217 protein-coding genes, 3 pseudogenes and 4 riboswitches (2 of these 224 only partly in view) are annotated in these 230,686 nt (G+C 36.5%); of the genes and pseudogenes, 64 read left to right on the top strand and 156 right to left on the bottom strand.

The genetic code is table 11. The features are described 5' to 3' along the window. Window positions 1-737, bottom strand: partial view of an acyl-CoA dehydrogenase family protein gene (locus ACSVDH_RS10560; RefSeq protein ID WP_439249392.1) — the 5' portion only. The gene continues 427 nt to the left of window position 1, outside the view; only the first 737 of its 1,164 coding nucleotides appear in the window; the start codon lies at window positions 735-737; its stop codon lies beyond the left edge, outside the window. Window positions 738-909: 172 nt separating this feature from the next. On the opposite strand from ACSVDH_RS10560, the gene ACSVDH_RS10555 reads away from it, so the two are divergent. Further along, on the top strand, window positions 910-2,142 hold the full coding sequence (locus tag ACSVDH_RS10555) for an aminopeptidase (protein ID WP_439249391.1): 1,233 nt from the start codon (window positions 910-912) through the stop codon (window positions 2,140-2,142). Window positions 2,143-2,369: 227 nt separating this feature from the next. Continuing rightward, window positions 2,370-3,278, top strand: a complete 909-nt coding sequence (locus ACSVDH_RS10550; RefSeq protein ID WP_439249390.1) for a CobW family GTP-binding protein — start codon at window positions 2,370-2,372, stop codon at window positions 3,276-3,278. Here the strand turns inward: ACSVDH_RS10550 and ACSVDH_RS10545 are convergent. The 4 genes from ACSVDH_RS10545 to ACSVDH_RS10530 all read right to left on the bottom strand — a co-directional run bounded on the left by ACSVDH_RS10545 (window position 3,273) and on the right by ACSVDH_RS10530 (window position 7,775). Continuing rightward, window positions 3,273-3,869, bottom strand: coding sequence for an OmpA family protein (locus ACSVDH_RS10545; protein WP_439249389.1), 597 nt, complete (start codon window positions 3,867-3,869; stop codon window positions 3,273-3,275). The genes ACSVDH_RS10550 and ACSVDH_RS10545 overlap by 6 nt on opposite strands. A 243-nt stretch (window positions 3,870-4,112) precedes the next feature. Further along, window positions 4,113-5,732: an ABC-F family ATP-binding cassette domain-containing protein gene (locus ACSVDH_RS10540; RefSeq protein WP_439249388.1), complete on the bottom strand. Its 1,620-nt coding sequence runs from the start codon at window positions 5,730-5,732 to the stop codon at window positions 4,113-4,115. Window positions 5,733-5,886: 154 nt separating this feature from the next. Continuing rightward, complete coding sequence (locus ACSVDH_RS10535; protein WP_439249387.1) at window positions 5,887-6,771, bottom strand: CPBP family intramembrane glutamic endopeptidase; 885 nt, start codon at window positions 6,769-6,771, stop codon at window positions 5,887-5,889. An 86-nt stretch (window positions 6,772-6,857) separates the two neighbouring features. Beyond that, entirely contained in the window at window positions 6,858-7,775 is a 918-nt protein-coding gene (locus ACSVDH_RS10530) for an aminoglycoside phosphotransferase family protein (RefSeq protein WP_439249386.1), read from the bottom strand. Window positions 7,776-7,990: 215 nt separating this feature from the next. Between ACSVDH_RS10530 and ACSVDH_RS10525 the strand changes: the two genes are divergently transcribed. Further along, window positions 7,991-8,251 (top strand): hypothetical protein, encoded by a 261-nt coding sequence (locus tag ACSVDH_RS10525; RefSeq protein ID WP_299086816.1) that lies wholly within the window; start codon window positions 7,991-7,993, stop codon window positions 8,249-8,251. Here ACSVDH_RS10525 and ACSVDH_RS10520 read toward each other — a convergent pair. The 22 genes from ACSVDH_RS10520 to ACSVDH_RS10415 all read right to left on the bottom strand — a co-directional run bounded on the left by ACSVDH_RS10520 (window position 8,248) and on the right by ACSVDH_RS10415 (window position 34,615). After that, the gene (locus ACSVDH_RS10520; RefSeq protein ID WP_439249385.1) at window positions 8,248-9,210 is read right to left on the bottom strand and encodes a DUF4349 domain-containing protein; all 963 of its coding nucleotides are present in this window, start codon (window positions 9,208-9,210) and stop codon (window positions 8,248-8,250) included. The genes ACSVDH_RS10525 and ACSVDH_RS10520 overlap by 4 nt on opposite strands. 196 nt (window positions 9,211-9,406) lie before the next feature. Further along, a complete protein-coding gene (lepB, locus tag ACSVDH_RS10515) occupies window positions 9,407-9,967 on the bottom strand; it encodes a signal peptidase I (RefSeq protein WP_299086812.1) in 561 nt (186 codons plus the stop codon). Between the two features lie 256 nt (window positions 9,968-10,223). Beyond that, window positions 10,224-12,083 (bottom strand): PTS fructose transporter subunit IIABC, encoded by a 1,860-nt coding sequence (locus tag ACSVDH_RS10510; RefSeq protein ID WP_299086810.1) that lies wholly within the window; start codon window positions 12,081-12,083, stop codon window positions 10,224-10,226. 13 nt (window positions 12,084-12,096) lie between these two features. Next, window positions 12,097-13,008, bottom strand: coding sequence for a 1-phosphofructokinase (gene pfkB / locus ACSVDH_RS10505; protein WP_439249384.1), 912 nt, complete (start codon window positions 13,006-13,008; stop codon window positions 12,097-12,099). Continuing rightward, window positions 13,005-13,760 (bottom strand): DeoR/GlpR family DNA-binding transcription regulator, encoded by a 756-nt coding sequence (locus tag ACSVDH_RS10500; RefSeq protein ID WP_439249383.1) that lies wholly within the window; start codon window positions 13,758-13,760, stop codon window positions 13,005-13,007. Before ACSVDH_RS10500 ends, pfkB begins: the two co-directional genes overlap by 4 nt. Window positions 13,761-14,031: 271 nt before the next feature. After that, entirely contained in the window at window positions 14,032-15,225 is a 1,194-nt protein-coding gene (locus ACSVDH_RS10495) for an ABC transporter permease (RefSeq protein WP_439249382.1), read from the bottom strand. 3 nt (window positions 15,226-15,228) lie between these two features. After that, window positions 15,229-15,909 carry an ABC transporter ATP-binding protein gene (locus ACSVDH_RS10490; protein ID WP_439249381.1) on the bottom strand — a complete coding sequence of 227 codons (681 nt, stop codon included), beginning with the start codon at window positions 15,907-15,909 and terminating at the stop codon, window positions 15,229-15,231. Next, window positions 15,906-17,024 carry an efflux RND transporter periplasmic adaptor subunit gene (locus ACSVDH_RS10485; RefSeq protein WP_439249380.1) on the bottom strand — a complete coding sequence of 373 codons (1,119 nt, stop codon included), beginning with the start codon at window positions 17,022-17,024 and terminating at the stop codon, window positions 15,906-15,908. Before ACSVDH_RS10485 ends, ACSVDH_RS10490 begins: the two co-directional genes overlap by 4 nt. Next, entirely contained in the window at window positions 17,024-17,692 is a 669-nt protein-coding gene (gene yknW / locus ACSVDH_RS10480; protein ID WP_439249379.1) for a YknW family membrane protein, read from the bottom strand. Before yknW ends, ACSVDH_RS10485 begins: the two co-directional genes overlap by 1 nt. 168 nt (window positions 17,693-17,860) lie before the next feature. Further along, window positions 17,861-19,387, bottom strand: a complete 1,527-nt coding sequence (locus tag ACSVDH_RS10475; protein WP_439249378.1) for a tripartite tricarboxylate transporter permease — start codon at window positions 19,385-19,387, stop codon at window positions 17,861-17,863. A 16-nt stretch (window positions 19,388-19,403) separates the two neighbouring features. After that, entirely contained in the window at window positions 19,404-19,856 is a 453-nt protein-coding gene (locus ACSVDH_RS10470; RefSeq protein ID WP_299086794.1) for a tripartite tricarboxylate transporter TctB family protein, read from the bottom strand. A gap of 59 nt (window positions 19,857-19,915) precedes the next feature. Further along, window positions 19,916-20,929, bottom strand: a complete 1,014-nt coding sequence (locus ACSVDH_RS10465; RefSeq protein ID WP_439249377.1) for a tripartite tricarboxylate transporter substrate binding protein — start codon at window positions 20,927-20,929, stop codon at window positions 19,916-19,918. 185 nt (window positions 20,930-21,114) lie between these two features. Beyond that, window positions 21,115-21,810: a response regulator gene (locus ACSVDH_RS10460; RefSeq protein ID WP_299086792.1), complete on the bottom strand. Its 696-nt coding sequence runs from the start codon at window positions 21,808-21,810 to the stop codon at window positions 21,115-21,117. Next, window positions 21,807-23,414 carry an ATP-binding protein gene (locus ACSVDH_RS10455; protein WP_439249376.1) on the bottom strand — a complete coding sequence of 536 codons (1,608 nt, stop codon included), beginning with the start codon at window positions 23,412-23,414 and terminating at the stop codon, window positions 21,807-21,809. The genes ACSVDH_RS10460 and ACSVDH_RS10455 overlap by 4 nt, the downstream gene beginning before the upstream one ends. Window positions 23,415-23,711: 297 nt before the next feature. Then, a complete protein-coding gene (locus ACSVDH_RS10450; RefSeq protein ID WP_439249375.1) occupies window positions 23,712-23,867 on the bottom strand; it encodes a hypothetical protein in 156 nt (51 codons plus the stop codon). 172 nt (window positions 23,868-24,039) lie between these two features. Further along, window positions 24,040-25,005, bottom strand: coding sequence for a tripartite tricarboxylate transporter substrate binding protein (locus tag ACSVDH_RS10445; protein ID WP_439249374.1), 966 nt, complete (start codon window positions 25,003-25,005; stop codon window positions 24,040-24,042). A gap of 18 nt (window positions 25,006-25,023) precedes the next feature. Further along, the gene (locus tag ACSVDH_RS10440; RefSeq protein WP_299086784.1) at window positions 25,024-25,716 is read right to left on the bottom strand and encodes a response regulator transcription factor; all 693 of its coding nucleotides are present in this window, start codon (window positions 25,714-25,716) and stop codon (window positions 25,024-25,026) included. Window positions 25,717-25,734: 18 nt separating this feature from the next. Next, window positions 25,735-27,336 carry an ATP-binding protein gene (locus ACSVDH_RS10435; RefSeq protein WP_439249373.1) on the bottom strand — a complete coding sequence of 534 codons (1,602 nt, stop codon included), beginning with the start codon at window positions 27,334-27,336 and terminating at the stop codon, window positions 25,735-25,737. Window positions 27,337-27,737: 401 nt separating this feature from the next. Continuing rightward, window positions 27,738-29,675, bottom strand: coding sequence for a glycoside hydrolase family 127 protein (locus tag ACSVDH_RS10430; protein ID WP_439249372.1), 1,938 nt, complete (start codon window positions 29,673-29,675; stop codon window positions 27,738-27,740). Between the two features lie 107 nt (window positions 29,676-29,782). Then, complete coding sequence (locus ACSVDH_RS10425) at window positions 29,783-30,841, bottom strand: LacI family DNA-binding transcriptional regulator (RefSeq protein ID WP_439249371.1); 1,059 nt, start codon at window positions 30,839-30,841, stop codon at window positions 29,783-29,785. A gap of 189 nt (window positions 30,842-31,030) precedes the next feature. Continuing rightward, window positions 31,031-32,851, bottom strand: a complete 1,821-nt coding sequence (locus ACSVDH_RS10420) for an ABC transporter ATP-binding protein (RefSeq protein WP_439249370.1) — start codon at window positions 32,849-32,851, stop codon at window positions 31,031-31,033. A gap of 9 nt (window positions 32,852-32,860) precedes the next feature. After that, on the bottom strand, window positions 32,861-34,615 hold the full coding sequence (locus tag ACSVDH_RS10415) for an ABC transporter ATP-binding protein (protein ID WP_439249369.1): 1,755 nt from the start codon (window positions 34,613-34,615) through the stop codon (window positions 32,861-32,863). Between the two features lie 514 nt (window positions 34,616-35,129). Here ACSVDH_RS10415 and ACSVDH_RS10410 point away from each other — a divergent pair. The 3 genes from ACSVDH_RS10410 to ACSVDH_RS10400 all read left to right on the top strand — a co-directional run bounded on the left by ACSVDH_RS10410 (window position 35,130) and on the right by ACSVDH_RS10400 (window position 38,148). Continuing rightward, on the top strand, window positions 35,130-35,594 hold the full coding sequence (locus ACSVDH_RS10410; RefSeq protein WP_439249793.1) for a CBO0543 family protein: 465 nt from the start codon (window positions 35,130-35,132) through the stop codon (window positions 35,592-35,594). Between the two features lie 187 nt (window positions 35,595-35,781). Then, window positions 35,782-36,366 (top strand): anti-sigma factor domain-containing protein, encoded by a 585-nt coding sequence (locus ACSVDH_RS10405; RefSeq protein WP_439249368.1) that lies wholly within the window; start codon window positions 35,782-35,784, stop codon window positions 36,364-36,366. A 258-nt stretch (window positions 36,367-36,624) separates the two neighbouring features. Beyond that, window positions 36,625-38,148: an MDR family MFS transporter gene (locus tag ACSVDH_RS10400; RefSeq protein WP_439249367.1), complete on the top strand. Its 1,524-nt coding sequence runs from the start codon at window positions 36,625-36,627 to the stop codon at window positions 38,146-38,148. Between the two features lie 100 nt (window positions 38,149-38,248). Here the strand turns inward: ACSVDH_RS10400 and ACSVDH_RS10395 are convergent, their stop codons facing one another. The 4 genes from ACSVDH_RS10395 to ACSVDH_RS10380 all read right to left on the bottom strand — a co-directional run bounded on the left by ACSVDH_RS10395 (window position 38,249) and on the right by ACSVDH_RS10380 (window position 45,241). After that, window positions 38,249-41,995 carry a bifunctional 2',3'-cyclic-nucleotide 2'-phosphodiesterase/3'-nucleotidase gene (locus tag ACSVDH_RS10395; RefSeq protein ID WP_439249366.1) on the bottom strand — a complete coding sequence of 1,249 codons (3,747 nt, stop codon included), beginning with the start codon at window positions 41,993-41,995 and terminating at the stop codon, window positions 38,249-38,251. Window positions 41,996-42,220: 225 nt separating this feature from the next. After that, a complete protein-coding gene (locus ACSVDH_RS10390) occupies window positions 42,221-42,934 on the bottom strand; it encodes an exonuclease domain-containing protein (RefSeq protein ID WP_439249365.1) in 714 nt (237 codons plus the stop codon). After that, window positions 42,931-43,920 (bottom strand): DUF294 nucleotidyltransferase-like domain-containing protein, encoded by a 990-nt coding sequence (locus ACSVDH_RS10385; RefSeq protein WP_299086768.1) that lies wholly within the window; start codon window positions 43,918-43,920, stop codon window positions 42,931-42,933. The genes ACSVDH_RS10390 and ACSVDH_RS10385 overlap by 4 nt, the downstream gene beginning before the upstream one ends. A 55-nt stretch (window positions 43,921-43,975) precedes the next feature. Continuing rightward, a complete protein-coding gene (locus ACSVDH_RS10380; RefSeq protein ID WP_299086766.1) occupies window positions 43,976-45,241 on the bottom strand; it encodes an ammonium transporter in 1,266 nt (421 codons plus the stop codon). Between the two features lie 424 nt (window positions 45,242-45,665). On the opposite strand from ACSVDH_RS10380, the gene ACSVDH_RS10375 reads away from it, so the two are divergent. Then, the gene (locus tag ACSVDH_RS10375) at window positions 45,666-45,953 is read left to right on the top strand and encodes a DUF6509 family protein (protein WP_439249364.1); all 288 of its coding nucleotides are present in this window, start codon (window positions 45,666-45,668) and stop codon (window positions 45,951-45,953) included. 85 nt (window positions 45,954-46,038) lie between these two features. On the opposite strand, the gene ACSVDH_RS10370 is transcribed toward ACSVDH_RS10375, so the two are convergent. Further along, on the bottom strand, window positions 46,039-47,145 hold the full coding sequence (locus tag ACSVDH_RS10370) for a phosphatidylglycerol lysyltransferase domain-containing protein (RefSeq protein ID WP_439249363.1): 1,107 nt from the start codon (window positions 47,143-47,145) through the stop codon (window positions 46,039-46,041). Window positions 47,146-47,326: 181 nt separating this feature from the next. Here ACSVDH_RS10370 and ACSVDH_RS10365 point away from each other — a divergent pair, with 181 nt between their 5' ends. Further along, on the top strand, window positions 47,327-47,506 hold the full coding sequence (locus ACSVDH_RS10365) for an H-type small acid-soluble spore protein (RefSeq protein ID WP_299086760.1): 180 nt from the start codon (window positions 47,327-47,329) through the stop codon (window positions 47,504-47,506). A 60-nt stretch (window positions 47,507-47,566) separates the two neighbouring features. Here the strand turns inward: ACSVDH_RS10365 and ACSVDH_RS10360 are convergent, their stop codons facing one another. From ACSVDH_RS10360 to ACSVDH_RS10275, 18 genes and pseudogenes are all read right to left on the bottom strand, one after another. Further along, window positions 47,567-47,770, bottom strand: coding sequence for a cold-shock protein (locus ACSVDH_RS10360; protein ID WP_046511360.1), 204 nt, complete (start codon window positions 47,768-47,770; stop codon window positions 47,567-47,569). Window positions 47,771-48,252: 482 nt separating this feature from the next. After that, window positions 48,253-48,378 (bottom strand): annotated as a pseudogene (locus ACSVDH_RS10355) (molybdate ABC transporter permease subunit); the annotation flags it as partial. 47 nt (window positions 48,379-48,425) lie between these two features. Continuing rightward, window positions 48,426-48,659, bottom strand: a complete 234-nt coding sequence (gene moaD / locus ACSVDH_RS10350) for a molybdopterin converting factor subunit 1 (protein WP_299086758.1) — start codon at window positions 48,657-48,659, stop codon at window positions 48,426-48,428. Continuing rightward, window positions 48,659-49,126, bottom strand: a complete 468-nt coding sequence (locus tag ACSVDH_RS10345) for a molybdenum cofactor biosynthesis protein MoaE (RefSeq protein ID WP_299086757.1) — start codon at window positions 49,124-49,126, stop codon at window positions 48,659-48,661. The genes moaD and ACSVDH_RS10345 overlap by 1 nt, the downstream gene beginning before the upstream one ends. Next, window positions 49,119-49,631 carry a molybdopterin-guanine dinucleotide biosynthesis protein B gene (gene mobB / locus ACSVDH_RS10340; RefSeq protein WP_439249362.1) on the bottom strand — a complete coding sequence of 171 codons (513 nt, stop codon included), beginning with the start codon at window positions 49,629-49,631 and terminating at the stop codon, window positions 49,119-49,121. Before mobB ends, ACSVDH_RS10345 begins: the two co-directional genes overlap by 8 nt. After that, a complete protein-coding gene (locus ACSVDH_RS10335) occupies window positions 49,610-50,890 on the bottom strand; it encodes a molybdopterin molybdotransferase MoeA (protein WP_439249361.1) in 1,281 nt (426 codons plus the stop codon). The genes mobB and ACSVDH_RS10335 overlap by 22 nt, the downstream gene beginning before the upstream one ends. A gap of 32 nt (window positions 50,891-50,922) precedes the next feature. Continuing rightward, window positions 50,923-51,543 carry a molybdenum cofactor guanylyltransferase gene (locus ACSVDH_RS10330; RefSeq protein WP_439249360.1) on the bottom strand — a complete coding sequence of 207 codons (621 nt, stop codon included), beginning with the start codon at window positions 51,541-51,543 and terminating at the stop codon, window positions 50,923-50,925. A gap of 111 nt (window positions 51,544-51,654) precedes the next feature. Next, window positions 51,655-52,110 (bottom strand): TlpA family protein disulfide reductase, encoded by a 456-nt coding sequence (locus tag ACSVDH_RS10325; RefSeq protein WP_299086750.1) that lies wholly within the window; start codon window positions 52,108-52,110, stop codon window positions 51,655-51,657. 94 nt (window positions 52,111-52,204) lie between these two features. After that, window positions 52,205-52,747: a peroxiredoxin gene (locus tag ACSVDH_RS10320; RefSeq protein ID WP_046511377.1), complete on the bottom strand. Its 543-nt coding sequence runs from the start codon at window positions 52,745-52,747 to the stop codon at window positions 52,205-52,207. Window positions 52,748-53,070: 323 nt separating this feature from the next. Beyond that, window positions 53,071-53,316, bottom strand: coding sequence for a YkuS family protein (locus ACSVDH_RS10315; protein ID WP_299086747.1), 246 nt, complete (start codon window positions 53,314-53,316; stop codon window positions 53,071-53,073). Between the two features lie 51 nt (window positions 53,317-53,367). Then, window positions 53,368-54,501 carry an N-acetyldiaminopimelate deacetylase gene (locus ACSVDH_RS10310; protein WP_439249359.1) on the bottom strand — a complete coding sequence of 378 codons (1,134 nt, stop codon included), beginning with the start codon at window positions 54,499-54,501 and terminating at the stop codon, window positions 53,368-53,370. A 146-nt stretch (window positions 54,502-54,647) separates the two neighbouring features. Further along, the gene (gene dapD, locus ACSVDH_RS10305) at window positions 54,648-55,358 is read right to left on the bottom strand and encodes a 2,3,4,5-tetrahydropyridine-2,6-dicarboxylate N-acetyltransferase (RefSeq protein ID WP_299086742.1); all 711 of its coding nucleotides are present in this window, start codon (window positions 55,356-55,358) and stop codon (window positions 54,648-54,650) included. 81 nt (window positions 55,359-55,439) lie between these two features. Continuing rightward, window positions 55,440-56,306, bottom strand: a complete 867-nt coding sequence (ccpC, locus tag ACSVDH_RS10300) for a transcriptional regulator CcpC (protein ID WP_439249358.1) — start codon at window positions 56,304-56,306, stop codon at window positions 55,440-55,442. Window positions 56,307-56,359: 53 nt separating this feature from the next. Then, a complete protein-coding gene (locus tag ACSVDH_RS10295) occupies window positions 56,360-57,856 on the bottom strand; it encodes an MDR family MFS transporter (RefSeq protein WP_439249792.1) in 1,497 nt (498 codons plus the stop codon). 131 nt (window positions 57,857-57,987) lie between these two features. Continuing rightward, the gene (gene cbpB / locus ACSVDH_RS10290; RefSeq protein ID WP_439249357.1) at window positions 57,988-58,437 is read right to left on the bottom strand and encodes a cyclic-di-AMP-binding protein CbpB; all 450 of its coding nucleotides are present in this window, start codon (window positions 58,435-58,437) and stop codon (window positions 57,988-57,990) included. 306 nt (window positions 58,438-58,743) lie between these two features. Continuing rightward, entirely contained in the window at window positions 58,744-58,932 is a 189-nt protein-coding gene (abbA, locus tag ACSVDH_RS10285) for an antirepressor AbbA (protein ID WP_299086736.1), read from the bottom strand. A 48-nt stretch (window positions 58,933-58,980) separates the two neighbouring features. After that, the gene (locus tag ACSVDH_RS10280; protein WP_439249356.1) at window positions 58,981-59,499 is read right to left on the bottom strand and encodes a ribonuclease H-like YkuK family protein; all 519 of its coding nucleotides are present in this window, start codon (window positions 59,497-59,499) and stop codon (window positions 58,981-58,983) included. Between the two features lie 433 nt (window positions 59,500-59,932). Next, window positions 59,933-60,169: a YkuJ family protein gene (locus ACSVDH_RS10275; RefSeq protein ID WP_299086733.1), complete on the bottom strand. Its 237-nt coding sequence runs from the start codon at window positions 60,167-60,169 to the stop codon at window positions 59,933-59,935. A 246-nt stretch (window positions 60,170-60,415) separates the two neighbouring features. Between ACSVDH_RS10275 and ACSVDH_RS10270 the strand changes: the two genes are divergently transcribed. Both ACSVDH_RS10270 and ACSVDH_RS10265 read left to right on the top strand, forming a co-directional pair. Next, a complete protein-coding gene (locus tag ACSVDH_RS10270) occupies window positions 60,416-61,372 on the top strand; it encodes an MBL fold metallo-hydrolase (RefSeq protein ID WP_439249355.1) in 957 nt (318 codons plus the stop codon). Between the two features lie 42 nt (window positions 61,373-61,414). Next, a complete protein-coding gene (locus tag ACSVDH_RS10265) occupies window positions 61,415-61,651 on the top strand; it encodes a glutaredoxin family protein (RefSeq protein WP_299086731.1) in 237 nt (78 codons plus the stop codon). 619 nt (window positions 61,652-62,270) lie between these two features. Here ACSVDH_RS10265 and ACSVDH_RS10260 read toward each other — a convergent pair. From ACSVDH_RS10260 to fadH, 4 genes are all read right to left on the bottom strand, one after another. Then, window positions 62,271-62,942, bottom strand: a complete 672-nt coding sequence (locus ACSVDH_RS10260) for a DUF3993 domain-containing protein (protein WP_439249354.1) — start codon at window positions 62,940-62,942, stop codon at window positions 62,271-62,273. 196 nt (window positions 62,943-63,138) lie between these two features. Next, complete coding sequence (locus ACSVDH_RS10255) at window positions 63,139-63,378, bottom strand: hypothetical protein (protein WP_299086728.1); 240 nt, start codon at window positions 63,376-63,378, stop codon at window positions 63,139-63,141. A 99-nt stretch (window positions 63,379-63,477) separates the two neighbouring features. Beyond that, on the bottom strand, window positions 63,478-64,692 hold the full coding sequence (locus tag ACSVDH_RS10250) for an EAL-associated domain-containing protein (protein WP_439249353.1): 1,215 nt from the start codon (window positions 64,690-64,692) through the stop codon (window positions 63,478-63,480). A 120-nt stretch (window positions 64,693-64,812) separates the two neighbouring features. Next, window positions 64,813-65,577, bottom strand: a complete 765-nt coding sequence (gene fadH / locus ACSVDH_RS10245) for a 2,4-dienoyl-CoA reductase (protein WP_439249352.1) — start codon at window positions 65,575-65,577, stop codon at window positions 64,813-64,815. Window positions 65,578-65,902: 325 nt separating this feature from the next. Between fadH and ACSVDH_RS10240 the strand changes: the two genes are divergently transcribed. Next, window positions 65,903-66,766, top strand: a complete 864-nt coding sequence (locus ACSVDH_RS10240; protein WP_439249351.1) for a metallophosphoesterase — start codon at window positions 65,903-65,905, stop codon at window positions 66,764-66,766. A 142-nt stretch (window positions 66,767-66,908) separates the two neighbouring features. Here ACSVDH_RS10240 and ACSVDH_RS10235 read toward each other — a convergent pair whose 3' ends face one another. After that, a complete protein-coding gene (locus ACSVDH_RS10235) occupies window positions 66,909-69,011 on the bottom strand; it encodes an RNA degradosome polyphosphate kinase (RefSeq protein ID WP_439249791.1) in 2,103 nt (700 codons plus the stop codon). Window positions 69,012-69,199: 188 nt separating this feature from the next. Then, complete coding sequence (locus ACSVDH_RS10230) at window positions 69,200-70,690, bottom strand: Ppx/GppA phosphatase family protein (RefSeq protein WP_439249790.1); 1,491 nt, start codon at window positions 70,688-70,690, stop codon at window positions 69,200-69,202. Between the two features lie 304 nt (window positions 70,691-70,994). Here ACSVDH_RS10230 and ACSVDH_RS10225 point away from each other — a divergent pair, with 304 nt between their 5' ends. From ACSVDH_RS10225 to ACSVDH_RS10215, 3 genes are all read left to right on the top strand, one after another. Then, the gene (locus tag ACSVDH_RS10225) at window positions 70,995-71,489 is read left to right on the top strand and encodes a L,D-transpeptidase family protein (RefSeq protein ID WP_299086718.1); all 495 of its coding nucleotides are present in this window, start codon (window positions 70,995-70,997) and stop codon (window positions 71,487-71,489) included. A 200-nt stretch (window positions 71,490-71,689) separates the two neighbouring features. Further along, window positions 71,690-72,979, top strand: coding sequence for a Mef(A)/Tet(V) family efflux MFS transporter (locus ACSVDH_RS10220; protein ID WP_299086715.1), 1,290 nt, complete (start codon window positions 71,690-71,692; stop codon window positions 72,977-72,979). A gap of 172 nt (window positions 72,980-73,151) precedes the next feature. Next, window positions 73,152-73,631 (top strand): YkyB family protein, encoded by a 480-nt coding sequence (locus ACSVDH_RS10215; RefSeq protein ID WP_439249350.1) that lies wholly within the window; start codon window positions 73,152-73,154, stop codon window positions 73,629-73,631. A gap of 347 nt (window positions 73,632-73,978) precedes the next feature. Here ACSVDH_RS10215 and ACSVDH_RS10210 read toward each other — a convergent pair whose 3' ends face one another. Further along, window positions 73,979-74,884: a chemotaxis protein gene (locus ACSVDH_RS10210; RefSeq protein ID WP_439249349.1), complete on the bottom strand. Its 906-nt coding sequence runs from the start codon at window positions 74,882-74,884 to the stop codon at window positions 73,979-73,981. Between the two features lie 306 nt (window positions 74,885-75,190). Here ACSVDH_RS10210 and ACSVDH_RS10205 point away from each other — a divergent pair, with 306 nt between their 5' ends. The 4 genes from ACSVDH_RS10205 (at window position 75,191) to ACSVDH_RS10190 (ending at window position 77,669) form a co-directional block, all read left to right on the top strand. Further along, window positions 75,191-75,586, top strand: coding sequence for a hypothetical protein (locus ACSVDH_RS10205; RefSeq protein ID WP_299086706.1), 396 nt, complete (start codon window positions 75,191-75,193; stop codon window positions 75,584-75,586). 200 nt (window positions 75,587-75,786) lie between these two features. Further along, window positions 75,787-76,758, top strand: a complete 972-nt coding sequence (locus tag ACSVDH_RS10200; RefSeq protein WP_439249348.1) for a GGDEF domain-containing protein — start codon at window positions 75,787-75,789, stop codon at window positions 76,756-76,758. Between the two features lie 105 nt (window positions 76,759-76,863). Beyond that, window positions 76,864-77,253 carry a transporter gene (locus ACSVDH_RS10195; RefSeq protein WP_439249347.1) on the top strand — a complete coding sequence of 130 codons (390 nt, stop codon included), beginning with the start codon at window positions 76,864-76,866 and terminating at the stop codon, window positions 77,251-77,253. A gap of 224 nt (window positions 77,254-77,477) precedes the next feature. Beyond that, a complete protein-coding gene (locus ACSVDH_RS10190) occupies window positions 77,478-77,669 on the top strand; it encodes an alpha/beta-type small acid-soluble spore protein (RefSeq protein WP_299086701.1) in 192 nt (63 codons plus the stop codon). A gap of 141 nt (window positions 77,670-77,810) precedes the next feature. On the opposite strand, the gene ACSVDH_RS10185 is transcribed toward ACSVDH_RS10190, so the two are convergent. Beyond that, window positions 77,811-77,990, bottom strand: a complete 180-nt coding sequence (locus ACSVDH_RS10185) for a hypothetical protein (protein ID WP_299086699.1) — start codon at window positions 77,988-77,990, stop codon at window positions 77,811-77,813. Between the two features lie 268 nt (window positions 77,991-78,258). Here ACSVDH_RS10185 and ACSVDH_RS10180 point away from each other — a divergent pair, with 268 nt between their 5' ends. After that, window positions 78,259-79,407 (top strand): aminotransferase A, encoded by a 1,149-nt coding sequence (locus ACSVDH_RS10180; RefSeq protein ID WP_439249346.1) that lies wholly within the window; start codon window positions 78,259-78,261, stop codon window positions 79,405-79,407. A gap of 51 nt (window positions 79,408-79,458) precedes the next feature. On the opposite strand, the gene ACSVDH_RS10175 is transcribed toward ACSVDH_RS10180, so the two are convergent. From ACSVDH_RS10175 to glcT, 12 genes are all read right to left on the bottom strand, one after another. After that, window positions 79,459-81,279: a PAS domain S-box protein gene (locus ACSVDH_RS10175; RefSeq protein ID WP_439249345.1), complete on the bottom strand. Its 1,821-nt coding sequence runs from the start codon at window positions 81,277-81,279 to the stop codon at window positions 79,459-79,461. A 343-nt stretch (window positions 81,280-81,622) separates the two neighbouring features. Further along, the gene (locus ACSVDH_RS10170; protein WP_439249344.1) at window positions 81,623-83,239 is read right to left on the bottom strand and encodes a long-chain-fatty-acid--CoA ligase; all 1,617 of its coding nucleotides are present in this window, start codon (window positions 83,237-83,239) and stop codon (window positions 81,623-81,625) included. 148 nt (window positions 83,240-83,387) lie between these two features. Then, window positions 83,388-83,570 carry a hypothetical protein gene (locus ACSVDH_RS10165; RefSeq protein WP_299086688.1) on the bottom strand — a complete coding sequence of 61 codons (183 nt, stop codon included), beginning with the start codon at window positions 83,568-83,570 and terminating at the stop codon, window positions 83,388-83,390. Between the two features lie 86 nt (window positions 83,571-83,656). Further along, window positions 83,657-85,744, bottom strand: coding sequence for a peptidoglycan D,D-transpeptidase FtsI family protein (locus ACSVDH_RS10160; RefSeq protein WP_439249343.1), 2,088 nt, complete (start codon window positions 85,742-85,744; stop codon window positions 83,657-83,659). A gap of 241 nt (window positions 85,745-85,985) precedes the next feature. Continuing rightward, entirely contained in the window at window positions 85,986-86,858 is an 873-nt protein-coding gene (locus ACSVDH_RS10155) for an NAD(P)-dependent oxidoreductase (RefSeq protein WP_439249342.1), read from the bottom strand. Window positions 86,859-86,881: 23 nt separating this feature from the next. Beyond that, the gene (locus ACSVDH_RS10150) at window positions 86,882-87,667 is read right to left on the bottom strand and encodes an SDR family oxidoreductase (protein WP_439249341.1); all 786 of its coding nucleotides are present in this window, start codon (window positions 87,665-87,667) and stop codon (window positions 86,882-86,884) included. A gap of 273 nt (window positions 87,668-87,940) precedes the next feature. Next, window positions 87,941-88,969, bottom strand: a complete 1,029-nt coding sequence (gene splB, locus ACSVDH_RS10145; protein ID WP_439249340.1) for a spore photoproduct lyase — start codon at window positions 88,967-88,969, stop codon at window positions 87,941-87,943. An 85-nt stretch (window positions 88,970-89,054) separates the two neighbouring features. Continuing rightward, entirely contained in the window at window positions 89,055-89,297 is a 243-nt protein-coding gene (locus ACSVDH_RS10140) for a transcriptional regulator SplA domain-containing protein (protein WP_439249339.1), read from the bottom strand. Between the two features lie 217 nt (window positions 89,298-89,514). After that, the gene (gene ptsP, locus ACSVDH_RS10135; protein WP_439249338.1) at window positions 89,515-91,236 is read right to left on the bottom strand and encodes a phosphoenolpyruvate--protein phosphotransferase; all 1,722 of its coding nucleotides are present in this window, start codon (window positions 91,234-91,236) and stop codon (window positions 89,515-89,517) included. After that, window positions 91,236-91,502, bottom strand: coding sequence for a phosphocarrier protein HPr (locus ACSVDH_RS10130; RefSeq protein ID WP_046511491.1), 267 nt, complete (start codon window positions 91,500-91,502; stop codon window positions 91,236-91,238). Before ACSVDH_RS10130 ends, ptsP begins: the two co-directional genes overlap by 1 nt. Window positions 91,503-91,597: 95 nt before the next feature. Next, window positions 91,598-93,703 (bottom strand): glucose-specific PTS transporter subunit IIBC, encoded by a 2,106-nt coding sequence (gene ptsG / locus ACSVDH_RS10125; protein WP_439249337.1) that lies wholly within the window; start codon window positions 93,701-93,703, stop codon window positions 91,598-91,600. A 242-nt stretch (window positions 93,704-93,945) separates the two neighbouring features. Beyond that, a complete protein-coding gene (gene glcT / locus ACSVDH_RS10120; protein ID WP_439249336.1) occupies window positions 93,946-94,785 on the bottom strand; it encodes a glucose PTS transporter transcription antiterminator GlcT in 840 nt (279 codons plus the stop codon). Window positions 94,786-95,020: 235 nt separating this feature from the next. Here glcT and ACSVDH_RS10115 point away from each other — a divergent pair, with 235 nt between their 5' ends. Next, on the top strand, window positions 95,021-95,446 hold the full coding sequence (locus ACSVDH_RS10115) for a hypothetical protein (protein WP_299092951.1): 426 nt from the start codon (window positions 95,021-95,023) through the stop codon (window positions 95,444-95,446). 154 nt (window positions 95,447-95,600) lie between these two features. Here the strand turns inward: ACSVDH_RS10115 and ACSVDH_RS10110 are convergent, their stop codons facing one another. Beyond that, the gene (locus ACSVDH_RS10110) at window positions 95,601-95,684 is read right to left on the bottom strand and encodes a putative holin-like toxin (RefSeq protein WP_366945230.1); all 84 of its coding nucleotides are present in this window, start codon (window positions 95,682-95,684) and stop codon (window positions 95,601-95,603) included. A gap of 160 nt (window positions 95,685-95,844) precedes the next feature. Beyond that, window positions 95,845-96,123, bottom strand: coding sequence for a hypothetical protein (locus ACSVDH_RS10105; RefSeq protein ID WP_439249335.1), 279 nt, complete (start codon window positions 96,121-96,123; stop codon window positions 95,845-95,847). A 227-nt stretch (window positions 96,124-96,350) separates the two neighbouring features. On the opposite strand from ACSVDH_RS10105, the gene ACSVDH_RS10100 reads away from it, so the two are divergent. Then, window positions 96,351-96,566: a hypothetical protein gene (locus ACSVDH_RS10100; RefSeq protein ID WP_299092949.1), complete on the top strand. Its 216-nt coding sequence runs from the start codon at window positions 96,351-96,353 to the stop codon at window positions 96,564-96,566. Between the two features lie 481 nt (window positions 96,567-97,047). Here the strand turns inward: ACSVDH_RS10100 and ACSVDH_RS10095 are convergent, their stop codons facing one another. Both ACSVDH_RS10095 and ACSVDH_RS10090 read right to left on the bottom strand, forming a co-directional pair. Then, entirely contained in the window at window positions 97,048-97,737 is a 690-nt protein-coding gene (locus tag ACSVDH_RS10095) for a thermonuclease family protein (RefSeq protein ID WP_439249334.1), read from the bottom strand. A gap of 64 nt (window positions 97,738-97,801) precedes the next feature. After that, window positions 97,802-98,902 carry a M24 family metallopeptidase gene (locus tag ACSVDH_RS10090; RefSeq protein ID WP_439249333.1) on the bottom strand — a complete coding sequence of 367 codons (1,101 nt, stop codon included), beginning with the start codon at window positions 98,900-98,902 and terminating at the stop codon, window positions 97,802-97,804. Between the two features lie 271 nt (window positions 98,903-99,173). Between ACSVDH_RS10090 and ACSVDH_RS10085 the strand changes: the two genes are divergently transcribed. Next, window positions 99,174-99,389 (top strand): hypothetical protein, encoded by a 216-nt coding sequence (locus tag ACSVDH_RS10085; protein WP_299092944.1) that lies wholly within the window; start codon window positions 99,174-99,176, stop codon window positions 99,387-99,389. A gap of 113 nt (window positions 99,390-99,502) precedes the next feature. On the opposite strand, the gene ACSVDH_RS10080 is transcribed toward ACSVDH_RS10085, so the two are convergent. Next, the gene (locus ACSVDH_RS10080) at window positions 99,503-101,392 is read right to left on the bottom strand and encodes a heavy metal translocating P-type ATPase (protein ID WP_439249789.1); all 1,890 of its coding nucleotides are present in this window, start codon (window positions 101,390-101,392) and stop codon (window positions 99,503-99,505) included. Between the two features lie 443 nt (window positions 101,393-101,835). On the opposite strand from ACSVDH_RS10080, the pseudogene ACSVDH_RS10075 reads away from it, so the two are divergent. Next, window positions 101,836-103,163: pseudogene (locus ACSVDH_RS10075) on the top strand (IS3 family transposase). A 62-nt stretch (window positions 103,164-103,225) separates the two neighbouring features. On the opposite strand, the gene ACSVDH_RS10070 reads toward ACSVDH_RS10075, so the two are convergent. The 7 genes from ACSVDH_RS10070 to ykzS form a co-directional block, all read right to left on the bottom strand. Next, entirely contained in the window at window positions 103,226-103,750 is a 525-nt protein-coding gene (locus ACSVDH_RS10070; protein WP_439249332.1) for a TlpA disulfide reductase family protein, read from the bottom strand. A 123-nt stretch (window positions 103,751-103,873) separates the two neighbouring features. Next, window positions 103,874-105,199, bottom strand: a complete 1,326-nt coding sequence (locus tag ACSVDH_RS10065; RefSeq protein WP_439249331.1) for a polysaccharide biosynthesis protein — start codon at window positions 105,197-105,199, stop codon at window positions 103,874-103,876. Window positions 105,200-105,299: 100 nt separating this feature from the next. After that, window positions 105,300-106,367: a Ger(x)C family spore germination protein gene (locus ACSVDH_RS10060; protein ID WP_439249330.1), complete on the bottom strand. Its 1,068-nt coding sequence runs from the start codon at window positions 106,365-106,367 to the stop codon at window positions 105,300-105,302. Next, window positions 106,367-107,464, bottom strand: a complete 1,098-nt coding sequence (locus tag ACSVDH_RS10055) for a GerAB/ArcD/ProY family transporter (RefSeq protein ID WP_439249329.1) — start codon at window positions 107,462-107,464, stop codon at window positions 106,367-106,369. Before ACSVDH_RS10055 ends, ACSVDH_RS10060 begins: the two co-directional genes overlap by 1 nt. Before the next feature lie 16 nt (window positions 107,465-107,480). Further along, the gene (locus tag ACSVDH_RS10050) at window positions 107,481-108,965 is read right to left on the bottom strand and encodes a spore germination protein (protein ID WP_439249788.1); all 1,485 of its coding nucleotides are present in this window, start codon (window positions 108,963-108,965) and stop codon (window positions 107,481-107,483) included. A gap of 230 nt (window positions 108,966-109,195) precedes the next feature. Next, entirely contained in the window at window positions 109,196-109,738 is a 543-nt protein-coding gene (locus tag ACSVDH_RS10045; protein ID WP_439249787.1) for a cell wall hydrolase, read from the bottom strand. Window positions 109,739-109,995: 257 nt separating this feature from the next. Beyond that, window positions 109,996-110,190 (bottom strand): protein YkzS, encoded by a 195-nt coding sequence (gene ykzS, locus ACSVDH_RS10040; RefSeq protein ID WP_439249328.1) that lies wholly within the window; start codon window positions 110,188-110,190, stop codon window positions 109,996-109,998. Window positions 110,191-110,608: 418 nt separating this feature from the next. Here ykzS and ACSVDH_RS10035 point away from each other — a divergent pair, with 418 nt between their 5' ends. Next, window positions 110,609-110,797, top strand: coding sequence for a YkvS family protein (locus ACSVDH_RS10035; RefSeq protein ID WP_299092938.1), 189 nt, complete (start codon window positions 110,609-110,611; stop codon window positions 110,795-110,797). Window positions 110,798-110,884: 87 nt separating this feature from the next. Here ACSVDH_RS10035 and queF read toward each other — a convergent pair whose 3' ends face one another. The 8 genes from queF to ACSVDH_RS09995 all read right to left on the bottom strand — a co-directional run bounded on the left by queF (window position 110,885) and on the right by ACSVDH_RS09995 (window position 117,889). Continuing rightward, window positions 110,885-111,382: a preQ(1) synthase gene (gene queF, locus ACSVDH_RS10030; RefSeq protein ID WP_299092937.1), complete on the bottom strand. Its 498-nt coding sequence runs from the start codon at window positions 111,380-111,382 to the stop codon at window positions 110,885-110,887. A 21-nt stretch (window positions 111,383-111,403) separates the two neighbouring features. Beyond that, entirely contained in the window at window positions 111,404-112,132 is a 729-nt protein-coding gene (queE, locus tag ACSVDH_RS10025; protein ID WP_439249327.1) for a 7-carboxy-7-deazaguanine synthase QueE, read from the bottom strand. Further along, a complete protein-coding gene (gene queD / locus ACSVDH_RS10020) occupies window positions 112,129-112,572 on the bottom strand; it encodes a 6-carboxytetrahydropterin synthase QueD (RefSeq protein WP_299092935.1) in 444 nt (147 codons plus the stop codon). Before queD ends, queE begins: the two co-directional genes overlap by 4 nt. Beyond that, the gene (gene queC, locus ACSVDH_RS10015; protein WP_439249326.1) at window positions 112,569-113,231 is read right to left on the bottom strand and encodes a 7-cyano-7-deazaguanine synthase QueC; all 663 of its coding nucleotides are present in this window, start codon (window positions 113,229-113,231) and stop codon (window positions 112,569-112,571) included. The genes queD and queC overlap by 4 nt, the downstream gene beginning before the upstream one ends. A 696-nt stretch (window positions 113,232-113,927) precedes the next feature. Beyond that, on the bottom strand, window positions 113,928-114,053 hold the full coding sequence (locus ACSVDH_RS10010) for a DUF6254 family protein (protein ID WP_299092932.1): 126 nt from the start codon (window positions 114,051-114,053) through the stop codon (window positions 113,928-113,930). Between the two features lie 318 nt (window positions 114,054-114,371). Further along, window positions 114,372-115,718, bottom strand: a complete 1,347-nt coding sequence (locus tag ACSVDH_RS10005) for a hemolysin family protein (protein ID WP_439249325.1) — start codon at window positions 115,716-115,718, stop codon at window positions 114,372-114,374. A gap of 489 nt (window positions 115,719-116,207) precedes the next feature. Beyond that, window positions 116,208-116,777, bottom strand: a complete 570-nt coding sequence (locus tag ACSVDH_RS10000) for an HAD-IA family hydrolase (RefSeq protein ID WP_439249324.1) — start codon at window positions 116,775-116,777, stop codon at window positions 116,208-116,210. A 77-nt stretch (window positions 116,778-116,854) separates the two neighbouring features. Then, complete coding sequence (locus tag ACSVDH_RS09995) at window positions 116,855-117,889, bottom strand: YkvI family membrane protein (protein WP_439249323.1); 1,035 nt, start codon at window positions 117,887-117,889, stop codon at window positions 116,855-116,857. A gap of 423 nt (window positions 117,890-118,312) precedes the next feature. Between ACSVDH_RS09995 and ACSVDH_RS09990 the strand changes: the two genes are divergently transcribed. From ACSVDH_RS09990 to motB, 5 genes are all read left to right on the top strand, one after another. After that, window positions 118,313-120,439 (top strand): ATP-dependent Clp protease ATP-binding subunit, encoded by a 2,127-nt coding sequence (locus ACSVDH_RS09990; protein ID WP_439249322.1) that lies wholly within the window; start codon window positions 118,313-118,315, stop codon window positions 120,437-120,439. A 126-nt stretch (window positions 120,440-120,565) separates the two neighbouring features. Continuing rightward, window positions 120,566-121,588, top strand: a complete 1,023-nt coding sequence (locus ACSVDH_RS09985; protein WP_299092926.1) for a potassium channel family protein — start codon at window positions 120,566-120,568, stop codon at window positions 121,586-121,588. An 83-nt stretch (window positions 121,589-121,671) separates the two neighbouring features. Then, window positions 121,672-121,947, top strand: coding sequence for a hypothetical protein (locus ACSVDH_RS09980; RefSeq protein WP_439249321.1), 276 nt, complete (start codon window positions 121,672-121,674; stop codon window positions 121,945-121,947). A gap of 441 nt (window positions 121,948-122,388) precedes the next feature. Further along, window positions 122,389-123,189 (top strand): flagellar motor stator protein MotA, encoded by an 801-nt coding sequence (motA, locus tag ACSVDH_RS09975; protein WP_439249320.1) that lies wholly within the window; start codon window positions 122,389-122,391, stop codon window positions 123,187-123,189. Then, complete coding sequence (motB, locus tag ACSVDH_RS09970) at window positions 123,182-123,943, top strand: flagellar motor protein MotB (RefSeq protein ID WP_439249319.1); 762 nt, start codon at window positions 123,182-123,184, stop codon at window positions 123,941-123,943. The genes motA and motB overlap by 8 nt, the downstream gene beginning before the upstream one ends. Window positions 123,944-124,072: 129 nt before the next feature. Here the strand turns inward: motB and ACSVDH_RS09965 are convergent, their stop codons facing one another. Continuing rightward, a complete protein-coding gene (locus ACSVDH_RS09965; RefSeq protein ID WP_439249318.1) occupies window positions 124,073-124,525 on the bottom strand; it encodes a MarR family winged helix-turn-helix transcriptional regulator in 453 nt (150 codons plus the stop codon). 345 nt (window positions 124,526-124,870) lie between these two features. Here ACSVDH_RS09965 and ACSVDH_RS09960 point away from each other — a divergent pair, with 345 nt between their 5' ends. Next, window positions 124,871-125,602, top strand: a complete 732-nt coding sequence (locus ACSVDH_RS09960; RefSeq protein WP_439249316.1) for a ZIP family metal transporter — start codon at window positions 124,871-124,873, stop codon at window positions 125,600-125,602. A gap of 79 nt (window positions 125,603-125,681) precedes the next feature. Here ACSVDH_RS09960 and ACSVDH_RS09955 read toward each other — a convergent pair whose 3' ends face one another. Further along, the gene (locus tag ACSVDH_RS09955; protein WP_439249315.1) at window positions 125,682-125,945 is read right to left on the bottom strand and encodes a Spo0E family sporulation regulatory protein-aspartic acid phosphatase; all 264 of its coding nucleotides are present in this window, start codon (window positions 125,943-125,945) and stop codon (window positions 125,682-125,684) included. Window positions 125,946-126,263: 318 nt separating this feature from the next. On the opposite strand from ACSVDH_RS09955, the gene ACSVDH_RS09950 reads away from it, so the two are divergent. Next, window positions 126,264-127,046: a divergent polysaccharide deacetylase family protein gene (locus ACSVDH_RS09950; RefSeq protein WP_439249314.1), complete on the top strand. Its 783-nt coding sequence runs from the start codon at window positions 126,264-126,266 to the stop codon at window positions 127,044-127,046. Between the two features lie 298 nt (window positions 127,047-127,344). Further along, entirely contained in the window at window positions 127,345-129,048 is a 1,704-nt protein-coding gene (abc-f, locus tag ACSVDH_RS09945) for a ribosomal protection-like ABC-F family protein (RefSeq protein ID WP_439249313.1), read from the top strand. A gap of 72 nt (window positions 129,049-129,120) precedes the next feature. On the opposite strand, the gene mtnD is transcribed toward abc-f, so the two are convergent. The 5 genes from mtnD to ACSVDH_RS09920 all read right to left on the bottom strand — a co-directional run bounded on the left by mtnD (window position 129,121) and on the right by ACSVDH_RS09920 (window position 133,803). After that, complete coding sequence (gene mtnD, locus ACSVDH_RS09940; protein WP_439249312.1) at window positions 129,121-129,657, bottom strand: acireductone dioxygenase; 537 nt, start codon at window positions 129,655-129,657, stop codon at window positions 129,121-129,123. A 48-nt stretch (window positions 129,658-129,705) separates the two neighbouring features. Continuing rightward, window positions 129,706-130,335 (bottom strand): methylthioribulose 1-phosphate dehydratase, encoded by a 630-nt coding sequence (locus ACSVDH_RS09935; protein WP_439249311.1) that lies wholly within the window; start codon window positions 130,333-130,335, stop codon window positions 129,706-129,708. Then, on the bottom strand, window positions 130,332-130,994 hold the full coding sequence (locus ACSVDH_RS09930; protein ID WP_439249310.1) for a 2-hydroxy-3-keto-5-methylthiopentenyl-1-phosphate phosphatase: 663 nt from the start codon (window positions 130,992-130,994) through the stop codon (window positions 130,332-130,334). The genes ACSVDH_RS09935 and ACSVDH_RS09930 overlap by 4 nt, the downstream gene beginning before the upstream one ends. After that, window positions 130,991-132,232: a 2,3-diketo-5-methylthiopentyl-1-phosphate enolase gene (gene mtnW, locus ACSVDH_RS09925; RefSeq protein WP_439249308.1), complete on the bottom strand. Its 1,242-nt coding sequence runs from the start codon at window positions 132,230-132,232 to the stop codon at window positions 130,991-130,993. The genes ACSVDH_RS09930 and mtnW overlap by 4 nt, the downstream gene beginning before the upstream one ends. A gap of 203 nt (window positions 132,233-132,435) precedes the next feature. Beyond that, window positions 132,436-132,544: riboswitch (SAM riboswitch) on the bottom strand. An 83-nt stretch (window positions 132,545-132,627) separates the two neighbouring features. Then, on the bottom strand, window positions 132,628-133,803 hold the full coding sequence (locus ACSVDH_RS09920; RefSeq protein WP_439249307.1) for a pyridoxal phosphate-dependent aminotransferase: 1,176 nt from the start codon (window positions 133,801-133,803) through the stop codon (window positions 132,628-132,630). Window positions 133,804-133,905: 102 nt separating this feature from the next. Between ACSVDH_RS09920 and ACSVDH_RS09915 the strand changes: the two genes are divergently transcribed. The 3 genes from ACSVDH_RS09915 (at window position 133,906) to mtnA (ending at window position 137,360) form a co-directional block, all read left to right on the top strand. Then, complete coding sequence (locus ACSVDH_RS09915; RefSeq protein ID WP_439249306.1) at window positions 133,906-134,694, top strand: carbon-nitrogen family hydrolase; 789 nt, start codon at window positions 133,906-133,908, stop codon at window positions 134,692-134,694. A gap of 138 nt (window positions 134,695-134,832) precedes the next feature. Then, window positions 134,833-134,991, top strand: a riboswitch (SAM riboswitch). A 98-nt stretch (window positions 134,992-135,089) separates the two neighbouring features. Beyond that, a complete protein-coding gene (gene mtnK, locus ACSVDH_RS09910) occupies window positions 135,090-136,283 on the top strand; it encodes an S-methyl-5-thioribose kinase (protein WP_439249305.1) in 1,194 nt (397 codons plus the stop codon). Between the two features lie 24 nt (window positions 136,284-136,307). Beyond that, entirely contained in the window at window positions 136,308-137,360 is a 1,053-nt protein-coding gene (gene mtnA, locus ACSVDH_RS09905; RefSeq protein ID WP_439249304.1) for an S-methyl-5-thioribose-1-phosphate isomerase, read from the top strand. 306 nt (window positions 137,361-137,666) lie between these two features. Here the strand turns inward: mtnA and ACSVDH_RS09900 are convergent, their stop codons facing one another. Beyond that, the gene (locus ACSVDH_RS09900; protein ID WP_439249303.1) at window positions 137,667-139,859 is read right to left on the bottom strand and encodes a PAS domain S-box protein; all 2,193 of its coding nucleotides are present in this window, start codon (window positions 139,857-139,859) and stop codon (window positions 137,667-137,669) included. Between the two features lie 335 nt (window positions 139,860-140,194). Between ACSVDH_RS09900 and ACSVDH_RS09895 the strand changes: the two genes are divergently transcribed. Both ACSVDH_RS09895 and ACSVDH_RS09890 read left to right on the top strand, forming a co-directional pair. Beyond that, window positions 140,195-141,220: an acyltransferase family protein gene (locus ACSVDH_RS09895; RefSeq protein WP_439249786.1), complete on the top strand. Its 1,026-nt coding sequence runs from the start codon at window positions 140,195-140,197 to the stop codon at window positions 141,218-141,220. 206 nt (window positions 141,221-141,426) lie between these two features. Beyond that, complete coding sequence (locus ACSVDH_RS09890) at window positions 141,427-143,193, top strand: B12-binding domain-containing radical SAM protein (protein WP_439249302.1); 1,767 nt, start codon at window positions 141,427-141,429, stop codon at window positions 143,191-143,193. 76 nt (window positions 143,194-143,269) lie between these two features. Here the strand turns inward: ACSVDH_RS09890 and ykzE are convergent, their stop codons facing one another. From ykzE to ACSVDH_RS09875, 3 genes are all read right to left on the bottom strand, one after another. Further along, entirely contained in the window at window positions 143,270-143,455 is a 186-nt protein-coding gene (gene ykzE, locus ACSVDH_RS09885; protein ID WP_299095079.1) for a protein YkzE, read from the bottom strand. A 4-nt stretch (window positions 143,456-143,459) separates the two neighbouring features. Next, window positions 143,460-143,612 (bottom strand): protein YkzP, encoded by a 153-nt coding sequence (gene ykzP / locus ACSVDH_RS09880; protein ID WP_299095077.1) that lies wholly within the window; start codon window positions 143,610-143,612, stop codon window positions 143,460-143,462. A gap of 90 nt (window positions 143,613-143,702) precedes the next feature. Further along, complete coding sequence (locus ACSVDH_RS09875; protein ID WP_439249301.1) at window positions 143,703-143,858, bottom strand: hypothetical protein; 156 nt, start codon at window positions 143,856-143,858, stop codon at window positions 143,703-143,705. Between the two features lie 85 nt (window positions 143,859-143,943). Here ACSVDH_RS09875 and ACSVDH_RS09870 point away from each other — a divergent pair, with 85 nt between their 5' ends. Further along, window positions 143,944-144,279 carry a DUF3905 domain-containing protein gene (locus tag ACSVDH_RS09870; RefSeq protein WP_439249300.1) on the top strand — a complete coding sequence of 112 codons (336 nt, stop codon included), beginning with the start codon at window positions 143,944-143,946 and terminating at the stop codon, window positions 144,277-144,279. Between the two features lie 438 nt (window positions 144,280-144,717). Here ACSVDH_RS09870 and ACSVDH_RS09865 read toward each other — a convergent pair whose 3' ends face one another. From ACSVDH_RS09865 to htpX, 3 genes are all read right to left on the bottom strand, one after another. Beyond that, window positions 144,718-146,733, bottom strand: coding sequence for a penicillin-binding transpeptidase domain-containing protein (locus ACSVDH_RS09865; RefSeq protein WP_439249299.1), 2,016 nt, complete (start codon window positions 146,731-146,733; stop codon window positions 144,718-144,720). Between the two features lie 120 nt (window positions 146,734-146,853). Next, complete coding sequence (locus ACSVDH_RS09860) at window positions 146,854-148,203, bottom strand: TrkH family potassium uptake protein (RefSeq protein ID WP_439249298.1); 1,350 nt, start codon at window positions 148,201-148,203, stop codon at window positions 146,854-146,856. A 261-nt stretch (window positions 148,204-148,464) separates the two neighbouring features. Beyond that, window positions 148,465-149,343, bottom strand: coding sequence for a protease HtpX (gene htpX, locus ACSVDH_RS09855; RefSeq protein ID WP_439249297.1), 879 nt, complete (start codon window positions 149,341-149,343; stop codon window positions 148,465-148,467). Between the two features lie 152 nt (window positions 149,344-149,495). On the opposite strand from htpX, the gene ACSVDH_RS09850 reads away from it, so the two are divergent. Further along, the gene (locus ACSVDH_RS09850) at window positions 149,496-150,230 is read left to right on the top strand and encodes a DUF1836 domain-containing protein (RefSeq protein WP_299089438.1); all 735 of its coding nucleotides are present in this window, start codon (window positions 149,496-149,498) and stop codon (window positions 150,228-150,230) included. 80 nt (window positions 150,231-150,310) lie between these two features. Then, window positions 150,311-150,511 carry an alpha/beta-type small acid-soluble spore protein gene (locus ACSVDH_RS09845; protein ID WP_439249296.1) on the top strand — a complete coding sequence of 67 codons (201 nt, stop codon included), beginning with the start codon at window positions 150,311-150,313 and terminating at the stop codon, window positions 150,509-150,511. Between the two features lie 76 nt (window positions 150,512-150,587). Here ACSVDH_RS09845 and ACSVDH_RS09840 read toward each other — a convergent pair whose 3' ends face one another. After that, window positions 150,588-151,784 carry an anti-sigma factor domain-containing protein gene (locus ACSVDH_RS09840; protein ID WP_439249295.1) on the bottom strand — a complete coding sequence of 399 codons (1,197 nt, stop codon included), beginning with the start codon at window positions 151,782-151,784 and terminating at the stop codon, window positions 150,588-150,590. Continuing rightward, entirely contained in the window at window positions 151,781-152,527 is a 747-nt protein-coding gene (gene sigI / locus ACSVDH_RS09835) for an RNA polymerase sigma factor SigI (RefSeq protein ID WP_299089329.1), read from the bottom strand. The genes ACSVDH_RS09840 and sigI overlap by 4 nt, the downstream gene beginning before the upstream one ends. Before the next feature lie 635 nt (window positions 152,528-153,162). On the opposite strand from sigI, the gene ACSVDH_RS09830 reads away from it, so the two are divergent. Both ACSVDH_RS09830 and ku read left to right on the top strand, forming a co-directional pair. Beyond that, complete coding sequence (locus ACSVDH_RS09830; RefSeq protein ID WP_439249294.1) at window positions 153,163-153,942, top strand: undecaprenyl-diphosphate phosphatase; 780 nt, start codon at window positions 153,163-153,165, stop codon at window positions 153,940-153,942. 186 nt (window positions 153,943-154,128) lie between these two features. Next, the gene (gene ku / locus ACSVDH_RS09825) at window positions 154,129-155,031 is read left to right on the top strand and encodes a non-homologous end joining protein Ku (RefSeq protein ID WP_439249293.1); all 903 of its coding nucleotides are present in this window, start codon (window positions 154,129-154,131) and stop codon (window positions 155,029-155,031) included. Window positions 155,032-155,354: 323 nt separating this feature from the next. On the opposite strand, the gene ACSVDH_RS09820 is transcribed toward ku, so the two are convergent. After that, complete coding sequence (locus tag ACSVDH_RS09820) at window positions 155,355-155,876, bottom strand: D-glycero-alpha-D-manno-heptose-1,7-bisphosphate 7-phosphatase (RefSeq protein WP_439249292.1); 522 nt, start codon at window positions 155,874-155,876, stop codon at window positions 155,355-155,357. A 76-nt stretch (window positions 155,877-155,952) separates the two neighbouring features. Between ACSVDH_RS09820 and ACSVDH_RS09815 the strand changes: the two genes are divergently transcribed. After that, window positions 155,953-157,785, top strand: a complete 1,833-nt coding sequence (locus ACSVDH_RS09815; RefSeq protein WP_439249291.1) for a DNA ligase D — start codon at window positions 155,953-155,955, stop codon at window positions 157,783-157,785. A 167-nt stretch (window positions 157,786-157,952) separates the two neighbouring features. Here ACSVDH_RS09815 and ACSVDH_RS09810 read toward each other — a convergent pair whose 3' ends face one another. From ACSVDH_RS09810 to ACSVDH_RS09800, 3 genes are all read right to left on the bottom strand, one after another. After that, window positions 157,953-158,411 carry a MarR family winged helix-turn-helix transcriptional regulator gene (locus tag ACSVDH_RS09810; RefSeq protein ID WP_299089334.1) on the bottom strand — a complete coding sequence of 153 codons (459 nt, stop codon included), beginning with the start codon at window positions 158,409-158,411 and terminating at the stop codon, window positions 157,953-157,955. Window positions 158,412-158,597: 186 nt separating this feature from the next. Then, window positions 158,598-159,368: a nucleotidyltransferase domain-containing protein gene (locus ACSVDH_RS09805; RefSeq protein ID WP_439249290.1), complete on the bottom strand. Its 771-nt coding sequence runs from the start codon at window positions 159,366-159,368 to the stop codon at window positions 158,598-158,600. A 226-nt stretch (window positions 159,369-159,594) separates the two neighbouring features. Beyond that, complete coding sequence (locus ACSVDH_RS09800) at window positions 159,595-159,813, bottom strand: Fur-regulated basic protein FbpA (protein WP_439249289.1); 219 nt, start codon at window positions 159,811-159,813, stop codon at window positions 159,595-159,597. Between the two features lie 171 nt (window positions 159,814-159,984). On the opposite strand from ACSVDH_RS09800, the gene ACSVDH_RS09795 reads away from it, so the two are divergent. From ACSVDH_RS09795 to thiC, 5 genes are all read left to right on the top strand, one after another. Continuing rightward, a complete protein-coding gene (locus tag ACSVDH_RS09795; protein WP_439249288.1) occupies window positions 159,985-160,239 on the top strand; it encodes a hypothetical protein in 255 nt (84 codons plus the stop codon). Window positions 160,240-160,464: 225 nt separating this feature from the next. Continuing rightward, complete coding sequence (locus ACSVDH_RS09790) at window positions 160,465-160,803, top strand: MerR family transcriptional regulator (RefSeq protein WP_299089339.1); 339 nt, start codon at window positions 160,465-160,467, stop codon at window positions 160,801-160,803. Window positions 160,804-161,187: 384 nt separating this feature from the next. Beyond that, window positions 161,188-161,358, top strand: a complete 171-nt coding sequence (locus tag ACSVDH_RS09785) for an aspartyl-phosphate phosphatase Spo0E family protein (protein WP_299089340.1) — start codon at window positions 161,188-161,190, stop codon at window positions 161,356-161,358. A 106-nt stretch (window positions 161,359-161,464) separates the two neighbouring features. Further along, complete coding sequence (locus ACSVDH_RS09780; protein ID WP_439249287.1) at window positions 161,465-162,112, top strand: MOSC domain-containing protein; 648 nt, start codon at window positions 161,465-161,467, stop codon at window positions 162,110-162,112. A gap of 251 nt (window positions 162,113-162,363) precedes the next feature. Beyond that, window positions 162,364-162,479: riboswitch (TPP riboswitch) on the top strand. Window positions 162,480-162,615: 136 nt separating this feature from the next. Beyond that, window positions 162,616-164,370, top strand: coding sequence for a phosphomethylpyrimidine synthase ThiC (thiC, locus tag ACSVDH_RS09775; RefSeq protein ID WP_439249286.1), 1,755 nt, complete (start codon window positions 162,616-162,618; stop codon window positions 164,368-164,370). Between the two features lie 119 nt (window positions 164,371-164,489). On the opposite strand, the gene ACSVDH_RS09770 is transcribed toward thiC, so the two are convergent. Continuing rightward, window positions 164,490-164,918 carry a YmaF family protein gene (locus ACSVDH_RS09770; protein ID WP_439249285.1) on the bottom strand — a complete coding sequence of 143 codons (429 nt, stop codon included), beginning with the start codon at window positions 164,916-164,918 and terminating at the stop codon, window positions 164,490-164,492. Window positions 164,919-165,089: 171 nt separating this feature from the next. On the opposite strand from ACSVDH_RS09770, the gene ACSVDH_RS09765 reads away from it, so the two are divergent. Then, window positions 165,090-166,046 carry a processed acidic surface protein gene (locus tag ACSVDH_RS09765; protein ID WP_439249284.1) on the top strand — a complete coding sequence of 319 codons (957 nt, stop codon included), beginning with the start codon at window positions 165,090-165,092 and terminating at the stop codon, window positions 166,044-166,046. Further along, window positions 166,047-166,691 carry a class D sortase, LPxTATN-specific gene (srtD, locus tag ACSVDH_RS09760; protein ID WP_439249283.1) on the top strand — a complete coding sequence of 215 codons (645 nt, stop codon included), beginning with the start codon at window positions 166,047-166,049 and terminating at the stop codon, window positions 166,689-166,691. It begins immediately after the preceding gene. A gap of 107 nt (window positions 166,692-166,798) precedes the next feature. Here srtD and ACSVDH_RS09755 read toward each other — a convergent pair whose 3' ends face one another. Together ACSVDH_RS09755 and ACSVDH_RS09750 are read right to left on the bottom strand one after the other, a co-directional pair. After that, a complete protein-coding gene (locus ACSVDH_RS09755) occupies window positions 166,799-168,439 on the bottom strand; it encodes a thiamine pyrophosphate-binding protein (RefSeq protein ID WP_439249282.1) in 1,641 nt (546 codons plus the stop codon). A 51-nt stretch (window positions 168,440-168,490) separates the two neighbouring features. Beyond that, entirely contained in the window at window positions 168,491-171,265 is a 2,775-nt protein-coding gene (locus ACSVDH_RS09750) for a sensor domain-containing phosphodiesterase (RefSeq protein ID WP_439249281.1), read from the bottom strand. A gap of 377 nt (window positions 171,266-171,642) precedes the next feature. Here ACSVDH_RS09750 and ACSVDH_RS09745 point away from each other — a divergent pair, with 377 nt between their 5' ends. The 3 genes from ACSVDH_RS09745 (at window position 171,643) to ACSVDH_RS09735 (ending at window position 173,085) form a co-directional block, all read left to right on the top strand. Then, a complete protein-coding gene (locus tag ACSVDH_RS09745; protein WP_299089349.1) occupies window positions 171,643-172,158 on the top strand; it encodes a GNAT family protein in 516 nt (171 codons plus the stop codon). A gap of 211 nt (window positions 172,159-172,369) precedes the next feature. Continuing rightward, on the top strand, window positions 172,370-172,807 hold the full coding sequence (locus ACSVDH_RS09740; protein ID WP_299089350.1) for a hypothetical protein: 438 nt from the start codon (window positions 172,370-172,372) through the stop codon (window positions 172,805-172,807). Next, complete coding sequence (locus ACSVDH_RS09735) at window positions 172,795-173,085, top strand: YxcD family protein (RefSeq protein ID WP_439249280.1); 291 nt, start codon at window positions 172,795-172,797, stop codon at window positions 173,083-173,085. Before ACSVDH_RS09740 ends, ACSVDH_RS09735 begins: the two co-directional genes overlap by 13 nt. A 137-nt stretch (window positions 173,086-173,222) precedes the next feature. On the opposite strand, the gene ACSVDH_RS09730 is transcribed toward ACSVDH_RS09735, so the two are convergent. Continuing rightward, on the bottom strand, window positions 173,223-174,266 hold the full coding sequence (locus ACSVDH_RS09730; protein ID WP_299089354.1) for a M42 family metallopeptidase: 1,044 nt from the start codon (window positions 174,264-174,266) through the stop codon (window positions 173,223-173,225). Window positions 174,267-174,410: 144 nt separating this feature from the next. Between ACSVDH_RS09730 and ACSVDH_RS09725 the strand changes: the two genes are divergently transcribed. Then, window positions 174,411-174,632: a hypothetical protein gene (locus ACSVDH_RS09725; protein WP_299089355.1), complete on the top strand. Its 222-nt coding sequence runs from the start codon at window positions 174,411-174,413 to the stop codon at window positions 174,630-174,632. 103 nt (window positions 174,633-174,735) lie between these two features. Here the strand turns inward: ACSVDH_RS09725 and ACSVDH_RS09720 are convergent, their stop codons facing one another. From ACSVDH_RS09720 to ACSVDH_RS09680, 9 genes and pseudogenes are all read right to left on the bottom strand, one after another. Then, window positions 174,736-175,521, bottom strand: coding sequence for a DeoR/GlpR family DNA-binding transcription regulator (locus ACSVDH_RS09720; RefSeq protein ID WP_439249279.1), 786 nt, complete (start codon window positions 175,519-175,521; stop codon window positions 174,736-174,738). A gap of 23 nt (window positions 175,522-175,544) precedes the next feature. Then, window positions 175,545-176,726: a saccharopine dehydrogenase family protein gene (locus tag ACSVDH_RS09715; protein WP_439249278.1), complete on the bottom strand. Its 1,182-nt coding sequence runs from the start codon at window positions 176,724-176,726 to the stop codon at window positions 175,545-175,547. Then, window positions 176,723-177,835: a 2-aminoethylphosphonate--pyruvate transaminase gene (gene phnW, locus ACSVDH_RS09710; RefSeq protein ID WP_439249277.1), complete on the bottom strand. Its 1,113-nt coding sequence runs from the start codon at window positions 177,833-177,835 to the stop codon at window positions 176,723-176,725. The genes ACSVDH_RS09715 and phnW overlap by 4 nt, the downstream gene beginning before the upstream one ends. 17 nt (window positions 177,836-177,852) lie before the next feature. Then, window positions 177,853-178,662: a phosphonoacetaldehyde hydrolase gene (gene phnX, locus ACSVDH_RS09705; RefSeq protein WP_439249276.1), complete on the bottom strand. Its 810-nt coding sequence runs from the start codon at window positions 178,660-178,662 to the stop codon at window positions 177,853-177,855. Window positions 178,663-178,674: 12 nt separating this feature from the next. Next, window positions 178,675-180,435 (bottom strand): putative 2-aminoethylphosphonate ABC transporter permease subunit, encoded by a 1,761-nt coding sequence (locus ACSVDH_RS09700; protein WP_439249275.1) that lies wholly within the window; start codon window positions 180,433-180,435, stop codon window positions 178,675-178,677. A gap of 2 nt (window positions 180,436-180,437) precedes the next feature. After that, window positions 180,438-181,463 carry a putative 2-aminoethylphosphonate ABC transporter ATP-binding protein gene (locus ACSVDH_RS09695; protein ID WP_439249274.1) on the bottom strand — a complete coding sequence of 342 codons (1,026 nt, stop codon included), beginning with the start codon at window positions 181,461-181,463 and terminating at the stop codon, window positions 180,438-180,440. A 93-nt stretch (window positions 181,464-181,556) separates the two neighbouring features. Further along, entirely contained in the window at window positions 181,557-182,636 is a 1,080-nt protein-coding gene (locus ACSVDH_RS09690; protein ID WP_439249273.1) for a putative 2-aminoethylphosphonate ABC transporter substrate-binding protein, read from the bottom strand. Window positions 182,637-182,840: 204 nt separating this feature from the next. Beyond that, a pseudogene (locus ACSVDH_RS09685) lies at window positions 182,841-182,915 on the bottom strand (YjcZ family sporulation protein); the annotation flags it as partial. Window positions 182,916-183,020: 105 nt separating this feature from the next. Beyond that, complete coding sequence (locus ACSVDH_RS09680) at window positions 183,021-183,113, bottom strand: YjcZ family sporulation protein (protein ID WP_299089364.1); 93 nt, start codon at window positions 183,111-183,113, stop codon at window positions 183,021-183,023. A 220-nt stretch (window positions 183,114-183,333) separates the two neighbouring features. On the opposite strand from ACSVDH_RS09680, the gene ACSVDH_RS09675 reads away from it, so the two are divergent. The 3 genes from ACSVDH_RS09675 to bcaP all read left to right on the top strand — a co-directional run bounded on the left by ACSVDH_RS09675 (window position 183,334) and on the right by bcaP (window position 186,612). Then, window positions 183,334-183,891, top strand: coding sequence for a copper resistance CopC family protein (locus ACSVDH_RS09675; protein ID WP_439249272.1), 558 nt, complete (start codon window positions 183,334-183,336; stop codon window positions 183,889-183,891). A 3-nt stretch (window positions 183,892-183,894) separates the two neighbouring features. After that, window positions 183,895-184,977, top strand: a complete 1,083-nt coding sequence (locus ACSVDH_RS09670) for a CopD family protein (protein WP_439249271.1) — start codon at window positions 183,895-183,897, stop codon at window positions 184,975-184,977. Window positions 184,978-185,217: 240 nt separating this feature from the next. Then, complete coding sequence (bcaP, locus tag ACSVDH_RS09665) at window positions 185,218-186,612, top strand: branched-chain amino acid transporter BcaP (RefSeq protein ID WP_439249270.1); 1,395 nt, start codon at window positions 185,218-185,220, stop codon at window positions 186,610-186,612. Window positions 186,613-186,678: 66 nt separating this feature from the next. Here the strand turns inward: bcaP and ACSVDH_RS09660 are convergent, their stop codons facing one another. The 5 genes from ACSVDH_RS09660 to proC form a co-directional block, all read right to left on the bottom strand. Further along, window positions 186,679-187,998: an ammonium transporter gene (locus ACSVDH_RS09660; protein WP_439249269.1), complete on the bottom strand. Its 1,320-nt coding sequence runs from the start codon at window positions 187,996-187,998 to the stop codon at window positions 186,679-186,681. Between the two features lies 1 nt (window position 187,999). Next, window positions 188,000-188,362: a P-II family nitrogen regulator gene (locus ACSVDH_RS09655; RefSeq protein WP_299089370.1), complete on the bottom strand. Its 363-nt coding sequence runs from the start codon at window positions 188,360-188,362 to the stop codon at window positions 188,000-188,002. 192 nt (window positions 188,363-188,554) lie between these two features. Beyond that, window positions 188,555-189,820: a glutamate-5-semialdehyde dehydrogenase gene (locus ACSVDH_RS09650; protein WP_439249268.1), complete on the bottom strand. Its 1,266-nt coding sequence runs from the start codon at window positions 189,818-189,820 to the stop codon at window positions 188,555-188,557. Between the two features lie 13 nt (window positions 189,821-189,833). After that, window positions 189,834-190,964 (bottom strand): glutamate 5-kinase, encoded by a 1,131-nt coding sequence (gene proB / locus ACSVDH_RS09645; RefSeq protein WP_439249267.1) that lies wholly within the window; start codon window positions 190,962-190,964, stop codon window positions 189,834-189,836. Between the two features lie 67 nt (window positions 190,965-191,031). Beyond that, window positions 191,032-191,883 carry a pyrroline-5-carboxylate reductase gene (proC, locus tag ACSVDH_RS09640; RefSeq protein WP_439249266.1) on the bottom strand — a complete coding sequence of 284 codons (852 nt, stop codon included), beginning with the start codon at window positions 191,881-191,883 and terminating at the stop codon, window positions 191,032-191,034. 346 nt (window positions 191,884-192,229) lie between these two features. On the opposite strand from proC, the gene ACSVDH_RS09635 reads away from it, so the two are divergent. Continuing rightward, window positions 192,230-193,021 (top strand): GNAT family N-acetyltransferase, encoded by a 792-nt coding sequence (locus ACSVDH_RS09635; protein ID WP_439249265.1) that lies wholly within the window; start codon window positions 192,230-192,232, stop codon window positions 193,019-193,021. Window positions 193,022-193,181: 160 nt separating this feature from the next. Beyond that, window positions 193,182-193,964, top strand: a complete 783-nt coding sequence (locus tag ACSVDH_RS09630; protein ID WP_439249264.1) for a SurA N-terminal domain-containing protein — start codon at window positions 193,182-193,184, stop codon at window positions 193,962-193,964. Between the two features lie 94 nt (window positions 193,965-194,058). On the opposite strand, the gene ACSVDH_RS09625 is transcribed toward ACSVDH_RS09630, so the two are convergent. From ACSVDH_RS09625 to ACSVDH_RS09600, 6 genes are all read right to left on the bottom strand, one after another. After that, window positions 194,059-195,081, bottom strand: coding sequence for an ABC transporter substrate-binding protein (locus ACSVDH_RS09625; RefSeq protein ID WP_439249263.1), 1,023 nt, complete (start codon window positions 195,079-195,081; stop codon window positions 194,059-194,061). Next, window positions 195,078-195,830: an ABC transporter permease gene (locus ACSVDH_RS09620; RefSeq protein WP_439249262.1), complete on the bottom strand. Its 753-nt coding sequence runs from the start codon at window positions 195,828-195,830 to the stop codon at window positions 195,078-195,080. The genes ACSVDH_RS09625 and ACSVDH_RS09620 overlap by 4 nt, the downstream gene beginning before the upstream one ends. Beyond that, window positions 195,827-196,591, bottom strand: coding sequence for an ABC transporter ATP-binding protein (locus tag ACSVDH_RS09615; protein ID WP_439249261.1), 765 nt, complete (start codon window positions 196,589-196,591; stop codon window positions 195,827-195,829). Before ACSVDH_RS09615 ends, ACSVDH_RS09620 begins: the two co-directional genes overlap by 4 nt. After that, a complete protein-coding gene (gene tenA, locus ACSVDH_RS09610) occupies window positions 196,584-197,258 on the bottom strand; it encodes a thiaminase II (RefSeq protein WP_439249260.1) in 675 nt (224 codons plus the stop codon). The genes ACSVDH_RS09615 and tenA overlap by 8 nt, the downstream gene beginning before the upstream one ends. Window positions 197,259-197,303: 45 nt before the next feature. Then, the gene (locus ACSVDH_RS09605; RefSeq protein WP_439249259.1) at window positions 197,304-198,584 is read right to left on the bottom strand and encodes an acetylornithine deacetylase; all 1,281 of its coding nucleotides are present in this window, start codon (window positions 198,582-198,584) and stop codon (window positions 197,304-197,306) included. Between the two features lie 127 nt (window positions 198,585-198,711). Further along, window positions 198,712-198,815: riboswitch (TPP riboswitch) on the bottom strand. 82 nt (window positions 198,816-198,897) lie between these two features. Beyond that, window positions 198,898-199,878 (bottom strand): bile acid:sodium symporter family protein, encoded by a 981-nt coding sequence (locus tag ACSVDH_RS09600; RefSeq protein ID WP_439249257.1) that lies wholly within the window; start codon window positions 199,876-199,878, stop codon window positions 198,898-198,900. Window positions 199,879-200,350: 472 nt separating this feature from the next. Here ACSVDH_RS09600 and ACSVDH_RS09595 point away from each other — a divergent pair, with 472 nt between their 5' ends. Together ACSVDH_RS09595 and ACSVDH_RS09590 are read left to right on the top strand one after the other, a co-directional pair. Further along, window positions 200,351-201,199 (top strand): hypothetical protein, encoded by an 849-nt coding sequence (locus tag ACSVDH_RS09595; RefSeq protein ID WP_439249256.1) that lies wholly within the window; start codon window positions 200,351-200,353, stop codon window positions 201,197-201,199. Window positions 201,200-201,230: 31 nt separating this feature from the next. After that, on the top strand, window positions 201,231-202,148 hold the full coding sequence (locus tag ACSVDH_RS09590) for a VanW family protein (protein ID WP_439249255.1): 918 nt from the start codon (window positions 201,231-201,233) through the stop codon (window positions 202,146-202,148). Window positions 202,149-202,233: 85 nt separating this feature from the next. Here ACSVDH_RS09590 and xylB read toward each other — a convergent pair whose 3' ends face one another. After that, window positions 202,234-203,733 carry a xylulokinase gene (gene xylB, locus ACSVDH_RS09585; RefSeq protein ID WP_439249254.1) on the bottom strand — a complete coding sequence of 500 codons (1,500 nt, stop codon included), beginning with the start codon at window positions 203,731-203,733 and terminating at the stop codon, window positions 202,234-202,236. 288 nt (window positions 203,734-204,021) lie between these two features. Here xylB and ACSVDH_RS09580 point away from each other — a divergent pair, with 288 nt between their 5' ends. Further along, window positions 204,022-205,179, top strand: coding sequence for an ROK family protein (locus ACSVDH_RS09580; protein ID WP_439249253.1), 1,158 nt, complete (start codon window positions 204,022-204,024; stop codon window positions 205,177-205,179). 374 nt (window positions 205,180-205,553) lie between these two features. On the opposite strand, the gene ACSVDH_RS09575 is transcribed toward ACSVDH_RS09580, so the two are convergent. The 11 genes from ACSVDH_RS09575 to ACSVDH_RS09525 all read right to left on the bottom strand — a co-directional run bounded on the left by ACSVDH_RS09575 (window position 205,554) and on the right by ACSVDH_RS09525 (window position 218,303). Beyond that, on the bottom strand, window positions 205,554-205,817 hold the full coding sequence (locus tag ACSVDH_RS09575) for a DUF6171 family protein (protein ID WP_299089395.1): 264 nt from the start codon (window positions 205,815-205,817) through the stop codon (window positions 205,554-205,556). A 71-nt stretch (window positions 205,818-205,888) separates the two neighbouring features. Further along, entirely contained in the window at window positions 205,889-207,376 is a 1,488-nt protein-coding gene (locus tag ACSVDH_RS09570) for an alpha-N-arabinofuranosidase (protein WP_439249252.1), read from the bottom strand. Window positions 207,377-207,494: 118 nt separating this feature from the next. Further along, window positions 207,495-208,979 carry an L-arabinose isomerase gene (araA, locus tag ACSVDH_RS09565; RefSeq protein WP_439249251.1) on the bottom strand — a complete coding sequence of 495 codons (1,485 nt, stop codon included), beginning with the start codon at window positions 208,977-208,979 and terminating at the stop codon, window positions 207,495-207,497. Between the two features lie 22 nt (window positions 208,980-209,001). Beyond that, the gene (gene araD / locus ACSVDH_RS09560; RefSeq protein WP_439249250.1) at window positions 209,002-209,715 is read right to left on the bottom strand and encodes an L-ribulose-5-phosphate 4-epimerase; all 714 of its coding nucleotides are present in this window, start codon (window positions 209,713-209,715) and stop codon (window positions 209,002-209,004) included. 87 nt (window positions 209,716-209,802) lie between these two features. Continuing rightward, window positions 209,803-211,503, bottom strand: a complete 1,701-nt coding sequence (gene araB, locus ACSVDH_RS09555; protein ID WP_439249249.1) for a ribulokinase — start codon at window positions 211,501-211,503, stop codon at window positions 209,803-209,805. A 426-nt stretch (window positions 211,504-211,929) separates the two neighbouring features. Next, window positions 211,930-212,889, bottom strand: coding sequence for a glycoside hydrolase family 43 protein (locus ACSVDH_RS09550; RefSeq protein WP_439249248.1), 960 nt, complete (start codon window positions 212,887-212,889; stop codon window positions 211,930-211,932). A gap of 199 nt (window positions 212,890-213,088) precedes the next feature. Continuing rightward, complete coding sequence (arfA, locus tag ACSVDH_RS09545; RefSeq protein ID WP_439249247.1) at window positions 213,089-214,591, bottom strand: arabinosylfuranosidase ArfA; 1,503 nt, start codon at window positions 214,589-214,591, stop codon at window positions 213,089-213,091. A 97-nt stretch (window positions 214,592-214,688) separates the two neighbouring features. After that, the gene (locus ACSVDH_RS09540; protein WP_439249246.1) at window positions 214,689-215,093 is read right to left on the bottom strand and encodes a hypothetical protein; all 405 of its coding nucleotides are present in this window, start codon (window positions 215,091-215,093) and stop codon (window positions 214,689-214,691) included. Window positions 215,094-215,160: 67 nt separating this feature from the next. Continuing rightward, a complete protein-coding gene (locus ACSVDH_RS09535; RefSeq protein WP_299089403.1) occupies window positions 215,161-216,003 on the bottom strand; it encodes a carbohydrate ABC transporter permease in 843 nt (280 codons plus the stop codon). Between the two features lie 51 nt (window positions 216,004-216,054). Then, window positions 216,055-216,933 carry a carbohydrate ABC transporter permease gene (locus ACSVDH_RS09530; protein WP_439249245.1) on the bottom strand — a complete coding sequence of 293 codons (879 nt, stop codon included), beginning with the start codon at window positions 216,931-216,933 and terminating at the stop codon, window positions 216,055-216,057. Window positions 216,934-217,055: 122 nt separating this feature from the next. Continuing rightward, window positions 217,056-218,303, bottom strand: a complete 1,248-nt coding sequence (locus ACSVDH_RS09525) for an extracellular solute-binding protein (RefSeq protein ID WP_439249244.1) — start codon at window positions 218,301-218,303, stop codon at window positions 217,056-217,058. A 276-nt stretch (window positions 218,304-218,579) separates the two neighbouring features. Here ACSVDH_RS09525 and ACSVDH_RS09520 point away from each other — a divergent pair, with 276 nt between their 5' ends. Beyond that, the gene (locus tag ACSVDH_RS09520; protein WP_439249243.1) at window positions 218,580-219,482 is read left to right on the top strand and encodes an ArsR/SmtB family transcription factor; all 903 of its coding nucleotides are present in this window, start codon (window positions 218,580-218,582) and stop codon (window positions 219,480-219,482) included. A gap of 115 nt (window positions 219,483-219,597) precedes the next feature. Here ACSVDH_RS09520 and ACSVDH_RS09515 read toward each other — a convergent pair whose 3' ends face one another. The 5 genes from ACSVDH_RS09515 to ACSVDH_RS09495 all read right to left on the bottom strand — a co-directional run bounded on the left by ACSVDH_RS09515 (window position 219,598) and on the right by ACSVDH_RS09495 (window position 224,417). After that, window positions 219,598-220,296: an HAD family hydrolase gene (locus ACSVDH_RS09515; protein WP_439249242.1), complete on the bottom strand. Its 699-nt coding sequence runs from the start codon at window positions 220,294-220,296 to the stop codon at window positions 219,598-219,600. Next, on the bottom strand, window positions 220,289-221,515 hold the full coding sequence (locus ACSVDH_RS09510; RefSeq protein ID WP_439249241.1) for a sn-glycerol-1-phosphate dehydrogenase: 1,227 nt from the start codon (window positions 221,513-221,515) through the stop codon (window positions 220,289-220,291). Before ACSVDH_RS09510 ends, ACSVDH_RS09515 begins: the two co-directional genes overlap by 8 nt. Before the next feature lie 133 nt (window positions 221,516-221,648). Continuing rightward, window positions 221,649-222,788, bottom strand: coding sequence for a GntR family transcriptional regulator (locus tag ACSVDH_RS09505; protein WP_439249240.1), 1,140 nt, complete (start codon window positions 222,786-222,788; stop codon window positions 221,649-221,651). 127 nt (window positions 222,789-222,915) lie between these two features. Then, the gene (locus ACSVDH_RS09500; RefSeq protein ID WP_439249239.1) at window positions 222,916-224,124 is read right to left on the bottom strand and encodes an alanyl-tRNA editing protein; all 1,209 of its coding nucleotides are present in this window, start codon (window positions 224,122-224,124) and stop codon (window positions 222,916-222,918) included. A gap of 62 nt (window positions 224,125-224,186) precedes the next feature. Beyond that, window positions 224,187-224,417 (bottom strand): hypothetical protein, encoded by a 231-nt coding sequence (locus ACSVDH_RS09495; protein WP_299089411.1) that lies wholly within the window; start codon window positions 224,415-224,417, stop codon window positions 224,187-224,189. 137 nt (window positions 224,418-224,554) lie between these two features. Here ACSVDH_RS09495 and ACSVDH_RS09490 point away from each other — a divergent pair, with 137 nt between their 5' ends. After that, window positions 224,555-224,812 (top strand): alpha/beta-type small acid-soluble spore protein, encoded by a 258-nt coding sequence (locus ACSVDH_RS09490; RefSeq protein ID WP_439249238.1) that lies wholly within the window; start codon window positions 224,555-224,557, stop codon window positions 224,810-224,812. A gap of 68 nt (window positions 224,813-224,880) precedes the next feature. On the opposite strand, the gene mmsB is transcribed toward ACSVDH_RS09490, so the two are convergent. The 5 genes from mmsB to ACSVDH_RS09465 all read right to left on the bottom strand — a co-directional run. Then, entirely contained in the window at window positions 224,881-226,026 is a 1,146-nt protein-coding gene (mmsB, locus tag ACSVDH_RS09485) for a multiple monosaccharide ABC transporter permease (RefSeq protein ID WP_439249785.1), read from the bottom strand. Window positions 226,027-226,092: 66 nt separating this feature from the next. Further along, on the bottom strand, window positions 226,093-227,628 hold the full coding sequence (gene mmsA, locus ACSVDH_RS09480) for a multiple monosaccharide ABC transporter ATP-binding protein (protein ID WP_439249237.1): 1,536 nt from the start codon (window positions 227,626-227,628) through the stop codon (window positions 226,093-226,095). A gap of 52 nt (window positions 227,629-227,680) precedes the next feature. Then, window positions 227,681-228,763 (bottom strand): multiple monosaccharide ABC transporter substrate-binding protein, encoded by a 1,083-nt coding sequence (gene chvE, locus ACSVDH_RS09475; protein ID WP_299089415.1) that lies wholly within the window; start codon window positions 228,761-228,763, stop codon window positions 227,681-227,683. A gap of 479 nt (window positions 228,764-229,242) precedes the next feature. Continuing rightward, window positions 229,243-229,884 carry a protein kinase family protein gene (locus ACSVDH_RS09470; RefSeq protein WP_439249236.1) on the bottom strand — a complete coding sequence of 214 codons (642 nt, stop codon included), beginning with the start codon at window positions 229,882-229,884 and terminating at the stop codon, window positions 229,243-229,245. A 524-nt stretch (window positions 229,885-230,408) separates the two neighbouring features. Beyond that, on the bottom strand, window positions 230,409-230,686 hold the final stretch of the coding sequence (locus tag ACSVDH_RS09465) for a response regulator transcription factor (protein WP_439249235.1). It continues 937 nt past the right edge of the window; 278 of the gene's 1,215 nt are visible here — the last part of the coding sequence; the start codon falls outside the window, past its right edge — the gene reads right to left on this strand; it ends in the stop codon at window positions 230,409-230,411.

The raw sequence follows: 230,686 nt of genomic DNA, 5'->3' as shown, positions 1-230,686 counted from the left end.
TGAAGCAGCCAGCCCTGAGCAGAAGGTCTAACCTTTTTCTGCTTTCGCTCAACTAATGCTTCAAATGGAACTTCAACAGTATTTAAAATCAAATCATCACTTCTTGTTCCACGCATACCTACTGTGTCCCACGTATCCTCAATTGATACTCCACATTCTGTTCTTGGAATGAGGAAATCGCCAATTTCTCCAGTTTCTTCTATTGTTGCAGGAACAATAAAATAGTCTAGTGCAGGTGCCAAAGATGTAAATATCTTTTTCCCATTAATCACCCATTTATTACCTTTTTTCAAAGCGGTTGTCTCTGGCTTCCCACCTCTTGCAGGGCTGCCGGAATTTGGTTCTGTTGCCGCACTGTTTATGAGCTTATGTTCTGAAATAATTTCTTTACAAATTCTTTCATAAGTTGCTTTTTCCCATTTTTTCGTTATATGCACATCCATCAATAAACTTAAATGCCACCCTAGGGATAAAGCAGTTGCTGCATCACCTTGAGCAATTTTTTCCTGTACCATTAAGAATTCATATAAAGATGCACCATCTCCGCCATACTGTTTTGGGATTGTTAGCTTTAAATAGCCTTCTTCTTTTAAGCGTCTAAAATGCCGAAAAGGAAAAGAACCCTCCCGATCATATTTGTCAGCAGTTAAAGCAAATTCTTTTGCTAGCTTATCTGTTTTCTCAAGTAATTCCTTTTGCGCAGATGTTTTAATAAATTGTTCATCTAGAAAGTACACATCATCACCTCAATAGTTTCATTGTAATAATTTTCTATCAACACATAAAGCAATTTGGCTTAGAAATGGCTTTAGCTTTTCATTCCCTTAATGGGTTGTTAAAATAAAAAGGTAAAACTTCCTAATTTGGAGGCTTTTATAAATTGATCATAATAACAAGGAGGTTAGAGCAATGTCTAATTTTCAACAAAAGTTAGAAAAATATGCGGAACTAGCAGTTCGTGTGGGGGTTAATATTCAACATAATCAAAATTTAGTCATAAACGCTTCAACAGAGGTTGCTGATTTTGTCCGTCTCGTCGTTAAAAAGGCTTATGAAGCCGGCGCACGAAATGTATATGTTGAATGGCATGATGATGTGGTGACAAGAACTCGCTTTGAACTAGCATCAGAGGATGCATTAAGCGACTATCCAGAATGGAAAGCGCGCGGGTTAGAAACTTTAGCTGAAAATGACGGTGCCTTTATGTCGATCATTTCATCTAATCCTGACCTATTAAGTGGAATTGACCCAAAAAGAATTGCAGCTTCCACAAAGGCAGCCGGGATGGCTTTAACTAAATATCGCAACTATTTACAAGCTGACAAAGCTAGCTGGACAGTTATTGGTGCTGCTTCAAAGGAGTGGGCAGCAAAAGTCTTTCCTGATGAAAGAGAAGATAAACAAGTGGAACTGCTTTGGGAAGCCATCTTCCGAACAACTCGAATTGACCAGCCAGACCCAGTAAAAGCTTGGGAGGAACATAATCTTAATTTACATAACAAGGTAGACTATTTAAATAGTAAAAAATATAAAATGCTTCATTATAAAGCCCTAGGAACTGATCTAACCATTGAACTTCATGACACACATACATGGGTTGGCGCAGGCAGCGAAAATGAGCGGGGGAATTTCTTTATGGCAAATATGCCTACAGAGGAAGTGTTCACTGTCCCTTTGCGAAACGGAGTAAATGGTGTTGTTAAAAGCACGAAGCCGCTTAGCTACAGCGGAAATCTTATTGATGATTTTTCACTCACCTTTGAAAATGGCCGTATCGTTGATGTGAAAGCTGAAAAAGGTGAAGACGTATTAAAGCAATTAGTTGAAACAGATGAAGGCTCACACTATTTAGGCGAGATCGCATTAGTTGCACATGATTCACCTATTTCTCAATCTGGCGTATTGTTTTACAATACATTATTTGATGAAAATGCCTCAAACCATTTAGCTATTGGTAATGGTTATGCTTTCTGTGTTGAAGGCGGAAAAAAAATGTCTCGTGAAGAGCTTGAGAAGGTTGGCGTTAACTCCAGTATTACCCATGTCGACTTTATGATTGGCTCTGCAGATATGGATATTGATGGAATATTAGAAGATGGAACGACAGAAGCTATCTTCCGAAACGGAACATGGGCATTTTAAACAAATAATAACAAAATAAGAAAAGCGCAAGGTGCTTAGCATTCGGCGACAAGCATAAGGCGAATAGGAATAGAAGGTGTTCTTTCCCTTCAATTCCTATTTGACTAGACCCTAGAGCCGATGGCGCCTGGAGCTAGACACTTTCTTAAACATTTAAAAAAAGGGTCAGACATAATTTACTTACGTCAGGCCCTCTTTCTTATTGATATTGAAATGAGGGAAACATCATGAAGCCTGTAGAGGTCTATATATTATCCGGTTTTCTTGGAGCTGGAAAAACAACGTTATTACAAAATATTCTTGTTCAAGAAAAGCAGCTTGAACGAAAAATCGCCGTTATCATGAATGAGCTTGGTGAGGTTTCGATCGATTCTAACGCCGTCCAAGAGGAAATACCATTAAAGGAGCTTTTAAACGGCTGTGTATGCTGTACCATTCAGGGACAGCTTGAAGTTCAGCTTGAAAACATGCTAAGAGAATATGAGCTAGACGCCATTTATATAGAAACAACAGGTGTCGCCCATCCAATTGAAGTTTTAGATGCTTGCATGTCCCCTCTATTTGCTGAAAAGCTAGCAATAAAGGCTATTATTACATTAATTGATGCAAAAAGATGGAAGGACCGCTCAAAACTTAGCATACAAATTCGCAAGCTTTTAGCGGAACAAGTTCAGCATGCAGATATTGTTCTATTAAACAAAATTGATCAGCTGTCAGAGGATGAAAAGGCAACGCTTATTTCTGGAATTCAAGCGTTAAATAAAACGGGGAAGCTGTTGATGACAGAATATGCCAATGTCCCTCTAACACAGCTAAAGCCTATTCAAAAATCCAGTAAAAAAGAACATGAAAAAACACATGTTCTCGAAACATTGCATATGCGCACATATGTCCATACCTTTTCACAGCCAATAGATATGAAAAAATTTGAACAGTTTTTAAAGAACATGCCTGATACAATCTATCGGATAAAAGGCTATCTATCTTTTACACATTCAAAGGAAAGCTATCTTTTTCAATACTCCTACGGGATGCCGCTATACCTTAAAGAAAAAATAAAAATGAAAAACACACTTGTTTTTATTGGAGAACACCTTGATCACCAATGGATAAAAACAGCGCTTGAATCTTTATAATGAGAATTTTATGACAAAGTCGATACGCCGATTCAACTGATGATTTTCAGCATTGCCATCATTGGGGACAATCGGCTTATCTTCTCCGGCTCCAACAGCTGAAAAGCTTAGATGAGATAATTTCTCGTTTTCATTAAAACGATGTAATAAACGATTAGCTCGTTTTTTTGTAAGCTGAAGGTTAAATTCATTTTCTGCACGATCATCCAAATGAGCTTCGATGATTATTGTGGTATTACTAGGCAATGCAGCAAAAACATGATCTAATTCTCTTAAACTAGCTTCTGCTTTTTCGTAAAATTCTGCTTGATCATAATTAAATAGCACCTCATCTAACATTCGAATAATCATCGCATTTTCTTGCTTCAAAACCTTTGTCCCAGGCAAATCTAAAGTTATATCATGCTTCATGGTTGACTTAATACTAGATCCAGGATCGACCACTTGCCCTTTCATAACCGGTTCACCCTGCTCCAGTTTTTTCAATGTTTCATTTTCAGATTCTATAACTGATGTTGCTGTGCCATCTTTTTTTCCACAGCCTGAACTAACAAGCACAACAGCTAACAAACCAATTGCATACCACTTCATCATTATCAACCCCTCTAACACGCACTGCTTTATTCTATATCCGTGATGGTAAGTGTATTGCCTAACTTTATGTACCAGCATTTCTATTTTATCATCAATATGGAATTATTTGTTTAATTTTACAAATTACTAATAATCCAATAATCCCATTCCGCAAAGCTTGATGTTGTACAATCAGCACAAAAAGAGATGGCCCACCAGACTAAAGTCTATGTAAGCCATCTCTTTTTTAAATCTACTCTTTTACGCGTACAATTCCTTTACTTGCTTCTGTACATTATCATCTTCTAAAAACTCATCATAGGTCATTTGCTTATCAACGATACCGTTCGAAGTAATTTCGATAATCCGATTCGCAATTGTTTGCACAAATTGATGGTCATGTGAAGTGAAAATCATCGCACCTTTATATGCAATTAAGCCATTGTTAAGCGCCGTAATCGATTCAAGGTCTAAGTGGTTTGTTGGTTCATCTAATAAAAGAACGTTCGCACCGCTTAACATCATTTTCGAAAGCATGCAGCGAACCTTTTCTCCTCCTGACAATACACTCGGCTTCTTCATGACTTCCTCTCCTGAGAAAAGCATCCGTCCTAAGAAACCGCGTAAAAAGCTTTCACTTTGGTCGTTCGGAGAAAATTGGCGGAGCCAGTCAACGAGATTTTGCTCATCGCCAGTGAAATACTCACTGTTATCTTTAGGAAAATAAGCTTGTGTTGTTGTAACACCCCATTTAAATGAACCACTGTCAGGCTCAATCTCTCCTGCTAAAATTTTAAATAAAGTCGTAATCGCAATTTCATCACGGCCAACTAAGGCAATTTTATCTTCTCTATTCATAATAAAGCTGATGTTATCTAATACCTTTACACCATCAATTGTTTTCGATAAGCCTTCTACACGGAGAACATCATTACCGATTTCACGTTCTGGTGTAAAGTTCACATATGGATAACGGCGAGAAGATGGTTGAATATCATCTAATGAAATTTTATCCAATAATTTTTTACGTGAAGTCGCTTGCTTTGATTTTGAAGCATTTGCACTAAATCTGGCAATGAAGTTTTGAAGCTCTTTTATTTTCTCTTCTTTTTTCTTATTTGCTTCCTGCGCTAATTTAAGAGCTAATTGACTTGATTCATACCAGAAATCATAGTTTCCGACATAAATTTTAATTTTTGAAAAGTCTAAATCAGCAATATGTGTACAAACCTTATTTAAAAAGTGGCGGTCATGTGAAACAACAATAACCGTATTTTCAAAGTTTATTAAAAATTCCTCAAGCCATGCGATCGCATGAATATCAAGGTGGTTCGTAGGCTCGTCCAGAAGGAGAACATCAGGCTGTCCAAAAAGGGCTTGTGCCAACAGAACCTTTACCTTTTCCCCGCCGGTTAGATCAGCCATTTTCTTCGTATGAAGCTCCTCAGAAATTCCAAGTCCTTTTAACAATATAGCTGCTTCACTTTCCGCTTCCCAACCATTTAATTCAGCGAATTCACCTTCTAATTCTGCCGCCTTCATGCCATCTTCATCGGTAAAATCAGCTTTCATATAAATGGCATCTTTTTCCTGCATAACTTCATAAAGGCGTTTATGTCCCATAATAACAACCTTAAGAACTTCATGCTCTTCATATTCAAAGTGATTTTGCTTTAACACCGCCAAACGCTCGCCAGGCGCCATACTGACATCACCTGTTTGCGGTTCGATTTCACCGGAAAGTATTTTTAAAAAAGTAGATTTTCCAGCACCATTCGCACCAATTAATCCGTAGCAATTTCCCGGAGTGAATTTAATATTAACATCTTCAAAAAGCTTGCGATCACCATACCGTAAGCTGACATTTGTAACTTGAATCATGAAATATCCTCCAATACTTTAACATCTAAACAATTATAACACCGAAAGGGTTTTTTTTATACGTTCTGTATCAACAACTTTTCATATATTCAACGTTTTTTACTAGTTTATAAAACAAAATAGCTGCCTATTATTGTTTACAATTCCTCACTATCTAGTTTCCCATCCGATGCTTCCGCATCACAATGTATAAGAAAATCAAACCGGTTGTAACAGTTGTAAGCGCCGACAGCATTGCATTAACATTTGTTACGACAAATAAAGAAGGAATATTTCCAACTACCGTATCCTCCATCGTTAGAAAAATACATAAAAACATGTTATTTGCGGCATGGGCACCAATGGAAAACTCTGAACTATTTGTTTTTATGGAAATATAAGTCCAAATGAAGCCCATTGCTAAATAATCAATCGCAACCCAAAATGCCCCGTGCTCCATTTCAGGATTTGAAAAGTGCAAGCTTCCAAAGATGCCTCCAATGATGAGGATTAAAATAATCGGGTTCTTTGTTAATTTACCTGCCCATTGCAACAAAAACCCTCTAAAAAATAATTCCTCTGAGGTTGTTTGAATAGGAACTAACAGGATTGAAGCAACTACCAGCCATGCAAATCTAGAACCTTCAAAATCATTTAACATATAATCATTTGGAAAAATGGCGTAGTCTAATAGAGCAAACAGTGCGAATAATGAAAAAGCAATCAAAAATCCATATAAAATCTTCGTCCAATTTACCTTATCATATGGAGTGATAAAGGAAATCAGTTTTCTTTTTAAAATAGTGCGTGCTGCAAGCCACATTCCAAAAACAGCCGAAATATTGACGATATGATATAGATAAAAATCCACCAATGGATCGGTAATCATCATCTCTTCTACATCAACAATGCTCGGGTTTATAAACGCTGTTATTAAAACAGCAATTAAGTATGCAATCGTTCCGATAACAAACATAAAGGCTAAAATAACCAAGAGTGACCAAAAATAACGCCAATGGCTGTTTTTCCCCTCTGACATTCTAATAAAATGTTGGCCCATCAAACCACTCCTCTAAGTTTCTATCATAATTAAAGATACCCTGATACTTCAGATTAAAAGGGCTGAAACTAATCATCAGCCCTTTCTTAAACTCCATATATTTTACTATACAAATTTTTAAAGCTTGTGATGACTTCAAAGGTCTTTTCATTTGGCACACCAAAGTCTTCAATATCCCAATATAAGCTTAAAATTGAATGACAATAACCCCATAATAAAATTCTCTCTTTATTTAGATGTAAATGCTCTACTAAAATATTTATCCTTTTTTCAATCAGTTGTTCTACTTGGTCATCCGGTAATTTATTTAACAGAAATTGAATGACATCATATTCTCGTTCACCTATTAATCCCTTTGGATCAATGACAATCCAGTCTTTTTGATTTACTGATAAAACATTGTAGTGATGGAAATCACCGTGAAGAAGGTATAAATCTTTCATTGTACTGGTCAGCCTTGAAAAAATCTCTTCCGCTTCCATCAGCATTGTTTTCGTAATAGGCCCCACACCATCCTTATGATTAAGACGTATGTTCTGAAAGTCCTTTTCCCGTTGGAAAAGTGTCTGAATGCTTGTGTTATTCGGCGGGGATTTCCATAATTTTTTCATAACCTGTGCCATGATCAATGTTGCCTCATCATCATTTTCAATAGAAGCCAGCTTATCACCTGGCGATACATGCTCTAAGATCATAATGCCTTTTTCAGCTTCCTCATCAAGAAGGCGGATAATTCCTTGACCGTTGAAATGTTTAAGGGCCTCCACTTCATTTTGAAATCCCTCATCACCAGGTACCACTAATTTAACGACAACTTTGCTTCCATCTACTCTAACTGCAGGTGCTACAAAATTATAAGATAACTCATAGGGTGGCTGGATCTTAAGCTCCCATTTTTCTTCACAATGTTTGATTAGCTGTTCAAAATGATTCAACCACGTTTGTCCATTCTCTTTATGGACCGATTTTATCGTTTTGACAAATTCATCTGGCAAATACGTCATCTTTTCACCCTTACCTAAAAATAGCTGTATTTTTTACAAAGTAATATAAGTTCGCTAGCATTTAAAAGTGGACTCCTTTACTATTTCGATACGCATTAAATAAGTCCTTTCCAGTTTTATACTAAGTTTATAAATACACTTAGGTGACATTTCTAAACTTTTAGCAGATTTTATGATAAAATTGTCTTTCAATAGGAAAAAGGAGCTCTAAATTCATGAAGTTATATACATTAATTGAATATTGTTTATTACTTGTTTTGGCAGGACTATATTTCGCCTTCCTTGGTTTTCAATCAAAAGGTGCAACCTTTATAATTGGGGTTATTTTTCTATATATCATAATTAACATCTTTTCAAAAAAACTCCTGCCCCGCTATCTTCCAGAAAATAAACAGATGTCGATATTAGTAAGTGTACTTTTGATTATTGGTACCGTATTTCTAATCATGCTTCTCCTAACACTGCTGGCCATTTAATCATTTGATTGGCCAGGTGGTTTTCCCTCATTTTGCTTACGTCTTTTCCGGATCATTAAAATCAAGATAAACAGGATGCCGCCTAAGACAACTAATATCGGCAAACTGCCAACAAGGAAGATGATAAATGCAGAGCAAGCTTGCAATAAAAAATTGACACTGTTCATAAATTGTTCCTGCGTTTTTTCCCAAGTGTTTAACTCTTTATTTTCTAAACCAGGAACGTTCACCCTATCCTCAACCAAATGAATCGTAACCGTAGCAAGGTCCACCTTATTGTTTAAGTAGTTCATTCTCCCTTTAATTTGTTCAATTTCTTCCTGTACTGCGGCCAAATCACTTGATATCTTTAGCAAATCATCAGTTTTTTCAGCCCTTTTCATAAAATCAAGCAAACGGACTTCAACGACTTGTTTTGATTTTAAACGGGCTTCGAGGTCCACAAATTCTTCGGTAACATCCTGACCTGAAATAGAACGATCAATCACCTCCGTACTCCCCTTCTCAACAGCTTGTAAAAAGGACTGAAATTGCTCCTGAGGGATTCGCACTGTAATTGTACCTTCTATCCTTTCATGTTCTCCTGTTGTATACGAATTAGATTCAACAATGTAACCATCAGCTGACGCAAGCTTCTGTTGGATCAACTCCAATGTCTTTTGATAGCTGTTTACTTCAATCGAAAGGTTTGCTGTATAGATAACCATTCGGTCACTCTGATTAAGTGTTTCTGAATTTTGTTGTTCCTTTCCTTCTACCTCTGTTTTGTCATTTGAGTTCTGGATAGCATCCTCATTAGCGATTTCCGTCTTTCCCCCTAATGCTTGAGGAGTGCTGTCTTTATCTGCCAGTTCTCCTGCAGCTTTGTCAGCCTGTTTACTTTCTTCACTGGAACTACTGCATCCGTATATTAGCCCTATTATAAGAATCGTTACGACCATCAACCATAGCTTCTTCATCCTGCCACACCCTTTGTATAATTTTCCGTTATGATTATGTAGACGTTTTACATACAAAAGGGTTACAAATTTAGGAAAAAAGCAAAGAGAAGATTTCAAAATTAAAAGGCCAGACACGACAAGCACAATCAATGACTTTGATATAACAGAAAGTCAAATTATTTGTGATTTTGGTAGGTTCTGACCTTTTTTCATTTTATTCTGTTTTACTTATATGACCAAATGGAAAGAAGATAAACTCTGATTTACCCAATATTCGATCCGACTCTATCAAGCCAAGTCCATTGCGGCTATCCATGCTATTTAAACGGTTATCACCCATAACAAAATAGCTGCCTTCTGGAACCTCTATCTCTTCAAAATCATTTGTTAGGAGCATCCCCATTTGCTGTGCTTCTTCTTTGTTACTCTCTAAATAGGGCTCGGCTATTACTTTACCATTGACATAAACCTTTCCATTTTCTGCACTGATTTTATCTCCTGGTAAACCGATAATTCGTTTAACATAGCGTATATCTTCTTCTTTACCTTCAATGATAACTATATCCCCTTTTTCTATTTCGCCAATAAATTGCAAGGTTTTATTGACGAAAAGACGATCTCCATCCTTTAAGGTTGGGTCCATAGAAGAGCCTTCTACAAGATATGGCTCAAATAAAAAGAAACGTATAATCATTGCCAGCCCTATCGCTAAAACAATTGCTTTTATCCATTCCCAGATCTTTGATTTTGACGCCTCTGTTTCTGTTTGCGACATGATGAACCTCCTAATTTCAATGCTCTATTTCCATTATACCTATATACAATTTTATTTGCTAAAAAATTAAAAAATCCTTTATTCTTTTTTCTATTATTCTCCAAGGGAAACTAAATGGTAAGAAATAAGATTAAAATTTCAGTTTATTGTAAAAGTGGATTATTTTTAGAAAAGAATGCAACTAAATGCTTTACAAAAAGAAAAAACTGACTAAAACGAAGAGATACCTTCATTTTAATCAGTTTGTAATAAGACTTTATTCACTTACTCGTTTTTTTAATAATCCGAGCATAATAGCTGTGACAATAGCCCCAATGACAATTGCCAGCAAATAAAGCAGAGGATTGCCTTCTACTAACGGAATAACGAATGCACCGCCGTGCGGAGCTCGTAAACCATTTCCAAAGAACATTGCTAATGCACCAGCAACTGCAGAGCCTGTAACAATTGAAGGAATAACACGGCCAGGATCTGCAGCCGCAAATGGGATTGCACCTTCAGTAATAAAGGAAGCACCCATAATATAGCAAGTAATACCTGCTTCACGTTCACGTTGTGTAAATTTGCTGCGGAAGAATGTTGTTGCAAGGGCAATACCTAATGGAGGTACCATTCCACCAGCCATGACAGCTGCATGTGGTGCAAAATTACCAGAATCGATCATAGCAATCCCGAATGTAAAGGCAGCTTTATTAATTGGGCCACCCATATCAATGGCCATCATTCCACCGAGAATCAACCCAAGAAGGACTAAGTTACCTGTACCTAACCCGCCTAAAAATTCACTAATTTGTACGTTTAAGGCACTAACTGGTTTATTCACAACAAAAAACATAATCATTCCAACACCGAAAATACTAAGCACTGGATATAAGAGCACCGGTTTAATACCTTCCAATGATGAAGGTAGACCTGATAATAATTTTTTAAGCAGAACAACAATATATCCCGCTAAGAATCCTGCAATTAAACCACCTAAAAACCCTGCTCCACCTTGTGCAGCCATAAACCCGCCAACCATACCTGGAGCCAATCCGGGACGATCCGCAATACTTAACGCAATAAATCCTGCTAATACCGGAACCATTAGCCCAAATGCATTTCCGCCGCCAATCGTACTTAATGCTTCCGCAAAAGCGTTATACGATTCATGAGTTGGATCTGATGCATGGATACCAAACATAAAGGAAATCGCAATTAAAATACCACCACCGACAACAAACGGCAGCATGTTTGAAACACCGTTCATTAAATGCTTATAAATACCTGTTCTTTCTCCGCCGCGATCTTCTTTTCTTGACTCACCGCTGCCTTGATAGATCGCCGCATCTTGTTTTAACGCACGCTCAATTAATTCTTTAGGCTTACGAATCCCGTCTGCTACTGGTACGATGATGACATGCTTCCCTTTAAAACGATCCATTTCTACCTGCTTATCGGCTGCAACAATAATCGCGGTTGCTTCTTGAATTTCAGCATCTGTTAATACATTCTTCGCACCGCCAGAACCGTTTGTTTCAACCTTGATTGAGACATTCATTTCTTTTGCTTTTTCCTTTAACGCATCAGCAGCCATATACGTATGTGCAATACCAGTCGGACAAGCTGTAACTGCTAAAATTTTCCCAGAACTTGATGTGTTTTCTTCTACTTCTTCATCTTTTTCATCAAATTGATCAATAATGTTCAATACTTCGTCAGCTGTATTTGCTGCTAATAATCGGTCTCTCACTTCTTGCTTCATAAGAATGGAAGAAAGCTTGGATAACGCTTCTAAATGGGTATTGTTTGCACCTTCTGATGCAGCAATCATAAAAAATAAATAGCTTGGCTGCCCATCAAGTGCTTCATAATCAACTCCTGCCTTTGAACGTCCAAACACAATGGCTGGGTGCAAAACGGCATTTGTCTTTGCATGCGGGATGGCAATGCCATCGCCAATCCCTGTTGTGCTCTGTTGTTCACGAGCCAACACTGCACCTTCGTAGCCTGCTTTATCGGAAAGCTTGCCTGCCTTATCTAAAACATCAACTAGTTCACCGATTACATTTGCTTTTGATGTTGATTGGAGGTCAAGCTTAATCGTTTCTTTTGTCAAAAGTTCTGTAATTCTCATTGTTCTTCCCCCTCTATCCCTTCATGACTTCAACCTTTGGTAATAACTCTTCTATTTTTTCTTTTGTACAAAGCTCCATTGAGAATGCTGTAGCACTTCCTGCAGCTACACCAATTTTAAATGCTTCTTCCATTGAGTAATTTTTTTGCAGGGCACTTAAGAAACCGCCAACAACTGAATCTCCTGCACCTACGGAATTAAGAACCTTTCCTTTTGGTACATTCGCTATAAGACTTGTCCTTTCGGTAATAAGCAAGGCTCCTTTTTCTGCAAGTGAAACAATAATATGCTTTACACCTTGCTCAACCAATTTCTTTCCATATTTGAGAGCTTCTTCTACCGTTTGGATGTCTGTCTGAAACAATTCGCCAAGCTCATGATGATTTGGTTTTATAAGATACGGATTTTCAGAGATGACTTCTTTTAAAGCTTCACCAGATACATCAGCAACAACTTTGATCTGTTTATCTTTACATAAAGAGATGATCTCTTTATAAATCGATGCTGGTAATGTCCCTGGAATACTGCCTGCCAATACAACAGTATCTTCTTCAGTCATTTTTTCAAATACTGCAAAGAATTCTGCCAGCTGCTCATCCGTAATACTTGGACCGAGCCCATTTATTTCTGTCTCTACTTCTGTTTTTAATTTAATGTTAATCCTTGAATCACCGGAAACCTTTACGAAATTTGTTTGGATGTTTTCAGCACGTAAAAAATCTTCTACAAATTTGCCTGTAAAACCGCCGATAAATCCCAAAGCTTCTGTTTCCACCCCTAATCGTTGCATGACCCTGGATACATTGATCCCTTTTCCTCCAGGAAATTTTGTATCCGCAACTGTGCGGTTTAATGATCCTATTTCAAATTGGTCAACTTCTACGATGTAATCAACAGATGGATTTAATGTCACAGTATAAATCATTCATTCACGACCTTTATTGCTGTATTTTTCCCATAGGAGTTCAGGATGTCTTCGTCAATATCATCAGTAATTATTTTCGCGTCAACCAGCTCTGCTATTTTTGAAAAAGCAATCTCGCCAAACTTCGTATGATCAGCGAGAACATATTTTTCTCTTGATAACTGGAGCGCAGTCATTTTTATGGCAGCCTCCTCTGGGTCTGGTGTTGTGTACCCAAGTTCTATATGAATGCCATTAACACCTAAAAAGCATTTATCAAATCGGTAATGTTCAAGTGCTGTCATAGCTCCCCGACCAATCATGGCGCCTGTTAGAGGTTTTATAAATCCGCCAATCAAGTAAGTTTTTATCCCTTTATTCATAAGCGGTTCTATAAGGGTAAGTCCATTCGTTACAACCACAATTTCCTTGCCATTTGGAAGATATTCAACCATTTGTAGAGTCGTAGTCCCCGCATCTAAATATAAACAATCACCTTCTTCAACTAAAGAAGCAGCTTCTTGTGCAATCCTTTTCTTTTCATGAAGGTTTTTGGCTGATTTTTCAATAATATTCTGTTCCCTCAGTTTACCTTGGAGTAGTGCTGCACCCCCATGGATTCTTTTTAAATATTTTTCCTCTTCTAATTGTGTTAAATCACGTCTTATTGTTGATTCAGAAGAGTTTGTTAGCTCAACTAGCTCTTGAATCTTGACTGATTTTTTTTCTTTCAGAACATCTAAAATGATTCGATGTCGTTCAGGAGTTAACACGAATCACACCTCCATTTTTTGTAAGCGAATACAACCTCCCTTACACATTCATTATACTGTCGTGTTCAGTCAAAATCAATCATATTTTATCAAAAACTATCATTTTCCAATCACAAATAGCAAATTTCTTATATTTCTAATTGACTAGATAAGTAGAGTACACGTCCTTTGCTAAATACAATAACTCATACCTTCTGTAAAATGAAAAAATCTCCTTTCAAAACCAGCTGCTTTTAGGAATAGCAGTTGATCCAAAAGGAGATGTACGATCTTATTCATATCTAAGTGACTCAATTGGACTTAAGCGCGCTGCTTTATTTGCTGGGAGCATGCCAAACACTACACCAATTAACACCGAGAATATTAATCCGCCAACAACTACCTGCCATGAGATAAGCGGCGGCCATCCAGCAAACACCGAAACGATATTTGCAGCAACAGCACCTAGAATAATTCCAATGATTCCGCCAATTAATGTTAAGGTGACAGATTCAATTAGAAACTGGGTTAATATCTGCCGTTTTGTTGCACCTAAAGCTTTTCTAATGCCGATTTCCCTTGTTCGCTCTGTAACGGAAACAAGCATGATATTCATTACACCAATCCCGCCAACAATGAGGGATATTCCTGCGATTGAGCCAATAATTAACGTCATAATAGTCGTTATCTGCCCAATTCCAGCCGCCATTTCTTCCATATTAAATACCTTGTAAGACTCTTCTGTGTTATGAGCGGTATTTAATATACGTGTCGCTTTTTCCCCAGCTTCCTTGATCACGTCAGAGTCAGTCGCTTGAAGCGTCATTTGATTATATTTATTTATTCCGAAGGATGAACGAAATGTATTCCATGGCATGTAAATTTCCATCGCTCCAAAACCGAAAAGACCTGTTTGTTTTTCCAATACTCCAACAATTTCAATAGGCTGGCCTTTTATCCAGATCACTTCACCTATTGGATCGTCATTAGCAAATAATTCTTTCCTTAGCTCATCACTTATGACACCAACACGTGTCCCTCCAATAAAGTCTGCTTCAACAAGATGTCTGCCTGACTGGATGTTTAATTGATTTACTTCGATATACGCATGATTTACCCCGTATACACTTGTATCCATTGTTTCTTCGCGATACCTGGTAGAAAATAATTCAGTAGATGATGCAACTACCTTCTTTACCTCTGGTATATTGCTTAAAGCATCGACATCATCCTGTGTGAAGGCTGCATTCATATAAGCATTTGGATTTGACATGAGCTCTTCTTCACTAGGTTCATAATATACTTCAATCGTATTTCCTGGACCTGTAATCGATGTTTTAAGTAATTGTTCCCCTCCCTGACCAATAGCAACGACCAAAATAACCGAGGCGACTCCAATAATGATTCCCAGCATTGTAAGAACCGACCTCAATTTATGAGCAAGGACAGAGCTTAAGGCCATTTTTATATTCTCTACTAAACTCATGCTTTAAAATCTCCTCTCATCATCTGAGAGAATCGTTCCATCCCTAACCATAATGATTCTCTTAGCATAATCAGCAACTTCCTGTTCATGTGTAACTAGAATTACTGTTGTGCCTTCTTTATTTAATGCTGTAAATTGCTCCATAATCGAAATGCTTGTTTTACTATCAAGTGCACCTGTTGGTTCATCGGCCAAAATAATGTTCGGCTCATTAACAATGGCTCTCGCTATCGCTACACGTTGTTTTTGACCACCTGAAAGCTCATTCGGTAAATGATTCATCCTATCAGCTAATCCTACTTTTTCCAGTGCTCGGCTTGCTCGTTCTTCTCTATCCTTTTTCTTTACCCCTGCATAAATCATAGGAAGCTCAACATTCTTTAATGCTGTCAAACGCGGCAATAATTGAAACTGCTGAAAAACGAATCCGATGGAAAGGTTTCGAACCTTTGCAAGCTCCTCATCCTTATATGAAGAAATATCTTCGTTCTTTAATAAATATGTACCTGAAGTAGGATTATCTAAACATCCTATTACATTCATTAACGTAGATTTTCCAGACCCTGAAGGGCCCATAATAGCGACAAATTCTCCATCACCAATGGAAAGATTGATATCTTTTAAAACTTCTAATGTTTCATTTCCAACTTTATAGCTTTTGGTGATAGCTGAAAGCTCGATCATTTCGTCGTCACTTCCATCCCATTCTGAAGATCATCTGGCGGATTAATGATTACGGCATCTCCATTTTTCAAACCAGATGTAATCTCCATAAATTCATCACTAGTAGCTCCGGTTATTACCTTCTTGCGAATAGCTTTTCCATCTTCGACGACATATACATAATAGTCCTCTCCGTCCTGTTTAACCGCTTCAAGAGGAACAGCTTCAACGATCCGTTTGTTCATTTCAATTTCCATTATCAGCTTAAATCCAGGTTTTGCTGCAAAATCCTTTGCATTAATGGAAACTTCTATTGGATATTGGACAGCTGAGTCTTCATTGCCAATTCCATTTTCAGTTTGTTCAGGTAATAGACTCACTTTTGTTACAATTCCCTTCCATTCTTTATCAGGAATAACGTCTGATCTTAGAACAACTGCTTGGTTTTCTGATATTTTTAATGCATCGTATTCTGAAATAACCCCTTTAACAACATATTCATCCGTATTTCCAATATGGATCATTGGTGTTTGTGAGATCCCTGCAACCGCCTCTTCATCGATAGATAGCACGGTTCCTGCGATTTCACTTTTGACGTCCAGCTGACTTAACTTCTTATTAAGGGTTTCTTTTTGAAGAAGGAGCTGTCTAGCTTCAATATCAGCTACCTTTAAATCAGTTTCTAATTGATCCTTCTCTGCTTCAACCTGTTCTTCTGCTTCCTGTTCACCAACTTGTTTCGCTAAGTCTTCTTCCTTTTCTTCCAAATTATCAATTTGGTCTTTGATTTGGTTAATTCTTAAATAAGCTGATTCAATTGAAAGTGTGTTTTGCTCTTTTTCTAATTGGAGCTGTTCATTTTCATATATTAATAAGGGGGTTCCTTTTTCAAGTCTATCTCCTGACTTAACTAGAATCTCGGACACTTCACCCTTTTCTGGATCCAAGTAGATAAAGTCCTCTTGACTTAATGAAAGTGTTCCCGGAACCATAACCTTTTCGGTGATTTCCCGTTTTTCCAGATTTATAGTGTCTATAACAGGATTTTCTTTCCTTAAAGCAGCGAATACATTTAATCCTATTAAAATAAGGATAATGAGGCCAACACCAATTGAAATCCAGATTTTTTTCTTCATTAGAACTGTGTCATCCCTTCAAATGCTCCCCCTATAGCTGCAATGATAATTCCTAATACGAAGAACACAATTGTGATAATCACCGCTGCCGGCTTAGAAAGCTTTGCTACTTTCACTAAACCCATACCTAAAACGATATAATACCAAATACTGAATACTTCAAATGTGCTAAGTACAGCTCCTAATACACCATCTGCACCTACAAGACTGTTTAAACTTGTCAGCATAATCATCGGGTCTCCATCAATAGCAAAAATAATAAGCTGATTCAATATTTGTCCAATTGTAGTAATAATACTGGTAAATATCATTAAAGAGAACATCTGCTTAAATGTAGCATCTGATTTTGCAACCTTAGCTATCGCCCAAAAAATGAGTCCAAAAAAAAGGTAACCAATTGGCGTCCCAAAAAATCCAACTAATCCTGCTCCCACAACACCAAAAATTTTAGCCATTTGCTCCTCTTCAGCAGACATTTCCATTCCAGGCATAGCGGAATAATCAATATTTAATGCTGAAAATACTGCTATAATGGTCATAACTAATGTCAATAAAATTAGTGGCAGCCAGATAACCGGCCTTTCGCGAATTCTCTCTAACTGTTCTCCAGGACTAAAAATCATTCCAAATATTGATGGTTTTTTCCTTTGAATTGTTTCTTGTTCCACTGTAACTAACCTCCAATTTATGTAGTCATTTACTAATACGCAGAGATAGGGAAATAGTTTCATAATTTATTATTTTTTCCCACACAAAAAAGACATTACCTAAAGTGATAATGTCTTTTTTTATCATGCGCTCTTTAGCTAGGATGCTTTTCATTCTTTTATTACCTATTAAGCTCCTTCATTAATGATTACATTTCTACCTTTTATTTTTAACACAATTGGAATGGTCATCCATAAAAGCGCGGCTAGGATAAAAAATAATGAGAGAGGCTGTTCAAGGAAAATCATGAAATCGCCATTAGAAGTGGTTAATGCCCTTCTCAGATTATTTTCAATCATTGGCCCTAGAACCAATCCTAAAACAAGTGGTGCGACGGGATAGTCATTCTTTGTTAAATAATAACCTGAAACACCGCAGCCGATTAATAACAATAGGTCAAATACAGTAAATTGGACAGCATATACGCCAAAAATAGAAATTGCGATGATGATCGGCAATAAATATTTCGTTGGTGTCTCAATAATTTTTGCGAAAACCCTGACAAGAGGCAGGTTTAAAATAAGCAGCATCACATTGCCTATAAACATACTGGCAATCAATCCCCATGCAATATGAGGATGATCTGTAAAAAATAGCGGACCTGGTTGAATATTATACATAATCAATGCACCCATTAAAATGGCAGTTGTACCAGACCCTGGAATCCCCAAGGTAAGCAATGGAATCATCGCTCCTCCAGAGGCTCCGTTGTTTGCGGCCTCTGGTGCAGCAACACCTTCAATCGCTCCCTGACCAAATTTACTTGGATGTTTACTGATTTTCTTTTCCATAATATAAGAAAAAAATGAAGCAAGAGTTGCCCCAGCACCTGGTAAGATTCCAATAAAAAATCCTAATAATGAACCCCTTACGATAGGGCCTGAGCTATTTTTTAAGTCTTTTTTCGTCGGCAGGATCCTTTCGACCTTTGCAATCGAACCATCGTTTTTTTCTTTTTCAAGAATGGTTTTAAACACTTCGCCAAGTGCAAAAAGTCCAACCGCTACTGTTAAAAATTCAATTCCGGAATATAAGACGGGATGATCGTAAGTAAACCGCGCGACTCCGGATACATTATCCATCCCGATTGTGGCAATTAATAGCCCGACCACCGTCATGATCATCGCTTTTGTTCTGGACTTGCCGGCAAGTCCGCTCACAGCACACAACCCTAAAATCATTAACGAAAAGTACTCTGCTGGGCCAAAGGATAGAGCAACACTTGATAAAGGCTCAGCTAATAAAGTTAAGCCAATAAGAGCAATGATTCCGGCAACAAATGATCCAATAGCAGCAATCGATAAAGCAGCACCTGCTCTCCCCTGCTTTGCCATTTGATACCCATCCAATGCTGTTACAACAGAAGATGATTCTCCAGGTGTATTCAATAAGATCGATGTTGTCGAACCACCGTACATTGCACCATAATATACACCAGCTAATAAGATGATTGAACTGGCTGCTGCAGATTCCGGATCCAAACCTGAAGTTAAGGTTGCAGTTACCGGTATTAATAACGCAACCCCGCTCATAGGGCCTATCCCGGGCAACACGCCAACAGCTGTTCCGATCAACACACCAACAAAAGCAAATAATAAATTATGCCATTGTAACGCTTCTGAAAATCCATTTAAAAGAAATTGAACTGTATCCAACGTAATCACCCCGCTTTTATAACCAAATTGGCCATCCTGGTAAAGAGCCTTCCAAAACTTCTACAAATAAATAGTAAACACCGCCAGAAAAGCATGCTGCAATGACGGCAGATTTGATGAGTTGTTTCCGATCCATTACTTGGAAACAAATCAATAAAAAGAGAAAGGTCGTAAGGATAAACCCTACACTCTCAAGCAACAAAGCATAAAATAATGCTGAAATCAAGATGCTGAAAAATGGTTTATAATCCAATACCTCTTTTTCTGTAGCAGGATCTAAATAATGGAAAGTTTCATAAAATAACCTGATGCTAAGCAATATCAAGATTGCTCCCAATATAGTTGGAAATATATCAGGACCAACATTGCTCCCATAAGCTGTATCAGAAATATTTCTGCTTTCAGAAATAAAAAAGATGCCGATCATCAAATAGACAATACTTGAATAACGATCAAATGTTTTACTCATGTAGTCTGTTCACCTCCATGAAGAGGAAGGAAGAAAGCCCCCTCCGCTTCAACTAAATGTTATTTTTCCATTTCTAAAGCTGTTAATAACTCTTGAACAACGACATTTTGATCGTCTAAAAAGGTTTTAAAATCAGCAGCATTTTTGTAGGCACTTTCCCAGCCGTTTGTCTCTAATTCCTTCACCCAAGCTTCATTTTCAGAAAGCTCCTTTAACGTTTTTTCCCAATAAGCCAGTTCAACTTCCTTCATATCTTTAGCTGCAAAAACTCCGCGCCATATTGTAAATTCTGCATCGATTCCCGCTTCTTTAAAGGTAGGTACCTCTGCCAATTCTTCACCTAATCTTTCTGTAGAACTTACTGCTAAGACTCTAACTTTTCCTGATTTCACATATTCACCAATCGTTGAAGCATCTGTAGCTATGATATCTGCATTTCCCCCAAGTAAAGCGGCAACTGCCTCTCCACCGCCGTCATATGAAACATACTTAACAGCTTTTGGATCAATCCCATATTTAAAAGCCGGTAATACAGCTATTAAATGATCCATTGAACCTGGGGCAGATCCACCTGCTACGGTTACTTTGGCAGGATCCGCTTTTATTGCCTCTAATGCTGAGGTTAAATCAGTAAAAGGAGAATCCTTTCTTACAACAATGGCACCATAGTCTCTCGTCAGCTGCGCAAGTGGAGTCGTATCCTTATAGCCATATGGACTATTTCCTTCTTTCTTCTCGTGATTAATTAAGATTGGTGGTGAACTAATCATTAATTTATACGGATTATTTTTTTCTTGTGTTGCAAATTCAGCCATATAAACAGCTCCACCACCACCTGGTTTGTTTTCAACTGTTATGGTTTCATTCACTAATTTCGTCTCCGTTAAAATCTTTGCTAAGGAACGGGCAGTTAAATCCCAGCCTCCTCCAGCACCAGAAGGAGCAACAATGGTAATTGGTTTTTCAGGATACGAGGAAGCGCTCTCATTTTTACTCCCTGCTTCCTGATTCCCACATGCTGCTAGCACTATAAAAAATATACCTACGATAACAAAAAAGAAGCTTTTTCTCATTCTATCCCCCCTATATTTATCTTCTCTAATTGAAAAGACAGCACTTTTAAGCGCTGTCTTAAAGGTATCAGAATGATCGATTTTTTAGAATCTTATCGTCATAAGTCCAATAAAACCTATATAAATCTTTTTGTTCATAAATTTCATAAAAAATTAATTTGAACTAGAAGCTAAACAACAGCAGCTTATTTCTGTTTCGGACGAAAATATCTTCTTTCTGGTCTACCTACATGACCATAAGCTAAATCAGCAACAATTTCTTTCTGTGATATTAAATATTCTAAATAACGTCTTGCCGTAGACCGGCTTACTCCTGACTCTTTGCTTAGGATTTCCGCCGTTATTCCTTCTTCATTTATCAAAGGAAGATAGTGGAGAATTTTATTTAATGTAAGAGGATCTATCCCTTTTGGCACTTCTTTAGTTAACGGTTCATGATCCTCCGTTCGAGCGTAAAACAACAGTTCAGTAATTTCCTCTTGTGATAAATTCTTGTTTGTGTTTAGTTTTATAAGCTTTTTTTGATAGTTTTCAAGACTATTTTTAAATCTCTCAAATATCACTGGCTTGACAATATAATCAAATACTCCGCTTCTAAGTGAGCGGCCGACAATCTCTACTTCTGATGCTGCAGTTATCATGATGATATCAATATCAGGATGGGTTTTACGAATCATCTTTGCTAATTCGGTTCCCTTTATGTCAGGTAAATAGACATCGAGTAGCACCAGCTGTGGCTCAATAATCTCTAATAATTCAAGAGCCTGCTTACCAGATGAAGCAATCGCAATCACGTCAAATCCTTCTACCTTTTTTGTAAAGCGGCTATTAATTTCTGCAATTCTTGTATCATCCTCGACAATCATTACCTCTATCTTCATAAAGTTTTCTCCTCCTTAGGTATAGTTACGATGAATAATGCTCCGCCATAATCCCCTTTTTCAATCGAAATGCTGCCATTCATCTCCTTTACAAGCTCTTTAACCCTTGATAATCCTAAACCCCTATTTCCTCCATTCTTTGTAGAAAACCCCTTCTCAAAGATAAAAGGAATTAGCTTGTCATCAATCCCTGGACCTGAATCTTCCACTTCAAATAATAGGTCCTCACCTAAATCTGTTATTAATAATCGCGCCTTACGATTGCGATATGGAGTTTCATCCATTGCTTCAAAAGCATTTGTTATGATGTTTCCTAAAATGGATACGAGGTAACTATTGTCGATATGCTTAGGAAATTTTTCTAAGCTGCTTTCTCTATCAAATTGAAATGATATTTTTAATTCCTTTGCACGATTATAGAAACCTAAAATAATTCCTCCGAGCCAAGGATCTTTGATTTTTTTCATTAAAAATTGAACAAAGTCTTTGTGATTCTCCTTTTCATGATGAATAAGTTCAAGTGCTTCATCAGATGACCCAAGTTGAATTAAACCTGAAATAGTATAAAGAAGATTATTAAACTCATGTGTTTGTGCCCGCAATGCTTCCGTATAACGTTTTACCTGTGATAGCTCTTCCGTTAATTGATCAATTTCAGATTTCAAGCGAAAGCTGGAAACAACTCCGATTACGTCATTACCGAGCATAACTGGCAAACGATTTGCAATAATTTCCTTATCCTTATATTCTATTTGTCTATCTAATTGCTTTTTACCTGTTTTTAATACTTCTAAAAGTGAAGTATTTGGCATAATCGTATCAATGGATTCTCCAATTACCTGTTTTTGCTTATCTAAGGACAAAATCTCATATGCAGCTTGATTCATGATTAAGATATGCCCTTCATTATTAATGACCATAATTCCTTCTCTAACAGATTCCAATACGGCATTACGCTGCATAAGCAACGCTGCAATTTCTTCTGGTTCAAGCCCAAACATGAGTCTTTTAATTCTTTTCGCAAGCAGAAGTGATCCGACTGTTCCAATGACTAAAGCAATGAGGGCAATCCTAATGACTGGCTTAGCGTACCCAAAGACTAAATCATGTATATCTTCAATGAGAAAACCAACAGAAACGACACCAATTATCTCTCCATTCTTTCCAATGACAGGTACCTTGCCTCGTAACGAAGGGCCAAGAGAACCAGTTGCCTTTGAAACATATGACTTTCCATCCTTTAGCGCTTTTTCATTATCTCCACCCACCATCTTCTTCCCAATTCTTTCAGGAAGTGGATGGGAATAGCGAATCCCTTCCTTATTTCCAACAACAATGTACTCTGCATCAATTTGAACGCGAATCTTTTCTACAATTGGCTGAATAACCCCTGAAGGATCTTCCGTATAAAAAGCATTTTGAATTTCAGGCATTAAGGCGATCGTTGTCGCTACATGTAAAGCCCTCTTGCTTAGTTGCTTTTCAACCGTCTTTGATAAAATCTGAAAATACAACAAGCTGCATAAAAGGACAATGAGCAAAATAAGGCCAATTGCAAAAATGTTGATACGATCATGAAGTTTAACCTTCCAAAATTTTTTCATTGCATCACCTCCATTTTAGTAATCGCTTACAATTTTATCCCTGAAGTATAATAAATATCATAAAGAAAACTTGTCGACTGGCGAGCCTGAAAGGCGAAGCGTGATGAGTAGTTGCGCTGATACTTTATACTTAAAATTGGCCACTACGTCGAATTCCCTTCTTCGCTGCCAATTTATGCTTTCTTAAAGTATAAATAAAGGCTGACCTATTCATTATCAAAATTCTCAATCTTGCCCTTTAACGGATGGTGAGAGATTTTGATTATCATAACAAGTCAGCCTTGTAAAAAATAGTTTTTAACGAATCGTTTCTATAAATTGATCGTTAAAATAGACAACATGTGAGAGAATTTTACGACCTTTTATCTTTTGTATTGATTCCTTAGCCTCGATTTCATCCTCAAATTCATACATTTTGATGCTTTCCCCAGCATAAACCGTAATTACCCACATGATTCCTGTCCCCCATTATTGTTTTAAAAAGCCACAACAGCAACGATTTATATTACAAGCTGTCGTTTACTTTTGGCACTATCTTAAAGCTAACTAATGACAAAGTAAATAAATTAACAATTTATTTTTTTATAGCCAAATATGTTATTTTGTTTATTTTGTTCATGAATCATTAGTCTTTTATATTTACTCCCATTAAATCCTCGTACATTTTACTTTGTTTTTCAAGATACCTTGCTGTCGTACTACTATCTTTATAAAAATCCTTCCACATATACTTTTGAAGCGTTTGCTTCCACTCTTTAGTTCTTACCATTTTTTTTAATGCTTCGTCCCAGAAACTTATTTCATCCTTTGTCATATTTGGAGGTCCCATAATTCCACGCCAATGTTCAAAGACTAAATCGATCCCTTCCTCTTTCCATGTTGGAATTTCAGGTAGCTCTTTTAATCGTTTATCGGCTGAAATGACAAGCGGTCTCACCTGTTTCAAATCATAATATTTTATTGCCTCTGATAAAGTCATCGTAGCAACATCGATTTGTTTTTTTAATAATGCTTCCACAACTTTATTGCTATTCTCATACACATAAAAATCAAGCTCTTTAGGCTGTACGCCAGCATGCTTACTTGCTAAAACAAATGAAAGCTGATCATCATTCCCTAGCCTAGGAGAGACACCAATTTTGTATGCATGGGGGGTTTTTTTCAGATCGTTCATAAGACTCCCTGCATTTGCTATACTAGAATCTTTGGCTACAATGACAACTTCCCATTCTGTTGCTAAAGTCGCAATTGGCGTAAAATCTTTGTATGTGAGCTTGCTTTGACCTAATAAATGATTTGTTATAAGGAGACTCGAATTCATAGCTAATACAGGATGATTTTGCTTCTGTATATATTTCCAGCCTAATTCTCCGCCAGCACCTATTATATTTTCAACCTGAATATTCTCGATTATGTTTTCACTCATTAAGATTTTCTGTATTGCTCTTGCCGTTATATCCCAGCCCCCTCCTCTTGAACTAGGTGCAATCAACGTTACTTCTTTTGTAATGTTTTTGTCGTCACCATCCAATGAACAACCGGCTAACAACATGAGAAGAAGTGCGAAAATAAACCATCTTTTTTTTCCCATTTTCATCCTCTTTTAAGGTTAAATAACCCGATAATCTTCAATAAGGTAATATTTTCTCTCGGGTCTTCCTACGATACCATAATCATGTTTTGCGATACAGACATTTATTGAAACAAGGTACTCTAAATATCTCCTCGCAGTTGTCCTTGAAGCTCCCATTTTTTCACCCATTTCCTCGATTGAAATTCCCCCTTTAAGTTCTGCCATAATTTCTTTGACCTTTTGTAAGGTTAAACGGTCCACACCTGAAGGAAGATCCTTTTGACTAACGGCAGACTGATTAGATATGCCAAAATACCGGTCAATCAAAGACTGATCAACTTCTTCACGACAGCTAATCAGTTTTTTCTTCTTTTTATAATCTTCTATCGTTTCCAAAAATTTCTCCATGGTTACTGGCTTTAAAAGATAATTGAAGACGCCATATCTTATCGCTGTCTCTAGCATTGTTCGCTCTGTTGCAGCAGTTACCATAATAATATCCACCTCTGGATGATGCTCTCTTATTTTTGGCAATAACTCTGTACCAAGCTCATCAGGCATATAGATATCAAGCAATAGTAAATCAACCTTGTGCTTATCTAAAATATCCATTGTTTCTTTCGCATTTAGTGCCTTTCCAACTAAAGTAGCATCTGGTACCTTTTGTAAAAATTGCTCCTGTACTTGGGCAATTCGGAAGTCATCCTCAGCAATAACAACTTTAATCATGTCGTTCCTCTCCTTACTTTATTCCTTAAACTTTTTTGGAAGGTAAACTGTAAAAATAGCCCCGCCATTTTTCTCATTGCTAACTTCAATCGTTCCATTTAAAGCTTCTACGATTCGTTTCACATTAAAGAGCCCGTAGCCTCTATTTTCCCCCTTTGAGGAGTACCCTAATGTAAACAATGAATCGATTAAGTCTTTGGATACTCCTTTCCCACTATCTGCCACTTCTATAATAATATCGTTGCCAATACTTGAGATTGAAAAAGTAACTTTTTTTTCGTTTTGATGAATTACTGCTTCGAATGCATTATCAATCAGGTTTCCAATTATGGTGATAATGTCCGTTACCTCAATATGATTTGGCAAAGGTTCGACATAACTATCTGGATCAATTTCAAACAGTATTTTCTTTTCAGAAGCTTTTCCAAGTTTACCTAGCAAAATAGCTTGAACATTAGCATCATGTATTTGATTAAATAAGATCTGATTTTGATGTTGATGGATGTTGGATTCTTTTTGGATAAAATCAAATGCATCCTGGTAACGTTTTAATTGAAGCAATCCCGATAATAAATATAATTTATTTGCGTATTCATGTGTTTGAGCCCGAAGTCCCTCAGAATAATCGCGAACCTCCGAAATCGTTTCGATTAGCTTTTTTAATTCCGTTTTATCGCGAAAACTGGATACGACTCCAACTACATGTTCATCTTCAAAAATTGGGATTAAATTAAAGATATACATTTTATCATTTATCTTGACCTCAACATTATGGATCGTTTTTCCCATTTGTAATACTTCATCTATCTCTAAATTTGGGATGACTTTGTGAATATGCTTGCCTTTAATACCATCCTCAAGAAGATGTAGCATCGACTCTGCAGAATGATTAACTAACGTAATAAAACCTTCCTGGTTAAGGGCAATAATCCCTTCCTTGATCGATAAAAGGATGGCACTTCTTTCCCGAAATAAAGAAGAAATTTCATGGGGCTCTAACCCCAATGTGTCTTTTCGAATGCTTTTTGTTAGAAAAATGCCACCAATAATTCCCAGCACAAAAACAATCGTTGAAGCGACCACTATTGTTTTGATCCTATTAATTAAGTTTTGGTAAATGTCTTTTTCTAAAAATTCAACCGATACTGTTCCAATCACCCTAGTGTAATCACCATAGTCTGCGATAATCGGAACCTTCCCAATGATAACTGAACCTTCTGTACGTTCGACCTCAAAAATGTTTGATCCTCCAAATAGCAGTGCGTGATAATTGGTGTGATCAGAACTCATTGTACCGACTTTATTCGGAGAAACATGCGAATAAATAATTTCTTTACGGTTTTCAATCATGATATTTGCCGCGTGCACTTGATCTTTAACCTGTTCGGCAATTGGCCTGAAATTCGTTTCTAAATTATTTTTCTCGATCGCTTCCCTAAGCTCAGGCATTAGGGATATCGTTTTAGCTGTTTGTAAGGCTAATTGCTCGACCTGATTCCTGGTATCAACTGATTGCAAGTAAGCAAAGATGCTTGCAAGTAGAAAAATGATGATCAAAATCAACGTGCTTATTAGACCCAAAATCTTTGTTTGAAGAGTAATTTTTTTAAATTTGTACATGCTCATAACCCTTTTAAATTAATGGTTTACTAATGATCCTACTATTTTCACATACTAAGATAGAGGGTGCAACATGTCAGATAACTCAAAAAAGAGCTAGAGAGGATCCCCTAGCTAAACAAATCAACCTGATAACACTCATAATGAAAGCTCCCCTTTAATTGAACGCGCTTCCATTCCGAAATAATTGGAACATTTAAAATATTCTACTCTACTATAAGAGAAGTTCCATAGTGGGTAAACATTATGGTTTTTTTATACTTAAAAGATGATAAGAGTATATTATTCTTTTTATACTTAAAAGTTATTTTGTTCATTTTATACAAAAATAAGAAGCCAATATAATAAGCGCCAATTTGGCGCTCTTTTACAATTCATTTTATTTTTGCGATCGTTAAATCTTATCTCTTTTCATTTATCCAAACGATCATTTCACCTGGTTCACGGTTGCACCAGGCAAAGTAAGGTACTGCTTTTATTTTAATTGTATTTACATGGTCCTGAACTGTACGATATAGTTGATTTTCCCAGCCATCCTCTAGTATTTGTTCAGCTTGACCTGAAATGACAACAACCCCGTCTAATAAATCCCCCTCAAATGCAGCTGTTAATTCAGCGTTTCTCGGCAGGAATATGGATGGTAAATTCCTTCCATTGTCTACTTCCTCAAGACAATAAACAACAGGACCACGCTGGAGTGCAACTTTGCCGTTATTATTTCGAACTCTTGGATTTGCTTGAATACGTTCGATGTCCATTTGTAAGGATAATTCCACTGAATCATTTTCTTTCCATACACGATTAAGGTAGACATAACCATTTTTCATGAGGTTCTGATGATCCACAATATCTCCATTGACTTTTACACAAGCACCTTTTGACCAGCCAGGTATTCGAAGTGCCAAGGTAAATTCTTGCTCAGAATGAGGAGATACTACTATTGAAATATGACCATCCCATGGATAGTTTGTCTTCTGTGAAAGTCCAACAGACATTCCTTCAATTTCTACAGTTGTTTCATGTCCCAAATACAAATGAACAAATAATTCCTTCTCTTTTTGAGAGTATATATAATGGCCAATGGATGCTATTAATCTAGCAATATTTGGCGGGCAGCAGGCACATCCGAACCATTTTTGTCGGACTGGCTTAATATGCTTTTTATCGTTTCGTTTATTACTAGCTTCCGGCTGTACCTCTAATGGATTTACATAGAAGAACTTCTTCCCGTCTAAATCCATTCCGCTAATGGTCCCATTATATAATGCCCTTTCCATTACATCGGCATATTTTCGGTTCACTTCAAGATCGAGCATTCGTTTTGCCCAAAATACCAGCCCGATAGAAGCACATGTTTCTGTATAAGATAGGTCATTAGGCAGATCATAATCAAATGAGAATGCCTCACCAAAAACCATTGAACCAATACCTGCAGTAATGTACATTTGCTTTTGTGTTACATTTTCCCATAAAGCTTCACATGCTTTTTTTAAGGATTCATCGTTTGTCTTTGCAGCAAGATCTGCCATGGCTGTATACATATACACAGCACGTACAGCATGGCCAACTGCTTCTTTTTGCTCTCTAACGGGAATATGTGCTTGATGATAAGCATAGTCATCATTGAACCAAAATGGCTTCATGTCATTTCTTTCTTTTTTCTCAATATCAAAATAATGCGGTTGTTTACCTCGCTCATCAATGAAATATTTACTTAAGTTTAAATACTTTTCATTTCCTGTCACATCATACAATTTTACTAATGCTAATTCAATTTCTTGATGACCTGGGTAGCCTTTTCGCTTATGATCTTCAGGACCAAAAATTGAATCAATATGGTCGGCATACTGACACATAATATCTAAAAATTGTTTCTTCCCTGTTGCTCTATAATAAGCAACTGCAGCTTCGATTAAATGGCCTGCACAATATAATTCATGATTATCACGCAAATTCGTCCAACGTTTCGATGGTTCCTTCACTTGGTAATATGTATTTAAATAACCGTTTTCATCTTGAGCTCTGCCTAATAAAGCAACCACTTCATCGACAATTTGCTCAAATTCCTCATTAGACTCGTTTTCCAAGCTAAACGCAACAGCTTCGATCCATTTCGCCACATCACTATCCTGAAATACCATTCCAATAAACTCACCCTCCGCTTCACCTGCGGCAATTCTGAAATTTTCAATAGCATGACTTGGAGGGGTATCATGAAGGCGGTCATTTAAGGCTTCCCATTGATATGGAATGACATGATTACGAATAACCTCTAGGCGTTTTTGCCAAAAAGCATCTGTGATTTTAATATTTTGCTTACTTTTTTGTTCAATTTTCATTATATATCCTCCTAGTAGAGCTATTATTTTAATTGGTGGCAAGCACCGTTTTTTGAATAGCAGAATTATTTACTTAATCGTTTCACTATGATATGAACCCGTCATTGTCAAGAAGATAAGTCCTCTGTTACAGTACTGACTGATTCTCTTTCAATCAATTCACAGTTTAACGTTATTTTTAATTCCTTGTAATCTGATAAACTACCGCTGATTAATTTGTTAATCATTTCAATTGATAAAAGCCCCATCTTTCTTAATGGTAAACTCATCGTCGTCAATCTTGGAGAATAATATGCGCTAAATTCCCGATTATCAAAGCCAATGATCGAGATATCATCTGGTACTTTATAACCTAATTCATTGCAAGCACGAATAGCACCAATAGCCATCTGATCATTCATAGCAAGAATCGCAGTTGGAAGGTCTTTTGTTGTAAGGAGTTCTTTTGTCAGGGAATATCCAGAGTCAAATCGCCAATCTCCTGGCTTGAGATAAGCAGGGGTAAAGATAAGATTATGTTCTTTAATTGACCTATAATAGCCTGAATATCTAGAGTGAGAGGACATGGAATCAATAAGACCGCTGATCAAAGCAATTTTTTTATGCCCTCTTGAAACAAGGTAATTTGTCGCATCATATGCAGCTTGCTCATCATCGTAATTGATCGAGCAGTGAAAATCATTTGTTGTATAGCAATATGTAAAAAGGATCGGGGTATCGATTTCCGGAATGATTTCCGTTACATCTCTTGGATGCAAACCAATATATATAATGCCATCGACTTTTTTACTAATTAATTCATCCATTCTTCTTTTAATTACTGATTGTATAGCTTTCAGATCTTTTATGTTGCTGCAAGAACGTTTTTCCAAGCGAATATTTGTTAACAATATTGAAAGCCCAAGCTTTTCGGCATTTTCATTTATTCCATCGATAATCGCTGGTGCATTAAATACAGTTATATCTTCAAGAATGACACCAATTGTATTTGTTTTTTGCAGTTTAAGGCTCTTGGCAATTAAATTGGGGCGATATTTTAATTCTTTTATTACTTGTAGGACTTTCTTTTTCGTTTCCTCACTTATGTTTCCGCTTTCATTCAACACATAAGAAACCGTAGCAATTGAAACATTTGCTCGTTCAGCTATATCTTTCATTGTGACCATCTGCATCGCCTCGTCCTGTTTAATCGTTTAAACTATTTTGATAATAAACTAGTACAACGAAAAAAACAAGCTAATTTTCTGAATTTTCTTTCTACAAAAAATGCGATGTTCTTCCACTTGCTATGACGGATTTTGTCTATTAAGATAACGAATAAACGGCAAAAAAATAAGAGATGAAAACTCCATCTCTTAGCCAACATCAAGCATATTAAATTGCGCCTTAACAAGTCCGTAGTAAATTCCTCTTCGGTCCATCAGCTGTTCATGATTTCCTTGTTCCATAATATTTCCATGATCAAGTACGATAATATTGTCTGCCTCACGAATAGTCGAAAGCCGATGCGCAATCATGATTGCTGTACGTCCTTTTAATAAGGTTTTTAACGCTTTTTGTATTTTGATTTCTGTTTCTGTATCAATACTCGCTGTTGCTTCATCCAAAATGATAATGGTTGGATTAGCAAGCAATGCTCTTGCAAAGGAAATTAACTGCCGCTCTCCGACAGATAGGACATTCCCTCTTTCCTCAACCTCTGTCAAATATCCGTTTGATAATTGTTGAATGAAATCATCTGCGCCAACAGCTTTCGCTGCTTCCATAACCTCCTCATCAGATGCAGTAGGACGACCAAAGCGGATATTATCAAGAATCGTTCCAGAAAAAATAAACGTATCCTGAAGAACCACACTTATTTTTGATCTTAAGTCTTCAATAGAAAGTTCTTTAATATTAATTCCATCGATTTTCACTTCACCAGCAGTCGCGTCATAAAAGCGGCTAATTAAGTTGGCAATAGTTGTTTTTCCTGAGCCTGTATGGCCAACTAGAGCAACGGTTTGGCCAGCATCGATTGAAAGAGATATTTGATTTAATGCCTTTCTTGTTTCATCATAGGCAAATTCAACTGATTCAAAATCGATTTTGCCTTCCATATTTTTAAGATAGATAGGATCTTTCGCCTCTGCAACAATCGGTTTTTCATCCATATATTCAAAAATCCGTTCCGAAGAAGCCATCCCCATTAAAAGTTGATTATATACCTGGCCAAGTCTTGAAATCGGCTCCCAGAACATTCCTAAATAAAAGGCAAAGGAAACAAATGTACCAATTGTAATCGAACCGCTTGAGATAAGAGTTGCCCCAAACCAGAGTAAAATGGCTGTACCAATCGCATTTGTCATCTCTACCATTGGCGTAAACATCGCATTACGCCTCGTTGCATTTTTCCAGGACTGAAAATTTTCAGTATTCACACCATCAAAAAACTCAATATTCTCTGTTTCTTGTGTGAACGATTGAGTAACACGAATTCCTTGAATTGACTCGTTTAAGTGAGAATTCAGCTTTGACTGCTTTAATCTCACCGTTTGCCATGAGCGGCGGATTTTTTTTCGCAAGCTTGTTGAAATAAAAAACATTAACGGAACAATGACCAAAATGGCAAGAGTAAGCTCCGGACTTAGTGTAAATAGAAGAACAACAACCCCGATGAGCAGGAAAAAATCCATTAATAGATTAATAACTCCACTCGTAAACAGCTCTTGTAAGGAATTGATATCATTCATGATTCTTACTAAAATCGACCCGGCGGATCTCTGGTCAAAAAAACGATGTGAAAGAGACTGAACATGTGTAAATAAATCTTTGCGCAAATCATAAATGACGTTTTGCCCAAGCATATTCATCCATTTTATGCGAAACGTATTTGCTAAATAAGATAATACGTACAATCCTGCAATGGTGATGACAAGAATCGTTAATAGATTCATATCATTATTTTTAATAGCATGGTCAAGCGTATATTTCCCTATTAAAATAGGAGCTGTTAACCGAACAACAGCAGAAACAATTACAGCAAGAAAAGCAAGCGGCAACAGGTTTTTTGAATAAGGCTTTAAGTAGCTTAACAGCCTCCACATCTGTTTCCAGTTAAACGGCTTATCAATAACGGTATCGGTTGAATAGCGGAAACGCTCCTTAATAACCAGCTTTTTATCTTGATTCTTCATGTATCACACCTACCCTACAGTAGACTGAAGAACAGCCTTCTGGTCCTTATATTGAATATCATAAATTCTTTTATAGTATCCCTGGTTCTCGACTAACTCATCATGTGTTCCTCTTTCAATAATGGAACCATTGTCAAGAACAAGGATTTCATCGGCATGCTTCAAGGAAGAAATCCGGTGAGCAATGATAAACGTTGTTCTTCCCTTCATGACTTCTTTTAACGCTTTTTGAATATTAAATTCTGTTGTCATATCAACAGCACTTGTTGAATCATCCAAAATTAATATTTTAGGATCAACACATATCGCTCTTGCAATAGAAATCCGTTGTTTTTGCCCACCTGAAAGTCCCATTCCTCGTTCACCAAGCATTGTATCATACCCATTTGGAAGCTCCATAATAAAATCATGTGCTTGCGCCCGTTTAGCTGCATCAATAATTTCTTCCATTGACGCATCAGGTCTTCCATAGGAAATATTTGCTTTTATCGTTGATGAAAAAAGAAATGATTCTTGTAAAACCACTCCTATATTTGAACGAAGTGTTTTTAATGAATAATCAGATATATCTCTGCCATCGATAAAGATTTCACCATTTGTAGGGGTATAAAACCTTGTCATTAATTGAGTCAAGCTAGTTTTTCCTGATCCTGTTCCACCGATGAGCCCAATGATTTTACCGGCTGGGGCATCAAATGATACATTATTAAGTGCTAATGCATCCTCTTGCTTATAACGAAGGCTGACATTCTTAAATGTTACATGCCCTTTAATAGATGAAACATCGACTGTATTGTCTTTATCACGAATCGTTTCATCTGCTTCAAGTATTTCAAGCAAGCGTTCTCCTGACGCCTTTGATTGTGAAAACATATTAATGACAAAGCCCAGATGCATAATCGGCATCATCAAATACCAAACTAAGCTAAAAAATGCAACAAGCTCACCTGGCTGTAACCCTCCTCGCATAACGAGAACGCTTCCATATGCTAGTAAGGCCACAACACTAATGTTTCCGATTAGCTCCATAAGTGGAAAATACTTTGCCCATACTAATGAAGTTGATAAATAATTATCTTTATAATGACCATTTGCTTGATTGAATTTTGATATTTCAAAATCTTCCCTCGATAATGCTTTCACTGTTTGAATGCCGCTTATATTTTCTTGCACATTTGTGTTCAGTTTCCCAAATGATTTTCTGATATTCCGAAATGCGGGATGTACTCTTTTATCAAAACGGTAGACAGCAATTGCCAAAAATGGTAATGCAGCAATTGTCACCAGTGTTAACGGAACAGAATAGATAAACATAACGGTTAAAGTTCCTGTAACTAAAAGAAAGAAACGAACAAGCTCAGAAAAACCAAATGATAAAAAGAACCTGAACCCTTCAACATCTGCTGTAAGCCTTGACATTAAATCCCCTGTTTTTGCATTGTCGTAATACGCAAAAGGCAAACGTTGAAGTTTTTCATATAGTTCATTTCGCAGCCGATATACAGATTGAATCCCAAACATATCCCCTAAATACTGATGAAAAAAAGCTGAAAATCCTTTTACCGCCATTAATGATAAAAACCCGATTACAATCCATGGAATGTAGTCATACTGCTCTTTTAATACAATTTCATCAATTGTTAGCTGTAAGACAATAGGATAAATAACGGTTATTGAGGTGATAAATAAAACAAAAAACAGTGACACTAAAAAATACTTTTTATAAGGCCAATAAAAGGATTTCAATTTTTTAAAGGTCTCCATGAAAACTCCTCCCGTCTAAAAGACGAATTGTTTAATTTTTACATTCGTTATAAATATGGCGGCATACAAATAAATATATCGGCAATCGAAATAATTTTCTAGCCCTTATTTCATTTTTCTGAAAATCACATCATTAGGTGGAAGATGCCTCCTTCTTTTTGACGATCTGTCTACGACTTTTGTATGAGAAGATAGAAATACGCATTTAACTTATTGTTCCAACCACTCCTAAAGCTCCTTTAGAAACAAAATAAAAAAGCAACCTGCAAAATGAGGTTACTTCCATACCTTTAAAACGATATGCAATTAAAGCTTATTTAAGAATTCTCAAATGAACTTTTTCACCCTATAAACCATCCTATGCTTTTGTGTATAGTTTAACAAATTTAGGAAATACTTTTAACGAATTATATAATATAAGAGGACTTTTATGTACTTATTATTTATAATTACTGTTTTTACCCTAATTGTATTCCTTTTTATTGACGCGATCAGCTAAGATTATTATCCAACGATTCAATACTACGTCATTTGTAATCTCCTTTATAATTTTGTCTTTTATCAGCATACTTTATGGAGGTATGAAGGATATCCTTCATGGTTAAAACATTCAATCATTGAAATTGCCTTTACATTGATCGTTGTCCCGATCATGATACACGTTTATCTTCATTTTTTTCCTTCTGGCATAAAAGGGTCAGCATATATTGCGGCATGGGCTCTCTTCTTTTGGATAACAGAAGTTATCTTTAATAAAAGAGGGAATTTTATCTATGAAAACGGCTGGAATATTTGGTGGTCACTCCTTTCTAATATGATCATGTTTCCCGTCTTAAGAATCCATTATAAAAAAACCATTATTTGCCATCATTATTTCTATACCTATCATTTTCCTTTTGTTATTGTTCTTCCATCCCTCTTTAGGAGAGTTAAAATAAAGCAAGACTTCTTTATCAGTGGATTTATTTTTTGGATATAGGAAAATTACTAAGGAATCTACTAAAATTTCAAAAAGAAGACTGTCTAACATAGGATAACCTTTAGCGACAGTCTTTTTTAGTTTAGCTATATCGACTAGTTAGTTACGAATTTCTTTCCGCATAAATAGGAAATAAGATATGCCGAAACATAGAAGAGTAGCAGCTATTAATCCAATTAGCTGAGGTGTGATTAATAATAAACTTTGGCTTAATGGAAGAGCGCTTGGAATCGCTCCAACTACCTGCTCCATTGTTAACGGCCCAAGCGTACGGACAGAAGGTGTACAAATTGAACAGAACAAAAAGTTCCTCAGTTCAACTTTCATTTGGAAAACAACAAGTATTGCCGCTTTATGTGTTGCAGCTTTCTTTGGCATCATAAATAGTCAGCATCAGGAAAAAGTAATTGAACCAACCTCATCAGAAACGATGTTTGTAATGAATTCTGATACAGATCTCTATGAATTGAATTCAGAGACAAACGACCATTTAAAAGGATATTCCTGGGTCAATAATCGAACAGAGGAATTGTATTTATTTGTTGATGGACTGATCCCCATAAAAAACAAGGATTACCAAGCATGGGTAAAAACAAATAACGGATTACACGATGCAGGCATTTTACAATTATTAGATAGAAGCGGACAGCTTTACCTAAAAAATAAACCGATTGATGATGCTGAATACATTATTGTCAGTATTGAACCAAAAGGAGGGAGCCGTTCTCCTACAAAACAAGATTCTTATTTCATTCGATTTGATGCCAGGTGAAAAAATATTCTACATGTAAGAGTGCTAAATGAATTCTATTTTAATTTCACTTGGCCTCTTTTCTTTTTATCCCAATAAATTCACCTGTGGATTTCCATTGCATACACTCCGTCTTTAAGCAGAGTTTCTGGCGCACTCTAAAGCTTTGGAGTTATTTATAAATCCTAACTTTTCCTTTTAACAATTTGAGTTATATAATGATGAAGTACAAAAGAAACAAGTCGTATCTAATCATGATTGTTGAAGGGAGAAAAATATATGGAACAAGGAAGCAATCAACGATTCATTATTGCCGGATTATTATTGGCTATCTTAATGGCGGCAATGGATAATACGATTGTAGCAACTGCTATGGGAACAATTGTTTCTGATTTAGGCGGATTTAACAAATTTGTCTGGGTTACATCAGCATATATGGTGACGACAATGGCTGGGATGCCGATATTCGGTAAACTTTCTGACATGTACGGCAGAAAACAGTTCTTTATTTTTGGATTAGCTATTTTTTTAATAGGCTCTGCGTTATGCGGACTTGCTCAAAACATTGTGCAATTAAGTATTTACCGTGCCATTCAAGGGATTGGCGGCGGAGCTTTAATGCCGATCGCCTTTACCATTATCTTTGATATTTTCCCTCCAGAAAAACGCGGAAAAATGACAGGACTCCTTGGAGCGGTTTTTGGGGCTTCGAGTGTATTAGGACCGCTATTAGGAGCTTATATTACCGAGTACATAAGCTGGCATTGGATATTTTATGTAAATATTCCAATTGGTTTAGTTTCTTTATTCATTATTTATCGTAACTACAAAGAATCACCACAACACAGCAAACAAAAAATAGATTGGTGGGGTGCGATTACCCTGGTGATTGCCGTCGTTAGCCTAATGTTTGCCCTTGAGTTAGGTGGTGAAGAATATGCATGGGATTCCGTGCAGATCATTGGTTTATTCGTTATTTTTACCATCTTTTTTATTGCATTTTTCTTTATTGAACGTGTGGCAAAAGAGCCTATCATTTCATTTTGGTTATTCAAAAAGAGACTTTTTGCTACATCTCAATTATTAGCCTTCCTATATGGAAGTACATTTATTATTTTAACTGTGTTCATTCCAATTTTTGTTCAAGCAGTCTACGGTGGTTCAGCTACAAGTGCTGGCTTTATTTTAATGCCCATGATGCTCGGGTCTGTCGCGGGCAGTGGAGTTGGCGGTGTTTTCCAGACAAAGACGAGCTTTAGGAACTTGATGATCATTTCCGTTATTTCCTATTTTATTGGCATGTATTTGCTTGGAACGCTTACTCCTGACACAAGCCGGATGTTATTAACCATTTACATGATTATCGTTGGCTTTGGAATGGGTTTTTCTTTTTCCCTTTTGCCAACTGCTTCCATTCACGATCTAGAACCGCGCTATCGTGGAACAGCAAACTCCACGAACTCATTCCTGAGATCCTTCGGAATGACTTTAGGAATTACGATATTTGGGGTTATCCAAAACAATGTATTTACAGATAAGATAAAGAAGGCTTTTAATAATATGCAAGGTGGTCAAATGGAAGGGCAACAATCGTTAAATCTCGGAGACCCTCAACAGCTCTTCCAAGCCGGTGAACGCGAGAAAATCCCTGACTTCATTTTGGATAAAATTGTCCATTCAATGTCTGACTCAATTACAACTACATTTATGCTCGCATTAATTCCAATAGCCGTTTCTGCTGTTATCGTCCTGATGATGGGGAATGGGCGAGTTGAGACGAAAAAGAATCTAAGCAAAGGGTAAGAAAGTCGATTTTTTAGACAAATATGCTGGGCAATTTCATTATTGCCCAGCACATTCGATTGCCACTTATGATAAAAATATTTATAATTTTAAAGTTTTATTAAGATTGGACTTGCTTTGTCTTACGTCTTACAAAAAATAGGGCTACACCACAGACGATGATCACAATACCTGCTGCTAGTAAATTATATATATTTGTAGCAGTACTTGGTAATGAATTTCCTGAATTAGGAACATCACTATTTTTGGTACCATTACCTGAAGCTGAATTATCTTTACCTGAATCTTTCTCCTCATTATCATTTACAGGGTCATTACCAGGTTGCTCTTCAGGATCTTCTCCTTGGTTTTCTGCAGGCTCTGCTCCGATGGTAATTCTGCCTTCAGTTTGAGCATTTACAGTACCTATTTCATTCAGATATTCTTGGAAAACTTCATAATCGGGGATGAACAGTTCCGTCATACGGCCATCTTCTTTTGCAGCTTTAAATGAAGCATAGCCATCCCCTCCATCTGCAAGATAAGCATTGGTAGCAACTGTGTAAGTTTCACCGAGATTAATTTTTTCGAATCCATTTTCCGTTTGAACCTGCACACTATGAACACGGCTACCAGCTGGTTTTGCAGGATCATAGCCAAATTTTAGACCTGCAACCTGTGGAAAGCGGCCTGCTATATCTTCCACTTGACTTACTCCATTCTCAAGGGCATCAATTATTTCTTGACCTGTCAAATCAAGCGTTACTAATGTATTGGCAAACGGTAAGACCGTTAGTACTTCTCCAAGAGAAATTTCACCCTTATCAATTGAAGCGCGGATTCCACCGCCATTTTGAATAGCAATTGTGGCACCAGTATTTTGTTTTTGTGCACGCCAAAGCATTCCATCTGCTATTAAGTTTCCAAGATTTGTTTCTTTTGTACGAACATCTTCGCGTTCACCATTTAAGAATACTGATGTTTCACCAACAATTTGATTTTTTAATTCTTCGATCGGCTCAGCTAATTCAGCCAAACGTTGAGCAGCTGCAGCGTTTTCCTCAATTATATACTGACCATTTTCATCTTGTGCATCCAGATCGATCAGATTTTGCTCCCACTCCTGAAGAACACCATTTTTATTAAATGTTACGTTTGTATTGCCTAAATAGTAGCTGTATTCTTGTGCCGATAAAATAATGGTCGGTTCAGTATCTTGGTTATATACTGTTGGTTCTTCGAGGTATGTATGACTGTGTCCGCCAACGATTACGTCAATTCCTTCAACCTCTTCCGCTAACACCTTATCATTGTTATAACCAATATGTGTTAAGGCAATGATCTTGTTAATGCCTTCATTTTCAAGTAATTTTACTGTTTCCTTTGCCTTTTTGATATGATTATTAAAAGAAATATCCTTACCAGGATTTGAAAGAATCGCTGTTTCTTCTGTCGTTAATCCAAAAACACCGACCTTTTCACCTTCCACATCCAAAATAGCTGCTGGATAAATCCCTTTCTCCCCTGAATTTGCGAATTTGTCCTTAAATAATGGCCCTAGATGACTGTCTTCTGAGTAATCGATATTAGCGCTTACTATTGGAAAATTTGCCTTGTTAATAAAGTCTGCAAAAACACTAGTCCCTTTATCAAATTCATGATTTCCAGGTACCATGGCATCATATTTCATCATGTTCATAAATTCAAGGTCAGCTTGTCCGAGGTATTGATTAAAGAATAATGTTCCTGAGAAAACATCACCTGCATCAAGAAGGATCGAATGATCAGCAGCTGCTCGGACTTGCTCTACAGCAGTAACACGTCTGGCAACATTGTCCAGATGAGCATGGGTATCATTCGTATGCATAATCGTAAGATTCCACTTATCTGATCCTACCTCTAATTTATATTTACTAAACCCAGTATCTAATGTTTCAAGAAATTTAATCGTATCCGTATCTTCAGTAAACTGCTTTGCTTCTGTTGATGATTCAAAGGTTACGTTTACATTTCCAAAAATCGGAGCAATTGACCAGTTGTTATCTGCTGAAGGATTTACTTCGCCTTTTTCCATAATATAATTCATTACCGCTTGACGATTTTCATCTGGAAATTGTTCAATGATCTTTGAAGGCAGATTTCCAGGGAAATTCCCTCCGCCTGAAGCACGATAGTTATTCGTTACAACTAGAAACTCCTGGTCTAAGTCGATTGGCTTGCCATCATACATTAAATTTTTAATCCGTGATGATTCACCATTGATCAGGTTTCCCTTAGTATCATATTTAGCCGGTTTTGTTACATCAATTTGGTATGTAACACCGTCAATCACATCATAATTGTAGGTTGGAAATTCTGTATTGATTAAACTTTGTTCTTCTGTTGAAGCAGGATCAATTTGATTGAACTGACCCGCTGACATTTCTAACCATTCCTTCACTTCAGCACCAGTTATTTTCACAATTTGAACTGTATTGTCATAAAGGTAAAGGTCACCAATATTTTTAATGGCTAAATCACCTTTTGGGATATTTGTATAATAATCGGCTCCATTTCTCCCTCCTGCTTTAAATGGGGCACCAACCGATAATAATGGCATTCCTTCATATCCAGTTCCCTTTAACTTTTGTTCAGCATACCACCTTTGAGCATCTGTTACGATTTGAATGGAAGGATCATCTTGAACAAGGGCAAAGAAACTATTAATTGGAGCTGTTGTTGTCCCAACACTTTTTCTGACATATTCCAAAGTAGCGTCATGGGCACTCTTTACAGCAGCAACCATTTCCTGGTTCTTTTCAGTAACACCTGAAATGGATTCGGCTGTTGACTTGGAATCAATGACATCCCATTCCTCTTCGCCATTAACGACCTCAGTTCTTTGTAAAGTAAGGTCAATCATCCCTAAATGGCTCCCCCAGTTTTTCGGCATGACAACTGGTACACCATTAACTGTTCCCTTTTCATTATCAATATTTGCAGCCCCATTAAATCTTGAGTCGCCTGGGAAGAGGTTATGCTGATGGCCAGATACAACAGCATCAATATCTGCTACCTGTTTTGCTAAATCAAATACAGCATTTTCAGAGCCGCTTTGACCTTCATTTGGATCAATGCCCGTATGTGCAATAACGATGATTAAATCTGCTCCCTGTTCCTTCATTTCAGGAACAATTTTTTTGGCAGATTCGACGATATCCTTCGTTACAACCTTTCCGTCTAAATGCTTCTTATCCCATACGTTAATTTGCGGCGGTACAAACCCGGTAAAACCAACTTTCACTTTATGAGTTTCACCATTATGATCAACAAATTCTTTTTCAACAATTTCATAAGGTTTAAAATAGTAATCATTTTGATTGCCTGCATGGAAGACATTAGCGTTTACCACTGGGTAATTGGCATCATCCATCGTTTCATTTAAAAAGTCTAAGCCATAATTAAATTCATGATTCCCCACGGTTGCAGCGTCATAGTCCAATAGATTCATAGCAGCGATTATCGGATGAACCTCTCCATCTCTTAATCCTTGTTTATAAACATATTCACCTAAGGGATTTCCTTGAATTAAATCACCATTATCTACTAGAATACTATTCTCTACCTCAGCTTGACGCTGCTTTAATAATGCAGAGGTTCTTACTAAGCCAAAGTTTGTGACGGATTTGTCCCCATAATAATCATAATCCATAATATGGGCATGGATATCCGTCGTCTCCAAAAGCCTTACATTCATGGTAACAGGTGTATCTTCAGCATGTGCAATGCCTGACAATGATGAAAATGGAAATACACTTAGAGCTAGAGTTGATGCCAGAGCACCATAAAAAATTTTCCGCTTAAATATACGATTCAATCTTTTCCTCAAAACATTTCCACCTTTCCATTTTTTTATTCAGATACCATTACTTTCCTACTACTAAATTATTGTACTAAGAGAATGTAAATAAATCTGTAGGTAATTGTTCATTTTTTGTAAAGACTTGTAAAACGATGTAATAAAAACACGCTTTTTTACGAGGTTTGTATAAAAAAAAGAAGACCATAATGAAGGATGTCTTCTTCATTTGATCTTCATATTTATTAATACCTATCATACTTTCGTTAACTCTTCATATAAATCTTTCAGCGATTCACAGCCTTTTTGATAAAGCTTATTGACATAAATGCTCCAAAGTTGAGCAGTTAATTTCGCGTCTTGCAGCGCATGATGTCTGCCAATAATCGGGATTCCATTATGCTCACAGCATTCTTCAAGCGTAATTAACTTTACCTCTGGTTCAGCAATGCGATATAAGAAGGACATATCAACTAATCGATGCTTAAATGGTGCACGATATAACTTCCATGATGCATGCTGTAAGAATACTTTCTCATGGTTTGCATGGTGGGCGACGAGTGTATAGTCTTGTGTAAACTGAAAAAATTGAAAAAGGACTTCTGATAATGGCGGAGCCTGCTGTAATTGAGTGTCATATAAACCTGTCAGTTGACTAATTTCATCGGTAAGCAGCTTATCTGTTCTGACTAGTGAATAAAATGTTTCATTCTCGTTTATTTTATCACCCTTCACCTTGATAGCTCCGATTGAAATAATTTGATCTCCTTGCTCGGGATAAAAACCAGTTGTTTCTATATCAAAAACAATAACATTTAAATCAGACAGCGGTATATTTAGTGTTTCCTCTACTCTCATTTCACGTTGCAATTGCCTTAAAAACGCAACCTGCTGTTGACTTTGTCCACTTTGTGAACCACCAAGCTTTCCTTGAATGCCTTTCATAAAAAAAAATGGGTCAAATGTCATTCATAACACCCTTTTTCGATTATCCCTTGAACATATTGATGGAGTTTTTTGCCGGCTTTCAATATGTTTTTAATTTCTTTTCGTTCAAGTTTAGACAATTTCCTAATATTAAGATAATGAATATCATCATAGGATTCAGCATTTGCAAATACTAAAAGCCGATAATCAAGAAGCTTTTCAAAATTTTGCTGATACTGAAGAAGTTCATTACGATAGGTTTTATTTTCACAAAGGCGGTGTATTCGTTCTATGGTCGACGTCTCAACCACCCCCTCTTTAATCGCCAAAAGTCTAACTGCATTTACATATGGCAAAAAAGCTGCTTTTTTTATATCAATACAGCCCTCATACTTACCTCCGGTTTCAACATAAAGCTGGCCCAAAAGACCTACTGAATGCTTAATATGCTGAACATTATCTAAAAATCGCTGAAGAAGCTTATGATGTTCCTTTTGATATAAAAATATCGACTGTTTAAGCTCATCCACATAGTTTTTTTCTCCAACAAGGCTGCGAGAATCGTAAAAAATTTGCAAGTAACGAATGGATTCCCATGTTTGTTCTTCCATCCAATTAAAAAGTTGCTGTTTCCAATTTGCAAACGATTGACACCAAAGCGGGTTAGAGCTCATGATCTTTCCTTCACAATAAGGATAACCAATGGCATGAAGACCTTTTGAAAGCTCTTCTCCTAGCTTTTTAAAATAAAAGCCAGCCTGTTCAGTGTCTTCTTCATAGATCAGACCATGGTCTTGATCGCTTATAATTCCTTGTTCGATCCTGCCGCCGCTTCCAGTAATAAACCAAGTATAGTTACAAGGAGGTAAACCAATGTTTTTCTCAAGATGAAAGAGTGCTAACTTACTAGCACTCCTCATCATCTCATCATGGAAATCGTTTAATTGTTTTGTGTCAAATTCAAATTTATGAATATGATCGTCTTTCCATTTTTTAATTGATTCATATGAATCAAATTCCCTATGCATGAGAGACACTCCCTCAACATTTTTAAAATGAAACGAGGTAAACCAAGCTTCCTGTTTATGAACCGACATTTTGATCTTTCGTTACAAATAATTCAGGATAACCATAGCTACCATGTTCACTTATATCCAAGCCCATGATTTCTTCTTCTTCTGTTACACGCAATCCATTCATCAGCTTTTTCGAGATTGCTAAAATGATAAATGATACAACGAATGCGTATGCTCCAGAAACTGCTACTCCCATAAATTGTACGCCAAGCTGTGTAAATCCGCCACCGTAAAATAGTCCTGGCAAGCCTACAGTAGCGAGTTCCGGTGTTGCAAAAAATCCTGTCGATAATGTTCCCCATACACCCGCTACTCCGTGAACTGATAATGCGAAAATTGGATCATCAATTTTTCTCTTTTCAAAGAATCTAGCACTATAGAAAACGAGGATCCCAGCTATTAAACCAATGACAACCGCTGCCCATGTATCAACGAATGCACAAGATGCAGTAATGGCTACTAAACCTGCTAAAGCTCCATTCAACATTGTCGGAATATCTGATTTACCCAATACGATCCAAGAAATAATAAGGGCTGAAACAGCTCCTGCACCTGCTGCTAAATTCGTATTTAAAGCTACAAATCCAAAAAATCCGTCATCGACCGCTACAGTACTTCCTGCATTAAAACCGAACCAGCCAATCCATAAAATTAACACACCTAAAGCCGTAAATACTTGGTTATGTCCTTGTATATTATTGGCAGAACCATCTTTATTATATTTGCCAATACGCGGCTTCAACAATATTGTTGCGGCAAATGCTGCCATCGCGCCTGTTAAATGAACAACTGTAGAGCCAGCAAAATCTTGCTTTCCATGTTCAGCTAACCAGCCGCCTCCCCAAATCCAATGTGCAATAACCGGATAAATAAGTGCTGAAAATAATACAGTAAAAACAAGGTAAACAGAAAGCTTCGCCCGTTCTGCAAATCCACCTAAAGCAATTGTGATAGAAATTCCTGCAAAGGCTAATTGGAAGACAAAAAATACAGATGTTGCTAAGCCCATATCTTCTACTTGATAACCAGAATAGAAGAAATCGGATAAGCCAACAAAAAAGTTTCCATTATCACCAAAAATAAATCCATACCCTACTGCCCAGAAAACCAATGATGCCAAACCGAATGTAAAAATTGTTTTACCCGCAATATGACCTGCGTTTTTCATTCTTGTTGAACCGGCCTCAAGTAGTATAAATCCACCTAACATAAAAATAACTAAAATTGCTCCTAGCATGACCCACAAGCTGTTCATTAAAAACATCGTGTCCATTGTATTTCCTCCCTTGTGCGATTTACTAACTTTAGATGTAAGAAAATATAACATCCCGTTCTTATTTACTATTTTATACGATTATCTTTAAGTGTCAACCTATTTTCGAAGGTTTCTGAAAATTCCACGTTAGAAAATCTAACAAACTTTCGTTTTTTTGCTATGTATCTTACAAAAAAAGGGATTAAATAGACAAAAAGAACATCTCACACGTAAGATGCTCAGTAAATTATAACTATGATAGGGTTATTTTCAATTCAATTCACTTTAAACTCCAGATCACTGTCTTTTATAACGCAAAGGACATTCCAAATAAAGCTTACATCCATCCTGAAAGAACTCATATTTGGCTTGGTTCCTTTAAAAGGCTATAATATACATTGAGTTAATCCTTGTTGAAAATAGAAAAGAGGTTACATAAAGTATGAAAATTATTGAATCTAAAATTGAAAAATTGGAAGATCCATTCGGTATTCTTACAGGTGAACGGTATGAAATAATCCTTACTTTGGATATTGATGAAGAAGATGTACTTTATAGTAAAAACGGAATTGTCCTAAATCTCATCTTTGCAGTTGAAGGTGAACAAGCTAAAATTGCGCAATATCATTTTATCGAAAAAACGACCGAGCTTGTTTTAGACTATGCATTATTGGACGATGAAATAAAGGAAGTAACGAACTATTGCAGGCAGCTTGTTGAAAGTATGTGAAAGCATTCTTATCAAAAAGGGTCAAATCCTAGATCCAAATCTTCTAGTTTAGAGGATTTGGTTAGGATCTGACCCTTTTCCACTCTTACACCGCTTTTTTAACACGAATTAGCTTTCTAACAAATGAGTTTCGTTTTAGTCTAGGCTGTTTTCTTACCATTGCCATTAAGTGAATAATTAAAATCAACAATAATGATTTCTTATAAACGAGATACCGCGGCATCCAATCAGTGGCAAATTTAGCTTTATATCTGCGCAATCCTTTAAAATTATAATATTTACAGCCATTCAAAAAGACATATCTTGCTATTTTCTCCGGAATAGGCGCCCCTTCCTCAGTACCTACATTTGATAATGGCGACATTCCTAAGCTGCAGGATGAAAATCCCTTTTCCTTTGCCCACATTATTGTCGAAAGAAAAACCATATCCATTGCTCCAGAAGAACCAGCCTTTGTATACCTCATTAAATCAATGCTTATTGACTCATCCGCTTTATAATCAGAAGGCAAGCTCGCAAAGGCAACTAACTTCCCCTGTGGACTTCTTAAAATCGAAACGGGAAAAAGGGTAATATAATCTTCTTGAAAGGAGCTAACCGAAAAGCTTTTTTCATATCGTTCTGCTAACCATTCGTCAGAAACCGCTTTAAGTTCTTCAATCAGTTCAGTACTAAACGGAGGATAGATGACGGAAAATTGATATCCCTCTCTTAAAAACTTGTTTCTTGTTGTCCGAATTTTTGCAGATTTCTTGCCTTCTATCTTAAAATGATCCAAACAAACCCTTGCTTCCTCACCAACTTTGAAGAAACGATAGCCGCGCTCTCGTAAAAATGGCAGGAACCTTTCACTAGCTTGGTAAAAAACAGGTATTGCTCGCATGCGACTGGCATAATCAATGAATTCATCCAGACCAGCTTCAAAATACAATTCTTCTCCAATTGGATCACCTAGAACAAAAAATTTATTTCCTTTTTGTCTATAGGAAATCATCACAGAATCATTTTGCGCCATATAAATTTGTTTATCCTGCAAAAATAGAAGATGTGATAACGAATTCCCGCCATATCTTTTAATAAATGATCGGACAAATGATTCATCGAACGGTGTTTCTCCTGAACGTTTCGGGACATTCAAGATGAACCAACAAATAAAGAAAAATAGAAAAATTAAATACATGAGATTTAACAAATACCTGATCCCCCTTATTTCACTTTCCTTTATACAAGATACCATAATAAACAGAATGAAAAAATATCTTTTCGATTCCTAATTATTCTATTTTTTATTTCTTTTCTTTGAATAGTTATTTTTAAAATGGATATGGTAAAGGCGTATACTCACAATTTAAGGATGAAAGGAAGAAAAAGAAATGAATATAAACCGCGCAAAAGAAATATCACAAATGGGAGAAATGATGAATGTTCTCTATCAAGGTGAAGGTATATATATACAATCAGTAAATGAAGAGCAAGGAACAGCAAGAATTTACCCGCTAAATAACCCGCAAGCAGAAAAAGATGTACCAGTTGAGAGCTTAATTGAGAAATAACAGAATTCTTCATAAAAAAGGCTGACGTTTATAATAAAACGTCAGCCCTTTTTATGCTTATTATAATTTAACAACGTCTTCCGCTTGAGGTCCGCGGTTGCCTTCAACTATGTTGAATTCAACTTTTTGTCCTTCTTCTAACGTTTTGAATCCTTCACCAGCGATAGCGCTGAAGTGAACGAATACATCGTTTCCTTCTGCAACTTCGATAAATCCGAAACCTTTTTCTGAGTTAAACCATTTTACTGTACCAGTTGTTTTCATGAGAGAACCTCCAAAGATTTTTTAATATGTTACTTGTATTTACTTGGTAAATAAAAATTCACATATTATAGAGACTATCAAAAAAGGAGTAGATAATCTCGATAATATGTGAATTATATAGCTCCATATTTGGTCTTTTAAATAAACAATCATTTGATCAATTTATTATTTTTAAAGAAATAGCATTATCTCAAAACAACGAAAGCCCTGCCTCTCTTTCGTCCTTACGGCTCCTAGACCGTGCCAGTGTGAATTGTGATCAAACGTCCTCTTTTACTATTACACGATGCATGTAATTCAAAGTCTTTCATCATTCACACAGCACCACCAAGGTGAAATTCTATAAAAAGCACTCTATTACTTTAACCGATTTGTAAGGTATTGTCAATGTAAACACATTATTTGTAAATGTACAAATTAATATGAATTTTACATCAATTCGTATCTTTATTAAACAATTGAACAAAGAAAAATAGTCTAGCTTAAATGACAATAATCGAACAAACCCACAGCCAGGCCAGCTTCATATTTCTACTATCAACCGCAACGAAAATAGCTGTTGAAACAGTTTGTGTTTTTCCAGGAATGTTTCCAGCAATTATAAAGGTGACTTGGCTCAAAATTCCCCTAAAGCCCTCTCTTACCTTTCATAACATTAACCACCACTAACAGGTGGAATAAAAGCCACTACATCACCTGATTGCACAAGGTCTTCATCTAGGGCATATTCTTCATTTACCGCAATCATGATATGCTCTAAAGTGCCAAGTTCAAACCTAGTACCTACAAGCTCCTTTAATTCTTTCACAGTGATGCTCGGAATATCGAAAGAAATGCTCTCCTCTCCAATCTTCTCTTGTAAATGGGCAAATAACAAGATCTTAATCATCACAACAACCCCTTTTCCGGCTTTCCTTTTGGATAAGGTGTTTTTTCTAATTGATCACCTATCCATGATTCGCCATCTTCCCAAATCTCTTTTTTCCATATCGGTACAATTTGTTTTATCCGCTCGATGGCATATTCATTTGCTTCGTACGCATCCTTACGATGTGGAGTAGAAACAGCAATGACAACAGCAATTTCCGAAATTGTTAATTTACCGATTCGATGTGTAATGGCTACCTTTGCATCACTCCACCTCTCCTTTATTTCATCACCAATCTGCTCCAGCTTTTTTACGGCCATTTGTTCATATGCTTGGTATTCTAATGACAATGTTCGCTTTCCATGAGTAAATTCCCTTACAGTTCCGATAAAAGTGGTAACCGCCCCAGCTTCACGGCGAATCACTTTATCCGTTATTTCTTCAATTGAAATAGGATCCTTAACTATTTCAAACAATGGTTTAGTCAATTATTTCACCTACTTTATTTGTTAGAAGCCACTTAATACCTTCGAAATAATTTGTGAAACATCTATATTCTTCTGTAATGCTCTCGGGTAGAGCAACCTTCGATATCACACAGCTGACATTTACTACATCTTCTAATATTTTTATATCATCAAGCGACCTTATTAATACTACTTTTGGATAACCAGCTGCCTTATACCCTTCAACAACAATCACATCTAATTGAAACTGGCTATATAAGGATAGCAATTGGACGAGGGATAAAGAAGCTTGTTCTGAAGTCAAAATAACTGAGCCATTGCCCTCTACTACAGAAACATAAGCACCCGCTTGTCGATGCTTCCCTGTATCCTTTTTGTGGTCACTTATATCAATTGCCCCTGGATGGCCGTGATGCTTAATTGTCCCCACTTTTAAACCTTGCTCAACAGCCATTTTGATATAATCTGCAACAAATGTTGTTTTTCCGCTATTTTGATAACCGACTACTTGAAGGACTTTGCCCATGAGGATTCACTTCCCACTTGATCGTCAATTAGCAATACGTCAACATGATCACCTTTCTGAAAACCTCTTGTTCCACCAGGCAATACGATAAGTGCGTTGGCATCAGCAAGAGATGTCACAACATTTGATTTATCTAATCCTACAGGTAAGGCAAGAATTTTCCCATCGGAAAAATTAATTTTCCCCCGAACAAACCTTATGAAAGGATTTGGTTTTAAAAAGTCCTTTTCCAAGCTTGCCGTTACTCTTTGCAGATGAACACGATCAGAGAATAAAAAGGTGCGAATAATCGGCCTTACAAATAGTTCAAAGCCGACATAACAAGCAGATGGATTGCCGGAAAGCCCAAATAATAATTTCCCATTAAGCTCTGCAACCGTTGTGACACTGCCCGGACGCATAGCTACTTTATTAAACAATACATTAGCACCTAAACGACTATAGATTTCTGGCAAATAATCAAAATCTCCAACAGAAACACCACCAGTAGTTATTAAAAAGTCAACATTCTCTAATGCTTTTTTGATTGCAGCATAGCATTCCTCAAGGTCATCTAGTAGTTTGCCTAAAAAAATAGGCTCAGCTCCGCTTCTTCCAGCTTGTGCCTCAATCATATAAGAGTTACTATTTCTAATTTTACCAGGCTTTAAAGGTTCATCAACATCGAGCAGTTCACTGCCTGTCGCAATAATCCCGATCCGCGGTTTTTTAACAACCGAAACCGTTTTATACCCAAAGGTTGCAAGCAAGGCAATAGTACCAGGAGTAATAAATGACCCTTTTTTCACTAAAACACTGCCTTTTGGTGTATCCTCCCCTTTAAAGGAAATATTATCTCCTTTTTTGAAAGGCCTTTTGATAGACATGAATTTTTTTCCATTTTTTTGAAATTCTTTCGTTAACTCTAGCATAACAATCGCATCACAGCCACTTGGAATTTGGGCACCTGTCATAATTCGTGCTGCCTGCATTTCACCAAGTGTGAACATACCAACATCTCCAGCACCAATCTCATCAATTACTTCAAATACTGATGGTTGATCTGAACTTGCATATAATGTATCAACTGATCGAACCGCAAATCCGTCATATGGTGAGCGATCAAAAGGTGGTACTGGATGATCAGCAATTAAGTCCTCAGCTAAAAATCTCCCATGGCTTTCTGTTAAAGACACAGATTCACTCTCACCTTTTACAGAGTAACGTAATACCTTATGTATTGCTTCGCTTACAGCCAATGGCTTTCTTTTTTCTACCATTTCATCACTCCGGTCTATCATTGATCAATTCATCAACTATTATTATTTGATTCTGATATTTTACCATTTGTATGTAGTTCTGTATAATCCTCTTGTGAGTTTACATTACGAAAAATGCTTGGATCAACCTGCAAATCTTTTTCAGTTACATATAATACCTCAATTTTTTCAAGAAGTGAAATAATTCTATACTCATGATTCTCTAACTGCTCTTTCATAAGTGAATATATCGAATGGTGATAAACCCCTGTTAACGGCTGAAGCCTTCCGTTTATTTTAGGTATAATTGCCTTAATGTCATGCTGTCGAAAATGTAGCAACCTTAAAACAGCCTGATTAGTGATTAAAGGTATGTCACATGCTAAAAACACATACCATTCTGCCTGAACATGATTCATTGCCGTAATCATTCCTGCCATTGGCCCTTTTCCTTTAACATCAGGTTCATCAAGTAATACAGGACAGAGAACTGCATCCTTTAATTTTCCAGCTATATTGGGATGACTGATGATTATTTGCTTATCTGATACAGCTTTTAATACGGAAAAGGAATGCTCCCAAAAGAATTTCCCTTGATAACTCGCAAATGCCTTATGATGGCCAAATCGACGGGACTCCCCCCCAGCTAATAACACACCTATCGTTTCTTTCACTGCATAGCCCCCTTTTTAATATTTTAACGTGAATCGAGGAAGGAATATTCTTATATGCATTATCTGCAAAAAAAGTCAGTTACCATGTTGTGGCAACCGACTTTATAGTCATTATTCAGCGTTTTCAAGTTCAGCTAAAACACGATTCACGCGTTTTTCAAGCATTTTCATCCCGCTTCCGCCAGCTTGGAAGTGGCGAAGCTTACCTTCTTTATCAAAAACATAGTAAGCAGGCACATATTGATTTTCAAAAGAGTCTGTTAATTTATGCTCATTATCAACGAAGATTGGCTGGCTAATATCATGCTCTCCAGCAACCTTTTTGATCTCATCAAGTTTTAAATCATCTTCTGAACGCGGCATATGAACTGCTACAACATTTAATTTATCTTTAAATTTATCACGGAATTCGTTAACTTGCGGCATCGCTTCCTTACATAAGTGGCAGCTGATTGACCAGAAATGAATAAGCGTTGGCTTCTCACCAATTAATTGTTCTTTCGTTACCTCACCATTTAACCATTCGGTTGCACCAGTAAGCTCCGGCATTGGCTCACGTAATTTCATCTCTATCCCTCCATGTTAAATGAACAGATTAAAAAAGGGGCTGACATTCTTATTTTTGTCAGCCTCTCTTTTATCAATGTGTTTTTTAAAGAAATTATAATGTAGCTTGGCCTGGCTTCCAGTTTGCTGGGCAAAGTCCGCCAGTTTGAAGTGCTTGAAGCACACGAAGTGTTTCATCTACGTCACGGCCAATGTTGTTGTGGTTTACGACAGAATATTGTAATTCACCTTCTGGATTAATGATGAATAATCCACGAAGTGCAATACCCTCTTCTTCAATTAAAACACCATATTCACGGGAAACAACATGATTTGTATCAGCAGCTAATGGATATTTTAAATCGCCTAAGCCGTTGTCTTTGCGATCTGTTTTAATCCATGCTAAGTGTGTATGAATGGTATCAGTAGAAACACCGATTACTTCTGCATCTAAATCTTCGAATTCATCATAACGATCTGACAATGCAGTGATTTCTGTTGGACATACGAATGTAAAGTCCATTGGATAGAAGAAAAGAACTGTCCATTTATCATTCTTCATGTTTTCTTCTAGACTTACTTTTCCAAACTCTTTGTTTGCTAAAACTGCTTCCATTTCAAATCGTGGTGCTTGTTTTCCTACCATACGTTCTGCCATTATGTATCCCTCCAAATAAGTTTTGTTAGGTTTACTAATTGAGAAAAATTTATGCTTCTCAACCAATATTTATATGTCTAATACAGTGACCATTATAGGACAAGCATCCTTTTTAGTCAATGTAGGTGATAATGATTTTAAAAATATCCTTTTGTTTATTGTGTAAAAAATTTGAAATTCAACTTATTTACTCAAAACAAAAAGAAAAGGCTGTCTCATAACAAATGGATCAGCCCTATACAAGAACCTAATACGTAAGAAGGTTCGTATCTTGTTGTTTGTTAGGGACAGACCATTTTAGACAGCCTTTCTTTTAACGAATTTTATCGATTTATTTTGCTTTCAACTTGCTGGCAAATTTCTTCTGCTGTCATTCCGCTCGCTTCGATAACAGAGCCTGCAGTTACAACATTACTAATCCCCATTACGTTTGAATCTTGTCCTGTAACCACACAGCAGTCACAGCCTTGTGCATCATTTTCATTTTTTAATTGGACAACCTCATAGCCTTTTTCCTGTAAAGCAGATGATACGTCAGATAATGATTGTTCTACACCGATTTTTGGCATTGTTTATCCACCTCCTACATGTATTGTGTACATGGGAGGAAAAAATATACTTTAATTATTTTGATTAGCCTTGAATGTGATATACTTTGTCATCAAATCAACAGCGACATGGATTGCATCTTCACTAGGCTCTAGTTTAGCATGATGCAGGCCGAATGATGATTCAACGCCTAACCAAAACATAAAGCCGGGAATTTGATCGACCATATATCCGAAATCCTCACCAGTCATTGCTTCCTTACATTCCTGGACGGTAACGGATGTGTTTGCAGCTGCAAATTCCATAAATTCTGCTGTTAAGACTTCTTCATTAAAGACTTGATGATACATCGAACCATAATCAATAGTCGCTTTACATGAGTAGCCAATCTCAACCCCTTTAACCAATGCCTCAATTCTTTCCTTCACTTTATCCATTGATTGAACAGAAAGGGTTCGAATTGTACCTTCTAATCTAGCATTTTCCGCTATAATATTCTGCACGGTGCCGCCTGTTATTTTTCCAATTGTAATAACAGCGCTGTCAAGAGGATCGACATTCCGTGCTACGACAGTTTGCAATTGAGTAATAAGTGAACATGCTGCAACAACCATATCATTTGTCGTATGAGGGTATGCTGCATGTCCGCCCTTTCCTTTTAAATCAATAAATAATTCAGAAGTATTGGCAAAAAGCAATCCAGGTTTTGTTGCAATGGTTCCAACCGGCAGCTCTGGAGAAATATGAAGAGCTGTTATGATATCAGGTTTCCATTGCTTCGCTATATCGCTATTAAGCATTGGTTCCGCTCCTCCTGGCCCTTCCTCTGCAGGTTGAAATAAAAACAAAATATCATCCTGTACAGGGTGTTCTACAAAATGGCCAAGGATACCTAACGCTATTGTCATATGAAAGTCATGACCACAGGCATGCATATAACCAGGATGCTCTGATTGAAAATCATAATTTGTCTCCTCAGTTATCGGTAATCCATCGATATCAGCCCGGTAGCCAATGATCTTTGTGGGGTTTGTCCCCTTTACTAAAGCAAAAATACCTGTTTTCCATGTTTTAATCTCAATTCGCTCTTCCGGTAATTGCCTTAATACACCTAATAAATATTGCTGTGTTTTAAACTCCTGAAAACCAATTTCAGGTATTCGATGAAGGTCCCGGCGAATTTGATTAAGTTGTTCTTTGATCATCTAATCACCCCTATACAAAAGAGGCTGACTCAAATCAAAGAGTCACCCCTGTAAACACAATATATAGGATTTAAAATAATGAACAAATCCATATATTCTTGTTTCCTAGTGGGTTATCCCCTTCCTGAGACAGCCTCTCTTTAATCCTATAATTGTCTTAGCTCTTGCATGATTTCTGTTTTTGATTTTGTTTTGGCATCAATATCCTTAATTTTACGGGCTGGAGCACCTGTAACAACTGTATATGGCTCTACATCCTTTGTAACAATTGCGCCGGCACCAACTACCGCACCTTTTCCAATTGTAACGCCTTCTAATACAACAACATTTGCTCCAATAACAACATCATCTTCTACAACAACCGGTTTAGCAGAAGGCGGCTCGATAACACCTGCTAAAACTGTGCCAGCACCGATATGGCAATTTTTACCTACAGTCGCACGACCTCCAAGTACACAATTCATATCAATCATTGTACCTTCACCAATAACAGCACCAATATTAATAGAAGCACCCATCATGATAACGGCATTATCACCAATTTCAACTTGATCACGAATGATTGCGCCTGGCTCAATACGTGCTTTAATTCCCTTTAGATCAAGCAGAGGAATCGCAGAATTTCGGCGATCATTTTCGACAACGTAATCTTCAATATGGTCTTTGTTTGTTTCAAGCGCATCCTGGATTTCAGCCCATTCACCAAATACGACACCAGTATTGCCAGTTATGAAGGTTTGAGCTGATTCACCAAAGTTGATGCCTTCTAGATTTCCTTTTAAATAAACCTTTACAGGTGTAGATTTTTTACTGTTTTGTATAAATGAGATAATCTCATTTGCATCCATCATTTTCATATGTATGTTTCCTCCTTGATTCATTTTACAATCATTCTTTACTGTATCAAAGGATTTAATTCTTGACAAGCAAATGTTCACTTATTTATGTTCTTTTACAATGTCTAGAAATGCCTTTACTTGTTTTAATTCAAACGAAGATTCATATCCTAATAGCCACGTATCTCTCTCAATTGGTTTTCCATTTTCATCAAGAAGAGGGACCTTAAAAATATCCTGCTCATTTTCCTTTAACGTAACAGAGGGTAAAATAGCATAGCCAATACCATTGAATGCCATTTGTTTACAAGTTTCGATTTGATCCACAACGATTGTTCGCTTTGGCGAGGTTTGAAACTGCCGATGCCACCAATCTTGAATTTCTTGATAATACGTGGAGTCACTTTTGAATTGTATAAAAGGTCTTTCTGTATGCAGTACGTCCTCAACCTTACTAATTTCCGTATCCACAAGATATAAGGTATCTGAAAACAGATGTTCCTTAACCCCCTTCCAATCAGGATTTCCTCGAATGATACCGATATGGACGTGATCTTCAAACATGCTTTTTAATATTTCACTGCTCCACCCAGTAATAAGTGAAATTTTAGCATGTGGATTTTTTCTAACATAGGTTTTTAAAACCTCAGGAAGCCAATGCTGACCAATGATGGACGCGACTGCAAGCTTTAGTGTTCCATGAACCTCTCCTTCGAGCTCTAAAATTTTCTCACGTACCTGTTCTTCTTTTTCGACAACCTCACGGGCAAAGGAAACAACCTTTTCTCCTGCTGGTGTTAACGTTAATCCTTTTTGAGAACGGATAAAAATTTGAAAGCCCCATGATTTTTCTATCGTTTGTAAGCGCTGTGATAATGCTGGCTGGGAAACAAATAGTCGTTCAGACGCTCTCCTCATATTCATTTCCTCAGATAAGACAACCAGCATTCGGAGCTCTGACATTTGCATAACCATCCACCTGCTTTTCAAAAATACATTTCTTTACAAGTTTAAAGGCTGAATTATTTTGAATCAGCCTTTTCATTTTTTGGTAGAAATAAAATAAAGGCAAAGCTTAATAGTGCAAAACCAAAAACAACAAAATAAACATCATGTAAAGCAAATTCCAGTCCCTGCTGAAGGAGCCCTTTTGACTCAGCTGACAAGCTTGTACGTTCTGAAGATTCAAGTAAAGTGGTTGCAGAATCAAGATTCAACTCTTCCTTCACACCTTTGCTTGATAAATAACTTAATAGCCGGCTGTTTAAGATCCCCCCAAGCAGAGCGGCACCAATTGTACTTCCTACATTTCTCATAAACATATTTGTAGCTGTTGCAACACCTCGCTTATTCCAATCTACTGTACTTTGAATCGAAACAATAAAGGCTGTTGTTGTTAGTCCCATCCCTATTCCAATGATAAATGAACCGGCAGCAGCAAAAAGAGCACTATCATTTGCAGATAACATGATAAAAACAATACTCCCACAAACTAATGCTACTCCTCCTAAAATAAAGGTTGTTCGAAAACCGATTGTTAAAATAGCTCTTCCAGATATCATTGCAGCGATAGGCCAGCCAATGGACATGGTTGTTAATGTAAAGCCGGCAACAATTGCTTTTTCCTCCATAACACCTTGAACAAATGTCGGCAAAAAAGTCGATAACCCGATTAATAACACACCAGTTGTTAAAGATGTCAGATTGGCAATTAAAATCGATCTTTCATTCCAAAGCTCAAAAGGCATCATTGGTTCCTCTACTCTTCGTTCATATAGTACAAAGGCGATAAAGCTAAGGAACGAGAGACCTCCCAATAAGAGGATTGGCATCGAGAGCCACTCCCAGCGGACACCGCCTTCGACTAAAATAAACATAAACGATGTCACTGATAAGGTAAGCAGGATTGCTCCGCCATAATCAATTTTTGGCTTCTTTTTATCGACATTTTCATGAAGAAACATAAATAAGCCAATTATTGCTAGGATACCAAGGGGAATGTTGATCCAAAAGACAAACCGCCAGCTAACAAACTCAACTAGAAGCCCGCCAATCGCTGGTCCCAAAATGGCAGAAATCCCCCATACACTTGATAAATATCCTTGTATTTTTGCCCGCTCTTCCTTTGTATAAATATCCCCCACAATCGTCGAAGCAATCGGCATGACCGCACCTGCGCCAAAGCCTTGAACAAACCGTGCAAAAATAAGCCATTCCATTGATGTTGCTAAACCACATATTAATGATCCGAGCAAAAAGATAATGATTCCTATCGCAAGCACGGGTTTTCGCCCAAATAAATCTGAAAGCTTACCGTAAATCAAGACCGTTACCGCATTCATTAACAAATAAGATGAAAAAACCCAGCTATATAAAGAAAAATCCCCTAATTCTGCTACAATCGCCGGCATGGCTGTTGCCACAATCGTCGCTTCTATTGCAGCCATAAACATCGCAAGCATAACTGTTACTAAAACAAAAGGTCTATTGGTTTTCTTTGACATATCCTTTTGTGCCATTGACTGTTTCTGTATAATTGCTTGTCCCAATCCAACATCACCGCCTATATGTATTAATGATTTGTCAAACGATCTGAATAAAAAGAAAACGATGTAATGAAGTTATCCCTCTCATCTACATCGTTTCATTGTTATTGTTCTTGTTCCAAACCTCTCATTCGCTTTTTTAATTGTTTTAATATAGCTCTTCTCGTAAAAATCCCTTCAAATACATTTTCTTTATTTTGAACACATACGAAAGGATGATTCACAATAAGGTCAAGTCCCTTTTCGATAGGGTCATCCAGATACAACCTTGGTATTTCTTTATTCATAACCTCTTCAACCTTCATATTTTCTAATTTTTCAAATTCAATCCGCTTTAATCCAAAAATGTTATCCATTATTAAATTCATTCCTATTAAGCCATGCAGCTTAAAGGTTGGGTCTAATACTGGTATGGCTGTATATCCTGTTTTTGTTAAAACAAGCAAAGCATGTTCTAGATTATTGCCGATTTGAACATGTGCCACTTTATCTGCTGGAATCATTAACTCTTGAATAGTTGCATTCATTAAATCTCCGGTTTCTAAACGAATCATAGTTGCTCTTCCTCTCTAAAAAACATTGTCTAAGGCCGCTTTCTAATTAAAGAGGTCATAAATTGAGACTTCCATTAATAGGATTTCCTGCTGGAATTGCGGTGGAAAAATCACCAATTCTATCATATCATATTGTTTGCAATCCTTCTTATAAAAACAAATCATTATAAAAGAAAATCCCAATATTTTATTTTTTCTTCATTAATTAGGGGACAAAAAAATGATACCCAATAAGAGTATCATTATTACCTTTTTTAGCAACATACCGACTAAATCATTTTACTTCCTAATTTACTATGTAAATAACTATCTGACTCTTAATCGATCATACAAGGCAATTAATTGTTGATATGTTTTTTCATCTGTTCTTTTCATTCCTGCTTCAATATCATTAATCTCGCTGCATACAATTTCTAAAGCATATTGTTGGCGTAATAATAATTCGATAAGTAATTTTTGCTCATCAGAAGTAAGCCCTTCAATTGTCGCTTTCATACGTTCCTCCTGGTTTTATTCATATAAAAATAAGCAGGCATTTACATTTTATTTTGTATATCGATTGGCATAACTGAATGCCGTATAGGACTCTGGTTTAATTTTCGCTTCAACCCCCATCGCTTCAATTCTGCCTGTCATTTCCTGAATTAATTCCTTTGTCATGCCCTTTTGGCCGATATCTAGATGGATTTCAAATAGTAAATTTGCTCCTTCATCTGCAAAAGGGATTAACAATTCTGTTAACACATTTAAATATTTGGTGAGAAAAAAATAAGCCACCTCTTGACTTAATGCTGTTTCGATGGATATTTTTTCACGTACGCTTAAAATAGGGCGTTTCACACTATGTGCCTTTAAACATCCCCATGCCCCTTTGCCTTTTCGATGAAGATGAATGGCTGTAATAAATCTTGTCTCTTTTTGATGAACATGTGAATCCGAACCAATTGAGAGTATATACTCTGAACGCAGATCTTTTAACATAAACCTTTTTATACGCTCTATCACGGTTTGGAATGACATTTTCTTTTCTGAGATATTATAAAAGGTAAAAGATTCGTTCATGTCACATCTCCCCATCAACATATCTTTTGTTCCAGCTCATTTTTGTAATATAGTTATCAAAAAATATCCTTATAAATTATATGTCGTATATCATTTAAAATATGTTCATAAAAATGTTACCTTTTAAAAGTTTTCAAAAAAAATAGCTATGCCTATAGAGGCATAGCTATTCTCCCTTACTCGTCTCAATGTTTCGCAATTTTTCATGACAATGAGCGCACGTAAAGATAACATTTTGATTTGATTGAGCTGTTAAAGATTTTGATAGTGGTTGCTGATTTTGACAAAACGGGCAAATAACAGTAGGCTCTTTTCTCATATTGCCTCCTTTATAATCCCTAAATAATGGGCAGCAATGTTCATTACGTATAAGTCAAAATGTTTTTTTCTACTGCCAACTAGTCTACGCTAAGTATAACAACTAAAGTTTCACTTATTGCAGAAGGTCGAAGATTTCCATAGCAATCATATCAATATTATCAAATTGGTATGATTGGGGTTTGTCTCCTTTTTGAAATACCTCTAATTCAAATGTATTGCTTTTATCGAAGTATTTCACACTGCAACGCTTTTCTCCCTCAACCTCAAAAAAACGTTGTAAAGGCTCGCCTGATCCAGAATTTTCCTGTAAACTTTGCAATCTTGTAATAATACCTAATAGCTGTGACAAAAAGAGATCCCCCTTCCGGAAGAGTTAACGTATAACTGATTCCTTATATTTAATATTGTTTTACACTACCATACATTCTATCCACTAAACAACGATTCAATAATCTGTATCTTTACTTTGTGCCTATTCAATTTTACACTATGTATGAAGGGATTTCCAAAGAAATTACGCCTCTACACCCTTGTCAGTCATAAAAAGCTTTATTTTCAGGCGAATATCAGCTATTTATACAAGGGGGAGCTTATAATGGCATACATAAAAACAATTGATGAAAGAATCTCGATTATTGACAGTTTAGACTTAGGAATGCAAGGCAGAACAAGCTGCTATGTTCTCCAGGATGAAAAAGTGGTTCTTTTTGAACCCTCTGCAAGCCCTTCAATCCCTTTCTTATTGGAAGGCTTATCAGAGCTTAACATTCCGTTAGAAGAAATAGCCTTCATTATTGTAACACATATTCATCTAGATCATGCCGGTGGAGCAGGATTACTTTTAGAAAAATGTCGAAATGCAAAATTAATTGTTCATCCTAGAGGAGCAAAACATATGATAGATCCTGCTAGGCTAATCTCTGGTGCCAGAGCTGTTTATAAGGATGAGTTTGATCGCCTCTTCCATCCAATTATACCTGTACCTGAAAATCGTTTATTAATCAAGTCCCACGGAGAAAAAATAAAAATCGGGAAAAATTCATATTTAATGTTCTTCAACACACCAGGTCATGCCAATCATCACTTCAGTATCTATGATTCAGTAAGCAATGGGATCTTTACAGGTGATACGATTGGAATATTTTATCAGGACCTTCTCGACCAAGGGATTGAGTTCTATTTACCCTCAACTTCACCAAATCAATTTAACCCGAAAGCCATGCTGGAATCAGCTAAAATGATCGAAGAATTACAGGTTGACAAAATATATTTTAGCCATTTTGGTGTGAGCTGCCAACCTCAGCTAGTATTCAGCGAACTTAGAAAATGGCTCCCTATATTTGTTGATATTGCTCAAAAGAGTGTAGAAAAATCCAAAGATAGTTCTTTTGAGGAATGCTGTAAAGCTGTTGAAACTGAATTAAATCATCTCGTTTTCAATGAACTTCGCAAGCAAAATATTATGATAGCCGACCAAGTTTATGCTATGTTAAAACTTGATTTGTCAGTAAGTGCTATAGGATTAGTTGATTATTTACGAAAGAATTCCTAACAAATGGTTTTGTTGAAAAATGAAGTGATTGGAGTGATTAATATGGAAAAGGTAGTAACAGTATATACACAGCCGAGCTGTCCACCCTGCCAAGTTGTGAAACAATTTTTAAATCACCATCATGTTTCATACATTGAAAAAGATATTAGTGTTGACACAGAAGCACGTGACAAATTAGTATATGAACTTGAATCAACATCAACTCCTACAATTACCGTGGACGATCAAGTAGTAACCGGATTTGATTTAAAAAAACTTGAGGAGCTTTTAGAACTCTAAGAGCAATATCATAAGAGCGCAAACGCACTGATCAGCCTCGAGCAAATAAGAATAGAAGGCGTTCTTTGCCTTCAATTTTTTCATACCTTTTTAAAAAGACACATGAAAAAAAGCTTGGTGACCAGCCAAGCTTTTTTCCGTTCTATTAAAAGGGGTTTGGGGAAAATCGAGAGTTCATGACTAATCAAATTCCAGCGTTAATTGTTTACAAGGGTGAATGAAACAATCAACCTTTACACACCTACCAGAGCAGTATGTAAAACAAGAACTTAATTGATTACCTTTCTCATTTATAATGATAATGATTATCAGTTTCATTGTCAACAGTTTTTTATGATTTTTTAAATTTAAATTTATATATGCAAACAACACTAAATAAAAAAGCGCAAGCGCCTTGATCAGCCTAAGGCAAAAAAAACGCTCATGAATAGAAAAACGTTCTTTGACTTCTATTCATGAGTAGCTAGACCCTAGAGGCAGTTAAAAACGCGACGTCCTGTCGCATTGACTGCACTTGCACGTCCTGTGCTTCTGGGCCAGGCGCTGGAGCTAGACACTAAAACTAGGTTAAAATTTTATACTTTCCTATAAAAAAAAGAGGCTTCCCGCCTCCCGTTTTTTACTGCATTACCTTGAAATATTCATCCATTAAGGAAAAGAATATGACTTTACTTTGATTTAAAAATGAATGTTTAAAAAATGAAGAGTCATTATTCAGAGCCTGTATCAACGGCTGAAAAGATGTATTATTAATCATGTTTGATGTTGTATAATCTTCACTCCTCATTGTATCTTTCACTAATTTTGGCTTTTGTTTTTGACTATCAATTGAATAGATCTTCCAACTTCCATTTGTTTTGTGCATTTTTACTAACTCGTAATGGTCCTCATATTCAACCGGTCCATTAGAAGTAGCTTGGAAAAATTCATAAATAATCCGTTGATTCCCTTCTTCAACTACTTTTGTATGTTCATCGTAGCTAAAGAATGGAATCGTATAAACCGGGAAATCTGTCCCGTAGACAATAAATTGATCTTCTATAGGTTGAACATTTGCATCCATATATTTTTTAATCAATTCATTCTCAAAATAGGGTGTTAAAATTAGCCTCATTTCATAAAGTGATCTTGGTTTCTCAGTTAAAGAAGTTTGTGCTTGAAAAGCATCTTGTATGTGATTCAGAATTTCCGCTTTTGAGTTACCCTCAAGTTCTTTTGCTGTTGCTTCATGTGAAAAGGAAAAAATAGCAATCAAAAGGAGTAGACTAAAGCTTAAGAAATTTTGTTTCAACTTACTCATCCTTTCATCTTATTCCGTCATCTGGACAACCTTTCCTTCCCTAATCTCATTTTAACAACTATCTTGTCAAAAAAGCCTATTAACCGTTCGTAAAATACTCTTAAAATGCGACACAATTTTTATATTTAATATGTATCTACCCGGAAACATGATTTTCTAATCAAAAAAACAGCGGAAAATTCCGCTGCTACCAAACCACCGTATAGGCCAAATAAAAAATAAAGGCTAATGCAAGTATACCGAAGATTACGTATGTCAAAAATACAGGGTTGCGCATATAAGGATGTTCTTGAACTTTTTCATTAATTTGTGTGTCCATATTTGATTTTCTTGCCCCAACAAGTCTCCCTACCTTGATCGTATAGATTAAACTTGCTGCTAAAATAAGTAATGCAATTATACCGAGTATCATTGTTAAATTGCCCACTATTTAGTCACCCCTTCTATGTATAGGATGACTAAAAAGCCAGGCAGCTATGCCTTGGTTTTCTTTACCATTTTGGCTGTGGCTTTATCCAAATCTTTATTATAAGACTTCTTTCTCATATAAAAATTCATATGATAAATCAATAAACAGATAATGATTTTGTTGTAAAGGATAGGAAAATGTTCGGATTAAATCGCCTTTTTCGATATCACTATAAACATCACTAAGGAAACCCTTTTTATCATAGCGCATTTTCATAATATTAGCTAAAAAGTATGGGCGCCAGCTCCAATTTTTCATATAGTAATTAGGTTGAATTTCCCAGCCGTTATTTTTATAGATATTCACCGATTGTTGAAAGCCATCTTCATCGCAAATATAGATCCGGAAACTGCAATCATCCAGATGTACAGAAAGCTCCTTTAAAAGCTGATTGTAATCACTATTTTGTTTACTTATTTTAGAAATAAGTTGATCAATTCGATGATGGAAATCTTCTGTAAAGTGATTAAGTCTTTCCAGCTTCCTTTTTTCTGCAGAAATATAATGTTGGAATTCCTGTTTCAATCTTTCCTTACAATGATCTTGATGAATAAATTGTCTCTTTGGTTTGCTTAAGAAAAATCCTTGATAATACCTGCCGCCATTTTTCCAAGCATATTGCAGCTGAAAATTCACTTCAACATCCTCATATAAAAGTGTCGCACCGATCTTCCTTGCTAAAAGAGAAATTGAGTATAGTACATCATAATATGATTGGGATGGTGATGTCAGTCGTAATGGCTGTAAATCAATTTTTAATATATCTGGAGATAGCATACCGATACGATCTAAGTTGCTGCTAGCCTTTCCAATATTGTCAATTGCAACTTTTATGCCATATGTTCTGTAATAAGTTAATAGATGATACAACTGCTCAATATCGCCTTTAAAATTATGCTCTGTTATTTCAAGTACAATTTGAGTAAACTGTAAACCAGCTTCTTGCTTTTCTAATAAAATTTGCAGAAAACTCTCTCCATGATCAAGCATGAGTATGTTAGCATCGCGATTAATAAAAAGCAGTAGTTCTTGATCCTGCAATTGTAAGAATTCATCAATTGCCATATGTAAAATAAAGTCGTCAACCTCAATTCGATATTCATCGGGAACATTTTCATCTTGGAAGAAAGGGCCTAAACTTTGAATTTCATCGTTATGCTGAATTCTTCCAAAAACTTCATAACCGATAACCCGTTGTTCATCCGCACTAAATATCGCTTGGTAATAAGGAATGACCTTCTCTACGTTTGTCAGTACATCCAATGGATCCATTGCAATCCCCTCACCTATATCTATATAGATTACGTATGGATTATACCATATTCCTATTTATAATTGGTGGGAAATCCCTTACAGGATGATTTAACAGAAGTCTACATAGAGCATCCTTTTTTAAAATGGAAACTGATTTAACCATTGTCCCCCATCCATCGTGATACACTCACCGTTAATATAGGCTGCATCATCAGATAGTAAAAACACAGCAAGCGCAGCAATTTCTTCTGGGGTCCCAAGTCTACCAAGCGGGACACTGTTTAACGTACGCATAGCCGATTCCTCAGACTCCCATAATTTATCTGCTCCGCCAGTTCTTTCAATTGGTCCTGGCGCTATGGCATTAACCCTTATCCCATACTTTCGACCCCATTCAACAGCCAATGTTCTTGTCATAGATAATACACCCGCTTTTGCTGCTGCTGAGTGAATAACTCCAGCCCCCGCATTCCAAGCATAGGTAGCGATCATATTTAAAATCACACCTTTTGTTTTTCGTTCAATCCAATACTTCCCAATTGCTGAACTGCAATAAAATGTCCCATTTAACACAATATCAATGACTGATCTCCAACCATTGATCGATAAGTTTTCAGCAGGACAGATAAAGTTACCCGCAGCATTATTAACAAGAGCATCGATTCTCCCATATAGCTGATCAACCTGCTTTATCATCTGAGCAACCTTTTCCGGATCTCGAATATCCAGTTGAATTGTGTTTATTTCTCCTTTGACGGATTCTATCTCCATTTTTGCTGCTTCTAATTTGTCCTGGGTTCTTCCAATAATGACCACATTCGCTCCAGCTGCCGAAAATTTCTTGGCCATCGCTTTTCCCATCCCGCTTGAACCGCCTGTCACAATTATGACTTTTTCCTTCATAGTAAATCCCCCTTAGAAAAAATGAATGAACGACCATTCATTATGTATTTTACCATTTCTTTTCAATCATTCCTATCAAAAAGTCAATTAGATGACAATTCAGTTTTTAAATAGAGTCCTTATTGAAACCATGCTATACTTAAGAAAAGCGCAAGCGCCTTGATCAGCCTAGGGCAAATAAGACGCTCATGAATAGAAGGCGTTCTTTGCCTTCTAGAGGGGCTAGGCGCTAGAGCTAGACACAAAAAATATGTTAAAATTTTATATTTTAAAGAAAATTAACAACTTTAAATGAGAATAAAACAATGGAGAATGGTTGGTAAAGATGACTAAAAAATATTCAAGGAGATCGTTTTTAAAAGGTCTTCTTTCTATTTCCTTCGGAAGCATCATTACTGCAGCTGGAGGATATACTTATGCACGGTTTATTGAACCAGCATTATTAGATATAACGAAACACTCAATTACACATGAGAAAATTCCAGTGGCATTTGACGGCTTTAAAATTGTTCAATTCAGTGATACTCATTTAAGTGACTTCTTTACATTAGACAGATTAGAAACAGTAGTCAAAAAGATTAATGAATTGTCACCAGATCTCTTATTTTTTACTGGTGATTTAATGGATGAGCCAAATCAGTATACTGAAATTAACAAAATTGTTCCTGTTCTTGAAAAATTACATGCTCCGTTTGGAAAATACGCTGTTTACGGTAATCATGATCATGGCGGTTATGGAACAGATATCTATAAAAATGTCATCAAAATGGCCGGCTTTATCTTATTACAAAACGAAGCAACAAACGTTACTATGCTAGATGGCAGTAAAATAGGTGTGGCTGGAATTGATGATTTAATGCTTGGAAAGCCAAGCTATGAAGGAACTTTAGGGAATTTAAATAAAGATGTGTTTAATATCCTACTAGCCCATGAACCAGATGCAGCACTGGATGCAAAGAGATTTCATGTTGATTTGCAATTATCAGGACATAGTCATGGGGGACAAATTCAACTACCATTTTATGGACCGCTTATTACTCCACCATTTGCATCTGTTTATTCTGAAGGAATGTATGAGGTTGATGAGATTAAGTTATATGTGAATCGTGGATTAGGTACAACAAGACTACCTTTTCGCTTTTTATCTGTACCAGAAATCACACAATTTACACTTTATTCAACATCATAAATTTTGGGCTGTATTCATAAGGTTTTTGCCTCACTGATAAATTTGTTTAAAACTGTGTTTTAGGAGGACTGACCCTTTGTTTTAGACAGCCCTATTTTTTCCACCTCATCAGAATGAACAGGAATCTGCCCATACATTTCGATTACTCTTCATCATCCATTACTTGGTAAGCCTTACTGAACAATAGCAATTGACTGTCAATTACAGGCTCCTCCATTTTTCTTGATACATAATTGTATTCACCAAATTCATCCTGTTCTCTTGCTTTCACATTATCAGCTAATGCACTAGTAAGAATATATTTCACTCGTTTTTTAATTTCGCCTTCAAAAATAGGAAATAGTATCTCAACTCGTTTTTCCATATTGCGTGTCATCATATCAGCTGATGAAAGGAAGATTTTTTCCTCTCCATTGTGATGGAAATAATAGATTCGACTATGCTCTAAAAATCTTCCAACAATGCTTCGAACTTTTATATTTTCACTAACTCCACTAATACCTGGGCGCAAGCAGCATGTACCGCGAATGATTAAATCAATTTTCACTCCAGCATTTGATGCCTCATATAGTTTCATGATAATCACTTTATCAGTTAAGGAATTCATTTTGGCAATAATTCTGCCGTTTGCAAACCTTCTATGAAATTCTATTTCCTCATCTATTAACCTGATAAAATCTTTACGAATATCAAACGGTGCAACAGATAAATGGTGAAAATCTGGTTTTTCCGTAAAGCCGCTAAGATAATTAAAGAAATTTGTAGCATCAATTCCAAATTTTCTTTTTGAAGTCAGTAAACCCATATCTGTATAAATCTTTGCTGTCTGATCATTATAGTTTCCTGTACCAAGATGGACGAATCGTTCTATTCGGTTATTTTTCTTTCTTACAACTAGTGTAATCTTGCTATGTGTTTTTAAATAGGTCATGCCATAAATAACATGACATCCAGCCTTTTCAAGCTCTTTCGCCCACTGAACATTATTTTCTTCATCAAAACGAGCTTTAAGTTCAACCAATACGGTTACTTGCTTTCCATTTTCAGCTGCTCGTTTTAACGCATCAATGACAGGAGAATCACCGCTTACACGATAAAGGGTTTGTTTTATTGCCAATACATCAGGATCATCAGCGGCCTCAGCAACAAATTCAACAACAGGCTCAAATGATTCGTATGGATGATGCAATAAAACATCCTGTTCTGAAACCTTTTCGAAAATATCTTCATCTGAAGCAAGGTCCCGTGGCGGCTGAGGTATGAGTGCTTCATATACTAGATGCTCCCGCAGGCTAGCCATCTCTTTATAAAAACCAAATAGCAATGTTAAGTCTAAGGGACCATCAATCTCGTAAACATCTTTTTCGTGTATTTCAAGCTCTTCAGTTAAATAACGTAAAATATTGCGATCAAATCCGTCTTGCTGGATTTCAAGCCGGACTGCGGCTCCCCATTTTCGTTTTTTCAATTCTTTTTCTATCTCTTTTAGGAGGTCGCGTGCCCCTTCCTCATGGATCGTCATATCAGCATTTCTCGTAATCCGAAATACAGAGACAGAAAGAACTTTATATCCCTTAAATAACTTTTGAATAAAATAGCTAATGACATCCTCTAAAAGAATTAGCTGCACTTTTTCAGCAGATGAATCAAGCTTAACAAACCGCTCTAAGACTGCAGGTACTTGTACAATCGCCGTTTTGTAACGATTTTCAACATACTCATCATGATCCTCAATTACAATGGCTAAATTTAAGCTTTTATTTAACAGCATAGGAAAAGGACGATAGGCATCAATAGCCATTGGAGTTAAAACAGGGAAAATATGTTCATCGAAATAATCTTCCATCGCTTCCAACTGTTCCGTTGTTAATTGATTCATCTTTAAGAATTCAATATCTTCCTGGTTAAGCAAAGGCAGAAGTATGTTATTAAATGCTTCATATTGCAACTCAACCAGATGATGTGTTGTAGCAGCTATTTCAGCTAATTGCTGTTTAGGTGTCATTCCCGCTTTATTTTCGGGCTTATTAAAGCCTGCTTTCACCTGATCCTTTAGTCCTGCAACACGAACCATAAAAAACTCATCGAGATTTGAGCTGAATATCGCCAAAAATTTTAATCTTTCTAATAATGGATTGCGTTCATCTAGCGCTTCCTCTAGGACGCGTTTATTAAATGCAAGCCAGCTAAGTTCTCTGTTGTTGTAATACATTGGACTAGATAGTTCAACAGCATTTTTATTCATTGTATTCATATGTACTGCCACCCTTTTATTCGACAATTTCTTACAACTTCATCTTAGCATTTACTTTTTATTACTATTGTAAATATATTGTAAATATATTGTTAATGTTATGTAAATATGAATAATTTGACAATATATTCAAAAAAGCGACGTATTATGATCGTCACTTTCAGCTGTATTCGTATTAACTAGTTTGTTTTTTCTAAAAATGTAACAGAAATTGACTTTTTTATTTGCTTTTCCAAATGTTTTTTTTGTTTTTCAACTTGATACTGTTCAGGCTTCCAATCTTTATGGCAAGTAAAGGTAAATAAAAGTTCTTCACCATTTAATCTCAGATCTATATTTTCAATTATATTTCTTTTTGTTGCATGAATACTGTAGGAAAATTTTAAGATTGCTCCTAATAAACGATATTTATTTAGCTCTTCTTTAGTAAACCATTCATTATATGGCAGGACGTTTCGCTTAAAAGCAGACTTGCTAGTAAAAGAAGCAATGAGCGCAATAATCAAACGTTCTCTATGAAGAAGCCCGTCTATTGTCCGGTTTGCTAGTAAATAGAAGGTATGCTGGCTGCTAGATTCAGAATCAATGTATGCCCCAAGGTTATAAACAAAGGCACTACGTTTTAAAAGCTTTGCATCCTGCTTATTTATAGAAGACAAGCCAGCTTTGTTTAATAGTTGTGCAATGATCATTGCACTATTTGTGACATGGAATACATGATTTAGATTAATATGATAATCTGCAGCTAATTCATAAAAACTCTCTTCAATAACATTTGGAAATACAGCAATTCCAAAATCTTTTGTTAATTCCTTATAAAATACACCGTCTCTTAAACCTTTTCTGCTTAAGGCAAACAGATCCGTATTGACGACATCCATTAAAGACGTAAAAACTTCCACAGCCGGAATAATAATATCTGCACGATCCTTTGATAAACCTTCAACACGCTGAATTTCCGAAAATGACAGCGATTGTAATAAATCACTTATTTCCCGGACATCCTGTTTTTCCATTACATATTGATGAACTCCTGCTAGTGGATAGCCTATATGCTCTTGATGGACTTGTACCATATTCCTTGCACTTCCTCCGATACCGATAATCGGAAGCTTCTTGTCAATAATCCACTCAAGCGTTTTAAATTGTTCATTAAGGTATGTTTTAAGTAAATAAAGTTCATTTTTCGTCGGAGTGTCATTCTGCACAAATTGCCTTTTTAAAGATAAAGCCCCGAATGGAAAGCTGTGATAGTTGATTAATTTTCGATCCTTAAAATAGGTAACCTCAGTACTACCTCCGCCAATATCAATGGTGATTCCGCTTTCAAACGGAGTTGAATTGACAACAGCTAAGTAACCGAAATAAGCTTCTTCATATTCTGATAAAATCCGAATTGAAAAATCTGTCTCCTCTTCAACTTTTTTGACAATTTCCTCTTGATTTTTCGCTTGCCTTATTGTCGCGGTTGCCACACATTTTACTTCTTCTAATTGATGGTGTCTTGTAATTTCTTGAAAGCTTTTTAGCGTATTTAGTAAAATGGTAATTCCTTTATCCGCAAGCCTTACCTCGTCAGTCAAATAATTGCGAAGCCGTGCGACAACTTTTACATTTTCTATTTCTTTTAATCTGCCGCTCGTGTCTCTTAAGTACATAACAAGCCTCATCGTATTAGAGCCTATATCAATTATTGCATACTTTTCATGTTTCACTTTCAACCCACACCCTTATCATAAAACATGCTTATCGCAAAATATCATTAGTATAACAGCTATTACTCTAAAATAAGGTCATTATACCATAATAAGAAAATATTTATTGGGATTTTTCACTTTAACTTCAAAAGAAAACGAGTCTTAGCAAATCTTTTCGGGCAGTAATCCCTACATAGCTTTTTACCTTCTCTGAAATCATGTAAAGTGGTGTTTACTGCCAGTATAAATTGGGATAAAACGTATGAGGAGGGGTTAAATGATTCATATTGTCAAGCAGGGAGAATCATTGTCTATGATTGCTGCTAATTACCGATTGCCACTTAATCAATTAATGGCCGCGAATAACATCATGAACCCAAATATTCTTTATATAGGGCAACGTATCAACATACCAACCTTACCCGATCCGGACACTATTCCATATTCGATTCACATTACAGTTTCAACGAAACGATTAGTTTTAAAAAAAGGGCAACAAGTTGTTAAACAATACCCTATTGCTGTTGGAAGAATGGTAACAACTACACCAGTTGGTGATTTTGTTATTGTAAATCGCGAACCCAACCCTGGTGGTCCTTTTGGAGCGATGTGGTTAAGTTTATCAAAACTTCATTACGGAATCCATGGTACAAATAACCCTGCTTCAATAGGGAAGGCTGTTTCACGCGGGTGTATCCGGATGTATAACAAGGACGTTTTAGAGTTGGCATCTATCGTTCCTAACGGGACCAAAGTATTTATCAGACCTTAAGATTTTATTAATATTTTGTAAGATACGTATTCAAATTGGGAAATAACCCTTATAATGACTAATGTAGCAACGAACGAAATCAGCTAGAGCGAATTTCCTATGATTCGAAGAGAGAAGACAAGATATTCATATCATGAAATACACCCAACAAGTCTAAATCCTTTAGAGCTGATCGATACCGCAATTTAAGGAGCGAACAGATGAAAATTTTTCAAAATAAGAATTTTGTAAGATTATTTTATGCAGCTCTATTCTCACAGATGGGAACTACGATTGGAAATATGGCCTTTGCTTTTTATCTCCTTGATCACTTCAGCCATCAGCCATCTTATGCAACAATTGCTGAATTGATGTACTCCTTGCCGACAATTTTAGTCTTTTTTGTTGTGGGAGTCGTCGCCGATCGCTTTGACAGGAAAAAGGTAGCTGAAAACTGCGATTGGATCCGAGCTGCACTAACATTAGTATTATTTGGAGCTTTATTTACAAATTCCATTCCACTCGTTTTTCTGATCTTATTTTTACGAAGTGCTGTCACTAAATTCTTTTTCCCGGCAGAAAATAGTCTTGTTCAAGGCATTTTAAATAAGGAACAATACGCTCAAGCCGCAGGTCTAAATCAAATGCTTTTCAGTATTTTTATGGTTTTTGGCGTCGGGATTGGAGCAGCAATTTATAAAACGATCGGGATTCATGGAGCTGTTACAGTAGATTTTATCAGCTTTATCATTTCAGCTCTGCTCATTCGTTCTTGTAAAATCCCTTCATCAGCCAGGCTTCCAAATGGCAAGCTGGAATGGAAGGATATCAGCATTAAATCATCACTGAATGACTTTAAAGCAGGGATTATTTATATCATTAAAAATCGTTTGCTAGCTGTATTAGTTTTCGGTTTTTTCATCTTTGGTATAGTAAATGGTGCCTTTGCCATTTTGCCAATGTTTACAATGAAATATGAGTTAACACCTGATAATTACGAATGGTATGCATCATTTTTTGCAATCGCACTTGGATTAGGTTTATTGACTGGCAGCGGCGTTGGAACGCTGATTGCATCAAAGTTTAAGCCTTATCAACTAATGGTATTTCCAATATTTATTACAAGCTTGCTTATTTTCTTTTTAGGTTTTACTGATAGAGTATCGATATTTCTAGTGATTGTTTTCATTATTGGTATGTGCTTAGGACCGATAAATATAGCTATTGGCGGTTGGATGCCAAAAATCGTTCATCCAAAGTTAATGGGGAGAGTCAGTGGATGGATTGACCCGTTAATGATGCTGGCGCAATCCATCACATTAGGTTTAATTGCCCTGTTATTCCCTAAAATCATTGAAACAATTGATTATTTATATTATGGAATGGCGCTTATTATTCTTTTGGTATCCCTCTTTTATGCCTGGACATTACCAAAATTGAGTGAAGCTTTAGAAGCAAAAGAAAAACGGAATCAACGAACAAAAACAAATCCAAATATTACATCGATTTAAAGAAGATGATCAAGACCTAGGTTTTGGTCATCTTCTCTTTTAGAGATTGCACATGAATTTCCAACGAAATTTGCATGAAGCTTCTAATAATTAGTTGCTTTTTACTATACTCAAAGTATAATTTAATTAAGAATGGTCCAAACTGAAAGTGTTCAAGAAAAGGAGAGAAACAATGGACGATCATAATCGACTCGATCCAACGAATCAATCAACAACTGAAAACCTCGCACGTGCAATCTATGTCGTTAACCGTCATGCTAAAACTGCTACAAATCCTAAATATCTTTATGAACTAAAAAAGAGAGCTTTAATTAAACTTGTCCATGAAGGAAAAGCAAAAAAAGAAGGGTTACATTTCTCAAATAATCCAAAATTCAGTAAACAGCAGTCTGACGTTCTCGTTTCAGCTGGAGACTATTACTTTCATATGCCTCCTACAAAAAATGACTTCGTTCAACTTCCACATTTAGGATCCTTGAATCAAACATATCGTAATCCTAGAACACATATGTCCCTATCAAAGGCAAAAAACCTTTTACAAAATTATGTAGGAATGAAAGAAGCAAAACACCCACCAAAACCATACCAACCCAAAAAAACACGTACATACCAAAAACCCGTGTTTAAAAAACTAGGGGAAAGTTATAACTAAAACAGAGGCAATGGTGCTGGGGATAAAACAATGTACTATGACCTCTACTTTTGTATCTTTTTTAGAAAACGATTTGCTCAACCTCGGTCAAATAAGATGTTTTTAGAATAGAAGGTCATTTCTCGCTTCTTAAATGATAAAGCGCAAGCGCCTTGATCAGCCTAGGGCAAATAAGACGCTCATGAATAGAAGGCGTTCTTTGCCTTCAATTCATGAGTGGCTAGACCCTAGAGGGGCTAGGCGCTGGAGCTAGACACTAATAAAACTAAGTACAAAATTTTATACTCTTACCATTTAAAAAAGTTGTTCCAGAGATTGATACAAATCCCACTCTGGAACAACCTAGTCTATAAAATAACTTCATCAATTTTAGAAATCAGTTTAACAATTTCCGGTTTACTAATTTGTCCGTTCGCCCCTGCTTTTTCTCCTTTATGTCGAAGATCACTTGTGATTAACGATGAAAAAATGATAACCGGCAAAATCGATAATGTCTGGTCTTCTTTAATTTTTTTCGTAAGATGATGCCCATCCATTTGCGGCATTTCAATATCTGTTATAACTAGTTGTACCTCATCCTCTATGGCTTTTCCAGAATTAACTATAGTTTGTAAATACGAAAACACCTCCTTGCCATTTTCAAAAAATTCAATTTGAGAAAATCCTGCTCTATTCAAAGTCTCTTGCAAAAGCTTTCGTAATAGTGGTGAATCCTCGACAACTACCAGCTTTTTAGTAGAGCGATTTCTTGGCCCTATTTTTTTTACCTGATCTACATGTATGCCTGATTCCGGATTAATTTCAACAACAATCTTTTCAAAGTCTAGCAAAAACACCATTTCATCATGTATTTTTACAACTCCTGTAACTTGATTCTCAAGTCCTTGATACATTGCTGCTGGTTTTTCAATTTCATCCCAAGATATACGATGAATTTGTGTAACTGCATGTACATGAAACACAACCTTTAATTGATTAAATTCTGTGACGATGAATTTTTCACTACGAGGGTCCTCGAATAAATCCAGTCCAAGTGCAGTTCCTAAATTTACAACAGGGACAATCTCTCCTCGGATGTCGATGATCCCTTCAACATTTGGATGAGCGTGCGGAATATTCGTCACTTTAACAGGCTGAATGATTTCTTTCACCTTCAACACATTTATTCCAAACTTATTCTGTCCGACGCAAAACTCTACAATTTCCAGTTCATTTGTACCACTTTCAAGAAAAATGCCTTTATGCTGCTCCATACACTTCTTCCTTCCATGTTAAAACGATGCACCTTTTATATCGGTTGTTTTTTCTCATTCTTTAACATAGCCAAAAAGTAGTTGCTTTCCAAGCTTAGCTAATAAAGATCATTTTTAATATTGTTTCTTCTGAAAGATTTGTATTGATCGGTCATTTATTGACCTTCCGTCCATACGTCCAAAACCATCCATTCGCTTCACACTGAGGAAATCCCTTTTTTGCTGTTATCCACATTGCATAAAAATACAAAAACCATTACAAACTAAATAGTGTGGAATCAATAACTTTTTTATATGAGGTGGATAATGAAGTATTTCCTACTATTTATCATGATAGCTGTTTGTTCAGCCTGTAATGTAAATGATCAAGACGAAGCATTAAATGAAACTGGTACAGAAGAAAACGGCTTATTGCAAACAGGGAATGATCAGAGAATCACAAATGATGATATCTTAGTTGAAGCTAGAGAAGAAGTGAACCTTGATAAAGACCACGATCCCCTGCACCCAACAATGGCAGAAGAGCTCGTTCGCGAAAAGCTTGGCTTGGAAAATAACGAAAATGTGATTGTTCAATATGATCACCTGGAAAAAGGCAAATATATAATCCATGTTTATTCTGTTGAAGGTTCCCAAGAAAATAGTGAAGCTTGGTATATGGTTGATTTGCAAACAAAAGCTGTTCAATCCCTAAGACGATAACTTTAATAGTGACACAAATAATAAAAGGATGCTTTATACAGGGTAACTCCTGATATGTAAGTCATCCTTTTTCTATATATTTAAACTAGTTATAATATCGCTTTATAAAATTTACATTATTTTTACAAACCCCATATGGGAATTATAGTAAAATAGGAGTATATTTTAAGCTTGTATGTAAAATAGGAGTCGTGAAATCGATGTTAACCATAGGGGATATTTCAGAAAAGGTACCTATTGTTTCTTTAACTACCAAAAGTGCTGATGTAAACTTACTTTTTGAAGAAGATCCCGATCTTGAAGGAATCCTTGTTGAAGATCATGATAAACCTGTAGGATTAGTTATGAGAGCCCAATTTTACCGGAAAATTTCTGCCAAATATGGCTTTGATCTTTTTATGGGCAGGTCTATCAGTCTCATTATGGATAGAAATCCTTTAATCGTTGACTTTTTTGATCCAATTTCCTCTGTAAGCTCCAAAGCCATGGCAAGAAGTCAAAAGAATTTATATGATTATGTGGTTGTCATGCAAAACGATCATTTATTTGGGATTGTCAGCATAAAAAATTTACTCACTAAACTAGCTGAGATCCAAGTTAATCAAGCGATCTATACCAATCCTTTATCAGGGCTGCCCGGCAATGTTTTAATTGAAGAAAAAATACATGAATACATACAAGCTGAAACAAAACCTTTTTCACTCCTCTATTTAGATCTTGATCATTTTAAGGAGTATAATGATACATATGGATTTAAAAAAGGCGATTTACTCATTAAAGAAATTTCAAATCTTCTAAGTCAAAGCATTTTATTAAGCGGTAATGAGGAGTCTTTTGTTGGCCATATAGGCGGAGATGATTTTGTTGCTATATTACCCCACTTAAATTATGAACCAACCTGCCAAACAATCATTCAGGAATATCAAATTCGCATTCAAAAATACTATGATCCATATGATTGGCAAAACCAATTTGTTTATACAAATGACCGAAACGGACAATATGGGAAAATTCCGCTTGTTTCCCTTTCAATTGCTGTAGTAACGAATCAACATCAAACATTTCAATCGATTGAACATATAAGTAAAGTTTCGGCTATGGTAAAAAAACAATGTAAGTCCGTTGAAGGAAGCTGCTTTATTTCTTATGAAACAATACACCAAAAGATCTAATCCCATGATGATTTAGATAGCTCCTGTTTATTCTTAGACATTCACCCATCTCTCAACATCTGCATATCGTAATCGTGAAGGCATGTGAGAGGAGTGAAAAATTGAATGTATCCATATTATAGACAATTACCCATACAAATCCCAGGTTTTCCCCAGTTAGGCGGTGGAACAGGCTTCCCGCCTTTTGGACCTCCAGGCAGCGGTTTCGGCGGAGGGCCAGGTCAAAGCGGACCTCCTTCAGGTCCACCTCCAACTGCAATCCCTCCTGAACAAGGACAAGGGCAGTTTGGGGTGTATGCAGTGGATCCAGGAGGAATTCGAGGTTGTCTCTATCGTTATACGTATGTTCGCCTAAATAATGGCCGTGCATTTTGGTACTATCCAACATTTGTAGGCAGAAACTCTGTAGCTGGATGGCGTTGGCGCAGAAATCAATATCGTTGGGTATATTTTGGTATTGATTTAGATCGTATCCGTTCATTTAGTTGCTATTAAAATAAAGTGACATTTCCCGAACTTACTCATCTCTGCTCTTTTAGATAGGGATAGGACTTTATTTTGTTTAATCGCTACAAAAAACTTGATCCTTCACCATTATTCACCATATTACTTTCAACTTTTTCTTGTTAAAAAATAAGCCAGTGGACATGATAAAAATGAGCATCTCATCGGTTGCTCAAAGTTCGTAAACCATACAATTCAAAAAGGGGTGTTGGAAGATGGCAAGAAACAAATTGTTAGTGCCAGGTGCCGAAAATGCTCTGAATTCCATGAAAGAAGAAATTGCGAATGAATTAGGGGTTGAACTTGGTGCCGATACGACAGCTCGCGCAAATGGTTCCGTAGGTGGAGAAATGACAAAACGGATGATCGCAATGGCCGAAAATCAGCTTCGGAACCAATCCCGATAAATATATTGGGATAAAAATAATGGGGGTGTCTAAAAAGTATGTTTACTTTTTAGATACCCTTATTAATTATAGGACAAATGACACTTAAAGCAATCAGTAAATGATCGATTACTTTAATTTGCTACATCAAGCAGTGAAACCCTAAACTTTTGAAAATCCACTTAAAAATTGATGGCGTCTTTTCGCTTGGGAGATAATGGTTTGAATTTCATTTTTATAAAAGTTCATATGTGAAAGTGTAAGTGCGTACATCATTTCAGCTTCTAATTTTGTAACAATTTCTAACTCTTCTTTTGTAAGCAATTCTTTTTCAGCGATCATCTTTTCCACCTCTTTCATGGATTGATCAAAAAGTTTTACAGGTAAATATTTTCGTTGACTATTATTGATTTATGTCGGTAGCAGCCATATACTTGTATTTTTTCCTTTAAAAGCAGAAATAAGATGACAACAAAATCAAAAATGGTAAAATAACACCTATATATTATTTTTTGAAAGGTATTTGAATGTAGCTATGAGGTTTTTGGGCTACTTGGCAAAGCTTTTCTACCATGTTCGATGTGGAGTCTTATTCCACGAGGAGGTTAAAATGGAGCATTTAGTAAATTCAAAAGTAAGACAAATTGAACTTTCAGGGATTAGGAAGTTCTTTAACATGGTCGCAAATTATGAAGACGTCATATCCCTTACAATCGGTCAACCTGATTTTGATACTCCACAGCATGTTAAAGATGCTGGGATTGCAGCAATTGAACAAAATTACACTACATATACTCATAATGCAGGATTTATTGAACTTCGCGAAGCAGCGAGCGAGTATTTACGAAAAAAATATGATTTAAATTACTCTCCGGAAGATGAAGTAATTGTAACTGTTGGCGCTAGCCAAGCAATAGATTGCACCTTTCGAACATTATTAGAAGAAGGTAGTGAAGTTATTTTACCTAGTCCTGTTTATCCTGGTTATGAACCGTTGATTAAACTTGCCGGAGGCACTCCTATTTATGTCGATACGACTGAAAATAAATTTAAATTAACTGCCGAGCTGCTTACTCCATTTATCACAGAAAAAACACGATGCATCGTTCTTCCTTATCCTTCTAATCCTACAGGTGTAACTTTGGAGGATGATGAGTTACAAGCAATCGCAGAATTAGTCAAAGGGAAAGATATATTTATTTTATCTGATGAAATTTATAGTGAGCTTGTTTACGGAAAACAACATCGATCAATAGCCCGTTACATAAGGGAGCAAACGATTGTTATCAACGGATTATCAAAGTCGCACAGTATGACAGGTTGGCGTGTCGGCTTATTATTTGCTCCAGCTGCTGTTACAAAGCACTTAATTAAGGTACATCAATATAATGTGTCATGTGCATCATCAGTATCCCAAAAGGCAGCATATGAAGCTCTTACTGCAGGTTTTGATGATGCTAAAACGATGAAAGACTCCTATCAAGATCGATTAGAATACGTATATAACCGTTTGGTGAATATGGGATTTGATGTCGTAAAACCTGACGGAGCTTTCTATTTATTTCCCTCTATAAAAAGATTTAATCAAACTTCCTTTGATTTTGCCCTGTCACTAGTAGAAAAAGCTGGTGTTGCATTAGTACCTGGCAGTGCCTTTTCCAAATATGGTGAAGGGTATGTTCGTCTATCCTATGCCTATTCAATGGAACGTTTAAAGGAAGCGATGGATCGTATTGAAAGCTATGTGAAAAATGAATGATACCATTTCTAAAGCAACGGCGAATAAGCCGTTGTTTTTAGTTAAACGACTTCATTCTCCTAAAAAATCTCCAGATGGCATTTCAACCGTAAAAGTACTGCCCTTCCCCACTGTACTTTCAACAGTAATACTCCCATTATGATCCTCAATAATTTTGTAGGTAATCATTAGACCAAGTCCATTTCCTTTTTCTTTTGTTGTTAAGAATGGCTCACCTAATCGGTCAATCAGCTCTGCAGGAATTCCTTCTCCTTCATCCTGAACGATGATACGAATTTTATCCTCCGTTCTTTTTGTTTGAACTGTTACTTTTCCACCTTTTGGCATTGCATCGATTGCATTTTTAAATAAATTGATAAACACCTGTTTAAGCTGATTTTGATCACAATTAATCAGCAATTTCGCATATTCATGTTTTTGTAGAATTGAAACACTATTTAGATTAGCCTGTGTTTCTAAAAGCATCGCTACATCCTGAATCAATGTGACCAAATTGGTTTTCCTGAATTGTGTTTCTTGAGGTTTAGCAAGCACTAGCAATTCGCTTAAAATCATTTCTATACGATTTAATTCTGAAAAGATAATTTGAAAATATTGCGCGTGATTTTTAAATTCAGGATGCATGATTTGCAAGAATCCCTTAATTGCCGTTAAAGGATTTCGTATTTCATGCGCAATTCCCGCAGCTAACTGGCCAGCAATTGATAGTTTTTCTGAACGCAGCATTAATTCTTCTGTTTTTTTGCGGTCTGAAATATCGCGCAATATGACTTGAACCGCCAGTTCACCAAAATACGTTGTTGGAATGCAAACCATTTCTGAATAAATGGTTTTTTCCTTAGAAATAACCCACGATTGGTTCGTTACGTTTACTTCCGATTTACCTGACAGAATATTTTCTAATGATTCCTTCATTTTTTGATGATCATTCGGGTGTAAATGTTCATAGATGTTTTTCCCCAACATTTCAGGATAATCTCCAGCTTCAAATAGCTTTACTCCTGATTCATTAATAAAAACCCATTTATCTTGATGGATTACACCGATGGTATCAATCGAATTGTCGATAAGCCGTTGATAACGCTCCCTGCTTTTTTGGAGTATTTTTTGAAAGTTTCTTCTTGAAGAAATGTCTGTTAATACGATTAATTCAACCTTTTCCCCTTTGAAGGTTGTAAGATTAGCAGTTACTTCGACATTAATTTCAATGCCGTCAAGTCTGCTCCACGTTTGTTCTATTATTCCAATTTTTTCACCAGTATGGAGCCTTTTAATTCTATTTTTCACAACCTCATGATAACTATTATCAATGAAATCTACTGTGTGTTTTCCGATTAATTGTGCTTTAGAGTTTGCTCCAAGCAACTCCATAAAAGCTTTATTTACATAAACGATTTTCCCTAGATGAGAGATATATAGCGGACTTGGCAAATCGTCGAGTAAAAGATCGCCATCCACTTGACCAATGGTATAATCCTGACTGTTCTTATCATTTTCTATCGATTGTTCAATCATAACATTGTAGGTGTCAAGCACTCTAATTTTTAGAACGATATCCTGCCCTTGCTTTGATACTGTACTTCTAATGAAATCTACTGTTGCCTGAAACCATACATAGGACCCTTTTTTATGCATAAAGCGAAATGTACATGGGTGTAGGTGGTGCTCGTTAAAAAAATAACTTTCTATTAAGAATAGATCCTCACTATGTATAAAATCCTTCATATATTTACCGATTAAATCATCATATGAATAACCGATCAGTTCAGTAGAGTTTGAAGAAATATATTGGAAGCGCCCATTTGAAGAAACTACAGCATATACCTCGACATCTTGTATAACTGTATGAACATTTGTTGCATTATGATCCATAGCATCTCCTCCTAAGTTATGACCTCTTCACTAATGAAAAAGCAGGATTTATAGAAAACAATTAATAGTACTAAAAAATAAATCATTTTTTAATACTAGATCGTGACATGATGAACATAATGAATTTTCTACTTTTTATACTATTCTATTCCAATTTATAAAAATCCTTTTTTTAGGTAATTCACGTATTCAAAAAGCATTAAAGATATTATAAGTTTACGTTGTTATCCCCTTTTGTCAATACACTGTTCAAATAATAGGAAAAAAGCCGGTTCATACCGACTTTTTCTTTTACAACATTTTCTTTAGAAAATGTCATCAACTTTTATTTTTATTACTTAAATTACTGTTTTTTGATGCTCTCTTCCCGTAGTACTCTGCGTAAAATTTTACCTACGTTTGTTTTTGGAAGTTCTTCTCTGAATTCAACAATTTCCGGGACTTTAAAAGCAGCTAGGTGCTGACGGCAAAAACCTTTGATTTCATCAGGATCTGCTGTATTTCCAGGTCTTTGGACAATGAATGCCTTAACCGTTTCCCCTCGATAATCATCTTGAATCCCGATAACAACAGCTTCCTGTACGGAAGGATGTTCATATAGAACCTCCTCAATTTCACGAGGATAAACATTGTAACCGCTTGCAATAATGAGATCCTTTTTACGATCAACAATCGATACATATCCTTCCTTATCCATTCTTGCAATATCTCCTGTAAAGAGCCATCCGTCACGAAGAGTTGCAGCGGTTTCCTCAATCATATTCCAATAACCTTTCATCACTTGTGGTCCTCTTATGATGAGCTCACCTAGTCTACCAGGCGGTACTTCCTGTGTTCCTGTTGCAACATCAACTATTTTGTATTCTGTCTCTGGCAGACCTATTCCAACAGTACCAGGTTTTCTTTCAGCAAAGGCAGGATTGCAATGTGTGGATGGCGAGGCTTCTGAAAGACCATATCCCTCTAGAATCTTGGCACCTGTCTTCCATTCAAACTCCCTTAAAAGCTCGAGAGGCATCGGAGCACTACCGCTATTACAAAGTCGAATTGATTCAATCCCATATTCCTCCGCCCTCGGATGACTAGTAATCGCCATATACATCGTTGGGACACCAGGAAAGAGTGATGGCTGCTCGCGTTTGATCGTTTCAAGCACCTCCTCAAGATCAAATCTTGGCAACATGATCATCGAATTTCCACAATAAATGGAGAGATTCATGCAGGCAGACATTCCAAAAACATGGAAAAGTGGAAGAACAGTTAAGCATTTTTCTTGGCCTTTCACGATTTCCTCTTTAATAAATTGATAGGTTTGAACCGCATTTGCGACGATATTACGATGTGTGAGCATTGCCCCTTTTGCCCGGCCTGTCGTCCCGCCAGTATATTGAAGAACAGCAATATCATGCTCTGGTTCACATTCAATCGGATGAACTTGCCCATTTTGTTTTGTTAGGAAGCTCTCAAATGTATCATCCTCTAGTTGATTTGTCACGGGAGATTGGAAACTAACAGTAATAATATTTTTAATGCTTGTTTTAATTTGAATCGCTTTTAATCTTGGGTAGAGTGCATGTAATAATACGATTGTTTCAGCTTCACAATCATTTAACAAATATTCCAGCTCTCTTTCAACAAGCATTGGGTTTACTTGAGTAACAATTGCTCCTGCTGTCAATGCACCATAAAAGGAAACCAAATACTGCGGGCAATTTGGCAGCATGATCGCAACTCGGTCACCCTTTTGCACCCCTGCCTGCTGCAGAGAAGATGCAAATTCACCTACCAATCTTGCAATCTCATTATATGTGTAGCTGTTTCCATAGAAAGAGACCGCTTCATGCTCTCCAAAAAGTTCAACTGTTTTTTGAAGCATTTCCGGAACAGAAATAGGAGGTATTTCCACTTCATTTGGGACATGTACAGGATACGTTGCCAACCAATGTTTAGGATTTTTCATTTTTTTCGTCCTCCTCTTATTAGTACACAATCAAGATCATCTTTTTGATATTCTATTCGTTCATTACTTTATGTATTCGCTGCCTGCTGCCCTGTACCCTTTTTTAAAAAGAAACTGTTTTTCCATAAAAAAAGAGACACCAGGTCTCTTAATGGCTTCCTTTATATTCACCGTTATTTTTGGCTGCTTTTACTTTTTTCGCTTTATCATGATGAATTTTATTTGTTGCTGCACTGCCCATTTCATGGCTGAATTCTGAATCAATAGCACTTGAGTCAAAGCCTTTTTTGTTTTTTTGCTGTGGATCATTTTTCTTAGTACGTTTCGCCATCTTCTTCACTCCTCTTTATAGACCACATGAGTATTTTGTGAAAAAATCAGGGAATTATGTAGAGCACAGTAAAAAAGAAGAGGTTATTATTCCTCTTCTTTTTTACTGTCTTTGTTAATTTCTGTTGTTGTAACATATTTTTCTTGAAGATCCATATAAGCTTTTACAATTCGATTTGCAATATGCTTATTGACGGGATCACTATCATCACTAGCCCAAGGGACAACAACACTAAAGGCAACCTGTGGGTTTTCAGATGGATAATAGCCAACGAAGTTTAAGTTATTTGTTTTTCTTCCCCAATATTCACGTTTAGGACCATAATAAAGGGTTTGTGATGTACCAGTTTTACCAGCCACATCATAATCGATATAGGCAGAAGCTGTTCCTGATGTGACAACAAGTTTAAACCCTTGTTGTACCCGTTCAATTTCTTCTGTTGTATTGTTAACGCGATTTAAAATATTCGGTTCTTTATCAACAACAATTGGTCCTATTTCATTTTCCTCAACAGGTGCATGGATACTGGTAACGATACGGGGCTGTACACGATACCCTCCATTGGCAATAACCGAAACATATTGAGCCATTTGAAGCGGTGTATACGTATCAAATTGTCCGATCGCAATATCCAAAAGCTTACCGGCTGAATCTGGTGTACTGATTAAACCTGAAGACTCCTGTGGTAAATCAATACCAGTTGCCACCCCTAAACCAAATTGAGCAAAATAATTACGAAGCTTTTGGAAATCCTCTGAAGTCGCATTAAACGGTCCATTTTTCACATATGTGATGTCAGCAATTCTCATCGCCACATGGAACATATAGACGTTGGATGATAGCTTTAATGCACTTAAATCAGTCATATATCCAAGATTTCTATAAGAGCCTTTTGGCGGTGTTCCTCTTAAATAAAGGGTTGTATCATAATATCCTTGGCCGATCGGCATCCCGTCTTGATAACCGGCAAGCACGGTTGCTCCTTTTACTGTTGAACCTGCTTCATATTGAGTTGCGAATGTCCCGTAAGCAAAATCAAGCATTTCACCACTGCGGTTCTCTGGGTTAAGCTGCTTCCCTACCATCGCTAATACATCGCCTTGATATGGATCCATCATGACAACAAACGCGCGGTCCATCAAAAAGTGGCTTGCACTAGCTTTACGAAGTTCTTCCTCAACAATTTTTTCTACTTCCATTTGCAGTTCCATGTCAAATGAAAGCTTTAGATCATAACCTCTTTGTCCTTCATCAACCACTTCTTCAGAGACAATGTTCCCGCTTTTATCCGATATATATTCAATCTTTGCTTTACGCGGATTTAAGTAATCTTCGTATTGGTATTCAAGATAGCTTGTCCCTACTCGTTCATTTCGGGCATAGCCTCTTGCCGTATAAAAATCCTCCCTGGATTGAAGAATTCCTTGTTCAGGAGTACTAATACCGCCAAAAATGGTTTTCAATGATTCATACGGATAATCTCTGGCCCAATCCGTAATAACGTCAACGCCAGGAAGCTCTTCTAAATGCTCTGCAACCATAGAAACTTCTTCATCTGTTAAATTCGTTGATTTCACGATTTGCGGCTCATATTGGTAGCCTGAAGAAAAGCGAGTGTAGATATAGGCAAGTTCTTTTTCTTGGCTGCTAGCTTTAATGGCAGCAACTTCCTCTTCTGGAACACGTTCAACCTGTAATCGATAAGTTTCAGATGATTCTAACTCCAATTCACTCTCTGAAAGCAGCTCTTTCGCTTCATCTGGATGTGAAGCCAGCCAATAATCCTTTATATCTCTTTCCTTCAGCTCTTTCTCTAAAAACGCCGCATCATAGCTTATATATTGTGATAACTTTTTAGCTGTCGCTATTTTATCCTCTGCTTTTGTTGTTTTATCAACAGTATACGTAATTGCAGGCACACTTTTGTTGTCAACGACTACTCGATTATAGCGATCATACATTTTCCCCCTTGGTGCAGGCATACTAGCATAATCTGATTCTGTTCGTGCCACTTCTTTGGCAAATGCCTCACCTTGGACAATTTGAACGACACCGAGCCGGACAATAAGTGCAACGAACAATACAAACACTAGGAAAAAAAATACATTTATGCGAATGTATCTCGACTTTTTTAATTTTCGGTGTTCAGATGCATTCGCGCCTTGTTCAGTCAATACAAATTCCCCCTTTATTAAAAGATCTGCTTATGTCAAAAGATCTATATTTACAGTTTTGGTCCACCCATTATTTTACCACTAATCTTTGTGAAGATATAGGTTTGGAATTTGAAAATAATGTGAAGTAAAAAACTGCAAAAGAAGAGGCGACAACTCCTCTTCTTTTGCAGCTTATTTCTATGGTGATCTCTTCAACATTAATAAGTAAAGCAGACCGCATGATCTATAAATTTTTCCTTTATTTTTCACCTTTCCATAGTTTAATCAACGCTTGTGTACCGCAATTTTCATTCCCTAACTCCGCTAGCTGTTCATAAAGCTTATGGGCAAGCTGCAGGCCTGGTGTGTTTAAGTCCATATTCATCGATTCTTCGAGAGCAATTCCCATATCTTTAATAAAATGTTTCACGAAAAAGCCTGGTTCATAATTGTCAGCAAGCATTCTTGGTGCCAAATTGCTAAGTGACCAGCTTCCTGCTGCACCAGTGGAAATACTCTTTAATACATTGGCAGGGTCTAAACCAGATTTTTCTGCATAAGCAATTGCTTCACATACACCGATCATTCCTGAGGCAATCGCAATTTGATTACACATTTTTGTATGCTGGCCAGCACCTGCTTCACCTTGATAAACAATATTTTGTCCCATTAGCTCAAATAGCGGTAAGCATTCTTCAAATGCTTTTTTATCACCGCCAACCATTATAGCTAACCTTGCTTCTTGTGCACCAATGTCGCCGCCTGATACTGGTGCATCAAGTGCATTGATTTCCTTGGCTTTTGCTCGTTCATAGATTTTTTTTGCTAAGGATGGCTGTGATGTTGTCATGTCAATAACATATGTACCTGGCTTTGCCGATTCAATAATGCCTTTTTCGCCTAAATAAACGTCTTCGACATCCTTTGGATAGCCGATCATCGTAATAATAATATCGCTATCAGTTGAAAGCTTCTGAACTGAATCCTTCCATATTGCCCCTTCATTTAAAAGGTCATCTGCCTTCTCTTTCGTTCTTGTAAAAACATTAAGCTGATATCCTCCTTTTATAAGATGCTTGGCCATGCTTTTCCCCATGACGCCAAGCCCAATAAATCCAACCGTTTTTCTCATATTATAACTCCCCTTTGCTTTTTTTAAATTGATTTAATCAGTCCGCCATCTATTAAAAATGTTTGCCCTGTCATATAGCTATTTGCGTCAGATAATAGGAAGGCAACATAATTGGCAAATTCCTCAGGTTCACCATAGCGTCCTAACGGAATTGCGCTTTTTATTTTTTCTTCAATGACATCTCTTGATACTCCTTGCTTTTCGGCTGCTTTTTCATCTAAAAAGGCAACACGGTCTGTTGCGATTCGACCAGGTGCAACTGTGTTAATCAGGATATGATATGGTGCAAACTCAGTTGCAAGTGTTTTCGTTAAGCCAACAATGCCTGTCCGAAAGGTATTTGATAAAATAAGTCCCGGGATTGGTTCTTTAACAGAGGATGATGCAATATTCACGATTTTCCCGCCATTTTTCTTCATATACGGTAATACCTCTCTAGTAATGCGAATATAGCTTAATAGATTTAATTCAAAGGAATGCTGCCAATCATCATCTGTCATTTCCTCAAACGTTCCAGCAGGCGGACCGCCGGCGTTATTAACAAGTAAATCAATCGAACCTAATTCAGAAACTGTTGTCTCAACAAGTAGTTTAATGTCTTCCTTATTCTTTATATCACATGCTTTATAATGAATTTTTCCTTTTGCCGTGCGCTCAAGCTCATTTTTTACCTGTTTCAATTTTTCTTCATCACGGCTGGAGATCATTACATTTACACCTTGTTCTGCAAGCTTTTTCGCGATTGCCTTTCCAAGTCCTTGACTTGAAGCAATAATTAATGCACTTTTCCCCTGATACTCTAACTGCATTGTTAAACACCCCTTATGTAAAGATACGTTTATTTTACCATTTCCTTTATAATGCTTTAACTAAAGAATCCTGAAAACTTGAATATAGTGTTGAAAGAACATGCCCAGCTATCATTCGAATAGTCAGAACAAGTCAATTGAGGCATTTGTTCAAAAAGTTATGGTTTGAATACAAATGCTTTTGTAAGTTATTTAGAGGGGAATTTAAGAAGAAGGACAAGTCCCCACATGCTTTGTGAGGACCGTCTTGAGTAAAAACTGCTGAATGCCATATTATGTGAAATATTCAACCTTACCATTTGGAAAATAATGATCGACATAGCCTTCAAGTGTTTCACGGAGTTCTTGTTCCTGATCCTTTGGATAGATGTATTTCCCTATTCCATATCTTCCCCATTTGTATCTTCTTTCTTCTTCATTTAATTCCAACTTTGTTTTCGGATAGTTTTTTTGAATCACACGTTTTGCTGGTTTTGTAAATCTATGCTGGATCATTTCAAAGGTGATATCATCGCGAACATCTGCTGGAAGATGGGCATTGAGCTTTTCAAATAATGTCTTGTAGCCTTCCTGCCAATTTTCGTGTATATAAATTGGTGCAACAATAAACCCTAACGGATAACCTGCATTCGCCACCTTTACAGCTGCCTCAATTCTCTGCTCTAATGGAGAAGTACCCGGTTCAAAATTTTTAATCACATAATCGGCGTTTATACTGAAACGAAACCTGGTTTTTCCATTATGTTTTGCATCTAATAGATGATCAACATGATGAAATTTAGTTACAAAGCGCAGCCTTCCTATATCCGTTTGACCGAAAAATTCAATCGCTGCCTTTAATGAATGTGTTAAATGATCAATTCCGACAATATCTGACGTACATGAAGCTTCGAAACGGGTCATTTGCGGACTACGCTCTTCCATATACTTGTGTGCTTGGTCAAGAATCTCATCTACATTAACATAAGTCCGTATATAAGGCTTACTGCCCATTGTCGTTTGCAAATAGCAATAATGGCAGTGGCCCATACATCCTGTAGCGAGAGGAATAGCATATTCTGCAGAAGGCTTTGAGCTGTCAAATTCAAGTGTTTTTCTAACACCAATGACTAAAGTAGATTTTGCTGACCGGTATTGCTGAAGATGATTATTACCAGGTATATTTCGCACTTGATTATGGGAAGTTGTTTCCCTAATCTCCAACCCCATTTCTTCAAACTTTTGTTTCAATTCAACTCCACGAGGATACTCTAGTGCTCTCGGTTCGATATAAACTAATTGTGGAACAAAAGGTTTTATCAATACAACCATCTCCTAAAAAAGAAAGACATATTATGTGATTAACCTTTCCATATCTCTTTTTTATTAATCAGTAAGAAATTTCAAATTAATCATATTGCTGATAATCAAATAATTGATTATAAAGCTTTTCTGCTTCAGCATAACTTGAGAATACAGCATCTTCCTCTTCTAATGGATGGTATGCATCATAAAGAAACAAAGCCAGCTCATTCGGATTTTTTGGATGCCTCACAATTTCTGCTTTTTCGATATTTGCTACATTTACTGCATGCGGGTTTCGATAGATCACATAAACCTCTTCCCCAATTTGAAAATGATTATGTTCCATTTGGACCTTCCCTTCAAAATTAGTTCATTCTAGAATAGGTTGTCCAATTGAAAAAAATTTGAACATAAGAAAAGAGCAAGGCACAATCATAAGGCGAATAGCAATTACCTTCGATTTCTATTTGAATAGACCATTTAGCCGATGGCACATAAATCTGGACACCAAAACAAAAAAATCGTTAAAAAGGACAGGCATAATACCTGTCCTAAAAGATTCATTATGATATATTAAAGGTTTCTTTTACAAATGCAACAACTTCTTCGGTTGTTGTCATTGCTAACACTTTCTCTTTAAAGCTTTGTGCTTCTGCTTTAGAAAGATCTTTAATTTGTGTACGTGCCGGAAGGATGGATGTAGCACTCATAGAGAACTCATCTAGTCCTAGACCAAGTAATAATGGGATGGCAACTGGATCTCCTGCCATTTCCCCACACATGCCAGCCCATTTTCCTTCCTTATGAGCAGCATCGATCACCATTGAAATTAAGCGAAGAATCGCTGGATTATATGGTTGATATAAGTATGATACACGTTCATTCATACGGTCTGCAGCCATTGTGTATTGAATTAAATCATTTGTTCCAATGCTAAAGAAGTCAACCTCTTTTGCAAATTGATCTGCCATTACTGCTGTTGATGGAATTTCAACCATCATACCAATTTCAATTGAATCAGATATTTGTACACCATTTGCAACTAGCTTTTCTTTTTCTTCTAAAAGAATCGCTTTTGCTTCTCTAAATTCAGAAACTGTAGCAATCATTGGAAACATTATTTTTAGATTTCCGTAACTGCTTGCACGTAATAATGCACGCAATTGCGTACGGAAAATATCTTGTTCTTCTAAACATAAACGAATCGCTCTGAAGCCTAAGAATGGATTCATTTCTTTAGGAAGATTTAAGTACGGAAGCTCCTTGTCACCGCCAATGTCTAGTGTACGAACAACGACCGGCTTTCCTTCCATTCTTTCTAGAACTGTTTTATAAGCATCAAATTGCTCGTCCTCTGTTGGAAGTTGGTCTCTGCCCATGTAAAGGAACTCTGTACGATAAAGGCCGACAGCCTCTCCGCCATTTTCTACTACACCTTTTACATCCTCAGGTGTACCAATATTAGCAGCTAGTTCTACATGCATTCCATCTTTAGATAGGGTTGGCTCATTAACAAGCTTTGCCCACTCTGCTTTTTGTGCTTCATATTTTGCTTTTTTCTCTTCGTATTGAGCAATGACTTCTGGCGCGGGATCGATAATGACATCTCCATCAAGTCCGTCAACAATGACCATTACACCATTTTCAATAGAAGAGGTTGCTTGTTTCGTACCTACGACTGCTGGAATTTCCATTGAGCGAGCCATGATAGCTGAATGTGAAGTACGACCACCAATATCAGTGGTAAATCCTTTTACGTATTGACGATTTAATTGTGCAGTATCAGAAGGTGTCAAGTCTTCAGCAATAATCACTACTTCTTCAGAAATTAAGCTTGGATTTGGAATTTGAACGCCTAGTAAATGTGCGATAACACGTTTCGTCACATCACGAATATCAGCAGCACGCTCTTTCATGTATTCGTTATCCATAGCTTCAAACATTGAAACAAACATATCAGCTGTTTCTTTCATTGCAAATTCAGCATTTACACCCTCAGTGCTAATCTTGTCCTCAACAGGGTTAAGCAGCTCCGGGTCGCTCAAGACGAGTAAATGAGCAGCAAAGATTTCTGCTTTATCCGCGCCTAGTTCACGATTTGCATGTTCTTTAATTTTTTCAAGCTCAGCTTTTGATTGACTAATCGCTTGTTCAAATCGTTGCTTTTCAGCTTCTTTATCTGTGACTTCTATCTTTTCGATCTTAAGTTCTGGTTCCTCCAGGCGGTATGCTTTTGCAATTGCAATACCAGCAGAAGCTCCAATCCCTTTTAGGTTTGCACTCATTATTCGCCAAGCCCTTCTTTTTTCAATGTTTCTTCGATGCCAGCAATTGCATCGTCTGCATCTGAACCAGCTGCAGTGATCTTAATTTGAGATCCTTGAGGAATTCCTAAAGACATAACACCCATGATTGATTTTAGATTAACTGTTTTGCCGTTATATTCTAAGTTAACATCTGCATCATATTTACTAGCTGTTTGAACTAAAACTGTTGCTGGACGTGCGTGAATTCCTGTTTCTGCTGTTACTGTAAATGTTTTTTCTGCCATTTTTCATCAATCTCCTTTTAGTTACATTATTCTACAAAATACTATTTTATCAGTCCCAAATCAAAAAACAAGTTTTATCTTATTGAAAATTCAAATTAATCTTCAATCGAAATGATATTATCATCCTTTGCACTTACCTTGCCTTTAGTTTGTAATTTAATGGATTGACCTTCTTTTAAGTTGGTAAACACAATTGGTGTCATTGTTGTAGGTGCATGTTGTTTCACATAGTCAAGGTCAACTTCAAGTAATTTTTGTCCTTGTTCAACAATGTCACCTTCTTGAACAAATGCTTCAAAGCCTTCACCTTTAAGGTTAACTGTATCTATACCGAAGTGAATTAAAATTTCTTTTCCTCCGTCAGACTGAATACCAATCGCATGTTTGGTTGGGAAAACATTTAAGATTTTACCATTAACTGGTGAAACAACAGTTCCATTATCAGGTAAAATAGCAAACCCGTCTCCCATCATTTTGCCTGAAAATACTTGGTCAGGAACTTCCGTAATGTCTTTCAATTCACCTGTAAGTGGAGATACGAATGTTTCATCTGCCACATCATTTTTCAAGCCATCTGCCACTACATCTTCTACTTGTTCTTGAACTTCTTGAGTTTGAGAGTGTGTTTTTGTTGCTCTTGGCTTTTTACCGGCCATAACATCCTGAATTTGTGTTTTTAGATTATCTGACTTAGGTCCAAAAATGGCTTGAATATTGTTTCCAACTTCTAGTACTCCTGAAGCTCCAAGCTTTTTCAAACGGTTTTTATCAACTTCTTTTGCGTCATTTACTGTTACACGTAAACGTGTGATACATGCATCAAGATGTTTGATATTCTCTTGTCCACCTAATGATTGTAAAATTTGGACTGGTAAATCATCAGAAGCTCCTTTTGTTTCACCTTCATCAGCTGTTTCAACATCTGCAGCTTCACGTCCAGGTGTTGCAAGATTCCATTTGCGTATCGCAAAGCGGAAACCAAAATAGTAAATGACCGCAAGCACTAAACCAACTGGAATCACTAGCCACCAATTTGTTTGCGGGTTCAATACTCCAAATAACAAAAAGTCAATTAATCCCCCTGAGAATGTCATCCCGATTTTTACATCCAATAGATGCATTGTCATAAAGGATAAACCAGCAAAGATAGCATGAATTCCAAATAACACTGGTGCGACAAACAAGAATGAGAATTCAAGAGGTTCTGTAATACCAGTTAAAAAAGAAGTTAATGCAGCAGACCCCATTAAACCAGCTACAATTTTTTTATTTTCAGGTTTTGCCTCATGATAAATCGCTAATGCAGCAGCAGGTAAACCGAACATCATGAATGGGAATTTACCAGTCATAAATGTACCTGCAGTTAAATCCTGTACTCCATCTTTAATTTGGTTAAAGAAAATCGTTTGGTCACCACGGACTGTATCGCCTGCAGCGTTCACATATGAACCAAATTCAAACCAGAACGGGGAATAGAAAATATGATGTAACCCAAATGGAATAAGGGAACGTTCGATCACCCCAAAAATAAATGCTGCTAACGTTCTATTAGCATCCAACAAATTTGTTGAGAATGCATTTAAGCCTGATTGAATAGGCGGCCAAATGAAATACATAATAATCCCAAGAACGACAGCTGAAGCAGCTGTTGCTATTGGTACAAATCGTTTGCCGGCAAAGAAACCTAAATATTGCGGCAATTCAATTGTAAAGAACTTATTGTACATATAGGAAGCTAAAACACCGACAATTATTCCACCGAAAACCCCTGTTTGCAAGGTAGGAATTCCGAGTACATTCCCATATGCAGCACTATTAGCTGCTAAAAATTCTCCTAGTGCAGCTGAATCTGTCGGCATAACACCTAAACCTTTTAAAATACTACTCATCGTAACATTCATGATTAGGTATCCAATTAATGCAGCAATTCCTGCAACCCCATCACCATTAGCAAGACCGATGGCAACACCGACAGCAAATAATACCGGTAAATTTGAGAAAACAATATTACCAGCATTCTCCATAACACTCGCGATTAATACAACCCAATCGCTAGTTAAAAATGGCGCTATTTCAATTAATGTCTCATTTTGCAAAGCATTGCCTAATGCTAATAAAAGACCTGCAGCAGGCAATAAAGCAACCGGCAACATGAGTGCACGTCCAATTTTTTGCAGGACGCCAAATGCATTTTTAAACATGATCGTTAACCTCCATTACTTTTTTAGTGACAACTAGCAGTTAAAAACCATTGAACAAGAGCTTTATAAATTTTTTGACCGTTTACATTAGTACAGATATAAAAAGGTAAAAACAAATAAAAAAGGCATGGTGAACAGAGGTTTATCCGCTAATAGGTATACTTCCCCAAAATAGCAAATAAAAACACATCTTGTTCACTCATGCCTGATCGAATCAGTAACACGTGAAACGCATCGTATCTTCATTTATTTGTTAATCGATATAAATGCATGGTTAAATACACAGCTTCTGCTTCATAGACTGGTTTCTTTAACGCCTGTTGCATCACTTTAATCATTTTCCAAGAGGTATTGTAGCATAGAGGATATTCATTTTTCAACAAAAAAGCTAATTTTTCGGGTTCAGCAACTGTTTCACCTGTATTAACTCTTTCAATCGTGTACCGAAGATGCCGAACCAGCCTTAAATAATTCACACTTTCCCGATCCACTTTTATTTTTAATGAATCCTCAATGACATCTGTTAAACGGCTAATTAACTGAGAATATTGGTTTACTTCTGAAAGCGGTTTATTTGTAATGGAACTATGAATGTGTAAAGCTATAAATCCAATTTCCCCATCGGGCAGCTTGACATTCAGTTTTTTATTAAGGCGTTTAATGACTTCTGTTGCAAGCTGAAATTCAAAAGGATAAAGAGATTTCGTTTCAATTAAAAATGGATTTTTTAAATCCATCCCTTGCTGTAAACGCTTTAACGCAAACGTGATGTGATCTGTTAAGGCAATATGAATATGTTCATTTAACGGATGCTCAACACGATCGGATATATATCGGATCACATCCTGTACCACATCAAGCATATCTTCATCAATATCCGTTAATAGCTTTTTATATTGTTCCTGTTCCTTTTGATTTGTTAACACAAACATTTTTTCAAATCGATTTTCTTCAAGGATGTCGTCTTTCTTTTTACCAAAGCCGATTCCCTTGCCAATTAAAACAACCTCACCAAAAGAATGATGATGGGCAATTAATACATTATTATTTAATGCTTTTTTTATTTGAAAGGACTCCTTCACGAAATCCACAGCTCCTTTTCATTCAATCTTTCTCATCGTACAAGAGTTCACAAAGAACGTCAATGAATTTGTCGCTTTATGTAGAAAAAAATAGCGGAATTATCACTTGACATTTATGATACCAAACCCGAAGCATGATAAAAAACACTTACCTTCAAGCTTTTTTACTATAATGAAAATTGTTATTCGTAAGGATCAAATAAATTGGGAACGATAAACTAGAGGTGAATAAATTATGAAAAAAGCAATAAAGATTATGCTGCTATTTCTTTGCTTTTTCATTTTCGACAAACAGCAAATCAATGCAGAGAATCTGAAAATTAAGGTTTTGGATATTGAAACAAGCAATATCATTAAGGAGATTGAGAGCTCAGAGGAAATAGATGCGGAGATACAAAAGGCAATACGATCAATTAAAAGAGTAACCGTACAAGCAAATCCAATTCCAAAGAAAGGGTATTTAATAAAAATTCCGCTTACAAAATCGATAAAAGTTAAAAACAAATGGTTTGAAGATATTGTAAGTGAGGTTCTGTTGTTATACATTCCCGAAACAAAGAATGAAGGTAAAATTATTCTTTATAATGATGAAAATAATCCCATGTTTTTTGATATTGAATATGTTTTTTCTCCATTATTAAAAAAATTAAATCTTGAATAAGAAAAAGGTTCCCTGCATTCATCATAGAAGTTTGCTGTATCATATTTATCTTTATGCTATAATATATTTAAGTAATGACCGTGGATGTTGCCGCATCCACAGTCTACAGTCAAAATTGGATCTAACGATAATGTTTTATAGACCTGGCCAAGGTCTATTTTTTTTGTGAAAAGGCTAATATAGCTACTATCAATGAAGCAAAACTAAACATAGCGACTAAGCTTTCATAAATGGTCAACAGGCATCACCCCCTTTCACTAGGGGCTTGTTTGATCCATTTGACTGTATCCTTATTGTATCATAAACCGAAACAAGATTGGAACATATGTTCTTATTTAGTTATATCATCCTATCCTTATGAACAATTCAACCCCTCTGATCATTTACCAGGTAACTTTTTAAGTTTGATTTATTCTTGTAATATGCAGCTTAGTTGTTTTGATCCGATCAAGAGTATTATAAGCAATCTTTACTTTTGCAAGTGTCCCTTTAAGGGCTTCTTCATGGTTTGTCTGTGGTGATAGGTACATAACCGAGAAATCGTATAAAGCTCTAGCTAGTAATTCAACTGCTTTTTCCTGTTCACTTCTTCTTTTCTCTTGATGATCTTTAACAGAAAGACGAATGATATCCTCTGTTATTTCTTGAATTAATTTCACCTTTTCCTGCTCAGTCATTACCTTCTCCCCTTTCAAAAGTTAATAATTGAATAAATAAATCCTTTAAAAAATTTCTTTTTATCATCATACGTTTTTAGAGGAAAAAATATGGCAAAACTAGGTAAGGAAAGTAGAAAATATTTCTGCTTTCTTTCATGTAAAAAACCGAACATATTTTCGATGGAATCGCGTATAATAGAATGTATGTTCGCTTATTCTTTTTGTGTTGATGGAGGTGTATTATTTTGAAGCAATATTTTAGATTAAGCCTGGAAAAGCAACTACCAATCGATATTATTTACCATTCAAAAGGAGGAGAGTTTTCACATCGAAAAATCATCGTGAAAAAAATCAGCAACAATAACGTTTTGGCCTACTGTTACTTACGAAACCAAGTTCGCAGCTTTTCTATTGAGCAAATTTTATCTGCAGGGTGGTGTAAAAAAACAAACGTTTCATAAAAAACAAAGATCATGTTAAACTTAAACTTTGTGTTTAAACCTTATTCCCTCACTTTCAATCTAATCTTTTTAAATCTCCCAAACAACAACCATTTCGTAATATCAAGCTGACATTCGTATTCTGTTTTGTCAGCTTTACTAGATCTTACAAACTGTATATTTTTTATGCTAAAGGTTTTGCCATCTGAAAAATGGGTATTAAAAAAGTAGCGCGCTTCTTGGATGAATTTTGTTAACACATCATGACGCTTCTTTACTTTGGCGCGGCCTAGGAGCCGTATTGATATAAGAGAGGTAGGGCTTATATCGTTTATGCGTCAATGTTCTATTGTCTATATCTTGAGCTAAAGAAACTTCACATTAAAATGTACAAATTTTACATAGGTTTACGAAAGATGGGATTGACGAATCAAATATTTGTCAGTTCAATTACAAGATGCAAAAAGAGCTGCTAATAAGGCAGCTCTTTGTCAATTTTTCACTATCTGTTTACTGCTCGATACCCTTCTGCAATGGCTTCAGCTTCTGTACAAAACATTTTTTCAGGCTTTGTTACCTTATAGGAAGGGGAATTCTCAGTATGGAAAATCTTTTCGCCCTTTGAATTAATATTCCCTTTGATCGTACATTCATCTGTCTTATTTTCTGCATGGACAGCTGAGGGATCTTCATTAAAGCCTTGATCTGTGGCATAATTTTCAATACTCCAAATACCAATCCCCTTTGCCATAGCCTGTTTTTGAATCTTATAAAATTTATCAACATATTTTGTATTAGGCTCGAAAACATAGGCAACTCTTGCTAAACCTTTTTCGAGAAGCAATTGATTGACCATTTCATCGTTAACATAAAGGTAAGCCAATAACCTGCCGTATTTATCACGTTCACCAATATCCAGCTCTAATTCTACATCAGCATCATGTAATAACTTTTTTACAAAACTGCTAGCCTCTGGTCCGAATGGTTGGACTTGTTTAGTAGGGTGTACTGTTTCAGGAGTATCTACTAACAATAGCCTGACAGTCTCCTCTTTCCCATTTACAGTTACATGAACAGTGTCGCCGTCAACAACTCTTGTGACATGTGCAGAGATTCGATCAGAACCATTCTCTTTTAATACACAGGCAGTTGTCAAAAATAAGGTGATAACAGCTATCATCCAAATTCTCAAGTTTCGTTTCCCCTCTGGAATAATTTCACTCTTAATTATTTTAGCTTAAGAACAAATGTTACATTTAATTAATCACAGTAAACTCTTTCGTAAATTTTGTTAATACTTCAAAACCATCTTTCGTAATCATTACATCATCTTCAATTCTAACTCCGCCAACGGTTGGTACATAAATTCCTGGTTCAATAGTAAAAACCATGCCTTCTTTCAAAACTTCGTTATTTGTATGACTCATGGATGGATATTCATGAACGTTTATACCTAGGCCATGGCCAAGACGATGCGGAAAGTAGTCACCATATCCAGCATTTGTAATAATTTCTCTTGCAATTAAATCCAAATCGCCGATTCGCTTTCCAGGTTTACTGGCCTGTAAAGCTGCTAATTGTGCTTGCAAAACAGTATCATATATTTGCTTTTGTTTTTCAACATAGGACTTATATACAAACGTTCTCGTAATATCCGAGCAATATCCATCAAGAACCACACCTAGATCAAACAATACAAAGTCACCTTCACTTAACGTTTTTAATCCTGGGTTCCCATGAGGCTGACCTGACTTTTCTCCGAACAATACCATCGTGGAAAAGGACATTTCACGAATACCTTTTTTCTTTAATTCATATTCGATCGCAGCAAGTACTTCCATTTCGGATATCCCTTGTTTTAGTGCATGAACACCTACTTTGACTCCATAGTCCGCTAATTCTGCTGCCTGCCGTAAAATCTCTGCTTCTTTTTCGTCCTTTATAACACGGTGTTCGTTTAACATCTGTTCAATTGATACGATTTCTTCAGACTGAATGATTTGCTGTAAATTCTCAGCTCTACTGTATGAAATTGTTTCAATTTCAACTGCCAACTTCTTAATAGATTTGAGATCACGTTTATCAAGAACATCTTGTATTCGTTCCCAAGGGTTTTCATGATCACCGTAGCCCACAACCTCGTAATTCCATCCAGCTTCCTTCACTTGCCCTGCTTCCATTTGAGGGCAGATGAAAAATGGCTCTTTTTCTTTAAAAAGAAATAAACCCATTAATCGTTCGTGCGGGTCACTATAAAAGTTAGTTAAATAAAAAACATTTTCTTTAGAGTGGATAAAACACATGTCAATCTCCTGCTCTTGCAGCGAATTCATTAACTTTATTAAACGTTTTTCCATTCACCTTTCACTCCTATGCTATTTCACTATAATAACATCATAACAAACCAGATCGATTCTGTGGTACATGATCATTGATATTTGTAACAAGTTTTTAATAATTCTCGTGTACTCTAAATAATTATTTTCCTGTATAATAACTACATACAAATATTCGAACAATAATGATTAAGAAATAAACGAGAATGAAGCTTATACTCTTATTCTAAAAAATTTATTATCATTATTTAATCTTACTTAATTTTTTCTTCCTGCTAAGGAGTTGTTTTCCGTGCTTCATTGGGTAAAACGTCAGCTAGTTCCGATTCTTTGCATAATTGGGGTTCTCTCGCCAATTATTGGTATGTCATTAATTGATCTATATTATTATAGTACAGTGTTCGGTTGGATTATAGGCTTTTGTTGTTTTGTTACTTCCTATATCATCGTTAGCAAAAGACCTGATGATGAAGAAAAAACATCTTCTCCTTCAGCTAGTGAAACTTGACTATAAAGAAAGGGACTGTCTCAAAAAATGAAACAGTCCCTTTAATAAACTAATATAGTAAAATGATCGATCTATTGATTGACAAAGTATGAGCAAGGCACTGACGTTTTTGTTTACCCTCTTAATAAACGAAGACCATTCAAAATAACAAGAATTGTGCTTCCTTCATGACCTATTACACCTAATGGAAGATCAAGTATTTGAATAAAATTCGAGCAAATTAAAAACGCAATGATTGACATCGAAAATACAATATTTTGCTTAACAATTAGATTCATTTTTTTCGATAACGTAAAAGCCTTCGTAAGCTTAGATAATTCATTTTTCATGAGCACAATATCCGCCGTTTCCAAAGCAACATCTGTTCCTTCGCCCATTGCAATTCCTACATCAGATACAGCCAGCGCTGGCGCGTCGTTAATCCCGTCTCCAATCATCGTTACAGTGCCATATTTTTCTTTTAAAGCCTTAATTTCATTTACTTTATCTTCAGGAAGGCACTCTCCAATAAAATAATCAATTTGTAATTCTTTCGAAATTGCTTCTGCTGTAGATTGACTGTCACCTGTTAGCATAACAGTTTTTATGCCATTTCTCTGTAAGGTCTGAAGAGCTACTTTTGCATCCTCCCTAACAGTATCTTTTAATGCTAAAAGACCGACAATTTGATCTTCACGTACAACATAGACAATTGTTTTTCCTTCCTTAGCCAGCTTTCCGCTAACGCCATCACCAAAACTGTCCGCTAGATCTCTGCCAACAAAATCAGCTTTTCCGATTTTCCATTTAACATCATGTAAAACGGCACTTATTCCAAAGCCGGATTTTTCATCCACAGATGCCATATTGGCGATACTCAGCGGAAAATCCTTTTGAATTTTTGCAACGATCGCACGAGCTAATGGGTGATTTGATTGATTTTCAATTGATAAAACTGCTTCATAAAATAAATCGTTATCAACAGAATCTGTAATGATGATATCTGTTACAGTTGGTTCCCCTTTAGTTAATGTACCTGTTTTATCAAATACAACAACCTTTGTTTTACTCAATTGCTCTAAATGTACGCCGCCTTTAAATAACAGACCATTTCTTGCTCCATTTGAGATAGCCGATAAAGTAGCCGGCATAATCGAGGCAACTAAAGCACAAGGGGAAGCAACCACCATTAAGACAAGTGCACGATAAATTGTTTCATTCCAGCTCCAACCAAGTGCAAAATAAGGAAGCACCATCATAATTGCTACAAGAGCTAACACTGCTTTTACATAGGTTCCTTCAAATTTTTCGATAAATTGCTGTGAAGGAGATTTTTCAGATTGAGCCGATTGGACAAGATCCAGGATTTTCTGGAACATTGTTTCGGTACTCTTTTTAGTTACCTTTATGGTTATAGATCCGTTCCCGTTGACAGTTCCGGCAAATACTTCATCATTTATCTCACGTTCAACAGGCATTGATTCACCAGTGATTGCAGATTGGTCAATATTCGTTTTACCAGATAAAATAATACCATCAGCAGGAACACGTTCACCAGGCTTAACTAGAATCGTATCACCGATTTGCAATGAGGAAATATGAACCCTTCGTTCATTGCCATAATGATCAATCACCCATGCCTCTTCAGGCTGCAGACTCATCAAAGCCGATATTTCCCGTTGGCTTTTATTCATCGTATACGTCTCAAGTGCCCCACTTAATGCAAAAATAAAGATTAAAATAGCTCCTTCTGTCCAATAGCCAATAATAGCTGAACCAATGGCCGCAAAAATCATTAACAGCTCAACATTTAGTGTTTTTTCGGAGATTGTTTCCTCAATACCCTCCTTCGCCTTAGCATAGCCGCCAATGACAAATGCCAAAATAAATAAAGGAATCGCAATTGATTGATTTCCGTTGCTCTCAAAAAAACAGCCGAACCCAATAAGCACTCCAGCAATAATGGCATTTATAAGTTCAATATGTTCAGTCCATTTTGAAAAGGTATGATGTTCCGATTGTATAGGATTTGCTAGTTTACTTGCTGTATTTAGTTCCAATTCTCTCACTCCCTCTAATCTAAGAATAAAACTATCTTTCGTATTTACTTACACTTCATGATTAAGCAATATCCACCTAAAATTTTAACTTATATTAATTATTATATATAATAAAGTAATATTTTCAAGTAATAATTATTATAATTATTATTTAATAATTATTATTGATAACGATAACCTTTCTCATTCTTTTTCAAGAGAAATTCATAAATGCTCTTCTTTTCTTTTACCCTTTAGTATAACGTTTAAAGCTTGTAAAGGTTCAAACGCAAAAAGCCAGAGGTGTTAAGGTGAACTGTCTCCCGAATAATGGACACTTATAAAAAAGTCCATTATTCGGGATTTTTTATGTTTTATCATAGAAAACCCGTTATAATCAAAACAAATAGAGAGAACGGGGAACTAATATGAGTAAAATTATTTTTAATGAATTTCAACGTAAACAACTAGAGAACAACCCAAATGTCAATCATGTATCAGACCGGTCGATCTCATACAAACCTGAATTTAAAATTGCTGCCATTAAAGAAAACCAAAATGGCAAAGGGCCAAAAGATATTTTCATTGAATATGGATTTGATCTAGACATAATTGGCCATGAAAAGCCTCTACAATGTTTAAAACGTTGGCGAAAAACTTATGAAAAGTATGGTGAGAAGGTTTTAAAAATGAGCGTCGCGGAAAAGGAAGCACAGGACGTCCATCTTCGAAGGATCTTACATTAGAAGAAAAACTAAAAAAAGCTGAAGCACGTATAGCCTTCTTAGAGATGGAAAACGACTTCTTAAAAAAGTTAGAAGAACTAGAGAGGAAGGCGAAGAAACAAGACTAACATTATCAGAAAAGTTCCAACTAATTGAGGCCACTATTCGTAAACATGGTCTAGTTAGGATGGTTTCCTATCTGTGTGAATTAGCTGCAGTAAAACGCAAAAGTTATTATGCCTGGCTTAAGGCTGAACCTAAGCGTATCGAAAGAGAACGTAAGGATGAACAGGATTTTAAACTTATAAAACAAATCTACGATGAAAAGAATGGTAAATCAGGTGGACGAGATATAAGAATGGTTCTAGAAAATGACTATTTCACTGTGATGAATCTCAAGAAAATCTATCGTATTATGAATAAGTTTAACCTAAGGTCCAAAATTAGAAGGTCAAACCCTTACAAACGAATGGCTCAGGCAACACAAGAACACCGCACTTGTGCTAATATCCTGAATCGAAACTTTGTACATAGTGAGCCTGGTAAAGTGTTACTTACTGACATTACCTATCTTTATTTAGAAAATGGAACACCTGTTTATTTGTCATGTGTTAAAGACGGTTCTACACGCGAAATTTTGGCCTATTATCTCTCGACAACATTGGAAATGAGACTTGTTTATCGAACACTTGATAACTTAATTTCTGCTTTGGACGGAAAACGTTCACCCAGAAGCTATTCTCCATTCTGATCAAGGATTTCACTATACAAATCCAGAATATCGACAGAAGGTTAAGAAACTTGGGTTTATTCAATCAATGTCTCGTAAAGGAAACTGTTGGGATAACGCACCAATTGAATCATTCTTTGGTCATTTAAAAGATGAAATTGACTCCTCTTCATGTCAAACACTCAAACAGCTAAGAGGAGTAATTGAAGAATATATGGTTTACTATAATTCGTATCGATATCAATGGGGATTAAAGAAGATGACCCCGGAACAATACCGGGGCCATCTATTGAGTGCATAAAGGTCTTTTTATAAACTGTCTATTTTTAAGGGTACAGATCAAGGTTCACCCTCTGGCTTTTTCTATTTTTTTATATGTATAATGGTTTCTTTAAGAATAGGAGAAGTTACGGGCCCTAAGATTTTTTTTTGAACAATTCCTTGCTCATCTATGATATAGGTTGTTGGGATTCCGATAATCCTATACAATTGTGAAACTTCGCCCTTTACATCTAATCCAACTCTATAAGGCATGTTAGCATGGCGTATAAATTGAATAACCGCTTGTTTATTCTCTTCAGCTGATGTCACATTTACGCTTAAAAGCTCAACGTTTAATGACTTCATCTCTTCACTGAATTTATTTAGTTCTTCCATTTCTTCTTGGCAATACGTACACCAAGTTGTCCAAAAATTTATAACAACAACCTTGCCTTTAAATTCTGATAAAGATACTGTCCTCCCTTCAACTGTCTTTAATGTGAAATCTATTGCTTGCTTTCCTTCCAGCACAACCTTCTTTTCTGATGCTTTGACAACGTTAGCTGATATAAAAAAATGACAAATTAGCAGACTTAAAAGGAAGCGGATGATCAGATTTTTTTTCATTATATTCACCTTTTTTAATACTATTTATATAACCGTTTAACTTTAGCTTCTGCAAAATAGAGAAATGAAATGCAATTTAACCAAAAATAAACGGTTGCCCATAAAGCTCACCGTTCCCTTTTTTTAATAAATAAATTTTCTTTTCATAAAATAGACACTCACCCCCAGTTTCTTACAGATCGTGACATAATGCATCAACATAAGCAGTACAGCCCCCATATTCATTCCTATTATAATTCCTTTCATATGAAGAAAATCCAATGAACCTAGGACATACATCATCCCAAATGAAATTACATGCGACCAAACTGTATGGTACAGTGCATCCTTAACAAGACCTAATCCAATTAAATAAGCCTGCATCGGAATGATGAAGAAATGAAATAGAAAATACGGCCACAATAATTTTAAATAGAATGAGGCTGAGGTGGATTCGAAAAATAAATGTGTTAAAGGTTCTGCGAAGATATAAATGGCGATAACAGCAATGGTACCATATATAACAGTAATCATCATTGACTGTTTAAGCAACCGTATAAGCCTTGCCATATCATGATTCGCAAATGCCTCAGATACATTAGGAATTAGCATGATCATTAAGGAATGTCCGATAAAGGCTGGAAAAAAGCCGATTGACATTGCAACTCCAGACAGCATTCCATAATGCTCAGTTGCCATGACACTAGTAAACCCCGCACTTATTAACGCAGCTTTAACTAAAAAAGGCTGAATTGCATGTGTAAAAGAATGAAAAAGCCTTAATCCAGTTGTTGGTAATGAGACTGAAAACAGCGCCCTTCTAACATTCCTTCCATTAATATACTTATTAGTTTCTTTTCGTAATAGTTGATACTGAATAAAATATGCAGCCACTAAATATGTACATACGAGAAGCTCACTTGCAATAAGAGTTCCTAGTGCAATGAGCAGCGCTACCTCTAGTTCGAAATTAAAGGTTTGATAGACCCAAAATAAGAGGACAAGCTGTACTGCTTTTTTCAAAAAATTTGAGAATGCGATCTTCCCAATATGCTGTACACCCATAAAATAGCCTCTTGCAAAAGAGGAGAATGAAACAATTGGAATAATTAGGATAAACAACCATTTAACATATGGATGGTATTCCTGAAAAACGGAAATAGAAGGCAATAACAACGCTGATGCGAACATAAAAACAATCGTAAGAAAAAGGGTTAAATGAAAAGAATGCCTTAGCATATGATAATGTGTTTCACGATGCTTCTCAGCAATATACTTTGAAATGGAAATCGGAAGCTCTAAACTAGCAATAATGACAACGAAGAAAATAACAGGAAGGATTGTCATATACAATCCCATACCCTCTTCTCCAAGCTCTCTAGCCAATATCATATTCACAAAAAACTCAAGGCACTCTCCAAAAAACGCTGCTATAACAAGCAATAATGTTCCTTTTACAAAAGTATTCATGATGTCGTCCCCTCATTTTAAACTAGTCCACTATTAAAGAATATGAGACAAGGCATCAAATTATTATTGAATTTAATAGCAATAAAAATGCTTTTTCATGCTAATCAATGACTCCTGTTTCCGAAATAAGAACATCTGCTTTGACATCAACGTTTAAATCTTTAATTTCTTCTCTCCAATTTGAAATATCGAAATCTCTTGATTGTGACCGGATGTCATCTCCAATACCAAGAGGGTCAATCTGTAGTTCCTTAAATTTGTCAATAAGGGCCAATGATTCTTTTTCAATTTCGTCCTTAAATGCTTTTTCTGCCTTCTTAATAACCTCTTGGGTTATTTTTCTCCCCGTGTACTCATTTATATAACCCTCGACATGTGCTGAAATTTCTACCTTAAGGGGATTGAGTGAAATCAAATTTAATTTTCTTGAAGATGAAATACTTCTTATTCCAGCTTTTTCTTTTGAATCAGGGATATTTAATGTATACGAACCCTTTGAATATTGGTCTGCAAGAATCTTAAAGAAAAGCAATTTTTCATTTGATATTTCTCCAACCAACTTAACATCATCAAATAATGCTAACCCGTCAATTAAAACATCCTTACCTTTTTTTGAAAGAATTGGTAAAAACGGATCTTGTCCCTTTGAATAATATTGATATAAAAATAAATGCAAATTAGACTTTGGCAAATCACGGTGAAGATTATTATGGAGGATTAAACTTGATAAAAACCTGGACGCTCCTTGTGTGCCAAAGTCCGCTTCCAAAACGCTTTTCGCTTCATCACGTGTAACAGCAAGCAAAAGCCGCTCGCTAATCGAAGCATCACGTTGCAGCGTATCTACCAGATCGGTTATCCCTGATCTTGATAAGGCTTCACCAAATAAAACAACCTGAAGCTTTCCGAGTACTAGAGGATCCGGTGATTTCTTTTGCATGTCTGAAAGGATATCTCTGCTTAGTTCCGAACTTTCAACAAGTTGATAATCTTGTACAGGCTGATCTTTTAAATAAGTATTAATAATCGCTGTTCCCCTAATTTTATCTTTTTCAATTTTATCAAAACCAGTAACAGTAACAAGGTTTACATCATCAATAATTTCCTGCTCTACACAACCTGTTAGAAACAAAACAACCAGAATGATAAGCGGGAACATTTTTTTCATTAACTTTTCTCCTTTGCTTTACGAATTTTTCGTATAATCAATGATAGAAAGAAGATAATTGGAATATAAGCAAATATGATATAAAACCCAACTTGACCGACAATATCATTAACAAAGCTTATTTCTCTGCGTGTTTCTGATAAATTCACAAAAATATAAGCTAGAATTAATACAATTATTTGCGAGAATTTTTGCTTAATAGCAAAAGCATCCTTTAAACATCTGCTCGCAGACCAAATGGTTAAACAGACATTAGGCAAAATAACCAAACTCCAATTCGCGATACCGATATATTCAAAACGCTCAACAAATGGCAATTCGATAATTTTCCAAATTGTTAATGTTGCCCAAACATTTTTTCCGAGCTGTTCTTCACTAAAATAAATAATCGTGATAATGCAGATAAAGGTGTATATTAATGTACTAAAAGCAACGGCCATATGAGCCCACTTTTTTGATTTATTATTATTTTTAAGAAAAGGATAATAAACAAGCAACGCTTCAAAACCGATAATTGTCAATGACATGTTCTTTGTTGACATGGCAATATCTTTAATTGAATGATCCATTATTGGAAGTAGATTTTTTATCTCCGAGAACTGAAGAGGAAATAAGAAGGTTAACAATAAATAGAGCGGCAGTACAACCCCAAAAAAACTTATTCCTGCTACCACACGGAACCCTCCGCTTATTACATAGAAAACCAACAATAAAAAAATGAAAGAAAACACCCAAACATTTAAATCCGGAAACATCCATACCTCAACGATTTCGACATAGGTTCTTAAAACGGTGATCGCCATTAAGATAAAATATAATGATAAAAAAATGCTAAGGAATCCTCCGACCCATTTTCCGAAAAGCTCCTGATGAACGGAAACTATATTGCCGTCTGATTCCTGTAGAATCCGATAAATCATCCACAATGAAACATGAACAAGAATCCCAGACACAATGACAGCTATCCATGCATCCCGACCAGAATCTTCCGCAATAACCCGTTGAAATCCTAATACACCAACTCCAAATTGCACAGAATGAATTAAATAAAACACTAAAAAATGAGAAACCTGGAACCTCTCTGCTATTTTTATCATGGAATCATCACCTCAGTTACTCATCGATGTCTCTGTTCCTTGTCGCATTTGCTTTTGAAAAGCGTTTAGGGTTATTTGTTCGCAATTGCTGTGGTCGCTTAGACATCAATGAAAAGGGGAGCCGTATAAGGGCATCCTTCATATCAATTGATCTAGGAGGATAAATTGGTTCTAAAAAAGGTCTACCTAACGAGGTTAGCCTTAATAAATGGGTTGTTAAAAAACTAAAACAGATAACGATGCCAACTAAACCAAACCATTGTGCTAATATTAAAAATGGAAACCTAAGCATCCTGATCGTATTACCCATCGCATAAATTGGTGTCGTAAATGAAGCTAGTGCAGATAAAGCAACAATTATCAGCAGAATATTACTTGTTAACCCAGCTTCAACTGATGCTGTCCCGATTACGATCCCTCCAACGATACCGATTGTCTGACCGACCTTCGTTGGCAACCTTGCTCCAGCCTCTCTTAATAATTCAATAGTCAATTCCAAGAACAGAGCTTCTAAAATTGGCGGTAACGGGACATCTCTGCGAGAGGAAATTAATGTATTTAATAAATCACTTGGTATTAACTCATAATGATAGGTTAGAGCTGCCACATAAACTGGTGTCACCAAAATTGAGAATGCAACGGCAAAGAGTCTGATTAGCCTAAAAAAAGAGGCGGTTAGCCAATTATAAAAGTAGTCATCAAATGCTGAAAAAAACTCAACAAGAGTTGTGGGTCCAATTAATACATGTGGTGAACCATCAACAATAATTCCTACTTTCCCTTCTGCTAAGATTGAAGCAACACGATCCGGCCGTTCAGTATCTAAGAGCTGTGGAAAAGGGGAATTATGATCATCTGAAATCATCTGGGTTATGAATGAACTATCACTGATTTGGTCAAATTGAATATCTTTAATACGCTGTATGACAGTATGGACGTTCTCTTCATTACAAACACCTTCAACATATAATACCGCAAGCTTTGTATTCGATAGATCTCCAATTTTCATTTCGAATATTCGAAGCTTATCATTTGTCACTCTTTTACGAATAAGGTTAATATTGGACTCAATCGATTCAACGAATGCTTCTTTAGGACCAACAACACTAAATTCTACTTCTGGCAGGGATACGTCACGGGCCTTGTTAAGGGTCGCCTTAACTAGCAAGCTCGGAATTCCATATTCGGACAGGCTGATCAATACATACCCATCGAGAAGCTTTTCCTTAATAACATCTGTATCAATTGTAATGATAATGTTTTCAATCGGGATCCCTTTTTTTAATTCATCTAACGTATTCCAGCTATCACTTTTTAGAATAGGCATGATTAATTTTTGAAGAGTTTGCATGTCTACCAATGTTCTTATATATGAGACCCAGTACACAAGCCGATTTGTTCGTTCTTCAAATTGAATGAAGTCAGATGAAGTTCGAAACCGGGCAATCACTTTAGCTAATGAAGGTTTGTTTTTCCCACTCTCATACCTCATGTTGTTCATGACATCCACCACACGCTTTTCGTTTTCTCTGGGAATAGTATTCGTTTTGTTCACTTTTAGTGTTCTGCTATTTTTCATATCATGCCACTAATGAATGGAATTATGCACCATTAGAGGAAAAGTTAAATTAGGGTTAAAGGGTAAATTATTCTGCAAAAAAATAAGAGGTCGTCTCGAAACGAAAGGATTGGACCTTTCAGAGACAGCCTCTTATTTAATATTCTTTCTATTTATTTTGCAAATCGATGCTTGCCAATTGTAACAGTCACTTCACGTGTAGTGATCCATGGGCTTTTTGCTGTTACAGGATTGTAAAAATACAATGAACCATTCCCCATGCCACGGAATGCTAATGCTTCCTGAACGGCTTCTTTTGCTTCAGCATCAGCTGGTTGATTAATCGTACCATTTTGTACAGGTGTAAAAGCATAATAGCCTTGATCTACTTGATAAATGACACTTTTAATATCATTTGGGAACAATGAGCTATCAACTCGATTTAAAACAACAGAGGCAACAGCAACCTTACCTGCATATGGTTCGCCTTTTGCTTCCGCATGTACAAGACGCGCTAATAAGTCTCTCTCCTCTGCAGTAATCGATTGAGGAATCGTTAATTTTTCTCCGGCATATAATAAATCAGAAGACTTCTGATTAACAGATTTTAACGATTTTACAGATACTCCATACTTTTTTCCAATTAACCATAACGTATCACCTGTTTGAACTTGATGTGTTGTTGCAGCATTAGCTTTTGATTTTGGTACTGTCATCGCAGTAAGCGATAAAGCTAATGTTGAAACAGCAACAAGTTTTAAAATTGTCTTTCTCATGTTTTAGTATCCTCCTACTGATCTCCTTATTTTGAAATTTGGGACTTGCACATGAACTAGACTAACAGGTTTTAAGATCTAAAACACCCCTCAATTTCTGGAAACGATTCCAATAGTTTAATGGCCTGCTACGGTCATAAAATGAGCTAGAATCATTAGGGTATCGAAAAATTTTAAAAAAGCGGAGGTTAGATTAACTAACTTCTCGGCTCTTGCAAATAACGGTAAATAACACTTCCTCCTTGTTGAGCAATTCCCCGAAAATGTTTAAAATCTTCTCGATTAACAAGAACGGTTCGAAATGACAAAAACTGCTCCTTTGTTACAAGGTATTCATGTAATTCACCATCCTTAAGCTTATCTAATATCTCGTGAATCGTTTGTTCATCCATGGTAATACCTCCACCTGCCCTATAAATTTCATCTATAGTTTACTAGAAGGAAGATCTATATGTCTAATTTTTCGAATAGATTCCTATTCCCTAAGCCTGCAGCCAGATTTCCAACTGTGAAACGTTTTGTTTTGTATCCCTAGTGAATAGGATTGTTCATGCTTCCCTTGATTCCTTTCAATTTTGCCCAAAATCACTAATGTCGATTCTTAAGTAATCTTCCATGATCTGTAAAGTTTTTTCCTGTAATTAGAGTGAAAGGCTTTACTTACAAAGAGAAATAGTGTTAAATAATGCTAATAGAAAGTTTCTAGCAATAGTAAGTGCCTATGGCTCAAGGCGCAGCAATAACTTAGATTGATTAGTGTAGGACATACAGAGATTCTGATCGTCGAAGAATATGTAAAGGAGCGAGGCAATGAAGATCGCTAAAGTAGGAAGCATTATTGAATTTAAAGAAGGTTTAACAGGTGTTGTTGAAAAGGTAAATGAAAATTCCGTAATTGTTGACTTAACGTATATGGAAAATTTCAGAGAATTAGATCTTGATAGACGCACCGTTGTCAATCACAAAAACTATAAAATTGTAAAAGAGTCTTTCTCTTAATATAAGACAAAAAAGGGTCAGCCGCCCGCAAACACTACGGATCATCACTGTGTTAGCGGGTGGCCGACCCTTTGATCTTGAAATTACTTAACGATTATCAATTTTTTCAGGATACAAGTCATGGTTCATTAAGCGGTATGCCGCCATTTCCTCGTATTTTGTTCCTGGTTTTCCATAGTTTGTATAAGGATCAATGGAAATCCCGCCGCGTGGGGTAAATTTCCCCCATACTTCAATATAGCGGGGATCCATTAGCTCTATAAGATCATTCATAATAATGTTCATACAATCCTCATGAAAATCTCCGTGGTTTCGAAAACTAAATAAATATAATTTTAATGATTTGCTTTCAACCATTTTAATATCAGGAATGTAGCTGATATATATTGTGGCAAAGTCTGGTTGATTGGTAATCGGGCATAAAGATGTGAATTCAGGACAATTAAATTTTACAAAATAATCACGATTAGGGTGCTTATTTTCAAAAGTTTCTAAAACTTGTGGTGAATATTCAAATAGATATTTTACTCCTTGATTCCCAAGCAGTGTTACATCCTTCATCTCTTCTTGTTTTCTTCCAGCCATGTCTTTCCCTCTTTTCATCGATTATACACCGCGCTTATTGCCCCAGACTAATGTATGCAATTGAGGCAACACACGAACATGATTTAATTCAGAATCAGCAACCACTTGATCAATTAGCCATTCATATTTTTCTAATAAAGACTGTACTAATCGATTTGTGTCTGATGCGAAAACATCTTCATTTCCTACTTGTAAATAAAACGAAATCTCCGGATATCGCAAGTGAATATTCTTTGCAAAACGTAAATCTTCTTGATCAAATACAACAACCTTGAGGCTGATAAATTGTTTTTTATTTGCATTTATTAATGTATGAATAATCTCATCCAGCTTTGCAAAATCAGTTTTCATACCAGAGCTTGGCGGCTTGGGAGAAATTGTCAAATCATCAATTTCCTTCAGCCAATCCTGATATTTACTGCCTTGTGTTTCAATCGCAACCTTTTTTCCATTCTCTTTTAGCAATGAAATAAGCTCATGTAAATTTGTTAATAGTGCCGGATTGCCTCCTGAAATCGTGACATGCGAGAAACGATCTCCTCCTAGCTCCACTAACTCTGCCCAAATTTCATCCGCCGTCATTTGACGGATTTCATCCTTAGCAGTGCCATCCCATGTAAAGGCCGAATCACACCAACTGCATGAATAATCACAGCCTGCTGTACGAACAAACATCGTTTTTTGCCCAATCACCATTCCCTCACCTTGAATAGTTGGGCCAAATATTTCTAATACAGGGATTTTTTTCAATGTTGTTCCTCCTTCAGCTTAGGACGAAATACGACATAGCTTGTAGGTGTCTCCCTGACAAAAACTTGAACACATTTTGGTTTATTTGGTTTTGTATCAAGCTCCTTTTGAATCACTTCCCAAATCGCCCGTGCTACCCCTTCGGTTGTCGGGAAATAATCCGGATTTTCGTCCGAGAATAAATCAGTATGATCATTTAAGAGCGAATGATCAAAACGGTCATGAATCAGCTTTTTCAAACTTGCAAAGTTCACTAAAAAGCCGGAGTCATCTAGGTCATCACCAGCAATCGTTATATTAACAAAATAAGTATGTCCGTGCACCTTTTGACATTTTCCTGCATCTTCATGCGGAATAAAATGCGCTGCTGCAATATGCATATCTTTATTTAATTCAAATTGATAAGAATGCTGTACTTGAGGATAGATTTGTTGAATCATCGGACATCCGCACCTTTTTCAAGTAAATAATCATCCAAGCCTTTTTTTCTTAATTTACATGCCGGACATTCACCACATCCATCAGCAATCACACCGTTATAACAGGTTAAGGTTTTCTTTTGCACATAGTCAAGTGCACCAAGTTCATCTGCTAACTTCCATGTTTCCGCCTTGTTAATCCACATTAATGGAGTATGAATAACAAACGGCTTATCTAAAGCTAGGTTTAAGGTAACATTACATGATTTAACAAATGCATCCCTGCAATCCGGATATCCGCTAAAATCCGTTTCACATACACCTGTTACAATATGTTTCGCACCAATTTGATCAGCCAAAATTGTCGCAAAGGATAAGAATAAGAGGTTTCTTCCTGGGACGAAAGTGGACGGCAGCTCTCCATCCCTATGCTCGATCTCAATATCTGCTCTTGTTAATGCATTTGGTGCAAGCTGATTTAATAAAGACATATCTAAAATATGATGCTTTACGTTAAGCTCTTCTGCAATTGACTTCGCCACTTCAATTTCTAAGCTATGACGCTGATTATAATTAAAGGTCACCGCGATAACCTCTTCAAATTTCTTTAAGGCCCAAAATAGACATGTTGTACTATCTTGTCCCCCGCTAAATACAACAACTGCCTTCTCATGTTTCATTTAAAACGTTCCCTTCTTACTTAATAAAGAAATAAAGAAAACTTGACTTGCGCCAAGCATTAAAGCGCCGGCGATTGCCTAGTTTCTCTGATACTTTAAGCTTAAAATTGTCCTCTACGTCGAACTTTCATCTTTGTTGAAATTTATACTTTTAAAATATAAAAAAACACCTGCGAAAATAATTCGAGGTGCCTAGCACTTTTTTCTATAATAAAACTACAATAAGGATCTATTAGTTTTTTATAGAGGGTTTTGCTAGAACCTCTCCCGATTCTAAAAAGACTAAATCGGATTTGCTTTTTAATTTTCAACTAAAAAAATATATCACGAAAGTAACATTTTTGCAATGATCATATAAATGGTTCATCTACAAATTTCATTATACCATTATGATATTATAATCACTTTGAAATAATTACGGAAGTTAATTAAAAACTTTGCTTGCATGAACTAAAGCGCAAGCATAAGGCGAATAGGAATAGAAGGTGTTCTTTACCTTCAATTCCTATTTGACTAGACCCTAGAGGCAGTTAAAAACTAGGGCGGCCTTATCTCTTAACTGCACTTGCACGTCCTGTGCTTCGCCGATGGCGACTGGAGCTAGACACTAAAACTAAGTACAGAATTTTATGCTTTCTTAAACTTTAAAAAACAAGGTGTCTAAAGTCCAGACACCTTAGACACCCCATTTCTCCACTATTTCTCTTCTTTTTTTCCCGCTTCACTTGCAAGCTGATCAAAGGATTTTACTTTGCCATGAGGATTTTGTGATTGTTTACGAACAGTCCATTGACGCTCTTGCTGTGATTTTGATTGTGTCATAAGATAACCCCTTTATCATCTAAGTGAACTACAGAAGCTCTTTAGCTTCTTATCTATTTTTTCCTAATGAAGCATTTTCATTCTAGAACCATTATGCTTTAAGAAAACTCATCGACCGGCGAGTGTTATAAGAAAAGCGCAAGCGCCTTGATCAGCCTAGGGCAAATAAGACGCTCATGAATAGAAGGCGTTCTTTGCCTTCAATTCATGAGTGGCTAGACCCTAGAGGGGCTAGACGCTGGAGCTAGACACTAAAACTAAGTAAAAAATTTTATACTTTCTTACCTTTTAAAAAAAGAACTTACAAATGTAAGTCCTTTAAGAAGTGGCAATATTTTTTTCAAGTAAGGCGGGGTTTGGCATTGCTTCCTTGTGCATCTTCGTTATTTCAAGATAACGGATATGATGATTTTCCATTTCTTTCACCTTAAAATTGTAGGAACCAAATTCAACAATGCCTCCTGTTTCGATCTCATACTGATTGGTTAAGACCCAGCCTCCAATTGTATCAACATCGGTATCGTCAATATTGATACCAAGCAGCTCATTTATTTCACTAACAAGCACTTTACCGTCAATAATATATTTCGAATCACTAATTTTTTGAATAAGCGGAACCTCGTCGGCATCAAATTCATCACGAATTTCTCCGACTATTTCTTCCAAAATGTCCTCAACCGTAACAAGACCAGCTGTTCCACCGTATTCATCAATTAGGATCGCCATGTGAATTCTTTCCTTTTGCATTTTTAAAAGCAATTCTTGAATAGGAACCGATTCTGGTACCTGAATAATTGGCCGAATATACTTTTTAATGGAAAAAGACTGCCCGGCATCGACATGGATGAGATCAGTAAATATTTCTTTGATATTAACCATACCAACTACATGATCCTTGTCTCCATCTACAATTGGATATCTGGTATATTTTTCATCTTTAATAATTTCTAATTGCTCCTGGATCAGAGCATCAATTGATAAGGAAATAATTTCGGTGCGCGGCACCATGATTTCTTTTGCAATTCGATTATCAAATTCAAAAATTTTATTAACATATTTAAATTCAGACTGATTAATTTCTCCGCTCTTATAGCTTTCAGAAAGAATGATCCTTAACTCTTCTTCACTGTGTGCTAGCTCATGCTCTGAGACTGGTTTTAAACCAAAAATTCCTGTAATAAAGCGAGCTGATCCGTTTAAAGCCCAAATAAACGGGTACATAATACGATAGAAGCCCATCAAAGGTCGTGCAAACCATAAACTGATTGCTTCTGCCTTTTGAATGGCAACCGTTTTCGGTGCTAATTCACCAACAACAACATGTAAAAAGGTAATCGTTGAAAAGGCAATGACAAAGGATAATACTGTAGCGATCGAGTTAGGAAGATCAAAACGTTCAAATAAAGGTTTTAACAAATGTTCAATTGTTGGTTCACCAAGCCACCCTAAGCCCAATGCTGTAATCGTTATTCCTAATTGGCATGCTGACAAATATTCATCTAGATTATCAATGACTTTCTTTGCAGCATTTGCCTGTTTGTTTCCTTCTGCAATTAATTGGTCAATACGAGAGCTCCTAATTTTAATGATTGCAAATTCAGAAGCAACAAAAAAACCCGTAAGAGCGATTAAAATTGCAACAAGCAACAAATTGACTATGTCCAAATAAGCTTCCTTACTCCGTCATAAACGGAAAAGGAGTCACCTCCTGAGTGTTAAATCAGAATCAAAAAACACAGGCTCCTTGTTTAGCTCTCTAACTTTAGACGTTCAGGTATAATAGTTTAAACATATCCATTCATCATAAAAATGTACTTTCAAGGCTAAACAAAAGTGCCAAGTCAATTTCTAATTATTTATATGAGCGTCCGCTTGGAGTAAAATAAGGGATGCTGTTTGTATATTCAATTTTAACACTGCCCCATATTATCACCCCACAATATATATTGAATTAATCATAATACGATCAAACTATACAGTCAAACGTAACACTTAGCTGATTTCTTAAATAAATATGTGAAATACCGTTTAATAATACCTTTTCCATTGAAAAACAGCTTATTATGACCGTAAATGAGTGATAAAGCGATAATTGGCAGGTTTTAACTAGAATCAAGAGTATTTTTTTGAATTTTTCAATATTTCGAATAGTGTTTATGTATGTAGCTTTACAATATTAAAAAAATCCTCATAAGTATCCAAATAAAAATCAGCGCCTTTTTCCTGGTTTTGAAACAAGCAAGTATACAAACCCACTTCTTTAGCAGGAATAATATCTAAAAGACGATCTCCTATTGCTAAATCCAAACTGTATTTTTCATGCAAATACTGATAGGCCGTAGAATTAGGTTTCCTTGGAAAACCATCATCGCCGGCTACAATTTCACGAAAATAATGATTCCAGCCATAATAATCGAGAATAAATTGAACCTCTTCTCTTGGCTTATGTGTCATAATAACATTTGCATTGGAATATTTTAAAACCTCTTCAACAAAAGGAAACGGTTTCTTATGCTCTGGTGACAAGGATTTATCCTTCTCTCTAAATTCAACTATGCTTTCATTTGTAAGATTAAAATTCTTAGCGGCATTTGAGACAGACACTTTAAGCTGATTTAAAATGTCTTCCTTTGGTATTTTTCCATTTAATATCTCATACATAACTTCTGTAAATGCAGGGTATGTATCAAACAAAGTGCCATCAAAATCCCATAAAATGTTCAATATATTCTTCCTTTCAATGGTTAAAATTCTTAGTGGTTTTGAGATTGTTAATATATATCCATTTTATCATATTCAACTTATTTTCTTGGGACCTTCTTCAACATTAATAGAGCTAACACCCCTAGGCAAATATAGCCGAAAATTGGATACAATAACGATATTAAAGAACTATAACCAAACTTACTAATAAAAGCGGCAGCACTTAAAATAGCAATCACAATGACCATCCGCGGTAGATTAATATAAGATAAAACCTGTTTTTCAAGTCCAAATAAGTTACCAATAACCGATGTAAAAACTTCTCCATAAATTACTGCAATGTAGATAAAATAAAAGGCATAAAACGTCGTTTTCATAGCTTCAGCCATCGGTATTTCATATTGAGTTAAATTTGGTAATGTAGATAATGCCAGATGGCTGCTGATTAAAATAATCGTTAAGAGAAGTCCGCCAAGAAATCCTCCTCTTTTCAACACTTTTTCATCCTGAATCTCATTTGCTAAAGGCACTAGAACAGCTGCAGACATTGTCAAGTTAAACGCGGCATATGAAAAAGCAGACAATATCCATTTAAAAGACGAAGCTGGTTCGCTCGGTATGTTAAAAAAAGGTTCAATAGAAAACGATCGAACAGCAAGTATGGTACTAAATAATATTAACATCGGAACAACAATTATATTTACGCTGAATAGCCCGTTTACACCAAAAAACATAACCCCGATTGTAAGCAAAATCGTTATGATTACTCCGATTCTTACGGGAAGATTAAGCTGCTCATAAAAAATCGCACCAGCACCAGATAACATAATTGAAGTTAAACCTAATAGAATGATAAGCATAAAAAGATTAACAAAGCTCCCGAACTTTCTCCCAAATAAAAAAGTCATTAAATCCTGGTACGACTCTGCATTTATTCTTTTTGAAAGAACAAGCATTTTGATCCCAAGAGATATAAAAAGAAATCCGGCTAACAAAATACCAGCAAGTCCAAAAACACCGTATTTCGTGAAAAATTCAACGATTTCCCTCCCTGTTGCAAATCCCGCTCCAACTACAGTCCCGACATATACTGCTGCAACCTGAAAGGAAAAAACCCAAGATTTCTTCTTCATCCAGCACACCTCACTAAAGTTTACCAAAGCTTGTATCATTATATGAAGAAAAGCTGGGATGATTCTTTTCTCTTTGAAACTATGATTATAATGGTAAAAATTCCTATATATTTTTTAAAAGCAAAACACTTGAAAGTCAAAAAAGGTCAAAGTATACTATAGTCAAAGATGGTCAAACAAATGGCCATTTTCTTTATCACTCATTGGTCAAAAAACATCAAAGCATCTTATTTAAAGAACTTTACAAAAAATTTATCCCATCTTAACGGGCAATAACCCCCCACCTCAAGATTCAAAAGAAGCTAAGAAGATAAGTGGGGGATAACTTTCCGTAAAGGTCCGATAAGTCTTGCTAACCATCAGTGGGGAAGCAGAAAAACCCCACTGATAGAAGTCTCACTTTATAGAAAAGGGGTTTTTTAAATGATGTGTGAAAAATGTAATAAGAATAAAGCTGCTATCAATTTAACAGTACAAATTAATAGTCAAAGAGAACAAGTAACATTATGTCATGATTGCTATTCAACCTATAAACAGTCAATTCCTACAGGATTTTCAAGCGGATTCTCAGCATTTTCATTTGATGAGTTCTTTAAAGGAATACAACAAAGCCAAGCTTCACAATTTACAAGTACTAAGCCGCAAACACAAGGAAGCGGCGGAGGAATATTAGATCACCTTGGCCGCAACTTAACAAATGCAGCTCGTGCCGGACTAATTGATCCTGTCATTGGCCGTGATGAAGAAGTTGACCGTGTTATCGAAATTTTAAATCGCCGTAATAAAAACAACCCGGTTTTAATCGGTGAGCCTGGTGTTGGTAAAACAGCAGTTGTTGAAGGTCTAGCCTTAAAAATTGCAAATGGCACTGTTCCATCAAAGCTTGCTAATAAAGAAGTATATCTTTTAGATGTTGCTTCACTTGTTGCAAGCACAGGTATTAGAGGTCAATTTGAAGAGCGCATGAAAAAACTAATTGAGGAGCTTCAACAGCGTAAAAACATCATTTTATTCATTGATGAAATTCATCAGCTTGTAGGTGCCGGTTCTGCAGAAGGTTCAATGGATGCAGGCAATATTTTAAAACCTGCATTAGCCCGTGGTGAACTTCAAGTTGTTGGTGCAACAACACTTAAAGAATACCGAACTATTGAAAAGGATGCTGCACTTGAACGTCGCTTCCAACCGGTAATGGTTAACGAACCGTCCCTTGAGCAAGCTGTAAATATTTTAAAAGGACTTCAAGAGAAGTATGAAAATTATCACCATGTAACATACTCAGAGGAAGCAATTAATGCTTGTGTTACTTTATCCCATCGCTATATTCAAGATCGCTTCTTACCTGATAAGGCAATTGACCTATTAGATGAAGCAGGTTCTAAAAAGAATTTAGCGATTACGAACGTTAATAAAGAACAAATAAAAGAACGTTTAAAACAGCTGGCTAAACAAAAAGAAGAAGCAACAAAAAATGAACACTATGAATTAGCTGCTAAGTTAAGAGATGAAGAAGACCGTCTCGAGGCTCAACTAAACAAAGAAGCAAATTCCGAAAAACCGACAGTTGATGTTGAGGATATTCAAGAAATCATTGAAAAGAAAACAGGCATACCTGTCGGAAAGCTTCAAGAAAATGAACAAGCAAAAATGAAGCATTTAGAGAAGCGTTTATCGGAAAAAGTAATCGGACAAGCTGATGCAGTCAAAAAAGTCGCTAAAGCGATTAGAAGAAGCCGCGCAGGCTTAAAGTCTAAAACAAGACCAATTGGTTCCTTCCTCTTTGTTGGACCAACAGGGGTAGGGAAAACCGAATTAACTAAAACACTGGCTGAAGAGTTATTCGGCTCAAAAGATGCTATGATTCGTCTTGACATGAGTGAATATATGGAGAAACATTCTGTTTCCAAAATCATCGGTTCACCTCCAGGTTATGTTGGCCATGATGAAGCAGGTCAATTAACCGAAAAGGTTCGCCGAAATCCTTACAGTATCATTTTATTAGATGAAATTGAAAAAGCACATCCAGATGTTCAGCATATGTTCCTGCAAATTCTTGAGGACGGCCGTCTCACTGATAGTAGCGGACGCACAGTAAGCTTCAAGGACACCGTCATTATTATGACAAGTAATGCAGGGATTGGAGAAAAGCGGATCACTGTAGGCTTCGAAACGGACTCAAATACTGGAGTTGAAGAAAGCCAGCTTTTACAATCACTAGGATCTTTCTTCAAGCCTGAATTCTTAAACCGCTTTGATAATATTATTGAATTCTCTTCCCTTAAAAAGGACGACCTTAACAAGATTGTTACATTAATGCTTAATGAATTGGCTTCTGTTTTAGCAGAACAAGACATTACCTTAAAAGTGACAGATAAAGCGAAGGAAAAACTAGCGATTTTAGGCTACCATCCAACATTTGGTGCAAGGCCGCTTCGTCGTGTCATCCAAGAACATGTTGAGGATGAACTAACTGACCTTCTATTAGATGAAGGGGATGTGACAAGTGTAACCGTTGATGTTGAAAATGATGAAATTATCGTTAAAAAGTAAAATAAATATAAGGCTGTCTCACTCAGATGAGGCAGCCTTATATTTATTTTATCTAATTAACAACATGAAATATGGTAAAATTTCCTTATTATAAAACGCATTGACCTTTAAGAGAGGAGAACTTAGATGATTTTTTTTCGACGATTTTTCACTAGAATCATTCATATGAATAATTGGATTCTTATTTTCGCTACTTTATCGTTAATTCTTGGCAGCAGCTACATCATTTATTTTTTAGAGCCTAAAACCTTTACCACCCCTTTTGAAGGTCTTTGGTGGACAATGACAACCATTGCCACTGTAGGTTACGGAGATATTTCCCCTACAACTGTCAACGGGAAATTATTTGCCATGTTTTTGTATATAGTCGGGATTGGACTTATGACGATTTTCATTGGAAAGGTAATTGATTTTTTGAGCATTCGAAAAAGGTTGAAGGAGGAAGGTAAATTGAAAATTACTGTAGAAGATCATATTATTTTAATCAACTGGACAAAAAAGGCTGAAATTACGTTAAAAGAACTCTTAGCTACATTCCAAAACATACGAGTTGTTATTATTGATGAAGAGATGTCCAAAACTCCTATTTTCCATGAACAGGTTGATTTTGTAAATGGAAATCCTGCAAATATTGATATCCTTCACCAAGCAAATTTACTTCAATGTAAATCGGTCATGATTTTTTCTCCAGAAGGATTAATGACAGCTTCTCAAGCTGATGGACGTACTTTGCTAATTGCTTCAATGATTGAAGGAATTGGAAAACAGAATCATCGAAACATTTATACGATTTGCGAGGTATCAGATTCAAAACATATAAACGCATTTGTTCATGCAAATGTAGAAGAATTTATAACCCCTAACGACACGGCAGCAAACTTAGCGGCTCGCTCAATTCTCTTTAACGGATCAAGTGAAATTATTAGGCAGTTGACAAGTCTCCAAGGTTTTGACCTATATTCCATTCCAAAAAACAATGAATGGACGACATATGCAGATGCAAGTCAAGCATTGGCTGCTAAAGGTGCACTCCTTATTTCCAATGGAAATGACTTATCCATCATTAATCAACATAATCACCCCATCCCTCATGATGCTAAATTATTTATTATTTGCAATCATTCTACTTATCTTGAGATTATTTCGTAATTCATTATTTCGAGGGGCAGGCACATCTGCTCCTTGTCATGGTTGAACCTTTTTATACATAGATATGTAAAGAGGTGTTAACGATGATTAAATACTCAACTCTATTACTCTTAATTTCCTTCTTTTTTCTCATTTTTAATGGATCTTCATTAGGATTTATTCTTTATCAAGAACGATTGGGTGATCTGTTCGGGATTATTCTATTTTGCAGTACTAGTCTGCTCGGTGCTTTGCTTTCTTCCATTGCCTTTGAAAATCAATCAACCTATTATTCCAGTCTTATTTTCAATGCTCACCTAGCTGTAACCCTATTACCCCTTTATTATTACGGAATCTCAAGCCTATTAATGAAGTTGTAAGTACATCTTAAGTCTCAAATTTTTCAGACACATATATGAATGAAACCTCCTCCATTCACCTGATGAAAAAGGAATAATCTTCCTTTAAGATAAAGGCACAACATCAAGAATGGGGGAAGTAAGATGTATCCTAATGAATACACTTTGAAAAAATTATATAAATTAAATAATGATGCGCTTGAAAAGAACTTACATGAACAAACCTATAGAATGTTTGATAAAAATATACAGAAAGCTCCTTTCATGAAACGAATCATCACATTTATTTTTAAAACACGGTGAAATGGTACCGTGTTTTCTTTTTTATCCCATTAGTTTTTGCTAAAACTGTTTTCGTAAACTTTGTTGCAAAAGGCCCTTTGCTAAAAGAAAAACTAAAAAGTTATAAAAAATAACCGATATAAGTAATAAGAAAAATTTTAGGGAAAATGGTGATTTACAATGGATAAAACGTCAATAATCGGACTGATTCTGGCTATCATAGCAGTTGGATTAGGTATGATTATGAAGGGTGTCAGCCCTGCTGTCTTACTTAATCCTGCTGCCTTATTAATTATTATTTTAGGAACTATTGCATCGGTTACAATTGCATTTCCTACTAGTGAAATTAAAAAAGTCCCCAAGCTTTTCGGAATTCTTTTCAAAGATAATAAATCTCATACCATTGAAGAGCTGATTCCTTTGTTTTCTGACTGGGCTCAAGTTGCTCGTAAAGAAGGATTACTTGCTTTAGAAGCAAGGATTACAGATATCGATGATCCTTTTTTAAAAAATGGTTTGCTTATGGCGGTTGATGGCCAAAATGCAGAGTTTATTCGCGATGTTATGAGTGAAGAAATTGCAGCAATGGAGGAACGTCACCAAGCATCTGCTGCGATCTTTACTCAAGCTGGTACTTACGCGCCAACTCTTGGCGTACTAGGAGCTGTTGTAGGCTTAATTGCCGCCCTTTCACATATGGATAATACAGAAGAGCTGGGAAAGGCAATTGGTGCGGCGTTCGTTGCCACGATGATGGGCATTTTCACAGGATATGTCCTTTGGCATCCATTTGCGAATAAATTAAAGCGGAAGTCCAAGGAAGAAGTGAAAGTTAAGGAAGTGATGATCGAAGGTGTCCTCTCTGTTTTAGAAGGACAAGCGCCAAAAGCTATTGAACAAAAGCTATCTACTTATCTACCTGTTCATGAAAGAAAGAAATTAAACACTGCACTTACTGAAGGAGAGAGTGTAAATGGCTAGAAGGAAGAAATATAAACACGATGAAGATCATGTGGATGAATCATGGCTTGTTCCCTATGCCGATTTATTGACACTTGTTTTAGCTTTATTCATTGTTTTGTTTGCAATGAGCTCTGTAGATGCTCAAAAATTCCAGCAAATTGCAAAAGCCTTTAATTCAACCTTTGCAGGTGGAACAGGTGTTTTGGATTACCCAAGCCCAACAACTAGTGATGAAATGGAGCAGCTGAATATTCAAGATAAACAATTGACAAAAGAAGCCGCTGAAGAAGCTCAGAAACAATTAGAACAAGAAAAGCTAAAAGAAGTACAAGATAAAATTAATGCCTATATTAAAGAAAATATGCTTGAAACAAAATTAAAAACAACCCTTACCGATGAAGGCCTGTTGATTACCATATTAAATGATATTTTTTTTGATTCTGGTAAAGCTGAAATTCGAGAGAAAGATAAAAAGCTTGCAATGGAAATTTCCGAGCTACTTGTGATGAATCCACCCCGTAATATTATTGTAAGCGGGCATACTGATAATGTTCCTATTAATACTTCAGATTTTGATTCTAACTGGCACCTAAGTGTTATACGGGCCGTTAACTTTATGAAGCTGTTAATTGAAAACGAAAAGCTGGATCCGAAAGCGTTTAGTGCAAAAGGCTTTGGTGAATATAAACCTGTTGCAACAAACGATACAAAGGAAGGCAGACAAAAAAATAGACGTGTCGAAGTATTAATTCTTCCCTATGAACAAAAATAAGGAGATAAATAACCTTTAAAAAAGGGTCTCCCTTAAAAAACAATATATGGAACCACTTGTATTTGAGGTTCTATATAATAAGTTTTTAAAAGGCAGACCCTTTGTTTTTTAGAAAATCCATTACCAATCCTACTTGTTCAAAAGATCGTTTGCATGATAACCTACTTTTTTAAGAAGCTCTGTGACCAATTTTTTTTCCTCATCAGAAAGGACGCTTACAATTTCATTGATCCTTTCTTGATGCGGTGGGAAAATTTCTTCGATCAACTGCTTCCCTTTATCAGTAATTTGTGCGTGTGTGACTCTTCGATCTTTTGGGCACGCTCTTCGTACAAGCAAGCCTTTTTGCTCTAATTTATCCACTACATAGGTAATACTTCCGCTTGCCAGTAAAATTTTCCCTCCTATTTGCTGTAAAGGCTGATCACCTTTATGATAAAGAAGCTCTAATACCGCAAACTCTGTAGGGTTTAAATTAAATGTTGATATATGCTTATTTACCACATCGTTAAATGCTCGATGTGCACGTGAAAGAACGATAAAGAACTTTAATGATTCTTCAATTTGATTTGATTTTTCCATTTCAACTCAATCCTTTAATAATTATCTTGAATTCAAAACAATTTTATTTCTATAATAGAGGAACATTTCCATCAAGTCAATATTTTATATTCTTTTTTGTTTGCAAACTTTTATGATGAATAATAGATGGTATCTATCATTATCTTATACATTTACATAAATGACTATAAATAAAAGGTGAGATTGCCCAAGTTTTTGTGTAAATCCCATACCATTCATGTCATTTTCATCACTATATTTGCATAGAATTTTATACATTGTTTCAATTTTGAATATTTCCGCGCTATAATAATTCATATGGATGAATTATTGCAAAGGTATTATCATTCAAAGGAGCATACATATATGTCTGGCGTTTTATTAGGTAGTATATTATCTGCATTATCTACAGGATTAGGAGCCCTCCCTATTTTGTTCTTACAAGGCACGATCACCCATCGTTGGCGTGATATTTTACTAGCATTTACTGCGGGGATTATGATGACAGCTGCAATGCTTGGGTTAATTCCAGAATCATTAAAATATGGCGGTGTACTGGAAGTTTCGATTGGTTTATTTTTAGGTGTGCTTATTTTAACAACATTGGAAAAGGCGATTCCACATATTGATTTAGAACATACCAAAAGCGGTATTAAATTCGACGAAAAGGCAATGCTGATTATCGCAGCGATTACCTTGCATAATTTGCCTGAAGGATTATCAGTTGGGGTTAGCTATGCCTCTGACATAAGTGATACAGGAAACTTAATTGCATTTGCAATCGGATTACAAAATGCACCGGAAGGATTTTTAGTTGCCTTGTTTTTAATTAACCAGAATATCGGCAAAGCAAAAGCATTTTTAATCTCCACAGCAACAGGAGCGGTGGAAATTGTCGCATCTCTGCTTGGTTTTAATCTAACCAATATTGTAAGTTTCCTTGTCCCATATGGTCTATCCTTTGCAGCAGGTGCGATGCTGTTTATAATTTATAAAGAGCTCATTCCTGAAAGCCATGGTGATGGTAATGAACGAAATGCAACCTATTCATTTATCACCGGGATCTTATTTATGGTGATTTTAATTAATAGCTTTTAATGGATTCGACAAAAAAAGAGACTGTCTTAAAAGGGTTTTACCTCCCATTTCGACAGTCTCTTTGCACTGAAAACTCAGCTTATTTTTCAATGAACTGAAGAGAATAATTGTCCGCTAGTGTCCAGCTTGTCATTGTATGGACAAATTCATAAAATGGATCTATTGTACCTTCCTTTTCTTCTATAAGAATAAGTTGATATTTATTTAAAAGCTTGTCCAAATCTTGACTACACTTTAAAGCTGAATCACTTGTTAAGCCCTCTGTATTTGCAGTCTCAATCATTTCTTGTCTCTTATTGTTAATTGTTTCAAGAAGCTTTTCTTTTAATCGATCACGATTCATCGAGAGCCCCTCCTTGTATTTAGGTAAGTTTTATTTAATTCTTTGGATAAAACTTACTTACTTTTGTAAGTATTACAGATTTTGCCAAGTTTGTAAATACTTTTGCATATTTTGACAATCTTTTAGTCACATTACTTTGACATTTTTCAACGATCCTCATTTATTTACTTGTTACTCTATTCCCATTCCATTCCAAATTTAAACTCTTATATTAAATAATGTATTCAGAAAGACATGTTTTTTCAATTCCTGGTTAGACTATTCAAAAACCAATTATCCTTTAGCGGTACAAGCAGGGTATAGCAAGGAGACATGTGTATGAAAATGCTTCTATTACTCGGATTCCTTTTCACAACATTTATGCCGTTAGAAATACATGCAGCAAACAATCAACAAGTCCGTGAGGAAAAACATGTTGCGATTGTCATTGATGACTTTGGTAACGGGATGAAGGGCACTGAAGAAATATTGTCATTACCAATTCCACTTACTGTAGCTGTCATGCCCTTTCTTTCAACAACTGAAAAGGATGCAAACCTTGCCTTTGCAAAGGGGCATGAGGTGATTGTTCACCTTCCAATGGAGCCGTTACATGGTAAAAAAAGCTGGCTGGGACCTGGTGCGATAACAACAGATTTATCAGATGGCGAAATAAGAGAACGAGTGAATAAAGCAATTGATGCTGTTCCTCATGCAGTAGGAATGAACAATCATATGGGATCAAAGGTAACAGCAGATAGGCGTATTATGAGAATCATTTTGGAGGTTTGCAAAGAAAGAGGCCTATATTATTTAGATAGTAAAACAACTGGTAAAAGTGTTGTTGCAGATTTGGCAATGGAACTCGATGTTCCCTATTTAGAAAATGAGCTTTTTTTTGATGAGCAATATACAATCGCTCATATAACGAAACAAGCAAATCTGTTAATGAATAAAATAGCGATGGATAATGAAATTATTGCCATTGGCCATGTTGGAATTGCAGGGGAAAAAACAGCTTCTGTACTTAAGCAATATATCCCTATGGTTAAACAAAAGGCAGAAGCAGTTACACTTTCAAAATTAATTTTTGATCCAGAAGAAGTGACAGACTTAGATTAAGAAAAAATGGAAAAAAATTTCACTACTATTGCATTTTTGTTTATTTCTTCATATACTATTTTTATATGAATGATCGAAAGGGTGAATGTTGAAGCAATGAAGTTCTAATCTTTTTTCTTAGGCCATTATATTCAATGATTTGAAATATAACGAAACCTAGAGAAATTGGATTAGTCTGCCATTCTTCAACATATACATGAAACAGCAAAAATTGATAATTAGTTGGTCACTTTTTGTTTATATCATTATGTATATTTTGGCATGTCAAATCTCTCTAGGCTCATAGGGAGGTTTTTTTATGTTTATGTTACAAGTGAGAAATCTAAAAAAGGTTTTTGGTGAAAAAATCGTATTAAACGATCTTTCATTTGATCTTTATAAAGGTGAGCGAATCGGCCTTGTTGGATCTAATGGAGCTGGAAAAACAACCTTGGCAAATATACTATATGGAAGCTTAGCACCTGATGAGGGAAACATAAAAAGAAACAATGATTTACGGATAGGATACCTGCTGCAATCAGTTGATTATTCTGTAAATGATTTCAACTATTTATCCGCTGAATTTCTTGAAAGTGCAAGTGAATTAGGTTTAAATAAAATACAAACTTGGGAGCAGGAACGTTTTCATCATTTAAGCGGCGGTGAAAAACTAAAAATTGCCTTAGCGCAAATCTGGTCGTCAAATCCTGATATTCTCATTTTAGACGAACCAACCAATCATCTTGATTTTCAAGGAGTCCATTGGTTAATTAGCCAGCTTGAAAATTTCCGCGGTACTGTCATCATCATTTCGCATGATCGTTTTTTCTTGGATAAAACAGTTACCAAAATATTTGACTTAGACCATGGAAAATTAACGGAATATAATGGTAATTATTCTGCTTACCGTAAGGAAAAGAAAAAACGTTACGAAGACCAATTACATCAATATGAAGTTCAACAAAAATATAAAGCAAATGTGGAAAGCCAGATCACTCAGCTACAACAATGGTCTGGAAAAGCGCATCGAACCATGCGAGATCAAGAAGGCTTTAAAGAATATCATGGCGTAAAGGCAAAGAAGATTGATAAAGCAATTAAATCAAAAATGAAGAGATTGAATAAAGAGCTTGAAAAAAATAAAATTGAAATACCTCAAGAAGAGAAAAAGGTTCGCTTTCAATTTGAAACGAATAGAAAACGAGGAAAGAGAATTGTTGAAGCCAAACATCTTACTAAAATGTTCGGAGACAGGTTTCTTTTTAAAGACAGCCATTTTTATGTAAATCATAGCGAGCGAATTGGAATCGTTGGACCAAACGGATCTGGAAAAACGACTTTCCTAAACATGCTTTTGGAAAAAGAGACATTAACGTCTGGTGAATTAATAAAAAGTCCTTCCTTAAAAATCGCTTACTTAAGCCAAGATGTTGCTGACATGGCTCTGTCTCAAACAGGGATTGAAGCATTGCAAATTACTGCAAAGGATAAGCTGTTTCAAGCGAGAACCATCCTTGCAAATATGGGGATGAAGGCAGATAAAATCTCGCAACAAATTGGCACACTCAGCTTAGGTGAACGCACTCGGATTAAACTAACCAATATGTTAATGAGCGAATATGACGTGTTGATATTAGATGAACCAACCAATCATTTAGATTTAGCCAGCCGTGAGCAATTAGAAGAAACATTAAGTGAGTTTACCGGAACAATCCTCATTGTCTCACACGATTATTATTTTATGAATAAGCTCTGTGATAAACTTCTCGTTATTGAAGAGCAAAAAATCAAGCGAGTAGAAATGAATCTCGAGCAATACGAATTGAAAAAACAGCAGCAAAAAGCCAGCCCAAACAAACAGCAATTGGAAGAGGAATTATTGCGTATAAATACCAAAATATCTGCTGTTCTTGGTGAATTAAGCCTGCTTACACCAGAAACAGATAAATATAAGGAGTTAGATGCTGCATTTACAGCTCTGACAAATAGAAAACGTGAAGTAAATAAAAAGCTTGGTCTCTAACTAATTGATCACTACGTGCTATACTATAGAAAAAAGCGTAGAGTTTAAGCAACACCTCTACGCTTTTTAAAATTATTTATTAACTTCTTCTTGATAAGGGTGCGCCACCCATCCTTCTGTTTCAATAAATAGCCGAACAGCTACAACTTGGCGATCGTCCATCAATGTGAAGAAATGTGGATTTCCTTCAGGTACAGAAATGACATCCCCTGCTTCAAGCTCAACATCAAAATAGCCTGTTTCTTCATCACCTTTAATGATAAAAATGCCATGTCCGGCAGTAATAGCTCGAACTTCATCTTCTGTATGAGTATGTACTTGTTCAAATTTTTTGAGCAAGTCCTCTAAGTTTGGCGTAGCATCTGATAATGCAACAATATCCCAGGTTTTATATCCTCTTCTCTCAGCTAAATCTTCAATCTCTTCTTTGTAAGTTGTCAAGATTTCTTCTTTTTCTTGATCAGTTAAAACAAACTTATCCTTTAAAGCAGCCGGAAGTTTATTTATATCCCAATGTTCATATAATACACCTTGTTTTTCTAAGAAGCTTAAAACATTATCATGACCTTGAATCACTTCTTTTGTATTTCTAACTTTGATCACTGCCATTTTCCTTCTCCTCCATTTTAAATAATATGTTATATTAATCAGGATTAACTATTTGTTCAGCATAAGGTTTTTGCAGGTGAGCAGCTTTAAATGATAGGAAAACAAAAATTCACTCGCTTCTAAGTATTTTTTAGCTTCCAATGCATCTCTTCCCCATACAGTAATTCCATGATTTCTTATTAGAACAGCGCCAGCATCTTCGTTTACAAATTGCGTGAATTCAGCGGCTAAGGTTGGAATATGTGCATGATTATAAATAATTGGGATGGTAAATTCAGCATCTTCATCCCACAATCCATATGCCTTAATGATTTCTACCCCTTTAAACGTAATACATCCTTTGTCACCATAAAGTTCAGAAATGACATTATTGTCAACTGTATGAACATGCAGGCTGCACCCAGCATTTGTTTTGTTAAAAACCTCTACATGAAGCAGTGTCTCTGCAGAAGGCTTTAAATGAGTGTTCTCAACTGGCAGACCTTGGCCATCTACAAGCAGGAAATCCTCTTTTGTTTCCTTCGTCTTATCCTTCCCGCTAGCTGTTACAAGAAAGCTGAGGGGGTGATCATCAACCTTTATGGCTAAATTACCACTAGTACCAGGAAACCAATCACGGTTAGCTAACACTCTTTTTATATCAGCAAGTTCTTCCCATCTTTGGTCCAATAGGCTCATGCTTTCACCTCCTCAAGGGAATCTAACACTTGAATCACATCATAAAAGGTTGTAAACGCTCGATGTGGCAGCTGTAAGTCTTTCGATTTTTCCAATAATAAATCCCTTGCTATCACGAGATCTGCCAGCTTTGCAGCTTGTAAATCTGTTATTGAATCGCCAATGACTATTTTGCCTTGTTCATTATCTGTTAACCTTTTAATAAGAGAAGGTTTACAGCAGCCGCAATCATTTTTACAAGTTTCATCACAGCTATACGGCCATTCAATCTGGATCATTTCCTGTGAAAAATCCGCTCTGTTACAATAAATTTGTTTCTCATCCACCAAACCGTTAAGGAGCGGATAAACAAAAAAGTCAATTCCCCCGCTTACGATGTATAGAGGAATATGGTTATCTTTCGTATATTGGACAAACTCTTCAAATCCTGAACGAATTTTTGCATGAGTTAAAATAAACTCGATAATCTCATTTTTTAATGAAGATGGCAGCAGCTTAAACATGCTGCCTACACCTTCTTTTACAGATATCCTTTGTGAAAGAACATCATCTTTAAGCTCATTCCATTCAGGAGGCGCAAATCTTTTCATGATCGCAATAATGTTATCCGTTTCCGTGATCGTTCCATCAAAATCACAGATAATTGCTTTGTTGATCATTTGCTCACCTCTTTTGCACCCCAGAGGTCAATGGCAAGATTAAGATCTGCACTTTCCGTTGCCGCTTCATGTAATGAAACCCCAGAGAGCACAGCATCAATTGCCGCACGAAATGCTTGTCCGCCTCCTATTGCTCCGTTTGGATGCCCATGAACTCCGCCGCCTGCATTAATCACTGAATCTTTACCAAAATCATGGATTAAGAGTGGTACAAGTCCCGGATGAATGCCGGCAGAAGGTACAGGGAATGACTGCTTATATGTTTCCTCATGTAAACAATTTGCAGCAATACCTAACGCTTCTTCACGATCCAATGCAACACTTCCGTACGGAGACGGAAATAAAGAAAAATCTGCTCCAGCGACACGCAAAAGTTTTCCAAGCAAAAGCGAGCTTGAAAAGCCGTAAAGACTTGAAGCTGTTGAAGCTCCGCTTACAGCTGGATGCGCCATAATTGGAATCGAAATATCAGGATCTTCAGCCAAACTTTGCAGCACATCAAGACCATAGGCAAACACATTGAATAATAACACATTCGCCCCAAGCTCAACCGCACGCATTGCTTTGTCTTTTAATTCGAATGTTTTTCCAGATAAATTGACTGCATATAATGCCTTGTGGCCTGTTTCTTCAAAGACATTTCGCAACACCTCTTTACCTGCGATTATTCTATCTTCAAAAGGTGTTAACGGATTATCAAACAAGATCTCATCGTCCTTGACTAAATCAACGCCGCCTAATACCTGCTGTTTTAGCTGCTCCTTCAAATACGTAAGGTCTCTCCCAATCACGCCTTTAAAAATACTCATCAACAGAGGTCTGTCATAGACACCAAGTAAATCGCGAATCCCAGAAACACCAAATTTAGGACCAGGAAAAGCTTTCTTGACTTCATCTGAAAATTCTAAATCTATTAACTTCACTTCTCCATCTAGTGAAAGCTTGCCAAAAACAGTCGTTAAAATGGCAGGAAGATCATGACTATAATTTAAACTAGGATAAGCAATTTTCAGCTTTCCAATCGTAACACGTTTCCCTAAATAGTGATTTGTATTTTCACAATTTTCTAGTTGCACGACTTCTAATACTCGACCTTTATGTGCTTTTAACTGTTCCTGCTCAAGCAATGGAAGATCTGTCCAGGACCCGACTGTTAAACCTAAAGCAATCCCTTCCGCTTTTTTATTTAAATCTCCTTTAGCATCATGAACAAGATAAGTAGCAATTACTTCACTCACTTAAAACCCTACTTTCTTAAAACACTTTTAGATTTTCTGAATTTTTTTATTTATCATTCTTATAGTACCACTTTTTATAAAGGCATGCTTCTTAAAACAATTCCTATTTCTTGAACAATTATGGCTGTATACAAACTAAAACAGCCTCTTCGATACTCATAGATATCGAAGAGGCTGTTACAAGCATGAATAACAAGCATATCTCCTTATCTATCAGCATAATGCTGCAAGAATTAGCACCGTGCTTAAATCCATCTTAAGTCGGTTGCCGGGCTTCATAGGGCTAGTCCCTCCACCTGCTCTTGATAAGAACGAAACGTTCATAATAATCATTAAATTTTGTGAAATTACTAAGGATTATGACAGAACATTTTCCAACTGTCAATAATGATTTTTTAAAACAGGTTTAAAGCTTTTATTCGCTCAGCAGCTTCCGCCAGTCTTTCTTCAGAAGTTAAAAGACCAATCCTTACATAGCCTTCACCATGTTCACCAAAACCGATCCCGGGCGCAACAACAACATGCGCCCTCTCTAATAAATAATCAGCGAAAGCCTCTGATGATTCAAACTGACTTGGCACTCGCAGCCAAGCAAAGAAAGAACCGGCTGGAGCCGTTACATCCCAACCAATTTCTGCCAACGCCTTTATAAAAACATTTCTTCGTGATTCATAAAGAACATTTAACTCTTCAACACATGATTGAGAGCTTAATAAAGCATGTGCAGCAGCCTCCTGGATCGCACTAAAAACACTGACATACAGATGATCCTGTAAAAGATTGAGCGCCTCGATAACAGAAGGATTTCCGACAGCAAACGCAATCCGCCACCCTGCCATATTAAAGGATTTTGAAAAAGTATAGATTTCAATTCCAACCTCTTTTGCTCCTTTTGTTTGTAAAAAGCTCATTGGCTGCTTACCGTCAAATCCTATAGCTCCATATGCAAAATCATGAACAACACAAATATCATTCTCTCCCGCAAATTTTACTGTCTCTTCGAAAAATTCCTTTGTAGCAGTAGCCCCGGTTGGATTGTTTGGATAATTTAAAAACATCAGTTTTGCTTGTTTCACCGCTTCCTTCGACAAGCTATGATAATCAGGTAAAAATTGATTTTCACTAATGAGCGGCATCATTTCCATTTTTGCTCTCGCAAGCTCAACACCTGACCAATAATCAGGATAGCCCGGGTCTGGTACAAGTACAATATCACCAGGATTTAATAAACATTGCGGAACCTCAACAAGACCTGCCTTTCCCCCGAAGAGAATTGCCACCTCTGTTTCCGGCTCGATTTCCACTCCATATTCCCGTTTATAAAAGGCTGCAACCGCCTCTTTTAGGAACAACTGCCCCCGGAAAGGCGAATATTTATGGTAAGCCGAATTTTCAACCGCTTTTTGCATCGCTTTAACAATATGATCTGGTGTGGGTTGATCGGGATTTCCTTGACCTAAATTGATCACATCATGTCCTTGTTCAACTATTTTGTTAACCTTTGCAACTAGGCTAGCAAAAAATTGCTTTGGCAATGACTTTAATAGATGTGATTGTTCATAGTTTTTCATTTTTAACACCTACTCAAAAAATTCTTGAAATTCTAGTCACAAATCATATATTGTTAGAATCAACTTGTAAAGTAAAATTTTTAAAATGAAGGTGTGATTTAAATGAAACCTATCATAACTTGCATACAATTAGATATTAAATTTGGTGATCCATCTTTTAATTATCGACAAGTAGAAGAAAAAGTGGCATCGATTATTGAAAAAGAAAAACCATCCATTATTGTTCTTCCTGAGCTTTGGACGACGGGATATGATTTAACGCGTTTAGATGAAATTGCCGATGAAAACGGCGAACAAACGAGAAAATTCATTAGTGAACTTGCGAAAAAATATCGAGTTAACATCGTTGGAGGTTCTGTAGCCAAAAAGGTGGAAGATCAAATAACAAACACGATGTACATATTCGATCATCAAGGGGAATTGGTTAACGAATATAGTAAGCTCCATTTATTTAAATTAATGGATGAACATCATTACTTAACAGCGGGAACTGAAAAAGGTTTGTTTAACATTGCTGACATACATTGTGCTGGTGTAATCTGCTATGATATTCGTTTTCCCGAATGGATTCGCGCCCATACAACAAGAGGTGCAGAAGTATTATTTGTCGTAGCAGAATGGCCGCTGCTGCGACTCCATCACTGGAGAACACTGCTATTAAGCCGTGCAATTGAAAATCAGTGCTATGTTGTAGCCTGTAATCGCGCCGGCTCTGATCCAAATAATGAATTCGCCGGTCATTCTATGATTATTGATCCATGGGGAACAGTGATTGCAGAAGCTGACGAGAAAGCCGGTTCCATCTCTGCAGCGATCGATGCTGAAATGGTTAAAACCGTTAGAAGCAAAATCCCTGTCTTTGATGACAGATTACCTGAATTTTATCATTGATTATTGAAAATAGTGTTGACAAATTTAATAAATCATTGGTAAGATGCTAATCAAACGTTCTATTTTTCTTAAAATGTTAAATGTTCTAAAAATAACAAACTTTAAAACATTAACTTCATAATGTTTAACAAGATTGATCTCTTATCAAGAGTTGGCAGAGGGACTTGGCCCAATGAAGCCGCAGCAACCGACCATACTACCATTGCAAAATGGGGTGATATACATTCACCTTGGAGTTTATCCAGTAGGGCACGGTGCTAATTCCATCAGAAAGAATATCTTTCTGACAGATGAGAGGTGCGAAGCGAAGTCTTCAAGCCTCTTTCATACGAAAGAGGCTTTTCTTATTTTAGAGAAAAGCCTCCAACAATCAAACTTATTTGGGGGTATTTATTATGTGTGCTGTAAAATCATCCGGCTATGAACCATTAACAGAAAACGGGGCTATTGCCCTAGCAAAGCGTCTTCAATTATTTGATGAAAAAAGCAACCTAACCTGCAATGAGATCGGTGATGGAAACTTAAATCTCGTTTTCAAGGTAAAAAACATCGATACAAACGAAAGCATTATTATCAAACAAGCTCTGCCATATGCAAAGGTTGTCGGTGAAAGCTGGCCATTAACATTGGACCGGGCTCGTATTGAAACCTATGCTCTCTTAAAGCAAGGTGAATTTGTTCCACAATATGTTCCAAAGGTTTTTTACTCTGATGAGAAGCTTGCCATTACGATCATGGAAGACTTGTCACATCTGCAAATTTCCCGAGCTGCGTTAATAGAAGGCAAGGATTTGCCGCTTCTTTCAAAGCATATTGGGGAATTTTTAGCAAAGACATTGTTTTACACATCAGACTATGGGGCAGATCAGCATGTAAAAAAATCATTGGTTAAACAATTCATTAATCCCGATCTTTGTAAAATTACTGAAGACCTTGTCTTTACAGATCCATTTTTTGACCATGACACAAATGAGTATGAACCCGAACTTCAGAAGGATGTTGAACAGATTTGGCAGGATGAGGCGCTTAAGTTAGAGGTAGCAAAGCTGAAACAAAAATTCTTAACAAAAGCTGAAGCCCTTTTACATGGCGATTTACACACAGGCAGTATTTTTGCTGACGAAAAAGAAACAAAAGTGATTGATCCTGAATTTGCATACTTTGGACCTATCGGTTTTGACGTCGGTCAAGTTTTTGGTAATTTTCTATTGAATGCAATCTCACGGCATAGCGAAAAACAGGATGTGCTCCTCAATCATCTCATTACAACGTGGAATGTTTTCGTTGAAGAATTTACAACAGCTTGGAAAAAGGATGGCCTTGAAATCTATACGAAGGTTGATGGCTATTTAGAATATGTATTATCAGAAATTTTCGAAGAGTCGGTTGGTTTTGCAGGCTGCGAAATCATTCGCCGTACAATCGGCCTTGCTCATGTGGCAGACCTGGATACCATTCAGCCATATGATAGAAAAATTGCTACAAAACAATTTGCTCTAACACTCGGAAGCGAACTGATAAAAAATCAAAAAACAATAAAAAGACCTGAGCAATTTATTGATTTTGTCAAAGAAACCGTCAAACAATAATCAGTTTATGAAGGAGTATTACAAATGGCATTAAATGACTTTTCGATTCCTCGTTCTGTTATTTGGAAGGATGAATCTATTTCTCTATTAAACCAACAAAACATCCCTCATGTTACAGAATACCTTGATCTAACAACGGTTGAAGAAGTATGGGATGCTATTCAAACTTTAAAAGTAAGAGGTGCTCCTGCAATCGGAATCACAGCCGCATTTGGTCTGGCATTAGCAGCCCTGCAGGATTCATCAGAGACAATTGAGGAATTTAAACTTACGATTAAGAAAAAACGGGACTATTTAGCAAGCTCAAGACCTACTGCTGTCAACTTGTTTTGGGCATTGGACCGATTGGTGGCATGCATTGCGGATGTCAAATCAATTAACGAAGGAAAAACACGGATTGTCCAAGAGGCCATTCAAATCCAAATTGAAGATGAAAAGGTTTGCCGTTTAATTGGTGAGCATGCACTATCTGTTTTTAATGATGGTGATCGAATTATGACCATCTGTAACGCCGGCTCTATTGCTACAGCAAAATACGGAACAGCTCTTGCCCCTTTTTATTTAGCAAAAGAGCAAAACAAAGAGCTAAAAGTTTTTGCCTGTGAAACACGCCCGGTTCTTCAAGGTTCACGCTTAACCACATGGGAGCTAATGCAGGCTGGCGTAGATGTAACGTTAATAACTGATAATATGGCGGCTCACACGATTAAATCGAAAAATATCTCTGCTATCATCGTTGGTGCTGATCGCATCGCAGCAAACGGTGACACAGCAAATAAAATTGGAACCTTTAATTTAGCTTTATTAGCGAATGCATTTAACATCCCTTTTTACGTAGCTGCACCTTTGTCAACATTTGACCCTTCTATTGCTAATGGTGAGCAAATTCCTATTGAGGAACGAAATCCTAAAGAGGTAACAGAGCTTAACGGAGTTCAAATCGCACCTGAAGGCGTAAAGGTATTTAATCCCGCTTTTGATGTCACTCCTAACAACTTAATCGCGGGAATTATTACGGAGAAAGGCATTATATCAGATAATTATCAAGAAGAAATTACACAACTATTCAATAGGTAAACAAATAAAACCTTAGTCCGCTATCAGGGCTAAGGTTATTTCGATTCATATCTTGATTCTCGTTTCTCTTACTTTTCCCTATTGCTTCCACTTTTCAAGTAATTGGTTTTTCTCAGTCTCTGAAATGATTTGAAGCTTGGAAAATAAGGAAGCATAGAAATACACCTTTTTTGGACGTTTATATAGCCACATAGAACTTGCCCCTTTCTTTACCGAATGCAACTTTTTTCTCTTACTCAAATAATATGTTGTCGGGTCATAATTGTGACAAGTTGAATCTTTTTAAGGCTTACCTTCCTTCGTTGGCTATTGGTTGATAGGAAGTGTAATATGAAAAGTTGTACCTTTCCCTTCTTCACTCTCAACATCTACTGTTCCGCGATGCTCCTCAATAATTTTATAGCTGACCATCAGCCCTAAGCCAGTACCGCGTTCCTTTGTTGTATAAAACGGTTGTCCAAGTCTTTTTATTTTATCTTCCGAAATACCTGATCCTCTATCTTTTATCGATACTAATAGATGATCTTTATCTTTCCTTTTTATTGTAGCATCAATTTGTCCGCCCTTAGGCATTACCTCGATTGCATTCTTTAAAATATTGATAAAAACCTGTTTTAATTGATTTGGCTCACAATAAATTAATGGCAAGTCAGGATCTACGTTCAACTTCATCTGTACATTAACAAGAATGGCTTGTGCATTCAGCAGATCAATCGTTTCCTTCATAATAATGCCAATATCTTTTTTTAGATATTTTATTGCTTGTGGTCTTGCTAAAATTAAAAATTCTGTAATGATTGATTCGATGCGGCTTAATTCAGATGTTATCACATTAAAATACATTGAAAAGTCATCTTTTACACTTCCTTCTAGAAGCTGGATAAACCCTTTTAATGCCGTCATTGGGTTTCTTATTTCATGAGCAATTCCTGCAGCAAGCTCTCCAACAACATTTAAAGTATCCGATTTTCTAAGCTGCTCTTCTAACTCCCTTTTTTCCGTTACATCCCGAAATACTGCCAAATTCATATTTTCATTAATATTGTTTTTTAAGGTAAATTCGAGTATTTTTTCCTCTCCATTTTCGAATCTATACGTAATTTCCTGCAGTGTCTCTTCCCACTCATTCGAATCCTTCTTAATAACTCCGCCTTTTTTCGTGTTGGAAAATAACAAATCATATAAATTAAAGGTGATCAAACCTTCAGATGTTAAATTAAGTATTCGCATCGCTGTAGGATTTGCTTCAATAATTTCAAAGTCATTATTAAATAAGACAATTCCGTCCATTGCCCCATCAAAAATTTTGCGGAATTTCTGTTCACTTTCTCTAAGTACCTTCACCATTCGTTTTCGTTCACTGACATTTCGAAAAATCGTTAAGTGGTGCCCTTCAGAAATATCCATTTTTGAGGTGAACTCCAACTCCTTATTTTGCCCATTAGGCATATGAAAAAGCAATTCCTCCCTAATTGCTCCAGTCTGAAAGTATTCTTTTTTTACTCTTGCAAAAGTTAATGAGGATTGATCAATAAAGTCAAGAATATTCCTGGTGACCAGCTCCTCTTCCGGCAATTCAAACGTTCTGCTTGCGGCCTGATTTACTCTAAGTATTTGCCCATCCTTCCGCCAAATCATAATAGCATCAATGGCATTTTCAAAAATCTCCCTAAAGCGTTCTTCACTTTTATAAAGCTTCATTTCCATTGAACGCTTTTCCGTAATATCACGCATTATCGCCATATAAAAACCATTGATAATATTTGAAGTAGTTGTGAATTCAAAAATTTTCTTATCTCCATTTTTCAACACAACCGGCAGCTCACCTTTTGCACTGCCATTTTCCTTCAAAAGTTTCCATAACTTTTCTAATTTATTGTTATCTTGTGTATCAATAAAATCATTAAGTACATATGAACTTAATTGAGCTTTGCAAATTTCAAAGCTTGTACAAAATGATCCGTTTGCATCAATAAATGCTCCATTCTGATCAAAAATGACAATCCCATCTACCGCCCGGTGAAACAAATCTTTAAATAGCTGCTCATTTATTGTCCTTTCCCGTTCAAGCATTTTTTTAAATGAAACATCCTTAAGCATAGCTAGGTCATATCCGTTAATTGCATGCTTCCGTATGGAAATTTCTATAAACTTTACTTGTCCATTATCTAGTTTTACAACAAGCTCCTTCCCAAGTGTATGGTCATTATATAATTCATCTATCAGCTGTTTCATTTCTTTTTTGGGAATGAGTGAAAGAAAGTCATCTAGTTTTCGTTTACATAACTCGTTTTTCTCTAACTGAAACAAATGACAGGCTGAAGTGTTTACATCAATAAATTTCAAGTGTTCATCAAAAATGGCAACAGCATCAAGTGCACCTTCTAAAATACTTTCATGTTGAAGAAGCTTCGCTTTAAGCATTTCATTTTCAGCCGTTAGCTTTGCCACTTTTTCCCTCATCGTAACGATTTCGTTTTCCTCCATCGTCTGCTTCAAATCTTTTCACCCCTAATTACCTCAATCTTCACTATTCAAGTATTCTACAAGGACTATCATAGTCCTTCACATTCCGTCAAAATGCAAAAAAAAATGTTTGCTTTTTTTTCGAAAATAATTATGATAGATGTTGGTGTATGAGAGAATCCATTGATTTTATAACCAATCTTACATTCGGATTACACTTTCGTTACACCCCTAATAAAATATATTTCATTTTACGAATGATAGTTTAATAAAGAACTACTTGGGAATAAAGAGAAGGATGGCTTAGTGGATTGCTTTTGTGGTCAAGGCGCTTCCACTTTTATTCCAATCTCTAAAGAAAAGGTGAAATTATGAAAAATCGTGATAGTTACTTTGATAACGCTAAGTTCTTTTTGATTATTTTAGTTGTCTTTGGACATATCATTCGATCCTTTATTGATGACAGCCAAATGCTTATGAATATATATAAATTCGTTTATACCTTTCATATGCCGGCATTTATCTTAATCTCCGGCTATTTTGCAAAGGGATTTAGAAAAAAGGGTTACATTGAGAAAATAACGAAGAAATTAATTCTTCCATATCTGATCTTTCAAGGGATTTATTCAGTGTATTATTATTTCATTGAAAAAAAAGATGCCCTTGTTCTTGATCCATTGGATCCTCATTGGTCTTTATGGTTCTTAATCAGTTTATTTTTCTGGAATGTTCTTTTATTTGCGGTTACAAAACTTCCTGCAAGTTGGGCACTATTCCTGGCATTTTCGATCGGCTTAGCTGTTGGATATATTGAGTTCATTAGTAATTATTTAAGCTTATCAAGAACATTTGTCTTCTTCCCTCTGTTTTTAATAGGCTTTTATTTAAAACGTGAACACTTTACCTTCATAACGAAGGCACCTGTAAGAGGACTTTCAAGCTTTTTATTAATTGTGACATTTATCTCTTACTTTTATCTTGATTTTGATTATGAATGGCTGTTCGGATCAAAGTCATATTCTCACTTTGGTGATCCATCCGTATTTAGTGCGATAATTCGCCTGGGCTTTTATAGTTTAACGTTGATTACTTCGTTGAGCTTTTTATCACTAATTCCAAAAACACATGCATTTTTTACAGAATGGGGCACAAGAACCTTTTACGTCTATTTGCTTCACGGCTTCATCGTACAATATATGAGAAATAGTGAATTATTAGATTGGATGAAAGATTTCCAAAGCATTACCTTGCTGATTATTTTATCGATTCTTTTAACATCCACTCTTTCAACAAAAATCGTGAAAGCTATAACACAGCCAATTATCGAATTGCGAGCGTCTACCTTTAATTATTATATAAAGAACTTTACAGCCATGAATTCAAAATCTAATTAGGAAGAGCAAAGCACTGCCTTGCTCTTCTTTTTTATGTTAATTTTGTTTATATAGATTGGTATGATTCCTGTATATATTTCCATACTATGGATACTCCTCCATTATCAGAAGTTCGTTTTTTCTCTTGATTATGATACAATAAGATTTTGATCGCATGATAAATATGAAAATCTTAAAAATAAATGTTAGAAGTGGTGTTAATCCCAATGAAAACCGTTTTATCAACATTAAATGCAAAATATATCCATACAAGCTTATCAATCCGTTATTTAAAAGCATATGCGGCCCCAGAATATGACATTGAGCTTGCAGAATATACAATTAAGGACCCCTCCATGAATATCGTGACAGATCTGTATCGGAAAGGACCTGAATTATTAGGGTTCAGCTGCTATATTTGGAATATTGAAGAAACGATTAAAGTCATTAAAATGATGAAGAAAATTAATCCTTCTTTATTAATAGTTCTTGGCGGACCTGAGGTCACATATGACACAAAAGAATGGATGGAAAGAATTCCAGAGGTTGATTTTATTATTATTGGTGAAGGAGAACAGTCGTTTAAACAATTATTGGACGAGCTTCACAATGAACAAAATTTTGCCAATGTGAATGGAATTGCTTATCGCGAAAACGGCAGCATTCACATAAAACCTCAACGAAATAAAGTCGACTTAAAGGAATTGCCATCCCCTTTTCGTTTTGAAGAGGATCTGCCCCATCTTTCAAAGAGGGTCACATATATTGAAACTAGTCGCGGCTGCCCATTTAGCTGTCAGTTTTGTTTATCATCAATTGAAGTTGGTGTTAGGTATTTTGACCGCGAAAAGATCAAAGATGATATTCGTTTTCTAATGGAGCATGGCGCAAAAACGATTAAGTTTGTTGACCGTACTTTCAATATCAGCCGCAGCTATGCAATGGAAATGTTTCAATTCCTTATTGATGAGCATAAACCGGGAACTGTGTTTCAATTTGAAATTACTGCAGATATTATGCGCCCTGAAGTTATTCAATTTCTAAATGACAATGCTCCAAAAGGATTGTTCCGTTTTGAAATTGGTGTTCAGTCTACAAACGATGCAACGAATGAACTTGTCATGAGAAAGCAAAATTTTAAAAAGCTTACAAGAACCGTCACCATGGTTAAGGAAGGCAAAAAAATCGACCAGCATTTAGATTTGATTGCCGGACTGCCTGAAGAGGATTATCATTCGTTTAAAAAGACGTTTAATGATGTGTTTGAACTGCGGCCTGAAGAACTTCAGCTTGGTTTCCTAAAAATGTTAAGAGGAACAGGATTACGTCTTCGCGCCGCTGACCATGGTTATGTCTATATGGATCATTCACCATATGAAATTTTAAAGAACAATGTTCTTACATTTGAAGATATTATTAAAATTAAACAAGTTGAGGATGTTTTAGAAAAGTATTGGAATGATCATCGTATGGATGAAACGATCGAATATTTAGTATCACACGTTTTTGCAACACCTTTTGACTTCTTTCAGCAATTTGGAACCTACTGGGATGAAAGCGGCTGGTCAAGAATTGGTCACCAATTAGAGGATTTGTATAAGCATCTATACGATTTCCTGCATCATAAAAAAATTGAGGAATTGCACATTGTAAGCGGGTTTATGAAATATGATTACCTCAGAAATCAAAAATATAAGCCCCGTAAACCGTGGTGGCCAGACACATTATCAAAGCAAGAGAGAAGCAAGATTTACCATTCGATATTAGATCATCCTCTTATTTTAGGAGATGAATTTGCAGGTAAACAACTATCAGAAAAGGATTTATTTAAACATACGGTTCTTGAAACAATTCCATTTAATATAAAACATTATGTAAAAACAGGTAAGTTGATTGAGGAGGAATCACTCATTCTTGTTCATTATGATCCAATCCAATCATCAACAATTGTTTATACAGCATCTTCCAGTGAACTTGATTCAAAAGTAAGCTAAACGAACCTGTTTCAAGAAGGACAGATCTTTTATAAGGGTCTGTCTTTTTTGAGACAAACCCCTTTTAAACCAACATCTATTTACGGTTTTTTTTATTTTTCCCCTCTTTTTTATCCTTGTTTTTATTTCCTTCAAGGACCCCATATATTTGCGAAGCATTAACATCTCCAAGCTCATGACCAAATTCTTCCTGCAAGAGGTCCATTGGCATTGGTTTTTTATGGTTTTTCATCTCTTTGCTTTTCATATGTTTTTTTGTCATCTTTTTATTTCCCTTGCTTTCCTTTTTTGGAATTGCGATTTGCACCCTTCATTTGATCCTGATCATCATTGATTTCTGCAACCTCTGAATCCGGAAGGCTTTCTGTTGGTGTAAAGTTATGTTTTACTGCTTGATTTCTTGCTGCTTTTCTTTTCATCACAAATCACCTCAAGTCATTATTTAGGATTTACATCTTTACTTTTACCTTGTTTCAATCAGCCTAACACAGGTAGTAAAAGGGAAAAGCTTAATGCTCATTATGCTCATTATGCTCATTATGCTCATAGGCAATAAGGACAATCTCTTCACCTATTTCCTCTCGAAGCTTTGACTCCATTTGTTGTAATGTTGCTAATTGTGTTTCTGATAAATTAGCAACCGGAAATTTGCTTTGCTTTTCCATAAGTAAAACTCACCTCTTTTCTTTTTTACTTTTTCATTTTCATATTCAAATTATGTAATGGAATACTAAGAAGGAGGTGAGCACAATGCCAAAAACGAAAAACATGTCGCTTAATGAAACCATGCCACATCAAATAACCTCTCCATCCTGGAAGGATATGGGAATTGACATGAAAAAACCTTTTGTTAATAAGTATGGCGTAACAATTGGAGATAGCTTTTATGATTCGAAAGAGTCGCCGCTAAATCAGTGGAGTGATGATATTGACCCGGCGATTATGTCAGGTGATCAATGGGTGCATCCTACAAATGATATCGGCTGGAACACACCGGAAAATCGTGCATTGATTGAAGAAATGAAAAAACCTCAAGGAGTTCCGTTTATGCATCCCGATAAAGATGCAGGATATGGCAGTGATTAATAAGAAAAGCGCAAGCGCCTTGCTCAGCCCCGACAAGCATAAGACGCTCATGAATAGAAGGCGTATTTTGCCTTCAATTCATGAGTGGCTAGGCGCTGGAGCTAGACACAAAAACTAGGTTAAAATTTTATACTTTCTTACCTTTGAACAAAAGCGCAAGCGGCTTGGTCATCGCCGTACAAACTGGAGGAGCATCGACTGAGATAAAGGAAACACGGTAAGCGAAGCGAACCGATGTTGACTTATCGCAGGGAGATGATCTGAAGTTGATAGGCGATAGGCGCTGGCAGTCAAAAACGCGACGTCCTGTCGCACTGACTGCACTTGCACATCCTGTGCTTCGGAGCTGGATGTCGCAGTGCTTATCCACAGTTCAATGAATTTTATAATTTCCTGGTAAACGAATAAAAAGGCTGACCCAATTCGTCAGCCTACTCTTCATTCATTATTAAATGTTTTAAATACTTCCTTAACCTTTGGCACAACATGATGACTGCCGCCTTTTGCTTTTACGTCTTCCACCATCATCGCAATTAACATCTGCGGTTCATTACTATTTACAGCAACAAACCAGCCATTCTCTTTTCCCTCTTCGTCATTCTTTGAAAGCTTAAGCTCAGCTGTCCCCGTTTTACCGGCCAGTTTCTGACCTTGTATTTGCGGCTTATGAGCAGTTCCATTTGGATTTTGTACGACTTGCTCTAAATGATGAAACAATAATTCAACATGCTCAGGGGCTACTATTTGTTCTTTCCACATCGTTGCATTTGCTTCAGGCTTCTTTTCCAAATATGGCTTTATCATATTTCCATTATTCAAAAAGGTTGTATAAGCGGCAGCTAAATGCAGTGGACTCATCTGAATTTGCCCTTGGCCAAAACCTGAATCCGCTAATAGCTGTTCATTTGACAGTCCATCATTCGCAATTGTTGAGCTGTTTGTTGGGAAAGGAAAGTCGATTTCTTCCTCAAAGCCAAACTTTTTAAGACCATTTGCAAGTTCATCAGGCCCGATGTCTAATGCTAATTGTGCAAAGAAAATATTATCAGAGTAAATAAGCGCCTTCTCTAAATTTACATCTTCTACTTTGCTAGAAACACGTCTCACAAAATAATTTCCCCAGCTGCTATCCTTTTGCCAGGTAGCACCTTTAATGGTCTTTGTATCACTTGGCTTAAGTACACCTGTTTCAAGTCCAATTGCAGCAGTTAACGGCTTTAACGACGAGCCTGGAGAAAATGTCTTATTAAATCTCGCCATTAATGGATTGAGCGGGTTATTAGCTAAGTTATTATATTTTTCTTGTGAAATGCCGTAAATGAACTCGTTTGGATTATAGGATGGGCTGCTTACCATCGCTAATGTTTCGCCTGTTATCGGATGCAGGGCAACAGCAGTCCCTGCCTCACCTTTTAATTTCTCATAAAGCGCTTTTTGCAGATCATTATAAATTGTAAGCTTAATATCTTCTCCATTTACTGGCTGCTTTTCGGCGATTATTTTATCAGTGCCATCGATGTAAATTTTATAGCCGTTCTCTCCTTTTAACCGATCCTCATACACTTGCTCTAATCCGGCTTTACCTATCATTGAGTTGCTGCTGTAGCCTTTACCTTTTAATTCTTCAAGCTGTTCAGCCGTAATGCCTCCAATATAGCCAGTTAAATGTGCTGCTGCGTCACCTAAAGGATAAAGTCTTGACTCAACATTTTTCTTTTGAACGGAAGGGATGGCAATCAGTTGATCAAAGAGTTCAACATTGGCAGGATCAATCTTTTTTAATGGCACGAATAAATCTGGCTTCACCCATGCTTGGTTAAGCTTCTCTTCAATTTCCGTTGTGCTGAGATCGAGTAATTTTGAAACCTTACCAAGTACCTCTTTACGATTTTCATGAATTTCTCCTGGCACTATTCCAATTTCATATGCGATCCCGTTTACAGCAAGACCTTTATCATTTTGATCAAAAATTTGTCCTCTTACAGCTGGTGTACTTGAAACTCTTACTTCCTCACCTTCCTCCAGCTGTGGAAAAATCATTGCCGGAGTCCATGAAATAAACCAATTTTCCCCTTCCTCCCCCACTTCCTTTTGCAGCTGAACGTCTTGTTCAAATGAAATGTTCCCTGCAAGAGTGTCCATTGATAGAGAGAAAGGGTATACAATATCTGTTTGATTTTCTTGATTTTCTTCTTCAGAAGGCTGATCAAAAGTAACCTTCAGATTTTTTGCTGAAATACCTTCATATATATCTTTATAACGGTTAACAAAGTCATCTTTGGTTATCTTCTCTTTTGTATTTGTTGTCAGCATATCGTACATCTCTGAAAACTTTTGATCATTCCATAGTTTTATGTATGCAGAAAAGCGTTCACTTGCAGTTGGTGCTTCAGAACACGCAGTTAAGATTAAAACTGTGATAAGCAGTGTCATCATGATATAAATTTTTTTCATATCCACCCTCCTTACATATTGTCCCAATAAAGTATAGCATAATAGCTTATTTGGAACAGTGATTCCGCTAAAAAAAGATTGACAATCACCGAAAACGGCGGTTATCAATCTTTTCTATAACTAGCCTATAATTATTCTTTCCTTTGGATAATGGTAATTGTCCTTTTTTCGTTCCTTTGTTCCTAATAAATACAAAAAGGTAAGTATTCCAACCCTTCCAATAAACATTAATATCATAATAACGATCTTTCCTGCTGTGCTAAGATCTGCAGTAATTCCCATTGAAAGTCCAGTTGTTCCAAAGGCTGAACAAACCTCAAACAAAATTTTCGTAAATGAAAATGGTTCTGTAATCGATAAGATGACAACTGCCAAAAAACAAATTAAGAAAGCAAACATTGTCACAACAACCGATTTCATTAAATCCTCCTCATGAAGTTCCCGTTTAAAAATTTTAATGGATTTATTTCCTCTGGCAAAATGAAAAAGGAACAAGAGATTTAATGCAAAGGTTGTCGTGCGGATTCCTCCTCCAACTGAACTCGGAGAAGCGCCAATAAACATTAATGCACACATAATAAGGATGGTTGTTTCTTTGAACATACTTACATCCATTGTTGCTAACCCGGCGCTTCTGGTCGCGGTGGATTGAAACAATGAATAGAAAAACGTTTCATGCCAATTCATCCCTTTAAAAAAATAGGCATATTCCAAACATGCAATGGCAACTGTACCACCGATAACTAAAGAGAAGAAAGTAATCGATGTTATTTTTGTGAATAATGAAAATCTGTAACGCTTTTGTTTATTGAACAAAAAATCCTTTACTTCAATTAAAACCGGAAATCCAATTGCCCCAAGGATAATTAGAATAATGACAATAAATTGAATAAAGTAATCATTAGCAAAAGGAATCATTGACTGCCCGGTAATATCAAAGCCGGCATTTGTTGTTGCACTAACAGAGGTAAAAATACCGTGCAAAAATGCATCCTGCCATGTATCAAAATAATTCAGAAAGTAGACTCCTAATATCAGTCCGCCAGTTAATTCAATCAGAAGGATTAAAATAATTATCTCCTTAATTAATTTAACAATCCCAGATAAATTTTGCTGATTTTGGTCAGCCATGATCAATTGTCGTTCTTTCAAACCAATTTTTTTCCCCATAATTAACCATACGAACGTACCGAGAGACATGACACCGATCCCTCCGAACTGGAGAACAAATATGAGAATAAAAATGCCTGTTACACTAAATGTTTCAGCTGGTGAAATGGAGGTTAATCCGGTTACACTTACTGCACTTACCGCAGTAAACAGCCCATCAATAAATGTCCATTCCACCCTAGGCTTATGTGCGACGGGCAAGCTTAATAAAATGACTGAAACTGTAACTGCTATGAAGTAATAAGATACAATCAATTGTACGGGTGTTAATGCTTGCAGCCGAAGCTTCCATTTGTTCATTTCTCATTCATTCCTTACATTTCTTTCTAAACTTTAATAATGCCACATAATTTAACCATTCCCTTTATCTTAAAGAAAAAACACATAAATTTAAAGAGTTTTTTAACTTTAAAGTTGGACGCCAAAATTAGATAAATAAGAGGGGTTTCACAAAACAAAAGGGTCAGACCTTCCTAAACACAATATATAGGAACTAAGCTATCGAAAGCTCCATATATTGGTGCATGTAAGAGAGGTCAGACCCTTTTGAAAAAGTTATAATTATTTTGCCTCTAAACGCCTAATACGATCATCCAAATCAGGATGTGTAGAAAATAAGGACATCCCTTTTTTGCTATTAATTTTCAAGGTAGCTAATGAGGATTGCTCATTCCTAACACGTGAAGAATAGTGTTTCAACGCACGTAATGCATGTATCATTTTATCCTTGCCCGCTAAGTCTGCCCCTCCACGGTCTGCGTGGTATTCTCTATATCTTGAAAAGGCGAAAACAACAAGGCTTCCTAGTATGGAAAAGACAAGTTGGAAAATAATCACGGCAATAAAATGAACAATTGGTGCAAGATCCTCCTTTACAAACCTCGATACTGCCCAAGCAGCAATACGGGCCAGGAAGACCACAAATGTATTGACAATCCCTTGAAGCAAGGTCATCGTCACCATATCTCCATTTGCAATATGTGCAATCTCATGGGCTACAACACCCTCTATGGCGTCATCATCCATTTCATTTAATAGACCGGTTGATACAGCAACAAGGGAACGACGTTTAGAAGGTCCTGTAGCAAATGCATTTACTTCTGGAGATTGATAAATTCCTACCTGGGGCATTTTTGATAATCCCGCTGCTCTTGATAATCGTTGAACTCTTTCCACTAAATCCCGTTCAAATGGTGAGAGTGATGATTTGGGATTTAACACCTTTACTCCCATCATCATTTTCGCCATCCAACGGGACATGGCTAATGACATAAAAGAGCCTGTAAACCCAATTACTCCGCTAAAAATAAGCAGATTTACTAAGTCAATTTGACCGGTTACAGACTGATAAGGTGAAACATTTAATAATGATAAAACAAGCCCAATCGTTGTTAACACGAGAATATTAGCTAACAGAAAAAGAAAAATACGTTTGGCCATGGCAACCTCCATATTTCAAGTTCTTTTGAACTTATATTATAATAAAATTATAGATACTCTTTCACTACATTTCAAGAAATATTCAGGATGTTTACAAAACGCTTCACATTGGAAGCTTCACGATTGTAATTATAAATTGATCGGGGTGTCACATCATGACCATTCAATTAACGCGTAAACAAATGACAAGGTTATTATATTCATTAAAGGGAGTGTCTACCCACCTTCCTATAGATATTGTAAAGCAAGCATTAGGTACTACGATGATAAATGAGATGGAAATTCCTTCATTTTTATCTAAATCGAACAAAAGGCGCAATAGCAATCAAGAATATGGACTATCTACAAATGAGATTGTCGCACTGGCAAATTTATGTGAGCTTACTTCACTCAAGTCAACATCGATTCAAAACTGGATTAAACGAGATGTTAAAGAATTGATTGGGACACCAGAGCTTGGTAAAAAATATTCAATTGATCAAGCGGCTATGCTATTAATTGTCAAAGATTTAAAAACAGTTTTCGAATTTGAAAAAATACGTAAGCTCTTAATTGTTGTTTTTAATACTTTATCAGATCGTAGTGATGACTTAATTAGTCCAATTACCTTTTATGAAATATATGCTGACGTCATCGATTCCATTGAAACCTTGCCTTCGTTAAGCTTAAATGATCAAAAGTTGGAAATAAGAATTGTTGATATAATAAATGCTATGTCAAAGCGGTTTTCTGAGCTTTCAGAACAAGAATGGTTAAAAATTAGAAATGTACTGGTCGTTACCGTTTTATCTGTATTAGCTTCCCATTTCCAAACAAGGGCACAGGTATATTTAAATACCCATTTTGATGAACTAAACATTACCAGTATAGAAAATCTTCGTAAATGAAACCTTATGATTAAAGCTGAAAAATAAACGTAGAGATACAACTATCAGCTTTTTAATTCTAATAAGGAGTGAGTTTTTTTATGACTAGAAGCAGTAATAAGCTACTTGTTCCAGGGATCGAACAAGCTCTGGATCAAATAAAATATGAAATTGCTAGTGAATTTGGCGTTCAATTAGGATCAGATACTGTTTCACGTGCGAATGGGTCTGTTGGAGGAGAAATTACAAAACGTTTAGTAGCTCAGGCTCAATCACAATTGAACGGACAAAGAACCGAATAAAAAAATATGGCAAAAAGGCTGATTCCCCTAATCAGCCTTTTTTACTATATTTAGTCTGGACCATTTCTCATGATGATTAATCATCATCATTATCATCGTCCCGGTCTTTTTTATTTTCTTTCTTTTGCTTTTTATCTCTATTTTCTTCTTTATTATTTTTGTTTTTCCAATTCTTCTCTTTTATATCGTCGCTATTATTTTGATCAGGATTTTCTTTCCGCTCATTTTCATCGTCCTGATTATCGTCTACCTGGTCATCATTATCGTCTTCCCAGTCATCATTTCCTTGTTTTTGATCTTTTTTTTCATTATTGTTTTGATTATTCTTGTTGTTACGATTTATGTTAACTTCTTTATGTGAAGGGTTCTCTTTCTTTACATTTTTTATATCTAGTGTTTTATTAACATTTTTTTCATTATTTGTAATGACCGTGGCATCTTTTGAATTAGATAATTGGTTGTTTCCAGGTGTAGCTTGTTGGTTTGTTTCACTTATTGTTTGCTCTGCTGCAGCTTTCTTTTCATCTTGATCCTGTTTATCAATCTGCTCACCACTGCTTTCAATAGGAGCTTTATCTTTCTCAATCAGCTCTAGGTATTTACCAGTAGATATTCCTTGTTGTTGAGCCTTTTCTCTCGTATCAATGTCAGATTCAATTGCTTTCACTTCAATTGCTTTATGTTCAAAGGAGGTGCGGATCTCTTCGATATTTTCTGATAGTTTTGTATTACTTTTACTATCCTCATTCTTTATAACTGTAGTAATTACAATTTCTTTGCCTGGATAAACGTAGCCCTTTTCCTTAGATTCTGCTACGATAGAATCAACCACTAACTGAAAATGTTTGTTTTCCCACTCAGGAAGTTGGTCAATAAGCATTTCGGCTTCTTTATTTAATGGTTCTAGTAAAATAACCTTTAAGTTATCATCAATAGCCATTTCAAAGCTGGGATTAATATCAATTGACATATAGGCATACACTTTATCCTGATTAAAAAAAGGAATAAAACTGATCATAAATAACATGATTGCCAAAACAGATAAAGTGCCTATCCTTACCTTACGAGATTGAAAATATGCCAATAGATTTCGTTGTTTCATTATTGATACTCTCGTAGCTGCCTCTTCACGTTTATCCATTAAAGGGAAAAAAGAAATTTCTTCTCCAATTTCGTAATTACCCTCTTTATTGCTAGCTTTTAAAAATTGCCCATCTGGGGTAAGTAGTGTAACAAAGTCATCATTATATTCTACGACGACCCCTCTTTTCATGAATGTAGCACCCCTTTAATATATTCTTTTAAATAGACAAATTCCCCTGACATTATGATAGCCATTGCAATAATGTATTTTCTATTTCTCTCAATTGTTTTTCGACTTACTGCAACCTTCGCTTCAAGTTGTTTTACAGGAAGCTGTCTTTTTTGGAAAAGAAATTCCCTTAATTCGTCATCTTCTACTAATTTGGTCGCAACTAAAATGGCATTTTGTCTTGCATCAAAATGCTTTGGAGATTGTTCGACAATTTCAGCAAATGTTAGTTTAAAATCTTTTAAGCAATGCTGAAAATAGGCAATCTCTTCTCTGCGATGCTCCTGCTCAATCAATTTCGTATATTCATCAATTGATAAATCAGATTCAATTTTACTTTGAGAGAATTCACCCTCTTCATGCTCCTGCAGTTCAAAATTGACTGTGTAAGGATGACGAACTTCTTTACGAATATAATCGATTACCTTACGTTTAATGACCAATTCAGCAAAAGCAAACAATGAACTGCCTTTATCTGTTGAATATTTTTCAATAGCATCATTAAATGCAATTAGACCTATACTAAATTCATCATCATTTTCATTTATATATCGTTTACAAACGGATGAAACCGTCTTTGCAACAAACGGTTTATATTGTTCTATTAATTGATTTTGTAACTCTTTATCACCTTGTTGAATCAAAAGAACGGTATCTTCTAGTGTACGTTTTTTCTTACCTAGTCCAAACAAAAGGCTAAGCATTGAGGTTCACCTCTGTTTCCCCTATATTACTTTGTTTATCATAGCTAAATTACATAGGGTTCGCAAAGGAAGAAATATGAAAATACCTTTCTAGTTTTCTACAGAATGAAGACAATTATTACAAAATTTCATACTTTATACCTATGGCATAAAAATAGAACAACATTCTTCAACTTTTCAAATAAATTTATTTTATAGTCTAATCGAACGAAAGATCGAACAAGAAAAATGGAAATTTAAAAATTTCATATCAAAAAAACCTTACTCTAATCGTATATTTTCACTGTTTCATTTACCATCTCCTTTTTTATCCCCCCAATAAATTTTCCTTTTCACTACATTGTTTCGAATCAATTTGTTTTATTAAGGGTGTATAATCAAAAAAAAGTGAAACGTAAGAATTTATACCTATTTTCTGTTACGAATTTGACATAAAACTTATCGTTTTTACATAAATCGAGTCGTTTTTTTATCATTTCTGTTCATATAAGTAACTTTGCTCAGGGAACCGAGATGCTCCTGCTAAAAAAATCTGTATACCATGAACATTTTAATCCATTAAGTTCTAGTATCCCAGTCATCCTACATATTCTGTAAACAGACAACCCTTGTTTATTGGATAGGAGGATGATGAAATGGATTGGCTTCAAGCCATTATTCTAGGGATCATACAAGGACTCACTGAGTTCATTCCCATAAGTAGTACCGGTCATCTCTATCTCGGACGAAAACTTTTCGGGCTAGAGGAAGCAGGTCTATATCTCGATACAATGCTCCATATTGGTACCCTTATTGCCTTAGTTGTTTTCTACAAAGATATCCTAATCAATTTATTGAAAAAACCATTTAGCAGGCCAACAGCATTACTTATTGTTGGAACAATCCCTGCAGTGATCGCAGGTGTTTTATTTAGTGATTTCTTTGATGAAATCTCAAAAACAGGTGTGACAATTGGTTGGGAATTTCTATTAACAGGCATCTTTTTATGGTTCGCGGACTCAATAAAAAATGGAGCGAAGAAAATAGACGACATTTCCTTTTTCGACTCCTTTTTTATCGGAAGCTTTCAAGCATTTGCTATTTTTCCAGCGATTTCAAGATCTGGTATGACAATCGTTGGTGCACTAATTCGGAAAATGGACAAAGAGGCAGCCGCCTATTTCTCCTTTTTACTTTCAATACCTGCAATATGTGGCGGAGTAATTTTTCAGTTGAAGGATGTCTTTTCAGGCGATGTCCCACAAATCAGCTTGTTGTCGATGCTTGTTGCAACCCTCGCTTCTGCGTTTTTTGGTTATCTTGCCGTAAAATTCATGATCTCCTTTGTTAAGCGGCAATCCTTAAAAATATTTGCAGTATATGTTTGGGTACTTGGCACTCTCATTATAACCTTGCAGCTGTTAGGTATTTTTTAATATGCCTATTTATAAGGGTCATCCCCAACTTTATATGAAGCTTTACTAGTTCAAGCTTCTATATTGTGTGTAGGGAAAGACCCTTCGTTTTTAATACCGGAATTTTTTGGTATCTATTACTACACATGAAAAAGCCTTAAGAAACTTATCCTAAATATAACTAGTCAATGGAGAGGAAGGAAATCTATGCATACGATGTGGAAAGGTTCAATCAGTTTTGGGCTCGTCAATATTCCGGTTAAACTTTATGCAGCAACAGAAGATAAAGACATTAAGCTCCGAACCCTTCATAAAAAATGCCATACACCGATCCAATATGAAAAAAAATGCCCAAACTGTGACGAAGAAATCAACAACGATGAAATTGTCAAGGGTTATGAATATGTAAAAGGAAAATATGTTGTTCTTACAGATGCAGAGCTTAAAGAATTAAAAGACGAGCATGAAGATAAAACCGTTGAAATTATTGATTTTGTAAAAATGGAGGAAATTGATCCGATTTATTTTAACCGTTCTTACTTTATTGGACCTGGTGAAAATGGTGGAAAAGCTTACGGCTTACTTCGAGAGGCCCTGAATAAATCCGGTAAAATCGGGATTGCTCAAATGACCATTCGTTCAAAGCAACAGCTTGCTATGGTTCGTGTTTATCAAAACTGCATCGTAATGGAAACCGTTCATTACCCTGATGAAGTAAGAAATGTAAAAGAAGTACCTAGTGTTCCTGAGCAGGTCGAAGTCGGCGCTAAAGAACTTGAAACAGCCATTATGTTAATTGACCAGTTAACAACCACGTTTGATCCTGAAAAATACAAAGATGATTATCGTCTTGCCCTTCAAGATTTAATTGAACAAAAGGTTAACCAAAATGAAGGCAAAACGCCAACTGAAACAACACCAAGACAAAATGTAGTCGATTTAATGAGTGCACTACAAGCAAGTATTGAAAAAACGAAAAAGCCTCAAGGAAAAACAAAAGCTAAACCAAAAGCTCAACCGGCTAAAGCTGCAGGAGAAAACACTGGAACTATTCAGCCTCCTCCTAGTACAACAGGCAAAAAGACAAAAACAGTTCGGAAGAAAGCTTAGAAACTTTCAACTAAAAAAAGCGCAAGGCGCTTAGCATTCGGCGACAAGCATAAGGCGAACAGGAATAGGAAGGTGTTCTTTACCTTCAATTCCTGTTTGACTAGACCCAAGAGGCAGTTAAAAACGCGACGGCCTTATCTCTTAACTGCACTTGCACGTCCTGTGCTTCGCCGATGGCGCCTGGAGCTAGATTCAGAAACGCAAGCTATGTTGAGAAAATATATAATTTTTTTTCTGATCTTATTAAAAAGAGCTGTCCCTAGGTAATCACCATATGGGGACAGTCACATGTTTTTGCGAGGGAAACCTTCAGTCATCGAATCCTATTCAGCTTTCGTTAACCATTTTGCAGCCTCAAGTAATGATGGGAATTGGTAATCTGCTTCCCCTTCCTCCTCACCAATAAAGATCGTTTTTGTACCTGCTTGTTTTCCGGCCATAATGTCTACATCTCGATCACCGATCATAATGCTTTCGCTTAAATTGACATCATGCTTTTCAGCAAGCCTGCGGAGCATCTCCGGCTCAGGTTTTCTACAAACACAGCCAGCGTGAGGTTTATGCGGACAGTAAATAATATCGTCAATTTTACCTCCATGCCTGCCAATATCCTGTTTCATTTTTTCATGAATCTTCCATAACATTTCTTCCTTCATATACCCGAGTCCTATTCCACCTTGATTTGTCACAACAAATACGAAAAATCCTGCCTTATTTAATAGCTTAATGCCTTCACCAACGCCATCTAGTAAATGCATTTGTTCCGGTTTATTGACAAACTTGACTCGCTTACTTAAAACCTCATTTATAACTCCATCACGATCGAGAAAAACAGCTTTATTCAAAATTATCGCCATCCTTTCATGATTTATTGAAGAACTGTCCATATTACAAATAAGACATAATTAAAGGGTGAAGTACATGAAACCAATGCTGCCAATATTACATAGTGAAATCCCTGAGGGTGCCGATTGGGTATATGAAACCAAATATGACGGTTTTCGCGCCCTACTATATATCACGAAACAAACCATTGAATTAATCAGCAGGAATGAAAAGTCTTTAAACGATACATTTCCTGAAATCATTATTGAAGTACGTGAGCTTCAGCAAAAGCTGGAACCCTTTTTACCATTAATACTCGACGGTGAAATTGTTTATCTTACATCTATGCATTTTTCTCATTTTGAACAATTGCAAATTAGAGGCCGTTTAAAAAACAAAGAAAAAATTAACGAAGCTTCAAAGGAGTTTCCCTGTAAGTACTTAGCATTTGACCTTCTCGAAATCAACGGCAAGCCGCTTTTTAATCAACAATTAAAAGAGAGAAAAGAAAAGCTTCAAAAGCTGTTTCAAGCGACCCAACTTCCAACAACAGTTGCACCAGAACTTTCTAATCTTCTACAGTATGTTCCATATAGTAACCATTATGCAAAGGTTTGGGTAGAAATGAAGCTTGAGGATGGTGAAGGAATCATTGCTAAACAACTTAATAGCAAATGGGAGGTCGGCGTACGTACAAAGCAATGGATAAAAATAAAAAATTATAAGTATGCCTGCTTTTTTATCACAGGTTATGATAAGAAAAACGGCTATTTTCATGTAGGAGTATTTAAAGGAGAGGACATCATCCAAGCAGGAATCTTTTCTCATGGAATTTCAAGTGAAGAGCGAGAGGCATTAATAAAAATAATCAAAGAAAATAAATCCAGTGAAACTCCTTCTTTTGTTGAAATTACTCCAAGCATTGTTGTTGAGATTCAATTTTTATCTTTATATAAAGGCCAATTACGGGAACCATCTTTTCTTTCTTTCCGTTTTGATAAAGGGTTTGAGGAATGCACCTGGGATCAGCTTTTATTAGCCACTGCCCCCATTCATGAAGAGGTTGTGTTTACTCATCCTGATAAACCACTATGGGAAACAATGGATGTGAAAAAAGAACAGTTTTTAAGTTATCTATTCCAGCTATCACCTTTTATGCTTCCATTTTTAAAAAATCGTTATTTAACAACGATCCGCTTCCCGCACGGAATGTTTGGTGAAGCCTTTTATCAGAAAAACAAGCCTGATTATGCGCCAAGTTTTATCGAATCAAAAAAACATGAAAACATTGACTACATTATTTGCAATGACTTATCTACTTTGCTATGGCTTGGGAATCAGCTGGCTTTTGAATTTCATACTCCATTTCAAACGATTGATTCGAATCATCCTATAGAAATAGTTTTTGATCTCGACCCGCCGTCTAAGGAGTATTTTTACCTCGCCATTAAAGCAGCAACCGAAATGAAAAAGATTTTTGACCATTTCGGGTTAAAATCATATCCAAAGCTCTCAGGAAATAAAGGCTTACAAATTCATATACCCATTTCAAAGGATTCACTTAGCTATGATGAAACTCGGATTTTCACTTCATTTATTGCTGAGTTTCTTGTCACAAGCTTTCCTGATGACTTTACAATCGAACGAATGAAAAAAAATCGGGGGAACCGGCTATATGTTGATTACATCCAACATGCAGAAGGGAAAACGATCGTTGCCCCTTATTCCCTCCGCGGTAAAAAAGAGGGGGCCTATGTTGCTGCACCATTGCTTTGGGAAGAAGTAAATGAAGAGTTGTCCGTAAAAGATTTTACAATGGATAATGTCATTAGCCGCTCAAAGACAATAGGCTGTCCTTTTCATGACTATTTCACTTCCCCGCAAGATGAGACATTGAGGACATTAATAAAGGGTCTGACTTCAAAGTAAACCGCTCAGACCCTCATACAGTTTTCATTTTTGATAAGATAATAATCTGTTTAATCTGTTTGCAATATTGCTATTAAAATCTAATCAAGAAGCCGTCTCTAAAAACAATTTGAGACAGCTCCCTTTTTTATTTCAAAGAGAATTCTCCTTCATTCTTTTCTATCAGTCTACCTAAATAGCAAATGTTGACTATGAATACCCGCCTTTTTTAATAGCGCTTTCAATTCTTTTTGCTCTTCAGCAGTAAGGCCGGAAAATGCTCTGGCCATACGAATTGCGTGAATAGGATAAATCTCATCCAAATATGCTTGACCTTTATCCGTTAATTTTGCATAAACAGAACGTTTATCCTTAGGATCTTGTTCCCTGTAAATAAATTCATTTTTTTCAAGCTTATCAATCACATATGTAACATTTCCGCTTACTAATAATAGCCTTGAACCGATTTGTTGCAGCTTTTGTGGTCCTCTCGTAAAAAGTAATTCTAATACAGCAAATTCTGTCGGATTAAATCCATGTTCCTTGCTATCACGTATAGAATGCTCTGAGATGCTTTTGAAAGCCCTTGCAAAAACTCGAAACAAATCTAACGCATTTTGTAATTCTTCTTCCGTGTATGATCTCATTCCATCGCCCTCTTGTATTCAAAATTATTCAAGGATAAACTTTTTGTCATTAAAAACATTAAATATTTTTAGTGCAAATTTTATTTTACTATGAATTTCAAAATATTTGAAGGTTTTTAACTATAATAATTTAAATAAAAATATACTTTTTCTTTGCTGACAGCAAACTAGGGTGGTTCTGCAGCATTAATAAAGCTTAATCCCCCATACTTCATATAATGTATCCAAGAAAATCCCGTTTAACAAAGGAGTCGGATTTTCAATGGTTTCATTTATATTTTTTGCATCTTCCATTAAACGCTTTATCTCACACTCAAAAAATTCATGAAGTAATGTTATATTAGTAACCTTCTTCTCACCCATTCTTTTTTTGGCTAAAATCGATGCTATTTCAGCTTTAATAGAATAATGTAATGCCGTCTTCTCAACAAGTGTTGTAAAATCCACAGGCGGAAATTTCTTATATGTTTCAATCCATTTTGCCGCAAGCAGAGGTCTAAGTACATTTAAATAATGTTTAACCTCATTACTTACCATTTGTTTTTTAGCGTTTTTTTGAGCCATATGAAGATAATGATAGAAACATGCTCTCTGTGAGAAGACATCTTGTGTATGTTTTCTTAATTTTTCAACCGTCGAGAAAGGCTGCATATAGTGGTAACGACTATGTATATATTCTAAGACGGACGGATTAGATTTCCGGTATAATTTAAGACATTTTTGTAAATCCCAACCATTAACATCAAGCAAATTATTAACAGGTAATTCTATAACATCTTTTTGTTGATCAATGGTTAAATACCAACATGGGCGATGTATATAAATAAAACGAACATCATAATCACTGTTCTCATTTGAATATCCCCATGCCCGAGACCCCGCTTCACATGCATATATTATTTTAATATCCTTTTCTGCCTCAATCTGCTTAAGAATCTCGTGTATTTTTTCCTTCATGTTCATCACCTGCTTTCCTATACACTATTCTATCCTCATTTTTATTTTTCCTTCCAGAAATCCGGCATCTTTACCGACTACTAATAACAATACCTCTATCTCCAGTATGGCCATGATAGCCCAGATACATTTTTATTAATACTAAGTAAGGACAAAACCCTTTAAATTTTGTCCTCACTGTATAACCCGTAATTTACCAATTACTCCTTTGTAAAGGAAGTATGAACTAAAAGCAGTTTTCTCCAAAATCTAATCCATTTCTATTAGATGTTGATTTTTTACGTGTTACTTTAGGAACATTGTGATAAAAATAGTTATATTCATTCTTTAATTCAGTAAGTGTCATATTCGTCAAAACTTGTGAATCATATACACCGATTGCAAGTAATTTTTGAGAGTAATATTTTCTTTGCTCATCCAGAGCATTTTGCAACATTCTGCTCATGGCGATCATCTCCATCATCTTATTTTCTACCTCTAACTTACCTTATAATTGTTAGCGAACGGTTAACTAAATGTTAAGATTTTCTTTCGAGTTATTAAGATTGTTTTAATTTGTTTAAACAGAAGAAATAATGTCGACACTAGTTTCAACATTTAAAAGGAGTTGAAGATAGTGTCTGTAAGAGTAGTAGCAAAAGAGGATCAAAATAAAACGACAAAGATTTATTTTTTAAATTTAACAGAGCCAAAGCATCAGCAATTATATATGGCCATTTTTGATGGTACAATCATAAACACCCTGACCGTTTACAACCTTAAATCAAATATGTATGAAGATGTTACTTGTTTATTCTCACAACCTTTTTTACTTAGCCTTTCCCATCAACTTTTGAAGCAGCTAATAAGCCCTCAAGCAAAAGCTTTATGATTATTTTTCCTCTTGCATGCGTATTGGTTGCGAATTTGCGAATTAATCCCACCTAATTTTTCATTGTCATTTCCTTACCTTTATTATATATTTTAAGTGTAATGAAACCTAACACAATTCTAACATGAAATTTTTCTTTGTTAGATTTTCTAACAAAAATAAGGCGAAATCTTACATGTAAAGTTACACTTGAAACAAGAAGTTTCTTTAACAAGGGGTGGAAGAATGAATCAGCAAGACCGCTCTTATAAGGATAAGAAGGTAATTTCAATTGGAACAGTTAGTGAATTAACCGGGCTCACCTTGAGACAAATACGTTATTATGAAGAACGTAAATTAATCGCTCCGTATCGGAATGATCGAGGTACTAGAAAATACTCGTTTAACGATATTGAGACATTGATGGATATTGCTAATAAGCGTGAGGACGGTGTACAAACGACTGAAATATTAAAGGAAATGAGGCTAAAAGAAAAACAGCGTGAAAGCGAGGCTGAAATAAAGAAAAAAATGCTTCAAGGTCAATTAAATGCTCAGTTTCGATTTGGCCGAGGCAGAAATTAACTTAATGCTGCAGCATCACACTCTCATTCGTGCTGCAGTGTTAACCCTTTCCTCTCAAAAGTTCTTCGCAAAGTATTTTCTTTCCTTAAAACCACAAAAATGAAACTCGCCTAAAATCCCATGACGATCTAGTAAAATTTACCGAAAGCCCATTTTCACATCTATTTTCAGTCAAACTTATTTTTTCACGTTTTTAATAAAACGTTTAACCACAAAATATATTATTCTCCCTTCCAACCAACTACAAAATGTAGTATTTTTTACTCAATTTTTTATAAAAATCAGAAAAAAAATACCTTAAAACCTTTACAACAGGAAAAAATATCCGATAATAGAAGTACTAGGACTTTTCCACCTAGTAAAGCCTAATGCGAGGTGGTTTAATTGAAATCAATTGATGCAGTTATCGAAGAATATCGAAAAAGAATGTTTATCATTGCAAAAGAAAACGGGATAGACTCGCATCGAACTTTAATTGCAAGCCAAAACCTAGATCTGCTGTTAAATATAAAAATGAGTGAAGATCAAAAAAACGTATTAGATAAAAAATATTAGTATGTTTAAATACACCTTTGAAATACTACTGTCAAAATAGGGTCTGACTCACAACTTATTTGGGGTCTGACCTTTTGTTTTGAATATTGGAATTGGATGTGAAGAAATGACGACTGAAATTATTTGGTTAAGTAAAGGCAAACCAAAAACCTTGCTTCATAAAGGAAGAGAATATCGATCAGGTATCTCAAAAGACCAAGTTGAAAGCTTCGAGGTCACTTTCGAGCGTGTTTCTGGTGATGATGTAGAAAACCACGAATTTCACGGTGGAGCTGATCGAGTTGTATGTTTATATCCATATGAACACTACGTTTTTTGGGAAAGCACCTATCAAACAACATTGCGAAAAGCTGCATTTGGTGAAAATCTTACTGCGAAAGGGATGATAGAAACCAATGTTTGTGTTGGTGATGTGTACAAAATAGGTGATGCCGTATTACAGGTTGCACAGGGCCGATTTCCATGTGCAACAATCAATAAACATACATACATCAACACCATCCTTAATAAAATGATCGAATTGGGCTATACGGGCTTTTTCTTCCGTGTGCTTAAAGAAGGAACAATCACTGCCAAGTCGGACATTAAGCTGCTTGAAAAGCATCCTAAGCAAGTGTCGATTGCAAGCATTCACCATACATATTTTCATCAGCAAGATCTCTCGAAAATTGAAACAATTCTCTCTGTTGATGAACTTTCTGTTGAATGGAAAAAACGCTTAATAAAGCTGTATAATCAGTTACTTTCAAAATAAGAACAAAAGCGCAAGCGCCTTGATCAGCCTAGGGCAAATGAGACCTCATGAATGAGTTCTTTGCCTTCAATTCATAAGTGGCTAAACTCTAGAAGGGCTAGAAGTTGGATGTCGCAGTGCTTATCCACAGTTCAATGAATTTTATAATTTCCTAAACGACAAGAAATAGTCCAATATGATCAAATATAAAATTAATAGTTGACTACTTTTTTCTTTATGATATAGTTAAAACTGATTTTAATAGTATTTCCATATTCTACTAGGGGAGTCCATTAGCCTGGACTGAGAGAGGAACGCGTTTGAAGTTCTTTGACCCTTCGAACCTGATCTGGATGATACCAGCGTAGGGAAGTAGTAACAGTTGCTAAGGAGTTCTTCTCATATAAACACCTTACAATTATTACCTTCATTAATCGGGTTCTGAAATTCAGAACCCGTTTTTTATTTACCTTCCGCTGTGATCTGAAAGAATTCTTGTTCATTTATTTTGAGGAGGAGAATTTATGAAGATTAACATCAAACAGCCATTCCCAGGAAGTAAAAAGGTTTATGTTCAAGGAAGCACCTCAGAAATTCAAGTACCAGTTAGAGAAATTTCTCAAGGAATCACAAAGAATTCATATGGCGAAGAAACAAACCCCCCAATCCAAGTGTATGATACTAGCGGTCCTTATACAGATGAAAATGCTCAAATCGATATCCGAAAAGGCTTGCCAAGAGTTAGAGAAAACTGGATTCTTGCTCGTAACGATGTTGAACGCTATGAAGGCCGTACCGTTAAGCCAGAGGATAACGGCTATAAGCTTGCAAGCAAACAATCCGATATCGAGATATTCCCTTCACAAGGTATTAATCCTTTAAGAGGGAAAGACGGGAAAAGAGTGACCCAGCTCCACTATGCACGCAATGGAATCATCACTCCAGAAATGGAGTTTATCGCAATTAGGGAGCAAATGGAAGCTGAATTTGTCCGCCAAGAGGTTGCTGCAGGACGAGCAATAATTCCTGCAAATATCAACCACCCAGAAAGCGAACCAATGATTATCGGGAAGAATTTCCACGTGAAAATTAATGCGAATATTGGAAATTCTGCTGTCTCCTCTTCCATTGAAGAAGAAGTAGAAAAAATGACATGGGCAACTCGCTGGGGAGCAGATACGATTATGGACTTATCAACCGGGAAGGACATTCACACAACAAGAGAATGGATCATTCGCAACTCTCCTGTACCTGTAGGGACTGTCCCTATTTACCAAGCTTTAGAAAAAGTAAATGGCATTGCCGAAGATTTAACATGGGAAGTTTATCGTGATACATTGATTGAACAAGCTGAACAAGGCGTTGATTATTTTACAATTCATGCTGGTGTTCTGTTAAGATATATCCCACTTACTGCCAAGCGTACAACAGGAATTGTTTCAAGAGGCGGTTCGATTTTGGCACAATGGTGTCTTGCCCACCACCAAGAAAATTTCTTATACACTCATTTTCATGAAATCTGCGAAATTCTAGCAAAATATGATATTTCGATTTCACTTGGGGACGGTTTACGACCTGGTTCCATTGCAGATGCTAATGATGAAGCACAATTCGGTGAGCTTGAAACGTTAGGTGAATTAACGGAAATTGCTTGGAAATATGATGTTCAAGTCATGATCGAAGGACCTGGCCATGTCCCGATGCATTTAATTAAAGAAAATGTAGAAAAACAACAAGAAATTTGTAAAGAGGCTCCTTTCTATACGCTGGGACCTTTAACAACAGATATTGCTCCAGGCTATGATCATATTACATCAGCGATCGGCGCAGCAATGATTGGCTGGTTTGGCACAGCGATGCTTTGCTATGTAACACCAAAGGAACATCTTGGTTTACCAAACAAAGAGGATGTACGAGAAGGAGTTATCGCCTATAAAATCGCAGCACATGCTGCTGACTTAGCAAAAGGACATCCAGGAGCTCAAACACGTGATGATGCTTTATCAAAAGCACGCTTTGAGTTTAGATGGCATGATCAATTCAATCTTTCACTAGACCCTGAAAGAGCAAGAGAATACCATGATGAAACCTTGCCTGCCGAGGGGGCAAAAACCGCTCACTTCTGCTCAATGTGCGGTCCAAAATTTTGCTCGATGAGAATCTCACAAGATATTAGACAAATGTCATTTGAAGAGAATCTCTCAGAAGAAGAGATTAATAAAGGTATGCAAGAAAAGGCACAGGAATTCGTCGAAGGCGGCTCTGTGATTTATCGATAATAAAGATAGATAAGCTTCTCTTTTTAAGCTGTTCTATTTTGTACTGAAACATTTTAATTAGTGAAAGAACCCACTAATTTGTTTATGAGATAAAATTCAATAAAAGCAGTGTGATTTTCTCATTTACATCCACTGCTTTTATTCATGATAGATTTACCGTTAATGAAAGGATCCTCCCCTACAATATCGGAGGTTTTCCCACTGAACCGATGATTGTGTTTCGGATAAAAGGCATCCATTTCTTCTTGCTCCCCTAAAATAATTTTTAGCGGTTCATCAAAGTTAACATACGTCTCCCCTGCAAACATATGATAATGGCTGCCATCAGGTAAAGGAATTGCTGGTCCTGTTTTTCCGTAAAAACGATGAAAATGCTTGTTATCATATGAAGTAACCCCTCGATACAGATGGAAATGCCGATCAAGACTATTACCATTTACAGGTCTTGTAAAACCAGTTATTGTGTGAAAATGTTTTTTACTAACAGTTGTTTTTGCGGTAAACAGATGGGCATGATGAGGTTTTACGGCACCTATAATAAAGTCCATTCAAATCCCTCCATTAAACAATCGTTCCAGTTAATTCTTTCTATGTTGGTAACAAGTTATTGGTAAGTTGTCTACTGAAGGTCTTTTTTCATGAAAAATCCCCCGAATAAAAAGGAAATATCCACAAATAATACCAACATAATCAATAACTTACAACTTGGAGGAAATTACATGAAAAGAGGTATCATTTTAAGCGTTATCTTATTTTTCGTTGTGAACCAATCTGCCTTTGCTGCACCGCCGCAAAATGAGATAGATCAAGTGCTTGCAGAACTTGGTTGGACAAGTGAGGACTTAACAAAATATCTTGACTATTATGAGCTCAAAATTGATGATTTTGAAACGATCGATGACCTTAAGAGCATGTTAGGTACACCTATTAACAACGAAAATTTAGCTGAACTGCTTGCACAATATGAAATTTCAAGAGCTGATCTTGATCAGGTATTAGCGGAGTTCGGCGAGACTCTTGAAGATTATTATTTTATTGAAGATCTTGACATTGCCCTAAGCTTTTATTTAGGTCATGATGAAGAAATGGCTGAACTTGAAGAGTTTATGGCCTTAATCGGTTTAACTGATGCTGAAATGGATACGCTATTTACTCATTTCATGGGTCTAGATGAACAACAACTTGAACAGGAAATGGAAACGATCATCACTCGATTGGATCCTTTTTTGATGATTGAAGATACAACAGAGCTAACAGAAGCACAGCAAAATGAGCTTATATCTGTTTTACAAGACATGATGAATATTTTGCAACTTAATCCACGCTTTTATTTAGTAGATAAAAATGGAGTCGAAACAGCTGTTACCTTTAAAGAACTAATTGGTATGGAAGATTTATACGGGAATGCTTTAATGGTCCAGCTTTATAATACAAATGGTGATTTGCTTTTAGATATGCAGCTTTCAGAAGAGATGCTAACCTCAGATTTCCTTGTGAATTCAGGAGTCGAATTTGCTGAAGTTGGAGATTTAGCAGGTGAACTTACAAGACTGATGCATAACCGTTTACCAGATACAGCATCCACTCTATGGACAAACATGCTTTATGGCCTATTAGCGATCGTATTAGGTTTTATCGGACTCCATTTTTCAAAAAAATATGTACAGGTTAAGTAAATGTTAAGACGCACTTTACTACACCTCTCCATTGTTGTACTTTTGCTCGGCTTGAGCATGTTTAGTTTCCATGCTTATTGGATATGGGTAGGGTTGAGCTCGACCAATGATGTTATATCCGAAAAAACCTATATGGTCTCACCAAATAATGGGGAACCCTTTCAACCTGTTGCTGCCCCAACACCAAAGGAAGGAGCAATGATCGGCACGCTTTCCATTCCAAAACTAGAGCAAACCGTTTCAATCTTTCATGGCTCAAATGAAACCATCTTAAGAAAAGGAATTGGACATGTTAAAGGCACAGCATTGCCAGGAGAAGCAAGCAATTCTGTTTTAGCGGGACATAGAGATACCTTTTTTCGCAAATTAGAACAATTAGAACAAGGTGATAAACTGATTGTCCATAGATCTGAAGCGAAGTATCTATACAAAATCAATAAAATTCGTATTGTTGATAAAGATGACAGAACCGTCATTGTACCCAAACCAAGAAGCATTTTAACATTAACAACCTGCTATCCTTTTACATTTATCGGTCCTGCCCCTCAACGCTACATTATTGAGGCTGAGCTTATCAAAAAGCCCCAAAAAGGCAACCATTCACATAAGAATTCTAAATTCGTTTCCGGTCCCAGGTCAAATTGAATGGGTCAGACCCCTCTACACTATATATTAGAATTAACATAGCGTTAAATCCAATATATGGGTGTTAGTTGGAGGAGGCTGACCCTTGTTGCTTTGCAGAGATTTTATTATTTCCCAAAAGAAGAAAGAAACTTCACTCGGTCTCCCATTGGCGGTATGTTTTGGTCGACTAACTCAACCTCTAAAACAGCTGGTCCACCATCTGCGCGAAGATATTCAATAAGAAACGGATTGATGTGATCTAATTGTTGGATTCGAGCGCTTCGAATACCAAATGCTTCTGCCATAGCAGAAATATTAACAGGCTCCTGTTCAAAACAAGAATGCGAACGCTGATATTGAAGGTTATGACCATGATAGACCATCCCTAAACGGGCATTGTTCATTACAACAAATATGATTGGAAGCTGATACTCCTTTGCAGTCAATATCTCCATTCCATGCATAAAAAAGCAACCATCGCCAGTTATACATACAACATCACGCTCCGGCTCAGCAAGCTTGCTTCCTATTGCAGAACCAATCCCCGTTCCCATGGCTCCAAAATGAACATTGATATCAAACGTATGTGGTGCTTTTACATTCATATAATGGATGACATAGGACATAAATTCACCAATGTCAACAGTGTATCTTGTTGTCTCAGGCAGCAGCTTTTGCAAAGCACTTAATACATTTTGTGTATTAAATTCCTTCTGATCCTCATCTTCATGAATGGTTTCTTCTTTTGGAAAATAAAAATGTTTATCTGTCACTCGTTTTTTTACTTTTTCAATAATCGCAGTTAGACTAAGATCTGCATCACCAACAATCGGGAGATCCACTTGATACTTTCTATTAAATACAGACTGGTCAATGTCCAACTGAATAAAATAACGATTTTTTGTCAGATTACCATTCCAATTATTTGTTGCGGTTTCACCAAGACTTGAACCAATGACAAACAGTGTTTCTCCATATCCCTCATTAATTAACCTTGATGCTTGCTCGTGACCCGCAAAACCAAATACTCCTTTAAATAACGGATGATCATCCCTGATTAGTCCTTTTGCTTGCGGAGTTGTGATAATAGGCATATTTACCAGCTCTGCTAATTCAAGCACTTCATCAACTGCATCCCTTGCACCTTGGCCGACAAACATGATCCCATCCTTTTGGTTAATAAGTTGATCAACTGCTTTATGTATTGCAGCAAGATCAGGCTTATGTTTCATTACGTTCGGAAATGCGGGAATTTCTGCCTCCTCAATCAAATCAAGCTGAACATTAATAGGAATGGCAACATGAACTGGTCCCGGTACCCCGGTTAAAGCAATTTCAACCGCCTTCACAATCGTTTCCAATAGCTCTGCAGAATTCTTTACTGTTGCACTATATTTCGTTACAGACTCATAAATTGGTTGTGCGTTAAGTTCCTGTGATGCATTAAGACCATTTGTTTGAACTGGGACTGCACCCGTTATAAATAAGATTGGTAAATGCTCACGCATGGCATTTGCAGCACCTGTAACTAAGTTCGTTCCGCCTGGACCGCTGCAGCCAATACAAACACTTAAAGATTTTGAGTACTTTGCATAAGAGGCCGCCATATAGGAAGCGGCACCCTCATGCTTTGTCACAATCGGCGTGATTTCCGGTATATCATAGAGCTCATCAAATAAGGCATTTACAGAACCAGCAGGAATCCCAAAGACATATTTTACTCCGCCATTTTTCAAATAATTAAGTACTGAACGTATTGCTTTCATTATTAACGCCTCCTGTTTAGATAGATTGAATTTCACATCTATATAAAACTATTAAAAATAGTTTGCTACTAAGTCATCAGGCCTAATTGGGCGTGAATAATAATACCCCTGTATACGATAGCAGTTATTTGAAGATAAGAATTCAATTTGCTCGATAGTCTCTACGCCTTCTGCGATGACATGGAGATTTAAATTATGGGCAAGCGTAATAATGGTATTAGTGATCGCTGCATTTTTAGGGTCATGACAAACTTCATTGATGAACGAACGATCAATCTTCAAGGTGTTTATCGGAAAATTTTTCAAATAACCTAAAGATGAATAGCCTGTGCCAAAATCATCAATTGATATTTTAATCCCTAATTCTTTTAATCTGGACATTTTATGAAGGGTCTCTTCCGTATTTTGGATAATTAAATTCTCGGTTAGCTCTAATTCTAAATAGTGAGGTGATAGCTCTATTTCTTCTATAATCTCTTTTACCATATTGACAAAATTAGGCTTGTTAAATTGTTGGGCTGACACATTTACTGATACCGTCATTTTAGGATATCCCTGCATTTGCCATTCTTTTATTTGCTTGCAAGCGTTTCTAAGCACCCACTCTCCAATTGGAACAATTAAACCAGTTTCCTCTGCTAGAGGGATAAATTCCCCTGGTGAAATCATCCCCTTTGTACGATGATCCCAGCGAAGCAGTGCTTCAACACCAAAAATCTGTTTATCTTTAATATCATATTGGGGCTGATAATAAATTTGCAGTTCATCTAAATCCAACGCTTTATATAAAGAATTTTCAAGTTTTACATGTTCAAGTGAGCGATAATCCATTGCAGTTGTGTAAAATTGATAGTCATTTCCAGCTAATTCCTTCGCTTTATACATAGCAGTATCAGCTTTTTTAATTAAATCCTCCGCATCCTCACCATCTTGGGGAAACATGCTAATCCCGATGCTGGTTTTCACAAAGACCTCATTCCCTTTTAAATCAAACGGGTCTTTAAAAGCAGCAATGACTTGTTCCGAAAACGTTCTTACTTCGTTCTCACATCGGACAATTGGCAGAATAATTGTAAACTCATCCCCTCCTTGACGAGAAACGGTACATCCTTTATAGGCACAAGCATTTAAACGCTCAGCTACCTTTTGAAGCAGAAGGTCACCATAACTGTGTCCTAACGTATCATTAATCGTTTTAAAACGGTCCAAATCAAGAAATAAAACCGCCAGCTGTTCATTATGCAACTGCGCATAGGCCAAGCCCTGATTTAAACGATCATGTAATAAAAGACGATTAGGCAAATTTGTTAAACTATCATAATAAGCATGGTAGTTTATTTTTTCTTCCAGCTGTTTTCGAACGGTGATATCTTTAAAAGTAACAACATAACCAATTACTTGATTTTTTTCCTTAATCGAGGTAATAGCATACTCAGCAGGGAATTCTGTTTTGTCCTTGCGAATAAAGGTTTCATCCGTATAAATGGTATCTTTTTCAGAGCTTTTTAGAAAGGAAGCCTGATTGAAATTTTCACTGGAATAAAAGGACCTATACGATTTTCCGATTAATTCTTCTGAACTATAGCCTAAAATCGTTTTGGCTGCAGGATTGCAAAACGTAATATACCCTTCTATATCCAGCCCCACAATCCCATCGCCAGCAGAATTTAAAATTAACTCTTTTTCGCGACTTAATCGTTGCAGTTCTCCTACTACATTCTCAAGCTCCTGATTTTTTTCAGTAAGCTCCATCGTCCGTTCCTTTATAATAAGCTCCTGTTTTTCCATATAAATGATATTTGATAACACTGCTGCAGTCGCTTCTACAATCGATTGTGCTAATTGGATATCAGCTTGTGGATAAACATGATTTTTTTCATCTAAATTTACGATAGCTAAAAGACCTAATATCTCTCCCATTGTAACGATTGGAAGCATAAGAACCCCTTTAATTCCAAACGTTCGACAAGCCTCATGATTTGGTCGAGGATCTGAACTGACATCTGGAACTAAAACAGCTTTTTTTGTTTTAATTACCTCTTGAAACAAACGATCTGTCGTTTGATCAATTCTAATGATTCTATGTGTCTTCTTCCATGCTTCTTCCGTCCAATCACTTTCCTTGCTCAAGCTTACCGGCTTCAATACTTTACCTGCAATCGGGTCCAATAAATGTGCCCCAATGTTTGTATTCTTTAATACCCTGCCAACATAATAGAAGCATTTATCAAGAACCTCATTCATGGTTGAACATAAGGAAAGCTCCCTTGTTACATCTAATAATAATTGTTTTTCTGAGATAAGGTTCTCTTTTCTCGTTAAATTTTTTGTGTTTTGTATGGCAACCGCAGCCATATTTACATACGCTTCTACTGATTGAATTTCAGCTTTTGTTAAATTCATATGAAAACCGTGATTAAATAAAAAAACGAGCCCGTACACCTCATCTTCATAATTAATCGGTAATACGAATAATGAATTGATTTTAAAAGTCTTTATTGGACCTGGGTCTGGCCTGGGATCTTTAAAGGTATCGGGAATATAAATGCTTTCTTTTGTTTCAAGAACCTCTTTCGCTAATAAGTCAGTTTCCGGATTTATGACCATCATGTTTAGAGTCTTGCCATTTATGACATCCGGTTTACCTACATAACCACGATATGTTCCATCTCCTTGAGGCAAATAAATCCCTACGGAATCACAGCGAAATATTTCATCAGAAATGGCAGTCACAACGTGTTCTAGCACTTCTCGCAACTCTAATTTTGTATTTATTAGCTTAGTAGTTTGAGCAAGACGTGAATATCTCGTGTGTTCTTCAATCATTCCTTCCCCTCCAACGGTATGTGAACTTTCTCCAAAAATAGTTTAATAGGCTTTTCATCCTTCTTTGTCCAAGCAACCGACAAAATCATACAATTTTCCTTAAATTAAGCATATTATATAAGAACCAACAAAAAAAAGGTCCTAAGGACCAAATTTTCATTTTGATATAGGTTAAAAGTCATGTATATAAAGGGATATTTTTCCTAATGATGGCAAAACAAGATTTTCTCGTTTGTTTTTCAAAGAACACATTGAAAAAATAGTACATATCCTGTATAATAATTGACTGTTTATTGCAAAATTTACCTTTTAAATAAGTAGTAAACAAATGATTTACCATTTTAATAGAGTAAAAAGTACAAAGAAAGGAGTTTATCATGTTTTATCCATTACTCGAAAAAGATTCACGCACCCCTGCGGAATTAAAGGAGGAGTTAGAAGAATTAGAAATTCAGGTGTTTCGCCTGCAAGATAATCTAAAAGAAATTGCCAAAAAGAGCAAGGTACTAGGTGTTGACCATGCAAAAGATGATAAACTCGTTATTGTTTATACACCTGAAGACAGCCAATCTTGTAAAATTATGCTAAGTGATTGTGAAAGCTCCTACAATGGCCAATGGGATTTTTCTATCCATGCAACCTATACTGAAGACAACAAGATTCACATAGGTGATATAAAAGGTCCAGCGAATAGAGGCTATGGTTCCATTTGCATGGATTATTTAAAAGAGCTTGCAGTCGAACAAAATATTCCTGAGATAACAGGTGACATCGCAGAAAGAGATTGGGATCATGTTGATCGTCTCGTCCATTTTTACGAGAAGCATAACTTTGAAGTAGATATCGATTACCAGGATAAATCCGGTGAAATAAAATGGGTATGTGACAGATAATAAATGGATCATTTTGAATTAGTTTCGTCTTCAACTTATTCAAAATGATCTATTTTTATAGACTCATAACCCCCCTGTTATCTCTCCAATCAAAATAGTGCTATAATCAACAATGAGTTTGATCATTATAAAAAAAGCAGATTTTTTGAAACCTTTATCTCTTCTTTTCGTATTACATAAAGATACAGTATATTTAGGAGGAAATTACACCATGTTCAAAAAACTATTTTCTGCAATGCTTGTACTTACTTTGCTTTTCACACCGGTTAGCGGCTTTTTAATTGGTGATCAGGTGACAACTGTAAGTGCGAAAGGCTATAAATCTGGTAAAAAATCTTTTAATTCAAATTCTACCAATAGTCCTTCCCTTTTTAAAAAGGAAGATTCCCAGCAAAAATCATCTACAGCTACTAAAAGCAGTACAACCTCTAAGCCAAAGGCTGGAGGCATTATGAAGGGTTTATTTTTAGGTGGACTAGCAGGTCTATTACTTGGGGGATTGCTTAGTAATTTAGGTATTTTAGGTTCAATCATCGGCTTATTTGTCAATATATTTGCTATTGTTGCAATTATTTTTATTGTTCGTAAGCTATTTACCTTTTTCAAAAACAAACGCAAGCATGAGGATAAAACAGTATGGGGAAAATAAAAATAACTGAGCAGGACATTGTAAACGCACTTTGTTTACACATTGCCCACAAAAGACAAATCACACCTCAGGAAGTAGAAATCGAATTAATGTATGATGATGATTACGGATTTTCTGCTGAAGCCTATGTGAATGACCGCAAGCAAATTCTCATAACGGCAAATATCATTGAAGCGATACGATTTTGGCTTGATACCGTAATGAAGGTAGACCCCTTTTCAGCGGCTCTTGATCTCGTGCTTGATGATGAAGAAGGCGTTATTGCTTATGTAAAATAATAAAAAAAGTGCAAGGTGCTAAGCATTCGGCGACAAGCATAAGGCGACAAGCATAAGGCGAATAGGAATTGAAGGTGTTCTTTATCTTCAATTCCTAATTGGCTAGTCCCTAGAGCAAACGGGATTTTCCTTCCTTTTTAACATGTCATTTCTGATTGCACATAATAATACAGCAGTCTGGCGGTATTTTCCAATGAAGAGGCGTGGGTACGCTCAAATGCATGTGAAGCATCTATTCCCGGTCCAATTAGTCCGTGAACTATATCATGTCCAGCTCGAATGGCTGCTGAAGCGTCTGATCCATAATATGGGTAGATATCTATTTTATAATCGATATTGTTTTCTTTTGCAATCTGTACTAATTTTTTACGCAACGCATAATGATATGGTCCGCTAGCATCCTTTGCACAAATGGATACTGTGTATTCATCAGTTGCTTGCCCATCACCAATGGCCCCCATATCTACCGCTACATATTCAACCGTTTCGGGAGGAATATTTGAATTTCCGCCATAACCAATTTCTTCATTATTTGAAATTAGGAAATGAGTCGTATAAGGCAGAGTTACTTTTTCAGTTGAAATACGTTTCATCAGCTGCAGTAATAGTGCAACACTTGCTTTATCATCTAGATGGCGAGACTTAATAAATCCATTTGGTGTAACCTCTACTCTTGGATAGAACGAAATAAAATCTCCGACATCGATTCCAAGTTGACGAACATCCTCAGCATTCTGTACTTTTTCATCAATTCTTACTTCCATATTCTTTTGATTGCGCTCAAGCTTACCTGCTTCTTTATAAACATGGACAGAAGTTTGATGCATAAGAATTGTACCAGTATAGATTTTGCCGCTTGCGGTTTCAATTTGACAATACTCACCTTCAATAGAATTAAAATTAAAGCCGCCTATTAAATCAATCATCAATCTGCCTGTGGATTTAATATCTTTTACGATGGCTCCTAATGTATCGACATGTGCTGTCAGCATTCGGTGCTGACTTTTATCATTACCAGGAATCGTAACGACTAAGCCGCCCTTTTTGTTTCGTTTCATCTCAAATTGAAAACGGCTTAAATAGTTTTCAACAAATGTGATCACCTGATTCGTATTCCCTGATGGACTCGGTATTTCGACAAGCTCTTTAATTAGCTGGATCGTTTCATTTGCGGTTGTCACGAAAAAACACCTTCCTTATTAAATAATCACTATATTAGTGTACCAAATTCTGAGCAAACCTTCGAAATGAATCTAAAAAAATGGATAAATTATGAAGGAGTGGGAAATTTAAAGAAGGATATTATTAAATGGAGGATGGCTAGCATGGAACTACACGACAATATGGAGTTTAAACTAAAAGGAAGCTTTATTCCAAATATCAGTAATTCAGATAAACTAAAGATTTTAGAAGTGACTGGTAGAAGTGTTGTGATCCAAATGAACAACTCGAAACGGAGAGGTGTCTTTCCTTTAGACAGTTTTCAATATTGGATTAAAAGAAACTCATTAATCCATATTGATGGGAGCGAGAAGAGAACTTCTTAAGCAACCTAAGGTGCTGTCTCAAAAGTTTGCGACAGCACCTTTTCCCTTGATTCTGATTCAGTACCGTTTCACTTAACCGGCTACCATACTCCCACTTAAAGCTTCAAGATTGACAAAAAATCCACTTGTTAACAGAAATTCCTTCTTTACTCCATGCTTCTGGCATTGGTACATCACTTAATATATAATCAATCTCGTTTATACCTGCAAGTCGATAACTCGCTTTTACGTTAAGCTTTGAATGATCAATCAATAAAAAGCTCTTCGTTGCGTTTTCCAAATAAATTTGCGAAAGCATCGTTTTTTCCATATTATAGCTCATGACGCCTTTATTTGGCAGGAGGCCATCAGCTGATAAAAATACTTTATCAGGAAAAAATTCCTTTGCCATTTTTTCCGATAACGAGCTTGAAGAACGGTAATGATCAAATTGGACCTTTCCTCCGATGAAAATGAGCTCACCATTAAACAATTGCCTGTTCGCATATGAAATTAATAAGGAAGAAACAGGGAATGAATTGGTAATCACGGTTACTCCATTTTTTCCACAAAGGCCATTCACCATTTGGTAAGTGGTTGTTCCTTCGTCAATAACAATAACATCACCATCTTCTATAAACTCTAATGCCTTACGTGCAATTTGCTTTTTTTCTTCAACTCTTAATATTTCTCGTTCATATAAGGTTGGTTCTTCATTTTCATTCTCTATTTTTACTGCTCCTCCATAAACCTTTTTTAGTTTTTTTTCGGATTCCAACTCTTCTAAGTAACGGCGGATGGTTTCGGTTGAAACATCAAATTGATACGCTAAATCGGCTACTTTTACCTGTCCGTTTTCTTCCAGCAATTCAAGAATGATTTTTTTTCTCTCTTCAGCTAATAAAGACATCTCTGTCCCCCTAATGACAAAAGTTAAACTCTAGCGGGTTCTTGTAAGATTTCGATTTTCTCATGTACAAGTATACCACGCTTTTCCAGTTCTTTAAAAAAGTCCTCAGGTACGATAAAGGCTTCCTCAGGAATAACAATACCTGTTTTCACTACTTTATTAGTTGCGATCATTTCTGTTGCAATGGCAAATGGAATCGCAACATTTCTAGTATATGCACGCAAGCCTTCCCATCCCTGTACAGAGCCATCCGATTTAGGATGTGTATGTGTAAGAACATGCTTCATTTTTTGACCATTTTTTTCACCAATTACTTCAATGTGAAGGGCATAGCCGTATAGCTCTGTTTCTGAACCTTCCTTTGATTGATATAAATACTGTGAAATACAATCCATGATTCCGATATCAGTTCCATTGATCTTAATTTTGTCATTGCGTAAAATTCCATATTCAAATAATGCTCGTACTAGCCTCATATTTTGTTCCGGCCATGTTCCGCGAACTTCAATTAATTGAACACCTTTATCCTTTAACGCTTTAGCCAAGGTTTTTGTCTCGGCATGTGGAATGATATATTGGATTCCTTTTCCGTAAGGCTCAGGGAGATCAATTTCTCTTGGTCGGGCAAAAGGAGGAACTTGAACAAACTCGCCATTTTCATAAACAACCCTTCCAGGCAATTCAGGATCATATTCATAAGTTGTTGTTTCCGTTATAGATTTAGAGAATGCGATCGGACGGTAAGAACCGTGGCTTACTCTTACACTCTCGACTGCATCAAGCTGATTTGCAGCGTGCATGGCCATAAGCTGTGTTAAACCAGGAGTCATTCCAAAGCCTGGTAAGCATGTTTTTCCGTTTTTTACAAATTCTTCGTGGTATGCATCCTCTTCACCAAATCCATTTAAATTGATGCCATGACAGCCTGCTTCAGCAATACAAGCGGTTGTTTTACCATTTAGGGTAATCGTTGTCCCATCCATGACAATGTTATAGCCTGTCATTTTTTCAACTGTATCTTGATGATCATGGACATTCACTTTAACAAAATCTACTCTTGGATCATTCAACCACTCTACAACCTTACGGCCTTCTTCTTCATTGTAGTCTGCAACCGTAATTTTTTCAAAGCTTGAAAACTTCACTAAATCCAATACCGCTTCCCTTGCAATTTTCCCTGCACCACCTAAACAAAATACCTTCATTTTTCTGTCTCTCCTTGTTTATCTTTTATTTTTTTAATAGATTGGATTAATCTCCTAATGTCATATTTATCTACTTCACCAATTGTTCCAATGCGGAATGTTAATACCTCCGACACCTTTCCAGGGTAAATAACAAATCCTTCCTCTTTAAGGTGCTGATAAAAAGCATTAAACTCAAAATCATCATTTGGATGTAAGAAGGATGTTATTATTGGTGATTGATATTCTTGTAGAACGAATGGCGTAAAGCCACACTCTCTCATTCCCTCAACTAAGATTGTCTGATTTTCACGGTACCGTTTATTCCTTGCTGTTACCCCACCTTCTTCTTCTAATTCGATAAGCGCTTGGTAAAAGGCTCTTACTACATGGGTAGGTGAGGTAAATCTCCACTTCCCATTTGAATCCTCCATTGTTTTCCACTGATCATACAAATCTAATGATAAAGAGTGGGAAATCCCTTCACATTTTTCAAGTTCTTCTGTTTTGGCAATGACAAATCCGAAACCAGGAACACCTTGAATACATTTATTAGCACTACTAATTAAAAAGTCAATTTTCCATTCATGTACATCCAATTCAATCCCGCCAAAACTGCTCATTGCATCAACAATTGTGTTTTTGTTATACGCTTTAGCTAATTTACACACATCTTCAACCGGGTTTAGAATACCTGTTGTTGTTTCACAATGAACAACAGCTACATGCGTGATGGCTGGGTCTGCTTGTAAGAACTTTTCGATTTCATAAAGATTTGTCGGTTCATTCTCCTTTGTCCGGCTTATCACAGTCTGAATTCCGAGAATTTCTGCCATTTGAATAATCCGGTTTCCGTATGCACCATTTGTAGCAATTAGCAGCTTTGAATATTCACGCGGAATAACCGATCCAATAACTGACTCAACTGTGAACGTTCCACTTCCTTGCATTAAAACGGAAGTATATTCGCTGCGTTGATGTGTCGCCAGGTTAACCAAGTGTTGCCGTATTTTTTGAACTAAAAGCAAGTATTCATGATCCCATGTACACCAATCTTTTCTCATTGCTTCCCTTACTGACTCAGATGTGCTTAATGGACCTGGTGTTAATAATAAATATGGATTTTTCATGACGGACCTCCGTATGGTTAAACTAGAACTTCTTGTTTGCTCTCTTCAATTTTTTCGATTAATACAGGCAGCTCAATGATAGAATCGATCACAAAGTGGGCTCCTGCCTCAAATAATTTTGTTCTTGCTGATTCCATTTTTTCCGATAAGAATTGAGGATCCATGGAATGAACCTCTTCTTCTGTTAGACCTAGTGTGCTGCTGCCTAACACAACTCCAACTGTCCACATCCCTGCATTTCGACCTTCTTGCATATCTGTCGTTGTATCTCCTACTTTTACGAGCCTATTCATTGGGAATATCCCTAATTCCATTGCACAGTAATAGCACATCCATGGATACGGTCTTCCCTCTTTAACAAGCTCTGAAGTGACAATTACATCAGGGGCATAGCCCTTTCCCTTTGCATTTTTCGCAACAATTTCGATCATTTCTTTTGTATAACCAGTTGTTGAACCAATTTTTAACCCTTTACTACGTAATTGATTAATTACTTGTAATACTCCTGGTATCGGTGTTGTAAATGTTGCTAAGCTTTCAAAAAGCTTTTCCTCGAACTTTGGGTACATGTCAAGAACATCATCTTCTGATGGCGCTGCTCCATGTATGTTCTCCCATTCTTGTCTAACCCGAGGCATGCTCATAATTGCCCGAATATGTTCAATCTTTAATAATCCCATCGGTTTTCTTGCTTCATCTAATGTTATCTTGACTCCTTTGTCTTCAAATACTTTGAGAAAAACATGCAATGGTGCAAAACATCCATAATCAACTGTAGTACCTGCCCAATCAAAAATAATTCCTTCAATTTTATTCATCATCATCATCCTTTCAGTTTTTTAAGCGGCTTCCTGAGACTTCCATTTATCAGTTTTTGATTTAAATCTTTTTACAGCTATTTCATACAGTACTCTCACGAAAATATTTGTTAGCACAATTAAGACACTCATTGCAGCAGCAGATGCTAAATTTCCTGCATCATCCATGTTTACAATAGATATCGCCGCAAGCTTAAAGTCTGCCGAGTATAAAAATACAACAGCTGAAATTGTCACCATTGAATTAACAAAGAAATACATCGCCATTTCCAAGATGGCAGGAAGGCAAATAGGAACGGTTACTCTAAAAAATGTTTTATAAAATGGTACACCCATTGATTCTGATACTAGCTCGAACTCTTTATCTAACTTATTCAAGGCTGTTGTTGCTGTCACAAAGGCAACTGAGTAAAAATGCAAAATATTAGCTATGACAATAATAGCGATCGAGCCATAGAGGAAGTGCAATGGGTTCGCAATGGTCATGCCAAAAAATGAAACTTCAGGTTTGCTAAAGAAAAAGATATAGCTAATCCCAATAACTAGTCCTGGAAGTGCTAATGGTATAATAGAAAACAGATTTCCGACTTTCCTTAACCCAAGATGTTTTCTTGATTTTTCGATTATATAAGCAAAAATAAAGGTAATAATTGTTCCAAAAACAGATGTCAATGCTGCCGCAATGAAACTATTCTTGTATGCTATTAATCCATCTCCTGACAGACTAGTAAATGTAAAATGATCCAAAGTAAAGCTTAAGTTATATGGCCACATTTTCGCACAGGCGGCGATGACAACAGCCAGAAAAATCAACAGGAAAAATCCTGAAATACCTAAGCAATAAAGCAAGGCAATTCGATCTCTTAATTTGTTTTTCACCACTTTAAATGGAATTGATTTTGCTGATACATAAGAAGACTGCTTTTGCTGTGTCAGTTGATCAACCAGAAAGGCAAATAGCGCTGGAAGCATTAAAATGACACCAACAGTCGCACCCATTGGCAGGTTTTGCTGACCTACCACTTGCTTATAAATATCTGTTGCAAGTACATTGTACTGTCCACCTACTACTTTAGGCGCTCCATAATCCGTAAAACTTAAAGTAAAAACAATAAACAACGAGCTAATCAATCCATATTTTGCACTAGGTAAGGTGATGGTTAGAAATTGCTTCCCTTTTTTCGTACCTAAAGTATTAGCCGCTTCATATAAACGATAATCCGTTTGCTGCAATGTGATATACAAAATAAGAAAGGCTTGCGGAAAGGTATAAATCACTTCCGCGATAATAATTCCAGTCGCACCATATAATTCAATATTCACGCCAGGTAAGTAGCCAAAAAATCCATTTGTGATGATTCCTTGATTGCCAAACAAGTACATCAAACCAATTCCATGCATCATAGTCGGTGCAAACAATGGTAATAGCGCCAAATATCTGAAAAATGTTTTCCCAGCTATTTGTGTTCTGGTTAGCGAGTAAGCATAGAAAAAGGCTAAGCTAACTGAAATAACCATTGTCATCGTTGAAATGAATAGGGTGTGTTGCAACGATGTAACAAGTGACGCCGTTCGAAAATAGTCAATAAAATTTTGCAGCCCGACAAACTTTCCCTGATTATCAAAGACTGTCTGTGAAAACAACGCAACTAAAGGTAAAACTAATGATGCAAAAAAGGTTAACAAAACAAAGACAATCAATAATGTTTGCAGCCTCTCATTTGAACCATTCTTTTGCTTTACCTTCCTTTCTCTTATCACTGTTGCTGAGGTGAATTCCATATTTAAATAACCACCTGTTCTTCATAGGTTAATAAATAAGGCTCAGGGAATTGTATAAATACAGTTGCATCTTTCTTTAGTCTGTATTCACGAATCATTGACGCTGAAACATCTGCTTTAATAATTTGTTTATTCAAAGAAGATGAACAGTCTTCCACGCTCAACTGAAGGCGATAACTTGACCCTCTAAATTCGAGATTTTCGATACGTGCATTTACTCCTTCAGTATGGGAAAGCTGAATATGTTCTGGGCGAATGCCAATGACTTTGTTTATTCCAGGACCTTGTTTTTCAAGCTTAAACATATTGATGGATCCGATAAAATCCGCTACAAATGGATGTCGCGGTTGATTATAAATTTCCTGTGGACTGCCAACTTGCATAATCTTTGCATTGTTCATAACAACGACTTTATCTGCCATCGTTAATGCTTCTTCTTGATCATGAGTAACCATTATCGTGGTAATGCCAATTTTTTCTTGTATTGAACGAATTTCATAACGGAGTTTGTCCCTTACTTTTGCATCCAGCGCAGACAATGGTTCATCTAATAATAAAAACTTTGGTGAAAGAGCAATTGCCCGCGCTAAAGCAACTCGCTGTTGTTGGCCACCTGATAATTGTGCTGGATACTTATTCTGAATAGGCAGTAAATCAACCATCTCAAGAGCTTCTTTCACTCTCTCTTGTCTTTCTTTTTTCTTTATTTTTCGATTTTTCAAGCCATACTCAACATTCTGGTAGGCCGTTAAATTTGGAAATAGTGCATAAGATTGAAAGACAATCCCAAAGTCTCGTTTTGCTGGTGGCAAACTGGTTAAATCCTTACCTTCTAATTGGATACCCCCATTACTCGGTGTTTCTAATCCAGCAATAATTCGTAACAAGGTCGTTTTTCCACAGCCGCTCGGACCTAATAGGCAAACAAATTCATTTTTTTTGACCGTAAAATTTATATCATCAAGTGCTTTAAATGAGCCGAATTCTTTTGAAATGTGGCTTATTTCCAAAAATGGTTGGTGTTTCATGAGGACGATCCTCCTTAATGTCTTTTCAAAGTAAATCTATTTAAGCGTCAATGCAAGAACAGGGGGCTGTCCTTACATTGACAGTAGGACTCACTATTCTTCTTTGGGCTCAGCTTTTGAATTAAACTTAGCATCCCAGTCTTTTAAAATGACATCACGATTTTGAGCTGCCCAATTTAGATCATTATCAGGATACATTTTATCTTCAGCTCCTATTGGGAACCCTTCAGGTTTTGCAAAATCATTTTTCATCGTAGAAAATCCATTTGCTTCATAATACTTCTTCATTACTTCATCTGAAATTGCCCAATCCAGAAACGCTTTTGCCAATTTTTCATTTTTCTTATCTTCTTTATTGATTAAGGCATTGGCTTCAACTTCCCAGCCAAGTCCTTCAGAAGGTAATATAACCTCTACCGGTGCTCCCTCTTGTTTTTGTTGAACACCGCTATAAACTAATGAAATGCCGATTGCATATTCACCTGTAGCTGCTAATTTAGCAGGTTTTGAACCTGAATGTGTGTAGGCAGCAATGTTTTGATGTAAATCGTTCATAAATTGCCAAGCACCATCTTCACCCATCATTTGCAGCCAAGCTGATACAGTTAGAAAGCCTGTCCCAGATGAAGCAGGATGCGGCATGACAATCAAATCCTTGTATTCGGGTTTTATTAGATCTTCATAAGATTGCGGGATTGGTAGATTTTTTTTCTCCAGTTCCGCTGTATTTACGACAACTCCAGTCATAAATGCAGTGTTTCCAACCCATTTATGAGGTTTATTTGAATCCTTGAAAGCTTGGAGAATTTTGTCACTTTCTTTAGGTGTATAGCCTGCCAGCATGGCCTTTTGATCAAGCGCAAGAAGACTTGATGCTGCCAGTCCCCATACAACATCAGCTTGTGTATTTTTCCCTTCAGATAGAAGCTTTGCTGTAATGATACCAGTTGAATCTCTTACAATATTTAGTTTAATATCAGGATATTTTTCTTCAAATGATTGTAAGTATTGAGGAATCAACTCTTCCTCTATTGCTGTGTAAACTGTCAGTTCTCCAGATAATCCATTGCTTTGGTTGGTAGTTGAAGCCTGATTAGAATTTGCTTGTCCACATGCAACTAGTAAATGAAGTGTCACTAAGAGAATAACAATTTTCAAAATGTGGTTTTTCATTGTTTTTATCCCTCATTCGTATTTTTATTTTATAAATACAATATAAATCCACAATGTAAATCTAGTGTGAAGTCTATGTAAAGATTTTGTATTATGTTGTTTTATAGATAAATATAATTGTTTTCTTGTGGCACTTTACAACCACAATAAAAAAATGTGTAAAAAAAGAAGACTGAGAGACAGCCTCCTTTTTATTACCATCTATTAAAACCAAGCTGCACCAACAATAATTAAAAGAATGAACAATACAACAATTAGCGCAAAGCCTTTTCCATATCCATAACCGCCATATCCATAACCGCCGCAGCCGTAGCCCCAGCCACCATAACCGTAACCCATTGTAATTCCTCCTTTTAATGATATTCACTAAAAATATCTGTATTTTTAATAACAAACGAAAGCTGCTCCTACTATAATTAGCAGGATAAATAATACAACGATTAAAGCAAATCCACCACCGTAAGTTGATCCACTCATTTAACAACACCTCTCTTTCGTTGTAATACTACAATATGTATATAGGTACTTGTCCGTAAGGGCGTTTGCACAGTTCCTGGGAATTTTTCTTTTTTTCAAAAATTTTTCAAACACTTTTTTGTTTGCTAAATTGTAAGAAAGCCTTATAAAAGCAGAAAGTATTTCATGATAAAATGAGAAGGAAAAAGAATTTTTTACTAAAACAGTTAGGGTGAGAATATTGAAGAAAGTTTTATTTATATTAGGGATTATTTTGACTATGCCAATTATTGCATCCGCTCATACAACATTAACCTCTTCATCACCTAGTGAAGGAGAAACAATTAAAGAGGAATTAAAGGAACTTAAAGTTGAGTTTGCTGGAGAAATTGAAAATCAAAGCACACTAACATTGGTGAAAGATCAACAGGATATAAATTTCGATTCGATCACAGTTGGAGATAAACAGGTTGTAGGAACTTTATCAGAACCATTAGGAGATGGGAACTACACGTTAACATGGAAAATTGCCTCAACGGATGGTCATGTTATATCAGGTGATATTTCATTTAAAGTAGACCTTCCGGCAGAAGAAACCGAAGCAATCACTCCGAAGGAAAGCGGACAAGCATCTGATACCCAAGAGAATAATACCTCTACAGCTGAGGAAAATACGAATGTGGATACTGAAACAGAAGAAGTTAATGATAACAGTTCAATGATTTCAACAATATCAATCATCGTATTAGTAATCCTACTTGTCGTTGGCGTTTGGATTCTTTTACGTAAAAAGAGGTAAGGCATGACCCCATTAATACCAATTACCGAATATATTACGTACATGCTTTTTTCCTATTTAACAGGCCATGTGATATTACAATTTATACCTGTTGATAAAAAGCCAGCCAGCCAGGTTTCAAAAAGCAGTTTATTATTATCCGTATTAGGAATCATCATTTTCACTTTTTTTCCAGTCCTTCAAGTGATTTCATACTTTTCGACAGAAGGTTTTTTAAGCTTAAGAGCATATGCCATACTTACTGAATTTCAAGTAGGCATCTCTTGGCTTTATGGAAGTTTTTTTGCTGTTTTTTTATGGATGGTTATGTATGTAGAAGGTTCAAAATATTTGCAGGCTTTTTTTCTTTTCTTGATGATGATCTCGCTTGGTTATGCAAGCCACTCAGCATCTCTTGATTTAGTGCCAGGGCTTTTTTCCCATTCTATTCATTTCTTAACAATCACAATTTGGGTTGGCGTTTTGATTCACATTGGCTGGCTTGCAAAAAGCATTGAAGACTGGCACGGTTTTTTACGATGGTTCACCCCGCTCTCTATCGTTTTATTTTTGATAACAACAGTGACAGGGATCTTATTGATGTTTTTTGTCGTTCAGCCAAGAGACTATGCTAATGCATGGGTTTTACCATACGGTCAGATGCTCTTATTAAAGCATCTTAGTATTATCCCTGTATTAATGTTTGCACTTGTAAATGGAATTTTATCAAGAAAAGCTAAAGTGGATTCAACATTTGATGCAAAAAAATGGATACAGGCAGAGACTGTTATTCTTATGATTATCTTTTTTATAACAGGTGTCCTAGGGACCTTAACTCCGCCGCATCAAGTAAATGCCACTGTCATTCAAGAAGGAGCTGCCTTTTGGGTAGAATACTTCATCGGCCATAAAATCGCAGCCCCTTTTATCGTACAGCTTAACACTGGGTTTGAAGGAATTGTTTTACTTTGTATTGCGATATTATTTTTGGCTTTAATTGTAATAAGCTTTTATAAAAAGGTATCCCCCTGGATCCCTTTAAGCTTTGGTATCCTCTTTATTATTTCAGCATACCTAGGCCTGATGATGTCGGTTAGCATTGGATAGGGTTCACTACATGAACGGGATAAAAGGAAGCAAAAAAAGGAAGTATACTAAAAGTACACTTCCTTTTTTGTGGTTTGTAGAATTTTTTATAAAGTTGACGTTTTTGTGTTTATTATTTAAATATAATGAAAAGTTGATGTTAATTGTCAGATAAGTATTGACATTTAAAATATTCGACAATATACTACAATTTGTGTGTTTTTACAGAGAGACTTTAACCATTTTCATTTTGGAGGATTTATGAGTTCACTACTTAGAAAAAAATCAATTACACAATTAATCCAACAAAGCAAACAAAAATCACTTAATCGCACACTTAGTGCATTAGATTTAACTCTGCTCGGGGTTGGTGCAATAATCGGTACAGGTATTTTTGTCTTAACAGGAGTTGTGGCTGCAGAATCAGCTGGACCTGCGTTAATTCTTTCGTTTGTTTTGTCAGGGATAGTCTGCGCTTTAGCTGCCTTCTGTTATGCAGAATTTGCTTCAACTGTGCCAATCTCCGGCAGTGTCTATACGTACACGTATGCAACTCTTGGAGAAATTTTTGCCTTTATCATCGGCTGGGATTTAATGCTGGAATATTTATTAGCAACAGCAGCCGTTGCCACAGGATGGTCAGGGTATTTTCAAGCGCTTCTTGAAGGTTTTGGAATTATGCTGCCTGCAAGTTTTACCTCTGCTCCCGGATCTGCTGAAGGCGGAATAATCAACCTGCCTGCGGTTATCATTATCTTACTTATTACAGCATTATTATCAAGAGGTGCAAAAGAAAGTGCACGTGTTAATAATATAATGGTCTTTATTAAGCTGGCCGTTATTTTTGCATTCATTATTGCTGGTATGTTTTATGTAAAGCCTGATAACTGGACTCCGTTTGCACCATTTGGCTTTGAAGGAATTATTACTGGTGCCGCTACAGTTTTCTTTGCCTATATAGGATTTGATGCAGTGGCTACTGCGGCTGAAGAGGTAAAGAATCCACAGCGTGATGTACCGATTGGGATCATTGCTTCTTTAGCAATTTGTACAGTTTTGTATATGCTCGTATCCTTTATTTTGACTGGAATGGTGCCATACTCACAGCTAAATGTTGCAGACCCTGTTACATTCGCCCTGCAATTTGTCGGTCAAGATTCACTTGCAGGTATTATTTCCGTTGGAGCCATAACAGGGATAACAACTGTTTTGCTTGTCATGTTGTATGCACAGGTCAGAGTATCATTTGCCATGAGCCGGGATGGTTTGTTACCGAAAAATTTTGCTACAATCCACCCAATCTTTAAAACACCTTTTCAAAATACTTGGTTAACAGGTATTATCGCTGCCATTATTGCAGGTTTTGTTGATCTAACAACTTTAGCTCATCTTGTAAACATTGGGACATTAGCAGCCTTTACATTAATTTCAGTCGCTGTGATTATTCTTAGAAATACGCATCCTGATTTGAAGCGAGCTTTCAAGGTGCCGTTTGTTCCGATTTTCCCAGCAATAAGCGCACTTTTATGTGTTTATTTAATGACAAGCTTGCCTGCAATTACATGGATCGCATTTATTATTTGGATCATGATTGGGTTGATCGTTTACTTCGGATATGCGAAACGGCGAAGTAAATTAAATCAACCAAAAGCTTGATTTATAACATGATGAGGCTGACTCAAATTCGATTTAGTCAGCCTCATCATCTATTAATTTGGAAAATTAATCAACAAAAACCTTCTCAATCACCTTTTTCTGCTCAGTTTTGGCGATCGTAATTCCCGTTGACTCTTCAAAATTATAAAGACTGGTTGGTAAATCTGTAAAACGTTCTAGTTCATTATAGGCTGGAATCCCGTGATAGGACATATCAAGACCTTCTTCTTCCTCTTCATCAGTTGCACGCAATCCAACCGTGGCCTCAGCTATCTTTCCAATAGCTGCACCACCGATTAATCCCCAGACAGCCACTACAATTGCACCTAAAAGCTGTACGCCAAACAATGAAACTTGCCCTGTTGTTACTAATCCTGCCGTTGAATCAAATAACCCGACAGCAATGGTACCAAACACACCGTTAAAACCATGCACAGCAACCGCACCAACCGGATCATCGATTTTCATATTGTCGATTAAAAGAGTTGCATAAATGACAATAACTCCACTGATCCCACCAATGATAATCGCGCTCCATTGATCGACAAATGCACATCCGGCAGTGATCGCTACTAATCCAGATAAAACACCATTAATAGTCATACTCGGATCTGCTTTTCCGAATTTTTTCATGGTCATTAATAAAGTAACTGTTCCGCCGCTAGCTCCTGCAAGCATCGTATTAATGGCGATCGAAGCTAAAGAAGCATTTGACGCATCTAATGTACTGCCGCTGTTAAAAGCAAACCAGCCAAACCATAAGATAAATGCTCCACTTGATGCCAGGGGAATATTACTTGGCGCAAATACATTTACACTGCCATCAGAGTTAAATCTCCCTTTCCTTGCCCCTAATAGTTTTGCCATTGCCAACGCAGCGAAACCGCCAACCGCATGAATGGCTGCCGAACCAGCAAAATCCTTCATCCCCAGCAGTGCGAGCCAGCCTTCACTATTCCAAATCCAATGTCCTGATAATGGGTAAATGATAAGTGTAACAAGAGCGGCAGTGATTATGTACGCTTTAAAATTCATGCGTTCTGCCACAGCCCCGGAAATGATCGAGATACACGCTACCGCAAAGCCCATTTGAAAAAGTACAAATGCTTCGCTGGGTAGTTCCATATTTAGTGAGATTTTTTCTGGACTTCCAAACAGACTTGTCCCAATAAAGCCAAAGGCATCTTGACCAAACATGATCCCAAACCCAATCATCCAAAAAACAAGAGCCCCGATCGTTAGATCAACAAAAATTTTCATTGTTACATTTACGGCATTTTTTGTTCTGACTAAACCTGCTTCTAACAAGCTAAAGCCACCTTCCATAAACAAAACCATCGCAGCAGCAATCACAATCCATACCGTGTTTAAATGAATCAGTTCCACTCTACTCGCCCCCCTTAGCTGAAAGATCATCTATCGTGATATCCGGTTCACCTGTCCGAATGTTATATGCTTCCAGAATTGGATAAACATATATTTTTCCGTCACCATCTTCACCAGTTTGTGCAGTCGCTATAATCGTATTAATCGTCCGGTCAACCATGTGATCTGAAAGTACAATTTCAAGCTTGATTTTAGGATGGAGGGTGACATGATAATTTTTACCACGATATACCCCCTTGGTATCCCTCTGCTTCCCCCTTCCTACAACTTGAGAAACAGTAAAGCCGGTAATCCCGATCGTTTTTAATTCTTTTATTGTGTCAGTTATTTTCTGCGGCCTGATAATCGCTTCGATTTTTTTCATTGTAATCACCTTTAGCATTGTTAGGTTTTCTAACATTAATATGTTAAAGATTATAACATTATCAAAAAAAGAGTCAACCGTTTTTATTGTGAAAATTTTTAGAAAAATAATACAAAGCCTCTCATTCTGTTAAAGGTCAAAAAAAGATGATCGACAACATTACGTCGATCATCTTTATTAGTTAATCATGCTTTAACGTGTTTGCCCATTACCTGACATCATAAATTTTACAGTGGTTAACGCCGGCAATCCCATTGGTCCTCTGGCATGGAGCTTTTGTGTTGAGATCCCGATTTCAGCTCCAAAGCCAAGTGCTCCGCCATCTGTGAAACGTGTTGAGGCATTATGATAAAGTGCTGATGCGTCTACTAAACTCATAAACCGTTTAGCTGTTTTACCGTTTTCAGTAACAATAGCCTCAGAATGCTTTGTACCATATGTTTCAATATGGTCAATCGCTTCCTCTACATTCTCTACAACCTTTACAGCTATATCTAAACTTAAATATTCATTTGCCCAATCGTCTTCTTTTGCTAAGATTGCATCTGGTAGAAAGGATAGTGCTGCCTCGTCCCCATGGACAGTAATCCCATATTTTGTGAAGGTCGCATGTAACACTTTATGATTTTTCTTTAGCCATTCCTTATGGATAATCACAGTTTCCATTGCATTACAGACAGCTGGACGGTCTGTTTTGGCATTGATTAAAATGTTTAAAGCTTTATCAAGATCCGCTTCACAATCTATATATAAATGGCAGTTGCCAACACCTGTTTCAAGCACTGGTACAGTGGCATTATTGACTACAGCATTTATTAATGAACCACCGCCTCTTGGAATGAGCACATCAATATGCTCCTTCATGGTAAATAGCTGCTGTATCGCTTCACGATCTGCGCTTGCAATGAATTGAACAGTTTCCATTGGAATTTTTGTTTTCTTCAAGGCCTCGTGCATAACTTGCACGATTGCTTTATTTGATGATAAAGCAGATGAACCACCTTTTAGCACAATGGCATTGCCCGATTTAAGCGCAAGACCTGTCGCATCGACGGTTACGTTCGGGCGAGCTTCATAGATCATCCCGATCACACCTAGAGGTACGGTGATCTTTTCAACAAGCAACCCATTATCAAGAGTCCAGCTTGATTGAATATTTCCGGTTGGATCTTCTAACCCAGCAACTTGACGGAGCCCTTCGGCAAAGTCTTCAATCCGTTCCGTAGAAAGGGCCAATCGGTCCATAAACGCTGCCTCATAGCTTTTTTCTTGGCCTGCATTTAAATCCTGTTCATTTGCAGTCAATATTACATCTGCATTCTTTACCAACTCATCAGCTAAAATGTGTAATGCTTCATTTTTTTCTTCTGTTGTTAATAAAGCTAACTTTTTCGCTGCTTTCTTTGCTGCAATTGCTTGTGCTTCAACATTTGTTTTGACAACTTTTGTAACAGACATCCAATTCCTCCCTTTATACTCCGACAGGCAAAGATAATTCAAGCTCACAAACAAGATCATCAAAATGGACAACCTCTAGTCTCTCAACCTCTTTACCTGAAATTTTATTCAATCTTTCTAAATCTTCATTTGAATAATTAACAACACCCAAACCAATTCTTTCACCCTCGTGATCTAGTATGCGAATAACAGCACCTTTTTCAAACTGTCCTTTGACTTTGGTAATATCTGAGGAAAAAATACTGTGCTTATGATCTGCAATTGAGGTTCTTACATTTTGATTGATCACAATTTCTCCTTCTGGTCCCGAGTGGAAGGCAATCCATTGTCTTTTTTGATTTAAATTAATTGATTCATTTGTTACTTCAAAGTAAGTCCCTCTTGCCACTCCTTTAATGGCGTCACCTAAAATATTCTGAATGCTAGCTTTACCTAGAAAGGTTGAAATCCCTGAAGCCATCGCAATTTTCACAGCATCAATTTTCGATTTCATTCCGCCGGTTCCAACATTGCTGCCAGAATCTCCGGCACCTTCCTCAATTTCAGGTGTGATCTCATATACTTTTTCAAGCAATTTTGCCTTTTCATTTTTGCGAGGATCGGAATCATATAGTCCATCGATATCAGATAAGATAATCAATTGATCTGCCTCAACAAGTCCTGCTACTTTAGCAGATAATGTATCATTATCCCCAAACTTTAAGCGATCAACTGTAACCGTGTCATTTTCATTTACAATCGGAATGATTCCGCGTTCCAATAATACATTTAATGTGTTTCGAACATTGTGATATCGATATTCATCTGAAAAGTCACTGCGCGTAATCAAAATTTGTGATGCCACATAGCCGTGTGATAAAAAGATTTCCGAATAAGCTTCGATTAATAATCCTTGACCAATGGATGCTGCAGCTTGTTTTTCTGGTAATGAGGTTGGCCGTTCAATACAGCCCAGCTTTCTGTAGCCGGCAGCCACTGCACCAGAAGATACAAATACAATTTCATGGCCATCATCCTTTAATAAAGCAATTTCATCAGCTAATTTCTCAAGTTTTCGTCGACTTATTTCTCCATGTCGACTTGTTAACGAACTGCTTCCTACTTTTATTACAACCCGTTTTTTCTTATGTTGTTGGGTCGGCATTCTATCACTCCTGAATATGTTTTCTCTCTATTTGCGCTTTGTTTTTTTATTTAGGAAACAAATATACCTATTTTAAAGAACCTGCTAATAGGCTCTCTTGAATTTGCTCACTGATTTGCTTAGAGCGTTTCGCAGCATGCTCAATAGCCAGTGCTATCGCATGACCTCCACCATTTTTATCAAGCGCTGCTAGCCCGGCAGCTGTTGTGCCATTAGGAGATGTAACATTCTCCCTTAAAACAGCAGGCGTTAGATCTTGTTCCTGAACCATTTTTGCTGCGCCTACTATCGTTTGTGCAATAATCTGTCTTGTTGTTGCAAGATCTAAACCAGCAAGAACCCCTTGCTGTTCCATATGCTCCATTAAATAATAGAAATAAGCCGGCCCGCTTCCTGCTATACCTGTAAAAATATCCATACTTTTTTCATCAATCTTAAATACCTCTCCAATACATTTAAGCAAGCTTTCTGTTAACTTAATATTATTATCGGCTGTTTCATGACCTGGGGAAATGGCTGTAGCTGATTCTCCGATCATACTTGACGTATTCGGCATGACTCGAACTACTTGCTGGCCTTTATGAAGGTTTTGTTCAAGGTATGAAGTTGTAATACCTGCTAAAACAGATAGTATGAGCTGATTTGGCTTGATATGACTTTTAATGTCGGTTAATGCCTTATCGACATCTTTCGGCTTCATTGCCAAAATGATTACATCTATTTGGTCAAACTGTAAATTTTTGCGTTTTTTTGCTTTTATTCCATATTTAGTTTGCAAGTCAGCTAATCGTTCTTCATCGGACCGATTGGTTGCAATGATTTGTTCCGATCGAACTTTCCCTGATTTAACCATTCCGGAAATCATTGCTTCTGCCATCGAACCTGCGCCTATAAAGGCTATGGTTTTATCGTTTAACATCTCATCTCTCCAATACGTTCGTATTTTTGTTCGCATTTTTCATTAACGATTTAATAGTAACATGATGAACTTCATAATCAAGGTCTTAAGGAAATGTTGTGAGTATATCTGTCAAATAGTGAGTGTAAACGTTGCCATCAACAGTTATATCTTCTTAAAGGCTTCTCAAACGGTTTAAACGCTCCTCATCCCTTATTTTCAATCATTATGTTTACCGACTTTTCTAAATTTTTATTTAATTAATACGGATAAAATAATAAATAACATTACCAAAAAATGTTTAAACTTTTTGAAAACGATTGTATAATTACCACTAAATACAGAGACGTAGAGAGGATGTATGGGCATGCTTAAAAAATGTACATCAGCTGATCATGATCAGGTTATGGAATTTTTAATAGAAGAAAAAGCTTTTAATCTTTTTATTATCGGCGATATTGAAAATTTCGGTTATGATGCTGATTTTCAGGACATTTTTGCTCAGTACAATAAAAATGGGGAAATCGAGGGTATCTTGCTTCGTTATCAACATACTTATATTCCTTATACGAAAACGAAAATTGATTTAACTAAGATGGCAAACCTCATATCGTCAGATCCCGAGCTGGTGATGGTATCTGGAAAAAATGAAATCGTCAAAAATATGCAAACACTCACTCCATTAAAACGAGCAAAGCTAACCTACTTTGCCGAGCTAAAAGACAACGAAGCACTACAAGATCAACCCCATGACTTTATTGTAAAAAAGGCATCATTGGAGGATGTTGAAAGAATCTGCGTCCTAAAGGAACAAATCAGCGAATTTGATTTCAATTCCTCTACAAAACAAAGCTTTAAGCGAACAATTGAGACAAAATCAGGTCGTACCTTTTTTATTGAAAATGCCAAGAGAGAAGTGATTTCCATTGCCTCTACAACAGCTGAAAATCAGTATTCCGCCATGATAGTTGGTGTTTGCTCACATCCTGCCGAGCGTCAGAAAGGCCTTGCATCGGTTGTGATGCAAGAACTTTGTAAAGAGTTGTTAGCCGAAGGAAAAACTCTGTGCTTATTTTATAATAATCCAAATGCTGGACGGATCTATAAAAGACTCGGTTTTAACGATATCGGATTATGGCGGATGGCTTATCCAAAATAATATGAGACTAAAAAAACAGGGATACGGGATAGATGATTGAATAGTTATTTTATGCTATCTTTCTTCTATCCCCTTTCATTTTTCTCATAACTGTTATACAATTCCAACTATGCACGCCTTATAGGAATATTTCTTCCTAATAGCGAAAGGAGAACAACACATGAAAAAATTACTGCTTACATTAATCATTGGGCTGCTCGCATTCACACTAGCTGCCTGCAATAATGATGAAGACAAAAAGGACTCTGCTAACGCTAATGAGTCAACTGAGGAGAAAGCGAAAGCTGACGAAGAGAAAGCTGACGAAAAGCAAGCTGCTGCTGATGCAGAAGAAATGCAAAAAAAACTTGATGCCCAGAAAGTAAAAGAAGATACTGTTGTAGCAATTGTCAATGGTCAGGAGATCAAGGGAGCTGAGTATAATGATGCATTAAGTATTTCGCAAACTCAGTTTCAGTCAATGGGACAAGATCCCACTTCAGAGGACATTGCTAAACAACTGAAAGATTATACTCTTGAAAGCCTTGTTGGCCAAACCTTGCTCATGCAAGAAATAGATAAAAAAGGATATAAAGCAACCGAAGAGGCTATTAATAAGGATTTGGAGACATTAAAGGCACAGTATAAGGATGAAAAAGCTTTTAATGAAGCACTTAAGCAAAACAATCTCACACTTGATGAGCTGAAAACACAGATTTCTGATAAAGTAAAATACAGTCAATATATCGAAAAAGACTTAAATATTGAAGAAGTAACCGAAAAAGAGCTAAAGGAATATTATGATTCAATGGCTAGTCAGGCTGAAGAAGGTACTGAAACACCAAAATACGAAGATGTAAAAGAACAGCTGAAACTGCAACTTGAACAGCAAAAAACACAAGAAAAACTTGCTGCAAAAGTCGAAGAGCTTCGCAAGGGCGCAAAAATTGATTTGAAAATATAAATCTAAACTTTCAACAGTTGAATTTTACTGCCCATTAAGATTTGGATAAAATAAATAAAGGACGTGCTCCAAACAGGATGCACGTCCTTATTTATTACTCAGCAATATTTACAAAAATATCATCCACTGCCGGTTCCTTTTCAATCAAGCCTGCTTCCTTCATCCAGCTAATGGTTTTTTCCCATTGTTCTTTGCTTTGACTGCCAAAGCCTTCCTCTGACTTCATAAGCGGTAATAAAATGTCCAAACTTTCCGTCTCTACTTCTTCTACTAATGGAAAGTTTGCTTCATCCTGATTCGTTAATAAGATGTTTAGCGCTTCTTCAGGATTTTCTGCTGTAAATTCATATGCTTTTGTTGCGGCACGCCAGAAAGCTTCAATGCTTTCTTGTTCTTCCTCCCATGTTTTATCACTTGTTACTGCGATAAGCTCATTGTAACTTGGAATACCGTAATCTGTAGGGTTTAAATTACGAGTTTCATGGCCTTCATGCTTTAATACAGGTACCTCATGATTAATATATGCCCCAATCACGGCATCTACCTTTTTACTAACGATGGATGATCCTAGCTCAAAGCCAACATCAATCATTTCTACGTTTTCTGGATTCCCGCCATCTGCCTTCACCATTGATTGAATAAGAGACTCATTAAGCGGTATTCCAGGATACCCTACTTTTTTCCCTTCTAGATCCTTAGGTGATTGAATTTCGCTGTCCTCAAGAAAAACCACGCGATTTAAAGGTGAACGGACAATTGCCCCTACAGATTTAATCTTCACATCTTGATTTGCACGCGCAATAATGACATCTGGCTGATAGGAAATACCGAGTGTCACTTGACCGGCAGCAGCCAAATTAATGGGATCTGTCGGGTTTGCTGGAAATTGAATCTCGACATTTAAGCCTTCTTCTTTAAAATATCCCTTTTCCTGGGCAACATATAAAAAGCTGTGTACGGCATTTGGATACCAATCCAGCATAATGCTTATATCCTTTAACTCTTTCGTTTTTTCCCCTTCTTCGGCACTTTGTGTTGAAGTACCATTCTCTCCACCTGAACATGCTGTCAACAGTACAATCATCATACATAATAGTACAAATAAATACTTTTTCATTTTGTTTTCCTCCATCTTAATGTTCTTCTTTCAATCCAACCAACCAATAGAAAAAATAAAACGCCTACTGCTGATAACAAAATGATCGGAGCAAAAACACCTGCTCCATCAAATTGTGTCATCATTCGTCGGCTAAAATAACCTAAACCTGCTTGAGCACCGATCCATTCACCTATTGCAGCCCCAATGACGCTAAGTGTAACGGCAACCTTTAATCCTGAAAAAAAATGCGGCGCACTTGCCGGTACTTGGAGTTTAAAGAATAAATCCTTTTTACTTGCGCCCATTGTTAATAATAAATCTCGATAATCCTTGCTTGTTGAGCGAAGCCCATCATAAGTATTAACTGTTATTGGGAAAAATGTTATAAGGACAGTTACAACAACCTTACTCCAAATCGTATAGCCAAACCAAAGGACGAAGATTGGAGCAAGAGCAATGATCGGAATGGTTTGTGACGAGATAATGATCGGATAAAAGGTTCTCTCAGCCGTTTTACTTACGCTCATCCAAACAGCAAGGCCCACACCGAAAACAATTGAAATAAAAAGGCCAATAACAATGATTACTAATGTTGATGGTAAATGTTCGAGAAATAAGGGAGCTTTTATTTCCCATAGCTTATAAGCAATATCTGAGGGAGCTGGTAAAATAAATCCCAAATCAACTAGCCTTGCACAGACTTCCCACAAAATGAGAAAACCGGTAACAAGTAGACATGCGGCAGTATACTTTTGGAAAAACTTCATAACTTTACCCTCGCTCGAAGCTGGTCAATTAAATAATCCTTTAGCTCGATTACTTCAGGTTTATTTAAATCCTTTAAATCTCTCGGGCGGTCAAGCGGAACCTTGACCACCTCAAGTTCGCTTGACGGCACATCTTTAAAAATAAAAATTCGATCAGATAGAAACAAAGCTTCATTGACATCATGAGTAATAAAAAGAATCGTTTCCTTGCGTTTTTCCCATTGAGATAAGAGCCACTCCTGCAAGGAAATTCTTGTGATGGCATCAAGTGCACTAAAGGGTTCATCCAAAAGCAGAACCTCTGCGCCGCTTAGTATCGTACGCAGAAAAGACACCCTTTGCCTCATACCGCCAGATAAATCACTAGGGAAGCAGCCTTCCACACCTTTCAGACCGAACTCCTCAAGTAATACCAATACTCTCTTGTGTGCTTCTTTTTTGTTAACTCCTTTTATTTCTAAAGGAAGTGCAGCATTTTCGACAATTGTCCGCCATGGCAGCAGCAAATCCTGCTGGGGCATATACCCGACCTTCCCAAGTCGGTTTGAGTTCAGATTATTCCGCAAGAAAATTTCACCTTCTGTTGGATGCTCCAGTCCCGTAACCAACTTAAATAATGTGCTTTTCCCCGATCCACTTGGACCTATAATACTAACGAACTCTCCTTCATTAATCTGAATATCAAAATCTTTTAAGATGGGCGCTTTTGCTTCATCATAACGAAAGGTTACATGTTGAAATTTCAGTACTGGATCACTCATCGATTGGCCACATCTCTTCGTTATAAGCCATATCCCAAAACATGTATTCGAATCGAGTTGTATTGAGGAAGATCTCCTCCAATTTTTCCAGCTCTGCCTCCGGCTTTCCCTCTGCTACCTGATCCAATAACTCTATACACCATGTTGCAAGCTGCCCAAACTCATCTGATGCATACATATTGATCCACTCTCCATAAAACTCGTGCTCGCTTGCACCCTCGATTTTTTTTAGCTCCTTGCCAATTTCCCAATAACTCCACATACAAGGAAGCAAGGCTGCAACAAGCTCTGCAAGTGTACCATTCTGGCTCACATGTAACATATAATGTGTGTATGCAAGTGTGGTTGGCGATGGTTTTGCTGTTTCCAGCTCCTCAACAGAAATATCAAATTTTTTTGCATATTGCCGATGAAGCTCCATTTCTTCATTTAACGTTGCATCTAGTAATTTGGCAAATTTCCCCATTACCTTAAGGTCTGTCGCTTTTACAGCACCTAAAGCAAAAACCTTTGCATATTCAATTAAATACAAATAATCCTGAACCATATAAAACCGGAACTTTTCCTTTTCCAACGTACCATTTCCCATTTTTTGAACAAACGGATGGGCATGATTACGATTCCATATTGGCAGTACCTTGTAATAAAGCCTTTGACTAAAATTCATCCTTTAACCTCCTAAATTTCATGAGCTTTACCTCTTGAAGCTTAATCAAGCTCGTTCAGTATGACACCATTCATAAATAAAACGTAAAATAACCTTTGTATAAGAAATAAGCTGGTCAATAGAAAGCTTCTCATTTATGGCATGGGCATTTTGCAAATTGCCAGGTCCATAAATCGCTGTCGGAATTCCTGCCTCACCTAACCAGCCGCCATCTGTTACCGAAGGGGAAACATCGACAATTGCCTGATCGTTTAATATAGCCTGGTGTGCCGATGCTAATTGCTTTACACCGAGATGGTTAGGATCAACCTCTAGTGATGGAAAGATTTCCCCGCGATCAACAATCATTGACTTCCCGCCCCATTCAAATGAAGGCGGATTTTCTCTAAGCCAAGGATCAGCGTTTGCCACATGCTGTATATGTGTTTCAATTTCGTTGATGATTTGCTCATACGTCTCATTTGGATAATAGTGTACCGTGATCCAAAGCCTGCATTCGTCAGCTATGAAAGCCGCATGCCGCCCACCTTCAATAACTGCAGGGTTTATCGTATTCGTTCCAGACATAAAACCCGGATAGCTTTTCGTCACAGCCCAATGGCGTTCAAGCTCTTGCAGTCCTTGAATAATGTTTGTCATTTTCTCGATTGCACTCGCACCAAAGAGCTTTCCTCCAGCATGAATCATCTGCCTTCTTGTTGCATCATGAAAGGTTTGCGGGCTCTTTACTGTAATCCATCCAGTAATGACTCCACCTTGACCTTGAATATGTAAATCACTTGTGTCTACCACAACAGCAAAATCAGCCGCATACCCCTTTTTGCAACATTCTAATGTACCTGCCTCACCAACCTCTTCGCCAATGACCGACTGGAAAATTAAACTGCCAGGCAATTCAATCCCCGCTTCATGTATTAACTGGATGGCGAACAAAGCACCGGCTAAACCGCCTTTCATATCAGCTGCACCTCGACCGATGATATTCCCGTCTTTTACAACCGGATAAAAAGGGTCAACCTCCCACACTTCATCCTCACTGACTTCAGCTACGTCCATATGTCCATTAATGATCAAGCTGTTATACAGGTCTGATGAAGTCCCTTTACGAACACCTACAACATTTGGATCATTGGGGTAAACATCCCACATATCGATTGTAAAGCCTTTATCACTTAAAAAATCAGCAACAAATTGTTGGGCATCCTTAGTGTTTCTTGCAGGCGGTGCCGGTGTTTTATACTCGATTAGCCTTTTGAGCAATTCAATCAGCTCATCTTTTCTGGCATCAACTTGTTCAACTAATTGCTGAATATGATCTGCTGTCATTTTTTTCCTCCCAATCCTTTTCTCAGCTATAAAAAAACCACTTCTTATTTGAAGAAGTGGTTTGAACATACATACAAATTTATGTATAAACATTCGAAAAACATCGGGTTTTCCGAAGTTTCAAATATATTTTCAAACACCTCTTCCCTACGCTAGTATTATCTAGATCAGGTAATAAGGGTCAAGGCACCATGCCTCTCTCAGCTTTTAAAAGCTCCCCTAGTGGTGAAATCTATTAACTTAATTTCTAAATTGATTATATTATTTTTAACACAATCTTTCCTTTTTGGCAACAGATTAAAATAAATCCCCTTTATAAACCGCTAACATTGTTCACAAACTGTTTATTTGCATGAAAAATGCGATCCTCATATCTTTTAAATAAATATCCAAAGATCGATGCCAATACTTGCTGAAACAGCATCCCAATAATAACTGGAACAGCGACAGCAGCTGGAAAATATTGCACGGCAATAACAGCCCCGGCACTGATATTACGCATTCCGCCAGTAAAGATCATCGCTACTTTTGTTTCCCGATCTCTTTTTAACCAGTTTGCTACTATCCATGTAAGTAAATATCCAAAGAAAGCAAGAATAAAAACTGTGACAGCAATAATAACCAACTTCACTGTTATATCTGATAAATATGGTGCTACTACAGCTCCATTAATCATAACAACAATTGCAAGACCCAACTTAGAAAACGGGGCTAGTGTTTTGCTTACTTGAACGCTTTTCTCTTTAAATAGATGATTCAACAACATTCCTACTAAAGATGGTAAAACGACCATATATAACAATCCGTACATAATCGATAACGTACTAATGTCTACTTTCTGCCCAACAAGGAAAGAAAGAGTATGCGGCACAAGGAATGGAGAAAGAATCGTATCAAGCAAAATAATCGAAAGGGCCAATGCAATATTTCCTTTATAAATCGTTACCCAGATGAAGCTTGTTATACCTGTAGGAATAACAGCAGCAAGTACAAGACCGGTCAATATTAAAGGATCATTTGCAAAGATAAGATGTCCTGCCCCCCAAGCAATAACTGGCATTCCTATATGCAAAACAAATAAAATAATTAGTAATGGAAGCGGACTTTTTAATACACCTTTAAGGGAAGAAAAGTTCGAGTTGAGACTACCAGAGAAAGTAATAAAAGCAAAAATCCAAGGGATTAAAAATGAAAAAAACGAAAAATGATTAGCAAACATCACGCCCAAAATGACGCTTGCAGGCGTAAGAAATGGCATAAACCTTTCAAGCTGCCGATTAAAAGTTTGAAGCATTAAGCATTCTCCTATTCTAATAAAGAACAATTATTTGAGTAAATTTGTTTATTTCCTTTGTCATTTCCTTCCCCTAGTGAATATTTCTTTACGTAAATTTTAACACATTACACAAAAAAAGTAGCCTCTTTATCCTTTAAAGAGTCGCTACTTTATAAGATCACTGTTTGTTAAAGAAAAAATTAATGGTCAATTGCATCACAGACCAAACTGCTAAATGGTTATTAAAAGCGTTATTTTTATATCACCCATTAATTTTTTCAATTCAAGAATATTGTAAGACAATTAAAAATGTAAGTCAATTTATTTTTGCCAATTAACCAAAAAATTTGAAATCATCATAGCTTCAGTTAGGACGATCATGTTGTTGATCTTCTTTCATTTTCCATTTTTATTCAAGTAATGTTTTCTCTAACAAAGCACAAACTAAGCTTACTAAAAAAGAAACTAGTTACGGAGATGACATGATATTGTGAAAAGTTATGTTTTTAGCATTGGATTATTCATTTTTATGATTTGTTTTTCAGAAGAAAAGACATTTGCTGCTTCTATCGAAAATAGACAAGCTCCAATAAGTTTCCAAATAACCCTTCAAAATTGGGAAGCAGTCAATCATATTTTGCCGAAAAAATCAACCTTTACTGTTATTGATGTGGAAACTGGTAAGAGCTTTGAAGTACAGCGAAGGGCTGGCAGCAGGCATGCAGATGTACAGCCCATTACCAAAAAAGACACGAAGATTATGAAAGAAATCTATGATGGAAGATGGAGTTGGCGAAGAAAAGCAGTCTTAATTCTAGCCAATGACAGCTTAATCCCTGCCTCTATGCATGGAATGCCGCACGGTGCTGGAGCGCTTCAAAATGGATTTCCCGGTCATTTCTGTATTCATTTTCCTGGAAGCACAACTCATCGGTCGGGGAAAGCCGATCTCTCTCACCATGTGATGATTTTAAAGGCTGCTGGGAAAATTGACGACTATTTTACAAGCCTTCAAGCAGAGCAATTAATAAATGTATTTCTAGTAACGATTAAAAACCAAGACCAAAAATTGGCAGAAAAAATCTCGATAAGTAATCAAAAAAAATGGAAACAAAAACTTAATAATATTGAACAAATCGAAGCCATACAGTGGTCGCTACCACAAACAACAAATAAAGAAACTCGCTACTCATTAGTCACTCAAATTCCTGTTGAGATAAAAATGTTTATTAAGGAACGTGGAGCTGTTAAAACAAACTTAGTTTTTACATTGATGAGAACATCTCCTCTTTCACCATGGAAAGTAAATATTGATCCATTGCTATCTTCCATTAACTAATTTTAAGAAAACAATAAGAGGTGGGGCATAAATGAAAATGATTTTGGTGCTATTATTGCTGGCTTTACAGCCTGACACTATTTCTGAAGAGATTTCATTAACCTTTGAGGGTGAAAAAATAAGCAGTATTCATCGCTCAGAATATGCTCTGCCTCCTTTTGGCCAATCCATGATCGATCACGAAAAATATAGTGAACTCGAGAAAAAACTTGAAGCAGCTGTTTTTAAAATGCCAACAAATGCAACCATTGATGAACATGGACATTTAGTAAGTGAAAAAATGGGCTATCAGCTTAACAAGGAGAAATTCAAGGAAGCGTTTTATCAGTCGTTTTATATGAAAGGTACTACTTCAATAGATATTCCTGTCAAGACAATTTACCCAAAGGTTGACAGTGAATTATTAACAAGCATTAGTTCAAAAAAAATCAGCCAATATATTACCTTTTTTAATAGCAGGAATAAGGAACGTTCACATAATATCAAATTAGCATCTGATGCGATCAATAACTATGTTGTGTTTCCAGGAGAGACTTTTTCATTTAATGCTGCTGTTGGAAAACGGACAGTTGAAAAAGGGTACCTGCCAGCACCAGTAATTGTAAGAGGAGAATTATCAGAAGGTGTTGGCGGCGGAATTTGCCAAGTTTCCTCCACTCTGTTTAATGCAGTAGACCGTGCGGGAGTTAAAATTCTTGAGAGGTATTCACATAGCAGAAGGGTGCCTTATGTTCCGCCAAATCGAGATGCAACTGTAAGCTGGTATGGTCCAGATTTTGTCTTTAAAAACCGGCACAACCAGCCATTGCTTATCCGTTCAAAAGTAATCGGCGGTCAGTTAATTATTGTTATCCTCTCTTCTGATACATTTTCTGATTATAAACGAGAGGTTCCAAGTGCGCCAGATACTTTGCCTAAAGAAGAATCTATAGATAAGGATAATACTTAGAAAAGTATGAAACAAAACAAAAGGGTCAGACCCTTAGGCGCCATATAGTTTCTACTATTGTCATGGTCAGACCCTTTACATTAGTTTATTTTCTAAATTTCGCTAAGCCTACATTTAATCCTTTCGTGTGTTGATAAACTTCTTTATAAAGAGTAAAAAGTTCCTGATACTTTGCAACATTATCTGCAATTGGCTCATATGTTTTAGCTGGCTTAATAAAGAGATCAGCAATTTCTTGGAGAGAACTTGACCACCCTGCACCGTATGCTGCAAGAATGGCAGCTCCGATACCTGGTCCTTGTTCGCTTTTTAATTTAACAATTTTTGTATTGAAAATATCAGCTTGAATTTGAAGCCATGTCTCATTTTTGGCACCACCGCCAATTGAAATAATCGTATCGATTTTCTTGCCGCTGTCACGGAAAATCTCAATGGATTCATGCAAAGAAAATGTAATTCCCTCTAATACCGCACGAGCAAAATCCTTTTTAGTATGGGATCCTTCCATACCAATAAAGCTGGCACGAATGGTTGGATCAGCGTATGGTGTTCTTTCTCCAACTAAATATGGTGTGAACAATAATCCATTTGAACCAACCGGCACTTCTTCTAATCCATTCAATAATTCTTCATATGACTCATTTTCAGCAAACACATCTTTAAACCAGTTCAAGCTATAGCCAGCTGCTAATGTGACGCCCATGGTATAAAAGGCATTTTCTTTACCATGATTAAAATAATGAACCTTTCCAGCAAAATCACGATCATTTCTCTCTTCGTATGATAAAACAACCCCGGATGTTCCAACACTGCATAACGTATTTCCCTCTGATAAGATTCCAGAACCAATTGCTCCGCAAGCATTATCTGCTCCCCCTGCAAAAACCTTAGTAGCAGGAGATAATCCTGTTTCATTTGAAAATTGTTCTGTTAACGTCCCCACACACTCGTGTGATTCGATGAGCGGCGGACAAAAATCATGCTTAAGCTCAAAAAGAGCACATATTTCCTGACTCCATTCTTTTTCTCCAACGTTTAATAATAACGTTCCAGCAGCATCAGAATATTCACTATGAATTTGTCCGGTCATCCGGAAACGTAAATAATCTTTAGGAAGGAGGAATATGGCTGCTTGTTCAAAAATATATGGTTCATGCTCCTTTACCCATAATATTTTTGGCAAGGTAAAGCCCTCTAATGCAGGATTTTTTGTAATCTGAAGTAATTTATCCTGACCTACAACATCATAAATTTGCTTACATTGAGGTGTAGTTCTCACATCATTCCAAAGGATAGCATTTCGTAACACCTGGTGTGATTCATCTAATAGAACAAGTCCGTGCATTTGTCCTGAGAAGCTTATCCCCTCAATATCATTAACATCACCATTAAATTCTTTTACAAGCTCTGCAAGACCTTCACGCGTTTTTTCTACCCATAACTCGGGTTCCTGTTCACTATACCCGGATTTTTCATGGATTAAAGGATAAGATTTCGAAATTTCATGAGCAACATTTCCGTTTTGGTCCATTAATAAAATTTTTACTGCGCTTGTACCTAAATCAATCCCTATCACATATTTCATTCTCAAAACCCCTTATAATAGAAGATACGGATTTGCGTTTTAGCAGACCCATGTAAGTAAACCCTTTCAAAAATGAAGTGTTTTTTTACTATCTGAATCTAGTACTTTACATTTCTATAAAATAGTAGAAAACTAATTAAAATTATATCATTGGGAAAAATGTTTGTCTATTCAATAAACTAAGTTTATACTTATAATAATAACGTTTATAATGAAGGAATACATCATGATTAAGATTTTGCTCCACCGAGAAAAAATAAAATGACATGTTGAAATTAGGTGACATATTTGAAATCAATAACTTGGAATCAGCAGGTAGTTAAGAAAAACAACACATCATTAGTCTTTCAAACCATCACAGAGCAAGAACCCATTTCACGGGCTGATATTGCACAACAATCCGGATTAAATAAAGCAACTGTATCCTCCCTAGTAAATGAATTACTGGAAAAACAGCTTGTATATGAATCAGGACCGGGAGAATCCAGCGGAGGCCGCCGACCAGTCCTCCTCCATTATAATCGTGTTGCAGGATATTCAATTGGAATTGATGTAGGAGTAAATTATATTTTAGGGGTTGTAACTGATTTAAAGGGAAAAATCATAACTGAACATCATGTACGAATGAAAAATTCATCTGTTGAAACGGTAATGGACCAGGTAAAAACGATCATAAAAACCTTAATCAAGGATATCCCTAAAAGCCCATATGGGATTATTGGAATAGGAATCGGGATCCCTGGTATCGTTGATAAGCAAGGAAAAGTACTGCTTGCGCCAAATTTAGGCTGGAAGAATTGCGAAATCAAACAATCGATTGAGGATGAATTCAATCTACCTGTCATCATCGAAAATGAAGCAAACGCAGGAGCCTACGGTGAAAAGCAATTCGGTGCAGGGCAATCATATAACGATATAATATATGTTAGCGCAGGGATCGGAATTGGTGTGGGACTGATTTTAAATAACCAGTTATACCAAGGTTTAAATGGCTTTTCTGGTGAAATGGGACATATGGTTATCCAAATGAATGGCGCACCATGCAGTTGTGGAAGCAATGGCTGCTGGGAAGTATATGCATCTGAACATGCCCTGCTAAACAAGGCAGAAGATGAACATACACTGGAATCATTGATTGAATTGGCTAATAAGAAAGATAAACAAGCGATCTCATTATTCAAAGAAATCGGGCAATACTTGGGATTTGGCATTAATAATATTATTAACACCTTTAATCCTGAGCAAATTATTATCGGAAACCGGTTGGCAATGGCAAAAGAATGGATTGAGCAGCCATTGTTAGAAATCGTCTATTCTCATGCTCTTTCATTTCAGCAAAAAAATCTGCAAATTAGTTTCGCTAAACACTTAACCCATTCAGCAGCTCTAGGTGTTGCGGCTTTTACAGCAGAGAGTTTTATTAATCGAGAGTTAAAAGAGTATTAAAATTTGAAGCTGGATTGTGATCAAAAAACCAACTTTTTTGAAGGAAATATAAAAAATCCGGCATCCATACAGGAGCCGGATTAATTATTGAGATAAGGTGCCGCGATTGCCGCATCTACATTATAGAGTTTTAGACCACCACTCCTACAAGTGGGTGTTCGCAGAAGCTTTCGTATCTTCCTCTACATAATGGAGGCTTGATATTCCGTCTTCAATGTAAAACTCCCTATTTCAGCTTAAAGGTTAAAACTTTATAAAAAATGCGTACAGCGCAGCTTGTATTGTTATAATACTAGATTTATACACTAAATGCAATAGGGAAATCTCCAAATAACATAGAGCGGAGTCTAGCGATTATTTAGGTTAATGCTAGATTACCACCTAGAACCGTTTGGGTTTGGACATGTTTTCGTAGAAAATTTCGCTCGGTATTCAACAAGACATCCACTATGTGAACAAGTTGTGCCGTAAACCAAAGATGTACAGCCTTTGCAGGAATTCAATCTTTGTTCGTAAATTGTTTTTGACACCATGACAGATGGGTTACCTTTGCTTTTTGAAAGGATCTCATCCACTTCTTGTCTTTTTATTATGACGTTTCTTGTACAGCCCTTACAAATGGTCGCGTTATCTCTCATTATAGCTCACCCTTTATTAAAAAGGGCCTGACCCATATTTGTGATAGACCCTTCCTTTGAAAAACTTCGATTTATTCAATTGTAAGTAACACTACAGCCATTGGTGGTAATGTAACATTTAATTGGTCATTTTCGATTGACGCTTGAGTAAACTCAGTTGGCTTTACAACTTCTGGCTGTTCAAACGTGTTATGAGCATCAATTGTATCAGCTGTAAGAATTTTACCTGACAGGCTTGAAACTTGTTCCTTTAATCCGCGCAGCTGAATGGAAAGGGATGCAGATTCTTTATGGTCGATATTACACAAGCTAATGTTTATTTTGCCTTCTTTGTCTTTTGACGCAGAAACAGTCACTTGTGGAAGCTCTTGATCATTGTATTTGTAGGTACCAACAGCTGCTTCAACTGATAAATTTGTCGCATCCTGATGAACCTTATACATATCAAATACATGATACGTCGGAGTTAGAATCATTTTTTCTCCTTCTGTCAGCACCATTGCTTGTAGAACGTTTACAGTTTGAGCAATGTTTGTCATTTGTACACGATCGCTATGCTTATGAAAAATGTGGAAGTGAACCGCTGCAACTAATGCATCACGAATCGTATTTTGTTGATAAAGAAATCCTGGGTTTGTTCCCTCTTCGACATCAAACCAAGTTCCCCATTCATCAATAATCATGCCAACACGTTTATCAGGATCGTATTTATCCATAATTGTGCTATGCTTTGTAATTAACTCGTCCATATGAAGAGCTTTTTTCATGGTAATAAACCATTCATCTTCCGGGAAATTGGTCGCTGAACCTTTTCCTAACCAGAAATCTCCTGGAATTGTGTAATAATGAAGACTTAGTCCATCCATGAAACGACCAGCCTCACGCATAAGAACTTCTGTCCAATTGTAGTCATCTACATTTGCTCCGCCGGCAATTTTATAGATTTTGTTATTACCATAGTTTCTTACATATGTTTGATAACGTCGATAAAGATCTGCATAATATTCTGGGCGCATGTTACCACCGCAGCCCCAGTTTTCATTTCCCACACCAAAGTATGTTAATTCCCAAGGCTCTTGTCTGCCATTTTCCCCACGCCAGTTTGCCATTGGCGATTCGCCATCAAATGTCATATATTCTACCCATTCAGACATTTCTTGAACAGTACCGCTGCCTACATTTCCACAAATATATGGCTCACAGTTTAACATTTCACATAACATCATAAATTCATGTGTTCCGAAGTGGTTATTTTCAACAACACCACCCCAGTGTGTATTTACCATTCGTTTACGATTTTCTCTTGGCCCAACGCCATCTTTCCAATGATATTCATCAGCGAAACAGCCGCCTGGCCAGCGAAGAACTGGAATTTGAATTTGCTTTAGCGCTTCCAAAACATCGTTGCGAATTCCATTTGTGTTAGGAATTGGTGAATCCTCGCCTACCCAAATCCCTTCATAAATACAACGACCTAAATGTTCAGCAAAATGACCATAAATATTGCGGTTAATCGTTCCTTTTTCAACATCTGCATTAATGACGATTGAATTTTTCATATCAAGATCATCCTTTACAAAAGATTAAAAAACGAGGTTAGACCGAAAGCTCTGCTATTTTCATAGACTTAGTGTTTATTTCATTTGCTCTAGTCAACCTCGCTGTTTTTAGCATAAATTATTTATAGATAACGTCGTTCCAACGTAATTCATTAATGAATGCATGTTTGTTTGTATCATTATTAATTAATACACACTCAATTCCTACTAAGTCTGCCCAGTCTCTTAGCTGTTCTGTCGTTACTTTATATGAGTATACAGTATGGTGTGCTCCGCCAGCGATAATCCAGTTTTCAGCGCCTTCACTTAAAGAAGGCTGTGGAGTCCATAGTACTCTTGCGACAGGTAAATTTGGCAATTCAATTTCAGGCTGTTTCGCATCAACTTCGTTTACAACCAGGCGGAAACGATGGCCAAGATCAATGATTGAGGCGTTTAGGGCCGCACCGCTTTTACCGTCAAAGATAAGGCGGGCAGGATCTTCTTTTCCGCCAATACCTAATGGATAGACAGCAATTTTCGGTTTTGTTGCTGTAATAGTTGGACAAACCTCAAGCATATGTGATCCAAGCACAAGCTCATTGCCTGGCTCAAAGTGATACGTATAATCCTCCATAAATGAAGTGTCTTCATTATCAGCAATGATTTTAGATATGCGAACAAGTGCAGCTGTTTTCCAGTCACCTTCACCAGCAAAGCCATAACCTTGTGCCATTAATCGTTGAACAGCAAGACCTGGTAATTGCTTCATCCCGTGAAGGTCCTCAAAGGTAGTTGTAAATGCCGTATAATTGCCTTCCTCTAAAAATGCCTTCATTCCCAGCTCAATTCTTGCTTGATAACGAATTGACTCACGAACAGGACCATCTTCAAGACCTTCAGGAACAATATCATACTCTGCTTCATATTCCTTCATTAATGCATCTACTTCTTGTTCAGATACATCATTCATTCTCTGCACTAAATCGCCGATACCGTATCCATTTACAGTCCAGCCCAACTTAATTTGCGCTTCTACTTTGTCGCCTTCTGTAACAGCAACACGTCTCATGTTATCACCAAAGCGAGCAACTTTTAAATGCTGGCTTTCAGAGAATGCAACTGCTGTACGCATCCAGCTGCCAATTTTGCTTCTAACCTCGCTATTTTCCCAATGTCCAACAACCACTTTACGTTTAATATTTAATCTTGTTGCCATGAAACCAAATTCGCGGTCACCGTGTGCAGATTGATTGGTATTCATAAAATCCATATCAATGCTGTCCCAAGGAATATCACGATTAAATTGTGTGTGTAAATGCAGCATTGGCTTTTGCAATGCAGAAAGGCCAGCGATCCACATTTTAGCCGGAGAGAATGTGTGCATCCATGTAATGATACCTGCACAGTTTTCATCAGCATTTGCTTCTAAGCATAATCTGCGAATGGAATCCGCTTCTTTTAATACTGATTTAAACACCAATTTGTACGTAACTGCAGGATCACGATCAAGAGCTTCTGTAATCACTCTTGAATTTGCTTCAACTTCTTTTATTGTTTCTTCCCCATATAAGTCTTGACTTCCTGTAACAAACCAGAATTCATAAGGTTTTACTAATAACATATCGGTTCCCCCTTGTGATTAATTAAAGATTTACCTTTGGAGTTGTTTGGCCATAATAAGCGTTAGCTCCATGCTTACGAAGATAATGCTTATCCAATAGATATTGATCGATCGGCTTGACATCCGGGTTTAATTGGAATGTGTGTAAAGCCATTTTTGCCACTTCTTCTAACACCACTGCATTGTGTACGGCTTGCATCGCATCTTTTCCCCAGCAAAATGGTGCATGACCTGATACTAGTACTCCTGGCATAGCTACTGGATCAAGACCTGCTTTTTCAAACGTTTCGATGATAACATGCCCTGTTTCCAACTCATATGCACGAGTAATTTCTTCCTCTGTTAATGGTCTAGTACAAGGGATTTCCCCATAGTAATAATCAGCATGTGTTGTGCCTAATGCAGGAATTGTACGGCCAGCTTGGGCCCAGCTTGTTGCCCACGGTGAGTGGGTGTGAACGACACCACCTATTTTTGGAAATGCTTTGTATAATGCTAAATGGGTTGCAGTATCTGATGAAGGACGTAAATCACCTTCTACGATTTCACCTTCAAGATTAACAACAACCAAATCCTCTGCCTTTAACTCATCATAAGAAACTCCGCTTGGTTTGATGACAACAAGACCTTTTTCACGATCAATGCCGCTTACATTCCCCCAAGTAAAGGTGACCATTTCGAATTTTGGTAAAAGTAAATTTGCTTTAAGTACTTGTTCTTTCAATGATTCAAGCATCTTTTCCTCTCCCCTCTTTTTAGGATGGAGCAATAGGGCAGAAACCCTTTTGCCCCACCGCATCATTAGGATCGTTGCTGTATTCCGTTATTGTGTAACTTCTGTTTTTTCTTGAGTTTTAGAAGAACTAGCTTTCTTAATTTTCTTTAAGTTCTTCATGACATTATTTTCGCCGCGTCCGAAATAATCATATAAACGTGAATACTCGGCAAACAATTGATCATATACTGCTACATTATTTTGTTTTGGCTGATAGACCTCGTCTTTTAATCTAGCCATTTCTTTTGCAGCATCTTTAATGTCATCGTAACCGCCGCGCTCTTTACCAGCTGCAACAGCACCAAACATGGCTGATCCTAATGCAGGTGTTTGAGAGGATGCTGAGATTTTAATTTCCATATTTAAAACGTCAGAGTAAATTTGCATCATTAGTGCATTCTTTTCAGCAATCCCGCCGCATGCATAAACTTCATTAATCGGAACGCCGCTGTTTCTGAAAGCTTCAACAATTGTACGTGTTCCGTACGCAGTTGCTTCAATAAGAGCGCGATAGATTTCTTCAGGTTTTGTGAGTAAAGTTGCTCCTAGTAAAACACCAGTTAAATCTGCATCAACTAATGTTGAGCGGTTTCCATTCCACCAGTCTAAAGCGATTAAACCGCTTTCACCAACCTCAAGCTGAGCAGCCTTTTCGGTCAATAGCTGGTGAATGTTCACTCCTTTTTCCTCCGCCTCCTCGTAGTAGCTGGCAGGAACGCAATTTTCAGTAAACCATTCGAAGTGATCTCCTACACAAGATTGACCTGCTTCATATCCCATTAATCCAGGGATAACACCATCTTCAACAACCCCACACATACCAGGAACAACCTTTTCCTCGTCGCCTAATAATATATGGCAAGTAGATGTCCCCATGATCATGAGCAGTTTTCCAGGTTCCGTAATTCCTACAGCAGGGACCGCAACATGGGCATCAACGTTTGCAATTGCCACTGCAGTACCAGGGTTAAGACCAAGCAACTTCGCAGCTTTTTCTGTTAATTCCCCAGCTTTTGAACCAATTGGGAAAATTTCATTTGATAACTTCTCTTCTACAACATTTTCTAAGCGTTCATCTAAAGCCTTAAAAAACTCTTTCGTCGGATATCCTTCCTGCTTATGCCAGATTGCCTTATAACCTGCTGTACAACTATTGCGTTTTAATTCACCAGTTAATTGAGAAATAACCCAGTCAGTTGCTTCAACAAATTGGTCTGTAGCTTCATAAACTTCCGGTGCTTCATTCAGAATTTGCCAAAGCTTCGGTACGAGCCACTCAGAAGAAATTTTCCCGCCATATCTTTGCAGGAACTTTTCCCCTCTAGCTTCAGCAATCTCGTTTAAGCGATTTGCTTCATCCTGTGCTGCATGGTGTTTCCACAACTTAACATAGCCATGTGGATGATCTTTAAATTCCTCAGTTAAGCATAAAGGAGTTCCCTGCTGATTAATTGGTAAAACGGTACAAGCTGTAAAGTCAATACCAAGGCCGATTACCTCATCTGGAGAAACATTTGCCTGTTTTAATACATCTGGAATTGTTGTTTCTAATACTTCCATATAATCTGTTGGGTGCTGTAAGGCCCAATCATTTTCAAGCTTTGTTACGCCATCTGGTAAAAATTCATCCATTACTCCATGTGTATACGGTTTAACTGCTGTAGCAATCTCTTTTCCAGTTCCAATTTCGACAAGCACTGCTCTTCCAGATTGTGTCCCGTAATCAACACCAATTGAATACTTTGCCATTTTAATCCCCCCAACCTTTTTCTATTAATCAATTAATCTTTTAGTTTTTAGTTGATTCACTTCACATTATCCGTACAAGTTACAAGATATAGAAACATTTATTGGAAAAAATCCGCTTTCATTTTGTGGAATTTTATAAAAACACTCAACTTATACGTATAACCTTAAGTTCATTTTAGCACTTATCTCATTTTTTTCAATACAAATTTTAGATTTATTTTTGCAAATTTGTCCTTTTTTATGTGTTAACTTTCAACTTATCCTTACAAGTTAGTTTGTAGTTGTTTAAAGACTCAACTGTGTCTATTTCCATCATTTTCAATATCAACAAACGTAGGTTTTGACTGCTGCTCCTATTCCTTATTGTTCAAAAGCGTAGGAAAAGGCTGACTATCAGCAATAATCAGCCTTTTCTTATTTCTTCACTTAGTTTGTATCAGGTCTTGGCACTCCAAAGTTTGGCGTTCCATCTTCGTTCCACTGAATTACTTGAACACGAGCATGGCGATTTGGATCATACAACGGATCACCGACAATTTCCTTATAGCTTCTGGCATGATAAACAAGAATATCCTGCTTGCCATCCTCAGAAACGGTAAAACTATTATGTCCTGGTCCATATTGGCTGTTTTCCTCAGAAGTAGAAAAAACAGGTTCAGGTGTTTTTACCCACGATGCCGGATCCAATAAATTACTGTTTTCATCTGCTGTTAATAGTCCCATACAATAGTTATAATCGGTGGCACTTGCAGAAAATGTCATAAATATACGACCATTTCGTTTAAGGATTGCCGGACCTTCATTAACTAAATATCCGATTTTTTCCCAATTATATTCAGGTGTGGTGATACAAACCTGTTCACCTTTAAGTGTCCATGGATTCTCCATTTCTGAGATATAAATATTAGAATTTCCTTTTATTTCAGGATCCTTTTGTGCCCATACATAATATCTGATTCCTTTATGTTCAAAAGATGTGGCATCTAATGCAAAGGTTTCCCACTTCGTTTTTACTTGTCCTTTTTCGATCCATTCCCCTTCAAGCGGATTTTCGTATGCATTTTCTAACACAAACATACGATGATCAAATAAGCCATCTTTTGTTTCTGATGTTCGTGCCGCTGCGAAGTAGACATACCATTTTCCATCAATAAAATGAATCTCAGGAGCCCAAATATTAGCACTCATTAATCCTTTTTGATGCTTAACCCAAATCGTTTTCCCTTCCGCATCTGCTAATCCTTGAATGGAATCAGAACGGCGGAGTTCGATTCTGTCATACTTTGGCACAGATCCTGTAAAATAATAATAACCATCTGTATGTTTATAAATCCATGGGTCCGCACGTTGTTCAATAAGCGGATTTTTTACAGTAAAATCAGACATGATGACAACTCCTAAATTCATTTTTGCATTATCCAATAAGGTTCGTTTGATAATTAGTTCATTTAAACTGAATGTGCTTCATTTCTCAGATTGCTTTTAACATGCTAAAAGCAGTTAAATTTCAATAGAAATTTACTGCTTTTGCTTGTTAGGCAGATTTGTTTTTAATAAGTAGTTAAAAGTAAAAAGTAATCACTTTTTATTTTGCGAGACGAATCACATTCCACGAAAGCTTGGATAAATTCGCTGCTAGATGTCCATTATCGACACTCGCATCTCCATTGCTATGTGGTGAAACATTTGTATGATTAAACTGATTTGTTGCTTTAACATCATCATTTTCAAGAACGATATGTTCGTTCACTCTGTAACCTTCGAAGCTTCTAATATCTGCTTCAAGACTAAGTGTTTCAGATTGGTGGCGGTTTACGGCAAAGATTGTCAATGTTTCATTTTCTTCATCATGAACCGAAACAGTATCAAGATATGGAACATCTGTGAAATCCTTGCTATCATATTTTGGAGAAGAGACAATCGAATGTAATGCTGTTCCTCTACCAAATACAGATGCATGCATATATGGATAAAAGATTGTTTGTTTCCACGCTTCTCCGCCTTTTACCGTCATAATTGGCGCAATAACATTAACTAGCTGTGCAAGACATGCAATTTTCACACGGTCGGCACGCTTTAACATCGAAATTAGCATGCTTCCTACTAATAACGAATCCTCAAACGTATAAATATCTTCTAGTTGTGGCGGAGCAATCGACCATGGTTCAATCTTTTTATCTGCTTCATTTGAATGGAACCATACATTCCACTCATCAAATGATAGATTCATTGTTTTTTTTGAGCGTTTTTTCGCTTTAATATAATCTGCCGTTGAAATAATCGAATAAATAAACTGATCCATATCCAATGATTGTGCTAAATAGTTGCCTAAATCATTATCACGGTTTCCATAATAAGTGTGTAGGGAAATATAATCGACATGGTCATACGTGTGCTCTAATACAGTTGCCTCCCAGTCAGCGAAAGTTGGCATATGGCGATTTGAGCTGCCACATGCAACTAATTCGATCGTCGGATCAACCCATTTCATTGCTTTTGCTGTCTCAACTGCAAGGCGTCCGTACTCATCCGCTGTTTTATGACCAATTTGCCAAGGACCATCCATTTCATTTCCTAAACACCATGTTTTAATTTTATGAGGCTCTTTATAACCATGTGAGATACGAAGATCACTCCAATAAGAGCCTGATGTATGGTTGCAATATTCTACTAGATTGCGAGCAGCATCAATCCCGCGAGTTCCAAGATTAACAGCCATATTCACCTCAGCATTAATCTTTTTTGCCCAATCCATAAATTCATTTGTGCCAATATGGTTTGTTTCCGTTGTTCTCCATGCTAGATCTAATCTTCTCGGCCTATCGGCAACAGGACCAACGCCATCTTCCCAGTTATAGCCGGAAACAAAGTTACCTCCTGGGTATCTTACCAATGGGACTCTTAATTGCTTCACAAGTTCGATAACATCTGTTCGAAATCCCTGTTCATCTGCTGATGGATGATCAGGCTCATAAATTCCTTCATATACAGCTCTACCTAAATGCTCGATAAAGGAACCGTAAATTCTTTCATCGATTTGTCCGATTTTAAATTCCTTATCAACCGTCATTTTTGCTTTAACTGCCATGATTCCAACTCCTTTTTTTAACTACATATAATAGTAGATTTTTAATCTATAATGATTTACATCAATAAATAGATTTACGTTATTAAATACTTTCCAATTATGCTTGAGATAACTTAATCGCTTTATTTTTTGCTGTGTAAATAACATATGCGACCAAAAACAATACGAATCCAACAATGTCCATGACAAACAATTGAAGTAATCCCCAGAAAGCAATCCAAAGTAAAGCCTTCTTTTGAATTTCATTATCTTTTAGGTTTCTAGCAATGAGGAAATTCACAATAGCACCTACGAAAATGAATAAGCCAAATGTCAAAATCACACCTGAAACCTCATCAATTAATACAGTTCCAACTACTTTTGTATCAACAGAAGTGCCTTCCAGCTCTTTTGCCCCTGTATTTTTAAACCAAGTGGAGTAACCAAAAATAGTTATAAGTCCAGTAATGATGTTCCATATCGACCCTGCTATTAACAATTTCCTTTCCAATCCTCTGCTCATGACCATCCCTCACTTTTCATACAAGTTCCATGTTCTATGAAAATCCTAATAATTCAGGAGACATTTCTTACCCTTTAATACCTGAATTCAAGTTAATAGACTGGACAAAATACTTTTGTGCGAAAACAAACAACAGTAGGGTTGGAATAATCGCTAATATCGCTGACCCCATCAATTGCCCAATCATGCGGTAGTTCCCATAAATATCTTGCAATAAAAGCAAACCAGCTGTAACCGGCATCTTATCTACATCGGTATAAACAATGACTGGCCAGAGGAAATCATTCCAAGAACCGGTAAAAGAAAACAGACCGCAAACAATTAATACTGGTTTAATCAGCGGCAATATAACAGAGTAGTAGATTCTAAAATCACCTGCTCCGTCAACACGGGCTGACTCGTCCAATTCTTTCGGAATACCCTTCATAAATTGTCTAACTAAGAATATATTGCCCATTCCTGCTAAACCTGGAATGATCATCGCCCAAGCAGTATTCACCCAACCTAAGGCGTCAATTATTTTATAGGAAGGAATTAAGTTAACGACCCCCGGGAAAAAGGAAATCCCTAATAAAGTAAAGAACAATGTATCTCTTCCTTTAAAATTCATCCGTGAATATCCATATCCAGTTATTGAGATGACAATAACGACTAATATTGTATGCATCGTTGCAATAAATAAAGAGTTCATTAACCAGCGTAAAATTGGTGCTGTTGATGTATTTTCCAAAATGGCAACATAGTTATCAACGATCCAGTTAACTGGTAATAGCCTAAAACCAACTGAGACAACTTCTGTTTGTGAACGAAATGATGTTGTAATCCCGAAAATGACCGGAACTGCCCAAATGATACAAAGGACAATTAAAAATAAATATGCACTATATTTTGACCAACTTATCTTTTTCATTTATTACACCTGCCTTATCCGTTTCCATTCAAATACAAGCTAACATAACTTCTATGAAGCATTTCGGTTCATCACATAATATTGAATTGCTGATATGACTAAGATGACTAATCCAAGCAATACCGCCATTGCGGAAGCCATCCCTGCAATTGATTCTCCATGGCTAAATGCTAATTGGCGAATATACATCATCAGTACATGTGTGCTTTGCTCCGGGCCGCCATTTGTCATCATTAATGGCTCACCGAAAACATTAAACGTCCCAGCGGTCGTCATGACAAATGTATAAATTAATGGAAAGCGAATAGATGGTAAGGTAATACTAAAAAATTTCCGAATTGGTCCTGCACCATCAATATCTGCAGATTCATATAAATCCTTCGCAACACCGTTTATAGAGGCACGGTATATGATCATATTTCCTCCAACGCCGCCCCAAATCGTTAAAACAATAATGATGATCCAAGCGTATGGTTGGTTACCAGCCCAAACCGTTTCAGAACCAAACACATTTCCAGTTATCCCTAATTGCTTATTGAAGATTAGCGACCAAATTAACGCCCCAGCTGAGATCGAAATTAATCCTGGAATATAGATAATGGATTGAAAGAAGCTTTTCATTTTTACTTTTTTATGCTCTAAGGCAACAGCAATTAAGAGAGGTATGATGATTAAGAATGGAACACTTAATCCAACGAAAATTAACGTATTTTTTAACCCATTCGTAAATTGAAAATGAAAGGTTGATTTTTCATCAAATAAGATTGTCTTATAATTTTCTAATCCTACCCACACTGGATCACCGATTAAATTCCATTGGGTGAAGGATGCGTAAATTCCATAAATCGTAGGTAAAAAAATAAAAACAGCAAATAAAATCACATGGGGACCTACAAAGAAAAGAGGTGTTAAATTCACTTTTTTATTCATAGCCTATTTCTCCTTTATAAGAGACTGTCTCAGAGGGCCTGTCCCCTTTAAGTTAGCACCATATAAAAAGCTTTCTATTTAGGGGATAGACCCTTAGGTTTTGAGACAATCCTATTTTCTAACTATTTTGCTGCTGCTTCACCGCCATCACCTTCAGCAATTTTATCTTCTACAAATTTCTGCATTGTTTGTAGACCTTCATTAATATCCACTTCTCCGCGAACAATATCTGGAACATACGTATCTAGAGCTTCAGCAACATATGGGTAGTATTCATATGTGTAAATGTATAAAGATTCAGTCTGTTTTTCACTTGAAGTAAAGAAGGATTGGATATATTGATCATAATCCGGACTTTCGATTACCTCTTTACTAGCAACAATTTGTCCAGCTTTTGCCCAATCAATCGAATTTTTGCGAATGAATTCAAGGAAACTAGCAATTCCTTTTTCTTTTTCATCTGTTCTGTTCTCATTCTCTAACATAGCGAATAAATGTGAGGACGCTCTGTTCGTAAACTTATCCGGTGAGAATGCATAAATATTTGTTACACCAAAGTTTAGACCTTCAACTGCTGCGTGTGCTGTAGAACTCCAAGTTCCATCAGTAGAGAATAAAACGTTTCCAGATTGGAACATTAAGTAACCATCTTCACCATAAGGAGTCATTAATCCAGCTTCATCAATTTGTTTAATAGCTTCTATCGCTTGTTTCATGACTGGTGTATTAACAGCAGGCTGACCATCTTTTTGAATGTCACCGCCAAGGTTTTGAATTTGTGCAAAGATAACCCAGCTTATTAGCGCATCATTGACAACATAATCACCTTCATCCAATTTTCCTTGGAGAGATAAAATTTCATCAAACGTAACGACATTATCATCTAAGAAATGCTCTACATTGTATTTCTTAAGTAAATCTTTATTGTAATACATTGCATTACTATGAATATCCAATGGGATTGTATATTGAGTTCCGTCAATATTACCCGAGGTCCATGCTTGTGGCAGATAATTTTCTTGCTTAAGCTCAGGTTGACTTTCCATAATACTTGTCATTGGTTCTAAAACACCTTGTTTAGCATAACCAGGAACACGGTCAGCGTGAATAATCGATAAATCCGGAATCCCTTTACCAGAATTTAACACCGTAGACATTTTCGTATACATATCAGCTGTAATGACATGTTTTACTTTGAACTCTGGATCTGTTTCATTGTACTCTTTGACAAGTTGATCCATATAAGCACCATCTTCACCTGTTAAGGGTGTCCAAAACGTAATGGTATTCTTGTCTTCGCCGCTGCAGCCAGCTAATATAGTTGCTACTAAAAATACTAGAATTAATGAAAAACTAAACTTCTTTTTCAATGCTTTTTCCCCCTAATTCTGTTTATTTTGAAAATTATTATCGAAGAAAATCCATCGCGGATAATTAACTTCAGCATCAGTATACACTCGATATGGAAACGTTGTCAATAACCTTTTAATTAAATTTATCAACTGTTTTTTATTTCAATTAACATAAAAGTTAATCAAATAGTTTAAATTCTTGTTATATATTTACAGTGATTAATTAATATGTTATTTTATAATTACTTAGTTATCTTTTTTATCAATTAAATAATATTGAAAGAAGGGAAAATAATGCAGCTTGAAATAGACAAGTCCTCTATCGTTGTGTATGAGGCATTGGCTAGTGAGGTTCGGATTAAGATTATTCAGTTGCTTTCAAAAAATAAAATGAACGTCAAGGAATTAGCTGAGGAACTGGGAATAAGCAGTCCGATTGTGACAAAGCACATTAAAAAGTTAGAAAATGCAGGAATTATTAAAACGGAGAAAGTCCCTGGAAAATCAGGCCTTCAAAAAGTTTCTATCTTAAAAGTCGATCATATTGAAATCAATTTTCCTAAAAAAATCTTTCATTCTTTTGCTTCCTATGAAACATCCGTGCCGATCGGCCATTACACAGATTATGAGTTAAAACCAACCTGCGGTCTTGCCACCGATAAGGAGTTTATCGGGAGAGTTGATGAACCGAAATACTTCATGGATCCTAAAAGGGTGGATGCAGAAATATTATGGTTTACCCAAGGGTTTGTTCAATATAATATCCCTAACTTCTTAAAAGTCGACGAAAAATTACAACAGTTTGAAATCAGCCTAGAAATTTCTTCTGAATTCCCATTCTCAAACGATGTTTGGCCATCAGATATTACCTTTTCACTAAACGGGATCGAATTGGGCACATGGCAAAGCCCTGGTGATTTTGCCGATACGAGAGGAAAGTTTACTCCTGATTGGTGGCCAAATAATATTAACCAATACGGCTTGCTGAAAACAATAAGGATTACAAGCCATGGCACTTATATTGATGGAGATCCATTATCAGATCTATCAGTTGAGGATTTAGATACAACCTGTGATCGCTGGACGTTTCGGGTCGAAGTTAAAGAAGATGCAAAACACGTTGGCGGAGCCACCATTTTTGGAAAGAAATTTGGAAACCATAACCAGGATATCATATTTAAATTATATTATTTATGATCAATCATTCCGTTAAGAGTAAAAAGAGGCTGGATCAAATGTTAAAACCCCCTCTGTATTCATTGTGTTGAGGAGTTTCTAACAATATTGAAGCAGTCTCTTTTTATCCTTCCCTTTATGAAAAAACTCCAATGTAATCAGTAATGATTTTATTTGGGGTATGAATGGATTGCGGCTCTCGATTGCGGTGATTAAACCAAATACAATTCCATCCTGCCTCAATCGATGCCGCAATATCATTCTCCCACGTATCCCCTATATAGCAGCATTTATCAGGCTTAATCTTAATCTGCCTTTGCACATATTCAAAAATTCTCTTATCAGGCTTTGCGATTCCAATACCATCAGAGATAAAAATCAACTCCTTTGGTATTACCTGATCAAGTTTAAGTGCAATAATTTTATTCATTTGATGATGTACAGGACCGTTTGTTAATATGCCGACAACCGATTTGTTTTTCTGTAAATCTTTTATTATTTCTATAATACCAGGAAAAGCTTGTATCTGTTGCTGCTCATATTCATAACGTTCCTGTATCGCCAATGCTTGTTCCTTTGTTATATTAAGGTCAAAATCTTTAAAAGCACTTGTTAATCTCACAACTCTTAATGCTTCTAAGCTCATTTGCCCTTTCGTGTGAAGCTTCCAAAGAACATCACTAAAATATCGCACTCTCTTAAATAACTCCTCGATATTCAGAGTTGATGCCTCGATTTTACAAAATTCCAATGCAAGCCCGAAAGGTGTTAATTGATCATATAATGTGTCATCTAAGTCAAAAAAGACAGCCTCGATTTCATTAAACTTAAGCATAATGATGATTCCCTACATGTTCATTCCAGAAGGCCAGCATCGTATACCGATTTTTTCTTAATAGGTGTGCTTCATTTAAGCTGTTCCTTACAAGGTCAGAAGGAATTCCAAGATGGGTCGGACGGAGAGGACCCCCTAATTTTTGCAACAAGCCAGAAAGAACTTGTGCCTCTGGCAGTGAATGTAATACTTCAAGGACCGCATGCTGCTGCTGAATCACCATGTCAAGTTTTTCCTTTGATTCCCCTCTTAGCTCCTCTAATTGTGCTGAATTTGAAACAAGCTTTAACACATCATTTTTATATAAATCTAAAATTAATTGTGCGGAAACACCAACCTTAGCCCCGTGCAGTACTTGCAATTTGTTTTGCTTTAGGAACTCCATTTCCCAATAATGTGATAAATGATGCTCCCCGCCCGAAGCTGGTGAAGAATGGCCAACTAAGAGCATAGCTAGTCCAGATTGAATAAGGGCTTCAATTAAGATTTTTATTCCTTCTTCATCCACTTCAGAAATTTGCTCAACATGCTTCACGCAATTTTCCAATGCTTCTTCAGTTAGTTTCGCAGAAAGCGGACAATACGGTTCACCTGCAATAAGATGAGAAAACTTCCAATCTGCTAATGATGTATATTTGCCGATCATATCCCCAAAGCCAGCAGCAATCATTTCTCGCGGAGCACTTTGCAAAATCCCAATGTCAGCAAATAAAGCAATAGGCGACTGCATTTGAAAGGTTGTTTTTACTCCTTTAATGACAACAGGGGCTCCCATTGAATTAAATCCATCCACAGATGGTGCAGTCGGAATGGAAATAAACGGTTTACCCATCTTAAAGCTTGCAAATCTCGTAATATCATGAATGGTACCAGAACCTACTGCAATAGCCACTTCCGCATCTTGCGAAATCCCTAACATAGCCTCTATTAACGCTGCTTCATCTGCCACAACATCATTTTGTTCATTAGGCTGAATAATCACAACCTCGTAGTTAATCTTTTCTTCTTCTATGAGGGCTGACAGTCTTTTACCAGCAATATCATAGGTAGTTTGGTCAGCGATGATGGCTGCCTTTTTAAATGATTTTTTCTGCAAATATGCAACCGCTTCATCTAATGCATTTTTGCTGATGACAATTTCATCAATCGAAATCGAAAAGTGCTGGTTTCCACATGTACATGCTTTGGACAGGTTTAATAATTCATTTAAAGCGATCATTGATACGTCCTCCTATTATTAAAGTACTATCTAGAAAACTTTTAAACTACCTAAACTTCCTACCACTGTACTCACTAGTGTATAGAGGTAGACCATGATTCGGGTCACCCTCTAAACAAATGTGAATGAAAAATTAAATCTCATGGTTGATCATTGGATGAATTTCTTTCAGTGAACTTGTAGAGTTTCTAATAACTAACTCAGGTTCATAAATCTTCTGCCTGTTTTCAACTAATTCATTGTCGCTATTTTCCACGGCAGCAACAATCCATTTAGCCGCTTCAACTCCCATTTCCATTTTAGGGTGTGTAACAGAAGTAATCTTAATTTCTGAAGCCTCTGCTAAATAGGAATCATCGTAACCAACAATGGAAAGATCTTCAGGCACCTTAATCTCAAGCTCTCTTAATACATTTAAGACATTGATTGCAATTTCATCATTATAGCAAATAATTCCTGTTGGTCTATCATCTTTTGACATTAGAAGATGTTTTAACTTGTGCAGTAATCCAGTCTCTTTTTCCTCAGTTGTAAACGTTACGATCATCTCAGGGAAAAAGGGGATCTGATTTTCCCTAAAAGCCCTGATAAAGCCTTGCATCCGGTTTAACCCTTGGATATCATCACTTTTAAACAAACCAATAATTTTTTTATGGCCTAGCTTAATTAAATGATCAGTTGCAATAAACCCTCCTTTTTCATCATTTAAAATAATGTTTGGCGGATTTAATTGTGGATAATATTGATTTATCATTAAATATGGAATTTTATTTTGTTCCATTTCCAAGTAGTAATGAAGATTTGGATTGTAACTGCTGCTTCTCGTGGGCTCTACGATTAGCCCATCGATATTGCGATTCAACATCGCCTCCAGGCATTGCTTTTCTTTTTCGGGATCATTATCCGTACAAGCAAATGTCAAAGAATAACCGTGTGAGGATAAATATGATTCAATTCCCTTTATAATCGAGGGGAAAATATAATCTGAAATATAAGTCGTTATGACCCCTATATTTTTTCCCGCTGAGCGCATTGGATTCATTTGAGCTTGATTCGCTCTATTCGCTACAAACGTACCTGCTCCTTGCTCTCGATATAACCAGCCTTCATGAACTAGATCGCCGACAGCTTGGCGAACAGTATGCCTGCTAACCTGAAACAATTTCACCAGCTCATTTTCTGAGTAAATTTTTTCACCTGGCGAAACGGTTCCTTCGGTAATCCAGTCTTTAATTTTTTGTTTCACCATACTGGCTTTTGTTTGTTGAGCCATTATGTCACCACTTTCAGCTTGTATGTTACTAATTCAACTTATTCGTACAACTATATTGATTATACACTATGTACATACAAATTTAAAATGGTCTTTCAATTGAATGGTAAAAAAGATGTTTGTTCTATTATTCCATCAACTCATGTTTTAATTTCCTTTCTAATTCCTTCAGCAAATGCTCTCCAGTAACGATTTTATCACCTCCGCCTTGGGCAAAGGATTCGTTTCCTCCTCCTTTCCCATTGATCATTGGCAGTACTTTTTTAACTAATTGGTTCATATTTAATGCTTGATTACTTGAACATACAAGTTGCAATTTGCTTTCATTTTCCGCAACAAATAAGACAACACTCGCATTATTTTTCGCTGTTATCATTCTTGCTAATGGCTGTATTTCAGAAATTGGACGATTTTTAAATATTGATTTTATGATTATACGATCGCCATGTCTGTCTGCCATTTCAATCAGCCTGATTGCTTCATACTCCATAAGCTGGGATGTTAGCTCATCTACTTCCTTTTCTAAACTTTTTGAGTACTGTAAAAGCCGGTCTGCAGCTTCCTTCATTTGTTCTTGCGGGGCATTTAATATGGAGGTTAATCCTTGGATAATCCTTTGTTTTTCACGAAGCTGCTTTAACACTCTGTTTCCGCAGACAAAATGAACACGAATATTTTTCTTTTGTTTCTCCCAATTCAAAATGCTAATTGAGCTCACCTGCCCGGTTGAAGCAGGATGTGTTCCGCCACAGCCGTTATAATCAAAATCAGGTATAATGACAAGACGGATATTGTCTAATACGGATAACTCTTTTCTTAGTGAATACTTGGAAAGCTCTTCATCTGTCACCCATTTCGTTTCAATTGGCCGATTTTCTATGATAATTTGATTGGCCATTTCCTCCGCTGTTCTTGCCTCATGATCAGTAAGATTTGTAATCTCAAGATCAATCGTACAGATCTCATTCCCTAAATGAAAGCTTACTGTTTTATAGCCATGCAGATTCTCAAAAGCAGCAGATAAAATATGTTGTCCAGCGTGCTGCTGCATATGATCAAAACGGCGCTCCCAATTTAATTCACCAATGAGATCACCAAGGCTATTTAATGGCACTTCGATAAAATGCCGAATTTCTCCATCAATTTCCTCTATGTCAAGGACATTTACACCGTTAATTGTTCCAGTGTCATGAGGTTGTCCGCCCCCGGTTGGGTAAAAAGCAGTTTTGTCTAATACAACATAATAGCGTCCCTTCTGATCCATATCCTGCTTTAAAAGCTTGGTCGTAAAAGAACGCATATATGGGTCTTGATAGTATAATTTTTCGGTTGCCATTTCTCCACTCACCTTTATACATCATTTTTATCTTTACTATAGCATAATGATATAACGATGGTTTACTCACCAATATTGTTTTCAAACCATTCCTGAAGTTCTTTTACAGATGTAAAGCTAAATATCTCTTCTCCATTTTGACCATTGTCAAAGCCTGTATTTCCTCTTAACGTAATTTGTCCTTCCGTATCTGAAATCAGGATTGCATAAGGATGATCAATATTGATAAATCTACCATCCAGATCGGTATCAAGCCAGCTTTTGCTTTTTAAAAATTCGTGACAATTCTTCATGTTTTACCTCCTCACTTTCTTATATTGTTTCTTTTACATAAAAAAACATGTGCTGTAAAACAGTTCATAAAGCGCAGCTTCGATCAGGATAAAACCTGCATGTAACAGATAAACTAAGGGTAAGGAGGGATGGTTTCATGGCAAGAAGAAGAAATAATATACTTGTACCTGAAGCAAAAGAAGGGGTCGATCAATTAAAGGCAAAAGTCGCTAACACTGAAAGACCTGAGGATGCAAAGTTTGAAGTGGCCAAAGAAGTAGGTGTTCCCCTGCAGGATGGCTATAACGGAGGCTTAACCTCCAGAGAAGCAGGGAAAATTGGCGGAAACCTCGGCGGAAATATGGTTAGAGAAATGGTGAAGATGGCTGAGCAGCAATTAAAAAACCAACAATAAAAAGAATCAATGTTTTAAACGGGGACAGAGCTGACGAATGAATGTCGTCAGCCCTGCTTATTAACGTATTATGAAGCTTTGTTTTTATTATAAATATCAAAGGCAACAGCTGCTAATAATACCAGCCCTTTAATTCCTTGCTGCCAGTCGATACCTAATCCTAGCAGGGACATACCGTTATTCATGATCCCCATTACTAGGCCGCCGATGATTGCTCCCGGAACAGTACCGATTCCGCCATATGCAGAGGCACCCCCGATAAAGCAAGCGGCAATCGCATCTAATTCAAACAGATTACCAGCCTTAGGTGTTGCTGCATTTAAACGCGCTGCAAATAACAAGCCTGATAATGCTGAAAGAACTCCCATATTGACAAAGACCCAAAAGGTCATGCGTTTTGTTTTGATCCCAGATAATTGTGCTGCTTTTTCATTACCACCAATCGCATACACATGGCGGCCTGCTTTTGTTTTATTTGTTACAAAAGTATAAATCACAATCAATACTGCAAGGATGATTAAAATATTCGGAATTCCTTCATATGAAGCCAACACATACGTAAAGATATTCAGCAACGCGATCATGCCGATTAGTTTTATAATAAACATGCCGTTTGATTCAACATCAAAGTTGTATTTTAGCTGTGAGCGTCTATTTTTCACCTGCGTGAAAATAATAATAACCGATAAAACAAGGCCAATGATCATCGTTAATAGATGAAGGGATCCGCCGCTCGATACATCAGGGATAAAACCTGAGCTTATTTTTTGGAATGATTCAGGGAATGGCGCAATTGATTTCCCCTCTAGTACGATCATTGTTAATCCTCTAAATAAAAGCATTCCTGCTAAGGTTACGATAAACGCCGGAATTTTTACATATGCAACCCAAAATCCCTGCCAAGCTCCGATAATGGCACCTACTAATAACGAGATAATAACAGCTAAGAATGTTGGCATTTCATAGTTTACCATCAAGATTGCCGAGATCGCTCCAACAAATGCTGCCACCGAACCAACAGACAGATCAATATGGCCGGTAATAATAACTAATACCATTCCTATTGCTAAAACAAGGATATAACTATTTTGCAAAATAAGATTTGTAATATTTAAGGGTTGTAATAACAGACCATTTGTTAAAATTTGAAACAGCACCATAATAAAGATCAGAGCAATGACCATGCTATATTGCCGCATATTATTTTGTATCATTGATTTGAATGCTGATTCTTTTTTCAAGGTTGTTTGATTGTTTTGTATCTGTGTTTGCATAATGAACTACCTCCTTACCTTACTTTTGGTCATGTACGTCATTAGTTTTTCTTGATTCGCTTCTTCCCTTGTTACCTCACCAGTGATGCTGCCTTCATTCATAACATAAATACGGTCACACATTCCAAGCAGCTCTGGAAGCTCTGAAGAAATAATAAGGATGCCTTTACCATCCATCGCTAGGTCATTAATAATCGAGTAAATTTCATATTTTGCCCCAACATCTATCCCGCGGGTCGGCTCATCAAGAATTAAAATATCAGGCTCTGAGAAAATCCATTTGCTTAAAACAATTTTTTGTTGATTTCCGCCGCTTAAATTGCCTGCTTTTTGAAAGATGCTAGGTGTTTTAATTCTTAATTTTTTCCGGTATTCTTCCGCAACGATCATTTCTTTGTTTTTATCCAATACCGCTTGCTTTGATATTTTTTCTAGGCTTGCCAGGGTAATATTTTGTTTAATGTCATCCATTAAAATGAGACCGTTTCCTTTTCTGTCCTCGGAAACATAGGCCATTCCATGGTCGATTGCTGTTTTGACATCATGAAATTGAACCTCTTGTCCATCTTTAATGATTTGTCCGCTTATTTTTTTGCCATAGGATTTTCCAAAAATACTCATCGCAAGCTCCGTGCGGCCAGCACCCATCAAACCGGCAATCCCCACAATTTCACCTTTGCGGATATGAAGATTCACATCGTCAATTACTTTGCGATCTGCATGCAATGGGTGATACACATTCCAATTTTTTATCTCAAAGAAGGTCTTGCCAATATTAGGTGTTCGATCTGGATATCGGTTTGTCAGATCCCTTCCGACCATCCCTTTAATAATGCGATCTTCTGTTACATTGTCTTTTTTCATATCAAGCGTTTCGATTGTTTGGCCATCTCGTAAAATCGTAATGGAATCGGCAACTTTTTCTATCTCATTTAATTTATGAGAGATGATAATTGCAGACATTCCTTGTTTTTTAAATTCTAATAATAAATTTAATAAGTTTTCACTATCGTCTTCATTTAAGGAAGCAGTCGGTTCATCTAAAATTAAAAGCTTAACTTTTTTTGATAGCGCTTTAGCAATTTCGACTAATTGCTGCTTTCCAACACCAATATCATCAACCTTTGTATTAGGTGATTCATTAAGACCTACCTTTTGAAGCAGCTCTTTCGTCTTGATTTTGGTTAGATTCCAATTGATAACACCATTGTTTGCTATTTCGTTGCCCAGAAAGATATTTTCAGCAATTGATAATTCCGGTATAAGCGCAAGCTCCTGGTGAATGATGACAATCCCTAGTTCTTCACTTTGCTTAATATCCTTAAAGCTGCAAACTTGACCATTAAACAAAATGTCTCCCGAATAGGAGCCAAATGGGTATACCCCGCTAAGCACCTTCATTAGCGTAGATTTTCCTGCCCCATTTTCACCGCATAAGGCATGGATTTCTCCTTCTTTCACCTTTAAGTTAACGTTTTCAAGAGCTTTTACACCTGGAAATTCCTTCGTTATCTTTCGCATTTCTAGTATGATGTTTGACATTTTTCACACACCTACATTCGTCGTTTTTACTAGAATTCTAGAAATTCCATCATTATTGTCCAAGCTGTTCCTTCGTATAGTAACCGCTGTCAACCAAGACAGATTCATAGTTTGTTATATCAACAGAAACTGGATTCAATAAAAAGGCTGGTACGATTTTCTTGCCGTTATTGTACGTCTTCGTATCATTAACTTCAGCTTTTTCTCCATTTAATAAGGCATCCGCCATTTCAACAGCCTTTTTAGCCAGCTCGCGTGTATCCTTAAATACAGTTTGTGTTTGTCGTTTATTAATAATCGATTTGATCGAAGCAAGCTCAGCATCCTGGCCAGTGATGACAGGCATCGGTTTATCTTCACTTCCATAACCTACACCTCTTAATGAGGAAATGATTCCAATACTTATCCCATCATATGGAGAAAGAACAGCATCCACTCTCTCTGAGGAATAATAAGCGCTTAAGAGATTATCCATTCTTGATTGTGCCAGGGCTCCATCCCATCTAAGTGTGGCACCTTGGTTAAACTTTGTTTGGTTGCTTCGAACAACTAGCTTTCCAGATTCAATATATGGCTCAAGGATTGACATCGCCCCATCGAAAAAGAAGTAAGCATTATTATCATCTGGTGATCCTGCAAATATCTCAATATTAAACGGACCTTCCTTTTCCTTCAGCCCTAACTTTTCTTCAATATATGTTCCTTGTAAAACCCCTACCTTGAAGTTATCAAAGGTTGCATAGTAATCGACATATTTACTATGCTGGATTAAACGGTCATATGAGATAACCTTTATCCCTCGTTTATGTGCTCTCTCTAGAACACTGGTTAAGCCTGAACGGTCATCAATTGGTGCGATAACTAACACATCAACACCTTTTGTTATCATATTTTCAATTTGTGCTGTTTGGTTTTCAATGATATCTTCTGCATATTGTAAATCTGTTTTATATCCCAGCTCCTCAAAAAGCTTTTTCATATTTTGGCCATCATTCACCCATCTTTCTGATGATTTTGTTGGCATTGATATCCCGATAAACCCTTTAGACTCTCCACTTGTTTCTTTGACGCCACATCCGGTCAAAGCAACTACCAGTACGATTAAAAGAAAAAGTGTAAACGATTTCCTTTTCATCTAGTTGTCCCCCTTTCTTATTTCTCACATGGCCAATTCAATTAAGGAATTAGTACTAAAAATATAACATTATAAAAAATAACCGTCTTTTTAATAAAACAACTATTTTTATAAAAATTTAACTTTATTTAAACCGCTTACAAATAAAAGCGGAAGCGCCTTGCTCAGCGACGTAGAAAAAAGAGCACTCCGTATGAGATAAAGGAAACACGAAGAGCGTAAGCGATTCGATGTTGACTTACGCATGCGAGGAGGGGGAAGTTCATTAGTCGCTAGGCGCTTGAGCTAGACACTGAAACTACGTTCAAAATTTATCCTTTTATATTTTTAAAAAGCGGAAGCGCCTAGTTCAATATTTGTTTTTCTGCCTGTTACATAAATCAAAACGAAAAAAAGGTCTGCCCCTCAATCACAATGTAGAGAGCTTTGAACTCTTAACATCATGGGTTGGAGAGGGACAGACCTTTTCAACTATTCTACTAATATTCATTTGGAACTTTCTTCTTTGCAGAAACATTCATAGAGATTAAATGTCTCTTATACAATGCTGCAATCCCATTAAGTACACCTTCTGGCAATTTCTTCGGAAAAAGAGGATGGCGATAAAAGCGGTAATAGGCATTTTTCAAGTCTCGCCACTGGGTGCAATTCTTTATTTGTTTAAATCTTGCCACATCAATCATTTTAATATGATCGTCAGGAGTGATAATGATATTCCGCAGGTGGATATCCGATGGATTCAGCCCCGCTTGTCTAACTAAATCCAATATATGATCCACTTCCTTAATATGACGCTCTTTAATAACGATTCCTTTCGTTAAACAAGAAAATAAGGTATTTCCTTTTATAAAATCCATCGTGATAAAATTTTCTCCCGTTTCATAAACAGCAGGAAAATAGGGAATATGCGGGATCTTCTGATAAATCTCTATTTCTTCCTTCGCAATATGAGTAAACTGTGGCGGAAAAACTTTTATCACCTTTTCAGAATCTTTTATTTTGAAAACACAGGCACTTCTGCCTGTTCCAATTAGTTTTAGATCCTGATGGTGCTGTTTTATATAAATTTTTCCTTTATTCATCTCAAACACAATACTTTTTGCATAATCATAACTAGTCATTTATACTACTCCTTTCAGGAGAATAAATCGTACCATAATTTTTAATAGATAGTCAGCTTACTAGAAGAATATAAAAAAGACCTCACCAAAAAAAGTGGTAAAGGTCTCGCAAACAACGATTGTTGCCAACAAAGCCGAGGTAAGTAAAACCCGTATTGACGACTTTCCTGTAGAGCTACTCCCCTTTAAAAGGAATCGAAAATGAAGTTATCATTATTATAATTTTTATTCAAATTGTGGTCAATTAATAACTATCATTCCAGTTTTTCTACCTAATAGATAAAAACTTTTTAATAAAGTAAAAAGTTCGGTATCAATACCATTAGTAATGGTTTTACTGGGTTAAAATTAGGATTAATTACCATAAAATATAGGGATCAATAAAAAATGATTTAATGAATGACAACTGTTGAAGTTTCTGTAGCGGATCAACAAAAGACAAAATCTTTTTGGACAGAAAAGACCTCTCAAAACCAAAAGGACAGCCCCTCGAACACAAAATTATGTTGAGGGAGACCCCTTTTTTATATATTTTCCACAAGTCCTTTTCGATATTTAATCGGGGATACGCCCATCACCTTTTTAAAAGCAGTACTAAAATAGTGCTGAGTATCATAGCCAACTTGCTCTGAGATCTCTACAATTGGCAGATCTGTAGAATTTAATAGCTGGATCGCTTTTTTAATTCTCAAATTAGTTACCAGACTTACAAAAGACATACCAAGCTCCTGTTTTATTACTCGACTTAAATAAACAGGTGATACTTGTAATGTTTGTGCGACAGTTTCCAATGTAATGGAAG

It is taken from the genome of Metabacillus sp. Hm71 (genome assembly GCF_051842955.2).
In the GTDB taxonomy this organism is placed as follows: domain Bacteria; phylum Bacillota; class Bacilli; order Bacillales; family Bacillaceae; genus Metabacillus.
This window is presented reverse-complemented; position numbering and strand designations above follow the sequence as displayed.

What these genes read in the sequence shown, in the direction of transcription:
- ACSVDH_RS10555 (WP_439249391.1), top strand. Translation starts at nt 910, where the DNA reads ATGTCTAATTTTCAACAAAAGTTAGAAAAATATGCGGAACTAGCAGTT.
- ACSVDH_RS10550 (WP_439249390.1), top strand. Translation starts at nt 2,370, where the DNA reads ATGAAGCCTGTAGAGGTCTATATATTATCCGGTTTTCTTGGAGCTGGA.
- ACSVDH_RS10545 (WP_439249389.1), bottom strand. Translation starts at nt 3,869, where the DNA reads ATGAAGTGGTATGCAATTGGTTTGTTAGCTGTTGTGCTTGTTAGTTCA.
- ACSVDH_RS10540 (WP_439249388.1), bottom strand. Translation starts at nt 5,732, where the DNA reads ATGATTCAAGTTACAAATGTCAGCTTACGGTATGGTGATCGCAAGCTT.
- ACSVDH_RS10535 (WP_439249387.1), bottom strand. Translation starts at nt 6,771, where the DNA reads ATGGGCCAACATTTTATTAGAATGTCAGAGGGGAAAAACAGCCATTGG.
- ACSVDH_RS10530 (WP_439249386.1), bottom strand. Translation starts at nt 7,775, where the DNA reads ATGACGTATTTGCCAGATGAATTTGTCAAAACGATAAAATCGGTCCAT.
- ACSVDH_RS10525 (WP_299086816.1), top strand. Translation starts at nt 7,991, where the DNA reads ATGAAGTTATATACATTAATTGAATATTGTTTATTACTTGTTTTGGCA.
- ACSVDH_RS10520 (WP_439249385.1), bottom strand. Translation starts at nt 9,210, where the DNA reads ATGAAGAAGCTATGGTTGATGGTCGTAACGATTCTTATAATAGGGCTA.
- lepB (WP_299086812.1), bottom strand. Translation starts at nt 9,967, where the DNA reads ATGTCGCAAACAGAAACAGAGGCGTCAAAATCAAAGATCTGGGAATGG.
- ACSVDH_RS10510 (WP_299086810.1), bottom strand. Translation starts at nt 12,083, where the DNA reads ATGAGAATTACAGAACTTTTGACAAAAGAAACGATTAAGCTTGACCTC.
- pfkB (WP_439249384.1), bottom strand. Translation starts at nt 13,008, where the DNA reads ATGATTTATACTGTGACATTAAATCCATCTGTTGATTACATCGTAGAA.
- ACSVDH_RS10495 (WP_439249382.1), bottom strand. Translation starts at nt 15,225, where the DNA reads ATGAGTTTAGTAGAGAATATAAAAATGGCCTTAAGCTCTGTCCTTGCT.
- ACSVDH_RS10490 (WP_439249381.1), bottom strand. Translation starts at nt 15,909, where the DNA reads ATGATCGAGCTTTCAGCTATCACCAAAAGCTATAAAGTTGGAAATGAA.
- ACSVDH_RS10485 (WP_439249380.1), bottom strand. Translation starts at nt 17,024, where the DNA reads ATGAAGAAAAAAATCTGGATTTCAATTGGTGTTGGCCTCATTATCCTT.
- ACSVDH_RS10470 (WP_299086794.1), bottom strand. Translation starts at nt 19,856, where the DNA reads ATGAGTAAAACATTTGATCGTTATTCAAGTATTGTCTATTTGATGATC.
- ACSVDH_RS10465 (WP_439249377.1), bottom strand. Translation starts at nt 20,929, where the DNA reads ATGAGAAAAAGCTTCTTTTTTGTTATCGTAGGTATATTTTTTATAGTG.
- ACSVDH_RS10460 (WP_299086792.1), bottom strand. Translation starts at nt 21,810, where the DNA reads ATGAAGATAGAGGTAATGATTGTCGAGGATGATACAAGAATTGCAGAA.
- ACSVDH_RS10455 (WP_439249376.1), bottom strand. Translation starts at nt 23,414, where the DNA reads ATGAAAAAATTTTGGAAGGTTAAACTTCATGATCGTATCAACATTTTT.
- ACSVDH_RS10450 (WP_439249375.1), bottom strand. Translation starts at nt 23,867, where the DNA reads ATGTGGGTAATTACGGTTTATGCTGGGGAAAGCATCAAAATGTATGAA.
- ACSVDH_RS10445 (WP_439249374.1), bottom strand. Translation starts at nt 25,005, where the DNA reads ATGGGAAAAAAAAGATGGTTTATTTTCGCACTTCTTCTCATGTTGTTA.
- ACSVDH_RS10440 (WP_299086784.1), bottom strand. Translation starts at nt 25,716, where the DNA reads ATGATTAAAGTTGTTATTGCTGAGGATGACTTCCGAATTGCCCAAGTA.
- ACSVDH_RS10435 (WP_439249373.1), bottom strand. Translation starts at nt 27,336, where the DNA reads ATGTACAAATTTAAAAAAATTACTCTTCAAACAAAGATTTTGGGTCTA.
- ACSVDH_RS10430 (WP_439249372.1), bottom strand. Translation starts at nt 29,675, where the DNA reads ATGAAAATTGAACAAAAAAGTAAGCAAAATATTAAAATCACAGATGCT.
- ACSVDH_RS10425 (WP_439249371.1), bottom strand. Translation starts at nt 30,841, where the DNA reads ATGGTCACAATGAAAGATATAGCTGAACGAGCAAATGTTTCAATTGCT.
- ACSVDH_RS10420 (WP_439249370.1), bottom strand. Translation starts at nt 32,851, where the DNA reads ATGAAGAATCAAGATAAAAAGCTGGTTATTAAGGAGCGTTTCCGCTAT.
- ACSVDH_RS10415 (WP_439249369.1), bottom strand. Translation starts at nt 34,615, where the DNA reads ATGGAGACCTTTAAAAAATTGAAATCCTTTTATTGGCCTTATAAAAAG.
- ACSVDH_RS10400 (WP_439249367.1), top strand. Translation starts at nt 36,625, where the DNA reads ATGGAACAAGGAAGCAATCAACGATTCATTATTGCCGGATTATTATTG.
- ACSVDH_RS10390 (WP_439249365.1), bottom strand. Translation starts at nt 42,934, where the DNA reads ATGACATTTGACCCATTTTTTTTTATGAAAGGCATTCAAGGAAAGCTT.
- ACSVDH_RS10385 (WP_299086768.1), bottom strand. Translation starts at nt 43,920, where the DNA reads ATGCATAGGGAATTTGATTCATATGAATCAATTAAAAAATGGAAAGAC.
- ACSVDH_RS10380 (WP_299086766.1), bottom strand. Translation starts at nt 45,241, where the DNA reads ATGGACACGATGTTTTTAATGAACAGCTTGTGGGTCATGCTAGGAGCA.
- ACSVDH_RS10375 (WP_439249364.1), top strand. Translation starts at nt 45,666, where the DNA reads ATGAAAATTATTGAATCTAAAATTGAAAAATTGGAAGATCCATTCGGT.
- ACSVDH_RS10365 (WP_299086760.1), top strand. Translation starts at nt 47,327, where the DNA reads ATGAATATAAACCGCGCAAAAGAAATATCACAAATGGGAGAAATGATG.
- ACSVDH_RS10360 (WP_046511360.1), bottom strand. Translation starts at nt 47,770, where the DNA reads ATGAAAACAACTGGTACAGTAAAATGGTTTAACTCAGAAAAAGGTTTC.
- moaD (WP_299086758.1), bottom strand. Translation starts at nt 48,659, where the DNA reads ATGATTAAGATCTTGTTATTTGCCCATTTACAAGAGAAGATTGGAGAG.
- mobB (WP_439249362.1), bottom strand. Translation starts at nt 49,631, where the DNA reads ATGGGCAAAGTCCTTCAAGTAGTCGGTTATCAAAATAGCGGAAAAACA.
- ACSVDH_RS10335 (WP_439249361.1), bottom strand. Translation starts at nt 50,890, where the DNA reads ATGGTAGAAAAAAGAAAGCCATTGGCTGTAAGCGAAGCAATACATAAG.
- ACSVDH_RS10325 (WP_299086750.1), bottom strand. Translation starts at nt 52,110, where the DNA reads ATGAAATTACGTGAGCCAATGCCGGAGCTTACTGGTGCAACCGAATGG.
- ACSVDH_RS10320 (WP_046511377.1), bottom strand. Translation starts at nt 52,747, where the DNA reads ATGGCAGAACGTATGGTAGGAAAACAAGCACCACGATTTGAAATGGAA.
- ACSVDH_RS10315 (WP_299086747.1), bottom strand. Translation starts at nt 53,316, where the DNA reads ATGCCAAAAATCGGTGTAGAACAATCATTATCTGACGTATCATCTGCT.
- ACSVDH_RS10310 (WP_439249359.1), bottom strand. Translation starts at nt 54,501, where the DNA reads ATGATCAAAGAACAACTTAATCAAATTCGCCGGGACCTTCATCGAATA.
- dapD (WP_299086742.1), bottom strand. Translation starts at nt 55,358, where the DNA reads ATGAAAATGATGGATGCAAATGAGATTATCTCATTTATACAAAACAGT.
- ccpC (WP_439249358.1), bottom strand. Translation starts at nt 56,306, where the DNA reads ATGCAAATGTCAGAGCTCCGAATGCTGGTTGTCTTATCTGAGGAAATG.
- ACSVDH_RS10295 (WP_439249792.1), bottom strand. Translation starts at nt 57,856, where the DNA reads ATGGCACAAAAGGATATGTCAAAGAAAACCAATAGACCTTTTGTTTTA.
- cbpB (WP_439249357.1), bottom strand. Translation starts at nt 58,437, where the DNA reads ATGATTCGTTTAGAAACCGGAGATTTAATGAATGCAACTATTCAAGAG.
- abbA (WP_299086736.1), bottom strand. Translation starts at nt 58,932, where the DNA reads ATGAAAGCGACAATTGAAGGGCTTACTTCTGATGAGCAAAAATTACTT.
- ACSVDH_RS10280 (WP_439249356.1), bottom strand. Translation starts at nt 59,499, where the DNA reads ATGAACGAATCTTTTACCTTTTATAATATCTCAGAAAAGAAAATGTCA.
- ACSVDH_RS10270 (WP_439249355.1), top strand. Translation starts at nt 60,416, where the DNA reads ATGGCATACATAAAAACAATTGATGAAAGAATCTCGATTATTGACAGT.
- ACSVDH_RS10265 (WP_299086731.1), top strand. Translation starts at nt 61,415, where the DNA reads ATGGAAAAGGTAGTAACAGTATATACACAGCCGAGCTGTCCACCCTGC.
- ACSVDH_RS10250 (WP_439249353.1), bottom strand. Translation starts at nt 64,692, where the DNA reads ATGGATCCATTGGATGTACTGACAAACGTAGAGAAGGTCATTCCTTAT.
- fadH (WP_439249352.1), bottom strand. Translation starts at nt 65,577, where the DNA reads ATGAAGGAAAAAGTCATAATTGTGACAGGCGGTTCAAGCGGGATGGGA.
- ACSVDH_RS10240 (WP_439249351.1), top strand. Translation starts at nt 65,903, where the DNA reads ATGACTAAAAAATATTCAAGGAGATCGTTTTTAAAAGGTCTTCTTTCT.
- ACSVDH_RS10235 (WP_439249791.1), bottom strand. Translation starts at nt 69,011, where the DNA reads ATGAATAAAAATGCTGTTGAACTATCTAGTCCAATGTATTACAACAAC.
- ACSVDH_RS10230 (WP_439249790.1), bottom strand. Translation starts at nt 70,690, where the DNA reads ATGAGGCTTGTTATGTACTTAAGAGACACGAGCGGCAGATTAAAAGAA.
- ACSVDH_RS10225 (WP_299086718.1), top strand. Translation starts at nt 70,995, where the DNA reads ATGATTCATATTGTCAAGCAGGGAGAATCATTGTCTATGATTGCTGCT.
- ACSVDH_RS10220 (WP_299086715.1), top strand. Translation starts at nt 71,690, where the DNA reads ATGAAAATTTTTCAAAATAAGAATTTTGTAAGATTATTTTATGCAGCT.
- ACSVDH_RS10215 (WP_439249350.1), top strand. Translation starts at nt 73,152, where the DNA reads ATGGACGATCATAATCGACTCGATCCAACGAATCAATCAACAACTGAA.
- ACSVDH_RS10210 (WP_439249349.1), bottom strand. Translation starts at nt 74,884, where the DNA reads ATGGAGCAGCATAAAGGCATTTTTCTTGAAAGTGGTACAAATGAACTG.
- ACSVDH_RS10205 (WP_299086706.1), top strand. Translation starts at nt 75,191, where the DNA reads ATGAAGTATTTCCTACTATTTATCATGATAGCTGTTTGTTCAGCCTGT.
- ACSVDH_RS10200 (WP_439249348.1), top strand. Translation starts at nt 75,787, where the DNA reads ATGTTAACCATAGGGGATATTTCAGAAAAGGTACCTATTGTTTCTTTA.
- ACSVDH_RS10195 (WP_439249347.1), top strand. Translation starts at nt 76,864, where the DNA reads ATGTATCCATATTATAGACAATTACCCATACAAATCCCAGGTTTTCCC.
- ACSVDH_RS10190 (WP_299086701.1), top strand. Translation starts at nt 77,478, where the DNA reads ATGGCAAGAAACAAATTGTTAGTGCCAGGTGCCGAAAATGCTCTGAAT.
- ACSVDH_RS10185 (WP_299086699.1), bottom strand. Translation starts at nt 77,990, where the DNA reads ATGATCGCTGAAAAAGAATTGCTTACAAAAGAAGAGTTAGAAATTGTT.
- ACSVDH_RS10180 (WP_439249346.1), top strand. Translation starts at nt 78,259, where the DNA reads ATGGAGCATTTAGTAAATTCAAAAGTAAGACAAATTGAACTTTCAGGG.
- ACSVDH_RS10175 (WP_439249345.1), bottom strand. Translation starts at nt 81,279, where the DNA reads ATGGATCATAATGCAACAAATGTTCATACAGTTATACAAGATGTCGAG.
- ACSVDH_RS10170 (WP_439249344.1), bottom strand. Translation starts at nt 83,239, where the DNA reads ATGAAAAATCCTAAACATTGGTTGGCAACGTATCCTGTACATGTCCCA.
- ACSVDH_RS10165 (WP_299086688.1), bottom strand. Translation starts at nt 83,570, where the DNA reads ATGGCGAAACGTACTAAGAAAAATGATCCACAGCAAAAAAACAAAAAA.
- ACSVDH_RS10155 (WP_439249342.1), bottom strand. Translation starts at nt 86,858, where the DNA reads ATGAGAAAAACGGTTGGATTTATTGGGCTTGGCGTCATGGGGAAAAGC.
- ACSVDH_RS10150 (WP_439249341.1), bottom strand. Translation starts at nt 87,667, where the DNA reads ATGCAGTTAGAGTATCAGGGGAAAAGTGCATTAATTATTGCTTCAAGT.
- ACSVDH_RS10140 (WP_439249339.1), bottom strand. Translation starts at nt 89,297, where the DNA reads ATGGAACATAATCATTTTCAAATTGGGGAAGAGGTTTATGTGATCTAT.
- ptsP (WP_439249338.1), bottom strand. Translation starts at nt 91,236, where the DNA reads ATGAGTGCAAACCTAAAAGGGATTGGAGCTTCTGCTGGTATTGCAATT.
- ACSVDH_RS10130 (WP_046511491.1), bottom strand. Translation starts at nt 91,502, where the DNA reads ATGGCAGAAAAAACATTTACAGTAACAGCAGAAACAGGAATTCACGCA.
- ptsG (WP_439249337.1), bottom strand. Translation starts at nt 93,703, where the DNA reads ATGTTTAAAAATGCATTTGGCGTCCTGCAAAAAATTGGACGTGCACTC.
- ACSVDH_RS10115 (WP_299092951.1), top strand. Translation starts at nt 95,021, where the DNA reads ATGAAAAAAGCAATAAAGATTATGCTGCTATTTCTTTGCTTTTTCATT.
- ACSVDH_RS10105 (WP_439249335.1), bottom strand. Translation starts at nt 96,123, where the DNA reads ATGACTGAGCAGGAAAAGGTGAAATTAATTCAAGAAATAACAGAGGAT.
- ACSVDH_RS10090 (WP_439249333.1), bottom strand. Translation starts at nt 98,902, where the DNA reads ATGGAAAAACGTTTAATAAAGTTAATGAATTCGCTGCAAGAGCAGGAG.
- ACSVDH_RS10070 (WP_439249332.1), bottom strand. Translation starts at nt 103,750, where the DNA reads ATGAAAAAAAATCTGATCATCCGCTTCCTTTTAAGTCTGCTAATTTGT.
- ACSVDH_RS10065 (WP_439249331.1), bottom strand. Translation starts at nt 105,199, where the DNA reads ATGAATACTTTTGTAAAAGGAACATTATTGCTTGTTATAGCAGCGTTT.
- ACSVDH_RS10060 (WP_439249330.1), bottom strand. Translation starts at nt 106,367, where the DNA reads ATGAAAAAAATGTTCCCGCTTATCATTCTGGTTGTTTTGTTTCTAACA.
- ACSVDH_RS10055 (WP_439249329.1), bottom strand. Translation starts at nt 107,464, where the DNA reads ATGATAAAAATAGCAGAGAGGTTCCAGGTTTCTCATTTTTTAGTGTTT.
- ACSVDH_RS10050 (WP_439249788.1), bottom strand. Translation starts at nt 108,965, where the DNA reads ATGAACAACATGAGGTATGAGAGTGGGAAAAACAAACCTTCATTAGCT.
- ACSVDH_RS10045 (WP_439249787.1), bottom strand. Translation starts at nt 109,738, where the DNA reads ATGACAGTACCAAAATCAAAAGCTAATGCTGCAACAACACATCAAGTT.
- ykzS (WP_439249328.1), bottom strand. Translation starts at nt 110,190, where the DNA reads ATGGATGAACAAACGATTCACGAGATATTAGATAAGCTTAAGGATGGT.
- ACSVDH_RS10035 (WP_299092938.1), top strand. Translation starts at nt 110,609, where the DNA reads ATGAAGATCGCTAAAGTAGGAAGCATTATTGAATTTAAAGAAGGTTTA.
- queF (WP_299092937.1), bottom strand. Translation starts at nt 111,382, where the DNA reads ATGGCTGGAAGAAAACAAGAAGAGATGAAGGATGTAACACTGCTTGGG.
- queD (WP_299092935.1), bottom strand. Translation starts at nt 112,572, where the DNA reads ATGATTCAACAAATCTATCCTCAAGTACAGCATTCTTATCAATTTGAA.
- queC (WP_439249326.1), bottom strand. Translation starts at nt 113,231, where the DNA reads ATGAAACATGAGAAGGCAGTTGTTGTATTTAGCGGGGGACAAGATAGT.
- ACSVDH_RS10010 (WP_299092932.1), bottom strand. Translation starts at nt 114,053, where the DNA reads ATGACACAATCAAAATCACAGCAAGAGCGTCAATGGACTGTTCGTAAA.
- ACSVDH_RS09995 (WP_439249323.1), bottom strand. Translation starts at nt 117,889, where the DNA reads ATGAAGAAGAAATCTTGGGTTTTTTCCTTTCAGGTTGCAGCAGTATAT.
- ACSVDH_RS09990 (WP_439249322.1), top strand. Translation starts at nt 118,313, where the DNA reads ATGATGTGTGAAAAATGTAATAAGAATAAAGCTGCTATCAATTTAACA.
- ACSVDH_RS09985 (WP_299092926.1), top strand. Translation starts at nt 120,566, where the DNA reads ATGATTTTTTTTCGACGATTTTTCACTAGAATCATTCATATGAATAAT.
- ACSVDH_RS09980 (WP_439249321.1), top strand. Translation starts at nt 121,672, where the DNA reads ATGATTAAATACTCAACTCTATTACTCTTAATTTCCTTCTTTTTTCTC.
- motA (WP_439249320.1), top strand. Translation starts at nt 122,389, where the DNA reads ATGGATAAAACGTCAATAATCGGACTGATTCTGGCTATCATAGCAGTT.
- motB (WP_439249319.1), top strand. Translation starts at nt 123,182, where the DNA reads ATGGCTAGAAGGAAGAAATATAAACACGATGAAGATCATGTGGATGAA.
- ACSVDH_RS09965 (WP_439249318.1), bottom strand. Translation starts at nt 124,525, where the DNA reads ATGGAAAAATCAAATCAAATTGAAGAATCATTAAAGTTCTTTATCGTT.
- ACSVDH_RS09960 (WP_439249316.1), top strand. Translation starts at nt 124,871, where the DNA reads ATGTCTGGCGTTTTATTAGGTAGTATATTATCTGCATTATCTACAGGA.
- ACSVDH_RS09955 (WP_439249315.1), bottom strand. Translation starts at nt 125,945, where the DNA reads ATGAATCGTGATCGATTAAAAGAAAAGCTTCTTGAAACAATTAACAAT.
- ACSVDH_RS09950 (WP_439249314.1), top strand. Translation starts at nt 126,264, where the DNA reads ATGAAAATGCTTCTATTACTCGGATTCCTTTTCACAACATTTATGCCG.
- abc-f (WP_439249313.1), top strand. Translation starts at nt 127,345, where the DNA reads ATGTTTATGTTACAAGTGAGAAATCTAAAAAAGGTTTTTGGTGAAAAA.
- mtnD (WP_439249312.1), bottom strand. Translation starts at nt 129,657, where the DNA reads ATGGCAGTGATCAAAGTTAGAAATACAAAAGAAGTGATTCAAGGTCAT.
- ACSVDH_RS09935 (WP_439249311.1), bottom strand. Translation starts at nt 130,335, where the DNA reads ATGAGCCTATTGGACCAAAGATGGGAAGAACTTGCTGATATAAAAAGA.
- ACSVDH_RS09930 (WP_439249310.1), bottom strand. Translation starts at nt 130,994, where the DNA reads ATGATCAACAAAGCAATTATCTGTGATTTTGATGGAACGATCACGGAA.
- ACSVDH_RS09920 (WP_439249307.1), bottom strand. Translation starts at nt 133,803, where the DNA reads ATGAAAAACTATGAACAATCACATCTATTAAAGTCATTGCCAAAGCAA.
- ACSVDH_RS09915 (WP_439249306.1), top strand. Translation starts at nt 133,906, where the DNA reads ATGAAACCTATCATAACTTGCATACAATTAGATATTAAATTTGGTGAT.
- mtnK (WP_439249305.1), top strand. Translation starts at nt 135,090, where the DNA reads ATGTGTGCTGTAAAATCATCCGGCTATGAACCATTAACAGAAAACGGG.
- mtnA (WP_439249304.1), top strand. Translation starts at nt 136,308, where the DNA reads ATGGCATTAAATGACTTTTCGATTCCTCGTTCTGTTATTTGGAAGGAT.
- ACSVDH_RS09890 (WP_439249302.1), top strand. Translation starts at nt 141,427, where the DNA reads ATGAAAACCGTTTTATCAACATTAAATGCAAAATATATCCATACAAGC.
- ykzE (WP_299095079.1), bottom strand. Translation starts at nt 143,455, where the DNA reads ATGACAAAAAAACATATGAAAAGCAAAGAGATGAAAAACCATAAAAAA.
- ykzP (WP_299095077.1), bottom strand. Translation starts at nt 143,612, where the DNA reads ATGAAAAGAAAAGCAGCAAGAAATCAAGCAGTAAAACATAACTTTACA.
- ACSVDH_RS09875 (WP_439249301.1), bottom strand. Translation starts at nt 143,858, where the DNA reads ATGGAAAAGCAAAGCAAATTTCCGGTTGCTAATTTATCAGAAACACAA.
- ACSVDH_RS09870 (WP_439249300.1), top strand. Translation starts at nt 143,944, where the DNA reads ATGCCAAAAACGAAAAACATGTCGCTTAATGAAACCATGCCACATCAA.
- ACSVDH_RS09865 (WP_439249299.1), bottom strand. Translation starts at nt 146,733, where the DNA reads ATGAAAAAAATTTATATCATGATGACACTGCTTATCACAGTTTTAATC.
- ACSVDH_RS09860 (WP_439249298.1), bottom strand. Translation starts at nt 148,203, where the DNA reads ATGAACAAATGGAAGCTTCGGCTGCAAGCATTAACACCCGTACAATTG.
- htpX (WP_439249297.1), bottom strand. Translation starts at nt 149,343, where the DNA reads ATGGCCAAACGTATTTTTCTTTTTCTGTTAGCTAATATTCTCGTGTTA.
- ACSVDH_RS09845 (WP_439249296.1), top strand. Translation starts at nt 150,311, where the DNA reads ATGACTAGAAGCAGTAATAAGCTACTTGTTCCAGGGATCGAACAAGCT.
- ACSVDH_RS09840 (WP_439249295.1), bottom strand. Translation starts at nt 151,784, where the DNA reads ATGAAAAGAGGGGTCGTCGTAGAATATAATGATGACTTTGTTACACTA.
- sigI (WP_299089329.1), bottom strand. Translation starts at nt 152,527, where the DNA reads ATGCTTAGCCTTTTGTTTGGACTAGGTAAGAAAAAACGTACACTAGAA.
- ACSVDH_RS09830 (WP_439249294.1), top strand. Translation starts at nt 153,163, where the DNA reads ATGGATTGGCTTCAAGCCATTATTCTAGGGATCATACAAGGACTCACT.
- ku (WP_439249293.1), top strand. Translation starts at nt 154,129, where the DNA reads ATGCATACGATGTGGAAAGGTTCAATCAGTTTTGGGCTCGTCAATATT.
- ACSVDH_RS09815 (WP_439249291.1), top strand. Translation starts at nt 155,953, where the DNA reads ATGAAACCAATGCTGCCAATATTACATAGTGAAATCCCTGAGGGTGCC.
- ACSVDH_RS09810 (WP_299089334.1), bottom strand. Translation starts at nt 158,411, where the DNA reads ATGAGATCATACACGGAAGAAGAATTACAAAATGCGTTAGATTTGTTT.
- ACSVDH_RS09805 (WP_439249290.1), bottom strand. Translation starts at nt 159,368, where the DNA reads ATGAAGGAAAAAATACACGAGATTCTTAAGCAGATTGAGGCAGAAAAG.
- ACSVDH_RS09800 (WP_439249289.1), bottom strand. Translation starts at nt 159,813, where the DNA reads ATGAGCAGAATGTTGCAAAATGCTCTGGATGAGCAAAGAAAATATTAC.
- ACSVDH_RS09790 (WP_299089339.1), top strand. Translation starts at nt 160,465, where the DNA reads ATGAATCAGCAAGACCGCTCTTATAAGGATAAGAAGGTAATTTCAATT.
- ACSVDH_RS09780 (WP_439249287.1), top strand. Translation starts at nt 161,465, where the DNA reads ATGACGACTGAAATTATTTGGTTAAGTAAAGGCAAACCAAAAACCTTG.
- thiC (WP_439249286.1), top strand. Translation starts at nt 162,616, where the DNA reads ATGAAGATTAACATCAAACAGCCATTCCCAGGAAGTAAAAAGGTTTAT.
- ACSVDH_RS09770 (WP_439249285.1), bottom strand. Translation starts at nt 164,918, where the DNA reads ATGGACTTTATTATAGGTGCCGTAAAACCTCATCATGCCCATCTGTTT.
- ACSVDH_RS09765 (WP_439249284.1), top strand. Translation starts at nt 165,090, where the DNA reads ATGAAAAGAGGTATCATTTTAAGCGTTATCTTATTTTTCGTTGTGAAC.
- srtD (WP_439249283.1), top strand. Translation starts at nt 166,047, where the DNA reads ATGTTAAGACGCACTTTACTACACCTCTCCATTGTTGTACTTTTGCTC.
- ACSVDH_RS09755 (WP_439249282.1), bottom strand. Translation starts at nt 168,439, where the DNA reads ATGAAAGCAATACGTTCAGTACTTAATTATTTGAAAAATGGCGGAGTA.
- ACSVDH_RS09750 (WP_439249281.1), bottom strand. Translation starts at nt 171,265, where the DNA reads ATGATTGAAGAACACACGAGATATTCACGTCTTGCTCAAACTACTAAG.
- ACSVDH_RS09745 (WP_299089349.1), top strand. Translation starts at nt 171,643, where the DNA reads ATGTTTTATCCATTACTCGAAAAAGATTCACGCACCCCTGCGGAATTA.
- ACSVDH_RS09740 (WP_299089350.1), top strand. Translation starts at nt 172,370, where the DNA reads ATGTTCAAAAAACTATTTTCTGCAATGCTTGTACTTACTTTGCTTTTC.
- ACSVDH_RS09735 (WP_439249280.1), top strand. Translation starts at nt 172,795, where the DNA reads ATGGGGAAAATAAAAATAACTGAGCAGGACATTGTAAACGCACTTTGT.
- ACSVDH_RS09725 (WP_299089355.1), top strand. Translation starts at nt 174,411, where the DNA reads ATGGAACTACACGACAATATGGAGTTTAAACTAAAAGGAAGCTTTATT.
- ACSVDH_RS09720 (WP_439249279.1), bottom strand. Translation starts at nt 175,521, where the DNA reads ATGTCTTTATTAGCTGAAGAGAGAAAAAAAATCATTCTTGAATTGCTG.
- ACSVDH_RS09715 (WP_439249278.1), bottom strand. Translation starts at nt 176,726, where the DNA reads ATGAAGGTATTTTGTTTAGGTGGTGCAGGGAAAATTGCAAGGGAAGCG.
- phnW (WP_439249277.1), bottom strand. Translation starts at nt 177,835, where the DNA reads ATGAAAAATCCATATTTATTATTAACACCAGGTCCATTAAGCACATCT.
- phnX (WP_439249276.1), bottom strand. Translation starts at nt 178,662, where the DNA reads ATGATGATGATGAATAAAATTGAAGGAATTATTTTTGATTGGGCAGGT.
- ACSVDH_RS09700 (WP_439249275.1), bottom strand. Translation starts at nt 180,435, where the DNA reads ATGGAATTCACCTCAGCAACAGTGATAAGAGAAAGGAAGGTAAAGCAA.
- ACSVDH_RS09695 (WP_439249274.1), bottom strand. Translation starts at nt 181,463, where the DNA reads ATGAAACACCAACCATTTTTGGAAATAAGCCACATTTCAAAAGAATTC.
- ACSVDH_RS09690 (WP_439249273.1), bottom strand. Translation starts at nt 182,636, where the DNA reads ATGAAAAACCACATTTTGAAAATTGTTATTCTCTTAGTGACACTTCAT.
- ACSVDH_RS09680 (WP_299089364.1), bottom strand. Translation starts at nt 183,113, where the DNA reads ATGAGTGGATCAACTTACGGTGGTGGATTTGCTTTAATCGTTGTATTA.
- ACSVDH_RS09670 (WP_439249271.1), top strand. Translation starts at nt 183,895, where the DNA reads ATGACCCCATTAATACCAATTACCGAATATATTACGTACATGCTTTTT.
- bcaP (WP_439249270.1), top strand. Translation starts at nt 185,218, where the DNA reads ATGAGTTCACTACTTAGAAAAAAATCAATTACACAATTAATCCAACAA.
- ACSVDH_RS09655 (WP_299089370.1), bottom strand. Translation starts at nt 188,362, where the DNA reads ATGAAAAAAATCGAAGCGATTATCAGGCCGCAGAAAATAACTGACACA.
- ACSVDH_RS09650 (WP_439249268.1), bottom strand. Translation starts at nt 189,820, where the DNA reads ATGTCTGTTACAAAAGTTGTCAAAACAAATGTTGAAGCACAAGCAATT.
- proB (WP_439249267.1), bottom strand. Translation starts at nt 190,964, where the DNA reads ATGCCGACCCAACAACATAAGAAAAAACGGGTTGTAATAAAAGTAGGA.
- proC (WP_439249266.1), bottom strand. Translation starts at nt 191,883, where the DNA reads ATGTTAAACGATAAAACCATAGCCTTTATAGGCGCAGGTTCGATGGCA.
- ACSVDH_RS09635 (WP_439249265.1), top strand. Translation starts at nt 192,230, where the DNA reads ATGCTTAAAAAATGTACATCAGCTGATCATGATCAGGTTATGGAATTT.
- ACSVDH_RS09630 (WP_439249264.1), top strand. Translation starts at nt 193,182, where the DNA reads ATGAAAAAATTACTGCTTACATTAATCATTGGGCTGCTCGCATTCACA.
- ACSVDH_RS09625 (WP_439249263.1), bottom strand. Translation starts at nt 195,081, where the DNA reads ATGAAAAAGTATTTATTTGTACTATTATGTATGATGATTGTACTGTTG.
- ACSVDH_RS09620 (WP_439249262.1), bottom strand. Translation starts at nt 195,830, where the DNA reads ATGAAGTTTTTCCAAAAGTATACTGCCGCATGTCTACTTGTTACCGGT.
- ACSVDH_RS09615 (WP_439249261.1), bottom strand. Translation starts at nt 196,591, where the DNA reads ATGAGTGATCCAGTACTGAAATTTCAACATGTAACCTTTCGTTATGAT.
- tenA (WP_439249260.1), bottom strand. Translation starts at nt 197,258, where the DNA reads ATGAATTTTAGTCAAAGGCTTTATTACAAGGTACTGCCAATATGGAAT.
- ACSVDH_RS09605 (WP_439249259.1), bottom strand. Translation starts at nt 198,584, where the DNA reads ATGACAGCAGATCATATTCAGCAATTAGTTGAACAAGTTGATGCCAGA.
- ACSVDH_RS09600 (WP_439249257.1), bottom strand. Translation starts at nt 199,878, where the DNA reads ATGCTTCAAACTTTTAATCGGCAGCTTGAAAGGTTTATGCCATTTCTT.
- ACSVDH_RS09590 (WP_439249255.1), top strand. Translation starts at nt 201,231, where the DNA reads ATGAAAATGATTTTGGTGCTATTATTGCTGGCTTTACAGCCTGACACT.
- xylB (WP_439249254.1), bottom strand. Translation starts at nt 203,733, where the DNA reads ATGAAATATGTGATAGGGATTGATTTAGGTACAAGCGCAGTAAAAATT.
- ACSVDH_RS09575 (WP_299089395.1), bottom strand. Translation starts at nt 205,817, where the DNA reads ATGAGAGATAACGCGACCATTTGTAAGGGCTGTACAAGAAACGTCATA.
- ACSVDH_RS09570 (WP_439249252.1), bottom strand. Translation starts at nt 207,376, where the DNA reads ATGAAAAATTCAATCGTCATTAATGCAGATGTTGAAAAAGGAACGATT.
- araA (WP_439249251.1), bottom strand. Translation starts at nt 208,979, where the DNA reads ATGTTATTAGTAAAACCTTATGAATTCTGGTTTGTTACAGGAAGTCAA.
- araD (WP_439249250.1), bottom strand. Translation starts at nt 209,715, where the DNA reads ATGCTTGAATCATTGAAAGAACAAGTACTTAAAGCAAATTTACTTTTA.
- araB (WP_439249249.1), bottom strand. Translation starts at nt 211,503, where the DNA reads ATGGCAAAGTATTCAATTGGTGTTGATTACGGGACACAATCTGGAAGA.
- ACSVDH_RS09550 (WP_439249248.1), bottom strand. Translation starts at nt 212,889, where the DNA reads ATGTCTGATTTTACTGTAAAAAATCCGCTTATTGAACAACGTGCGGAC.
- arfA (WP_439249247.1), bottom strand. Translation starts at nt 214,591, where the DNA reads ATGGCAGTTAAAGCAAAAATGACGGTTGATAAGGAATTTAAAATCGGA.
- ACSVDH_RS09540 (WP_439249246.1), bottom strand. Translation starts at nt 215,093, where the DNA reads ATGAGCAGAGGATTGGAAAGGAAATTGTTAATAGCAGGGTCGATATGG.
- ACSVDH_RS09535 (WP_299089403.1), bottom strand. Translation starts at nt 216,003, where the DNA reads ATGAAAAAGATAAGTTGGTCAAAATATAGTGCATATTTATTTTTAATT.
- ACSVDH_RS09530 (WP_439249245.1), bottom strand. Translation starts at nt 216,933, where the DNA reads ATGAATAAAAAAGTGAATTTAACACCTCTTTTCTTTGTAGGTCCCCAT.
- ACSVDH_RS09520 (WP_439249243.1), top strand. Translation starts at nt 218,580, where the DNA reads ATGCAGCTTGAAATAGACAAGTCCTCTATCGTTGTGTATGAGGCATTG.
- ACSVDH_RS09515 (WP_439249242.1), bottom strand. Translation starts at nt 220,296, where the DNA reads ATGCTTAAGTTTAATGAAATCGAGGCTGTCTTTTTTGACTTAGATGAC.
- ACSVDH_RS09510 (WP_439249241.1), bottom strand. Translation starts at nt 221,515, where the DNA reads ATGATCGCTTTAAATGAATTATTAAACCTGTCCAAAGCATGTACATGT.
- ACSVDH_RS09505 (WP_439249240.1), bottom strand. Translation starts at nt 222,788, where the DNA reads ATGGCTCAACAAACAAAAGCCAGTATGGTGAAACAAAAAATTAAAGAC.
- ACSVDH_RS09500 (WP_439249239.1), bottom strand. Translation starts at nt 224,124, where the DNA reads ATGGCAACCGAAAAATTATACTATCAAGACCCATATATGCGTTCTTTT.
- ACSVDH_RS09495 (WP_299089411.1), bottom strand. Translation starts at nt 224,417, where the DNA reads ATGAAGAATTGTCACGAATTTTTAAAAAGCAAAAGCTGGCTTGATACC.
- ACSVDH_RS09490 (WP_439249238.1), top strand. Translation starts at nt 224,555, where the DNA reads ATGGCAAGAAGAAGAAATAATATACTTGTACCTGAAGCAAAAGAAGGG.
- mmsB (WP_439249785.1), bottom strand. Translation starts at nt 226,026, where the DNA reads ATGATACAAAATAATATGCGGCAATATAGCATGGTCATTGCTCTGATC.
- mmsA (WP_439249237.1), bottom strand. Translation starts at nt 227,628, where the DNA reads ATGTCAAACATCATACTAGAAATGCGAAAGATAACGAAGGAATTTCCA.
- chvE (WP_299089415.1), bottom strand. Translation starts at nt 228,763, where the DNA reads ATGAAAAGGAAATCGTTTACACTTTTTCTTTTAATCGTACTGGTAGTT.
- ACSVDH_RS09470 (WP_439249236.1), bottom strand. Translation starts at nt 229,884, where the DNA reads ATGACTAGTTATGATTATGCAAAAAGTATTGTGTTTGAGATGAATAAA.